This window comes from Ornithinimicrobium carbonis, from assembly GCF_050703245.1.
Classification (GTDB): domain Bacteria; phylum Actinomycetota; class Actinomycetes; order Actinomycetales; family Dermatophilaceae; genus Ornithinicoccus.
Genome location: NZ_CP192647.1, coordinates 1,696,487 through 1,920,350, shown reverse-complemented (window position 1 = coordinate 1,920,350; position 223,864 = coordinate 1,696,487). Strand labels below are relative to the sequence as shown.

Here is a 223,864-nt window from a genome sequence, read left to right as displayed (position 1 = left end):
CGCAGGTCGGGCGGCAGCGAGGGGCTGGCGGCGACGTCGAGGCACAGCTCCACCCTCGAGTCGGTCGTGTTCACGCCCTGCCCGCCCGGCCCCGAGGAGCGGCTGAAGCGTTCGACCAGCTCGGCGGCGGGCACGACGACCCGGTCGGAGACGACCAGGTCGGCGGTCACGTCCGGACGGGGGCTCACCGGTCCACTCTGCCACGCCCGCCCGGGCGTCCCGCCCGGTCCGGCCGACCGGGCCTCCCGTCCGGGCCTCCCGCCCGGTCCGGCCGACCGCCGGGTCGGTGCCGACCCGGCACGGTGGGTGCCGACGGGTGAGACTGTGCCCATGCGCCTCTACGCCGACGCCCCCGCCCGCCGCGCCCGGCAGGTGGGCGCCGACCTCTTCGTCCTGGGCTGGGTGCTCGCCTGGGTCCTGGTGGGCCGGTGGGTCTTCGACCTCGTGATGACCCTGGCCCGGCCGGCGGTCCCGCTGCGCAGCGCGGGCACCGGGCTGAGCGACCGGATGGAGGACGTCGCCGGACGGATCGGGGAGGTTCCGCTGCTCGGTGACCGCCTGGACGCCCCGTTCATCGGTGCCGCCGCCGTCGGGGACGACCTGGTGAGCGCCGGCGACCAGCTCGAGGCCTCGGTCCGCACGGTGGCCTGGGTGGTCTCCCTGCTCAGCGCCGGGACCCCGGTGCTGCTCGTCGTCCTGGCCTGGGGGCTGCTGCGGCTGGTCTGGGTGCGGCGGGCGGCCTCCCTGGGCCGCGAGGTCTCCGACCCGGAGTCCCAACAGCTGCTCGCGCTGCGTGCCCTGGTCCGTCAGCCCCCCCGCCGCCTCCAGCAGCTCCACCCCGACCCGGTGGCGGCCTTCCGCTCCGGTGACCCCGACGTGCTCCGCGGGCTGGCCGACCTCGAGCTGTCCGAGCTGGGGCTGCGCACGCGGCCCTGACGGCCCCCGCGGGCTCTCAGCCGTGGCGTCGGCGCAGGACGTCCTCCACGTCGGCGAGCGACAGGTCCCGGGAGCGCAGCAGCACCAGCAGGTGGTAGAGCAGGTCGGCGGACTCCCCCAGCAGCGCCTCGTCGTCCTGGGCCACCGCGGCGAGCGCCGTCTCCACGCCCTCCTCCCCCACCTTCTGGGCGATGCGGCGCACGCCCCCGGCGAACAGCCGGGTGGTGTAGGACCCCTCCGGCAGCTCCTGGTGGCGCTGGGCGACGACCTCGTCGAGCACGGGCAGGAAGGGCCGGGGTGCCTGCGCACGGGCGCCGTCGAAGCAGGTCCGGTCCCCCGTGTGGCAGGTCGGCCCGGCCGGCACGGCGGAGATCAGCAGGGTGTCCCGGTCGCAGTCGACGTCGACGGCCACGACCTGCAGCGTGTTGCCGCTGGTCTCCCCCTTCGTCCACGGTCCGCCCCGGCTGCGGCTGCGGAAGGTCGCCAGTCCCGTCCGCAGCGTGGTCTCCACGGCCTGGGCGTCGAGGAAGCCGACCATGAGCACCTCGCGGGTGTCCACGTCCTGGACCACCCCGGGCACCAGGCCCCCGGCCTTGGCGAAGTCGAGGTCCTCCACCCTGAGGCCGGCACCCAGACGCAGGGGCTGCCCGGGCTGCCCGGGCTGCCCCGCTGCCCCCTCCCCGGTGCTCACGCCGCCGCCTCCGGGGCGCGCACCTCGACACCGGCCGCGGCCAGGGTCGTCTTCAGCTGCGGGATCGGCAGCGAGCCGTCGTGGAAGACGGTGGCGGCCAGGGCGCCGTCGACGTCGGCCTCCCGGAACACCTCCACGAAGTGCTCGGCCGTCCCCGCACCGCCGCTGGCCACGAGGGGCACCCCGCAGACCGCCCGGACCGCGGAGAGCTGCTCCACGTCATACCCCGAGCGCACCCCGTCCGAGCCCATGCAGTGAGAGCACGACCTCCCCGGCCCCGAGCTCCTGCATCCGGCGCACCCAGTCCAGGGTGCCCACGGGTAGGGCGCGGGTCGCCTCGGGGTCGCCGGTGAACTGCCGGATCCGCCAGGTGCCGTCCTTGTCGCGCAGGCTGTCCACGCCGACGACGACGCACTGGACGCCGAACGCCCCGGCCAGCTCCGAGACCAGCTCGGGCCGCTGCGTGGCCGGCGTGTTGACCGAGATCTTGTCCGCCCCGGCGTGGAGCACCGCCCGGGCCGTGTCCACCGAGCGGATGCCGCCGGCGACGCAGAAGGGGATGTCGATGGCTCGGGCGACCCGGCGCACCCACTCCACGTCGACGCCGCGTCCCTGGGGGCTGGCGGTGATGTCGTAGAAGACGAGCTCGTCGGCGCCCTCCTCGGCGTAGCGGGTGGCCAGCTCGACGATGTCGCCCATGTCCCGGTGGTCGCGGAAGCGGGTGCCCTTGACGACGCGGCCGTCGCGCACGTCGAGGCAGGGGATGATGCGGCGGGCCAGCGTGGTGCTCACAGGCCCTCCTCGGCGATCGCGTCGCCCACGGTGAGGCGTCCCTCGAGGAGGGCCTTGCCCAGGATGATCCCGGCCGTGCCGGTGCGCCGGGCGGCCCGGACGTCGTCCACGTTGCGGGCGCCGCCGGAGGCCTGCACCTGCAGGTGGGGGGCCGAGCGGGTGAGCATCGTGTAGAGGTGGAAGTTGGGCCCCGAGAGCGTCCCGTCCCGGCCGATGTCGGTGCAGAGCACGTGCCGCAGGCCCGAGCCGTCGTAGCGGTGCAGGCAGGTGATGAGGTCCTGCTCCCCGACCGAGGTCCAGCCCGCCACGGGCAGGACCCAGCGGCCGTCGTCGGAGGTGCGGGTGTCGAGCGCGACGGTCAGCTGCTCGGGCCCGAAGCGGTCGAGCCAGCCCGAGACCGTCTCCGGCTCGCGCACGGCCAGCGACCCGACGACGACGCGGGTGGCCCCCGCGTCCAGCAGTCGCTGCACGTCCTCGGCGCTGCGCACCCCGCCACCGGTCTGCACCATCAGGCCGGTGGTGTCCACGATCCGGGTCAGCGTCTCCCCCAGCGTGTAGTCCCCCGCCCGGGCGGCGTCCAGGTCGACGAGGTGCAGCCAGCGCGCGCCGCCCCGGGCGTAGTTCTCGGCGACGGCCACCGGGTCGTCGGTGTAGCGGGTCTCCTGGTCGTAGTCGCCGCGCAGGAGCCGCACCACGGCACCGCCGCGGACGTCGATCGCCGGGTAGACGGTGAACGGGCGGGCGGTGGTCACAGCGGTCTCACTCCGGACGTCGTCGGTGGGGTCGGTCGTCATCGGTCGATCTCCAGCAGGAAGTTTCGCAGAAGGCGGGCCCCGACCCGACCCGAACGCTCCGGGTGGAACTGGGCGCCCCAGCGCAAGCCGGCGCGCACCACCGCCGAGAAGGTGGTCCCGTGGGTCGTGGAGGCCAGGGTCGAGGGGCCGACGGGGGCGGCGAAGGAGTGCACGAAGTAGGCCCGCTCCCCCGGGTCGATCCCGGCCAGGAGCGGGTCCTGCACGAGGTCGTCGAGGCGGTTCCAGCCCATGTGCGGCACCCGCACGCCCGGCGCGGCCGGGATGGGCACGACCTCGCCCGGGACCAGCCCGAGGGTGGTGGTGCCGCCGTCCTCGGCGGAGCGGTCGAAGAGCAGCTGCATCCCGAGGCAGACGCCCAGCAGGGGTGCCTGCACCTGGCGGAGCACATCCTCCAGGCCCGACCCGCGCAGCCGGGCCATCCCGGCCCCCGCCGCGCCCACCCCGGGCAGGACCACGCGGTCGGCCGCCAGGATCTCGGCGGGGTCGGCGGTCAGGCGGGGCGCGGCCCCCAGCCGCTCGAGCGCGTAGCTGACCGAGCCGATGTTCGTGCCGCCGCCGTCGACGAGGGCCACCCGCAGGGGCGGGCTCACAGGACGCCCTTGGTGGAGGGCAGCTCGGTGGCGTCGCCCTGGCGGGCGATGGCCATCCGCAGGGCGCGGGCCACGGCCTTGAAACCGACCTCGACCTGGTGGTGGGTGTTGGTGCCGAGCACGCTCAGGTGCAGCGTGCAGCGCGTGGCGTCGGCGAAGGAGCGCCAGAAGTGCTCGACCATCTCGGTGGGGAACTCCCCCACGTGGGACCGGTCGAAGGAGCCCTCGTAGAGGAAGAACGGCCGGCCCGACAGGTCGATCGAGGCGCTGGCCCGCGCCTCGTCCATGGGCAGGGTGAAGCCGTAGCGGCCGATCCCCCGCTTGTCGCCCAGGGCCGTGCGGACCGCCTCGCCGACGGCCAGCGCCACGTCCTCGATCGTGTGGTGGTCGTCGATGTGCAGGTCGCCGTCGCAGCGGACGGTCATCGAGAAGCCGCCGTGCTTGGCCAGCTGGTCGAGCATGTGGTCGAAGAAGCCGAGGCCGGTCCGCGCGTCGGCGCCCCCCGGCCGGTCGAGGTCGACGTCGACGCTGATCCGCGTCTCGGCGGTGTTCCGGTCCACGTGCGCCGTCCGCGGCCGGTCGGCCAGGGCGTGGGCGATGTCCGCCCACGTCGTGGTCGGGGTCCCCTCGGGGGTGGCCACCGAGGGCAGCAGGTAGGTGGGGATGCCCAGGTTCTCTCCGAACTGCCGGTCGGTGTCCCGGTCGCCCACCATGACGCTGCGGCCCCAGTCCACGCCCGTGTCCTTGAGCAGGTGGACCACCATGCCGATGCCCGGCTTGCGGGTCCAGGGCGCGTCCGGCCCGGCCGGGTGCGGGTCGACGAGGACCTCGCGGAAGCGCACGCCCTGGCTGGTGAGGATCTGCATGAGCAGCCCGTGGGCGGCCTCGAAGCTCTCCTGCGGGAAGGCCTCGGTGCCCAGGCCGTCCTGGTTGCTGACCATGACCAGGTCGTAGCCGGCGTCCTGGATGCGCAGCAGCGCCGGGATCACGCCCTCCACCAGACGCAGCTTGGCCAGGTCGTCGACCTGGAAGTCGTCCGGCTCGGCGATGATCGTCCCGTCGCGGTCGACGAGGCAGAGGGGGCGGGCGGTGCTCATGCGGTGGTCTCCCTGAGGGCGGTGTCGAGGGCGGTCATCTCGTCGGCGGTGCCGACGGTGATCCGCAGGGCGTCGTGCAGGCCGGGCTGGTGCCGCAGGTCGCGGACCACGATCCCGGCCGAGGCGAGAGTATGGAGCAGCGCACCGGGGTCGTCGGAGCGGACGAGGAGGAAGTTGGCGTCGGTGGCGTAGACCGCGCGGACGCCCGGGACCTCGCGCAGCCGCCGGACCACGACGTCGCGCAGCCGCAGGGTCTGCAGCACCCGCCGGCGGGTGGCCTCCAGGGCGGCCGGGGCCAGCGCCTCCAGGCCGAGCCGGGCCACGGGCACCGGCACCGGGTAGGGCGCCTGCACCCGGCGCAGGACGGTGGCCAGGTCGGGGTGGGCCAGCCCGATGCCGATCCGCGCCCCGGCCAGGCCGTGCGCCTTGGACAGGGTGCGCAGCACGACCAGGGTGGGGTGCTCCTCCAGCAGGGCGACGGCGGAGCGCTGCTCGGCGTACTCCCCGTAGGCCTCGTCGACCACGACGACGGCCCGGTCGGCGACCGCCTCGACGAGGGCGGCGAGGTCGCGAAGCGGGACGACGGTCCCGGTCGGGTTCCCCGGCGAGGCCACGAAGACGATCCGCGCCCCGGTCTCCCGGGCCCGGGTCGCCAGCGCCCCGGTGTCGACGGTGAAGCGCGCCCCGTCGTCGACCTGGGGCACCTCGTGGACCGGCACCCCGTGGAGGCGGGCCGAGACGGCATACATCCCGAAGGTGGGCGGGGCGACGACGACGCCGTCGCCGCCGGGGCGGCACAGCGTGCGCACCAGCAGCTCGATGATCTCGTCGCTTCCCCGGCCGACGACGACCCGTCCGGGCGTCGTGGCCCACAGGTCGGCGAACGCCTCGACCAGCGCCGGGGGCTGGGGGTCGGGGTAGCGGCGGTTGGCACCCTCGGGGTCGGCGCTGCTGGCCTCACCGGACTCGTTGGCGTTCAACCAGATCGAGGCGGGCACCCCTGGTGCGCTGGTCCGTGCGGAGGAGTAGCCGGCGAAGTCGCGCAGGTCCTCCCGGACGAGGTGGGCGGGGAACGGGGCGGTGCCCTCGGAGCCGTCGCTCACGGTGCCGCCCCCGCTCCGGTGAGGCGCGCGAGCCGCCGCGTGACGGCCCGCTGGTGGGCGTAGAGCTGCTCGGCCTCCGAGAGGGTCACCGCGCACGGGCCCACCGCGGCCAGGCCCTGCGGGGTGGCCCGCTGCACGGTCATGGCGATCTGGAAGGAGGCGACGTTCACCCCGCCGGTGAACCGGGCGGCGCCGGCGGTGGGGAGCACGTGGTTGGTCCCCGAGCAGTAGTCGCCCAGCGTCTCGGGGGTGTGGTCGCCCAGGAAGACCGACCCCGCCCGGTCGACCCGGTCCACCCAGGCGTCCGCGTCGCGCAGGGCCAGGATGAGGTGCTCGGGCGCGTAGTCGTTGGACACCTCCAGGGCGGTGTCCAGGTCGGGGGTCACGATCAGGCGGCTGGCCGCGAGCGCCTTGCGGGCCACGTCGGCCCGGGGCAGCGTCTCCACCTGGCGCTCGACCTCGGCCGCCACCCGGGCGGCCAGGTCGGCGTCGTCGGTGAGCAGCACGACCTGGCTGTCCGGCCCGTGCTCGGCCTGGCTCAGCAGGTCCGCGGCCACGAACTCCGCGTCGGCCCCCGCGTCGGCGATGACCAGGACCTCCGAGGGGCCGGCCGGCAGGTCGATGCCGGGCCCGCCCTCGGCGGTGCTGACCTGGCGCTTGGCCTCGGTCACCCAGGCGTTGCCGGGGCCGAAGATCTTGTCGACCCGCGGCACGGACTCCGTCCCGTAGGCCAGGGCGGCCACCGCCTGGGCACCTCCCACGAGGAAGACCCGGGTGATGCCGCACTCGGCGGCGGCCGCGAGCACGGCCGGGTCGGCGGTGCCGTCGGGACGGGGCGGGGTGCACAGCACGACCTCGGGCAGCCGGCCAGCTGCGCCGGCACGCCGAGCATGAGGGCGGTCGAGGGCAGGGGGGCGGACCCGGCGGGCACGTAGAGCCCGACCCGACGCACGGGGCGCACCACCCGGCGGCACTCCACCCCGGGTGCGGTCTCCACGGCATACCCCTGCTGCATGCCCGCCTCGTGGAAGACGCGGATGCGCCCGGCGGCCTCCGAGATCGCCTCCCGCAGAACGGGGTCGAGGCCGGCGACGGCGGCGTCCCGGTCGGCGACGGAGACCTCCGGCTCGGCGACGTCGGCCCCGTCGAGGCGGGCGGTCAGCGCGCGCACGGCGGCGTCGCCGCCGGTGCGCACCTGCGCCAGGATGTCGGCGACCCCGGCCGTGACCTCGGCCCCGGCGGCGGCCGTGCCGCGGCGCAGGGCCTCCTCGCGGGCGGCCGCGTCGAGCGCGGACCAGGTGAGCACGTTCATGCCAGCATCCCCTCCACGGGCAGGACCATGAGGTTGTGCGCGCCCGCGCGCTTGAGGTCCTCGAGCTTGGACCACGGCACGGGCCCGTGCACGAGCACCTGGACGGCGACCTCGTCACGGCCGTCCACCTGGGTGACCGTCGGCTCGTGCCCGGTCGGCAGGAGGGGGCGCAGCTCCTCGAGGGAGGCACGGGCCACCCGCAGCAGGAGGAGACGGGACTCCTTGAGCTGCACCGCCCCGTCGATGCGGCGCAGCAGCAGGTCGGCGATCTCCTGACGGCCGTCGTCGAGGGTGGCCGAGGGTCCGGCGATGACCGCCTCGGAGTGCAGGATCGTGGTCACCGGACGCAGCTGGTTGGCCCGCAGGGTGCCGCCGCTGGAGACCAGGTCGCACACGACGTCGGCCTGGCCGAGGCGCGGGGCGATCTCGACCGAGCCGTTGAGCACGACGGGTTCGGCGTCGACGCCCTGCTCCTCCAGCCAGTGGGCCAGGGTCCGCGGGTAGGAGGTGGCGATCCGCAGCCCCTCCAGCTGCGCGGGGCCGGTCCACTCCTGCTCCTCCTCGATGGCCACGTCCAGGCGGCAGGCCCCCCAGCCCAGCTGGCGCCACTCGGTGAGGTCGGCCGGACGCCCGTGCGCCGCGCGCTCCAGGCGGTGCTCGACGAGGACGTTGCGGCCCACGATCCCCAGGTCGCAGACGCCGTCGGCGATCAGCCCCGGGATGTCGTCGTCGCGGACCAGGAGCAGGTCGACCGGCAGGGACTCGCCGTAGCAGAACAGCTTGTCCCGGCTCTCGCGCCAGGTGAGCCCGCACGAGGCCAGCAGGTCGCGGGCCGGCTCGCCGAGGCGGCCGGACTTCTGGATGGCCACGCGCAGACGTTCGCGTGGCTGGGCGGGCGGGGTCATGAGGGCCTTCTCGAGGAGCAGGGGCACGGGCAGGGGTATGACGTGGGGCAGGCGGGTGGGCGCGGCCGGCTCAGGCGGTGGAGGCCGCCCGCGGATGCTCGTCCCCGGCGGGCCGGCCCGCGGCCGGACGGTGCTGCAGCGCGGCGCGGTAGCCGCCGGCGCCGGCCTCCAGGCAGCGCGCGATCCGGCCCACGGTGGTCACGCTCACCCCGGTGGCCTCGTGGGCCTGCCGGTAGGACAGGCCCTGGGCGAGCAGGGGGACGACCGACCAGCGGTCGGCCAGCGCCTCGATCTCAGCAGGGGTGCACAGGTCCTGCAGGAACGCGTCCACCAGCGCAGGGTCCTGCAGGGCGGCCAGCACGGAGGTCAGGTCGGCACGGGTGCGCGAGGCACGCGTGGTGTCCCCCGGGCGCTGCTTCATCCGTGCTCCTGCCGTGCGGGTCGTGAGGTGGTGGGTAGGTGGTGGGTGCTGGGCCGCGTCGTGGTCCGACTGCTGTACCAGCGTGCTAGTACGCTAACACACCTTTCCGTGCCGTCCGGACCCACTGCCTACACTCCTTCATCGTGACCCCTCGCGCCGGCCTTGCCGCCACCCTGCCGCTGCTGCTCCTGCTCGCGGGCGGCTGCGCCGCCGACCCGGACGACGGCTCGGACGCCGCGGACGGGGCCGCCCCCGCCAGCGGGGTGACCCTGGACTGCGCCGATCCTCCGCCCCCGCCGGAGGACGTCACCGCCTTTCCCCAGGACGACCTGCCCGACCCGTGGGCCGGGGCCGAGGAGGTCACCGCGACGATCAGGACGACCTGCGGCGACCTCGTCGTCGACCTGGCCGCCGGGGCGGCTCCGCAGACGGTCGCCTCGTTCGCCTTCCTGGCCGAGCAGGGCTGGTGGGAGGACAGCCCCTGCCACCGGGTGACGACCTCGGGCATCTTCGTGCTCCAGTGCGGCGACCCGACGGGCACGGGTCGGGGCAACCCGGGCTACGGCTACGGCGTCGAGAACGCTCCGGACGACGGGCGCTACCCGCCCGGCACGCTGGCGATGGCCCGCACCCAGGACCCGGACAGCAACGGCGGCCAGTTCTTCATCGTCTACCAGGAGACCCAGCTGCCCACCCAGGGCGGCGGTTACACCGTCTTCGGCCAGGTCACGGAGGGGTTGGAGATCGTCGAGGCGGTGGCCGCCGAGGGCGCCGAGGGCGGTGCCGCCGACGGCGCACCGGCCCGGCCGGTGAGCATCCTGGAGGTCGAGGTCCGCGAGGGCGGCTGAACGCCCGCCGTCCAGGTCCGCGCGGTCAGACCAGCGGCTGGGCCAGCTCGACCCGCAGGGCCGAGACCACCTCGTCCCGGGCGACGGTGAACTGGTCCTGGCGACGCAGGTCCTTGAGGGTCACCGTGCCGTCGGCCACCTCCTGGGGACCCAGGATGGCCACGAACCGGATGCCGGCGCGGTCGGCATACCGCAGCTGCTTGCCCAGCTTGCCCCCGTCGAGCACGGCCTCGGTGTTGATCCCGCCGTGGCGCAGCTGGGAGGCCAGCGCGAGCTGGTCGTCGAGGAGGGCGGCCTCCACCTGCGGGACGAGCACCTGGACGGTGGACTCCCCTGCGGACGCCTCGACCAGGCCCGCCTCGCGCAGCTGCAGAACAGGCGGGACAGGCCGATCGAGATGCCGACCCCGGGCAGCCGGGAGCGGGTGTACTGCCCGGCCAGGTTGTCGTAGCGCCCGCCGGAGCAGATCGACCCGATCTGCGGGTGCTCGTCCAGCGTCGTCTCGTAGACGGTGCCGGTGTAGTAGTCCAGCCCGCGGGCGATGGAGAAGTTGAGCCGGTAGTCGCTCTCGGGGACCCCCAGCGCCCGCACGAGCGTGAGCACCTCGCGCAGCTCGGCGACCCCCTCGGCGAGCGCGCTGCTGCCCCCGGAGGCCGACTCGACGGCGGCCAGGTGGGCGAGGGCGTCGTCGTGCCCCTCGGAGCGCACCTGGACGAAGGCCAGGACCTGCTCGACCACGTCGGCCGGGAGGTCGAACCCCTCTCCCGTCAGGGTGGTGCGCAGGTGTTCCTCCCCGCGCTTGTCGAGCTTGTCGACCTCCCGGAGCACCGCGGCCTGCTGCTCGGCGTCGGTGATGCCGAGGTCCTCGTAGAAGCCGCGCAGCAGCTTGCGGTTGTTGATCTGGATGGTGAAGGGCCCGATCGCCAGGTCGGTGAAGATCGCGTGGATGACGGCGGGGCACTCGGCGTCGTGGCGCACGGACAGCTCGTCCTTGCCGACGACGTCGACGTCGCACTGGTAGAACTCGCGGAACCGTCCGCGCTGGGGCCGCTCCCCCCGGTAGACCCGCTGCATCTGGTAGCGCCGGAAGGGGAAGGTCAGCTGGTGCTCGTGCTCGGCGACGTAGCGCGCCAGCGGCACCGTCAGGTCGAAGCGCAGGGCGAGCTCGGGGTATGCCGCGTCCTCGCCGCCGGCGGCGTCGCGCGCCTTCTCCAGGGCGCCGGTGGACTGGACGAAGTAGACCTGCCGTTCGGTCTCCCCGCCGGTCTTGGTCAGCAGCACGTCGGAGCGCTCGAACACCGGGGTCTCGATCGGCAGGAACCCGAACCGCTCGTAGCCGGCGCGGATGGCCTCCAGCATCCGCTGGAAAGGCGACCTGCTCGCCGGGGAGCAGCTCGAGGACTCCGGAGGGGGTGCGGGGCGTGATCACGCCGCGAGTCTAGATGTTCTGCAGGAAGGGGTTGGTCGTGCGTTCCCGGGCCATGGTCGTCGCCGGTCCGTGCCCGGGCAGGACCAGCGTGGAGTCCGGCAGGGGCAGGACGCGGTCCCGCAGGGAGCGCTGCATCGCGGCCGGGTCGCCGCCCGGCAGGTCGGTGCGACCGATCGACCCGGCGAAGAGCACGTCGCCGGACAGCACGGTGCGGTCCAGGTCGTCCGCCGGGACGGCGGCGGGCAGCTCGCCCAGGCCGAAGATCACCGATCCCTCGGTGTGCCCCGGCGCGTGGCTCACGCTCACCCGCAGCCCGGCCAGCTCCAGGACCTGCTCGTCGAGCAGGTCCACGACCTGCTCCGGCTCCTGCCAGCGGGCCCGGGTGCCGAACTGCTGTTCCAGCGCCGCGACCAGTCCCGGTCCCAGGCTCGAGAGCGGATCGGTGAGCCGGTAGCGGTCCTCGGTGTGGATGTGCGCGGCGACGGTGCCGCCGCAGACCGGCGTCACGGCATACACGTGGTCCAGGTGCCCGTGCGTCAGCAGCACGGCGGCCGGGCGCAGGCGGTGCTCGCGCAGGACCTCCTGGACGCGACCCTCCACCCCGATCCCGGGATCGACGACGACGCACTCCTCCCCCTCGGCGGGGGCGAGCACGTAGCAGTTGGTCCCGAAGGCGTCGGCGACGATGCTGCGGACGAACACGTCCCCGAGCCTAGCCGGGAGGACGTGCGCCGGCCCAGTGGCACGGAGACCGTGGGCGCGTCGGACGAGGCAGGTAGGGTCGGGGTCGAACTGTCAGTCGAGCCGGCCCCGATGGCCGCGCCCGCGGTCGAGAGAGGCCACCACCGTGTCCGAGCAGCCCGTCCAGCCCGACGCCGCCCAGCCAGAGATGGAAGCGCCCGCGGAGCAGCCGATCCAGCCCGGGGCAGACGCGCCCGCGGAGCAGGCCGCCCAGCCGGAGTCGGACACGCCCGCGGAGCAGCCCGCCCAGCCGGAGGAGGACACGCCCGCGGAGCAGCCCGCCCAGCCGGAGGAGGACACGCCCGCGGAGCAGCCGATCCAGTCCGGGGCGGAGACGCCCGCGGAGCAGCCGATCCAGTCCGGGGCGGAGACGCCCGGGGAGGAGGTGGCTTCCGTCGAGCCGGAGCCGGCCACCGCCGCCCACTCCGAGCCGGAGTCCGAGACCGCCACCTCGGAGAACGCGTCCGAGGAGGCACCCGCAGAGCCCGAGCCCGAGCCCGAGCCAGGGAGCGCCACTGCTGAACCCGTCTCCGAGCCGGAGGGCACCTCCACGGCGTCAGAGCCGGAGAGCGAGCCGGCGACCGACGCGACCGAGGCCGGGTCCGACGAGGCACCGCCGGCGGATCCCGCAGAGTCACCGCAGCCCGCCCGGCCCGCCTCCCCCACGCCTACGCCCACGCCGGCCATGTTCGCGGCCCGCAGGCCCGCGGTGCCGCGCCCCCCGGCAGGCGCCGAGTCCTCCTCCTCGCCGACCACCGCGTCCCCCGCGCCGCCGGCCGAGGAGCCGACGCCGCCGAGCGACTCGGTGCGCCACGGACGGGTCGACGAGGACGGGACGGTCCACGTCCGGCTGGCCGACGGGTCCGAGCGGGCCGTGGGGTCCTACCCCGGGGCCAGCCCCGAGGAGGCGCTGGCCTACTTCGCCCGCAAGTACGACGAGCTGGGGGCGGCCGCGGACCTCCTGGCCCAGCGGCTGGCCCACACCGACGTCTCCGCGCACGACGCCCGCCAGTCCCTGGCCCACCTCAAGGAGCAGATCGGTGAGGCCCACGTCGTGGGCGACCTGGCCGCCCTCGAGGCGACCGTGGCCGGACTGGAGGAGACCGTCGCCGAGCGGTCGGCCGTCGAGGCCAGGGCACGGGCGGAGGCCAAGGCACGGGCGACGACGGAGCGTGAGGCGCTCGTCCTCGAGGCGGAGACCCTCGCGGCGACCGAGCCGGCCAAGGTGCAGTGGAAGCAGGCCAGCAACCGCATCCGCGACCTGCTCGACGAGTGGAAGGCCCACCAGCGCTCCGGACCGAGGCTGGACAAGGACGTCGAGAACGCCCTGTGGAAGCGCTTCAGCCACGCCCGCACGGCGTTCGACAAGATGCGCAAGACCTGGTTCGCCCAGCTGGACGAGGAGCACGGCCAGGCCAAGTCGGCCAAGGTGAAGCTGGTCGCCGAGGCCGAGGCCCTGTCCACGAGCACCGACTGGGGAGCCACGGCCGGCGCCTTCAAACGCCTCATGCAGGAGTGGAAGCGGGCCGGACGCGCCTCCCGCTCCGACGACGACGCCCTGTGGGCCCGTTTCAAGGCGGCCCAGGACGCCTTCTTCGACGCCAAGGACCAGGTCGTGGCGGCCGAGGAGGCGGAGTTCTCCGAGAACCTCAAGGTCAAGGAGGAGCTCCTGCGGGAGGCCGAGGCGCTGCCGGTGGACACCGAGCACCTGGACGGCACCAAGGCGGCCCTGCGGCGCATCCAGGACCGCTGGGAGGCCGCGGGCAAGGTGCCGCGGGCGGACGTGCGCCGGGTCGAGGGACGGCTGCGGGCCGTGGAGCAGAAGGTGCGTGACGTCGAGGACACGCAGTGGCAGCGCACAGACCCGGAGCTGGCCGCCCGCGCGCAGTCCATGGTCGACCAGCTCGAGCGCGGGGTCCAGGGACTGGAGTCCGACCTCGCCGCCGCGCAGGCCGCCGGGGACGAGAAGCGGATCGCCCGGCTGACCTCGGAGCTGGAGACCAAGCGCACCTGGTTGGAGTCCGCCCGGGGCGGTCTGTCCTGATGGCGGCCGCGGACCTGGCCGCGCAGGTCACCCAGGTCGCCGAGGGGCTGTGCGCCTACCTGGACGCCTCACCCTCGCCGTTCCACGCGGTCGACACCGCGGCGGCCTTGCTGAGGGCGCAGGGTTTCACCGAGGTGGCCGAGACCGACGCCACCCCGCCCGGGCCGGGCAGCTACGTGGTCCGCCGGGGCGGCTCGCTCCTGGCCTGGTCCACGGCCCACCTGGACGGCGCCGCCCGGACCGCGTCGACCCCGTTCCGGATCGTCGGCGCCCACACCGACTCCCCCAAACCTGCGGGTCAAGCCCCGCCCCGACTGGGCCCGGGCCGGCTGGCAGCTGCTCGGGGTCGAGGTCTACGGCGGCGCGCTGACCAACTCCTGGCTGGACCGCGACCTGGGTCTCTCCGGACGGGTCGCCGTCCGGGACGCCGGGGCACCCGGTGGGGTCGGTCACCGGCTCTTCCGCACCGATGACCCGGTGCTGCGGGTCTCCCAGCTGGCCATCCACCTGGACCGCACGGTCCGCAGCGAGGGCCTGCAGCTCAACGACCAGCAGCACCTGGCCCCGCACTGGGGCCTGGGTGCCGGCCCCCGCTCGTTCCGCGCCTGGCTGGCCGACCTCGTCGGCACCGCGCCGGACGACCTGCTGGCCTACGACGCGATGACCCACGACCTGACCCCCGCCCGCCGGACCGGTACTGAGGGGGAACTCATCGCCTCGGGGCGGCTGGACAACCTGGCCACCAGCTACGCCGCGGTCCGCGCGATCCTGCAGGCCGTCGGCGAGCCGTCCGCCGACCCGACCGTGCCGATGATCGTCCTGTTCGACCACGAGGAGGTCGGCAGCACGTCCGAGCGCGGCGCCCAGTCGACCTTCCTGCCGGCCTGGCTGGAGCGGGTCGTCCTGGCCGCGGGGGGCACCCGGGAGGACCTGTGGCGCTCCCTCGCCGGCACGGTCGTCGCCTCGGGCGACATGGCTCACGCGACCCACCCCAACTACGCCGACCGGCACGAGCCGGAGCACCCGATCCTCATGAACGGCGGGCCGGTGCTGAAGGTCAACGCCAACCTGCGCTACGCCACCGACTCCCTGGGGGCGGCGGCCTTCGCGCTGGCCTGCGAGCAGGCCGGGGTGCCCATGCAGACCTTCGTCACCCGCTCCGACCTGCCCTGCGGCTCGACCGTGGGCCCGACGACCTCCGCCCTGACGGGTGCCACCACCGTGGACTTCGGCGCCCCGGTGCTCTCGATGCACTCGGCCCGGGAGATCTGCGGAACGCTGGACCAGGCGGGGTATGCCGCCGCGCTGGCGGCCTTCCTCGCACCAGCCTGAGCACCCGGCCAGCTCCCTGCACCTCGCGACCGCGCCGTCCGGCCGGTCTGCAGCCTTGCCGCGGGGGAGCCACCGACTCCCAACGAAGCCCAGAGATACCAGACACCCAGCGACGGCACGGCCGCCCAGACGCCCAGAGACCCGGAGGCCCAGAGACCCGGAGGCCCAGAAACCCGGAGGCCCAGAGGCCCAGAGACCCGGAGGCCCGGAGGCCCGGAGGCCCGGAGGCCCGGACGATCGTTGCGGCGTGTCGCGTGTTGCGAGAGCCGCGCCAGGGACCCCGACACGCCGCAGCGGCGGCGCACGGTGCACGACACGCCGTAGCCTCGTCGCCACCACCGGCCCGCGCCCACCGGCCCGCGCCCACCGGCCGGCGCCACCACCGGCCCGCGCCCACCGGCCGGCGCCCCCGCTCGGGCCGACGCCCCGGAGGCCGGCTTCTCTGCCGGTCAGCCAGGAGAGCCAGGAGAGTCAGGCCGAGCGGCCGCGCCGGTGCGGGTCGGTGCTCGTCGTGCCGGTGATCCGGTAGGCGTCCAGCACCCCGGGCACCCGGCGAACGGCCCGGATGACCGACTCCAGGTGGGAGGGGTCGGCCATCTCGAAGGAGAACTTGCTCAGCGCCACCCGGTCGCGGCCGGTCTGCACCGACGCCGAGAGGATGTTGACGTGCTGGTCGGAGAGCACCCGGGTGACGTCGGAGAGCAGCCGGGACCGGTCCAGCGCCTCCACCTGCAGGTTGACCAGGAACAGGCTGCTGGCCGACGGGGCCCACGCCACCGGGATGATCCGCTCGGGGTGCTGCTGCAGCTGCTGGGCGTTGGTGCAGTCGGTCCGGTGCACCGACACCCCCCGGCCGTGGGTCACGAACCCCATGATCGGGTCGCCGGGCACGGGGGTGCAGCACTTGGCCAGCTTGACCCACACGTCGTTGGTGCCCACGACCGTCACCCCGGGGTCGGTGTGCGCCACCCGGCCCCGCCGCGGTCGGGTGGCCTCGGCCAGGTCCTCCTCGGTGCCGTCCTCGCCGCCCAGCGTGGCGGTGAGCTGCTTGACGACGTGCTGGGCCGAGACGTGTTTCTCCCCCACGGCGGCGTAGAGGCCCTCGATGTCCTTGTAGCCCAGGTCGCCGGCCACGGCCGACAGCGTGTCGTGCGACATCAGCCGCTGGAGCGGGGCGTTCTGCTTGCGCAGCACCTTGGCGATCTGGTCGCGGCCGGACTCGACCATCTCCTCGCGCCGCTCGCGGGTGAACCACTGCCGGATCTTGTTGCGGGCCCGGGCGCTCTTGACGAAGCTGAGCCAGTCCCGGCTCGGCCCGGCCTCCTGGGCCTTGCTCGTGATGATCTCGACGACGTCGCCGTTGGACAGCTCGGAGTCCAGCGGGACCAGCTTGCCGTTGACCCGCCCGCCCACGCAGCGGTGGCCCACCTCGGTGTGCACGGCGTAGGCGAAGTCGACGGGCGTGGCCCCGGCCGGCAGCGCCATGACGTCGCCGCCAGGCGTGAAGACGTAGACCTCGGCCGCGCCGATCTCGAAGCGCAGGGAGTCGAGGAACTCCCCCGGGTCGGAGGTCTCCCGCTGCCACTCCAGCAGCTGGCGCAGCCACTGCATACCCTCCAGGGCCCCGGGGGCACCGTCCTGGCCGGCGACGGCGCGCGTCCCGTCCGGGGACTGCTCCTTGTACTTCCAGTGGGCGGCCACGCCGTACTCCGCGCGGCGGTGCATCTGGTGGGTGCGGATCTGGATCTCCACCGGCTTGCCCTCGGGGCCGATGACCGTGGTGTGCAGCGACTGGTACATGTTGAACTTGGGCATCGCGATGTAGTCCTTGAACCGCCCCGGCACCGGGTTCCACCGGTTGTGCAGCGCCCCGAGCACCGCGTAGCAGTCCTGGATGGAGTCCACGAGCACGCGCACGCCGAGCAGGTCGTAGATCTTGTCGAAGTCGTGCCCCCGCACGATCATCTTCTGGTAGACCGAGTAGTAGTGCTTGGGGCGCCCGGTGATCGTGGCCCGGATCTTGCTGGCCCGCAGCTCCTCGTTGATCTCCTGCCGGATCGTGGCGAGCAGCTCCTCGCGCGCCGGTGCCCGCTCGGCCACCATCCGCACGATCTCGTCGTAGACCTTGGGGTAGAGCTGGGCGAAGGCCAGGTCCTCCAGCTCCCACTTGATCGTGTTCATCCCCAGCCGGTGCGCCAGCGGGGCGTAGATCTCCAGGGTCTCGGCGGCCTTGCGGGCGGCCGACTCCGGCGACACGTAGCGCCACGTGCGCGCGTTGTGCACCCGGTCGGCCAGCTTGATGACCAGCACCCGGATGTCCTTGCCATGGCCACGACCATCTTGCGCACGGTCTCGGACTGCGCGGCCTCGCCGTAGGTGACCTTGTCCAGCTTGGTGACGCCGTCGACCATCATCGCGATCTCGTCGCCGAAGTCGGTGCGCAGCTGGTCCAGGGAGTATGCCGTGTCCTCCACCGTGTCGTGCAGGAGCGCCGCGGCGATCGTGGAGGGGGTCATCCCCAGCTCGGCCAGGATCGTGGCCACCGCGAGGGGGTGGGTGATGTAGGCGTCGCCGCTCTTGCGCCGCTGCCCGCGGTGGGCCTCCTCGGCCACCGCGTAGGCCCGCTGGATGAGCGAGAGGTCCGCCTTGGGGTGGGTCGCCCGGACCGAGCGCAGCAGCGGCTCGACGGCCGGGTTGGCGCTGGCGGTGCGCACCCCTCCCAGGCGGGCCCAGCGCGGGCGCAGGCCTCCCCCGGCCCTGGCGGGCGGGTGGGGCGGGGCGGCGCCGTCGGTCATGTCCAGATCATAGTTGCCGTGCCGGGGGACGGACCGCGGCCCGCCGGGTGGCCTGCAGCGCTCAGATGGTGACGGTCGAGCGGACGTCGTAGCGGGTCAGCTTCTCGCGGCCCTGCAGCGGGCCGATCTCCAGGACCAGCTCGATCGCCGCGACGCTGGCCCCGCAGCGCTCGACCAGCTCGCAGGTGGCGGCCAGGGTGCCCCCGGTGGCGAGCACGTCGTCGACGACCAGTACCCGCTCCCCGTGGGACACCGCGTCCTGGTGGATCTCCAGGGTCGCGGTGCCGTACTCGAGCGAGTAGGACTGCGCGTGCACGGCCGAGGGCAGCTTGCCCTCCTTGCGCACCGGGACGAAGCCGACCCCCAGCTCGTGCGCGATGACGGCCCCCAGGATGAATCCCCGCGCCTCGATCCCGGCGACCACGTCGACCTGGCCGCGTCGACGCTCGACGACGTCGGCGATGATCCGCGACCGCAGCGGGTGGTCGAGGAGGACGGGCGTGAAGTCCTTGAACACCACCCCGTTGACGGGGAAGTCGGGGATGTCCCGCAGCCCCGCCAGCACGTCCGACGCCAGTCCGGGGTCGCTGCTGCGTCCGTCGGCGCCGTCGTCGGCGCGCTCGAGGGTGCTCATGTCTGCTCCTGGGACGAGGGTGGTCAGCCGCGGCGCTTGCGCCGGGGCTGGTTGCGCGGTCCGCGCTGGGCGTAGGGGTGCAGCTGACGGCCCGCGGTCGTCGCCCGCGTGCCCTCCTCCGCGGGTGGGGCGGCCGCGCCGACCGCTGCCGGCTCGGGGTCGCTGGGCCCGTCGACGGTCGGCGTCGTCGCCATCGCCTCCGCGGTGGCCTCACCGCGGCCCGAACGGCTCTCGGCCCGCTGGCGCCGCTTGCGCACACCCGCGTCGTGCTTGCGGATGTCCAGCTCGCCCTGGCGCAGGTGGACCAGCAGCGGGGTGGCGACGAAGACCGAGGAGTAGGTCCCGACCGCGATGCCGATGAACAACGCCCAGGCCAGGTCGACGAGGGTGCCGGGGCCGATGATGGTCACCCCGACGAGCAGGATGACGGCCACGGGCAGGAGCGCCACCACCGAGGTGTTGATCGAGCGGACGAACGTCTGGTTCACCGCCGTGTTGGCGGCCTCCGCGTAGGTCGACCGACGCGTGTCCATCGCGTGGTCGGTGTTCTCCTTGACCTTGTCGAAGACCACGATCGTGTCGTAGATCGAGTAGCCCAGGATGGTCAGGAACCCGATGACCGAGGCCGGCGAGACCTCGATGCCCAGGAGGGCGTAGACGCCGACGGTGAAGACCACGTCGTGCAGCAGGGCCACCAGGGCGGCCGCGGCCATCTTCCAGGTGTGGAAGTAGAGCGTGAGGACCACGGTCACCAGCAGGAGGAAGACGCCCAGGGCGATGAGCGCCCGGGTGGTCACGCTCTCGCCCCAGGACGGTCCGACCAGCGAGCTGGTGACGGCGGACACCGGCACCTCGAACTCCTCGGCCAGCTCGGCGCGCAGGGCCTCGGCCTCCGGCGAGGTCATCTCGCCGGTCTGGACGCGGACCGTGTCGTCGCCGATGCGGGTGACGGCGGTGGTGCCCCCGTCGACCGGCGCCTGCACGACCTCCTGGGCCCGGCTCTCGTAGTCGGTCATCTCCTGCACCTGGCTCACGCGCAGCTCGGTGCCGCCGCGGAACTCGATGCCGAAGTTCAGGCCCTTGCCCAGCAGCCCGAACAGCGACAGGCCCAGCAGCACGAGCGAGACGACGTAGAACAGGGTGCGGCGGCCGACGATGTCGAAGGACCGCTTGCCCGAGTAGAGGTCGTTGCCGAACTGGCTGAAGCGCGACATCAGACCACCCCCCCTTCCAGCTCTTCACGGGTATGGCGCCGCCGTCCGGGTGCGAGCACCTCGGGCTCGGGCTCGCGGAACTGGCCGCGACCCAGGTAGGCGGAGCGCTTGGCGCCGAGACGCTCGGGCTCCATGCCCGACCAGCGGCGGCCCTCGCCGAAGAACTTGGTGTTGGCCAGGACGCTCACCACCGGGTGGGTGAACATCATCACGACGAGGAGGTCGATGAGGGTGGTCAGGCCGAGGGTGAACGCGAACGCCTTCACCCCGGACTCGGACAGGTAGTACAGGACGCCGGCGGCGATGAGGTTGACCAGGTCGGAGATGATGATCGTGCGGCGGGCACGCTCCCATCCGGTGTCGACGGCGTAGCGGAGGGGGCGCCCGGAGCGGACCTCGTCCCGGACGCGCTCGAAGTAGACGATGAAGCTGTCCGCCGTGACGCCGATGGCCACGATGAGACCGGTGACGCCGGCCATCGTCAGGCGGAAGTTGATCGCCCACCCCAGCAGCGTGACCGCGCCGTAGGCGATGATCGCCGCGAGGATCAGCGAGCCGATCGCCACCAGGCCCAGGGCGTGGTACTGCACGAGCATGAAGAGGAAGACCAGGCCCAGGCCGACGGCACCGGCGATCAGGCCCCAGCGCAGCTGCTCCCCACCGAGGGTGGGGCTGATCTGCTCGGAGGTCTGCACGTCGAAGGAGACCGGCAGGGCGCCGAAGCGCAGCTGGTTGGCCAGGGTCTCGGCCTCCTCGACGGTGAAGTCGCCCGTGATGGTCGCGATGCCGGCGCTGATGACGCTGTTGACGGTCGGGGCGGAGATGACCTCGCCGTCCAGCACCATGGCGAACCTGTTCTGCGCGGAGTCCTGGGGATAGCCCATGAGCCGCGTGGTGACGTCGGCGAAGGCGTCGCCACCCTCGTCGTCGAAGGTCAGCACGACCTCCCACCGGCCGGTCACCGCCCCGCCCTGGGCCTGCTCGGGGCCGGCCGTGGCGTCGGTGAGGTTGCCGCCGGAGAGCTCGACCGGGCCGAGGACGTACTTCTCGGTGCCCTCGGTGTTGCAGACGACGAGCGGCTGCGCGGCCGGGCTGACGGCCGCTCGGTCGGCCAGGTCGGGGTCCTCGCAGGTGGTCTCGGCGAAGGTCTGCTGGATCTCGGGCGTGACCTGTGCCAGGTCGGAGGGGTTGGTCACCGGGGGTGCCTCGGTGGCGGGCTCCTCGGTGAGCGGCTCCTCGGTGGCACCCGCGTCGTCGGTGGCCGGCGCCTCGGTGGCCGGAGCCTCCTCGGTGGACGAGGCAGGCAGCGCCGTACCGCCGCGGTTCTCGTCGGTGCTGGTCGCCTCGTCGCCGGCCGGTTCGTCGGCCTCCTCCGGCGCCGCGGGCGGCTGGAGCTGCTCGACCTGCTCGGAGAGCTGGTCGTCCGGCAGCGGGAGCTCACGGGGGATCTGCGGCTCCTCGCCCGGGGCGAAGACGGGCTCGGCGACGAGCACCGGGCGGAAGGCCATCTGCGAGGACCGGCTCAGGGCCTCCAGCTGGTCCGGCGAGGGGTCGCCGGGGATGGCGACCGAGATGTTCTGACCCAGCCGGGTGACCTCCGCCTCGGAGGTACCGGTGGCGTCCACCCGGCGGCGGATGATGTCGATGGCCTGCTCGAGCTGGTCGGCGTCGATCGATCGAGGCGCCGCCCTCGGTGAGGGGCGCGAGGACCACCTGGCGACCGCCGGCCAGGTCCAGCCCCAGCTGCGGGGCGAGGGGCGCCTTCGGGGTGCCCCACAGGTGGGCGGCGCCGATCCCGGCGAAGAGCATGACGGTGAGCACGAGCAGCGTGGTCAGGGTTCGCAGCGGCCCCCGCATGCGGGCCTTGCGGGCGCCCTGGGGCCCGCGTCGGCGCGAGGCGCCGCCCCGGCTCTGCGTGCGGGTGGTGGTGGAACCGGAGCCGGGCAGGTCCTCCTCGCGGCGCGAGCCGCGTGCCGACATCGACATCAGGCGGTCTCCCCCGGCCGCTCGTCGCGGCGGGTGCGGGCCACGCGGCCGCTGGCGTCGGTGCCCGGCGGGACGATCGCGCGCCGGGCCACGCGCAGCACCACACCCTCGGCCACCTGCAGCAGGACCACGTCGTCCTCGACCCCGGCGACCGTGCCGAAGATCCCGGCCGCGGCCATCACCTCGTCACCCACCTGCAGCGACGCCTGGGCCTCGGCGACGGTGCGGGCCCGGCGGCGCTGGGAGATCATCAGGTACAGCAGCACGAGGAACGGGATCCCGAGCAGCAGCAGCGTGGTGAGTCCCCCGCCCGCAGCAGGTGCTGCGGCGGCGGTGGCCAGTGGCGTCATGGTCGACCCTTCGGGTGGTGAGCGTGCGGTGCCGTCCGGGCAGCGGCCGTCGTCGGCCGGGGATCGGGCACCCGGGGCAGTCTAGGTGAGCGCGGCGGACCCGCCAAAGACACGGGCCCCGTGTCCGGCGGCGCGCCGGTCAGGCCGTGCGGCTGTCGCCGTCGTCCCCGCCCTCCGCGCGGTCCTCGACGCCGTCCAGGTCCCAGGGCAGCGGGACCTGTCCTCCGGGAGGGGGCCCGCCCCCGAGCCGGACACCTCCTGAGGCGTGCGCACCGGCCGCGGCCTGGGACGGGGCGGTGAGGCCGAGGTGCTCCCACGCGGCCGGGCTGGCGGCCCGCCCCCGCGGGGTGCGGACCATGAACCCCTCCCGGACCAGGTAGGGCTCGGCGACCGTCTCCACGGTGTCGGGCTCCTCCCCCACCGCGACGGCCAGCGTGGACAGGCCGACCGGCCCACCGCCGAACCGCGTGCACAGGGCCTCCAGGACCGCCCGGTCGAGCCGGTCCAGCCCGAGGACGTCGACGTCGAAGAGCTCCAGGGCCGCCTGGGCCGCCGGCTCGTCGACGACGTGACGGCCGTGCACCTGGGCCCAGTCGCGCACCCGGCGCAGCAGCCGGTTCGCGATGCGGGGCGTCCCCCGCGACCGGGAGGCGATCTGGGTGATCCCCTCCTCGTCGGCCTCGATCCCCAGCAGCTCGGCGTTGCGGGTCAGGATCGTCACCAGGTCGGCGGTGTCGTAGAAGTCCAGGTGGCCGGTGAAGCCGAAGCGGTCGCGCAGCGGGGCCGGCAGGAGCCCGGCCCTCGTGGTCGCCCCGACGACGGTGAAGGGCGGCAGCTCCAGCGGGATGGCGGTGGCCCCGGGGCCCTTGCCGACGATGACGTCGACCCGGAAGTCCTCCATGGCCAGGTAGAGCATCTCCTCCGCCGGGCGGGACATCCGGTGGATCTCGTCGAGGAAGAGGACCTCACCCTCCACGAGCGAGGACAGGACCGCGGCGAGGTCCCCCGCGTGCTGGATCGCCGGCCCGCTGGTGATCCGGATGGGCTGCTCCAGCTCGCCGGCGATGATCATCGCCAGGGTCGTCTTGCCCAGGCCGGGCGGACCGGAGAGCAGGACGTGGTCCGGAGGGCTCCCGCGTCGCCGGGCGGCCTCCAGCACCAGGCCCAGCTGGTCGCGCACCCGGCGCTGGCCGGGGAACTCCGCGAGTCGACGCGGCCGCAGCGCGGCCTCGATGCGCCGCTCCTCCTCGGTGCCCGCGGGGTCGACCACCCGCCCGTCGTCCCCGGACGGAGCGCTCATCGGCCCAGCTCGCGCAGGGCGGCGCGCAGCACCGCGGAGACCTCGGTCGGCGCCGACTCACCACCGGTGACGGACGCGACGGCGTCGGTCGCCTGGCGCGTCGACCACCCTAGCCCCTCCAGCGCCTCCCGGACCTGGGAGGCGACCGCCTCCTCCGGCGTCCCGGCGGGCCGGGAGACCGTGCCGCCGGCCCCGGTCCCTCCCCCGACCGCCGCGACCTTGTCCTTGAGCTCCAGCACGAGCCGCTCGGCCGACTTGCGGCCGATGCCGGGCACCTTGGTCAGCGTGGCCAGGTCCCCCTGGGCCAGCGCGCGGCGCACGTCGTCCGGCGCGAGGACGGAGAGCATCGCCAGCGCCAGCCGCGGACCCACCCCCGAGACGGTCTGCACCTGCTCGAAGAGGGACCGGGCGTCGGGGTCGGCGAAGCCGTAGAGGGTCAGCGACTCCTCGCGCACCACCAGCGTGGTCTCGAGGGTGACCTCCTGGCCGGCTCGGAGCTCGGCCACGGTGGCGGGCGTGGTGTGCACGAGCAGACCCACGCCCCCCACCTCGACGACGGCGCGGTCGAGGCCGACGTGGCGCACGGGGCCGCGGACGGACGCGATCACTTAGACGTTCCTCCTGCTGGGGGCGGGGCGCGCCGACGCGCGGGCCGTCGCGGCCCGGGCTGCGGCGCGGTGCTGGGTGTGGAGCTGCGCGAGCCGGTTGGGGGCCCCCGCCTGGGCCTGCCGCTCGGCCTCGTGGATGCGGTTGGTCGTGCTGGTGACCACGCCCAGCCTCCCGTCGGTCCCGGCGCGCCACACGTGGCAGATCGCCAGCGCGAGGGCGTCGGCCGCGTCGGCCGGCCGGGGCGGGTCGGCGAGCTGCAGGATCCTGGTCACCATGTGGGTCACCTGGGCCTTGTCGGCGCGGCCGTTGCCGGTGACCGCGGCCTTGACCTCGGAGGGGGTGTGCATGCCCAGCTGGAGACCGAGCCGGGCGGCCGCCAGCATCGGGATGGCCGAGGCCTGGGCGGTGCCCATGATGCCCCTGATGTTGGCCCGGGCGAAGACCCGCTCGACGGCGATCGCGTCGGGCCGCCAGTCCGCCAGCCACTGGTCGATCTCCGTCTGCACCGACAGCAGCCGGTCCTGCGGCTCGTCGGAGACGGGGGTGCGCACCACGCCGACGGCCACCATCTGCAGCCGCCGGCCCGGCAGGCCCTCGACCACGCCCAGGCCGCAGCGGGTCAGGCCGGGGTCGACGCCGAGCACGCGCACGGTCGACCTCCTCGGGCTGCGGACCGGCCCGCGGACGCGGGTGGCCACCGGTGTGGACAGGTGTTCGCACCCCACGCTACCCACCGCGGGCCCTCCGGCCCCGGTGCGACACGCTCCACCCGGTCCCGTCGCTCCGGGGCCCCGCCCTCCAGGGCGTCCGGCGGATCAGTCCTCGTCGAGCTCGGCCAGGACCTCGTCGGAGATGTCGGCGTTGGAGTACACGTTCTGGACGTCGTCGCAGTCCTCGAGCGCGTCGACGACGCGCATGACCTTGCGGGCGCCGTCGGCGTCCAGCGGCACCTCCATGCTGGGCACGAAGGTCACCTCGGCGGAGTCGTAGTCCAGGCCGGCCTCCTGCAGGGCGGTGCGCACCGCGACGACGTCGGTCGCCTCGCTGATGATCTCGAAGGCGTCGTCGAGGTCGTTGACCTCCTCGGCCCCCGCCTCCAGCACGGTCTCCAGGAGGGCGTCCTCGGTCACCTCGCCCGTCTCCTGGGTGCGGGGCACGACGACCTGGCCCTTGCGGTTGAACAGGTAGGCCACCGAGCCGCTGTCGGCCATCGACCCGCCGTTGCGCGACAGCGCGGTCCGCACCTCCATGACGGCGCGGTTCTTGTTGTCCGTGAGGCACTCGATGTAGAGCGCGACGCCGCCCGGGGCGTAGCCCTCGTAGGTCAGCGCCTCGTAGCTGGCGCCACCGGCCTCCGCGCCCGACCCGCGCTTGACCGCGCGGTCGATGTTGTCGTTGGGGACCGAGGTCTTCTTCGCCTTCTGGATGGCGTCGAAGAGGGTCGGGTTGCCCGCGGGGTCACCACCGCCGGTGCGGGCCGCCACCTCGATGTTCTTGATCAGCTTGGCGAAGAGCTTGCCGCGCTTGGCGTCGATCGCGGCCTTCTTGTGCTTCGTGGTCGCCCACTTGGAGTGTCCCGACATGCCTCGTCCTCTCGTGCCTGCAAACGGCCGTGGAAACCGGGGACCGATGCTACCGGCCGACCACCGCCGCGACCCAACCGCCGGACCACGCCCGGCGGGAACGGCATATCCGCGCCCGGCCGGTCAGGTCGCCGCCCGGGCCTGCTCGACCATGCGGACGAACAGCGCGTGGACCCGGTGGTCGTCGGTGACCTCGGGGTGGAAGGAGGTCGCCAGCAGGGCGCCCTGGCGGACCGCGACCGGGTGCCCGTCGGCCCGGGCCAGGACCTGCACGTCCGCGCCCAGGCGCTCGACCCACGGGGCGCGGATGAACACCGCACGGAAGGGTCGGTCGGCGTCCTCGAGCCCCTCGACGTGCAGGTCGGACTCGAAGGAGTCCACCTGCCGCCCGAAGGCGTTGCGGCGCACGGTCATGTCGATCCCGCCGAAGGACTGCTGCTCGGCGTGGCCGTCGAGGATCTCCTCGGCCAGCTGGATCATCCCGGCGCAGGACCCGTAGACCGGCAGCCCGTCGGCGACCAGCCGGCGCACCGGCTCGTGCAGGCCGAAGATCCGGCAGAGCCGGTCGATCGTCGTGGACTCGCCGCCGGGCACGACCAGACCGTCCAGGCCCTCGAGCTCGGCCGGGCGGCGGACCGTGCGGACCCGGGCACCGGCCAGCTCCAGGGCCCGGACGTGCTCGCGCACGTCGCCCTGGACCGCCAGGACGCCGACGAGCGGCGCGTCGGTGGCCGGCCCGCTCGGGTGGGCCTCCGTCACCACCCGCGCTCGGCGAGGCGGTGCGGTGCCGGGATGTCGTCGACGTTGATCCCGACCATCGCCTCGCCGAGCCCGCGGGAGACCTCGGCGATCGTGTCCGGGTCGTCGTGGAAGGTGGTCGCCTTGACGATGGCGGCGGCACGCTGGGCGGGGTTCCCGGACTTGAAGATGCCCGAGCCGACGAAGACGCCCTCGGCGCCCAGCTGCATCATCATCGCGGCGTCCGCCGGGGTGGCGATGCCGCCGGCGGTGAACAGCACGACCGGGAGCTTGCCGGTCTCGGCGACCTCCTTGACGAGGTCGTACGGAGCCTGCAGCTCCTTGGCGGCCACGTAGAGCTCGTCGGGCGCCATCGCCGTGAGGCGGTTGATCTCCCCACGGATGGCCCGCATGTGGGTGGTCGCGTTGGACACGTCTCCGGTGCCGGCCTCGCCCTTGGAGCGGATCATCGCCGCACCCTCGGTGATGCGGCGCAGCGCCTCGCCGAGGTTGGTGGCCCCGCAGACGAAGGGCACGGTGAAGGCCCACTTGTCGATGTGGTTGGCGTAGTCGGCCGGGGTGAGCACCTCGGACTCGTCGACGTAGTCCACCCCCAGGCTCTGCAGCACCCGGGCCTCGACGAAGTGCCCGATCCGGGCCTTGGCCATGACCGGTACGGAGACGGCCTCGATGATGCTGTCGATCATGTCGGGGTCGCTCATCCGGGACACCCCGCCCTGGGCGCGGATGTCGGCCGGGACGCGCTCGAGGGCCATGACGGCCACGGCGCCGGCGTCCTCGGCGATCTTGGCCTGCTCGGCGGTGACGACGTCCATGATGACGCCGCCCTTGAGCATGTCGGCCATCCCCCGCTTGACGCGGGTCGTGCCGGTGGTGTGGGTGGTGGGCTCGCTCATCGGTGCCTCTCGGGAGCGCGGGCGACCGTGCCGGGGTCGCGGGACAGGGGTGGGTGCACGCGGGTGCGGCGCTCCAGTCTACGAGTCCGGCCCGGGTGCCCGGTTCAGGCGGCCAGCGCCTGGCGGCGCACCATCCCCATCCGCTGGACCACGGTCGTCAGCGAGGCGAGGGCCAGCAGCGCCAGGACGACGGTGAGCACCCAGGCGGGCAGGAACAGGCCGGTGAACCCGGTGGCCACGAGCACGGCGACGAGCCGGTCGGCCCGCTCGGCGATCCCGCCCTCGCAGCGCCAGCCGAGGGACTCCGCCCTCGCCTTGGCGTAGGAGACGAGAAGCCCAGCACGAGGCAGGCCAGGGCGAGGTACCCGTCCAACGGGCGCTCCCCCGGGCCGAGGAACCACAGCACCAGTCCGCCGAAGACGGCGGCGTCGCCGAGGCGGTCGAGGGTGGAGTCCAGGTAGGCGCCCCAGGGGCTGGCCCGGCCGGAGATCCGCGCCATCGTGCCGTCGACCAGGTCGGCGAAGACGAAGGCGGTGATGAACAGCGTCCCCCACCACAGCTCACCACGGGGGTAGAACCACAGCGCGCCCACGACCACGCCCAGCGTGCCGACGACGGTGACGAGGTCCGGGTGGACGCCCAGGCGCAGCAGCAGCCGGGCCAGCGGACCGAACACCCTGGTGAACGTCCCGCGTGCGTAGCGGTTGAGCATCAGCGCTGCTCGCCCTCGCCCGTCGGCCAGGCGTCGACGAGCTGGCGGCGCACGTCCTCCAGAAGCTGCGGCAGGGCCTTGGTCCGCGCGACGATCGGCAGGAAGTTGGCGTCCCCCAGCCACCGCGGGACGAGGTGCTGGTGCAGGTGCGCCGCCACGCCCGCCCCGGCGACGTCGCCCTGGTTGATCCCCAGGTTGTAGCCGGCCGGCCCGCTGGCCGCCTCGACCGCGCGGATGGCCTGCTTGGTCAGCGCCGTGAACTCGGCCGTCTCCTCGTCGGTGAGGTCGACGTAGAGCGGCACGTGCCGGTAGGGGCACACGAGCAGGTGGCCGGGGTTGTAGGGGAAGAGGTTGAGCACCACGAAGCACGTGCGGCCCCGGTGGACGATCAGGCCGGTCTCGTCGTCCTTGCCGGGCGCCGCGCAGAAGGGGCACCCCTTCCCCGCGTCCGCGCTGGGTCGCTCGCCCTTGACGTAGGCCATCCGGTGGGGCGTCCAGAGTCGCTCGAAGCCGTCGGCGGTGCCGGGCAGTCCCTCGGCGTCGCTCACCGTCGCGGGTCCGTCGGTCATGGCCCGATCCTACGTCGCCGCCCGGCCGCGACCGGGGACGACCGGCCCGGACCGGGGAAGACGTCGGGGTCGGGCGGTGTTGTGCGGGTATGCCGTTCCCCCAGCAGTCCGGACCCGAGGCCGCCGCCTACCTCCCCGAGCGCAGCACGTGGGTCGCGCGCCAGCTCGCCGAGATCGACGAGTCGGGTGACACCCGGTCCGTCCAGGTGCAGGGGCGGCCGGTGGTCGTGGTGACCATGCGGGGGGCGCGCAGCGGGATGCTGCGCCGGGTGCCGCTGATGCGGGTCGAGCACGACGGCGACTACCTGGCGGTGGCGAGCAAGGGTGGTGCCCCCGAGCACCCCCAGTGGTTCCACAACCTGCGGGCGCACGCCGACGTGCTCGTGCACGACGGCACCGAGCAGCACGTGCGTTCGGCCCGGCTTCTGGAGGAGGGGCCCGAGCGCGATGCCTGGTGGGAGCGGGCCGTGGCGGCCTTCCCCTCCTACGCCGACTACCAGGTCAGGACCGACCGGACCATCCCGGTCTTCGTCCTCGAGCGCCGCTGAGGACCCCCCTGCGGCTCAGGGCCTGGTCGGCAGGCTGACCCGGCGACGGGGCAGGACGTCGGCGCGCGCGGCGTCCAGCACGGCGGCCGGCAGCCGGACGTCGTCGGCCACGTCGACCGAGAGGTGCCCCTGCCGGCCGAACCAGGTGACGACCGTGCGGACCAGAGCGAGCGCGACCGCCTCCTCGGAACCGCCCAGGCAGGTCAGCGCCACCACCTCGGGCACGCCCGGACCCAGCAGGGGCAGCGGCGGCACCCGGCACAGCACGAGCCCGACGTGCTGCCCGTCGCACTCGGCCACCCAGGCCGGCAGGTCCGCGGACCGGGAGCGCCAGGCCGCGGCGAAGGCCTGCACGTGGCTGGGCGGTCCCGGGTCCGGCTCGACGCCGTCGCGGCGCAGGGACTGCAGGTGGAGCGCGCCGAGGAGGAGCGCCTCGTCGTCGGGGACGGGGCGCACCCGCACGCGCGCGGCCTCCTGGCCGAGCGACGGCATACCCCGCTCCCCCGCGCCGCCCACGACCCTCAGACCTGGACGCGTCCGCGCACGGCGGACACGACCTCGGCCACGGCCTCCTCGAGGGGCACGCCGTTCTTCTGCGAGCCGTCGCGGTAGCGGAAGGACACCGCGCCGGCGTCCCGGTCCTCGCCGCCGGCGATGAGGATGAACGGCGCCTTGGACCGGCTGGCGTTGCGGATCTTCTTGGGGAACCGGTCGTCGGACAGGTCGAGCTCGACCCGGACGCCCTCGCCCCGGAGCCGGGTGGCGACGTCCTGCAGGTAGCCGTCGAAGTCCTCGGCCACCGGCACGCCGAGCACCTGGACCGGAGCCAGCCACGGCGGGAACTGGCCGGCGTAGTGCTCGGTGAGCACGCGATGAACCGCTCGATCGACCCGAACTTGGCCGAGTGGATCATCACCGGCTGCTGGCGGGTGCCGTCGGAGGCGGAGTACTCCAGGCCGAAGCGCTCGGGCTGGTTGAAGTCGTACTGGATGGTCGACATCTGCCAGGTGCGACCGATCGCGTCCCGGGCCTGGACGGAGATCTTCGGTCCGTAGTAGGCCGCGCCCCCGGGGTCGTCCACCAGCTCCAGCCCGGACCCGCGGGCGACCTGCTCCAGCACCGCGGTGCCCTCGGCCCACTGCTCGTCGGTGCCGATGAACTTGTCCTTCTTCTCCCCGGTCTCGTCGCGGGTGGACAGCTCGAGGTAGTAGTCGTCCAGGCCGAAGTCGCGCAGCAGCCCGAGCACGAAGTCCAGCAGGTGCTTGACCTCGCCGGGCGCCTGCTCCTTCGTGACGTAGGAGTGGCTGTCGTCCTGGGTGATCATCCGCACCCGGGTCAGGCCCTGCAGGACGCCGGACTTCTCGTTGCGGTAGACGGTGCCGAACTCGAAGTAGCGCAGGGGCAGGTCGCGGTAGGAGCGCTGCTGGGACCGGTAGATGAGGTTGTGCATCGGGCAGTTCATCGCCTTGATGCGGTAGGCCTGACCGTCGTCGTCCCAGCTCGGGCATCATCCCGTCGGCGTAGTAGGGCAGGTGCCCGGAGGTGTGGAACAGCCCCTCCTTGGACAGGTGGGGGGTGGTGACGTAGGAGAACCCGGCCTCCACGTGCCGCTGCCAGACGTAGTCCTCCATGGTGCGGCGCAGGATCGCGCCCTTGGGGTGGAAGACGGGCAGGCCCGGGCCGACCTCCTCGGGGAAGGAGAACAGGTCCATCTCCGCCCCGAGCCTGCGGTGGTCGCGGCGCTCGGCCTCGGCGAGCCGCTCGAGGTGGGCCTTGAGCTCCTCCTTGCTCGGCCAGGCGGTGCCGTAGATGCGCTGCAGCTGGGGGTTCTTCTCGCTGCCGCGCCAGTAGGCGGCGGCGCTGCGCATGAGCTTGAAGGCGTTGCCGATGATCTTGGTGGTCGGCAGGTGCGGACCGCGGCACAGGTCGCCCCAGACGACCTGACCGGTGCGGTCGACGTTGTCGTAGACGGTCAGCTGGCTGCCACCGACCTCGACGCCCGCGCCCTCGGCCGCCTCGTCGGCGGACCTGCCCTTGAGGCCGATGAGCTCGAGCTTGTAGGGCTCGCCCGACAGCTCGGCGCGGGCCGCGTCGTCCTCGACCTCGCGCCGGGCGAAGGTCTGACCGGTGTTGATGATCTTCTGCATCGACCTCTCGAGGCGCTTGAGGTCCTCGGGGGTGAACGGCTCCTCGACGTCGAAGTCGTAGTAGAAGCCGTCGCGGATCGGCGGGCCGATGCCCAGCTTCGCGTCCGGGAAGGTCTGCTGGACGGCCTGGGCCAGGACGTGGGCGCAGGAGTGGCGGAGCACGTCCAGACCGTCGGGCTCGCTCACCAGGACCGGGTCCACGCTCGCTCCGTCGGGAAGGACGTGGGCGAGGTCGACGAGCTCGCCGTCGAGGCGGGCTACGACCACCTGCGGGTCGTCGGCGAAGAGCTCGGCGGCCGTGGTGCCCTGCTCGACCGCGCGCTCGCTGCCTGCGACGTGGACGATGATCTGGGACACGGGTGGGCTCCTCGGGTATGCGTGTGCGGTGCGGTGGTGCGGCGCGTCCGGGTGGGCCGGTGCCCGTCAAACCCTACCGGCAGGAGCACGGCACACCTGCGCCCTTAGGGTCGGGGCCATGGGCCACGTGCAGGACCGGGAACCACCGGACGGCATCACCAAGCACTTCACCGTCGCGGTGTTCGTCGTCCACGCCGGGCACGTGCTGCTGCACCCGCACCGGAAGGTGGGCCTGTGGCTGCCCCCCGGCGGCCACGTCGAACCGCACGAGCTGCCCGACGACGCAGCGCTTCGGGAGACGCGCGAGGAGACGGGGCTGCAGGTGCGGCTCGTGGGGTCGCCGGGCATCGACCACGACGCCCCGGGGTCGCCCCGCCAGCTGGTGCGGCCGGAGGGGATCCAGGTGGAGGACATCTCCCCGGGGCACCAGCACATCGACCTCGTCTACGTCGCGGAGGTGGTGGGGGACGGTCCGCGGACCGCGGCCGGGCTGCCGGTCCTCGACGGGGACGAGCCGGAGATGCAGTGGGTGGACGCCGAGGGGTTGCTCGCCCGCCCCGTCACCGACGAGGTGCGGGCCTGGGCGCGGCTGGCGCTGCGGCTGGTGCCGCAGCGGCTGGCCCGGCGGGCCGAAGCACCCTGATCAGGTCCGCCCGCATCAGATCCGCCCACGGACCGGGGTGCGGTCCGCCCGGCCGGGTCCATCGGGCATGACCATCTCCGCGTGCACGCCGAGCAGCCGGACCTCCCGGCCGGCCTCCAGGCGCTCGGTCAGCGCCAGGGCCGCGGCCACCACGTCGTCGCGTTCCGTCGTCGGCGCAGGCAGCCTGCGGCCGTAGATTGTGGTGAAGTAGGGCGCGTAGCGCACCTTGAGCGTCACCCGGACCACGGCCCGTCCCTCCCGGGCGGTGTCGGCGAACGCCCGGGTGGCGAGGTCCCGGACGGCCTCGTCGACCTGCTCCGGCGAGGTCAGGTTCTCCTGGAAGGTCCTCTCCCTGCTGTGCCCGCGGGCGACCCACGGAGCGTCGTCCACGACGGAGGGGCCGAGGCCGCTGCCGAGCTCGTGGTACCAGCGGCCCATCCGGGGGCCGAACTCCTGCGTGAGCACCTCGACCGGGGCGCGGGCGAGCTCGCTGACGGTGCGTACGCCGTGACCGGCCAGCCTGCGCGAGACCCTGGGGCCGACGCCCCACAGGTCGACGACCGGCCGGTCCCCCATCACCGTGAACCAGTTCTGGTCGGTCAGCCGGAAGATGCCGCGCGGCTTGCCGAAGCCGGTGGCGATCTTCGCGCGGACCTTGTTGTCCCCGATGCCGACCGAGCAGTGCAGGTCGGTCGCCGCCAACACCTCCGACCGGGCGTGCTGCGCGACGCCCTCCGGGTCGTCGGTGACGACGCCCAGGAAGGCCTCGTCCCACCCCAGCACCTCCACGACCACCCCCTCCAGACCGCGCAGGGTCGCCATCACGGAGGCGGACGCCTCCTCGTAGGCCTGGTGGTCCGCGGGGAGGAACGTCGCCTCCGGAGCCTTGCGCAGGGCCGTGCGCAGCGGCATACCGGAGCGGACGCCGAGCTCGCGGGCGGCGTAGGAGGCGGTGGCGACCACTCCCCGCTCGGTGGGGTCACCGCGCCCGCCCACGACGACCGGGGTCCCGCCTAGCTCCGGACGGCGCAGCACCTCGACCGCGGCGAGGAACTCGTCGAGGTCGACGTGGAGCACCCACGGAACGGCGCCCTCGCTCATGGGTCCCAGTGTCGTGCGTGGGGCGGCCCGCCGCGCGTCCGGGCGGACTGTGACGCGGTAGACAGCCGACCTCCTTGCGGTCCCCCACGGACGGGTGTGTGCTGGAAGGACCACGCAGAGGTGAGGTCCATGACGTACCTGGTCGTCTACGAGTCCGCGTTCGGCAACACCCGGGAGGTCGCGGAGGCGGTGGCCGCGGGGCTCGGCGACGGGACGGATCTCGTCGACGTCGGGAGCGCCCCTCCGCTCGAGAGCCTCGACGTGGACTTGCTCGTCGTCGGCGCACCGACGCACGCCTTCGGGATGAGCCGGCCCCAGACCCGGGAGGACGCTGCCGGACGCGGCGGGCACCCGCCGACGACCGGGATCCGGGAGTGGCTGGACGCCGCCGGGAGCGCGACCCTGAAGGTGGCGACCTTCGACACGCACACCCGCAAGCCCAACCTTCCCGGCACGGCCAGCAGGGCGGCCGCCAAGAGGCTGCGGGCGCTGGGTTGCACGATGGTGGCGGCACCCGAGAAGTTCTGGGTGCACGGAGACAAGGGTCCGCTCCTGGACGGGGAGGCGGACCGGGCCCGGACGTGGGCGCAGGGTCTCCTCTGAGGAGGGGTTGCGCGGACGCCGCACGTCGAGACGGGCCTCGAGCGCTCACGAGGGCGCCTCAGGCGCCGCGTGCCTCACGTCTCCGGTCGAGCTCACGAAGGTGGGCGGGGGCGTAGCGGTCCGTGACCTTGAGTCCGAATCCGCGCAGGCGCTCGATGGCCATGGAGAAGTCCCACGTCAGGGCGACGAAGGCTGCCCACCGGGCGGGGCTCTATCACCGGGCGTCGCCCACGACACCCACCCGGGGCCTCGCGCAGCCGTCTCTGATGCCCCGGTCAGGACGGAGCCCGGGCGGATGCCTTCGCATCCACCCGGGCCCCTGTGCCCTGTCAGCGACCGCAGGTCACGGCAGCGCGAGGGTGTTGGACCAGCTCGACTGGGTGGTGTCACTGAAGGCGTGCACCCGGTAGAGGTAGGCCACTCCGGAGGTGACGGTCTGCGTGAACGTGCTGGTGCCTGCACCCACCGTGGCGTTCACGAGGTTGGTTCCGTCGCTGTTGGTGCGCTGGATGAGGAACCCGGTCTCGTTGTCCGAGTTGTCCGTCCAGCTGAGGTTCACCGTGGAGGTCTTCTTGTTCTTCACGGTGAGCGTCCCGGTGAGCCCGGTCGGTGCGTCGACCGGGTCGCCGGCGACCTGCCCGGTGCCACGGCTGTCGACCGTGATCGTCGGGAAGCCTCCTCCCGGCGGGATGTTGTTGAACGCCGGGTCCGAGTAGTCCCACGTGTCCCCGACCGTGTTGATCGCGTACACGTTGTACTCGTACAGGGTGTTCGTGTTGCCGATCGCATCCACGTACGTGGCCTCACCGGTTGCTGCACCGGTCTCGGTGGTCGCCGTGGACAGGCTCGTGAGGTTGACCCGGTCCTCGGTCTGGACCATGGCGATCTCCGACCACGGACCCGTGGAGCCCTCGACGCGCCGTTCGATGACGAAGGCGGTCTCGTTCTTCGAGTTGTCTGTCCACGTCACCGTGTTGATCCGGTTCCTGCCGTTGCCTGACGGCACGTAGTCGATGCCGGTGGGCGCTGTTGGGTTCACCGCCACGGCCTGGGAGCGCATCATGTCCATCTCCTCATGGCTGAGGATGTGGCAGTGGAGCACGTACTCCCAGCCGAAGTTGACGTAGTGGTTGAGCACGTCGATCGGCTCACCGTCGGGGTTGAAGGCCATGAGCGGCAGGCCCAGCGCCTCCTGCTGCGTCGTGTTCGCCAGGTAGGCGCCTGCCGGCATGGACGGGTCGAGCAGCCGGACACTGTTCGGCAGTCCGCCCCACTCCTCCGGGATCGGCGGGATGATCGGCCGCACCGCGACGATGGTGTCCTCCAGCGGGCTGATCCGGACGGTGTCCTTCCAGCCGAGCTCGGTCGCCTCCGGCTTGCGGACGATCCCGTCCCAGCCGACGCGGTTGAGCAGCTGCACGTCATACAGGTGGAAGTGGATGGGGTGCGTGTCGACCCCGTTGTGCGTGAACTTCCAGATCTGCGTGCCGTCCGCGGCAGAGGAGATCGGCGTGGCCTCCATGCCTGGCGGCAGCTCGATGCCGTCGAGCACCTCGGTGGGTGGCATCGAGAAGCCGTACAGGATCATGTTCTGCAGACCGGCCTGGGCGTTCGGTGTCTCCACCCCCAGGAACCCGCTCATGCGCCCGTACTCCTGTTCGAAGGCCTCGCCCATCTCGTCCTGGATCATCTTGGGCTTGAGATCGGTCGTCAGCCGCTCGGCCACCGTAGAGGTGGTGAAGGGGGCGCCGGGCGCGGTGTCCGCATCCGGGTCGACGAGCCGGTCGAAAGTGAGCGACGTGTCGTAGATCTGCACTGTGCCGTTGCGCGGGAGGGCTGTCCGGAACGATGTGCCGTACGCGCTGTTGTACTCGCCCTGGCCGACGATGATCGGCTTCTGCCCGGCCTCGAACACGCCCTTTCCGTCAGCCGTGTGGTTGAATGCGGTGCTGAGCTTGCCGACGTCGAACGCCGGAGCCGGGGCGGTGTCCGCGACCTTGATCTGCATGACGGTGCGGGGTGTTGGGCCCGTACCCCGGAAGGGTCGACGCCGTGCCACCGGACTCGCGGTAGTCGCCGTTGCCCGTGTAGTAGTCGTAGCGCGGGTCGCGTGCCGGGAACGCCGCGGGTGCGTCGTTGTAGACGATCAGCGTCTGGCCGGCGTACTGCGACAGGTCCACCACCACGTCGAAGCGCTCGGCGGGTGCGACGAGCAGCGAGTGCTGGTCGACGTTGCCGGCGTTGAACACGGTCGGGTCGTTGACCCAGGTGGTCGGGTGCGCCGGGACCTCGACCGGGGCCGGCAGGAAGCCGCCCTCGGTGCCCATGACGACCCAGTCCGGGCCCTCGGTGCCGGCGACCGGCGTCGGGAAGACCGTCGGGTCCTCCAGCGCGGCTGCGACCTCGTCCGGGTTGAGCGCCACCTCGGTGCACGCCACCCCGGTGCTCTCGGCCACCGGTGCGGTGGTGCCGTCGCACACCGTGCCGTTGGCGTCGACCGCCTGGTACATCGACAGGTTGAAGAACCGGTCGTTGGCCGCGTTGAGGATCCGGAACCGGTAGGGCTTGGGCTCCAGGGTCGTGGTCGGGTAGGCCGCCCCGTTGACCATGGGGGTGTCCATGAACGCCTCCATGCCCATCGAGTTGTACGGCACACCAGGCATCAGCGCCGGCTCGCACCAGCCCGCCTCAGGGTCGCAGGTGGGATCGAAGTACGCGTTGTCGATCGGGCCGTACTCCACGTTGTTCGTCGGCGGCCAGAACCACGGACCGTAGGCCCAGCGGCCGTAGGCGTTGACACCGGAGACGTCGCCCGGGTTCTGCGCCGGGGAGTAGACGTGCGGCAGCCAGAGGCTTCCCTCGCCACCCCAGGCCGTCGTGTCCCACGTCTCGTCCTGAAGGTCGAGCTGGGCCTGGTTGGGCACGAAGGTCTTGTCCTGGAACACGAGCGGGATCGTCGAGGCCGCGTCCGGAATGGTCCCGGCAGTGACCAAGGCCTGCTCGGTCTCGTCCTGGATGATGTATGTATGCGCGGCCGAGCCGGCGTACACGTTGAGTCGCGTGATGCCCCACGAGTGGTCGTGGTAGAACATCAGCCGCGCGCTCTGGGCGTTGGTGTAGTAGAACGTCTGGACGCCGTCGGTCGGGTCCTCAGCCGCCGGATCCATGTCCGGCACGTTCTTGACGCTCACGCCCTCAGGGAACGGGGTGTCCTCGTTCGCCGGCGTGATCCACTGGTGCGGGGTGCCGTCGGAGATCCACGGGGTGATGCCGCCGTGCAGGTGGATGATCGACCGGTTGTCGGAGTAGCAGTCCCCGCTCGCCACCAGACCGGGCTTCGTCGCAGGGTCGTTGCACATGGGGACCTGCGGGTCGACCATGTCGGGCATGGCTTCCATCATCTCGTGACCCTCGGGCGTCATACCCGCGCCCATCACCGTGGTGTCCACCGGCAGGAACAGGTTGCCCTCCGCACCCGTCGGCAGCAGGTTGCGGAACTTGATCCGGACCGGCTTGTCCTTCTGGGCCACGATGGCCGGGCCCAGATAGCTGGGCGCGGTGTAGCCGAAGTACCCGTTGCCGAGGTCGTAGTGGGCGCTGTTCGCGTCCGCGTTCGCGGGGGTTTCCAGCTGCACGTAGCCGCGCAGCGTGGTTGCCGGCAGGTCCTGGTGCAGCTGCTGGGTGTACTCGACGAGGGCGATCTCGTAGTAGTCGGCAGCCGGCGTCGTCCCGTCGACGGGGAAGGACGCCGTGTCGGCGACGGCGGCTGGGATCTCCGGCAGCGGGTCGACGAACTTGCGGATCCCACCGGTGATGGTCACCTCCTGCGGACCCACCATGCTCGCCGCGAAGGAGTACGTCCGCGCCTGGGCGGTGTACGGCGGGTAGGGAGCCGTCCCCAGGGTGATCGTCGAGCCCTGGGCGGGCAGTGCAGCAGAGGGGTAGTAGATGCTGTCCGTGCCCGATCCGGGGGTGTAGGGAATGCCCTGACCGTAGTGGGCGATGCGGTCACCCGCCATGACCTCGAAGTTGGTCACGCCGTATGCGGCCACGCCGGTCGTGGCGGGCGTCACGAGCTGCCCGCTGTCGAAGACGACCGTGTACTCGTTCGGGTTGTCCGGGTTTCCCGTCGGCCGAAGGACGTACGCATGGAAGGGGAGCCCCTCCGACCCGGCCTGGACGTAGGTCTGGAACCCGTTCAGGAAGCCGTCGGACAGCACCCCTGGGCTCATCACGAGGACGTTCGACGCGGTGTCTGTCGGGTTCGTCCGCTGGATCACGTCGTTGCCGACCAGAACGCTGTCGCCCGCTGCCGTCGTCAACTCGGGCAGCGGGCTGTTCGCGTAGTTCGGGTGGCTGAAGTAGCGGGGCGCATCACCGGGGGCCGCAGCCGCGGTGATCATCTCGGCGTCTACCACCATCATCGGGTTGAGCGCGCCGTCCTGCAGCGCTCGAGCGGCCGCAGCCTCACGGTCGGCCTGGTCGATCGTCTTCTCCTGCTTCTCCTTGACCTTCTCGGCCTTGTCCTTGTAGCGGTCCTGCTCATCGGGCTGCGCCGCCACGAGCGCAGGGATGTCGGCACCGGCTGGGGTGACGGCGGGAGGGTTGGCCAGCCCCATGGGTAGCAGGGCGATGGCCGCGAAAGCAGCGATGCCCATGTTTCTTTTCACTGTCGTGCTCCTTCCGAGTGGAGGCTGGGCCACGGCGCGAAGCCGTCCGACACCTTCGTCGGGTCCGTCGCAGCGACCGCTGTCCCCGTGCCTGGTGCGGTGGCGACGATGGCGCCGACCCCGGCGGGCACCGCGAGCAGCATCGCTGTCGTGATGGTGATTCTGGCTTCGCGTGTCGTGCCGTCCGACATGACGGACCTCGCCCCTGTGATCGTGTCCCTGGTGGCCACGGATGTGTGGACCGTAGGACCGCTGGGAATTCCCTCACAAGAGAAACCTCGCTCCGGAAACGCCGTTCGCGAATCCGAAAGGGCTCGGGCCCCATGGCCGCGCGCGTGGTCGGTCGACCCCTCCGGGCGTCGGACGTGCCGGGCGCCGGCCGGTGAGTCATTCGTCACCTTTCGGCGTCAGCAAAGGCCGATTCCCGTATCGTCGTTCATATGGGCCGGGACGGCTGGACGTTCCTCACCAACCACGGGCACGTGCTCGCGTGTCTGGCGGTGAACCCCGAGGTTCTCCTGCGGGACGTCGCGACAAGCATCGGGATCACCGAGCGCGCGGTGCAGCAGATCGTCGGAGATCTCGAGCGAGCCGGTGTGGTCATCCGAGTTCGGGTGGGGCGTCGCAACAACTACACCGTGCGCCGGGACGAGCTGTTCCGGCACCGCGTCGAGGGACGTGTGACGATCGGGGACTTCCTGGACCTCGTCGAGCGAGCCAACGCCTGTCCTCAGCGCAAACCTCTCCCGCATCGGTTTGTCCCCGCTGAGCCGGACCGCGTCGCCCGCCAGTGACGACCTGGCCCGGACGCCCTCGAGGCCGCACGCCACGGGAGGCCTCTTGGGCGGCGTGAAGATGAAGTGCTCCGCGGAGCGCTTCTAGCGTCGCCGAGACACAGGTCGATCCTGCAACGCAGACGCACTCCGGTGGTGGCGTTGACGCCGACTCCGACGACGGCGACGGCGACGGCGCACGCTGGCCGTTTCGGCGGCGCTGAACCGGAGGGCGCGCAGGTCGACCCGGTCGCTGAGCGGGCACGAGGTGAGGCCGATGCTGCCCGCCCAGGCGGCGCGCCTGGGGGTGCGGGGCGTCAGCGGCCGACGGCGACCTGCGCGGCGAGGGTCCAGCGCTGCTGCGTCGATCCGGACAGCATCCCCCGCGATCTCGTCCACGCGCCCGCTTCGCCCGTCAGACCGCGGGTCGAGCGCGGCCCTCGGGGGTCGACCGGGCCGATATTCGGGGGTCATCCGACACGCCAGGAAGACGAATCGCGGCCTGTCCAGGCGTTTCCGCTGGGTCAGGCCGCGATCGGTGCTGGTGGACGTGAAGGGACTCGAACCCCTGACCTCTCGCGTGTGAAGCGAGCGCTCTAACCAGCTGAGCTACACGTCCAGGCACCCGACGGGCGCGGGGACCTACTGTAGCGGCCTGCGGTCGCCCGACGAAATCCGTGACGCGGCTCCTGGGGAGGTGCCGAGACCGGCCTGCGGACGAGCACAGCCTGGTGGCTCGAAAGCCTCTCGTGACACCGCTGACCGAGCCGTCGTGACGGACGTCCATTCGTCGCGGTCGCCTTCCTCACCCACGAGACCTCACCCCGCTTCCCTCAGAAGGGTGGGGGGTCGTCGGGGGCGGGGCGGGTGGCCCAGCCGTCGGTGTGGCCCTGGGTGGCGGGTCTTGACGCCCGGGGGTCCTGGGTGCGGGGGGTGTCGGGTGTCTTTGCGGCGGTGGTGTCCATGCCGAGGAGCTGTTCGGGGGTGGGGCCTTTGAGGTCGGCGTGGCGGCCGTCGCGGGCCAGGGCCAGGCGGGGGTCGATGCTGGCCCAGCCGGCCAGGCGCAGGTCGTAGGCCTCGGCGTCGACGAGGTCGTCGGTGGCGCGGGCCGGGGCGCCGGCGTGGCGGTGCACGATCGCGGCGTACAGGAGGCGGTTGGCCAGGTCGGCCCGGTCGGCCATGGCCGAAGCGGTGTCCCGGTCCTCCACGTCGGCGGCCCGGTCGGCGACCGTCGTGTCGTCGTTCCCGGTGGCGTTCGGTCCCTGGGTGCTGGCGCGGGGGTCGGCGGCCAGGGTGTCCAGGCGGGTCAGGTACTGGCGGTAGTCGTGCCCGCGGGTGGTCACGACCTGTCGCAGCAGGGTGGTCCAGGTCAGGTCGCGGCGTTGGTTCATCGCCGAGGACCACAGCCGGGCGGTCTTGACCGCGTGGAAGAAGACGCCCTTGCCGTTGAGGTTGGTCTCGGCCGTCGGGCCGCCGTCCTGGTGCTCGTGCTCGTGGTCGAGCTGCCAGCGCTGCGGCGGGGTCCGCTCCCCCGGGCCGCGCCCGTACACGTCGGCCGCCGCGACCTGCCGGCGCATGTCCGCGTCTCGGCCGGTAGGCGCTGATCGTGCGCTCGATGCACCGCCCGTCGGCCGGATCGACCAGGATCCGGTGCATCGTGGTCCCCGGAGCCAGCACCAGCTCCCGCGCCTGACCCGGGGTCAGGAACGCCGGGTGCAGCCCCACCAGCTCGGCCACCGTGCCCGACCACGCCACTCCCGGCAACGGGACCTGCCCTACCACCGGCCAGCCCGGTGGCACGGCCATCGGTGCCGGCGCGCACGGCCAGGGCGACGCGTCCGGAGAGGGCGACGCGTCCGGAGAGGGCGACGCGTCCGGAGAGGGCGACGCGTCCGGCGAGGGCGGTGGCGCTCCTGGCGGGGTGGGCGGCCCTGCTGAGGACGGCAGGGCCGACTGGTCCCCGCATCGTCGGGCGAGCCAGTCCGGCAGCGGAGGCCAGCCAGGGCCGGCCAGGGTCAACGACCCGAGCCCGGTTCGACCATCACCGGCCTCGTCAGTGCCGACGACGCCACCTGGGCCGTGCGCACGCTCGGGGCCCGAGCCGGAGCGGGTGTGCGCGCACCGGGGGCAGGCCACCTCACCGGTCAGGCAGTCCCACGGGACGACGACCTGCAGGTCCACCGGTGGGGTCGCCGTCGTGACCGCGGCCAGGGCGTCCAGGTCCTGCGGTGTGAGCAGCTCATCGACGACCTGGGGAATCGCGACCGTGCCGTGCAGCAGGAGACTGGCGCACAGGTCCGAGCGCAGCTGGGCCAGCGAGCGTTCCTCCCCCGCACCCCTCAACGTCCTGGCCATCCGGTCGATGCGGGCGAACACGCCCACGCCCGAGATCAACGGGGTGCGCACACCCACCGTGGCGGTCCCGTCGTCATGCACCCGCAACCAAGCGTCCCGCCCCGCGACCGCCTCGTCGCGGGCGGCCCGCGCGGACCGCTCGTCCCTGCCCCTGGCCCGGACCACCTCACGCTCGAGCGCGGCGTAGAACTCCTTGACCGCCCACGCCCGACCGTGCAACTGCCCGTCCGGATCCAACCGCTCCGGCGCCGCACACGCCACGTCGCTGCCGAAGAGCGCCGAACCGATCATGCTCACGTCCTCGGTCGGCAGCGACCCCGCCTTGGTCCAGAACCGGCGCACCAGGTGCCAGGGCACCTCACCGCGGCGCAACGCACCCAGCACCGCTCCGACGATCCCCTCCGGCGCGCACGCCACCGCGACCATGTCCCGGGCCTCTCCGCGGCCCAGACCCAGAGCCACCTCCAGCTCGGCAGCCACCAACGACTTCACCCGCGCCCGCCACCTGCCCCAGGCCGTGGCCGACAACCCCGCCGAGTCCCCGATCCCCTTCTCCTGCAGCAACCGCCGCCCCGTGCGCACCGCCAGATCCGCCACCGCGACCAGCTGCACCGCCTCCATCCGGCACCGCAACAACGCCAGCACCCCCACCCCGTGGACGGCCTGCAGGTCCATGGCCGGGGCAGTGAGAACTCCCTCGTGCTCCGCCGCCACCACGGCCGCACCCGCCATCGCCTCCACCGTCGCCGCTCCCAGGCCCAGATCGGACAGCACCCGACCCAGAGCCCCGACCGGGTCGGCCAACGCCAACCCCGGATCGTGCTCGACCGGCGGCTCGACCCAGGCCCCGGGGCCGGTCACATCCTGCCAGTCCAACGACTCCCCCACCGCGCATCCCTCGGCGTCATAGGGCTCCACGTCCTCCCACGGCGGCTCCACCACCGCAACACCAGGACCCGACCCACCCGACACCCACGACGCCCCACCACCACGACCGGCACTGCGACTGCCACCCATCGAACCCCTCCTCCCCAGACATCCCCCTGCCTGAGACCCATATTAGGACACCTGTTCGAAGAGCGCAAGAGGTATCCCCAACCCTCTTGGGCCACCAGGTGGCGCAGTCCGACCGTGACAGCTGGTGGGCCGGCCCGGGGGGCGGGCGAGGATCGGGACTGCGCGGACCTGCTCGGGGCACGTCGGAGCGGGTCAGAGGACAGGCAGACCACGGACTCGGCGCCCGGACCGAGGCGCCGGGACGCTCAGGCAGCCCGGCTCCCACGGCATCCCGATCGACCCACGAGGTCGGATCGGCTTGTGCTTCGCAGGATGAACACCCGCCCGTACCCGCCCGACCGTCCACCAGAGACCCCGAGGTACCCGGCGGCGCGACGGGTAACGACGCGACTCCCCCTCGACGGACGCGCCTCCCTCGTCCCGCGCGACTCCCCCTCGACCGACGCGCCTCTCCCTCGACCCCTACACCTTCCCCCCGACCCGCGTGCCTCCCCCTCGACCCGCGCCGCGTCAGGGGTTGTGGTCGACGGCCGCCCGGCGGGCGAACATCTCCTGGGCGAACCGGGTCACGGGCCCGGCCCCGTCCCCCAACGACCTCGGCATGACGACCGGGGCCGGCAGCTCGAGCCCGGTCGCCGTCGTCGCAGGCCCCGTCACCTCGATCCGCGTCACCGCGCAGACGTCCCGGACCGACGACGTGATCCACACCTCGTCGGCCTCGTCGAGGACCGCGACCGGAAGGTGCGCCTCGACGACCTCCACCCCCTCCGCGCGCAGCCACTCGATCGTGAGGGCACGGGTCACGCCCGCCAGCGGACCGGCAGTCAGCGCCGGCGTCATCACCACCTCACCGAGGACGACAAACACGTTGGACCCGGTCCCTTCGCACAGCTCCCCCGCCATGTTCGGCAGGAGCGCCTCGGCGGCTCCGGCCCGTTTCGCGGCCGCGAGAGCGACCACGTTCTCGGCGTACGACGTCGTCTTCAGCCCCGTCAGCGCACCTCGTTCGTTGCGCGCCCACGGAACGACCGCGACCGCGGTCGTGCGCGGCGGCGGCTCCTGCTCCTGCCCGGTCACGAGGTATGTCGTGCCACCCGTCCCGCGCTCGCTCCCCAGAGGTCCGGGGCCGGCCGTGACGGTGTACCGCAACCGGCCGAAGCTCATCGGGCCGACCCCGAGAACGGCGTCGATCCCCTCCTGGACCCGGTCCCGGTCCAGCGGTGACAACCCCAGCCCCGCCAGGGACCGGTCCATCCGGGCGTGGTGCCGGTCGGCGGCGAAGACCACCCCGTCGACGACCTTGGCCGTCTCGAACACCCCGTCGCCCACGGTGAACCCGTGGTCCAACGGCAGCAGGGCCGGCTCGGCCGGCCCCACGAGGCGCCCGTCCACCCACACCCGCACCTGCGGCATACCTGCGTCCATGGGGGTCACTCTCGCACGGAGGCCTCCAGCGATAGGGTCAGGTCCGTGGTCAACGCGCTGTACCTGTCCTCGGCCGAGACGCAGTCCGGCAAGTCCGCACTGGCCGTCGGCCTCCTGGCCGAGCTGTGCGCACGGGGCGGTCGGGTGGGGGTGTTCCGCCCGATCGTGCTCGACACCGCGCACGACCCCCTCCTCGAGCTGCTCCACCCGATGTCCACCTCCCCCGCAGAGGCGTCCGCGGCCGTCGGGGTGACCTACGACGACGTCCACCAGGGGCATGACGCAGCCGTCGCGCCGCGGTGGAGCGGTTCCACGCCTACGCCGCCGAGCACGACACGGTCCTCGTCGTCGGGTCCGACTTCACCGGGGTGCCCGCGCCGACGGAGTTCTCGGTCAACGCCGCCATCGCCGCGCACCTGGGGGCACCGATGGTGCTGGTGGTCCCCTGCCTGGACCGGTCGCTCGAGGAGAGCGTCACCGCGGCCCAGGTCATCTACTCCGAGGCGAGGAGCAGGCACGCCGACGTCGCGGCGGTCGTCGCGAACCGGGTGCCGTCCGAGCAGGGGGAGGCCGTCCGCGCGGGCATCGTGGAACGGCTCCGCTCGGAGGTCACGCCCACCGGAAAGCGGCGGGCCAGCGTCGGCACCGCCGCCCCGGTCTTCACCGTGCCGGGGGACCCCCTCCTCAGCGCCCCGACGATGCGCGACCTCATGGCGGCCGTCGACGGGCGGCTGCTGCTGGGCGAGGAGTCGCTGCTGGACCGCGAGGTGACGGGCATGGTCGTGGCCGCCATGACCATGCCGCACGTCCTCGACCGGCTCCACGAGGGGTGCGCCCTGATCTGCCCGGGGGACCGCGAGGAGGTGCTGCTGGCCTCGCTGCTGGCCCACCGCGCCTCGACGTTCCCGTCCCTGTCCGGCATCGTCCTCAACGGGGGCTTCCTGCCCAGCGAGCAGGTCCACCGCCTCGTGGAGGGCGTCGGCGTCGAGCTCCCGGTCGTGACCTGCACGACGGGGACGATGACCACGGCCACCGCCATCTCTCGGGTCCACGCCCGGATCGGTCCGGGCTCGACCCGCAAGATCGAACGCGCGCGGGCCCTGGTCCACCAGCACGTCGACATCGACACCCTCCTGCCCGTGGGCGGCCACGCCGGGGCGACCGGGCCCCGGGTCGTCACCCCCCTGATGTTCGAGCACGAGCTCACCGCACGGGCCCGGGCCGCCGACGCCCACATCGTCCTCCCCGAGGGCGTCGAGGACCGGATCCTGCAGGCGGCGGACACGCTGCTGGCCCGCCGGGTCTCCCGCCTGACCCTGCTCGGCGACGAGGGCGAGGTCCGCGCCCGGGCCGCCGCCCTCGGCCTCCACCTCGACGAGGCGGCGGTCGTGGACCCGCAGAGCAGCGACCTGCGCCAGGGCTTCGCGGAGGAGTACGCCCGGCTGCGGGCCCACAAGGGGGTCACGCCCGAGACGGCGTGGGACGTCGTCGCCGACCCGGCCTACTTCGGCACGATGATGGTGCACGGCGGACAGGCCGACGGGATGGTCTCCGGCTCGATCACCACGACCGCGCACACCATCCGTCCGGCCCTCGAGATCATCCGGACCGCGCCGGGCGTCTCGGTGGTCTCCAGCGTCTTCTTCATGCTGCTGGCCGACCGCGTCCTGGTCTACGGAGACTGCGCCATCAACCCCGACCCGACCGCCGAGCAGCTGGCCGACATCGCGATCTCCTCGGCGCGCACGGCCGCGAAGTTCGGGGTGGACCCGCGGCTGGCGATGCTGTCCTACTCCACCGGCGGCTCCGGCTCGGGCGCGGACGTGGAGAAGGTCCGCGAGGCGACCGCGATCGTCCGCGACCAGGCCCCGGACATCCAGGTGGAGGGACCGCTGCAGTACGACGCCGCGGTCGACCCCGCCGTCGCGGCGACCAAGATGAAGGACTCCCCCGTCGCCGGTCGCGCCACCGTCCTGATCTTCCCGGACCTCAACACCGGCAACAACACCTACAAGGCGGTCCAGCGCAGCGCCGGCGCCATCGCGATCGGCCCGGTCCTCCAGGGCCTGAACGCCCCGGTCAACGACCTGTCCCGCGGAGCGACCGTGCGCGACATCATCAACACGGTGGCGATCACCGGCATCCAGGCGAAGGGCTGACATGACCTCCACCGGCACGACCGCACCGGACGCCCGTTCCACCCGACGGGTCCTCGTCGTCAACGCCGGCTCCTCCTCGCTGAAGTACCAGCTCGTCGACCCCGACACCGGTGCCTCCGACGCCACCGGCCTGATCGAGCGGATCGGGCTGCCCGCCGGTCGCGTGCGGCACACCTGCGCCTCCGGCACGCACGCGCACGAGACGACGGTCCCCGACCACGTCCACGCCATGGAGCTGCTGCGTGCCGCCTTCGCCGAGCACGGTCCCGACCTGGCCGGGGTGCAGCTCGTCGCGGTCGGTCACCGCGTTGTCCACGGCGGTGCCGACTTCAGCGAGCCCATCGTGGTCACCCCCGCGGTCGTGGACGCGATCCGACGGCTCGTCCCGCTCGCCCCGCTCCACAACCCGGGCAACCTCCAGGGGATCCAGGTCGCCCAGCAGGTCTTTCCGGACGTGCCCCAGGTCGCGGTCTTCGACACCGCGTTCCACCAGACCATGCCCGCGGCCGCGTCGACGTATGCCGTGCCGCAGGCCTGGCGCGAGCAGTACCGCGTGCGCCGCTACGGCTTCCACGGCACCTCCCACGCCTACGTCTCGCGCCGCGTCGCCGACCTCCTGGGCCGTCCCCTGGAGGACGTCGCCACGATCGTGCTGCACCTGGGCAACGGCGCCAGCGCGACCGCCGTCGACGGTGGCCGCAGCGTCGACACCTCGATGGGAATGACGCCGCTGGAGGGGCTCGTCATGGGCACCCGGCCCGGGGACGTGGACCCCGGGTTGCCACGGCACCTGGCCGAGGTGGCCGGTCTGGGCGTCGAGGACTACGACCGGGCCCTGTCGAAGGAGAGCGGTCTGCTGGGGCTCACCGGGTCCGCGGACATGCGGGACGTCGAGCGCCGCATGGACGAGGGCGACGCCGACGCCCGGCTGGCCTTCGACGTGGTCGTGCACCGCCTCCTGCACTACGTGGGGGCGTATGCCGCGGTGCTGGGTCGGCTGGACGCGATCGTCTTCACCGCGGGGATCGGCGAGCACAGCCCCCTCGTGCGCGCCGCCGTCGTCGAGCGCCTCGCCGGCTTCGGCGTGCGGCTGGACGGGGCCGCGAACGAGGCGGCCGACGGCGAGACGTGCATCAGCACACCGGACAGCTCGGTGGCGGTCTGGGTGGTGCCGACCAACGAGGAGTGGGAGATCGCCAGCCAGGCCGCCGAGCTCGTCGCCCGGGGCTGACGGAGCCAGACCGGACACCCGCCGGGACGGCACGGGATCAGGTCTGGCTCAGCAGCAGCTGGTCGCCCCAGAGGTAGCGCTCGAAGACCGGTCCGCGGAACCCGTCGGCGTGCAACCTCAGGCCTCCCTCCTCGACGCTGAAGCGCGCCTCGAGGTACAGGCCGAGATAGCACCAGGTGCCGCGCTCCGCGTCGAGCCGCAGCATGTCCCCCGTCACGGTGTAGGTGCCCTCGCAGTGGGCCTCAGCACCCTCGACCTGTCCGGACGTGGCCACGTCCCGCACGACGCGGAACGACCTGTCCTCCAGGTGCAGCCGCATCCCGGCTGCCTCGCCGAGGATCTCGGCGGACAGAGCGGCGAGCTCCTCCGTCGAACGCTGGTCGAGGGTCGCTCCCTGCTCTGCCTCGACACCGGCCCGCATGTCCGCGTGGAAGTCCTCGGCGCGTCGACGCAGCACGTAGCTGCCGTCCAGGTCGGTGGCTGTCGGCCCGTCCCGCAGCTGCCCCAGGGACGGGCAGGACCCCTCGAAGCCGAAGCTGCGGCACTCGGCCGTCGTCAGGGGCCGGTTCAGCCCCTCCCGTGCGACCGCGATGAGCTCGCCAGGGTCCGTGAGGACCGTGTCCAGGGTCCCGTCGTCGCGCAGCAGGACCAGTCGCCGGTCGTCGAGCCAGGCCACGGCGTGAACCGCCTGGCTGACGGGGATTTCGTGCACCAGGTCCAGGGTCCCGGTGTCCCACAGGCGAACCAGGCCCTGCGCGGCGGCCGTGGCCACGCGACTGCCGTCGGGGCTGAGCTCGGCGTCCATCACGGTGCCCTCATGCAGCGACTGTCGTGTGTGCTGCGGGACCAGCGACTCCCGGTCGAGGACGTGCAGCGTGGCGTCCGCGCCGCCGCCCGGCGCGCCGACGTTCGTGACGCCGACGAGGTCACCGCCGCCCAGGAAGCCCACGACGGGCATGTACGAGGCGTCGAGCACGGGCGCCGCCGAGCGTCGTGCCACCTTCCAGCTGTCCACGTCCAGGACGACGACGTGGCCGGTCTCGGTGCTGACGACCAGCTCCGTCCCGTCCGGGGTGAAGACGAGGTGCGTCGGGGCCCCACCGGTCTCCGGGTCGGCGACGGTCCCTGCGTGCAGGAGCTCTCCCGAGCCGGTGTCCCACACGGTCAGGCCCCCGGACGACCCGGGGCAGCTGATCGCGGCCACCAGCCCACCGTCCGGTGAGAACGCCACGGCGCACGGGTCCAGGAAGAACGGCTGCTCCGGGAACGGCGCGCAACCCTCCGTCACCGCACCCCTCTCGCCCCAGACGAGCGGGCACATACCCCCCAGCCGGACGGGGTCGGCCCGAGCGTCGTCGGCCAGGACCTCGAGGTAGAGCTGGTTGACCGCCCCGGCGGGCGCCGCCGGAGGACTCCCCACGGACTCGCGCCACTGCATACCGGAGTCGGACCACACGACCCGTCCGGCGTCCAGCTGCGTCGTCCGAGCCGTCGCGAGATCGGTGCGGTGGTGGCTCCACGAGGAGGCATCTTCGCAGCGGACGCTCGTGTGCACACCGCCGTCCCGGACCATCATCTCGGTGATGTCGCTCGTGACGGGGCACACCCGGCCCCGGGTGCCGCTCTCCCCGCGGTTCGGGTCCACGACCGACACCTCGATCCCCGCCGCGTCCGCCACGGTGACCAGCCCGTCAGCCGCCACCGACACGCTGCCGGCGCGGAGCCCCCGGTGCGAGCCGAGGCGTTCACCCGTCCGGACGTCCCACCAGCTGACGGTGCCGTCCTCGGTGACGGTGGTCAGGCTCTGCCCGTCGGGGTGGAAGTCAGCATAGAAGCCGATCCCCCTGGGGTCCTGAAACGTCACCTCGTTGCCGGTGGCCACCTCGCGCACGGTCCATGCGTTCAACCCCTGGAGCACCCAGGCACCGTCCGGGGAGACGTCGCGCAGCGTGTCCCCCGCCCACCGGGCGACCTCCTCCCCGGACGCCAGGACCCGCACGACCACCTCGCGAGTCCCGCCCGCACGGTCCTCGTGCACGACGAACCGGCCGTCGGCGCTCAGACGCGCGGACCCGACGAGGTTCGTGATGCCCTCAGCCAGCACCGTCCGCTCACCGGACCCACGGGCGACCAGGACCAGGTCGCGTCCCTCGCTCAAGGTCCAGTCGCAGCTCGGGCTCGCGGCGGCGTAGACCACGACATGCGTCTGCGTGGCGCTGAGGAGGCCTCCGCCGCACGCGCCGACGTCGACGACGTCCTCGAGCTCGTAGGTCTCGGTGTCGTAGATGTGCACCCCGAGCAACGTCGGCGGCGGTTCGTCGTTCGGCGGACCGATGCGTCCCGTGTGCGTGGGGTTCCACAGCACACCGGCCGCGAGCTCGGTGCCGTCGGGGGTGAAGTAGGCCCTGTCGAAGATGGCCGACGCAGCGTCCAGCGTCCTCGGAAGCTCGAGGGTGGCCACGGGCCGACCGTCGAGCTGCTGCACCTCGACGAACCGGGTGCCGGCGTCGGGCCACTCACTGGTCATGGCCACCCGGTCCCCGTCCGGGTGGAGGTCGGCGGTGAGTCGACCGAACGCGTGCGGGAAGGTCAGACGGGCCACGACCTGGTCGGTCGCGAGGGCCTGGTGCAGGGCGGCCGAGGTTTGGACGCTCGGTGTCTCCGGACCCGCCTCGGCAGCGGCCACGGCGAGCGTGCGCCCCAGACCGGGGTCCGAGTTCATGGCCTGCAGCGAGGACGCCGCCAGCTCGTGGGCCCGTGCTCGGAGCGCCTCGACGTCGGCACGGTTTGCCTGCCGCACCGCGGACGTGCCGAGGAGCGTGGCCACGAGAGCCACGACGGCCACGGCGGCGGCCAGGGCGCGGAGCCGTCGCACGCTGCGCCTCTGCCGTGCCGCCTCCTCCTCCAGACGGCGCACCTCACGCTGGTGGACCGTCCGGCCGGCGTCGAGGAACTCGCGCTCTACCTGGGTCAGCGACGGGCCGACGCGGCGCTCCCACTCGGAAGCTGCGGCCAGACGCGCGCCGCGGTACAGCTCGTCCTCAGGACGGCCGCTCGCGTCCCACGCGAGCGACGAGTCGGTGAGGTGGTGCCACAGCAGCTGGCCCTGCAGGTCCTCGGCGAGCCAGCGCCGCAGGCGCGGCCAGGCACGGACGAGCGAGGCGTGGGCGATCTCGACAGCACCCTGGTCGCGGGTGAGCAACCGGGCGCGGACCAGCCGCTCGACGATGCGCTGCCGCTGGTCGTCCGGGGCAACCACGTCCCGCGGCATCCGGGTGAGCACCGGCTCGCGGTCGGGGCTGGGGGTGACGAGCCGCAGGAGCAGGTCGCGCAGCGCGGACCGCTCCTCGGCCGTGAGGTCGCGGTAGACGTGCTCGGCCGACTGCGCCACGGCACCCTGGATACCGCCCGAGGCCTCATACCCTGACACGGTCAGGGTGCGTCCCTCGCGCCGCTCCCACGTCTGCCGGAGGGCGTGGGCCAGCATCGGCAGGGCCCCGGGCTCCTCGGCCACGTCGCGGACGAGGACGTCCACCAACCCCGGTTCGAGCAGCAGGCCGGCGACCCTCGCCGGGCCCTCGACGACCTCGCGCAGGGCCGTCGGCTCGAGGCGGGCCAGCAGGTAGAGGCCGGGCTCGAGAAGCCGGACGAGGTCGGGGTAGGCCGCGAGCTCGCCCAGACGGTCTGCCGAGACGGCGAGCACCGGACGGACTCGCGGGGCGAGGTCGACGAGAGTGGCCGCGAAGCTGCGGCGCTCGACCTCGCGGTCGCAGAGGGTGACCAGCTCCTCGGCCTGGTCCACGACGAGGACCACGTCGTCCCGGGGTCCGACGCCTGCCAGGCTCGTCTCCAGACTGGACAGGGGACGCGCGCCGGGGGTCATGACGACGACCCGGTGGCCGCCGTCGGCCAGGCGGGCCGACACCCCTGCTCGCACGAGGGAGGACTTGCCGGACCCGGACGGACCGACGACTGCGAGCACCCCGTGGGCCGTCCACATCGTCAGACATTCCAGGATCTCCCGTTCCCGACCGAAGAACGACGCAGCGTCGTCCACGTCGAAGGGGACGAGTCCGGGGTACGGCGGCTGACCGGAGGGTGAGGGTGCCGTGCTCCGGTCCAGCGCCGGGTCCTGACGCAGGATCGCCTTCTCGAGCCCAACGAGCTCCGGCCCGGGATCGAGGCCGAGCTCGTCGAGAAGGTGCTCGCGAGCCGTGCGCAGGGTGGCGAGCGCGTCGGCCTGCAGGCCGGACTGGTACTGCGCCCGAGCCAGGAGGTGCCAGCGTCGCTCCCGCAGCGGCTGCTCGCCGACGCGCGTCCGTGCCTCGGCCAGCACCTCGTGGTGCTGGCCGGAGGCGCTGCGCGCCTCGAGCGACAGCTCCTCGGCCTGCAGCCGCAGAGCAGTGAGCCGCTCGGCCTCGAGGCGTCCTGGCTCCCACTCCTCCAGCTCCGGCAGGGGGTGGCCGCGCCACAGGTCCAGGGCCCGCCGCGCGGTGTAGGCGGCGCGGTCCGGCTCACCCACCGCGAGCTGCTGCTCACGCCCTCCGCAAGCAGTCTCTCGAACCGGCGGGCGTCCACGTCGTGCGCCGGAACGACGAGCCGGTAGCCGCTGGGCCCGGTCCGGATCGCCTCCGCCCCCAGCACGCGGCGCAGGCGGACCACGCAACCCTGGACCACCTTGGCGGCGCTGGCAGGGGGAGCCTCGCCCCACAGAGCCCCGGCGAGGGCGTCCACCGACACCTCCTGACCGAGCCTGGTGACGAGGGCCGCCAGCACCACCCGTCGCGCGGTGCCAGGGACGGGGTCCCGTCATCCGTGACGAGCGGTCCCAGCACGTTGATGGCCATACCTCACGGTCCCGTCGGCCTTGACGTCGCGTCTAGACCATCCCACCTGCATGTTTACCGGGCTGATACCGGTGCTGCACCAGACCGGTACCGCCCGGACACATGGTGTTGGCACCGGGCCGCAGGGGCTCGGGAGAGCACGACCACCACCATGAGGAGTTGCCACCATGAGCTTCCAGAACCTCGACCTGGCCCGTTCGCTCGCCGTCGAGCGCGAGCGGGACCTGCAGGTCCGGCTCGCCCGCCGTCAGGCCGAGATCAGCCGGCCGGCCGTTCCCCGACACCTGTCCCCAGCGGCCGACCTGGCCCAGCGATGGCACGACGCGCTCGTGCACCTGCACCTGCACCTGGCGCACCGTCCCGTCCGGTGACGAGCGCCCACGCACCGAAGGAGACCCGTCATGAGCACCATCCGTACCCGCGTCACCACGACCCTGGCGGCGACCGGCCTCACCGCCGTGCTCGCCGCCTGCGGCTCCGTCACGGCCTCGGACCCGCCCGCCGTCGAGCCGGCGGCACCGGCCCCCGTGCAACAGGGGGTGCAGTACTCCGACTCCGACATCCTGCTCAAGCAGAAGGTCGCCGAGCTCCGGCGCAACCGCCCCGACCCCGGTTGCGAGCCCGCCCTGCTGGACCAGGTGATCAGCGACCACGTCCGCGAGCAGCTGCAGCAGCAGTGCCAGGAGGACGCCGCGTTCCACGACCGCTGGAACGACCCGCGCAAGGGCGGCGGCGTGCCGACGTTCGAGTGAGGTGGGCACGAGGGGCCGGGGGCGTCGCCCGCGGTCCCTCCCGCACCGTCGGCCGGTCAGCCCGGCGTGTCCGTCACCACCCGGCCGGCCGGGCGGCTGGGGACCGCCTCCAGGAAGTGCGGCTCGGTCAGGCCCGCGGCCGCGAAGGCCGCCGCCACCTCCCCCGCCGCGTGCTCGACCTGTTCCCGCCTCACCAGCGCGACTGCCGAGCCGCCGAACCCTCCCCCGTCATGCGCGCGCCCAGGGCGCCGGCCCCGAGGGCCGCGTCGACCGCGAGGTCCAGCTCGCGGCAGGAGACCTCGTAGTCGTCCCGCAACGAGGCGTGGGAGGCGGTCATCAGCGCACCCGCACGTGCGGCGTCCTGCTCGCGGAGCGCCCCCACGAGGTCCAGCACCCGGTCGTTCTCCGTCACGACGTGACGGACCCTGGCCATCCCGTCCGGGACGTCCGCCAGCACCCGGCGCACGTCCGCGTCCTGGAGCCGTGCCGGGTCCAGCTCCCGCAGGGAGCCCACCCCGAGGGCCGCGGCGGCCCGCTCGCAGGTGGTGCGGCGCGCGGCATACTGCCCGTCCGCGAGGGAGTGGTGCGCGCGGGTGTCGACGACGAGGAGCTCGTGCCCGGGAAGGGTCCAGGCGACCGGGACGACCGTGAAGTCCCGGGCGTCGAGCAGCAGCAGGTGCTCGTCGACGGCGCGGAGCGAGACCGTCTGGTCCATCCCCCCCGTCGCGGCACCGGCCACCTCGTTCTCGGCGCGGACGCATGCGGCGACGAGCTCCTCCACCGGCAGGTCGACCAGGCCGGGCACCAGGTCGCGCAGCGCCACCGCCACCGAGCACGACAGGGCGGCCGAGGAGGAGAGCCCGGCGCCCAGCGGGACGTGCCCGTCGACGAGGACGTCCAGACCGACCTGCCCGGGCCCGACGCGCTCCGCCAGCACGTGCGCGACCCCGGCTACGTAGGCCGCCCAGCCCTGCGGGCGCCCCGCAGCCACCGAGTCGACCGAGCCCTCCCACCCCTCGCGCGCCTGGAGCGAGGCCAGCCGCAGCCGGCCGTCGTCGCGCCGACGCACCGCCGCGTAGGTGCGGTGGGGCAGGGCGAGGGGCAGCGCGTAGCCACCGTTGTAGTCCGTGTGCTCTCCGATGAGGTTGACCCGGCCGGGAGCGGCCCACAGCCCGTCCGGGGACCGCCCGAACCGGTCGCGGAACGCGCCGCTCAGGCCGGCGGCGACCTCGGGGTCCACGGCCGGCCTCAGCCACCTCGGCGGCTCCGCACCCTCCGTGGACGTGCTCACCGGACCTCCACGGCCTGCAGCAGGTGGGCGTGCTCAGGATGGAGCGGCACCATCGGCAGACCCACCTCCTCGAGCACCCGGCCCGGCAGCACGAGGCCGGTGCGGGCCCACGGCACCACGGGTCGCTCCTCGAGCAGCCCCTCGTCCCCCGGGTCCGGCACCGTCACCCGGTAGCGGCGGTCGGGGTCCAGCCCCGGCAGCCGCACCCGACCGGGTCCGGAGACCGCGCGGCGGACGGCAACGACGCCGTACAGCGCCTCAGCACGGTCCGGCGCCACGACGCCGTGCACCCAGGTCGCGTCGTCGTGGTGGTCACCGTTGACGACCGTGCCACCGTGCAGCAGCGCACGGTGCCGACGGTGGAACGCCACCCACCGGGCGAGCACCTGCAGGTCCTCCTCGGTGGCCGTGGTGAGGTCCCACTCGATCCCCAGGTGCCCCCACAGCGCGGTCTGCGCACGGAAGGACAGGTCGTGCCGCCGCCCGGTCGTGTGCGACCGCGGCGAGCCGACGTGCGTCCCGACCCAGCCGGGCGGCAGCAGCGCGAAGGTCCACCGCTGGATCGGCTGGCGCTCCAGCGGGTCGATGCAGTCCGAGGCCCAGACCCGCACGCAGCGGTCCAGCACGCCCAGGTCGATCCGGCCACCACCGCCGGCGCACGACTCGATCTCCAGCCCCGGGCGCGCCGAGCGGAGCTCGTCCATGAGGCGGTAGGCGGCCAGGGTGTGCGCCCGGACCCCCGGCTCCCCTCCGGGCGTGTGGCCCGCGTCGTTGAGGTACCGGTTGTGGTCCCACTTGAGGTAGGCGATGTCGTAGGTGCGCAGGAGCGCCACCAGCTGGTCGCGCACGTGCGCGTAGGCGCCCGGGTGACCCAGGTCGAGCACGTGCTGCTGACGCGACTCCAGCCCCCGGCGTCCGCCGGCGCTGAAGAGCCACTCCGGGTGTGCTCGCGCGAGGTCGGAGTCGAGGCTGACCATCTCCGGCTCCACCCACAGCCCGAACTCCATGCCCAGCCGGTGGACGTGCTCCACCAGCGGCCCCAGGCCCTCGGGCCACAGGTCCTGGGAGACCACCCAGTCGCCCAGGCTGGTGGTGTCGTCGCGCCGACCCCCGAACCACCCGTCGTCCAGGACGAACCGCTCGGCCCCCACGCGGGCGCCGAGGTCGGCGAGCGCGGTCAGCCGCTCCAGCGACTGGTCGAAGTAGACCGCCTCCCACGTGTTGAGGGTGACGGGCCGGGGCCGGGCGGGAGCGTGCGGACGCGAGCGCAGCCAGGCGTGGAAGCGCCCGGCGACCACGTCGAGGCCGGTGCCGTGCGCGGCATACGTCCAGGGGGTGGTGACCTGCTCCCCCGGTGCCAGGCGCACCTCCCCGTGCTCCAGGGCCTCCCCCGCGCCCAGGACCCGGGCGCCGTTGGCGAGGCGCTCGGCGTAGGTCTGCTGGTTGCCGCTCCACCCCAGGTGCACCGCCCACACCTGTCCGTGCCGGAAACCGAACCCGGGCTCGCCCCGCGCACAGCAGGTGGACCGCATCGAGGCCGGTGCGCCCGGTCCGCACCTCGCGCGCGTGCACCCCGGCGGTGAAGGGCTGTCGCTGCGGGATGCGCTCGTAGGTGTGCCGCCCGGTGAAGTCGAGCAGCTCCTGCGCTCGTTCGGGGACGGGCAGGGTGGTGCGCACGGCACCCAGCTCGTACGGGTCCTGACCGGTGTTCGTCAGCGTCGCGCGCACCCGCAGGAGCCCGCCCGGGTGCAGCTCGAGCTCCAGGAGCAGACCCAGGTATGCCGCGGGGTCGGTCGCGCGCGCGAGCACCCGTCGGGTGCCGTCGGCCTCGGTGGACGACTCCACGTCCTGGGTCGTGCGGAAGGCGGGCGACCAGTCGCGGCCGGCGCGTGAGCCCTCCACGCCGGGACGACCGATCCAGGCACGACCGTGCTCGGGCAGGATGCCGACGGCGTCGGCGACGTCGAAGGGGCTGTCCCCCACCGCTTCCCGGGCCGCGAGACAAAGCGCCGCGAGGTCCCGCTCGCCCAGCTCTCCGAGGTCCGCCCCCCAGTGGCGGATGACCGGCAGCAGGTCGCCGACAAGCTCGAGGACCACGGAGGTGCCGGCGGCGCGCAGGTGCAGGTGCCGGGTCGTCCCGGAGGGATGCAGGGTCACCGGACCACCTCACCGGAGGGAGGCCCGCGTTGTCCAGTCCGTCCCGTGACCGGCCGACGGCCCTACAGTGGGAGGACACCCCACGGGGCCGTGCTGGCGCGGACGGCCCACGACGGACGGGAGAGGTCACGGCCACCACCACGGCGCAGCAGGCCGTCACGGTCGGACGCGGACGACCGCGGCTGCTGGGGCTCGACGCGGCCCGCGGGCTGGCGATCATCGGGATGATCGTGGTCAACGTGGGGCCGACGAACGCCGACACCGTCCTCGAGCGGCTCTACCTGCTCCCCTTCGGCCGCGCCTCGGTGCTGTTCGTCGTCCTGGCGGGGCTCGGGATGGGCCTGTTCATGCAGCGCCGTTCGGGCCGGGTGCTGTGGCGGTCGCTGGTCTGGCGGGTGCTGCTGCTCCTCGTGCTCGGACTGGTCCTGCAGACCCTCACCCAGCGGGTGAGCGTCATCCTGTCCACCTACGCCCTCCTCTTCCTGCTGGCCCCCCTCGTGCGGCACCTGGGCACCCGTGCCCTGGTGGCGGTGACGGGGGTGCTCCTCGTCGCGGGGCCGGTGTGGATCGTGGCCCACGACGTGGTCAGCCCGGGCATCCACGCCCAGGAGGGGGTGGACCTCAGGACCCCTCCGGTGGACGCGCTGCACTCGCTCCTCGTCACCGGTCCCTATCCCCTGGCCAGCTGGACCGTCCCCTTCCTCGTGGGTCTGCTCCTGGCCCGGGCGGACCTGTGGAGCACCGCGGTGCTGCGGCGGCTCGCGGTCTGGGGTGCGGTGGCCGCGGTCGCGGGCTTCCTCGTGGCCGACCTGGCCTACGCCGCGCTGGGGTCCCGTGCGGACCACGGGTGGCTGCGGCTCCTCACGGGCGTGGCGCACGGGCAGATGCCGCTGTGGCTGGTCAGCGCCACCGGTGGCGGTGTGTTCGTCGTCGCTGTGTGCCTGCGGATCTCCCGGCGGCCCGGCCGCCCGCTGCGCCGGCTGGGGGTGCTGGGGACCTACGCGCTGAGCATCTACGTCGCCCACGTCCTCGTCCTGGCGGTGCTGCCGCCGCCCGAGGGTCTGCTCTCCTTCCCCGTCGGGGCCGCCGTGAGCGCGACCATGGTCGTCACCTTCTACCTCCTGGCACTGGCGTGGAGCCGCACGGGGCTTCCCGGCCCGCTCGAGTGGGTCCTGCGCCACCCGTGGCTGCGGCCCGCCCCTTCCGGTGGTCCCGGGGCCGCACCTCCTCCCGACGGGAAGGACCGCTGAGATGACCCGCATCCCCGGTGCCCGAGGACTGCTCGTCGCGGCCCCGCTGGTGCTGCTCGGCCTCGCCGGGTGCACCGGGGACGGGACGTCCGGTCCTCCGGCGCCCGCGGACGGGACCACGGGCCCCACGGCCACCGACGCCGCGGCTCCGACCGCCGTGCCGGCACCCGCGCCGGTCGACGACGGGGCGACGACCTCCTCGGCACCGGAGGCGGCCGAGGACACGTCCGCGAGCACCGGGGACGCCACCCTCCTCGGTGCCCACGGCGTCTCCGCGGGGCACCCGCTGGCCGCGGACGCCGGGATGGAGATGCTCGAGCAGGGAGGGACCGCGGTCGACGCGGCGGTCGCCGCCGCCTTCGCCGACGCGGTCGCGCAGCCCGTCACCTCCGGGCTCGGCGGCGGCGGGGCCGCCCTCGTGGCCGACGGCGGAGAGGTCACCAGCTTCGACTACCGGGAGGTGGTCAACGACGCCGGCGTGATCCCCCCGGGCGGGGCCGGGATCCCCGGGTTCGTGGCCGGCATGGAGCGGCTGCACGCCGAGCACGGCGACCTGCCGTGGGCCGAGCTGCTGCGACCGGCCGTCGAGCTGGCCCGGTCCGGCGTCCCGGTGTCGGACTTCCTGGCCTCGACGATGGTGCTGCCCGGCGTGGACGCCTACCTCGCGGACCTCCCGCACTTCCGTGGGGCGGACGGTGCCCTCCTCGGCGAGGGCGACCTGCTCGTCCAGGAGGAGCTGGCCCGCACGATGACGGTGATCGCCGAGGAGGGGGCCGACGCCTTCTACGAGGGAAGCCTGGCCGACCGCCTCACCCAGGAGCCCGGGATGGACGCCGGCTCCCTGGCCGGCTACGAGCTGCAGGTGTCGGTTCCGCCCTCCGGCCCCGTCGGTGACCTCACCCTCGTCTCGGCCGCGCCCCCGCTGCCCGGGGCGGCGCTGGTGCAGCTGGTGCAGATCGCCGAGGCTGGCGGCATCGGTGAGGTCGACCCCTGGTCGCCCGACTTCGTGCAGCTGCAGTCGCAGGCCTGGGCGGTGGCCGAGGAGTCGGTGCAGACCCTGGTCGGCGATCCGGACTTCGTCGACGTGCCCGTCGACCGGCTCACCGACCCTGGCCAGAACGCGCAGATCGCGGCCGAGCTCGTGGGCACCGACGCCGCACCCGGCGCGGCCGCGCCCTTCGAGGGCGGCGGCAACACCACCCACGTCTCGGTGGTGGACGCGGACGGGACGGCCGTGTCGATGACCAACACGATCACCCACTACTGGGGCACCGGCCGCTACGTCGACGGGTACTTCCTCAACGACCAGCTCACCCGCTTCGAGGCGCTGGGGACCACGTCCGCCAACGAGCCCTCGCCGGGGCGCCGCTCGGTGAGCTGGAGCACCCCCTCCCTGCTCCTCGACGACCAGGGCCGGCCGGTGCTGGTGCTGGGCACCCCCGGTGGCCAGCAGATCCCCAACACGATCGCGGCGGCGGTGCTTCGCTGGACACTGCACGACGCGGAGCTGGAGGACCTGGTCGCGGCACCCCGGTTCATCGCCACCGGCGGAGAGATGGTGCTGGAGACGGACGAGCACGCGGCGGAGCTGCGGGAGCGGGGGTATGCCGTGCGCGTGGTCGATCCCGCCACCCGGGCCGACTTCGGGTCCCTCAACGTGCTGGAGGTGGACTGGGAGGCCGGCACGGTCACCTCCGTGGCGGACGGGCGGCGCGCGGCCGGCTTCCGGGTCGAGGAGACCGGGCCCGACGGCTGACCGGGGTGGATCGGCTCAGGCCGGGATCGGGGTCGGGGTCGGGGTCGGGCGCACGGTCCGGACCGCCGCGCCCGCGGCGGCGGCCGTGACCACCACGGTCACCGCCACGAGCAGCCGGTAGTCGACCACCGCGATGAGGACGGCGGCCACGCCGGTGGTCAGGGTCTGCGGCACGTTGATCGCCACGTTGGCGGCGGCGTTGGTCCGTCCCTGCAGGCGTGGCGGCGTGAGCCGCTGACGCACGACCATGAACGCGACGACCGACCAGGTCACCCCGAACCCGAGCACCACCAGGCCGGCGACCAGCAGCACCACGCTGCTGCCGAGGACCGGGGCGATGCCGGCCGCCATGAGCGCCGCCCCCACGCCGAAGGTCCTCGCCTCGCCCCACCGGCCGACCGCCCAGGCGGCCGTGAGCCCGGCGGCCACGGCGCCGATCCCCTGTGCGCTGACCAGTGCACCGAGAGCCGAGGGTGGCAGCCCCATGCCGTGCTCGAGGGCGGGGAAGACGGCCGCGTTGACCAGGCCGGCCGCCGCGCAGACGACGGCGAGCAGGAGCGTGAGCCGGCCCAGCAGGGGCGTGCGCACCAGGTGGCGGAAGCCGGCCGTGACCTCCTGCCGGTAGGAGCCACGCTGGTCGGCGCTCTCCGGCGCAGACTCGACGACGCGGACACCGGCCATCAGCACGGCCGTGAGCAGGAAGCAGGCCGCCGTCACGACGACGACCGCCTGAGGGCCGAGGAGAGCGTAGAGACCGGTCCCGAGGACGGGTGAGACCAGCCGCAGGGACTGGTCGACCGAGGTGAGCAGGCCGTTGCCGGAGGCCAGGTGCTCGTCGGGGAGAAGGTCGCGGACGAGCCCGGACTGGGCGGCTGCGCTGAGGTAGCCCATCGCCCCGTAGGCGAGGACCACGGCATACATGAGCCAGAGCCAGTCGGCCGACCGGACGAGCAGGAGGGTGGCCACGACCGCGGTCACCAGCAGGTTGGCGACCACCAGCAGACGCCGGCGCGAGACCCGGTCCGCCACCTGCCCGAGGACGGGGGCGGCGACGGCGGGAACGCCCAGCATGACGAAGACCATCGCCGCGGCGCTGTCGGAGCCGGTGAGCTCCTTCACCCAGACCGCCACCATGAGGTAGAGCGCGCTGTCGGCCAGGTTGGTGAACACCCACGCCAGGGTCAGCCGCCGGAACCCCGGGTGTTCCCAGGCGGCGGGCCGGCGGCGCCACCACCGGGTCGCGCCGGCGGTGGTCACCGGGGTGGGGGCCGCCACCTCACCCCTCCTGCCGGGGTGCCGGGTCGGGGTTCAGGGTGGCCAGCAGTCGGACGTGACGGGCGCGCCGACGGGTCGGGTGGTCGGGTCGGAGCGTCGCCCCTGGAACCGGTCCGTGAGCCGCTGGACCTGAGAGCCCAGCTCGGCCAGCTCCTCGGCGGTGGCCCAGAACGCCGAGGTCGTGATGGTCGTCGCCTCGATCCACTCCTGGGGCTCGTCGACGGCACGGGCGAGGAAGCGTGCGACCCGGTCGGCCTCGCGGGTGACGGTGAGGGCGGCCAGCTCCTGCACGGCGTGCATCGACCCAGGAACCCGGGGGTCGGGCCGCGCGTCGAGGTGGGCACCCTGCTCCACCACGCGCCACGGCTTCTCCTTGCCGCGCCGCTCCGCGCGCTCCAGGAACCCGTACTTGGCCAGCATCCGCAGGTGGAAGGAGCAGCTGGCCACCGACTCCCCCACGTGGGCGGCGCACTCGGTGGCCGTCGCCTCGCCGACGTCGCGCAGATGGTCGAGCAGCTCGAGGCGGAGCGGATGCGCCAGGGCCCGGATGCGCTCGGGGTCGGAGATGCGGGTCGGCCGTCCGGTCACCGGCGCACCATACCTCTTGCAAGAGTTCTTTCGCAAGAAGTCTTTCGTGACGTGGCAGGCCGGTGCCCCGTCGGTTCAGGAGAAGTCTCAGGGAGCAGGCATCAACCGTTCGGACAAAAGAAAGACGTTGATGTAGGAGTCGTTGGCCAGGACGACGACTCCGTCCTCGGCCGCCGAGGGAAGGATCAGGAGGGACCGGTAACCGGGCAGGTCCCCCTCGTGGAACAGCCGTCCTGCCTCGTCCTCCATGAGGCCCAGCCCCACCGCGATCCCGTCGTCGACCTCGGTGACGTCGGTCATCTCCGACCAGCTCTCCGGCGACACGAGCCGACCCTCGGTCAGCGCCTCCGCGAACGTCATCAGGTCCTCCGCGGTCGAGACCATCCCGCCCGCGGCGCCCGTCGAGGTCTCCAGCGCCCGGTAGGAGACCGTGTCGGTGCTGCCCGCCGGCATGATCGGTGAGAAGCCGGTGACCGGTTCCGGCCTCCGGTCCCAGCGCGGTGTGCGTCATCCCCAGGGGGGCGGTGATGCGGGTACGCAGGACCTCGGCGAACGGTCGGCCCGTGAGCTCCTCGACGATCAGGCCGGCCACCAGGTAGTTCGTGTTCGAGTAGCGGCGGTCCGTCCCTGGTGGTTCGAACTCACGCTCCTCCAGGGCCACCCGCTCGAGGATCTCTGCAGAGGTCCAGCTCCGGTCCCAGTCCTCGCGGACGGCCAGGTCGAAGGAGGCGTCCAGGAAGTCGTGCAGGCCGCTGGAGTGGTCGAGCAGCTGGCGCACGGTGATGTCGTCGGCGAGGTCCAGGCCGGGGAGCACGTCGGTCACCGGGTCGTCGAGCTCGAGCAGGCCCTCCTCGACCAGCTGGAGCACCAGCACGGCCGTGAACGTCTTCGTGATGCTGGCGATCCGGAACACGTGGTCGGGCACCAAAGGGCTGCCCTCCGGGTCCGCGCTGCCGGCCGCGCAGTAGCGCACGGCTCCTTCGGCGCCGATCGCCACGACCGCTCCGCCCGACATCGAGCGGGTGGCGCCCACGAGGACCTCCTGGACCGACTCCGGGGGGCCCGTGCCCCGGGGCTCGACACCCTCCACCGGCGCGTCGCACGGGAGCGGCTGGACCGTCCGGTCCATGGTGTCGGTGTCCAGCGGGAGCGCGGCGGTCGAGCACCCCGCCAGCACGAGGAGGGCGACCACAGGGCCGGCTCCTGCCCGAGTCATCCTGACCACCGCCTTCGACCCCGTCCCTTTCGATGATGCACCCGGCGGACCACGGTGCACAACAGTCCGGGCGTGGGGAGCGCGTCGGATCGGGCCCCGTCGCCGGCTGGTGGGTGGCGACGGGGGCCGATCCGGTGCCGGTGCCGGGGTCAGGAGGTCGCCGAGCAGGCCTCGGTGTAGTCGACCTCGTCGAAGGTCGGGCCCTCGAACCACCCGCCGGCGGACTCCACGCCCAGCGGGGCGTCCGGGTTCGGGGTGGAGACGACGACCCCGCTGGGGACGACCTCCTTGCCCTCGCCCCCATAGACGATCGTCTCGGCCATGCCGGCGAAGTCGACCTCCAGGCCGTCGACCGCCGCACGCACGCCCTCGCGGGTGAGCTCGCCGTTCTCGGCCGCCTGCTCCAGGACCGCGTGCATCGGGTAGCTCATCATCCAGCCGATGATGTAGCCGCCGTTCGCGGGCTCCTCACCGTTCAGCGACTCCTTCATCGCCGCGACGCCCTCGCTGGTGCCGTCCCACTGCTCACTGGGTGCGAGGTGGTTGTACAGCCCGACCAGCGCATCGGCCGCACCGCTCTGCAGCAGCGCCGGGTTCCAGGTCGGCAGGGACCCCACGAACCGGCCCTGGAAGCCACCGGCAGCCAGCTTGCCGACGATCTCGGCCGTCTCGGCCGGACCGACGGCCAGCACCACCACGTCCGGGGAGGCGGCCGCGACGGCGGACACCACCGCGTCCTGGGTACCGGTCACCTGGTTGGGGCCGGTGGGCACCACCGTGACGTCCTCCACGCCGTTGACCTCGGCCCACTGGCCCACCCCGGCCGCCGAGTCGCCACCGTAGTCGCCCGGGTAGCCGACAGCCGCCACCGACTGGACCTCGCCATGGTTCTCCACGAACCAGTCCAGGCCGGACATCGCCTCGACGCAGTAGGAGTAGCCGTTCTCCAGGATCAGACCACTGTCGTTCTCGCTGAAGTTGTAGCCCGACCACCACGAGGCCGGCACTGCGACGATGTCGTTGGCGTCCATGTCCCCCAGCACCGACTCGGTGTTGACCGTCCCCAGCGACTGGGCGATGGCCAGGATGTTCGGCTCGATCTGCTGATAGGCCGCCGCGTGCTCGGCGGGCTGGTACTTGGTGTCGCGGGTGTAGGTGTCGATGTCGACGTCGTAACCGGCGATGCCACCGTCCTCGTTCACCATCTGCCAGTAGGCCCGCTGCGCGTCGGTGATCGGCACGGCCAGAGCCGCGAAGGGGCCCTCGGTGAGGTCCGAGAGCACGCCGAGGTAGATGCACCCGTTGTCCGGGTTCACCCCGTCGGGACAGGCCTCCTCGGTGACACCGTCGCCGATGGTCACCTCGCCGACGGCCTGGTCGCCGCCGCTGCCCGTCTCGTCGGCGGCGTCACCGGTGTCCTGGGCGGTGTCGGCTGCGGTGTCGTCGGTGTCCTCGGCGGCGTCGTCCGCCGCGTCGTCCTGGGTGGGGGCGGCCGGCTCGTCAGGGGTCTCGTCGACGGCCGTGCAGCCGGACAGGGCCAGAGCCCCGGCGGCGCACAGCGCCAGCAGGGCGCGGGATGGGGTGGTGCGTGACATGTGTACTCCTTCGTACGGGCGGGTTTGATGTGGTCAGTAGCTGAAAGGCCAGGCCTTGAAGTAGGTGCGGACGCGGTGCCAGAGGCCGAAGATCCCACGGGGTTCCAGGATCATGAACGCGACGATGAGGATGCCGAAGAGCATCGACTGCAGCTGGAAGATGTTGATGAGCCCACCGCTGCTCGTGCTGACGAAGGGCAGCCAGTGGGCCGCCCACTCCAGCACCCGGGGCAGCAGGACCACGAACGCCGCACCGATCAGGGTGCCGGTCACCGTGGCGACCCCGCCGATGACGACGATGGCCAGCAGGTTGATCGACATGAGGATGTTCCACTGCTCCGGGGTGGTCCGGCCGATGAGGATGGCCAGCAGCGCCCCACCCACGCCTGCGTAGCCGGAGGAGAGCACGAAGGCCAGCGTCTTGGTGCGCAGCAGGTTGACCCCCATGATCTCGGCGGCGATGTCCCGGTCCCGCACGGCGGCGAACGCCCGGCCGGTCCGGCTGCGGGCCAGGTTGCGGGCGGCCACCCCGAGCACCACGAGCAGCGTCAGGCACAGCAGGTACATCGAGATCTCCGGGCTCAGCCGGAGCGGACCCACGGCATACGTCAGCCGCATGTCGGTGCCGAACAGGACCGGCACGGCACCGGCTCGCCCGACCCCGGACCCGCCGGTGACGGCAGCCCACTGCTTGAACAGCTGCTCACCGAGCATGAGCAGCCCCAGGGTCAGCACGGCCAGGTAGAGCCCCCGCACACGGGTCGCCAGGGGCGCGACCACCAGGCCCACCAGCGCGGGCACCACGGCGGCGGCCGCCAGCGCGAGCGACAGGTCCAGCTCCAGGCCCCAGGTGATCGACCCGGGTACGCCCCCGAGGACCGCTGCGGTGTAGGCGCCCAGCGCCATGAAGAAGGGGTGTCCCAGCGAGATCTGGCCCGCGTATCCGGTGAGCAGGTTCAGCCCGATCCCTGCGATGGCGTAGGCGATCGCGGTCGAGACCAGGTGGGTCAGGTCCCGGGTCACCACGAACGGCAGCACGAGCGCGGCGACCAGGGCCGCGGCCGTCCACCAACGCTTCGCCGGGGTGTTGAGCAGGGCCGAGTCGGACGCGTACCGGGTGTAGAGCCGCGGGCGGCCACGACGCACCGACCGCGGGACCTGGCCCGCCGTCCCGCTGGGGGCCAGCGAGCGGGACACGCCGGTCAGGCGCTGCAGCCCCGTGCCCGTGCCGGTGGTCATACCCGCTGCACCTCCCGGGTGCCGAACAGGCCGTAGGGCCTGATGAGGAGCACGAGGATCATCACCAGGTAGGGGACGACGTTCTCGAAGTTCGGACCCAGCCACGTGGCGTGGATGGGCTGGTAGGCAGCGGTCAGCGCGGTGATCACCCCGATCACCAGCCCTCCGACGACCGCCCCCCGGAACGAGTCGACCCCGCCGAGGATGAGGGCCGGCAGCGCGACCAGAGCGAACAACGCGTCGTTGGCCTGGACGACCGCTCCGGTCGAGGCAAGCATGACCCCCGCGAGCGCGGCCAGCGCCCCGCCGAGCGCCCAGGACAGCGAGAACATGCGTCCCACGTGGATCCCCTGGGCCATCGCGGCCTCCTGGTCCATGGAGGTGGCCCGCATCGCCAGACCGGTGCGCGACCTGGTCAGCCACCAGCCCAGTGCTGCGAGCACGACGGCCGCGACGAGGATGCGCCCGACGGTGAAGTGGTAGACCGGGATCACGCAGGCGAACTCACCCTGTCGAAGGCAGATCTGACTCAGCTGCCAGGGGTCGTTGACGGTGCGGGCCCGGGCGGCGAAGAGCCGGAAGGCCAGGATGAGCAGGACGATGAAGATGCCGACCGTCACCAGGGCGGTGGGGAACATGCCTCGCCCGATCATGGGCCGGATCGCCACCCGCTCCACGGCCATGGCCAGCAGCGCCACGAGAGCCATCGCCAGCACGACGGCGACCCAGAACGGCAGCCCTGCGTCGACCGCCAGCACGGAGGTGGCGAAGGTCCCGAGGATCAGCAGCCCCGGCTGGGCGAAGTTGAGCACCCCGGTGGCCCGGTAGATGATGACGAAGCTGACGGCGATGATCGCGTAGACGGCGCCGGAGCCCAACCCGGAGATGACGGCCGTGATGACGGTGTCCATGGTCCTCCTCAGCCCGACCGGCCCAGGTCGGCACCGGCGTGCTCCTCGGTGCCGGCGTACATGTCGTCGACCAGGTGCGGGACGGTGGCGGCGAAGGCGGACCGCTTGAGCTTCTGGGTCGCGGTCAGCTCACCGTCCTCGTGGTCCAGCTCCTTGTGCAGCATCCGGAACTTGCGGACCGACTCCACCCGGGCGAACCGGGAGTTGACCTCGCGCACCACCCCGGCGACCAGCTCGACCACCTCGGCCCGGCAGGCCAGGTCACGGTAGGTGGTGTACTCGATCCGTCGCCGGGCCGCCCAGTCGGAGACGGTGTCGTACTCGATGCCGACGAGAGCCGTCAGGTAGGGGCGCTGGTCCCCGATGACGACCGCCTCCCGGACGTAGGGCGAGGCCTTGATCGCGTTCTCGATCTCGCTCGGGGAGATGTTCTTGCCCCCCGCGGTGATGATGATGTCCTTGATCCGGTCGACGATGCGCAGGTGCGAGCCGCCCACCCACTCGCCGACGTCGCCGGTGTGCAGCCAACCCTCCTCGTCTACGGCCTCTGCGGTCGCGTCCGGACGGTTCCAGTAGCCCACGAAGGTGCCCGGGTGCCGGGTCAGCACCTCGCCGGTCTGCTCGTCCAGTCGCAGGCCGATGCCTGGCTGCGCCTCCCCGACGGTCCCCACGCGGACCCGCCCCGGGTAGTTCGTGGTGGCCACTGCGGTGTTCTCCGTCATCCCGTAGGCCTCGTGGATGGTCAGCCCCAGCCCCTGGAACCAGGTGAGCAGGTCGGGCGAGATGGGGGCGGCGCCGGACAGCGCGTGCCGCACGTGGGTCAGCCCCAGGTGCTGCTTGAGCTTGCGGTTGGCCAGGACCCAGGCCAGCCCGGACCGCACCCGTGAGCCGGCGGAGAGCCGCCCGCCGTCGGCCAGCTGCTGCTGAGCCACCTGGGTGCCGAGCCGCTGGGACAGCCCGTACGCCGCCCGCTTGGCCGGAGAGGCGTTGGCGACCTTGATGGCGACGGACGCCTGGATCTTCTCCCAGATGCGGGGCACCGCGAAGAGGACCGTGGGCTGCACCTCGGCCAGGTCGGTGGTGACCGTCTCGATGGACTCGGCGAAGTGCACCACGGTCCGGTTGCGCACCCCCGACCAGGTCGTCACCGCCCGCTCCACGACGTGGGACAGCGGCAGGTAGGAGACCAGCACGTCGTCGTGCCCCAGCCCGTCCGGCCCGAACATGCCCGGGGCGGCGGAGAAGGTCTGCGTGGCGTAGCTGACGTTGCGCGCGCTGAGCATGGCACCCTTGGGCGGCCCCGTGGTGCCGGAGGTGTAGATGAGGGTGACCACGTCGTCGGGGGTGCGGTCCGCGTCGAGGCGGTCCAACAGGCCCGGGTCCACCCTGCGCACCGCGGCCCCCCGCTCGACCAGCTCGTCGACGGGGATGAGCCGCTCGTGCTCGTAGTCGGCCAGGCCCCGGCTGTCCAGGTGCACGACCCACTCCAGGGTCGGGACCGCGTCGATGGCCTCCAGCGCCTTGTCGACCTGCTCCTGGTCCTCGGCGAACAGCACCCGGGCACCGGAGTCGCGCAGCAGGTACTCCACCTCCGTGACCGGGTTGGTCGGGTAGAAGCCCACGGTCATCGCCCGCAGCGCGTTGGTGGCCACGTCGGCGTACAACCACTCGGGCCGGTTCTCCGACTGGACGGCCACCCGGTCCCCCGGGCCCACCCCGAGGGCGGCCAGACCGAAGGCGACCTGCTCGACGTTGAGCAGGTAGTCCGACCAGGTGATGTCCTGCCAGAGACCGAATCGCTTCTCGCGCAGAGCGGTGCGCCCACCGTCCTCGGCCGCGGCCGCCCGCAGCAGCCGAGGCAGGTAGGTGACCTCGTGGCCCTCGTCGGCGCCCTGGGGAGGGGTGGAGGCGGGCTGCTCGCTCACCGCTGGCCCTCCGTCCCGCCGTCACCGGGTCCGACCTCGGCCGCCTCCACCAGGTCGGCACCGGCGACCCCGGCGAGCACGTCCTTGCTGGCTCCGCCGAGGTAGGCCGCGACGACGGCAGGGTCGCGCTGCACCTGTTCCGGGGTGCCCAGGGCGATCCGACGGCCGAAGTCGATGACCAGGACCCGGTCGGCCAGATCCATGACCAGGCGCATGTCGTGCTCGACCATGATCATCGCGATGCCCAGCTCGCTGCGGACGTCGAGGATGAACCGGGCCATGTCCTCGGTCTCCTCCGAGTTCATGCCGGCCACCGGCTCGTCGAGAAGCAGCAGCTGGGGGTCCATGGCCAGGGCCCGACCCAGCTCGATGCGCTTCTTGATGCCGTAGGGCAGGATGCCGACCGGGTGGTGGCGAACGGCGGTGAGGTCGAGGAACTCGATGAGGTGTTCGACGGTCTCCCGTGCCTGGTACTCCTCGCGGCGCGCGGGGGGCAGCCAGGCCATCGCCTGCCACCACGGCACCTGCATCCGCTGGTGCCGGCCCAGCAGCAGGTTCTGGAGGACCGAGAGGTTGTCGAAGAGCTCGATGTTCTGGAAGGTGCGGGCCACCCCCAGGGCGGCGACCCGGTCGGGCTTGGGGCCCAGGAGGGACTCTCCGCGGAAGGTCACCTGCCCCTCCTGCGGTCGGTAGACCCCGGAGATGCAGTTGAACGTGGAGGTCTTGCCGGCCCCGTTGGGTCCGATGATGGCGAACAGCTCCCCCTCGGGTACGTCGAAGCTGATCGCGTCGAGGACGGTGTTGCCGCCGAAGCGCAACGTCAGGTCCGCGACCTCCAGCAGCGGCACCCCGGTCACGACAGCCACCGCTTGCGCCGCCGGTAGTGCTTGACGTCCCGCAGCGAGGTGTTCTCTCCGCCCAGGCCCAGGTAGAACTCCTGGATGTCCGCGTCCGCCCGGAGCTTCTCGGCCGGCCCGTCCATGACCGTGATGCCGTTCTCCATGACGTAGCCGTGGTGGGCGATCGACAGCGCCATCGCGGCGTTCTGCTCGATGAGCAGCACCCCCGTGCCACTGCCGTTGATCTCGACGATGAGGTCGCGGATGCGTTCCACCATCTTGGGGGCGAGCCCCAGGCTGGGCTCGTCGAGCAGCAGGTAGCGGGGCTGGGCCATGAGCGCCCGACCGATCGCGAGCATCTGCTGCTCACCTCCGGAGAGGTAGCCCGCGTGGGAGCTCCGCCGGTCGGCCAGCACCGGGAACATGGTGTAGATGCGGTCGAGCTTCTCCGCCAGCCCACGGGTGCCGACCGTGTGCGCGCCGACCCGCAGGTTCTCCTCGACGCTGAACTCCACGAAGACACGCCGGCCCTCCATCACCTGCCCGACACCGGCCCGCACCACGGACGCGGCGCGGCGGGTGTCCAGGTCGGCGCCGTCGACGCTCACCGAGCCGCGGGTGATCCGACCACGGTGCACGTCGAGCAACCCGGTGATGGCCCGCAGCAGGGTGGTCTTGCCGGCTCCGTTCGCCCCGAGGAGCGCCACGATCCGGTCGGGCCCCACCTGAAGGCTGGCACCGCGCACAGCGAGCATCACGTCCTCGTAGACGACCTCGAGGTTGTGCACGGCGAGCATCGGCGCTCCTGGGGATCACCCGCGGAAGCGCGGATGTGGGGATCAAGGGTTGGCTGAGCCTGCCCCATGCCCGTGACCTGCGTCACGCACCACCGGCGATTGTTACCGAAAAGAAACATGCCCCGGGGGGAACCGTTCCCCACGTGGTCCCCACGTGCCGGCACGAAAGAGCCCCTGAGCAGCGTTCCGCTGGCCAGGGGCTTGTTCAGAGGGCGGGCGATACTGGGTTTCAACTCTTGGAAGAGGTTACGACCCCCCGCCGTCCACTTTGATGATAACTCGCAGGTCAGAGGGCATATCGGCGAGGGAAACAGATGGACGGATCTGGACGCACCCCCTGAGAGTTCTCGCCATCGAGGGTGTGGGTGGGGCTGATTCCGCCGGTCTCGAGCAGTGCTTCGTGGTCTCTCAGTGGTCACCGCTGCCTGGCGCCACCGACATACCCGTCGGCTTGCGCGCCGCGCGCAGGAGGGTTGTGGCGGTCTGGAAGTCGTCGAGGGAGTTGAACGCCTGGTAGCCGGAGGCGAACCGCAGATCGGCCACCTTGTCGAGGTCGCGCAGCGGGGCCAAGGATCGCCATCCCGATCTCGTGCGCGTCGAGCTCCGCCTGCCCCGAGGCCCGGATGGCCTCCTCGACGGTCTCGCCAAGGCGCTGCGAGTCATCCTCGGCGCCCGGTTTGCTCCTCTTTCGCAGGTCGCGGGATACGCGGGGCCACCCATGGACGGTGGAGAGTGAGTGTGAGCCTTGGGACACCTGTGGACCCTAGACGCAACAGCCTCCGTGGTCGTGGCGGCGTGTGGCAGGCCGGGCCTGTCACGGGCCAACGCACCGGCTCGACCGTGGCGCCGGGCTCGTGAATCGGTGAGACTGGCGACCCACCGGACCATCCTGACGTCGTCGACCTGAGGGAGACACCCGTGCGCCTCGCCGCCGGCTCGCGCTGACCCTGGCTCTGCTCACGAGCGCCGCGTGCAGCACCCTTGACGAACCCGGGGTCACGACGTCGGAGGCCGGCCCGGTGACATTGACGTCGCGGGCGCCCGATGACGGCGAGAAGACCGAGCCGCCAGCCGCTGATGGGGTCAGCCTGCCCGAGCTGCCCGCAGTTGCGCGTGAGCAGACCGAGGCCGGAGCGCAAGCCTTCGTCGAGCACTACTTCGAGGTGCTGAACCGCATGGCAGCCCAGCCTTAACTGGGCGTCCTCGACGCCCTGGCCGCGCCCACGTGCCGACCCGGTGATGCCATGGTCACCGCGGTCGACGCGATGTCCGAGGAGTCGCAGGTCGCCACCGGACCCTTCGCGGATGTCGAGGTTCTCGAGGCCATGCTCGTCGACCGCGGTGCGGGAGTCGAGATCGACGTGGACTGGCTCGTCCCGGACATCGTCGACGCGAGCGGCAGCGCAGTCGCGAGCGATCCCGAGGGTGCGGAAGGTCAGCTGTTGGTGGAGATGACGTACGTCGGCGAGCGATGGGTCATCACCCAGATGACGAGTGCGTCACTGCCGTGAGGCTGGTTCCATCGTGCGGATGGTTCCATACCGACCCTTTGCCTGGGGATGACGGCACCCCGTTGTTCCTTGTTTCTTCCTCGAAGACACGTCGAGGCCCTCGAAAAGGCCTCTGACCTGCGGTATCTGGTGGGCGATACTGGGTTTGAACCAGTGACCTCTTCCGTGTCAAGGAAGCGCGCTACCACTGCGCCAATCGCCCGTGCTCGTGGACATGTCCGTCAAGCGAGGTGGAGACGGGATTTGAACCCGTGTAGACGGCTTTGCAGGCCGTTGCCTCGCCTCTCGGCCACTCCACCGTGAGGCAACCGTGGTGGTTGTGCCTCCGAGCGGACGACCGGGCTCGAACCGGCGACCTCAACCTTGGCAAGGTTGCGCTCTACCAACTGAGCTACGTCCGCGTGCCCCAACCGTCTTCGGTGGCGCGAGAAAGAACATTAGCCGACTGGCGGCGGAGGTCCAAATCCGGCGACGGAGGCGTGTCGAGGGGCGACGGTTGTCGGGGGAACGGTCCTCGTTCGGTCACAATGGAGGGCGGCGACGACGAGGTCCCCGGTCCCTTGCCCCACCGATCCCCCACCGAAAGTCGACCCACCATGGATGTCTGGCCCGGCAGCGCCTATCCCCTCGGCGCAACCTTCGACGGCCGCGGCGTGAACTTCGCCCTGTTCTCCGAGCACGCGACCTCGGTCGAGCTGTGCCTCATCGGCGAGCGCGCCAAAGAGGTGCGCATCCCCCTGGAGGAGGTCGACGCCCACGTCTGGCACGGCTACATCCCCAACTGCCAGCCAGGCCAGCGGTACGGCTACCGGGTCACGGGGCCGTACGCCCCCGAGGAGGGCCACCGGTTCAACCCCAACAAGCTGCTGCTGGATCCCTACGCGAAGGCCATCAGCGGGCAGATCCGCAACCACCAGGGCATCTTCGGCTACGACTTCGGGGACCCCACCTCCTACAACGAGGACGACTCCCTCCTGCACACGATGCTCTCGGTCGTGGTCAACCCGTTCTTCGACTGGGGCCACGACCGGCCCCCGCGGCACGCCTACGCCGACACGGTGGTCTACGAGGCCCACGTCAAGGGTCTGACGATGAACCACCCCGACGTCCCGCCGGAGATCCGAGGCACCTACGCCGGCGTCGCCCACCCGGCCGTCATCGACCACCTGACCACGCTGGGGGTCACGGCCATCGAGCTGCTGCCCGTCCACCAGTTCGTCGACGACCCGCACCTGCAGGACAAGGACCTGTCCAACTACTGGGGCTACAACACCATCGGCTTCCTGGCCCCGCACAACGCCTACTCCGCCTACGGCCACCGCGGGCAGCAGGTGACCGAGTTCAAGTCGATGGTCAAGGCGCTGCACGAGGCCGACATCGAAGTCATCCTCGACGTCGTCTACAACCACACGGCCGAGGGCAACCACCTGGGTCCCACCCTGTCCTTCCGCGGGATCGACAACGCCAGCTACTACCGGCTCGTCGACTTCGACAAGGCGCACTACTACGACACCACCGGGACCGGCAACAGCCTGCTCATGCGCAGCCCGCACGTGCTGCAGCTGATCATGGACTCGTTGCGCTACTGGGTCACCGAGATGCACGTGGACGGGTTCCGCTTCGACCTGGCCGCCACCCTGGCGCGGCAGTTCCACGAGGTCGACAAGCTCTCGGCCTTCTTCGACATCATCCAGCAGGACCCGGTCATCTCCCAGGTCAAGCTCATCGCCGAGCCCTGGGACCTGGGCGACGGGGGTTACCAGGTGGGCAACTTCCCGCCCCTGTGGACGGAGTGGAACGGCAAGTACCGCGACACCGTCCGGGACTTCTGGAGGGGCGCCCCGGCCACCATGGGCGAGTTCGCCTCCCGGTTGACGGGCTCCTCGGACCTCTACGAGCACAGCGGACGCCGGCCCTTCGCCTCGGTCAACTTCATCACCGCCCACGACGGCTTCACGCTGCGGGACCTGGTCTCCTACAACGAGAAGCACAACGACGCCAACGGCGAGGGCGGCAACGACGGCGAGGCGCACAACCGGTCCTGGAACTGCGGGGTGGAGGGTCCCACCGACGACCCCCAGATCTCGGCGCTGCGCCTGCGGCAGCAGAAGAACTTCCTGGCCACGCTCCTGCTGAGCCAGGGGGTGCCGATGCTCGCCCACGGGGACGAGATGGGGCGCACCCAGATGGGCAACAACAACGTCTACTGCCAGGACAACGAGCTGGCCTGGATGGACTGGGACCTGGCGCCCGAGCAGAGCGACCTGCTGGACTTCACCGCCCACCTGATCCAGCTGCGCCGGGAGCACCCGGTCTTCCGTCGACGCCGGTTCTTCGCCGGTGACGCCGACCACGGCGGGCAGAGCGACTTCGGCGACATCGTCTGGTACTCCCCCGACGGCTCGGTCATGACCGAGGGCGGGTGGCACAGCAAGGAGCAGGCGTGGCCGTCTTCCTCAACGGGGAGGCGATCACCGAGACCGACGAGCGGGGCCGCCCCGTCCTCGACGACCACTTCCTGCTGCTCATCAACGGTCACCACGAGACGGTCGAGTTCACCGTTCCCGACGGGATCGACACCACCACCTGGCAGGTCGCCGTGGACACCTCCGGGGACGACATCGACGACGACGTCCCGTGGGAGACGGGCTCGACGCACCCGATGCCGCCGCGCGCGGTGGTCCTCCTGCAGGCGACCCCCCAGCCCCAGCTGGCCGGGACGAACGGGAGCTGAACCGCAGCCGGCCCGGCACCGCGATGGTGCCGGGCCGGCTGGGGTCCAGGGTCGGGTCCGCGTCAGCCCGCCGCGAGCCGCTCCTGCTCCGCCTCGACGTCGAAGTCGGCCGGGGGCCAGCGCAGGTCCAGCGCCCGCAGGTGCTCCAGCAGCAGCCGTTGCACCGCGAGCCGGGCGTACCACTTGCGGTCCGCCGGCACGACGAACCACGGGGCCACCTGCGTGCTGCACCGCTCCAGGGCGACCTGGTAGGCCTCCTGGTAGGCGTCCCAGTGCGCCCGCTCGTCGAGGTCTCCGGGGTTGTACTTCCAGTACTTGTCGGGCCGCTCCAGCCGCTCTCCGAGCCTCTCCTTCTGCTCCTCCGCAGAGATGTGCAGCATCACCTTGATCAGCGTCACCCCGTCGTCGACCAGGCTCTTCTCGAAGTCGTTGATGGTCGAGTAGCGGCGCCCCCACTGGGCCGGCGGGACCAGGTCGTGGACCCGCACCACCAGCACGTCCTCGTAGTGGGACCGGTCGAAGACGCCGATCATCCCCGGGTCGGGCACGGCCTGCCGGATGCGCCAGAGGAAGGGATGGCTGAGCTCCTCCTCGGTCGGCTTCTTGAACGCCTTGATCTGCACCCCCTGGGGGTCGACGGCGCCGACCACGTGCCGCATGATTCCGCCCTTGCCGGCCGTGTCCATGCCCTGGACGACCAGCAGCACCCGACGCCGGTCCCCGGCCGTGCTGCTGGCGAAGAGCATCTCCTGGAGCGCGTCCAGCTCGTCGTCGACCTCCCCCAGGGCCGCCTTCCCCTCCGCCTTCCCACCGTCGAACGCGGGGGTGGACCGCGGGGCGACGTCGGCGAGGACGAAGCCCTCCCCGACCCGCAGGGCGTCGCTGAACGGGGTGCCCGCGTCCGTCGAGACGGCGGGGTCCGGCGTGCCCGCCGCCGCGTCCGCCGCCTTCGTCGAGGACGTCTTTGCGGCGTCCTTCGGGGATGCGTCCTTCTTCTTCGTGGACTTCTTCTTCTCGCTCCTGGCCATCGAGCCATCCTGGCAGAGGGGTCGGTCCGCGCCCACCCGGGGCGCGTCCTGATGCCGTCCCCGTGCCGACGCGGCGGACCGGCAGGATGGGTCCATGACCTCCCCACCACCACAGGTCGGGGCCGGCCCGCTCGGGCCCGCAGACCTGGACCGCTGGTATGCCGTGCCGCGGGGCGTCGACACCGCCCCTGGGTGCGGGCCAGCTTCGTGACGACCCTGGACGGCCGGGCCAGCGGGCCCGACGGCCGCAGCTCCAGCCTGAACGCCGGCTCCCCGGGCGACCATGCCGTCTTCGACCACCTGCGCTCCTGGGCCCAGGTGGTCGTGGTCGGGGCGGGGACGGCCCGGACCGAGGAGTACGAGCCCGTTCCCGGCGCCCTGCTCGTGCTGCTCACCCGCGACGGTGTCCTTCCCGACTCTCTCGGGGCGGCCGGGGAGCGCAGAGAGGCTGGGGGCGACGGCGACGCCGGGGGGAACGGCCAGGCTGGGCGGGACGAGGAGCTGGGACAGGGCGGGGGTGGTGGCGTCCTGGTGCTGGGCGGCCGGGGCCGGAGCCTGGCGCCCGGGGAGGTGCTGGCGGAGCTTGCGCGCCGTGGGCTGCGCCGGATCCTCCTGGAAGGAGGGCCCCAGGTGTTCGGGAACTGGCTCGCCGCCCGGGCGGTGGACGAGCTGTGCCTCACGGTCCGGCCGGTCCTCGCCGGCGGCGACGGACCGCTCCTCGTGCCCCCGACGACCTCCTTCGGCGGCCTCCTCGGTCGGGCCACGCACCTGCTCACCTGGGGAGGGGACGTGCTGGTCCGGACCCGGCTGCGCTGATCCTCACGACCGGCACCATCATCACGGTCCTCACCGCACGAAGCTGGCGACCAGGTCCTCCCACAGCGAGGGGTTGGTGTTCCACTCCTGGCAGTGCCGCGCCCGCGGCCAGACGAAGGTGTGGACCAGCCCGGGGCGACGCCGCGCGAGGTCCTGCGAGGGGCCGAAGGGCACGGTCTCGTCCGTGGCCGAGTGGATGATGAAGATGCGGTGGCTGACCTCGTCGGCCCGGTCCACCCAGTTGGTCGCGGCCACGTCCACCGGCTCGGCGATCCGCAGCAGGTGGCGGGAGGCGCGCGACCGCAGGAGCGAGCGGGCCAGGTGGTCGATCGGCCGCGGGATGAAGTGCAGGTCGGCCTGGTGGGCCAGCACCGACCCCCAGTCGATGACCGGACCGTCGAGCACCACCCGGTGGACCCGGGAGGCCACCTCGGACCGGTTGAGCGCCTGCAGGACGATCGCCCCACCCATCGACCACCCCACCAGCACCAGGCGACGGGCGCCCTGGTCGAGGGCGAAACGCATCGCCGCGTCGATGTCGCGCCACTCGGACAGCCCCAGGCTGTAGCGCCCGTCGGCCGACGGCGGTGCGCCGATGTCGTTGCGGTACATCGGGACCAGGCTGGTGAAGCCCATCCGGTGCAGGACCGGCAGGGCCCGCAGGCACTCCTCACGCTGCGCGCTGCGCCCGTGCACCAGGACCGCCCAGTCGCCGGTGTCCCTGGCGGGGTCGGGCGCCACCTTCCACGCCGGGAGGTCCCCGACGTCGGAGGTGACCACGACGTCCTCGTACGCCAGGTCGACGGCCGAACCCGGTGTGCCGCAGTAGAAGTAGTTGTTCCACCGCGCGCTCCCGGGAGCCAGCTCCCCCCGGTCGACCCCGAGCACCTGGCGCGTCACCGTGGCGGGGGCACGTCGGCCGCGCGAACGCCCCTCCGGCGGCTCGGCGCCACCCCCGGTGCCGTCGTGGCCGGCCTCGACGACGTCCCCCAGCCGGGCGTGACCGGCTCCTCCGTCGAGCCACAGGCCGTAGCGGCCCGGGGCGGTGGTCCAGGGCGTGGACCGCAGGGTCACGGTGCCGACGCCGCCGTCGACGTCCACCGCGACGATCGTCGTGTCGTCCTTCTTCTCGTGCTCCGGGGTGATGATCCGGTGGGCGAAGTAGGTGGCCGTCCCCATGGACACCGCACCCCCGAGGGCCGCCCCGCCGACGACGCCGGCCCCCACCGACGCGGCCCGCCGGGCCCCCGTGCTCACCGTCCCACGCCCAGGACGTCGGCCAGGTCGTAGTCCTGGGGCCGGTCGAGCTGGTCGTAGGTGCAGCTGCGGGGGTCCCGGTCCGGCCGCCAGCGCACGAACTGCGTCGTGTGACGGAAGCGCTGCCCCTCCAGGTAGTCGTACCGCACCTCCACGACCCGCTCGGGTCGCAGGGCGGTGAACGAGAGGTCCTTGCCCGCGGCCCAGCGGGACTGCTCGCTCTTGCGCGGCGTGCGTTCCCCCGCCAGGTGCCGGGCCCAGTCCCACGGGTGGCCGTCCAGGTCGGTCACCAGCTCCTGCAGCTCGACGAAGAGTTCGCGGCGCCGCGCCATCGGGAAGGACGAGCTCACCCCCACGCTGGCCAGCGTGCCGTCCTCGTCGTAGAGCCCCAGGAGGAGGGACCCGACGGCCTCGTCGTCGGTCTTGTGCGTCCGGTACCCGGCGACGACGCAGTCGGCCGTCCGTTCGTGCTTGAGCTTGGTGAGCACCCGCTTGCCGGGCTGGTAGGGGGCGTCGGGGTCCTTGGCGATCAGACCGTCCAGGCCCGCCCCCTCGAAGTCGCGGAACCAGCGCATCGCGACCTCCTCGTCGTCGGTGACGGGCGAGAGGTGCACCCCGACCGGCCGACCGCCGGCCACCCGGTCCGACCGGTCCGCCTCCAGCCCGCCCAGCGCCTCCTCGAGGCGCGCCCGGCGCTCGCGGAACGGCATACCCCGCAGGTCCTCCTCGCCCAGGGCGAGCAGGTCGAAGGCCACGAACGTGGCCGGGGTCGCCTCCGCCAGCATCCGCACCCGCGAGTCCGCCGGGTGGATGCGCTGCTGGAGGGCCTCGAAGTCCAGCCGGGTGCCGTCGGCGGTGGTCACCACGATCTCCCCGTCGACGACGCACCGGGACGGCAGGTGCTCCAGGGCGGCCTCGACGACCTCGGGGAAGTAGCGGGTCAACGGCTTCTCGTTGCGGCTGCCCAGGACCACCTCGTCGCCGTCGCGGAAGGCGATCGAGCGGAACCCGTCCCACTTGGGGTCGTACCACCACCCCTCGGGCAGCGTCTTCAGCGGCTTGGCCAGCATGGGCGCGAGGGGCGGAACGACGGGCAGGTCCACGGCGTCAGTCTGCCCGATCCGACCGACGCTGCGGAGGCTCCACGCGGTTGCCCTCCTCGTCCCAGTGCTCGGCGACCTTCTTGCTCGGCTGCACCCTCGGCGGCTCCCCCGGCATCTTGGGGTGGTCCGGAGGAAAGCTCAGCTCGCCCAGGCCGCGCTCCAGGTCGGCCTCCCACAGGGCGTGCGCGGCGGCGAGGTCGGCCGGGTCCTCGTGCAGACCGGCCCAGGCGTCGCCGTGCTCGGCCAGCCACCCGGGCACGGTGTGGACCGCGAGCGTGGTCGGGTCGACCTCGTCCAGCTGCTCCCAGGAGACCGGGACCGACACCGGCGCCCCGGGCAGGATACGCGGGCTCCACGCCGCCGCCAGGGTCCGGTCGCGGGTCGCCTGGTTGTAGTCGACGAAGATCCGCTCCCCCCGCTCCTCCTTCCACCACGCGGTCGTCACCAGGTCGGGGTGGCGACGCTCCAGCTCCCGGGCGATCGCGATGACGGCGTGGCGCACGTCGAGGAACTCCAGCGTCGGCCGGACCGAGGCGAAGACGTGCACGCCCCGGCTGCCGGTCGTCTTGACGAACGGTCGCAGCCCCACCTCGGTCATGACCTCGCGCAGGCCGTGGGCGGCCTCCACGACGTCGCGGTAGCTGCGGCCCGGCTGGGGGTCCAGGTCGACCCGGACCTCGTCGGGGTGGTCGTTGTCCCCCGTGCGCACCGGCCACGGGTGCCAGGTGACCGTGCCCATCTGCGCGGTCCACAGCAGGGTGGCCAGGTCGTCGACGACCAGCTGGGGGTGGCTGCGCCCGCTGGGGTAGGTGACCATCGTCGTGCGCGACCACTCCGGGACCCCCTTCGGCGGGTTCTTGGAGTAGAACTCCTCCCCCTCGATGCCTCCGCGCACGCGCTGCAGGGTCACGGGGCGGTCGGCCAGCCCGCGCAGCATCGGCTCCGCGACGGCCTGCAGGTATGCCGCCAGGTCGGCCTTGGTGATCGCGGCACCACGGTCGGTGGCCGGCCAGACGACCTTGTCGGGGCTGGAGAGACGCACCTGACGGTCGTCGCCGCCGGGTCCGGGAGCGGTCAGGGTCATGGCCTCGGGCATGTCCGTAACCTACCGACTGCCCCACGGCACACGGTGTGACCAAGATCACCGTGCGTGCGGTGCAACACAGCGGGTGGTTTCGACGGAATGCTCAGCAGCAGGTGCCGCTCGGCACCTGACTTGACGGGCCGTCCCAGGTGACGGCCCTAGGTTCAAAGGGGAACCAGATGCGAACCACCGCCCGCACCCTCACCACCGCCCTCCTCGCCGCCCCGCTCGTCGCGGGCGCGGTCCTGCCTGCCAGCGCCGGAGAGGCCGGACACGTCCGGTCCTCGGGCACCTTCGCCTCGATCGACCTGACCGGTCCCGAGGCGTCCGACGCCATTCCCGGCAACTACCTCGCCTTTGGCTCCCTGGAGATCTTCGGTGACTGGGCCATGGGCGGTGCCAGCGCTTTCCAGTGCGAGGACGGGGCCGCCCCCGGCGACGACGCCGAGGGCTGCACCTACGTCGCCGACGTGTGGTTCGACGGCGGGGACCTCGACGTATCGACCGGCAAGGGCAAGAACGCCACCACCGCCGTGGTCGGCGACCTGCGGATGAATGCCTTCTCCTGGGACGAGGAGACCGGGGAGGGGAATGAGACGGCGACCATCGTGCCGCTCGACGTGAGCCTGACCCCCTACGGCAAGTCCTCCCGGGAGACGCAGACCTATACGTTCAGGGACGGGGAGACCGGTGAGTCCTTCTCCTTCAGGGCCACCCGGACGGCGAGCAGGGCCACAGTCAGCGGCGATCTCGGAGACCTGAGCCTCGACGGAAAGGCCGGTTACACCGGCAGCTACCGGTCCCAGGACCGGTGGCGGATGCCGTGAGCCGGGGCCGAGCCTGATCATCGGCCCTCCGGTGCTCCGTTCCCGGGCGACGCGCCCGCCGCGCCGCCCGGGAACAACTGCGCCCCCACGTCGTTGACCACGACATGGCCCACCACCACAGCACCCCCGCCACCGACGCCGCCAAGGGCGCGACCGCCTACCCCACCGTCCGTCCCGAGGAGGAGTGGAAGGCGCAGCTGACGCCGGAGGAGTACCACGTCCTGCGCGAGGCCGGCACCGAGCGACCGTTCGTCGGTGAGTACACGAACACCACGACCGAGGGCGTCTACAGCTGCCGCGCGTGCGGGGCCGAGCTCTTCCGCTCCGAGACCAAGTTCGAGTCGCACTGCGGCTGGCCGAGCTTCTACGCCCCGCTCGCCGAGGACCGGGTCCAGTACATCAAGGACGACTCGCTGGGCCGCACCCGCACCGAGGTGCGCTGCGGCTCCTGCGGCTCGCACCTGGGGCACGTCTTCGAGGGCGAGGGCTACGAGACCCCCACCGACCTGCGCTACTGCATGAACTCGATCGCCATGACCCTGCAGCCGGCCGGCGACGAGCAGGCCTGAGCGCGGTTCAGCCGGTCTTGGGGCCGTGGTCGGCCAGCCGGTCGGCCACGGCTCTCCTCAGCTCGGCATGCCGGACCAGGAACGCCCGCTCGTCCATCTTCTTGCGCCGCAGCCACACGGTGACCTCGGTGGAGCACTTGCTCGCGTTGCACGACCGGCAGGCGGGCACGACGTTCTCCAGCGTGTACCGCCCGCCCCGTGAGATCGGCAGCAGGCAGTCCTTCTGCAGCCCCACCGGCGGCGCGCCGCAGTAGGCGCACCCGCCCCAGACCTCCAGCAGCGCCGCCCACTGGGCCGGTGCGAGGTCGTGCTCCACCCGCGCCATGCGCCGCGCCCGTCGGCGCGAGGAGCGCGCCGAGCGGGTGCGGGAGACCATGGGCCCGAGGGTATGCCGTGCCGCGCCCCGTTCAGGGGAGCGAGTCGACCAGGTCGGCGAGCTCCACCCGCGGGCCGGTGAAGAAGGGCACCTCCTCGCGCACGTGCAGGCGCGCGTCGGTGGCCCGCAGGTCGCGCATCAGGTCCACGATGCGGTGCAGCTCCTCGGCCTCGAACGCCAGCAACCACTCGTAGTCCCCCAGCCCGAAGGCCGAGATGGTGTTGGCCAGCACGTCCTTGTAGTCCGCCGCGGCCTGGCCGTGCTCGCGCAGCATCCGGCCCCGCTCGGCGGGGTCGAGGATGTACCACTCGTAGGAGCGCACGAAGGGGTAGACGCACAGGTACCTCCCCGGCTCGTGGCCGGAGAGGAAGGCGGGCACGTGGCCGCGGTTGAACTCCGCCGGCCGGTGCATCCCCACGACCGACCACACCGGGTCCAGGTGGCGACCGAGCTCGGTGCGCCGCAGCCGCTGGTAGGCCCGCTGCACGGTCTCGACCTCCTCGGCGTGCCACCAGACCATGACGTCCGCGTCGGCCCGGAGGGCGGAGACGTCGTAGACGCCGCGCACCACGAGACCGTCGTCGCCCAGCTCGGCGAAGAGGCGGTCGACCTCGGCCACGATCCCCTCCCGCTCGTGCGGCAGCGGGGCGCCGGCGCGGAAGACGGAGTAGGCCGCGTAGCGCACCGTGGAGTTGATCTCGTCGACCTGCTCAGGGGTGGGGGGCGTGTAGGACGTCATGGTCGCCCATTGTGTCCCGCCACGCTGCCCTCCGCCGCCCGGGGGGTCATCCCAGCTCGTCGACGGCCCGCCCCGCGGAGGCGATGCAGGCGGGGATGCCCACGCCGTCGAAGGCGGCCCCGCAGGCCGCCAGTCCCGGCACCTCCGAGAGCGCGGCCCGGACGTGCTCGATCCGTCGGCCGTGCCCGACGGCGTGCTGCGGCAGCCCTCCGCCCCACCGTCGCACGTCGACGTCGACCGGTGCCGGCAGGTCCCGGCCGAGCGCCTGCGCCAGCTCCCTGCGGCAGACCTCGACCAGGTCGGCGTCGGGCACCTGCAGGGTCGCCTCCTCCCGGTGCCGGCCCACCGAGACGCGCAGGATGCTCAGGTCCTCTCCCGACGGACCGGCCCCCCGGCCCGCCTCCCGCACCCAGGCCCACTTGTCCGCGCTGAAGGTCGACGCCTTGACCGTGCGCCCGTCCACCGGTGGCACGAGGAAGCCGGACCCGTCCAGCTCGCCCAGCTCCTGGCTGCGGTAGGCGAGGGTCACCACCGCCATCGACGCCGTCTCGACCTGGCCCAGCAGCTCCGCCGCGTCCGGCGCGACCGGGTGCAGCAACCGGGCCGCGGGCGCGGCGGGGACGGCGAGCACGACCCGGTCCGCCAGGTATGTCGTGGGAGCGGGCCGCGGTCCCGTCACCACCTGCCAGCCCCCGTCGGGGTGGCGGTGCAGCTCGCGGGCCACGGTGCCCAGCAGGACGCGCGCCCCGCGCCGCGCCAGGGACTGCGCCAGGGCGGAGGGCAGCCGGTGCAGGCCCCCGTCGAGCGTGGCGAAGACCGGACGGGGGGCGGCCGACTGCGTGCCTCCTCCGGCCGGGACGGCGCGAGCGACCGCCTCGAGCAGCGGCTGGCCCGACCGGGCGGCGGCCAGGAGTGCCGGGAGCGTCGACGCCGCGGACAGCAGGTCGGCCGACCCGGCGTACACCCCGCCGAGGAGCGGTTCGACCAGCCGGTCCACGACGGCGGGCCCCAGGGTGGAGCCGACGAGCTCGCCGACCGAGGTGTCCTCGGCGTCGGGCCGCACCGTGCCGCCCACCACCTCGTGCCGGGCGCGGTCCACCTCCTCCTCGGTGAGCAGTCCGTGCAGGGTCCCGGGGTCGGCGGGCACCCCCATGAGCGTGCGCGGCGGGATGCGGTGCAGACGGCCGCGGGACCAGATCCGGGCCGGGGCGCCGGTGGGGTGGACGACGTGCTGGGCCAGTCCGACAAGCTCCATCAGCGCCACCGCCTCCGGCCGTCGGACCAGCACCGCCTCGGCCCCCACGTCCACGGTCACCCCGGCGACGGACCCGGCCCGGATCTTCCCGCCGACCCGGTCCGACCCCTCCAGCACGGTGAGCTCGGCCGAGGGGTCGCGACTCAGGATCTCCTCGGCGGCCGCCAGACCGCTGATCCCGCCGCCGAGCACGAGGTAGGACGTCATCGGCCCAGCGTCTCACCCCCGTCCCTGACTAGGGTTGACGGCATGACCGACCGACAGACCCAGGACGAGATCCGGAAGGCCCTCGAGGTCGTCGACCCGGACACCTTCGACGCCGCCGCCGAGACCGAGCGGCGCATCTCCTTCCTCGCGGAGTACCTGCGCCGGACGGGCACCAAGGGCTACGTGCTCGGCATCAGCGGCGGGGTGGACTCCACGGTGGGCGGCAGGCTGGCCCAGCTCGCCTGTGAGCGGGTGCGCCAGGAGGGGCTGGAGGCGGCCTTCGTGGCCGTCCGGCTGCCCTACCGGGTACAGGCCGACGAGGACGACGCCCGGGCCGCGCTGGAGTTCATCGGCCCCGACGAGGTGATGACCATCGACATCGGGCCCGGCGTGGACGCGCACTGGCAGGCCCTGCTCGACGCAGGCCTGGACGTCCACGACGACGTCGACGAGTACCACAAGGGCAACGTCAAGGCCCGCCACCGCATGGTCACCCAGTACGCCCTCGCCGGGGTCCGCGGGATGCTGGTCCTGGGCACCGACCAGGCTGCCGAGGCGCTCGTCGGCTTCTACACCAAGTTCGGCGACGGCGCGGCCGACGTCACCCCGCTCTTCGGCCTGCCCAAGCGCAGGGTGCGCGACCTGGGACGCGAGCTGGGCGCCCCGGACGCCCTCGTCGACAAGGTGCCGACGGCCGACCTGGAGAGCGACCGGCCGCTGCTGTCCGACGAGGAGGCCCTGGGCGTGAGCTACGTCGCGATCGACGACTACCTCGAGGGCCAGGACGTCTCCGCCGAGGACGAGGCGACGATCCTGGGGTGGTACCGCCGTACGGCCCACAAGCGGGCCCTGCCGGTCACGCCGGACGGTTTCCTCGGCGACCGCTGAGCCGGCCGCCGGCCGGCACCCGGGAGCTCAGCGCCGGGAGACCTCGTGCACCAGCTCCACGACGCGGGTGAGCACGTCCGGGTCGGTGGCGGGCAGCACACCGTGGCCGAGGTTGAAGATGTGCCCCGGGGCCTGCCGGCCCTCCTCGACGATCTCCCGGACCCGCCGCTCCAGCGCCTCCCACGGGGCGAAGAGCAGCGCCGGGTCCAGGTTGCCCTGCACGGCATACCGTCCCCCGGTCCGCTCGACCGCGTCGGCCAGGCTGACGCGGTAGTCCACGCCGACGACGTCGGCGCCCGCCTCGGCCATCTGCGGCAGCAGCTCGCCCGTGCCCACCCCGAAGTGGATGCGCGGCAGCCCGGGATGCGAGGCGGCCATCCCCTCCAGGACGGTGCGGCTGTGCGGCTCCACGAGGCGCGCGTAGTCCGCCCGGGACAGGTGGCCCGCCCAGGAGTCGAAGAGCTGCACCGCCGAGGCCCCGGCGTCCGCCTGCACCCGCAGGAAGGCCAGCGAGATCTGCGCGAGCCGGGTGCACAGGTCGTGCCACAGCTGGGGGTCGCCGTGCATGAGGGCCTTGGTGCGCTCGTGGTTCTTCGACGGTCCCCCCTCGACGAGGTAGGAGGCCAGGGTGAACGGAGCGCCGGCGAAGCCGATGAGCGGGGTGCTCCCGAGCTCGGCGACGAGCAGGCCCACCGACTCGGCGATGTCCGGCACGTGCTCGGGGGTGAGCTCGGGCAGCCGGTCCAGGTCCGCCCGGGTGCGCACCGGCTCGGCCACGACGGGACCCGTCCCGGGGACGATGTCCAGGTCCAGGCCCACGGCCTGGAGCGGGACGACGATGTCGCTGAAGAAGATCGCGGCGTCGACGCCGTGGCGGCGGACCGGCTGCAGCGTGATCTCGGTGACCAGCTCCGGCGTGCGGCAGGACTGCAGCATGGGGACGTCGGCGCGGACCGCGCGGTACTCCGGCAGGGAGCGTCCCGCCTGCCGCATGAACCACACCGGGGTGTGGGGCACCGGCCGCCGGCGGGCGGCGCGGACGAGGACGCTGTCGGCCGTCTGCGGGCTGGGGCTGGTCACCCGGGGAAGTCTGCCACGGGGCTGCGGCGGCACCGGCGGCCCGGTCCCGGACACGCGAGCGGCCTCGCCTCCCGCCGGCGCACCCCGGGGCGTCCTACTGTGGAGAGGTGGTGAGCCGCGGAACCGGACCTCGCCCGCGGTCGGGGACCGCGGGCCGCTCGTCCGCGCCGGCCGGGACCTCCGGGGCCTCTGCCGTCTCCCCGTTCGCGCTGGCCCTGGAGGGCATCCGCCTGGCCACGACGCGTCCCGAGCTGCAGCTCGAGGAGGTGCCGGCCCCGACCCGGCTGGCGCCGCAGGCGGTGGCCCTCTCCGGGGAGGTCGTCCCCAGCTACCTGACCGAGGACGACGACGCCGTCGCGACCGGCCGCTTCGTCCTCCTGCACGACCCCTCCTGCCCCGAGCCCTGGGAGGGCCCGTGGCGGATCGTCAGCTACGCCAAGGCCGAGATGGAGCCGGAGGTCGGCCACGACCCGCTCGCGGGGCAGGCCGGCTGGTCCTGGCTCACCGACTCCCTCGAGGCCGCCGACCTGACGTGGGCCGCCCCGGCCGGCACCGTCACCTGCGTGACCTCGGAGAGCTTCGGGGCCCTCGTCGACCGGCCGCCCACCGTGGAGCTGGAGCTGCGCGCCTCCTGGACGCCGGTGCTGACCCCCGGGCGCGAGGCCGAGGAGACCGCCGCCCACCTGGGCGCCTGGGGCGACCTGCTGTGCACCCTGGCCGGCCTGCCCCCGCTGCCGGAGGGCGTCGTCGCACTGAGCGGGATCCGCCGGTGAGCGCAGGCCGCCCGACGGACCGGGGCGAGGAGCTCGACCGCGAGGCCGGGACCGAGGACTTCGAGCCCCTCGACGCGCCCGTCGAGGGGGTGCCCCACGTCGTCGAGACGCCCGCGCAGCTGACCGAGCTGGCCGACGCGCTGGCCGGTGCCGGCGGTCCGGTCGCGATCGACGCCGAGCGGGCCTCCGGCCACCGCTACGGGCAGCGGGCCTACCTGGTGCAGCTGCGCCGCGAGGGAGCGGGCACCTGGCTGGTCGACCCGGTCGCCCTCGAGGACCTCTCCCCCGTCGCCGACGCCCTCGACGGGGTCGAGTGGGTGCTGCACGCGGCCACCCAGGACATCCCGTGCCTGGCGGAGGTGGGGCTGCGCCCCGGCAGCCTCTTCGACACCGAGCTCGGCGCGCGGATCGCCGGCCTGCCCCGGGTGGGGCTGTCCGCCTCTCTCGAGTACTACCTCGGTGTCACCCTCGCCAAGGAGCACTCGGCCGTGGACTGGTCCACCCGCCCCCTCCCCGAACCCTGGTTGCGCTACGCCGCCCTCGACGTGGAGCTGCTCGTCGACCTGCGGGACCGGATGGAGCGCGACCTGACCGAGCAGGGCAAGCTGGAGTGGGCGCGGCAGGAGTTCGAGGCTCTCGTCGACTTCGTCGGGCCCCAGCGCGACGACGAGGACGCCTGGCGCCGCACCAGCGGCGCGCAGCGCGCGCCCGCCGTCCCCGACAGGCCGCCGCGCTGCGCGAGCTCTGGCTCGAGCGGGACCGGATCGCCCGCGAGCGGGACGTCCCGCCGGGCCGCATCCTGCCGGACGCCACCCTCGTGGACCTGGCCGCGCGGCTGCCCCGCCACGCCGCGGACCTGGTCGGGGGCAAGGCCGAGCGCGGCCACGCCCGGCAGCGCCGCGCCGACCAGGGCCTGGCCCGGCACCAGCGCGTCTGGCTGGACGCCCTGCGCCGTGCCGCCGAGCTGCCCGAGGACGAGCTCCCCCCGCCGTCGCCCCGCCCCGACGGACCCCCGCCGGCGCGGGCCTGGGCGGACCGCGACCCCGAGGCCGCGGCCCGGCTCGACCGGGCCCGCAGCGGTCTGGCGGAGCTGTCCGGGCGGGTGGACGTCCCGGTGGAGAACCTCATGACGCCCGACCTGGTGCGCCGGGTCCTGTGGGAGCCGCCGCACCCGGCCACCCCGGACGCGCTCGACGCCGCCTTCGCCGAGCTGGGCGCGCGCCCGTGGCAGCGCGAGCTGGTCGTCCCGGTGGTCGAGCAGGCGCTGCGGACGGTCTGAACCCGGTCCCGGCCGGCCCGTGAGCCCTCATGCCTATCTCATATATGTGATCTACAGTGGCCGTCATGACTGAGAGCTACCTCTCCCGCATCGGCGGTCTGATCCGCGACGCCCGACGGCACAAGGACCTCACCCAGGCCGAGCTCGCGCAGCTCCTGGGCACGAGCCAGAGTGCCGTAGCCCGGATCGAGCAGGGCAAGCAGAACCTGTCCCTGGAGATGATCGCCCGCATCGGGGAGAAGCTGGACTCCGAGATCGTCCAGGTCTCCTCCGGCGTCCCCCAGAACCTGCGCATCACCGGGGGCGTCAAGCTCACCGGCGAGATCGACGTGCGCACCTCCAAGAACGCCGCCGTCGCGCTCCTGTGCGCCTCCCTGCTCAACAAGGGGCGCACCACCCTGCGCAACCTCGCCCGGATCGAGGAGGTCAACCGGATCACCGAGGTGCTCACCTCGATCGGCTTCAAGATCCGCTGGCTGCCCGACTCCTCCGACCTGGAGATCTGCCCGCCGGAGAAGATCGACCTCGACTCCATCGACGAGACGGCCGCCCGGCGCACCCGCACGATCATCATGTTCCTGGGTCCGCTCATGCACGAGTTCGAGACCTTCGAGCTGCCCTACGCCGGCGGCTGCGACCTCGGCACGCGGACGGTCGAACCGCACATGATCGCGCTGCGGCACTTCGGGATCGACGTCACGGCGACGACCGGGTCCTACCACGTGTCGGTGGACCGCACCGCCAGCCCGCAGCGTCCCATCGTCCTGACCGAGCGCGGCGACACGGTCACTGAGAACGTCCTGCTCGCGGCCGCCCGGCACCCGGGGACCACGGTCATCCGCAACGCCTCGTCCAACTACATGGTCCAGGACCTGTGCGTCTTCCTGCAGCAGCTCGGCGTGACGATCGAGGGTCTGGGCACCACCACGCTGACCGTCACCGGCATCGAGCACATCGACCAGGACATCGAGTACTCCCCCTCCGAGGACCCGATCGAGGCGATGAGCCTGCTGGCCGCCGCGGTCGTCACCGGCAGCGAGATCACCATCAGGCGGGTGCCGATCGAGTTCATGGAGATCGAGCTGGCCGTCCTGGACACGATGGGCTTCGAGTGCGAGCTCACCGAGGAGTACACCTCGGCCAACGGGGTGACGCGGCTCGTCGACCTGCGCACGGTGCCCGGCCCGCTGAAGGCGCCGCTGGACAAGATCCACCCGCTGCCCTTCCCCGGCCTGAACATCGACAACCTGCCGTTCTTCGCGATCATCGCGGCGTGCGCGCAGGGGTCGACGCTCATCCACGACTGGGTCTACGAGAACCGCGCCATCTACCTCACCGAGCTCACCACCCTCGGAGCCAAGGTCCACCTGATGGATCCGCACCGGGTGATGATCGAGGGTCCGACGAAGTGGCGCGCCGGCGAGATCATGTGCCCGCCGGCCCTGCGCCCCGGCGTCGTCATCCTCCTGGCGATGCTGGCCGCGCCCGGCGTCTCGGTGCTGCGCAACGTCTACGTCATCAACCGCGGCTACGAGGACCTGGCCACCCGGCTCAACGCCCTCGGCGCCCAGATCCAGACCTTCCGCGACATCTGAGCCGCGCACCGGCGCGGGGGCGGGCGACGGCATACCCGATGAGCATCGTCTGGGACGAGCGGGGCGGGGCGACCGTCGTGCGCGACGGGCACCCGCAGTCCTACGTCGACCCCGACGACCCGCTCCTGCTCGTCTTCGAGTACGTCCAGCAGTTCGCGCTCGTGCTGGAGGCGCTGCGCCCCGACCCGGCACCGCTGGCGGTCACGCACGTGGGAGGCGCGGGTATGACGCTCGCGCGCTGGGTGCACCGGGTGCACCCGGGGTCCCCCCAGATCGTGCTGGAACCGGACGTGCCCCTGACCGAGCTGGTGCGCCGCGAGCTCCCGTTGCCCCGGGCCACCGGATCCGGGTCCGGCCGGTCACCGGGGAGGACGGGGTCGCCGCCCTGCGGGACGGGTCGGCCGACGTCGTCGTGGTGGACGCCTACGACGGGGGACGGCTGCCCGCCGGTCTGACCGGCCGCCGGTGGGCACGGGAGGTCTCCCGGGTGCTCGCCCCCGACGGGCTGCTGCTCGTCAACGCGGCCGACTCCCCCGGGCTGAGGTGGGTCACCCGGCTGGGGGCCACCCTGCGCACCGAGCTGCCGCAGGTGGGCCAGCTGATCCTGCGGGAGGTGGCCAAGGGAAAGCGGTTCGGCAACGTGGTGCTGGTGGCCTCGCGGGCGCCGCTGGACGACGTCACCCTGACCCGGGCCGCGGCCCGGGCCGACTTCCCGACGACGTGGCGGCCCAGCGCCCAGCTGGCCGTCGCGGAGCGGGGGGTGGAGCCGTTCGGCGAGGTCGGCGAGCCGTCTCCCCCGCCGCCGGAGGACGGTCCGCTGCGCCTGCGGTAGTCGACGGGTGACCGTTCCGTCATCCCTGCGGCGGACCTGGATCGTCCGACCGGTGGAGCACGATCGTCCCCGTGGGGGTCGTGCTCCGGGTCGCGGGGGCGGTGGACTGGGTGCAGCGGGCGACGCCGGGGTCGCCCCGCTCCGGAAGGAACACCCATGAACCGCATGCTCCGTCGAGGCCTCCTCGCCACCGCAGCCGGCACCGCAGCCGTCGCGATGGCCGCCGGGTCCGCCTCGGCCCACCACTGCTTCATCCCGATGTACAACCTCAACGGCCCGAGCTCGCCCAACTGGTTCGTCGTCTCGGCGGAGATGGGAGCCTCGTTCCCGGACGAGGAGGGCAACCCGGGCTACGTCGCCGCGTGCCCCGGTGCGGCCGACGCAGGGTACGCCGCGCTCGAGGAGGCCGGGCTGCCTGTGGGTATCAAGATCTTCGACAAGATGACGATCGGCGACCCCAAGGGGAAGGGCCGGATGAACCCCAACGGGGCCAACGGCAAGGGCCTGGAGTACTTCGGAGCTCCGTCGCCCCTGCCGGACCAGATGGTGGCGACCTACGTCGCCGGAGCCGAGTCGTACGACTGCTGAGGTCGACCGAGCCGGACCACCGCACGTCCGGCCCAGGCTTGCCCGGTCTCGGGGGGCTGGGCAATCCTGGGCCGGAGTCCCGTCGAAGTGAGGTGAGATGGCTCGAGCGAGGTTCGTCCCCCGCCTCACGGCGGTGCGGGCCGGGACGGCGCTGCTGCTGGGCCTGGGCCTGGCCACTCTCACCCTCGTCACCGAGCCGGAGCAGCCGCTGCTGCTCTGGCTCGCGGCCGTCTACGTCTGGTCCCTGGCGGCGCTGGTCCTCATGGACCTGGTCGCCGCCCGCCGGGCCGTGCGCGAGGAGGAGGACCGGCTCCGGCAGAGGGCCGGCGTCCCGGCCCGGGCGCTGGCGGACCGGGCCGTCCGCGAGGAGCGCCAGCGGCTGGCCGTGGACATCCGGGGCGTGCTGGTCGACACCCTGACCCAGGTCCGGGACGGGGCGATGGCGGCCCTGTCCGACGGGGGCGGGCGGACCGAGGCCTGGGACCGGCAGGTCGGGGCGCTGCGGACCAGGACGCAGGTCGCCACCAGCGAGCTGCGTCGGCTGCTGGGCATCCTGCGCGTGGCCGAGGAGACGGACCCCGTCGTCGGCGACGGCGACGGCGATGCCGACGGCACCACCGTGGGGCGACACGGAGCCACCCGCCGGGGACCGGGTGCGGACGCCGCGCACAGGTCCTGGAGGCCGCCCCGGCGCGACGTGGTGGAGACCGTGGCCATCGTCCTGCTCGGCGCGTTCGAGGCCTGGCTCAACACGAGCACCCGGCAGGGGGCCGTCGACCCGGCGGTGGTCCTGGTCACCGTGCTGGCCGCCGCGGCGTTCCTGGGAGTCACGACCGCTCCCGTCCTCACGGCTGTGGTGCAGTCCCTGGTCTTCGCGGTGGGGTTCTGGCTCGGGGCACCGGTGATGTCGGGGTGTGGATGGTGCGGGGCGTCGGGGTCGTCCTGTGGCGCACCGCAGCCCGGACGCCGGGGAGGGCGGAGCTGGGGGCCGCCCTCCTCCTGGCCACCACCGTCCTGGCCACGCGCGGGCAGGAGCCTGCGCTGGGGGTCGTGGCCACCGTCGCCGTGGTGGTCGTGGCGCTGGCCGGCGGTCTCCTCCGCGCCGTGACCCTGCGCCGGTCGGCCGCCACCGCCGCGGCCGCGCGGGAGGTGCAGTCTCGTACGGACCGCGAGGTGGCCAGGGCGGTGACGGCCGAGCGGGTGCGGGTGGCCCGCGAGCTGCACGACGTGGTCTCCCACAGCGTCGGCCTCATCTCCATGCAGCTCAACGTGCTGGAGGTGGCCCCGACACCGGCGGCCCGGGACCGGGCGCTGCGGGACGTCGTGGCCACGAGCGAGGAGGCGCTGCGCGAGCTCACCCCGCTCGACCGGTTCCCCGAGATGCCCGCCCCGGGACCGCGCACCGTCGCCGACGTGGAGGCGCTCGTGGCACGGGTGCGCGCCACCGGCGGCACGGTCGAGCTGACGGTCCTGGGCGAACCTCCACCCGCCCGGATGGACGTCGTCTACCGCGTCCTGCAGGAGGCGCTCACCAACGCCATGCAGCACGCCCCCGGGGCCGACGTGCGCGTCCGGGTGCGCTCCACCGCCGAGGGCACCTGGCTCCTCGTGCACGACGACGGGCCCGGTCCCGGCGGGCGCTCGGACCGGCGGTACGGCATGGTGGGACTGCGTGAACGGGTCGCGCTGGCCGGCGGGACCCTCGAGGCGGGTGGCGACACCGACCGGGGAGGGTTCCGGGTCGAAGCCTTCCTGCCCGCCCTGCCCGGGGCGGCGCGGACCGAGGAGGTGGGCGGATGACGGTGCGGGTCATGATCGTGGACGACCACGCCTCGATGCGGGCCGGGCTGTCGATGGTCCTCTCCAGCGACCCGGGGATCGAGGTGGTCGGCGAGGCCGGCGACGGGGCCGACGCGGTGCGCGGTGCGGGTGGCGCTCGCGCGCCGGCCCGACCTGGTCTTCATGGACGTGGAGATGCCCGGCTGGAACGGGGTGCGCACCACCACCGAGCTGCTGCGCGTGCTGCCGGAGGTGCGCATCCTCGTGCTGACGATGTTCGACCTCGACGAGTACGTCGCGGGGGCGATGCAGGCCGGCGCCCACGGCTTCCTCCTCAAGACGGCCGACGCGCGCGAGCTCATCGCCGCCGTGCACGCCTGCGCCGCCGGCGAGGCCGTGCTCACCCCGGGCGTGCTCACCAGGGTCGCCGCGCACTTCGTCAGCAGCCACGCGGGGGCGCCCCGCCCGGGGCTGGACCGCCTCACCGAGCGCGAGCGCGAGGTGCTCGCGCTCATGTGCCAGGGCCTGTCCAACAGCGAGATCGCCGGGCGGCTGGTCGTCGAGCTGGCCACCGTCAAGAGCCACGTGGCCCACATCCTGCAGAAGCTGCCCGCCCGGGACCGCCTGCAGGCCGTGGTCCACGCCTACCGCTCGGGGCTGGTATGACGTCTCTTCCCCCGTCCGACCGGCGCACCTGCCGGGGAACCGGACCCCTCGCGCGTTAGTCTCCAAGGGTGCGCACGGCATACCTGGACCACACCGGTCCGATCGCCATGGCCCACCGGGGGTTCGACGACACCGGGACGGGGTTGGAGAACTCCCTGCCCGCCTTCGAGGCGGCGGTCGCCCTGGGCTACCGCTACGTCGAGACCGACGTGCACGCGACCCGAGACGGCGTCGTCGTCGCCTTCCACGACGAGACGCTGGACCGGGTGACCGACCGTCGCGGCGCGATCCCCGAGCTGTCCTGGCGGGAGGTCTCGCGGGCGCGCATCGCCGGGACCGAGCGCGTGCCGCAGCTGGAGGACCTGCTCGGCTCCTGGCCCGAGCTGCGCGTCAACATCGACATCAAGAGCCCGGGGGCCATCCTGCCGCTGGTGCGTGTCATCGAGCGCACGCGCGCGCACGACCGGGTGTGCGTGACGAGCTTCTCCGACCAGCGTCGCGACGCCGCCGTCATGCGGCTCACCCGACCGGTGGCCACCTCCGCGGGCCAGCGCAGCACGGCCTCGTTCCGGGCCGCGGCCGAGCTGCCGCCGCTCATCCGCGCCACGGTGGTTGCCCGCAGCCTCCGCCGGGTGGACGGCCTGCAGGTGCCGCCGGAGCACCGCGGGATCCCGGTGGTCACGCCCACCACCGTGGACGCGGCGCACGAGGTCGGCCGGTTCGTCCACGTGTGGACGATCGACGACCCCGCCGAGATGCACCGGCTGCTGGACCTGCGCGTCGACGGCATCATGACCGACCGGGCCGACGTGCTCAAGGACGTGCTGCAGCAGCGGGGGCAGTGGACCGGCGCCTGAGCCGGCCACCGACCACCAGGTCGACAGGCTTCCCCGCCGCCCGTCCCGCCCCGCCCCGCCCCGTCACCGGTCGCAGCCGGTGAACTCCCACAGCGAGGCGTGCCCGCCCTCGTCGACCTGGCGCCACCCCTGCCCCCCCGGCTCGATGTTCCGCAGCCCCGGGGTGGTCTCCTCCCACTTCGCGTTGAGCTCGTCCTCGAAGGTGAGCGAGTCCGCGTAGACGTGGGTCACGCCCAGCGCGCGGACCGCCTCGCAGACGGAGGGGTCGGTGCGCCACTCGTCGAAGCGCTGTTCCAGCACGTCGCGCTCCGGCGAGCCGGGGACCGGGCTGAGCTGGGGGAAGACCACCTGCACGTCGGACCGGTGCAGCAGGTAGGGCGAGCCGGCCACCGCCTCGCCGAGGACCACCGCGTCCTCCGGCAGGGTCTGCGCGGCCCGGTCGACCATCGCGATCTCCTCCGGCTCCAGGATGGTGCCCCAGGCGATGGGGTATGCGGTGTACGTGGACGCCATCACCTGCACGTGCGTGGTCCACCGCAGTCCCGAGGTGAGCAGCACCACGGCGACGACGAGGAGCGCGGCGGGAGCGGCGACCGGCACCCGCAGCTGCTCGGCGGCCCGGCGGGCCAGCCACGACCCACCCCCCGCGGCCAGGACCACCGCGGGGACGAGGAGCAGCTGGTTGACCCGGGAGGCCTGGGTGTACCAGAACCCGGCGAGGACCCGCAGCGGCTGCTCGGGAGGACCGGCGGCCAGCAGGGTGACCACGGCCGCGGCCAGGAGCGCGGCGACCAGCCAGCGCGCGTGCGTCCGGCGGACCGTCAGCGCGGCCCCGGTGGCCACCAGGAGCGTCCCGACGACGTTCACCGAGGTGATCTTGTAGACGTAGATGAGCGGGTGGTCGATGAGCAGGGACCCGGTGCCGGGCAGGTAGGAGTCCTGCCCGCCGCGCTGGTAGTCCATGATCGAGCGCACCGGGGGGAAGGTGACCAGGAAGGTCAGCACGCCGGCGACGAGGACCACCCAGGCGGCCATCAGCGTCCAGGCGAGCGTGGGGCGCCCGCGACGGGCGGTCCGGCGCAGCTGGCGGGCCAGCAGGACGGAGAGCAGCGCGCAGCAGCCCCAGCAGCAGCAGGGAGAAGATGCCCGAGGGGTGCGCCAGGACGACGCCGACCACCGCCCAGCCCAGCCCGACCGCCAGCGCGAGGTGCATCTGCCAGGACAGGACGCCGCGGAGCGTGGCGATGAGCAGGGCCAGCGTCCCGGGCAGGCAGGCCACCGACAGGGCGAACGGCCAGACGGCGAGCATGGAGACCGCGATGTCGGGGAAGGCGACCCAGGAGGCGGCGAGCACCGGCACGAGCACCGCCGGCAGGGCGCGGGCGGGGAAGACGACCCGGGCCAGGGCCACGAGGCCTGCCACCCAGATCACCGACCCGAGGACGAGGGAGGAGCTGTTGGCGGCCTCGGTGACCCGGTCGAAGCCGGGCGCGACGGCCACCAGGCCGTGCCAGGTGGCCGGGTAGAACGGGGCGGCGTTGCCGGCGTACATGGGGGACAGCCCGCCCAGCGAGCTGGCGTTGCCGGTGTCCCGGACGAACCACAGCGCGTTGAGGTGGAAGACGGCGTCCCAGGCCTGCGGCGGCTGGTCGGCCCGGCCCATCCCCCGCATCATCGCCGCCGCCAGGACGCCCCCGCCCAGCGCCCAGGTCAGCCCGAGCCAGGCCCGGTCGACGGTGCGCAGGCGCCGCTCCCCCGCCACCGTCACCCCGACGGGGTCGGTCGTGGTGCCCAGCGCGCGGCCGAGCACGCCCGCGAGCAGCACGGCGGCCGCCAGGCCCAGGAGCATCGTGGTCAGCGACCACGGCACGCCGACGAGGGCGTAGGCGACGGCCAGCGTGCCGGAGACCCCGGTCGTGACCGCCGCCCCGGCCCCCAGCGCGATCAGCCCGCGGGCCCCGAGGAGGCGGAGCACGGCATACCCCGGCAGCACCCACAGCAGGGCGAGCCCGAGGATGCCGGGCGCGGCCTCCGACCAGCTCATGGGGTGGCCGGTTCACCCCCGCCGATGGTGAGGCGGGGGATGCCGGGAAAGCGGGCGGGGTCGGTGACGCGGCGGCGTCCAGGAGCAGGCGCAGGCCGGGCAGGTCCTCTGGCGAGAGGGTGGCGTACTCGGGGTGGTCGGCCTGGACGATCGCGACGTCGACGTCCTCGCTGAGGTGGTAGGGGTCCCATCCGTAGCCGGTGAGCTCGTCGTCGGTGTACATCGGGTCGTGCACGAGCACCTTGGCCCCGCGGGCGCGCAGCGCGTCCACGGTGGCGAAGACGCCGGAGAAGGCGGTCTCCTTGACCCTGCCGCGGTAGGCGGCGCCGAGCACGACGACCCGCAGGCCCTCCAGGGACCCGAGGAGCTGCTCGGCGCGGGCGACGGCGTACTCGGGCATGGCGGCGTTGGCGGCGCGGGCGGTGGAGACGACGGTGGCGTCGGGGTCGGTGGACAGGTAGAGCCGGGGGTAGACCGGGATGCAGTGTCCGCCGACGGCGATGCCGGGCTGGTGGATGTGGGAGTAGGGCTGGGAGTTGCAGGCCTCGATGACCTTGTGCACGTCGATGCCGGCGGTGTCGGCGAAGCGGGCGAACTGGTTGGCCAGGCCGATGTTGACGTCGCGGTAGGTGGTCTCGGCCAGCTTGGCCATCTCGGCGGCCTCGGCGCTGCCCATGTCCCAGACCCCGTTGGGGCGGGGCAGGTCGTCCCGCTCGTCGAAGGAGAGCACGGACTCGTAGAAGTCGGCCGCGGCGGCGGTGCCGGCCTCGGTGAGTCCGCCGACGAGCTTGGGGTAGCGGCGCAGGTCGGCGAAGACCCGCCCGGTCAGCACCCGCTCGGGGGAGAACACGAGGTGGAATCCGCTCCCGTCCTCGGCACCCTCCCTCAGGCCCGAGATCTGCTCGATCATCGGCTTCCACCGGGTGCGGGTGGTGCCCACCGGCAGGGTGGTCTCGTAGGACACCAGCGTCCCGGGGGTCAGGTGCTGGGCCAGGGAGGCGGTGGCACCGTCCATCCAGCCGAAGTCCGGCGCGCCGGTGGCCTCGTCCACGAACAGCGGCACGACCAGGACGACGGCGTCGGCGCCGGGGATCGCGTCGGCGTAGTCGGTCGTGGCGCGCAACCGCCCCGCCGCGACCAGCTGCGCCAGCTTCTCGGCCAGGTGGTCCTCCCCCGGGAACGGCTCGGTGCCCTGGTTGACCATGTCCACCACCCGCTGGTCCACGTCCACGCCCACCACCTCGTGCGAGGGGTCGGCGTCGGCGAACTGCACCGCCAGCGGCAGGCCGATCTTGCCGAGGGCGACAACAGCGATCTTCATGGGTGGCGTCCGTCCTGGAGGGGTCTGCGTGCCCGCCCAGGATACGGGGGCGGGCTCGGCATACCCTGACGACGTGACCGAGCAGAGCGTCCCGACCACCTTTCCCCTCACCACCGGCGACGGCACCGCGCTCCAGGTGCGGTGCTGGTTGCCGCAGGGGCGGCCGCGGGCGGTGGTGCAGCTGGCCCACGGGATGGTCGAGCACGTGGGACGCTACGACCACCTCGGGCGGCGCCTGGCGGCGGAGGGGTATGCCGTGTACGGCGCCGACCACCGCGGGCACGGCCTGTCCGGCGACGGCCCGGGGTCCCTGACCCACCTGGGCGACGAGGGCGGGTTCGCGGCCGTCGTCGACGACCTGCTCGCCCTCACCGACCACGTGCGGGCCGAGCACCCGGGCACGCCGGTCGTGCTGCTCGGCCACTCGATGGGCTCCTTCCTGGCGCGCGCCTACGCGGCCCGGTACGGCGACCGGCTCGCCGGGCTGGTCCTCTCCGGCACCGCGGGCCACCCGGGCCCGCTGGGCCGGGTCGGCCTGGCCCTGGCGGGGCTGGAGGTGCGGCTGCGCGGCCCGCGGGCGCGCAGCCGGATGATGGAGTCGCTCGTCCTCGGCCCGAACAACCGGCCGTTCCGGCCGACCCGCACCGACTTCGACTGGCTGTCGCGCGACGAGGCGCAGGTGGACGCCTACGTCGCCGACGCTCTCTCCGGCGGACACGGCACCGCCGGGTTCTACCGGGACCTGCTCACCGGCTGCTCTGGGTCAACGAGCCGTCGGTGGCGGCACGGGTCCCGGCCGACCTGCCGGTCCACGTCGTCTCCGGCGAGGTCGACCCGGTCGGCGGGGCGGCGGCGGTGGCCGAGGTCGCCGACCTGCTGCGACGGGGCGGGGTGCGCGACGTCACGACGCGGGTGTGGCCCGGCGCCCGGCACGAGGTGCTCAACGAGACCAACCGGGACGAGGTCGTGGAGGACCTGGTGCGGTGGCTGGCCGAGCACGTCCCGGCCTGACGCGGATCCCTCAGCGGCGGCGGGCCACGAGCGAGGCGGCCATGAACCGCAGCGGCGCCTCCCGGTGGAGCGCGTGGCGCCACGACGACGGCAGCAGGGTGCGCGGCCGGCCGTGCCGCCGCCGGGCCTCGGCCAGGGCGAGCAGCCGCTCCGCGGGCACGGCGGGGTCCAGCACGGCCCCGAGCAGGTCGTGGTCGGCCAGGCTCAGCGGGTCGGCGCACCCGGGCGCCTCCTGCAGCACGCGTCGGGCGGCGCGGGCCAGCTCGACCCGCTCGTCCGGTGACCACCAGGCCGGGTCGGGCCGCGTGGGCAGGGCACCGAAGACGTGGATCCGCAGCACCTTCGTGCCGACGGCGCGCCGGGCCCGGGGCGGCAGGTCCCGCACCCACGGCAGGTCCCACAGGACGTCCACGCTGCGCAGCTGCTCGCGCACGGGCCGCGGGTCGTAGGTGACCCGGTCCGCCGCGTCCTCGTGGACGCGGTAGGGCGGGGCCCCCGCCGCGAGGACGACCCGCGCCTGCGACCACAGCGCGGTGACCATCGGCACGTCGCCCCCGACCTGCGCCCCCTCGAGCAGGCGTGCGCCGGGCAGCCGCAGGGCTCCGCGGGAGATCAGCCCCAGCGGGGCGGAGCGGTAGCTCAGCCGGTCCCGGACCAGGTCCAGCCGGTCCCGCCGGCCCGGTCGGACCGGCGGGGTGGGCACGACCCGGCCGGACAGCTCCAGCGGTGCCACGACGACGACCGGGTCCTCGGGGTCCAGCCCCGCGGCCGCCGAGAGCCATCCGCGCACCGCCCCCGGCGCCAGCGTGTCGTCCGAACCCAGGATCGCGACCCACGGGGCGGTGGCGGCGTCCAGCCCGGCGTTGAACGGGCCGCTGGGGCTGGGTATGCCGTCGCGCAGCTCGAGCAGGCGCACCCGGGGGTCGTCGCGGACCCCGGCGGGCAGGGTGGCGCGGACGTCGGCGACGTCGACCTCGTGGCACACCACGCTCACGCGCACCCCGCCGCCACCGTCGCCGACGTCGCCGACGTCGTCGGCGAGGGCGTCGTCGACCTCGTCGGCGAGGGCGGAGGCGACCGCCCGACCCGTCTGCCGGGCCGGTGAGTGGGTCGCCACGACGAGGTCGACCAGAGGTCCGTCGTCCTGCGGGGCCGGGCCGTGGTCACCGTGCCCCCGTCGGGCGTCGGCCGCCGTGGCGTAGACCTCGTCGACGCCGTCGACGTGGCGGTCGGCACCGTAGCTCCGGACCACGAGGTCGGCGATCTCCTCGGCCGGCGTGGTGGCGCAGGCACCCCATACCCGCTCGACGGCGTCGGCCCAGACGGTCGGGGGCGCACCTGGCTCGACCAGCGCCCCCGCCGGCGGTCGCACGAAGGCCCTCGGCCCGCCGCTGTCGCCGACGACGACCGGCCGCCCCGCGGCCAGCGCCTCGGCGGCCGCGACGCAGAACGTCTCGGCCCTCGTGGGCAGCAGGAAGAGGTCGGCGGCGGCGACGGTCGCCTGCACCTGCCCGGGCGGGACCGCGCCGGGAAGCACCAGCGGCACCGCTGCCGCGCGGGCAGCCTCCTCGACCGCCGCCCGCAACGGGCCCTCGCCGACCCAGGTGAGCCGGGCGTCCACGCCCCGGCGCCGCAGCTCGCCCACGGTGGCGACGGCGGTGAGCGGGTCCTTGCGGTCGATGAGGCCGCCGACGGCCACCAGCTCGAACCGGTCGCGGTCGACCAGGTCCTGGGCGGGCAGCCGGCGCGGCACGAGGGTCGGGGGCCCTGTCACGATGTTGGGCACGACCGCGACCGGGCCGGTCCGCAGCCGGCGGACCTGCGCGGCCAGCTCCTCCCCCACGACCGCCACGACGTCGGGGCGGGCGAGCAGGCGGCCCACGACCCGACGGGCTCCCCGCAGGGCGGGGCCCAGCGTCTCCGGAGCGGCCAGGCCCGACCAGTGCTCGGTGTGCACCCACGGCACCGCGGGGCGCCAGCCGGTCATCGGCAGGAGCGCGGACACCGCCATCGTGTGCACCAGGTCGGCGGAGGCGGCGGCCCGTCGCACCCGCCGGGCTGCGCGCAGCACGTGGTCCGGGCGGCGCGGGTCCATGACCAGGCGTTCGACCGGCACGTCCGGCAGGACGTCGGACGGCGGGGTGAGGGACGGCGGGGTGAGGGACGGTGGGGCGAGGGACGGCGGGGCGAGGGACGGCGGGGCGAGACGGGGCGCCACGAGGTGGAGCACGCGGACGCGGACGTCGTGGCGGGCGGCCAGCGCAGCGACGTCCCGGGCGACGAAAACGCCGGTGCCGGGCGACGAGGGGGTGGGGAACCAGGTCGTCACCACGAGCACGCGCACGGCCCCAACCTACCCGGGCACCTAGGCTGACCCCGTGAAGATCCTCTCCGTGGTGGGTGCCCGTCCGCAGTTCGTCAAGCTCGCCCCGGTGGCGGCGGAGTGCGGGACCCGCGGGGTCGAGCACGTCATCGTGCACACCGGGCAGCACTACGACCCCATGCTCTCCGACGTCTTCTTCACCGACCTGGGGATCCCCGACCCGGACGTGCACCTGGGGGTGGGGTCGGGCACGCACGGGGTCCAGACCGGGGCGATCCTGGCGGCGATGGACGGCGTGCTGGCCGAGCACCGCCCCGACCGGGTGCTGGTCTACGGCGACACCAACTCCACCCTGGCCGGAGCCCTGTCGGCGGTGAAGCTGCACGTGCCGGTGGCCCACCTGGAGGCCGGGCTGCGCAGCTTCAACCGGCGTATGCCCGAGGAGCACAACAGGGTGCTGACCGACCATGCCGCCGACCTGTGCCTGGCTCCGACGCAGGTGGCCATGGACCACCTGGCGACCGAGGGCCTGGCCGGGCGGTCGGTGCTGGTCGGCGACGTGATGGTCGACGTGCTCCACCGCGTGCGCGCCGAGCTGACCGACACCGACGCGGTCCTGGAGCGCCTCGGCGTGGAGCCCGGGGGCTTCTCGGTGGCCACGGTCCACCGGGCCGAGAACACCGACGACCCGGCGCGTCTGGCCGCGGTCGTGCAGGCGCTGCAGCAGGTCGACCACCCGGTCGTGCTGCTGGCCCACCCGCGGCTGCGGGCTCGCGCCGCCGAACAGGGCCTGGATCTGTCCGGGGGGTCGCTCACCGTGCACGACCCGCTGCCCTACCCCGCGCTCGTGGGCGCCGTCGACCAGGCCCGCGGGGTGGTCACCGACTCCGGCGGCCTGCAGAAGGAGGCCTTCGTGCTGCGCACTCACTCCCTGCACGACCGTGCGCACCGAGACCGAGTGGGTCGAGACCGTCCAGCTGAGCTGGAACGTCCTGGTCGAGCCCGGCCCCGCCGTGGCCGCGGCCGCCTCCCGGCCGGCGCCGGCCCCCACCGACGCCACCCCCTACGGCGACGGTCGGGCCGCCGCGGCCGTCCTGGACGCGCTCACGGGGACCGGGAGCCGCTGAGCCGGCCGACGGCATACCCCCGGGGTCTCTGCCGTCGGGGACTCCGCGGTCGGGAACTCTGCCGTCGCGGTCCCTGCCGTGCGGGCCTCAGCCGTTGACCCGCGCCGCGAGCGTGTCGACCGCGCGGATCCATCCGCGCACCTGCTCCTCGGCGGAGAGCTCCCGTGCGGCGGCGTGCGCCGCGGCCTTGAACGCACCGACCTGCTCGTCGGTGAGGGCGTCCAGCGCCCGCGCCAGCGACGACCCCTCGAAGTCCTCCAGCACCACCCCCAGGTGGTGGGAACGGACCAGGTCGGCCATCTCCGGGCTGGGTCCCACGACGATCCCGAGCCGGGCCTGGACGAAGTCGAAGAACTTGTTCGGCAGGGTGAACCGGTAGTTGAAGTTGACCGGCGGCAGGACGAAGACCCCCAGGTCGGCGCCGGCGAGGGCCTCCCCCAGCGCGTCCGGCGGCACCGGGTCGTGGAAGCGGACCTGCGGCAGGTCGCGGGCCGCCTCGCGCAGCTCGGCCAGGTAGGCCGGGTCGTTGGGCATCAGGTAGAGGTCAAGGCTGACCTCCCGGCGGGTGGCGCGCACGGCGTCGAGCATGACGTGCAGGCTCCGCCCGCGCCGGGCCAGGCCCGAGTGGACCAGCCGCAGGGGCGAGCCGACGGGCGTGGGTGCCCGGTCGGCCCACGGGGCGGCGTTGGGGACGACACCGGCGACGAGCCCGAACTCGCGGCGGTACTCCCGGGCCAGCCACCGGCCTACCGTGCTGACCGAGTCGGCCTCGTGGCCGTAGGTGCGCAGGAGCCACCGGTAGTAGGGCGCCACGAACAACCGCCAGCGCCAGGACTCCTCGCTCTGCCGGGAGGCGTACTCGTGCAGGTCCAGGTGCACCCCGCCCGCCGGGGCCAGGTCGAGCGCCAGCGGCAGCGTGTCGGCGTCGTTGGCGAGGACGACCTCGAACCGCCCGCGCCGGCCGGCGAGGAGCTCCTCGGCCGCCCGCACGACGGGAGCGGTGCGGTAGGCGGTCTCGTACCGCCGCGCCGCCAGCAGCCGGCGGTCCTTGTGCCAGGCGACCACGTCGTCGGGCAGGCGCAGGTGCTCCACCACCCCGTCCGGAGCCTCGCCGTGACCGAGGGTGGTGACGGCGTAGCGCTCCGAGAAGAGCCGCACCTGGCGCAGCACCCGGGCGTCGGAGCGCAGCGGGCTGAACGCCAGCACGAGCAGGCGCGGCCGCGGGTCGGGTCTCATCCGCCGGACCGGGCGCTCAGCACGCGGGCGTAGAGGGCGATCATCCGCTCGGCCTCGTGCTCCCAGGTGAGCTCGCGGGCTGCCGTGACCGCCGCGCGGCGGTAGTGGCCGGGGTCGGCCAGCACCGCGCGGATCGCGGCGGCGAGGTCGGCCGGGGTGCGGGCGTCGAAGACCTCGCCGACGCCGTGGCGCCGCACGACCTCGGCGGTGTCCGGCAGGTCGGCGGCGACGATGGGCAGCCCCGCGTGGATCGACTCGAACAGCTTGTTGGGCAGGGAGTAGAGGTAGCTCAGGCAGATCGGACGGACGTAGACGACCGCGACGTCGGCGTCGGCGAGCGTCTGCGGCACCTGCGCCGAGGGCACCGAGCCGACCAGGTGCATCCGGTGGGCGACACCAGCGGCGCGAGCCTGCCGCAGCAGGCGGGTGACGTACTGCGGCGCCCCGTAGCCCAGCAGCACGAGGTGGACGTCCTCCTCGAGCAGGGCGAGGGCCTCGACGGTCTCCTCCAGGCCGCGGCCGGTCGTGATGCTGCCGGTGTAGGAGACCACGCGGTCCGCCGGCCCCAGCCCGGCCAGCTCGCGCAGCCGCCCCTCCTCCGGCGAGGGGGTGGGCCGGGCGGTGGGGACGTTGCGCACCAGGGTGGGGGTGTCGGCCAGCCGGTAGTGCCGCTGCAGCCACGCGGCGATCGAGGGCGAGACGGTGATGACACCGGCGGCGAGGCGGGCACCCACGGTCTCGACCACGGCGTCGACCGCAGGGGCCAGCCAGCGGTCCTGCCGGGTGTTGCGGCGGCGCCACAGCTCGTGGGAGTCGTAGACGACCAGCCCCGGGGTGCCCACCGTCGTGAGCAGGGCCGGGACGAGCGTGTTCGCGTCGTTGGCGTGGACGACGTCGGGACGCAGCTCCCGGCTGGCCCGCACGACGCCGTACCACCAGTGCCCGAGCCGGACGGTCTGGTAGAAGCGCATCCACAGGTCGCCGGCGACGGCCCGCACGGGCGAGGACGACGTTGCGGTGGCGGGGTCGAGGGGTGGGGAGACTGCGGGTGGGGGGTCGGGGACCGGGGGTGGCGGCGGTGCCTCGCCGGGGGTGGAGGGTCCCACGGCCGCGGCAGGCTGCACGGCGGCGACGGAGGGTGGCGGCGCGGCTGCGGACCGGGGGCTTCCGTCGGGGTTGCGGCCCCGCAGCCGGCGCCACGCCCGCGTGGTGCGCGGCAGCAGCCGGGTCAGGTCCAGGTCGTGGACGCGGTGGACCGGCACGCCGTCCCCGACGGTGCCCCGTCCCGGCAGGTGGCCCACGACCTCCCGCGAGATGGCCACGACGACGGCCTCGGCACCGGCGGCCCGCAGGGTGGCCGCGGTCTTCTGCACGCGGGAGTCGGTGCTGGCGTCGTTGTAGACCAGGCTGACCACCCTGGCCGGACGCCCGTCGACCAGCGGCAGCCGGGACGTCGAGGGGCCCGGCCGTTCAGCCATCCGCCCGCCCCTCGAGCAGCGCCTGCCGGGCGGCCGGGTCGCCCAGGCCGGCGAGGGCGGCCTGCACGGCGAAGTCGGGCTCGGCCGCCACCACCTCGTCGAAGGTCCCCCTCGCCACGAGCTCGCCGTCGCGCAGGAAGCACACCTGGTCGCTGTGCTGGATCGTGGCCAGGCGGTGGGCCACGACCACGACGCTGACCTCGCCGGCCAGGTCGCGGATGGCCGTGGTCACCGCGGCCTCGGTGCTGGTGTCCAGCGCCGAGGTGGCCTCGTCCATGACGAGCACGAGCGGGTCGGTGTACAGCGCCCGGGCCACGCCCAGGCGCTGACGCTGACCGCCGGACAGCGCCAGCCCGCGCTCCCCCACAGGACCGTGGATGCCGCCGGGACGCGACTCGATGACGTCCAGCAGCTGGGCCCGGGCCAGGGCCCGGCGCACCCGCTCGTCGTCGATCTCCTCGTCCCGCCAGCTCAGCGCCACGTTGCGGGCCACGGAGGCGTCGAAGAGCGCCACGTCCTGGGGCACGTAGCCCACCCGCCGGCGCCAGTCGTGCAGCACCTCCCCCAGCGGGAGCGTCCCGACCCGGATCTCGCCCTCATCCGGCGGCATCAGGCCCAGCAGGATGTCGACCAGGGTCGACTTGCCCGACCCGGAGGCGCCCACCAGGGCCAGGGTGCGGCCGAACGGCAGCTCCAGGGAGATGTTCCTGACCGCCGGGACGTCCGCGCCGGGGTAGGAGAAGGTCACCCCCTCCAGGACCAGGCTGCGGGCGTCCTCGGGGACCGGCCGGGTCCCCACCGTGCGCCGCTCCTGGACGTGCCGGGACCCCCGCTCGATCTCGGTGAGCACCTGTCGGGCGAACGGGATGTTGGCCCCGGTCTGGGCCATGATCGTCTGGAAGCGGGTGAGGCTGGGCACGATCCGGAAGCCGGCGACGCCGAAGAGGGCGATCGCGGCGAGCGCCCCGGAGGCCCCGCCCTGCAGGTAGCCGATCGCCGCCCCGATGCCCAGTCCCCCGATGAGGGCAGCCTCCAGGACGTAGCGGGGGATCGCCCCGAGGAAGACCTGGTCCGCGCGGGCCGAGGAGGCCTTGGTCCGCACCTCGAGCACCACCTGGGCGACCTCGTCCTGCTTGTCCCGCAGGGTGATCTCCTTGAGCGAGTGGACCATCTCGCTGACCAGGCGCACGGCCCGGGTCGAGGCGTTGCGGTTGTCCTGCCCGGCCTGCACGGCCCTGCGCAGCACCACCGTGTAGAGCAGGTAGCCGACCACGAAGAAGTAGACGATCGTGGCCCCGGCCAGCAGCGGCTCGAACGCCACGAGGACGACGAGCACGGCCAGGAAGGTGAACAGCTCGCCCGAGAGCTGGCAGAACGGGATGAGCACCCCCGATATCGTCGAGGCGACGCCGACGTCGGTGGAACGCACCAGGTCGGTGGAGTTGCGCTGCAGCCGCTCGGTCCACGGTGCGGCGAAGGTCGACTCCAGCAGCCGGGCCCCGAGGTCCTGCTCGAACCGGGCGAACCGCCGGGTGGCCCACCACTGCAGGGCGACCGCGAGGACCGACTTGGCGATGATGAGTGAGCCGACCATGATGAGGATGGTCCGGAACTGCTCGGGGGTGGAGATCTCCAGCCCGATCACCGGGACGGTCAGCGTCGCACCGGTGAGCATGGGGGCCAGCACCAGGGCCAGCAGGCCGATCGCGGCCACGTCCAGGGTCGCCAGCAGCGACTGCAGGGCGGCGAAGGTGATGATGAACCGACGGGTCCCGGCCGGCAGGACGAGGAGCAGGTCGCGCACGGTGCGCCACAGGGCAAGCACGGTGGCTCCTTCCCGGTCCGGTGGCAGGTCGCCCCAGCGTAGTTGACCTAGGTTGGGAGCCATGCCTCCGCTCACGGGTGTCCGCAAGGTGGTCTACCAGGCCTACCGGGGCCTGCCCGACCCGGTGCGCTCGCTGCCCGAGACGCTGCTCCGCGCCCGGGCGCAGGCCCAGGTGCGTCGGCAGCCCTGGTTCTCCTCCGCGGGGCCACATCACCGGTGGCTCCTTGGACCCCTCAACACGGCGGGGCAGGCCGAGGCCTGGGCCCGCGCCGCCCGGCAGCACGCCGGCGCCCAGGCCCTCAGCCTCTCCGTCGAGCGGATCGCCGCCGGGGCGGGCGCCTTCGGGTACGCGACCGACGTGCACCTCTCCCGCCAGGTCCAGCTGCGCGGTCTGGAGGCCCACCGGGCGCGCGTGCTGGGCCGGGGCGTCCCCGGGGCGACGGGCGTCCTCGCCGAGAGCGGACGCCCGGTGCTGGGGAACGTCTTCGACGGCACCGTCCTGGACGACCTGCCCGACCTGCAGGCCGCCGGGATCTGGACCGCGCTGCTCCTCCACGGCTCGGAGCTGCGCGACCTGCACGCGCACGCGGCGGCCTACCCCTCCTCCCCGTTCCGCGGGCCGTGGGACGAACGGTGGGAGCGCCTCCAGCGCGGTGTCGAGCGCACCCGCGACCTGGTCGCCCGCAGCGGGCTGCCGGTCCTGGTGTCCACGCCCGACCTGCTCGACGCGGCACCGGGGGCCCGGCTGCTGCCCGTCGTCGTCGACGTCGACCGCCTCGTGGCGGCGGCCGCGGAGGCGGGGGTGCGGCCGCTGGAGCGCGACCGCCCGGTCGTGCTGCACGCCCCGTCCAACCCCCTGCTGAAGGGCACCGCCGTGATCGAGGAGGTGCTCGGCCACCTGCAGGACGAGGGCCTGGTGGACTACCGCCGGCTCAGCGGCGTGCCGCACGCGCGGATGGCGGCCCTGCTCGCGGACGCCGACGTGGTCGTCGACCAGGTCGTGCTGGGCAACCCGGGCGTGCTGGCGGCCGAGGCGCTCGCCGCGGGACGGGTGGTCGTGGCCCACCTCGCCGCCGCGGTGCGCGAGCGGCTGCGGGACGAGGACGGGACAGGAGCCGAGGTGCCCGTGCTCGAGGCCGACGCGGGGACCCTGGCCCAGGTCCTGCGCGAGCTGCTCCGGGACCGTGCGCACGCGCAGGACCTGGCCGGTCGGGGCCCGGCCTGGGCGCGGCGGCACCACGACGGGCGCCGGGCGGCGCAGGGTGCTCAGCGACGTGCTCGGCGCCACCAGCGACGACGGGCCCGGCTGAGATCGTCCGGCGGCTCCGGCACCGGGTACGAGGAGGTCGTCGAAGCACTCGGGACCGTGGGAGCCGTGGGAGCCGTGGACGCCTGCTGCGCGACCAGCTCGCGCCAGCGCCCGACCACCGCCTCGACGTCGACCCGACCCACGACGGGCGGCGGGTGCGGCCCCACGTGCGGGCGGCGACGGTCGGCCAGGACCCGCTCGTTGAAGTCCTCGAGCCGGGCCCGGACCGCCGTCTCGTCGGGCAGCCCCAGCAACGACTCCGGAAAGGTGGCCTTCTCGCGACGCAGCTGCAGAACACCCGGCAGGGCCGCGGACAGGTCGAGCTTCTCCCGCTCGACGAGGCTGCGCACCCACCAGTCGGGGTCGGTGCGCACGTCCACGTCCGGCAGCCGGCGGCCCGCCCCCGGAAGGTCGTCGAAGGCCCCCTGCCGCTGCGCCTGCTGGATCTGCTGGTCCACCCAGCCGGACACCGCGCGGGCGGTGTCCCCCGGGGGTGGCCGCCGCCGGACGCCCTGGTCGGCCAGCTGGTCCTCGGCCCTTGGGGCGCCCGGCCGCTCTCCGGCCCTCCCCCACGGTGCTCCGTCTCCGTCTCCCGCGCCACGCTGCGCCATACCGACCTCCTTCCCCGTCACGGTACCGACCGCCGCGCCTCGGGTCAGCCCCCGGCGGGCAGCACGACCTCGGCGGCCGCCCGCCCCGTCGCGGCGAGGCTGCGGTGCTCGCGCACCCACGCCACCCGCCGGCGCGCCCCCTCCTCCGCGGTCCGCCCGGCGCCGGACCGCTCGTCCCCGTCGTGCAGCACACGGACCATCGCCGCCGCCACCTGCCCGACGTCGTGGTCCACCGACTCCCCCAGGTCGTGTCGGCGCAGGTCCTCCCCCGCCGGGCCCGGGCCGGCGTGCACGACCGTGGTGCCGCAGGCCAGGGCGGCCAGGACCTTGGTCGGGTAGGCGAAGTCGTAGCCGATTCCCGGGCGCACGCTCACCAGGGCCGCGGCGGCGCCGCGCTGCCAGGCGGCGGCCTCCTCCGGCGGCACCAGCGGGCGCAGCTCGACCGCCCCCGGGGGGAGCGCGTCCCGCAGCCGCTCCAGGCGCGGCCAGCTGGAGCCCTGGCCGAGAAACACGAGGCGGGCGGTGGGCACCTCGGCGAGCACGCGCGGCATCGCCTCGGCGAAGACCTCCGCGCCCTGCCACTCCGAGGCGGTCCCGGCATACACCAGGTATGGCGTCCCCGGCGCCTCGGGGTGCACCGGACCCTCGGGGGTGAACACCGCGGTGTCGATCCCGTTGGGCACCACGGTCACCGGGACCTCCAGTCCCGCCAGCGGACGGACCCGCTCGGCGACGCCCTCGGAGACGGCGACGACGTCCCGGGCGCCGCGCAGCGCGAACCTCTCCACCGCCCGCATGAGCGTCACCACCGGGGCCGGCGCGCCCATGGACGCCGTCGCGTCCGACCAGACGTCGGCGGCGTAGTAGACGTAGGGGGTCCGGCCGCCGCGCAGGCCCCGGAGCGCGAGCACGACGCGCACGACCGCGCCCGTCGTCGGGGGCGGTTCGACCACGACGACGTCGGGACGGCCGGCGGCGAGGAGCCGCAGGGCCAGCGGCAGGTCGAAGGAGAGGTAGGGCAGGTAGCCGCGCACGTACCCGGACGCGTCGCGCAGGGCGGGCCAGCGCCGCACCCGCACCCCGGGCGGAAGGCCGTCGCCGGTGGCGTCGCGGTCGTCGCCGTCGTCGGGCTCCCCGTCCCTGCCCCCGGACCGCAGTGCGGGCGGCGGCTCGGTCGTCAGCACCTGCACGTCCGCCCGCTGCGCCACGGCCGAGACGAGCGCCCGCAGCCGGAAGGTGGCGGCGGCCGCCTCGGGGACGAAGATCCGGGAGGCCAGCAGCACCCGCGGACGACGGGTCACAGGTGGACGGTCTCCCCGGTGGCGGCGGAGGCGAGGATGGCCTCGACGACCTGCAGGGTGTGCACGCCCTGGGCCATCGAGACGGCCTCGGAGGGGCGGCCCCAGAGGGCGTCGCGGAAGTTCTCCTGCTCCACCCGCAGCGGCTCGCGCCGGGCGATGGCGTAGCGCACCGAGTCGCCCTCGGACACGCCCCGGAACGCGGTCGAGCGGGCCCACTCGCTGCGCACGTCCCCGTTGGCCACGAACGTGAGGTCCCCGGAGAGGGTGTTGGCGATGAACGCCCCCTTGGTCCCGGTGGCCACCGTCTGGCGGATCTTCATCGGCGAGAGCCAGTTCACCGTGTGCGAGACGATCACCCCGTTGGCCAGCCGGCCGGTGGCCACGACCATGTCCTCGTGCTCACGCCCCGAGCGGTGGGTCACCTGCCCCGAGACCACCGCGTAGGGCGAGCGGGCGATCCAGGCGGTCAGGTCGATGTCGTGCGTGGCCAGGTCCTTGACCACCCCCACGTCGGCGATCCGCGCCGGGAAGGGCCCCTGCCGCGAGGTCGTGATCTGGAACACCTCCCCCAGCTCACCGGCCTCGATCCGCCGCCGCATCTGCAGCAGCGCCGGGTTGCACCGCTCCACGTAGCCCACCGCACCCACCAGCCCGGCCGCCTCGAACGCCTCCGCGACCCGCCGCCCCGACTCCGCCGACGCCGCGATCGGCTTCTCCACCATCGTGTGCACCCCGGCCTCGCACAGCGCCAGCGCGACCTCCTCGTGCAGGTAGGTCGGCACCGCCACCATCGCCGCGTCGATCCCCGCAGCGATCAGCGCCTCCACGTCGGCCAGCACCTCCAGCGGCCCGGCCACCCCGTGCCTGTCCCCCTGCGGGTCGGCCACCGCGACCAGGTCCATCCCCTCCACCTCACGGATCACCCGCGCGTGGTGCCGGCCCATCGACCCCAGCCCGATCAGCCCCATCCGGACCGTGCGACCCTCCTGCACGGCGGCCATCACGAACCCGCCCCCACGACAGCGTGCACCGCCGCGGCGATCCGCTCCAGGTCACCGGTCGACAACGACGGGTGCACCGGCAAGGAGATGACCTCCGCCGCCGCCCGCGCCGTGACCGGCAGCTCCCACGGCGGCGCGAACCGCGACAAGGAGACCAGCTCGTGGTTCGGCGTGGGGTAGTACACCCCGCACCCCACCCGGTGCTCCTCCCGCAGCGCCTGCACCACCCGGTCCCGCTCCGGCCCCGTGGCACCGGCGATGCGCACCGTGTACTGGTGGTACACGTGCGTGCACCCCTCGCGCACCGGCGGCACCACCACCACCCCCGACAATGCCTGGTCCAGCCAGGCCGCGTTCGCCTGCCGCTGCGCCGTCCACCCCGCCACCTTCGTCAGCTGCACCCGCCCGATCGCCGCGTGGATGTCGGTCATCCGGTTGTTCAGCCCCACCACCTCGTTGGCGTACTGCTTCTCCATCCCCTGGTTGCGCAGCAGCCGCACCCCCCGGGCGATCTCCTCGTCCGCGCAGGAGACCATCCCGCCCTCCCCGGAGGTCATGTTCTTCGTCGGGTACAACGAGAACATCCCGAACACCCCGAAGGACCCCACCGGCGAACCGTGGTAGGTCGCCCCGTGCGCCTGCGCGGCGTCCTCGAACAGCTGCAGCCCGTGCTCGGCCGCCACCTGTGCCAGGCCGTCCATCTCCGCCGGGTGCCCGTACAGGTGCACCGGCATCACCGCCGCCGTCGCCTCGCTGACCGCGTCCGCGACGCTGGCCGGGTCCAGGTTGAACGTGTCCGCACTGATGTCGGCGAACACCGGCCTGGCCCCCGTCAGCGCGACCGCGTTGGCCGTCGCGGCGAACGTGAACGAGGGCACGATCACCTCGTCCCCGGCCCCGATCCCCGCCGCCAGCAGCCCCAGGTGCAACCCTGAGGTCCCCGAGTTCACCGCCACGCAGGTGCGCCCACCCACCAGCACGTCCGCGAACTCGGCCTCGAACGCGGCCACCTCCGGCCCCTGTGCCACCATCCCCGAGCGCATCACCCGGTCCACCGCAGCCCGCTCCTCCTCACCGATCAACGGCTTCGCCGCAGGGATCATGGGCAGGTCAGACATCGTCGTTCTCCTCGGTGGGGGACGGGGTGCTCGGGGTGGACGGGGGCGCGGCCGGGGCCGCCCGGGGACCGGAGTCGGGCTCGGCAGCCGCCTCGCGGACGAGCCGTCCGTCCTGCTCGCGGTAGGTGTCGTCGGTGGCGGGGCAGCGCCACAGGCCGGGCGTGCCGCTCTCCTGCAGGGGGTGGCCGGCGGTGCCCACCCAGCCGACCTGCCGGGCCGGGACGCCCACGACGAGCGCGTGCGCGGGGACGTCGCGGGTCACCACCGCACCGGCCGCCACGGTGGCCCACTCCCCGACGGTCACCGGGGCCACGCACACGGCGCGGGCCCCGATCGAGGCACCGCGCCCGATCGTCACGCCCACCGCCTCCCAGTCGTCCGCGCTCTTGAGCGAACCGTCCGGGTTGATGGCCCGGGGGAAGGTGTCGTTGGTCAGCACCGCCGCCGGCCCCACGAAGACGCCCTCGGCCAGCTCGGCCGGCTCGTAGACGAGGGCGTAGTTCTGCACCTTGCAGTGGTCCCCCAGGCGCACCCCCGTCCCGACGTAGGCGCCCCGACCGATCACGCAGCCCCGGCCCAGGACCGCGCCCTCGCGCACCTGCGCGAGGTGCCAGACCGAGCTGCCGTCGCCGATCGTCGCCTCGGGCGAGACGTCGGCGCTGTCCACGATGCGCGTCCCCACTGCTCTCCTTGCCACTGGACGTCCTCGGGCGTCCCGCACCGGCGTGCGGGACAATGACGGGTATGACCCTATCGCCCCGGCACGAGGACGCCTGGCTGGTGATCCCCCTGTTCAACGAGGCGAGCGTCGTCGGGCAGGTCGTCAGCGAGGCCCGAGAGGTCTTTCCGCACGTCGTCTGCGTGGACGACGCCTCCGGCGACGCCTCGGCGGAGCGGGCCCGCGAGGCGGGGGCGGTCGTGGTCCGCCACCCGGTCAACCTGGGGCAGGGCGCGGCCCTGCAGACGGGGATGCGGTACGTGCTCGAGGCGACGGACGCGGCATACCTCGTCACCTTCGACGCCGACGGCCAGCACCGGGTGGAGGACGCCGCCGACATGGTCGGGCGCGCCAAGGAGGAGGACCTGGGGATCGTCTTCGGCTCCCGCTTCCTCGACGGCCGCACCCGGCCCGGGCTGCTGAAGAAGCTCGTCCTCAAGGGGGCGGTGTGGCTGACCAACCAGCAGACCGGGATGCGGCTGACGGACGCGCACAACGGGCTGCGGGTGCTGCGCCGGGACGCCGCGACCGCCCTGGACCTGCGGCAGAACCGGATGGCCCACGCGACCGAGATCGTCCTGCAGCTGGGCCGGACCGGGCTGCCGTGGGCCGAGCACCCGGTGCACGTGCTCTACACCGACTACAGCCGCCGCAAGGGCCAGTCGCTGATCAACTCGGTGAACATCCTCGTCGACACCCTGCTGAAGTGAGGTCGCCCCGTGCTTGACCAACCGTTGGACCAGCCGCTCATCAAGGCGGTCCTGCTCGTGGCCGTCGTCGTGATCACCCTCATGCTCAACGCCTCGACCGCCGACTCACGCCACCAGGCGGTGCGCCGGCTCCTGCTCGTCGTCGCTTCGTCCTGCTGGCCGCGGCCGCGGTGCTCTTCCCGCGGCTGCTCACCCAGGTCGCCCAGTTCCTCGGCGTGGGCCGGGGCGCCGACCTGCTGCTCTACGGGCTGACCGTGGTCTTCCTGGGCTACGTGGCCTCCTCCTACCGGCGGATGCGGCAGATGGAGCAGCAGGTCACCACGCTCGCCCGCGAGCTGGCGCTGCGGGCCGCGGTGCACGACACCACCCGGCACGTGCCGGGGGCCCGTCGCGGGACGGACCCGGCCCCGGGCTCAGAGGGAGGCGACCAGTCCGGCAGCCACCTGCGGGGTGGCGGCGGCGACGAGCCCGCGGGGCCGCCCGGCCGGTGAGTAGCGCTCCCCGTCGGTGGTGAGCACCGCGCCGCCGACCTCCTCGAGCATCAGCGAGCCCGGCACGTGGTCCCAGGGCATCGTGCCCCGGTAGACCAGCGCGTCGCAGTCGCCCTCGGCCAGGTGCGGGTAGTCGATCCCGCAGCTGATCCAGGTCAGCTCCAGCGGGCCGGACGGCCCCACGTGCGTGCCCACGAGCCGGGGCGAGGAGGCGCGCACCCGCCAGGCCGCCGGCTCCGTCGCGGGGGCGGCACGCTGCACGCGGCGGCCGTCGCACCACAGTCCCTGGCCGCGCTCGGCGACGTAGGCCCGGCGGTGCTGGGGCTGCCAGATCCAGGCGCGCACCGCGGTGCCGGAGCGGACCTCGGCGACCATGACCGCGTGGTCGGGCGAGCCGTGGACGAAGTTGCGGGTGCCGTCCACCGGGTCGACGGTGAAGGCGTGCCCGGCGGCGCGGAACTGCTCCAGCAGGGTGGCGTCCTCGGCGTAGGCCTCCTCCCCCAGCACCATCGCGTCCGGGTATGCCGCCCGCAGCTCGCGGGCGAGGATCACCTCGGCCTCCCGGTCGGCGACCGTCACCAGGTCACCGGGGTGGGTCTTGCTCGTGACGTCGCCGTCGGCCAGGGCCCGGAAGCGGGGGTCGATCACCTCCGCGGCGACGTCCTGGAGGAGGGTCAGCACGGTCTGGGTGTCCATCGGCACGGGACCACCCTGCCACGGTCCCGCGCGGACCCTGTCCAGGAAGGTCCCGGGCCGCTACTGTGACCCGCACGCCCCGACGACCTGGAAGGCGCCGGCCATGACCGAGAACCTGCCCGTCCTGACGATCCTGCCGCCCCTGCTGGCGATCGTCCTCGTCATCACCACCAAGAAGGTGCTCCTCAGCCTCGGGGCGGGCGTGCTGGCCAGCGCCCTGCTGGTCGCCGACCTCTCCCCCCTGCCGACCCTGCGCCTGGTGTGGGAGGCCTTCGCCGGGATCTTCTGGGCGGAGGGGGCGGTGAACACCTACTACGTCTACATCCTCGTGTTCACCCTGCTCCTGGGGATGATCGCGGCCCTCATCATGATGGCCGGCGGCAGCACCGCCTTCGCCGACTGGGCGCTGGAGCGGATCGGCACCCGCCGGGGCGCGACCGTCCTGCCGGCGGTCCTGGGCATCGTCATCTTCATCGACGACTACTTCAACGCGCTGGCGGTGGGGCAGGTCGCCCGTCCGGTGACCGACCGGATGCACGTGGCCCGCGCCAAGCTGGCCTACATCATCGACTCCACGTCGGCGCCGGTGGCGGTGCTGGCGCCGTTCTCGAGCTGGGGGGCCAGCATCATCGGGATCATGGCCCCGATCGTGGCCGGCTCGGCGCTGGCGGTCAGCGACGTCGAGGCCTTCCTCGGTGCCGCGGCGATGAACTACTACGCCATCGCCGCCGTCCTGCTCGTGTGGGTCGTCGTGGTCCTGCAGCTGGACCTGGGGCCGATGCGGCGCGAGGAGCGGCGGGCCATCGCCGAGGGGCGCACCTTCGACGCCTCCGAGGAGGTGCCCGGGGAGCTGGCCGAGGACCTGCCGGTGCACGAGCCGGGTGCCAAGAGGGCGCTGGTCATCCCCTTCCTCGTCCTGGTCGCCGGCGTCCTCGGCGGCATCGTGTGGACGGGCTACCGGGCCGGTGGCAGCTGGGCCGTGCTGGACGTGCTGGCCAACACCGCGGTGACCGACGCGCTGCTCTACGGCGGGATCCTGGGGCTGGCCACGGCGCTGTACTACTACCTGCGCTACACCACCTCCAACCCGCGCTTCTCCACGGCGACGCTGGGCAAGGGGCTGTGGGAGGGCGTGAAGTCGATGCTGCCGGCCGTCTACATCCTGCTGCTGGCGTGGATGCTCGGCTCGCTGATCTCCGAGCTGGGCACCGGGGAGTACCTGGGCAACCTCGTCGAGCAGACCGCGCTGCCGCCGTCCTGGCTGATCCCGGTGATGTTCGTCCTGGCCGGGGCCATGGCCTTCTCGACCGGCACCTCCTGGGGCTCGTTCGGGATCCTGCTGCCCATCGCCGGCCAGATCATGAACACGGTCGAGGGCGGGCCCGAGCTGCTGCTGCCGGCCTTCGGCGCCGTGCTCGCCGGCGCGGTGTGGGGCGACCACTGCTCCCCCATCAGCGACACCACGATCCTGTCGAGCACGGGGGCCGGGTGCAACGTCATCACCCACGTCACCACGCAGCTGCCCTACGCGATCGTCGGTGCGCTCGTGGCCCTGCTGGGCTACGTGGTCTTCGCCATCACCCTCAGCACCTGGCTGGGGCTGCTCGCGGTGGCCCTCGGCCTGGTCGTCGTCGCGGTGCTGGCCAAGGTCGTCTCCACGCGCCTGGAGGACGAGATCCCCGAGGCGGACCAGGCCGAGATCGTCAGGGCCTGATCCACCTCCGGGGGCCGCGTCAGGACAGCTGGGCGGTGAGCGTGATGTCGGTGCCGGTCAGGGCCTTGGACACCGGGCACCCGGTCTTGGCGGCCTCGGCGATCTCCTGGAAGTCGGCGTCCTCCAGGCCCTCGACCTGGGCCGTGACCCGCAGGTGGACCCTGGAGATGGCCGGGCCCGTCGGGTCGAAGGTGACCTCGGCGGTGGTCTCGATCCGGGTGGGGGGCGTGCCGTTCTTGTCCAGGGCGTTGGAGAAGGCCATCGAGTAGCAGGACGCGTGGGCGGCGGCGATGAGCTCCTCGGGGTTGGTGGTGCCCCCGTGCTCCTCCGCCCGGGCGCGCCAGCTGACGTCGAAGGTGCCCTGGCCGGAGCTGTCCAGGCTGGTGCTCCCCGACCCCTCCGTGAGGGTGCCGGTCCAGGTGGTCGATGCCGTGCTGGTGAGTGCCATGCGGTGTCCTCCTTCGGCCCCCGGACGGTCCGGGGATGCCGTGCCCCACTGTGCCCCGCACCGAGGCCGGAGTCCACCCGGCCAGGCGGTCTACGCCGTGGTCAGGTCCGCGAGCTCGGCCACGTCGGCGGCGAGGTCGCTCTCCAGGCGCGCCCGCTGCTGCTCCGTCAGGTCGACCGCGGACAGCCCCGTGCGGACGGCCTCGACGACGTCCTGCGCCTGGTCCGCCCGGATGAGCCCCAGCCGCACCGCGTGCGCCGCGGCACCGGCGTAGGTGTCGAAGACGTGCACGCCCCGGTCGGCCCACGACCGGCGGTCGGCCTCGTCAAGGTCGGTGACGTTGTGCAGCAGCGTGCCCACGATGTGTCCCGGGTCGCGCTCGTGCATCTGCGCCCCGACGTCGCCGTCGGCCTGGCCGCTGTCGCCGATGAACACCATGCGGCACTCGGGGAAGAGGAGCCGGTCGCGCTCCATGTTCTGGATCTTGCGCTCGGCGATCGCGGCCTTGGTGTGCAGGTTGAGGAAGGAGCCTCCCAGCACGGTGTGCGGCGGCAGGCCCAGGTGCGAGAGGTGGTCGCGCGTGTACTGCTCGACCAGGCCGCGCGGCCCTCCGGGCCGGGCGGTGACGAAGGTGAGGTCACCCGCCCGGGGTCTCCTCGGCGGCCCCGTCGTCCAGCGCGTGCAGCAGGGCCACCACCCCGGGGTAGATCGTCCCGCGCGGGTAGCGGTCGTCGTGGATCGCGCACGTCACCGTGTCGTCGATGTCGCACAGGACCCGCAGGTCCGACGTCGCGTCCACGCCCGCCTGCGCGGCGACGTGCGCCAGCAGCCGCTTGCGCAGGTCCTCCTCGACGTCGTCGAAGACGAGGTGCTCCAGGTCGTGGTGGTCGCCCTGGGCGTTGAGCCGGTACTTCAGGTCGTGGAAGTCGGCGCCCGCGTAGGAGGTGAGGACCTCCACGATCGTCTCCTGGTGCAGCCGGGGCGTGGGGCCGCGGTGCAGCGCAGCGACCAGCTCGGCGACCGTCTGCAGGGACAGCTCGGAACGACGGCGGCCCAGGACGAGCTCGAGCAGCTCGGTGCGGTGGTCCGGCCCCCAGACGTGGTCGTCGATGTCGCCGACCACCTGGTCCAGGTCCAGCGGGGACAGCACCGCGTCCAGCTCCCCCTCCGGCACGTCCCGCAGGATCTGCAGCACCTGGGCCTCGGCGTCGGAACCGGTCCGCCAGCCACCGGTGAGGCTGACGATCTGCAGCGCGCGGGGGTCCATGGGTCCTCGTTCCGTCGTCGGGCGGGTGCGCTCAGCGGGCGACCCGGAGGGCGGCCGGCCGCACGGTGAGCTCGGCGCCCACGATATCGGGCACGACGTCCCCGTCGACCTGGGCCAGCACCGGCTCGGGCGAGACGACCCGCAGCGTGCAGCCGCTGCGGTAGCGCAGCGCCGGGTGGTCGTCCGCGCCGACCCGGCCCAGGCCGGTCGCCGCGATCCGGACCCAGTCCCCGAGATGCCGGGGCGAGACGAGGACCACGTGCAGCCGCCCGTCGTCCAGGTGCGCCCCGGGCACCACGCGTGCGCCGGCCGGGAGCCGGGCCGCGTTGACCGCGAGCAGGCTCCACAGCTCCTCGGCCGCCACCGGCGCGTCGTCCAGGGTGAGCCCCAGCGCGTGGCCGGGCCGGCCCAGCCGCCCCAGACCGGGGGCGAAGTAGGCCAGCCAGCGCAGCCGCTGCTTGTGCGCCGGTCGCACCGCAGCCAGCGTCGCGGCGTCGTGCCCCACCCCCGCCACCACGAGGAAGGGCTCGGTCCGCGCCCGACCGTCGGCGGCGGTGAGCACCGCCCGGCCCAGGTCCGTCGGGCGGGCCGCCGCCTCGACCGCGCGGCGCGCCGCGCGGCGTCCACGTCGCGCAGGGGCAGCAGGGCGCTGCGGGCGAACAGGTTGGCGGTGCCCACCGGCACGACGCCCAGCTCCACCGGAGCGGTCCCGGGCGCGTCGTCCGCCGGGCCGGTGAGTTCCGCGAGGGCACCGGCCACGTGGCGGACGGTCCCGTCGCCGCCCACGACCACGATCCTGCCCGCCCCCCGTCGCCGGGCCTCCAGCGCCTGCGCCCCCCCTGGGTCGGCCACCGTCGTGGACAGCACCTGCGGCGTGCCGGCCCCCGCTCCGGCGCAGGCCCGGTGCAGCGCGGCCACGGCCCGCCCCGCACCGCGCGAGACCGGGTTGACCACGACCGCCACCCGGCCGTGGCCCGGCGCGGGCACGCTCAGGCCAGCCGTGCCGTCAACGACGTGGCCACCGCGTCGGGCGTCAGACCCACCCGCTCGAGCACCTGTCCCCGGGACCCGTGGTCGAGGAACTCCTGGGGTATGCCGTAGGAGTGCACCGGCACGTCCACCCCGGCGGCGGCCAGCGCCTGGGTGATCCGTCCCGCGACGCCACCGACCAGCGAGTCCTCGATGACACCCACCGAGCGGGCGTGCCTGGCCAGGTCGAGCACGTCCTCGCTCACCGGGATCACCCACCGCGGATCGACCACGCGCACCGACCGGCCCTCGGCGAACAGCTTGTCGGCCACCTCCAGCGCGGTCGTGGCCATCGCCCCCACGCCCACGAGCAGCAGGTCGACCTCCTGGACCTCCTCGGCACCCTCGTCCACCTCGACGTCGCGCAGCACGTCCACCTGGCCGTGGCGGCGCACCGCCTCCACCGGCGCCCCCACCGTCCCCTTGGGGAAGCGCACCACCGTGGGGGCGTCCTCGACGTCCACCGCCTCGCGCAGCATCCGGCCCACCTGCTGGCCGTCCCGGGGCGCGGCCACCCGGACGCCGGGCACCATGCCCAGCAGCGTCAGGTCCCACATGCCGTTGTGGCTCGCCCCGTCGGTCCCGGTGATGCCCGCCCGGTCCAGCACGAAGGTGACCCCCTGCCGGTGCAGGGCGCAGTCCATGAGGAGCTGGTCGAAGGCCCGGTTGAGGAAGGTCGCGTAGACGCTGACGACCGGGTGCAGCCCGGCGAAGGAGAGACCGGCCGCCATCGTCACGGCGTGCTGCTCGGCGATGCCGACGTCGAAGACCCGGTCGGGGTAGCGCTCGGCGAACGGCTGCAGACCCACCGGGATGAGCATCGAGGCGGTGAGGGCGACGATGTCGTCGCGCTCCCTGCCCAGGCGCACCATCTCGTCGCTGAACTCGTCGGTCCAGCTGCGCCCGGACAGCTCCAGCGGCAGGCCGGTCTCGGGATTGATCACCCCGACGGCGTGGAACCGGTCGGCCTCGTCGGCGGTGGCCGGGTCGTAGCCGTGGCCCTTCTCGGTGATCGCGTGGACCAGGACCACCCCGCCGAAGTCGTGGGCGCGCCGCAGCGCGGTCTCCATCGCCTCCACGTCGTGGCCGTCGACCGGGCCGAGGTACTTCAGCCCCAGGTCCTCGAACATGCCCTGGGGGCTGACGATGTCCTTGAGGCCCTTCTTCATCCCGTGCAGGGTCTCGTAGACCTGCTTGCCCACCAGCGGCGTCCGGTTGAGCTGGCGCTTGCCCCAGGACAGCACGTGCTCGTACTCCTGGGTGGCGCGCAGCGAGGCCAGGTAGTCGGCCATGCCGCCGCGGGTCTGGGCGTAGGAGCGCTCGTTGTCGTTGATGACGATGATCAGCGGCAGGTCGCGGTGCTCGGCGATGTTGTTCAGCGCCTCCCACACCATGCCCCCGGTCAGCGCGCCGTCGCCGATCACCGCGACCGTGTGGCGGTCGGTCTCCCCCCGCAGCTTGCGCCCGGCGGCGATGCCGATGGCCCACGAGAGCGAGGTGGAGGCGTGGGAGTTCTCCACGACGTCGTGGTCGGACTCGGCCCGGCTGGGGTAGCCCGAGAGCCCGCCCTGCTTGCGCAGCGTGGAGAAGTCGTGCCGGCCGGTGAGCAGCTTGTGCACGTAGGAGATGTGCCCCGTGTCGAACAGGATGGTGTCGCGGGGCGAGTCGAAGACCCGGTGCAGCGCGATCGTCAGCTCCACGACCCCGAGGTTGGGGCCCAGGTGGCCGCCGGTGCGCGAGACCGAGCTGATCAGGTAGTGCCGGATCTCCGCGGCCAGGGCCTCCACCTGCCGGGGGGTCAGTCGCTTCAGGGCGGTGGGGCCGGTGATGGTCCGCATGAGTGCCACGGGGCGTGCTCCTCCGGTGGGTCGGCGTCGGCGGCGATGGGCCGCCCCAGTGTACGGTCCCGCGCCTGCGAGCGCGCTGGACGCCCGGCGTCCCGTCCGCCGAGACCCTCAGTCCATGTCCTCCCGGGAGCGCCGCACGAGCTTCTGACCCTGGGCGTGGGCGACCTCGGCCGCGTGGTCGGGGACCTGCTGCTGCAGCGACCGCTCGGTGCGCTGGTAGCCGGTGGAGGCCGGCCGGTCGGGCATCGTCAGCGTGGGCAGGTCGACGGGGTGCCACGGGAGCGAGGAGAGCAGGTGGGCGATCATGTTGATCCGGGCGGAGCGCTTGTCGTCGCTCTCGACGACGTTCCAGCGGGCCTCGGGGATGTCGGTGTGCACGAACATCTCGTCCTTGGCCCGGCTGTAGTCCTCCCACCGGGTCAGGCTCTCCAGGTCGGTGCCCGACAGCTTCCACCGGCGCATCGGGTCCGCGAGGCGGGACTGGAAGCGCCGCTCCTGCTCGGCGTCGCTGACCGAGAACCAGTACTTGCGCAGCAGGACGCCGTCGTCGACGAGCATCCGTTCGAAGATCGGGCACTGCTGCAGGAAGCGGCGGTGCTCCTCCGGGGTGCAGTAGCCCATCACCCGCTCCACGCCCGCCCGGTTGTACCAGGACCGGTCGAAGAGGCGGATCTCCCCCGCGGCCGGAAGGTGCTCGACGTAGCGCTGGAAGTACCACTGCGTCGTCTGCCGCTCGGTGGGGGTCGGCAGTGCCACGATCTGCGCCTGGCGCGGTGAGAGGTACTCGGTGACCCGCTTGATCGCCCCGCCCTTGCCGGCCGCGTCCCGCCCCTCGAAGACGACGACCACCCGCTGCCCGGTCTCGCGGACCCACTCCTGCATCTGGACAAGCTCGCCCTGCAGGCGAAGCAGCTCGGCCTCGTAGATCTTGCGGTCCAGTCGGGGGGTGCGGTCCTTGGCCATGGTCCATCGTGGCACGGCGGCGGCGCCCGCGGCTCAGCGCATCGGGGCGCGCAGCCGCAGCGCCTCCAGCAGCAGTCCCGCCGCCCGGTGTGCCGCCCGCAGCCGCAGGCCCTCCCGGGCCAGCGACTCCAGCACGTCACCGAGCGTCCCCGGTGGCAGGACGGGTCCCAGCTCGGGGCGCACGTCCCGCCAGGCGCCGCGCATCGCCGCCAGCTGGGCGTCCAGGTGCCGGGTGGCCACCCAGGCCAGCGCCGTCGGATGGCGCCGCCAGGCCTGGTAGGCGCGGTAGTCGGCCGGGCACTGGTCGAGCAGCCAGGACACCGCCGCCTCCTCCCAGCCGGGCACCCCGGCCGGGGGCACCCGGTCGGGCCAGCCAGGAGGTCCGCTCGTCATACGAACAAGTGTACGACTCTCCCCGACGTCCGTGGCGTCCGCGCGCAGGGCTGCGCCCCGGCGGGCGGACCGTCCCAGGTGTCCCGCCCCTCAGCCGAAGCCGTGCCGGGCCAACGGCCCGACCAGCTCGCGCTCCTCGTAGGACAGGTGCGACAGCAGGGTGTCGGTGAGCAGGTCGACGCTGCGACCCAGCTCGTCCAGCGCGCTCCGCGCGGCCTGCCCGTACCCCTCCTCCTCCACCAGCGCCACCAGGGCGCGGTCGAGCCGGTCCAGCACGTCGGCGATCACCTCGTGCTCCTCCTCCAACCGGTCCAGCACCGGTGCCAGGGTCGGTTCGCGGCGACGCAGGTGCGGGAAGACCGACCGGTCCTCCAGGGTGTGGTGACCCGTGACGATCCGGCAGTAGGACTCGCAGAACGCCCCCAGGGTCCAGTTGTTCTGCCGCATCGCCATCGTGTTGATGACCGACCGGGCCTGCCCCACCTGCAGGTGGCCGCGCCGGACCTGGTCGACGACGTCCCGCACCGAGGACAGCTCGGTCCGCAGGTGGTCGTGGATGTCGATGAGGTGCTGGGGCAGGGCCAGCCTCCCGGAGGGGTATGACGTCGGCGCCCCCTCGGGTGCGGGCGCGCTGGGGCGGGCGTCCTCGTCCCAGGCAAGCTCGCCGGTGAGCCGGGTCCCGTCGTCCGGGGTGGGGACGATGCCCGCCGGTGCTGTCGTCACCCCGGAGGCCGGGGTGCCCGCGCCGCCGCCGACCACCTCGCCCGAGGAGCCGCCGGGGCCGGCACGACCCGCAGGGACGTGGCTGGACCGTCCGGCCAGGACCAGCTCGCGCAGGGCGGGACCCACCTCCTGGCCGAAGGTCTGGACGGCGACGGGGTCGTCGGTGGCCAGCACGAAGGTGGACATGCCGTGCTCCAGCGCCAGCCCGGCCAGCTGCTCGGCCCAGTCCCCGGGACCTCCCTGCAGCATCCCCGACCCGCGGCCGAAGCGGCCGTGGACGTTGTAGAGGCGGACGACGTCCTGCGGCGCCCGGCCGGCGTCCGTGGCCGCCCGGTCGATCCTGGCGCCGGCCTCCCCCAGCTTCTCCGGCGGCAGGTAGCCCATGCTCGGCAGCCATCCGTCGGCGAGCCGGCCGGTCACCCTCAGCATCCGCGGCCCGTAGGCGCCGATCCACAGGGCCGGGTCGCCGCCCGGGACGGGGCCGGCGTGCAGGCCCTCGACCCGGTAGTGCTGGCCGTCCACGCGCACCGGACCCTGCCCGCTCCAGACCTGCCGGACCACGTCGACCGCCTCCACGAGCGCGTCCACGGACTCCCCCGCACTCCGGCGGGGACCGCCGGCGGCCACGATCGCGTCCCAGAACGCGCCGGCACCCAGGCCGAGGTCGGCACGACCTCCCGAGAGCAGGTCCAGCGTGGCCACCGATCGGGCCAGCACGACGGGCGGCCGCAGCGGCAGGTTGGCGACGTTCAGCCCCAGGCGGACCCGGGTGGTCCGCGCGGCGATCCAGGACAGCAGCGTCCAGCTGTCCAGGTGCGCCGCCTGGTAGGGGTGGTCCTGGACGGTGACCAGGTCGATGCCCGCCGTGTCGGCCAGGACGCCCAGCTCGACGGCACGGTAGGGCTCGGCGGCGGCCGGGGTCGGAAAGATCCCCAGCCGGATCTCGTGGCCGTGGTCAGGCATGGCCGGGCGCGCTCAGGCTCCGGCGACCCGCACGTGCAGGCGGTTGGCCCACGGGTCCTCGAAGCTCACCGTGCGCCCGTCGTCGGCGGTCTGGACGCCGTGGTGGCGCATCCGCTCGGTGAGCGCGCCGACGTCGTCGGCGGTGGGCAGCTCGATGTCCACCTGGCCCAGCCCCAGGGTGGGGAAGCGACGTCCGGCGCCCCGGCTGTTCCACACGTTCATCGCCATGTGGTGGTGGTACCCCCCGGCGCTGACGAACAGGGCGGCTCCGCCCCACTCCAGGGTGGTGTCGAAACCGAGCGTGTCGACGTAGAAGTCCCGGGCGGTGCGCACGTCGCCGACGGACAGGTGCACGTGGCCCACGACGGCCTCGCCCGCGTCCGGGCGCTCCAGCCCCTCGGGGGTCAGGTGCTCGCGGAGGAAGCTGTCGGCGTCCAGGAAGCGGTTGTCCATCTCGACGCGACCGTGCACCCAGCTCCACTGCGTGCGGTCGCGGTCCCAGTACAGCTCGATGCCGTTGCCCTCAGGGTCGTCGAAGTAGAAGGCCTTGCTGACGAGATGGTCGGCGCTGCCGGTGTAGGGCGCGCGCGCCGCGGCCATCGAGGCGACCGCCGCGGCCAGGCCGGCCTGGGTCGGGAACAGGATGGCGGTGTGGAACAGTCCGGCCGACCCGGGGGCGGCGTGCTTGAGCCCGGGCCGGTGCCGGAGCACGACGACCGGGGTGGTGCCGCGGCCCATCGTGACCACGGGGCCGTCCTCGGCGACCACCTGCAGGGTGACGGCGTCGCGGTAGAACGCGGTCATCCCTTCCAGGTCGGCCACGTCCAGGGTCACCGGACCCATGGCGGTGTCGGCGGCGAGACGGTCGGGGCGGGCGTGCGTGCTGGTGGCGTCGGTCATGACTGCTCCTCAATGCGTGACGTGTCACCTAGTCTAGGCCATGGCCGTGCCTCTGTCCACCGCGCACGCCCGACGCCCCCGCCGACCGGATGGTCGACGGGGGCGTCGGGCGTTCGTGCGGACGACCCCTCCGGGACCGTCGGCCGCGAACCTCAGGCGCTGCTGCCCACCAGGGAGCGCAGCACGTACTGCAGGATCCCGTCGTTGCGGTAGTAGTCCGCCTCGCCGGGGGTGTCGATGCGCAGGACGGCCTCGAACTCCACCGTCTCGCCGCTCTCCTTCTCGGCGGAGACGTTGACCGTCCGCGGCACGGTGCCCTCGTTGAGCGCGGTGACCCCGCTGATCGCGAACGTCTCCGTCCCGTCCAGGCCGAGCGAGTCGGCGTTCTGACCGGCCGGGAACTGCAGCGGGAGGACGCCCATGCCGATGAGGTTGGACCGGTGGATCCGCTCGTAGGACTCGGCGACGACGGCCTTGACGCCCAGCAGGCGGGTGCCCTTGGCGGCCCAGTCGCGGCTGGAGCCGGAGCCGTACTCCTTGCCCGCGAGGATGACCAGCGGCGTCCCGTCGGCGGCGTAGTTCTGGGCCGCGTCGTAGATGGTCGTCTGCTCACCACCGGCGGTGAAGTCCCGGGTGAAGCCACCCTCCACGCCGTCCAGCAGCTCGTTGCGCAGCCGGATGTTGGCGAAGGTGCCGCGGATCATCACCTCGTGGTTGCCGCGGCGCGAGCCGTAGGAGTTGAAGTCCTTGCGCTCGATGCCGTGCTCGGCGAGGTACTTGCCCGCGGGGCTGTCGGCCTTGATCGCGCCGGCCGGGCTGATGTGGTCGGTGGTGACCGAGTCGCCCAGCTTGGCCAGGACCCGGGCCCCGGAGATGTCCTCCACCGGTGCCGGCTCCGCCTGCATCCCCTCGAAGTACGGGGGCTTGCGCACGTAGGTGGACCCGTCGTCCCAGGCGAACGTGTCGCCCTCGGGCGTGGACAGGGACCGCCACCGCTCGTCGCCGGCGAAGACGTCGGCGTAGTCCTCGGTGAACATGTCCCGGCTGATCGAGGAGGCGATCGTCCGCTCGACGTCCTCCGGGGCCGGCCAGATGTCGCGCAGGAAGACGTCCTCGCCCTCCTCGTCCTGGCCGAGGGGCTCGTTCTCGAAGTCGAAGTCCATCGTCCCGGCCAGGGCGTAGGCGACGACCAGCGGCGGGGAGGCCAGGTAGTTCATCTTCACGTCCGGGTTGATCCGGCCCTCGAAGTTGCGGTTGCCGGAAAGCACCGAGACGACCGCCAGGTCGTTCTCGTTGACCGCCTCGGACACCTCGTCGATGATCGGGCCGGAGTTGCCGATGCAGGTCGTGCAGCCGTAACCGACCAGGTGGAAGCCCAGCGCCTCCAGGTAGGGCCACATGCCGGCCTTGTCGAAGTAGCCGGTGACCACCTTGGACCCCGGCGCCATCGAGGTCTTGACCCACGGCGGCACCGTGAGCCCCTTCTCGACGGCGTTCTTGGCGAGCATGGCCGAGGCCATCATCACCGAGGGGTTGGAGGTGTTGGTGCAGGAGGTGATCGAGGCGATGGCCACGTGACCGTGGTCGACCGTCACCTGCTCGCCGTCGATACTCACCGACATCGGGCTGCTCGCCCGGTCGCCGTTGAGCAGGGCGGAGTGCTCCGGACGGCCGGCCGCCTCGGACTGCTCGTGCGCGTCGTGCGAGGGGGCGTCGGAGGCAGGGAAGCTGTCGGCGAGCTCCTCGTCGACCGAGCTCTTGTCGATCCCGTTGCCGTTGACCACGTAGTTCTTCAGGTCCGCGCGGAACTGCTTCTTGGACTCCGACAGCGCGATCCGGTCCTGGGGACGCTTGGGGCCGGCGATGGAGGGGACCACCGTCGACAGGTCCAGCTCGAGGTACTCGCTGTAGCGCGCCTCGACGTTGCCGCTGGGGTCGTGCCACATCCCCTGCTCCTTGGCGTAGGCCTCCACGAGGGCGACCTGCTCGTCCGGTCGACCGGTCAGGCGCAGGTACTCCAGGGTGACCTCGTCGATCGGGAAGATCGCGCAGGTGGAGCCGAACTCGGGGCTCATGTTGCCGATGGTGGCGCGGTTGGCCAGCGGCACGGCCGCGACACCGTCGCCGTAGAACTCGACGAACTTGCCCACGACGCCGTGCTCGCGCAGCATCTCGGTGATCGTCAGCACGACGTCGGTCGCGGTCGCGCCGGCGGGGATCGAGCCGGACAGCTTGAAGCCCACCACGCGCGGGATGAGCATGGAAACCGGCTGACCGAGCATGGCGGCCTCGGCCTCGATGCCGCCGACGCCCCAGCCCAGCACGCCCAGGCCGTTGACCATCGTGGTGTGGGAGTCCGTGCCCACGCAGGTGTCGGGGTAGGCCTGCAGGACGCCGTCGACCTCACGGGTCATGGTGACGCTGGCCAGGTGCTCGATGTTGACCTGGTGCACGATGCCGGTGCCCGGGGGCACGACCTTGAAGTCCTCGAACGCCGTCTGGCCCCACCGCAGGAACTGGTAGCGCTCGCCGTTGCGCTCGTACTCGATCTCGACGTTGCGCTCGAAGGCGTCCGAGCGTCCGAAGACGTCGATGATGACGGAGTGGTCGATGACCAGCTCGGCCGGCGCCAGCGGGTTGATCTTGGTCGGGTCGCCACCCAGGTCGCCCATCGCCTCGCGCATGGTCGCCAGGTCGACGATGCAGGGCACGCCGGTGAAGTCCTGCATGATGACGCGGGCCGGGGTGTACTGGATCTCGGTGTCGGGCTCGGCGTCCTGGTCCCAGCCGGCGAGGGCGTCGACGTGGTCGGCGGTGATGTTCTTGCCGTCCTCGGTACGCAGGAGGTTCTCCAGCAGCACCTTCAGGGAGTAGGGCAGCGACTCGGCGCCCTCGAGCCCGCCGATGCGGAAGATCTCGTAGCTCTGGTCACCGACCTCGAGGGTGCCCTTGGCACCGAAGCTGTTCGGGTTCGTGCTCAACGTCTCGCTCCTTCGCTCGGCGGCTATTTATCTTGACGTCAAGATATCTCACGGGCCGTGGCGCGGGCAACCCTCGACACGCCCACCGTCCGCCCCCCATCCTGCCGCATGCCGTCGACGCCCGTCAGGCGGGCCGCACCCCTCAGAGGGGGCGGACCCCCTCGGCGGGCCGTGGCCGCAGCAGCGCCAGGGTCTCGACGTGGTGGGTCATCGGGAAGGCGTCGTAGGCCACCAGGTCGACGAGCTCCAGACCCTCCTCGGCCGCGGTGCGCAGGTCGCGGGCCAGGGCCGCCGGGTCGCAGGCCACGTAGACCACGGCGCGCGGGCGCAGCGCGGCGATGCCGCGGACCACCGGCGCGCCCGCCCCGGTCCGGGGCGGGTCCAGCACGACGAGGTCGGCCCGCTCCTCCGCGGCGACCAGGTCGGTGACCGCCCGCTCGGCCGGGGAGGCCAGCACGCTCGCCCAGGGACGGTCGCCCAGGTTGCCGGTCGCCGACTCCGCCGCCCCGCGGTCGGCCTCGACCGCGAGCACCCACCCGCGCGGACCGACCCGGGCGGCCAGCGGCCGGGCGAACAGCCCGACGCCGGCGTACAGGTCCAGCGCGCTCTCCCCCTCCTGCGGGTTCAGCCAGGTCAGCACCTGCGCCACGAACGTGGGAGCGGCGCCGGGATGCACCTGCCAGAAGCCGCGGGCCGACAGGGAGTACCGGTCCGGTCCCACCTGCTCCTGCACCGTGGGCACCGGTCCCGCGGGTCGTGCGGGGGTATGGGGTGCGCGTCGCCCCCGTCCGCCCCTCCCCCGGCCCGGGCGTCCCCCCGACCGTCCCGCGGCCTGCCCGTCGACGCCGACGGTCCCGCCGGTCAGGGGCACCACGACCGGGTCGCCGAGGGACGGGGCGACCACGTCCAGCGCGCTGACGCCGCGGGGCGCGTCCCCGGCGAGCACCCCGGTCCCGACGACGTCGGCGGAGGCGATCAGGCAGTCCTGCAGCGGGAGCACCTCGTGGGAGCGGTGCCGCCGCAGGCCGACCCCGTCCGTGCCGACGGCGAACTCGACCCGGGTGCGCCAGCGCAGACCGTCCTCGTCACCGGGGAGCGGGTGGCACACGACGTCGACGTCCTCGATGCCGCCGAGCCGGGCCAGCTGCTCGCGCACGACCGTGGCCTTGAGGCGGCGCTGCTCGGCGAGGTCGACGTGCTGCAGGTCGCAGCCGCCGCAGCGGCCCGGCCCGGCGTACGGGCACGGGGGTTGCACGCGGTGCGGGGAGGCCTGCAGGACCTCCACGGCCTCGGCGTGGGCGAACCGGCCCTTCGGGCCCAGGCCGGTCACCCGCGCCCGGACCCGCTCCCCCGGCAGCGTGTGCCGCACGAAGAGGACCTGTCCCTCGTGGCGGGCCACGCAGTGGCCCCCGTGCGCGACGGCGCCCACGTCGACGACGACGACGTCCCCCACCGCCACGCCCGGGGGGTGGTCCCCCGTCACGGGAGCGCGCCCGGGGTCGCGGGAGCTCCGGCGCCGTCGTCGGCCTGCGGGGTGCGGCCGGTGGCCAGCAGCCACCCCATGAGCACGATCGCCAGCAGGTAGGCGGGCCATCCCAGGGCGATCTTGGCCACGCCGAGGAGGGCGACCTCCCCTGCCAGGTACAGGGGCAGCATGACGGCCACCCGGACCGCGAAGAGCGCCACCAGGACCCAGGTCAGCCGCGAGGCCACCCGTACCAGCCCGCGGTCGCGCCGCCAGGCCGTCGGGTCCTGGGCGTAGTCGGGGTCGCCGATGCCCACGATGAAACCGACCAGGGGCCAGCGCAGCAGGATCGAGGCCACCGCGGCCACGAGGTAGACGCCGCTGAGCACGATCCCCGGCAGGAAGGCGTCCTCGGCCTGGCCGGAGCGCAGCGCGAAGAACGCGGCCAGTGCCGTGGCCAGGACCGCCGAGGCCAGGAACCGCCACGAGCCGCCGACCATGAGCCGGATGCCGCCCAGGAGCAGCAGCACCGCCGCCGCGGCCCACACCGCGGTCCGCACCTGGTCCACGACCAGCCAGGTGACGACGAAGGCCACCGTGGGCAGCGCCGTCTCTCCAGCGACCCGTACCAGCCGCCGAGGGCGTCGCCGATCCGCTGCCGGATCACCTGCTCGACGGTGGCCTCGACGTCCGGCGAGGTCATCGGAAGTCGGGGTTGCTCGGGGCCTTGGGCGCCTCGGTCTGCTCCTGGTCGCCGGACGGGGAGGGCGACCGGTGCCGACCGCCCTGGCCGGTGGGGGGCGTGGTCGGGGGCGTGGTCGAGGGTGCGGTGGCCGGGGCCGCCGCGGGGGCCGCCCGACCGGGCGCGACGCCCGGCGACGGCGTGGCCGGGGCACTGCCGGCACCGGGGGCACCGGGCCCGGCGCTGATGCCGGTGACCCGGGTGGCGTCGGCGGTGCGCAGCACCTGGGTCTGGGAGGCGGCCCGGGCGGCGGCGACCTTCTGGGCGGCCTCCTTGCGGGCCTGCGCCTGCTTGGCCGCGGCCTCCAGCAGCCCCGCCGGGGCGGTCAGCTCCAGCACCTCGCGCGGAGGGCGCGGCTCCTCGCCGCGGCGCACGACGACCTTGCGCACGAACGCCAGGATCGGCTGCAGCTGGGCGTCGTCGGCGGCAGCCGGCCCGTTGACCACCACGCGCAGGAACCACCGCGGTCCGTCCACGCCGAGAAAGCGCGCGGGCTGGAAGGCCACCCGGCCGTCGGGGGCACGACCGGGCATCCGGGCCCGCAGCTCCTTGCCCAGCACCCCGTCGGCGGTCTCGGCGGCCCCGCCGGCCTCGACGATCCCCCGCGCGATGTCGGGCCGCAGCTCGTCCCACAGGCCGCTCGTGCGCGGGGCGGCGAAGACCTGCAGCTGCACCTGGGAGGCGCCGAACGTCAGCGTGGCGCCCACCACCCGACCGGAGCCCTGCTCCAGGTCCAGGCGCATCTGCATCCCCGCCTGGGCGGGCAGGCGCAGGGCACCCAGGTCGAGGCGACCGTCCAGGGCGGTCCACTCGGTGATGTCGTAGGGACCGTCGGAGGGCCGGTCCCAGTCGCGGTCCACGCCCGGCTCACCGTCGGCCGGCTCTGGGCGCACCGAGCTCTCCACGACCTCGTCCTCGGCGAGGAGGTCCTCGTCGGAGAGGCGTTCGCGCTTCTTGCCAAACAGTGCCACGGGCGGGTCAGTCCTTCGGGTCGGTGGGAGGGACGGGGTATGAGGTGGGCGCGCTCCGGGGCGCGTCCCGCGTCCCGGTGTGCCCGTGCCCACCCTCGCCCCGCTGGGACGCGGGCAGCTCGTCGACGAGCTCGAAGTCCGGGCGGACGACGGGCTGGACGACCAGCTGGGCGATCCGGTCGCCCCGCTCGACCGTGAAGGCCGTCGTCACGTCCGTGTTGAGCAGGTTGACGAGGATCTCGCCCCGGTAGCCGGCGTCCACGGTGCCGGGGGCGTTGACCACGGTGATCCCGTGCCTGGCCGCCAGGCCGGACCGGGGGTGGACGAAGCCCGCGTAGCCGGCCGGGATGGCCAGTGCCACCCCGGTGGGGACCAGCGCCCGCTCCCCCGGGGCCAGCGTCAGCTCCTGCCGGGCGTGCAGGTCGACCCCGGCGTCGTCGGCACGGGCCGCGGCGGGCACGGGCAGCCCCTCGTCGAGTCGACGCAGGAGCACCCGGACGGCGGGGGTGTCTGACGAGGTGATCATCGTCCTCGAGGGTACGCCCCGGCCACCGGGGTGGCCGAGGCGTCGAGGTGCTCGGGACGCGGGCGGGCGCCCGACCGGGAGCCGGCGGGGCCGGCCGGGATCAGGCCGCGCACTCGGTGCAGACCGGAAGTCCGCCGACCTCCTTGGCCAGCTGGCTGCGGTGGTGCACCAGGAAGCACTTGGAGCACGTGAACTCGTCCTGCTGCCGGGGCAGCACGTGCACCGACAGCTCCTCGTTGGACAGGTCGGCGCCCGGGAGCTCGAAGCCCTCGGCCTGCTCGGTCTCGTCGACGTCGACGCTGCCCGAGGACTTGTCGTTGCGGCGAGCCTTGAGCTCCTCGAGCGAGTCCTCGTTCAGCTCGTCGTCGTTCTTGCGGGGGGCGTCGTAGTCGGTCGCCATCCTCGTCCTCCTCGGGTCCTGCGGAAATGCGTCGTCAGCGGTGCAGAACGCACTGGCCGCCGGATTTGTGCCCGACGACGGCGCTGGACCGTCACGTGCGTGTGTCGGGCGGATTGTGCCTCATCGGAGGCGTCCTCGCCAACACGTCCCCGCGCCACCGGTCAGCGGCCGGCGAGGAGCCGTTCCACCTCGGCCCGCACGGTGGCGTGCGCGGCCGGGCCGCCGGCCACCACCATGGCCTCCGACGGGGGGTCCTGCGCACCCAGGCCGGAGACCACGCCGCCGGCCTCGGTGACGAGCAGCATCCCGGCCGCGACGTCCCAGGCGTGCGTGCCGACCTCGTAGTAGGCATCCACCCGCCCGCCGCGACGTGGCACAGGTCCAGCGCGGCGGCACCCATCCGGCGCACGTCCCGCACGCGCGGCAGCAGGTCCGCCACGACCCGTGCCTGTCCCACCCGCACCTCGCGGTCGTAGGCGAAGCCGGTGGCCAGCAGGACCCCGGCGAGGTCCTGCGCGTCGCCGACCCGCAGCCGCACCGGCTCCCCCTCGCCGTCGGCCCCGCGCACCCGGGCCCCTCCGCCCGCCCGGGCGGAGAAGACCTCGCCGGTGCGCGGCGCCACGACCGCCCCGGCGACCGGGCTCCACGCCCCCGGCCGGGTCGGGTCGCCGAGCACCACGGCGAGCGAGACGGCATACGCGGGCAGGTCGTAGAGGTAGTTGACGGTGCCGTCGATGGGGTCGACCACCCAGGTCAGCCCCGAGCTGCCCCCGGTGACGCCCTCCTCCTCGCCGAGCACGCCGTCGTCCGGGCGGGCGGCGTCCAGCCTCTCGCGCACGAGCGTCTCGCTGCGGGTGTCCATGAGGGTGACCACGTCCAGGTCGGTCGACTTGGTCCGGTGCACGTCCACGGCAGCGGGGCGCCCGTCCCGGACCAGCCGCCCGGCCTCGACCGCGACCTGCACCGCGAGGTCCTCCAGGGAGGCCCGGAGCTCCTCGTCGACCGACAGCGGGTCCAGCGGGTCGAGCGGCCACGGCCTCGACCCGGCGTCGCGGCGTCCCGGCACGTCAGTCCGACCCACAGGCGGCGCGCCGGTCGACCCGCAGGTTCGGGCAGCACCCCGGCAGGCAGGTCGAGGGCCGGGGCCGCTCCCCCGGCCAGGTCGGCCGGACCGGTTGTGCGCCCCGCGCCTCGGCCGCGCGCTCCAGGGCAAGGTCGACCAGCCCCGAGACGAACTCGGCGTCGGTGCCCACCGTCGGCACGCGCAGCAGGTCCAGACCCAGCTCCTCGGCGGTCTCGACCGCCTCGGTGTCCAGGTCGAAGACGACCTCCATGTGGTCGGAGACGAACCCGATCGGGGCGAGCACGACGTGCCGCACACCGCGTCCTGCCAGCTCGCGCAGGTGGTCGTTGACGTCCGGCTCCAGCCACGGCTGCGTGGGCGGGCCCGACCGGGAGCAGTAGGTGAGGTCGTGCTCCAGCTCGGTGCCCAGCGTGGCCGAGGCCTCCAGGGCGATGCCGGCGGCGAGCTCGAGGTGCTGGCGCGAGTAGAGGTGCCCCTCCTCGTCGCCCGGGCCGGAGGTCTCGTCCATCGCGATGGGCAGCGAGTGGGTGACGAACACCAGGTGCGGTGCGGTGCCCGTGCGCTCTAGGACCTGGCGGGCACCCTCGGTGACGATGCGGGCGTTGGCGCCCGAGAAGCCCGGGTGGTTCCAGTACTGGCGGATCTTGTCGACGTCGACCGTGCGTCCCTCGGCGGCCAGCTCGTCGACCGCGGCGGCGATGTCCTCGCGGTACTGCCGGCAGGAGGAGTAGCAGGAGTAGGCGCTCGTGGTGATCGAGAGCAGCCGCGTCATCCCCTCCTCGTGCGCCTCGCGCACCGTGTCGGTGAGGAAGGGCTCGGAGTTGCGGTTGCCGAGGAGCACCGGCAGCGTCAGGCCGCGTCGCTGCAGCTCCTCGGAGAGCGCCGTGACCAGGGCGCGGTTCTGGTCGTTGATGGGGCTGCGCCCCCCGAAGTGCAGGTAGTGCTCGGCGACCTCGGCCAGCCGCTCGTCGGGGATCCCCCGCCCACCGGTGACCCGGCGCAGGAAGGGCATCACCTCCTCGGGGGCCTCCGGCCCGCCGAAGGAGGTCAGCACGACCGCCTGGTAGGGGAACAGGTCGTGCCCCTCGGCCTCGGCCAGGCTCTCCTCGAGCTCGGCCACGACCTCGTCCTCGGCCTGCGTGGTCCCGCCCGAGGGCGCGTCGGCCGCAGGGTCCCCGGCGGTGGGGCCGACCGGCCCGCCACCGGGGGTGACCGGTTGCGGGCCGTCGGGGGTGGTCCGGCCGGGGTCGGACGGGTCGGCGGTGGGCTGGCTCATCGGTGGCTCTCCTCGGTGGGTGGGGCGGGGTCTTCGGGGGCGGACCGGGCGGAGTCGTCCGCGGGCGCGGCCCGGGCCCGGCGTTCGGAGCGGTCGGAGCGGTCGGGGCGGGTGTCGGGGCGCGGGAGCCGTCCCCGGGTCCGTGCGGACGCGGGGGCCGCTCGTCCCGGCCCCGGCGCACCGTCGGCAGGGCCAGTCTGGTCGGCACCTGCAGGTCGTAGATGATCGCCGCGATGCGGATGCCCAGGACGAGCGCGACCGCGGCCCAGACGACGGGCACGGTCAGCACCTCCAGCTGGTTGGCGGCGACCACCGTGGTCGCGCCGAGCAGGGCGGGCACGGCATACACCTCGCGGCGCAGGACCTCGGGGACCTGCCCGACGAGCACGTCGCGGATCGCCCCGCCGCCGACGGCGGTCAGCACGCCGACGACGATGCAGGCCAGCGGCGGAGCACCCAGGATGAGCGCCTTGAGCGCGCCGGCGACGGAGAAGACCGCCAGGCCGACGGCGTCGAGGTACTTGACCGCCTCGCCGATGACGCCGAGGCGCAGCCGGGGGCGGCGGCGCCCCAGGTCCACCACGACCGGGTAGGCGGCGACGACGGCGAGCCCGGCCAGCAGGACGGTGATGATGTAGCGCGGCTCGCTGATCCCGGCCGGAGGGACGTCCCCCAGCAGCAGGTCGCGCAGGATGCCGCCACCCAGCCCGGTGGCCCAGGCCAGCACGGCCACGCCGAACAGGTCCAGCCGTGCCCGCACGCCCACGAGCCCGCCGGAGATCGCGAACGCGAAGATCCCGACGAGGTCGAGGGCGAGCCGGAGGTCGGCGGGAGCGGTCAGCATGACGCCCACAGCGTATCCGCCGGGGCCCCTCCCGCCGCGGCCCGGCGGCGTGCCCTGCCGGTCGGGGTGGCCGCGGGATGGCACAGTGGTGAACCATGCAGCAGCTGCAGTTCAAGGACCTCGACGAGGGGGGACGTCTGGTCCTCGTGGGCGAGGACCAGACCCACTACGTCGTGACCGTCGACGACCGGCTCCGGGCCGCCCTCCGCGCCCGCCCGCACGCCCCCTCGCCCGACCACGGTCGGTCGGCGTCGGCCACGCCTCGCGAGGTGCAGGCGATGATCCGGGCGGGCCAGACGGCCGAGGAGGTCGCCTCCGGGACCGGGTGGGAGCTGGAGCGCGTGCGCCGCTTCGAGGGACCGGTGCTGGCCGAGCGCGAGCACGTCGTCGGCCTCGCCAAGGCCGCCCACGTGCGAGCCGCGGGCCGGACCGACGGGTCGCACACCCTCGAGCGCCGGGTGCGTGAGCGGCTCCAGGCACGCGGCGTGCAGCCGCAGGACGTGGGCTGGGACGCCGCGCGCACCGGGACGCAGGGGCCGTGGACGGTCCGGGTGACCTTCCTGGCGGGCGGGCGCGAGCGACGGGCCGTGTGGCACTACGCGGTGCCCGACCGCTCGATCGAGGCCCTGGACGACGAGGCGCGCTGGCTCAGCGAGGACGAGCAGGCCCTGCCCGGCGGTCTGGCCGGCAACCCGCTGCTGGGGTCCAGCCACGCCGAGGACGAGACGGCCGACCTCATGGCCACGATGCGCGAGCGTCGGCAGCGGCGCGGCCGGCGCACCCGCCGGCCGGAGACGGCCGAGGGCGACGCCGCGCACGTCCCGGGCCAGCAGACCATGCCGGAGGAGGTGCTGCCGCTGGAGGACCTGCGCTTCGACCCCGAGACCATGGGGGACCCTCCGGCGGCCCACCCGCGCGGCTCGGCCCCGGAGGCGCCGTCGCCGGTGCACCCGCCCGAGGAGGCGGCGGCCGGGGAGCCGGCCGCCGCACCGGAGGGCGAGAGGCCGACGGACGAGGGGGCCGGCGCGGTGCCGGACGAGGGAGCGCAGGACCGGGCGCCCGCTGGCCGGCCTCCCGCGGGCCGGTCCGGCCCGCGCAAGGAGCGCCGTCGGCTGCGCATCCCCAAGCTGCCCACCCCGGTCGGCGAGCCGGAGGAGGACGTGGTCGAGGACCAGCCCGACCTCGCCTACGCCCGCCGCGGGGACCCCCAGGAGGTCAGCTTCGAGGAGTTCTTCGGCACCGACGACGAGGGTGACCCCGTCGACGACGACGTCGTGGACCTCGTGGAGGACGACGGGACGGACGTCGGGGACGACATGGTGGACGTCGAGGACGACAGGGTGGACGTCGGGGACGACAGGGTGGACGTCGGGGACGACAGGGTGGACGTCGAGGACGTCGAGGACGTCGAGGTGGAGCAGCAACCCGACGGCCCGGCGCAGGACGTGGCCGACGGGAGCGACGAGCACGGCGAGGGCCTGCGGGAGGCGGACGCCGGGAACGGACCCGTCGCCGACGACGGACCCGCGGCCGACGTCCCGGACGTTCCCGACGACGTCGCCGACGGCCCCGTCGTGGTGCCGCGCGGAACGGCCGAGGAGGCGCCCGCCGGGGAGGGGAAGGACGCCGGGTCCGCGGGCGAGGCGACCCGGCGCCGGGCCAAGGGACGCCCCAGCGTCCCCAGCTGGGACGACATCATGTTCGGCGCGGCCGACCGCAAGCGCTGACCGGCCCACGCCCACACCCTCCAAGTCGGACGGTGGGGCTGCCCCTCAACCTCGATCCGCGTCCGGCCGCTCGTCGGGCACCCCCGGCAGCGCGCACAGGTCGAGGTCGAAGGGCAGCACGTCCGGCGACAGCGCCTGGGCGCGCGCGGCCGAGGAGTTCATCCGCCGCATGTAGTGCCGTCGGCACAGCATCTCGTACTCCACCGTCGGCACCTGGGCCTCGCCGCCGGTGACGTCGCCGACGACGACCTGCTCACCCTCCACCACCATGACGCCGTCGACGACCCGGGCGTTCACCGTGGCCGCCTTGCCGCACCAGCACAGCGCCCGCACCTGCAGCTGCTCGGTGCGGTCGGCCAGCTCGATGAGGCGTCGGGACCCCGGAACAGCTCGGTGCGAAAGTCGGAGGTGATCCCGAAGGCGAAGACGTCGATGCCCATCTCGTCCACGAGCCGGGCCAGCTGCTCGACCTGGGCCGGCGTGTAGAACTGGGCCTCGTCGCAGACGAGGTAGTCCACCCGGCGCCCGGCCGTGACCTGGTCGACGACCAGCTCCCACAGGTCCAGGTCGTCCTCGACCTCCAGGGCCGGCTTGGTCAGGCCCAGGCGTGAGGACAGCACCGCCTCCCCCGACCGGTCGTGCTGGGTGAAGAGCAGCCCGGCCCGCCCCCGCGAGGCGTGCGTGTGGTCCATCTGCAGCGCGAGGGTCGACTTCCCGCAGTCCATGGTCCCGGTGAAGAAGACGAGTTCGGCCACCGGGGCAGTCTACGAGGGGCAGGGCGCGCGGCCGGCCGGGTGCGTGAGACCGGTCCCCCGCCGGTGCCGTCCGCCGCGCTGCGCGACGTCATACCTCGTGCACGAGCAGCGGGACGGCCGTCTCGGCGTCCGTCACCGACCCGTGGTGCCCGCGCAGCGCCAGCACCTGGGGGCGCAGCAGGCGGGAGTCGAGGACCGTGGTGGCGTCCAGCATCGCCGCCACCACCTCGCCGACCCGCTCCTCGTAGCCCGGCCGCACGGGACCGAACCAGCCCGCCTCCACGGCCTCCTCCTGCCGGGTCAGGACCAGGGCCGAGTCGCCCAGCTCCCGCGTCCACGTGGCCACCACCTGTCCCACCGCGCCCGGTTCGCACCAGGCCTGGGGCGCGCGGGGCTCCCCGGCCAGCACCCGGACCCCGGCGGCCAGGACCGCGTCGTCGGCCAGGTCGCGACGGTGCTCGTGCGGGGCGTCCACCATGCCGTGGTCGGATGTGAGGACCACCACGGTGCCCCGTGGTGCCCCCGCGGCGAGCTCGCGGACGAAGGCGTCCACGCCCTCGAGCGCCTCGCCCCACTCCATCGACCCGGGTCCGTGCACGTGCCCGGCCTTGTCGACCTCGTCCCAGTAGGCGTAGACCAGGCTCCGTCCGGAGCGGCCTGCGCCGGCGAGGGCGCCCAGGACGCCGGCGGCCCGCTCGCCCGGGTCCTCGGTCCCGACGTACCCGCCGCCGCGCAGCGCCACCCGGGTGAAGCCGGAGTTCTCGAAGAGCGGGCGCGAGACCGTCGTCACCGACACCCCGGCGTCCTCGGCGTGCTGCAGGAGGGTCGGGGCGGGCTGGTGCTCCAGCGGGTCCGGGCCGTCGCGCCAGCCCAGGTGGTTGAACAGCCGGCCGTCCGGCAGCACGGTCTGCCAGCCCACGATGCCGTGGCCCCCGGGCGGCAGCCCCGTCCCCAGGCTGGTGAGGCTGGTGGCGGTCGTCGACGGGAAGCCGCACCGGGCGTCCCGGTCGGCAGGCGTCATCGACCGCAGGAATGGCGCGTGGCCGCTGCGCCGCGCCAGCTGCCGGCTCCCGAGACCGTCCACGAGGACGACGACGACGTGGCGGGCGGCCGGCAACGACCACGTCGGGACGGGTGTGCCGGAGGGAAGGTCCACCCCCAGCGCCACCAGGGCGGCGGGCAGGACCGAGGCCAGGCCCTCGCCGGGCGCGGGCGGCCGGTAGAGCGCCCGGGCCGCGTCGACGGCGGCCGGGCGCGGTGCCGGCGCGGTGCCGGGCGTGCTCACCGGCCGAGGCGGGCCGACAGCTCCTGGGCGAAGGCCAGGGCGTGCTCGAGCTGCTCGACGCCGTCGGCGTCGGCCGCGACCCGCAGGGAGATGTCGTCGGAGGAGACGGTGCCCTCGTACCCGTGGTCGCCCTCGCACTGGGGGTCCTCGCACAGGGCCGGCAGCAGGTCCAGCCGGGAGACGGCCCCCCAGCCGAGCGTCAGGGTGAGCGCCCGGCCGTCGAGGGACCCGTCGTAGGCCTCCGGGTCGGCGACCACGTGGGTGAGCATCACCCCGCGCACGGCGCGCAGCGGCACCGTCTCGCTGGTGGCGGTCGCCATCCGCTGCCGCTCGGGCCCCTCGTGGTCGTCGGCGTGGGCGATGACCAGCCGCCGGTCCGTGAGGACGAGGACCGTGAGGTGGTTGCGCACGGCCTGCTCGTCGAAGGTCGTCTCGGCGTGGACCAGGTGGCTGACGACCTGGTCCCGGCCGACCGCCGTGAGCACGACGTCGTGGACCACCGCGGGCAGGTAGCCGGCGCGGTCGATGTCGGCGACGAGCTGGTCGGGCAGCGGGGACCTCAGTCGACGAACCATGGGGCCCATCGTGCCACCTGCCGGCAGAGGGCACCGACCGGCGCCGGTCCACGACCCCCGACACCTGGGTGTGTGAGGGATCTCCAGGGTCGTTCCTGCGCACCGGACCCGGCCAGGAGGATACTGGTCCCATGCCCCAGGAAGGGTCCCGCGCCGTCGTGTGCGGGGTCCGCGTGTGGACGGCGATCGGGGTCGGCGTCGTCCTCGTCGCCCTGGTCTACGTCGCCAGCCAGGTGAGCCTGGTCCTCACGCCGGTCGTGCTCGCGCTCTTCCCCGCCGCCCTGCTCGACCCGCTGGCCGGGCGGCTGCGCAGGACGCGCGTGCCGAACGCGGTGGTCGCGCTGCTCATCCTCCTGCTGCTCCTCGCGGGGGCGGCCGGCGCTGCGGCCTTCATCACGCTGGCCCTGGTCGCCCAGCTGCCCGCGATCGTGGACTCGGTGGTCGAGGGTGTGGACCAGCTGGAGCGCGACGTCGACTGGGCGGCCCTGCCCGGCGACGTCGACAGCGTCGCCGACCTGGTGGCCCGGGCCGGCACCGCCCTGGCCAGCGGCGAGGCGCTGACCACGGGACTGGGTGCCGCCGAGGCCGTCGGGGGCTTCGCGACCGGACTGGTCCTCATGCTCGTGGTGCTGTTCTTCTTCTTCAAGGACGGCCGCGGCCTGTGGGCTGCCGTCCTGGACCTGGTTCCGCAGCGTCACCAGGCGCGGGTCGACGGGATGGCCGCAGAGTCCTTCTGGACGATCGGCGCGTTCTTCCGGGCGCAGCTGCTCGTGGCCCTCGTGGACGCCGTCTTCATCGGTCTGGGGCTGTGGGCGCTGGGGGTTCCTCTCGTCCTGCCCCTGAGCGTGCTGGTCTTCGTCGGCGGGCTGGTCCCGATCGTCGGAGGTGTCGTCTCCGGCTCGGTCGCCGTGGTCGTGGCGCTGGCCGACCGGGGGCCGCCGCTCGTGGCCCTCCTCGTGCTGGGCGTCGTCCTGCTGGTCCAGCAGCTCGAGGGCAACGTCCTCGAGCCCTTCATCCAGGGTCAGATCATCTCGTTGCACCCGCTCGTGATCATCCTGGCCGTGGCTGCCGGCACGATCCTCATGGGCATCCTCGGCGCCTTCCTCGCGGTCCCTGTCGTGGCGGTGCTGGCGCGTCTGCTCGACAACCTGCGCGGACGACCTCCGGCCGCCGGCCCACGCTCCACCCGGCGGCTCGACGGGCGCCGTCGGCGACGGGCGGCCAGGACGGCCCGGACGGCGCAGGCCGCCCGGACGGCCCGGGCCGCGCAGGCCCCGGCGGGCGCCGGTCGGCTCTCCCAGGACCTGGACCACCCGCCGGCCGCGGACGGCAGCCGGGAGGAGCTGGCGCCGTGAGACGCCGCCCGCTCCTGCGCGGCGCACCGTCTCCCCGCCGGTCGTCCTCCCCGCCCAGCTGCCTGCTCAGCCGGTTCCGTCCAGATCGAGCATCAGGCGCATGCCTGCCCCAGCACCGTCGGCGAGCTGCTCGACCTCGATGAAGCCCACGGCGCGGTAGAAGCCGAGAGCATGGGGGTTGCCGTCGACCCCGAGCCGCCGGTGGCCGGCCTTCCGGGCGGTGGCGACGGCGTCCAGCACCAGCGCCCGGGCGATGCCCCGGCGGTGCCAGGCGGGGTCCACGAAGAGGTCCTCCAGCTCCAGCCCGTCGAGCGGGTCGGCAACCACCGTGGCGAAGCCGACGATCCGCCCGTCGCCGGCGGCGGGCATGGCCACGCGGGTCCGACCTCCGGCCACGCCCGCCCCGGCGAACGCGAGGAGCTCCGGGTGCGCCCGCAGGAGGGGCAGGTCGCCCGCGTTGGACAGCGCGGCCGCCCTGAAGACCCGCTGCAGGGCCGGCAGGTCGCAGGGCACCGCCGTGCGGATCGACGGTGGGGTGAGGCCGGCTCCCGGACCACGGCCGGGGCTAGGGGTCGACGTGCGCCCCGCCCCCCAGGAGGTCGTTCATCCTGGCGCGCTCGGCGGCGGCCGAGGAGACGTAGCCGCACCGGCGGCAGCGGACGAGGGGCGGCGCGCCGGGCTCCGCGTGCTCGGCGTACCGCTGCCAGTGGTGGCCGATCACGCGGCACCACAGCCGGCGCAGGTTCACCCTCACAGCGTCCACCCGCGGGGGCGGCCCCCGCAAGGGCAGCCAGGTCGCCCCGAGCCCCTGCCGGCGTCTACCGGGGCCGCGTCGCGAGGTACACCGTGTTGGTGGCGGTGCGCTCCTGCAGCGGGTTGGGGAACTCCACCCCCTCGGCGGACACGTCGGTGAGGACCGCCCGCAGGACGGAGAGGTAGTCCTCCTCCGGCGGGTCGTTGGACCACAGGGCGTAGACGCCGCCGGGCCGCAGGTGCGCCGCCAGCTTCCTCGTGCCGGCAGCTCCGTAGAAGCCGGTGCTCCCCTCGGCCAGCAGGTGGCGGGGCGAGTGGTCGATGTCGACGAGGACCGCGTCCCAGCCGTCCGCCCCGCCGTCGGGGTCGAACCCGTCCCCGGCGGCCATCGCGAAGAAGTCGCCGTGGACGAGCCGGCAGCGGGGGTCGGCGGTGAGCCCCGGACCGAGCGGGACCAGGCCCTTCCGGTGCCAGGCGATGACCGGCTCCAGGGCGTCGACCACCACGAGCTCGCTCACGCGCGCGTCCTCCAGGACGGCGCGGGCGGTGTAGCCCAGGCCCAGACCGCCCACCACCACCCGCAGCCCGTTCCCGGCGAGCCGGGCCAGCGCGAGCCGGGCGAGCTCCTCCTCGGCGACCGTGAACAGGCTCGACATGAGGAACTCCTCGCCGAGCTTGACCTCGTGGACGTCCGTCCCGGTGACCGGCTCGCGGCGTCGCCGCAGGCTCACCTCGCCGATCGGGGTCGCCGCCCAGGCCAGCTCCTCGAACCGTGCTGCCACGTCAGTCTCCTCCGTCGGTGCTGCCGGTGCCGCGGGTGCTGCCGCGGCTCAGGAGAGCATGGCCCGGCGCTCGGCGTCCGTGCGGGTGGGGGCCGGAGCCACGTGCACCGACGCGCCCAGGACGTCGATGCCCTCCTGGTGGGCCATCACCGGGTTGAGCCGCACGTGCGCCAGCTCCGGGTGGTCGTCGGAGAGGACGGACACGCGGGCGATGAGGTCGTGCAGCGCGCCGTGGTCGACCGGCATCGCCCCGCGGTACCCGTCCAGCATCGGGGCGGCCTTGATCGAGCCCACCATCTCGGCCACGTCGACGTCGGTCAGCGGCGGGAAGCGGTGGGCCACGTCGCCGAGCAGGTCCACGGGCAGCCCGGCCACGCCGAAGCCGACGACCGGCCCGAAGAGCGCGTCCTCGGTGGTGCTGATCTCCACCGCGACGCCGGAGGGGGCCATATGCTGCAGGGCGATCCCCTCCGCACCCAGGGGGCGCAGCAGCGCGTCGAGGTCCCGGTATGCCGCTCCCACCGCCTTGGGGTGGCGCAGCCCGGTCCGGATCCAGCCCTGGCCCGGCTGGTGCTGGAGCAGCGGCGAGGTGGCCTTCATGACGATGGTGCCGCGCATCTGCTTGTAGGCCTCGACCGCCTCCTCGTCGGACCCCACCTCCACGACCGGCCACACGTCGATGCCGTAGGCGGCGAGCAGCTGGCGGGTCTCCTCGGCGGTCAGGTCGCGCCCCGCAGGGTCCGCGGCCAGGGCGGTCTCGAGCACGTCGTGGGCCGCCCGGCGGTTGATCCCCTCGGGACGCACCTTCTCCCCGCGCTCGGCGCGCACCCACTCGGCATACCTCGTCGCCGAGGCGAGCGCACGGACCCCGTCCTCGGGGGTGGGGTAGACCGGGAGCCGGCGCGTGCCACCCACCCCCCGCATGCCCAGGAAGGTCGCCACGCACGGCTTGTCGGAGCGCTCCACCGCCTCCTCGACGGCCCCGACCACCTCGGGGTCGATCTGGGCCACGGGCGGGATGAAGCAGGCGATGAGCGAGTCGACCGCCGGGTCCGCCAGGGCCCGCTCGACCACCTCGTGGAAGGACTCGGTGCCGGCCTCGACCGGCACGGCCACCGGCCCGTGGGTCACCTCCAGCCCCCAGGAGACCGCCGCGTCCGCAGCCAGCGACCCGAGCGCGTCGCTGTTGGTCACCACGGCGACCCGCACCCCGCCGGGCAGGGGCTGGTTGATGAGCAGCTGGGCGACGTCGAAGAGCTGGTGCAGGTTCTCGACCCGGACGACGCCGGCCTGCTTGAGCATCTGCGCGAAGGCCTCCGGACGCTCCTGGGTGGCCCGCACCCGGTGTCCGCGCGGCGTGCCGTACTTGCCGCCACCCACCCCGGACTTGACCACGATGACCGGCTTGATGGAGGACAGCTTGCGGGCGATCCGGGAGAACTTGCGCGGGTTGCCCATCGACTCCAGGTAGAGGCCCACCGCGGCGGTGGCGTCGTCGTCGAGCCAGTACTGCATGAGGTCGTTGCCGGAGATGTCCACCCGGTTGCCCGCCGAGGCGAAGGTGGAGATGCCCAGTCCGCGGCGCTGGGCCGAGGACAGGACCGCCACCCCCAGGGCGCCGGACTGCGCGAACAGGCCCAGCCGACCGTGCGGCGGGACGTGCTCGACGGAGGCGAGGGTGGCGTTGAGGCGCACCTCGGGGTCGTTGTTGATCAGGCCGAAGCTGTTGGGGCCCAGGACCCGCATCCCGTAGCGGCGCGCCCGTTCGAGCAGCTCCCGCTGGCGCTCCTCCCCCTCGGGACCGGCCTCGGCGAAGCCCTCGGAGGCCACGACCAGCGCCCTGACCGAGGCGTCCGCGCACTCCTCGACGGCCTCCAGCACGTCGACGGCCGGCACCGCGATCACGGCCAGGTCGACGCCCCCCTCCACGTCGCGCACGGAGGCGACCGTGGGCTGTCCCGCGATGAGGGTTCCTGGCTCCGCCCGGTTGTTGACCGCGACGAGGCGTCCCTGGTAGCCGCCGGCGACGATGTCCTCCAGGAAGACCCGCCCCACGGTGTCCGGCCGGCGGCTGGCCCCGATGACCGCGACCGAGGCGGGGTGGAGGACCTGGCGCATGGACCGGGCCTCGGACCGGTGCTCGCGGCTCATCCGCACCGCGCGGGAGGCGTCGGTCGGCTCGATGTCGAAGGCCACGGCGATGACCCCGTCGTCGAACTCGTGGGAGACCTCGTACCCGGCGTCCCGGAAGACGCCGATCATCTTGCGGTTCTGGGGCAGCACGTCGGCGACGAACCGGCGCACGTCGTCCTCGCGGCCGATGTCGGCCAGGTGCTCCAGGAGCACCGAGCCGATGCCCCTGCCCTGGTGGTGGTCGGAGACGTTGAAGGCGACCTCGGCCACGGGGCCGTCGGGCTGGAGCCGGTCGTACCGGCCGATCCCCACGAGCCGGTCCCGCACGGTCATGACCAGGGCGACCCGGTCGTGGTAGTCGACGTGCGTGAACCGGTGCACGTCCTTGTCGGACAGGCGCTTGATCGGGGCGAAGAAGCGCAGGTAGATCGACTCGTCCGACTGTCCCGCGTGGAACTCGTGGATGGCCTCGGTGTCGTCCGGGCGGATGGGGCGCACGTGCGCGACCATGCCGTCGGCGAGGACGACGTCGGCCTCCCACTCCTGCGGATAGCCCGGGGGCAGCTCTGCCGGCTCGGTCATGCCCCCATCATGGCAGGCCGTCGGGCAGCGGGAACGGGGGCTGCTCGGTCCAGGTCAGGCCGTCGTCCTCGCTCGTCCACCGGCCCGCCCCGTCCTCGCCGTCCGGCGTCTGCACGAAGACCGGGACGGTCCCCACCCGCAGCGACGTCCCGCCGTCCGCACGCAGCAGGGTGTCGACCCGGGTCGGCAGCCCCAGCGTCCGGTCCCAGCCGTCCTCCCCCGCCGAGGTCCAGACCGAGGTCCCGGTCGCCACGACCAGGCGCCGGCCGTCGTTGCTGGCCACGGCCAGGACCTCGCCGTCCGACGGTGCGGGGATCTCCTCCCAGGTGTCCCCACCGTCCGGGGACCGCCCGACGGTCCCGGACCCCAGGCACCAGGAGACCAGGCCGTCCTGGCTCTCCGGGGCGGTGGCCAGGCCGCAGCCGGGACGCTCCACCCGCGTGGCCACCTCCTCGCCGTCCTCGATCCGGTAGGCCACCCCCTCGTGGGTCAGCACCAGGTAGACCGCGTCGTAGGTGGCCTGCAGCGACAGCTGGGGCAACGGCCCGGGAGCTCCCCACCAGGTCGCCGGCAGGTCGTCGAGGACGATGTGCCGCCGGCCCTCGGTGGCGTCGTCGTCCTCGACGTCGGTGACCACGACCTCCAGGCAGCTCTCGGTGTCCTCCTCGCACCCCTGCGTCACGACCACGAGCGTGCTGCGGAAGACCTCCACCCTCATGACCCCCTCGCCGCGGGTCGGCACCGGGGTCCAGGTCAGCCCCGCGTCGTCGGAGCGCAGCAGCGCGGCGGAGGTCTCCCCCGCGGCGTCGGTCCCCGGACCGGCCGGGCTCCACACCCACACGCTGCCCGCACCCGAGACCGCGTCCTCGAAACCGGCGGCGGCCAGGTCCGCGCGGGCCGTCCAGGACCGGCCCTCTTCCTCGCTGACGGCCAGTCCGGGGCACGACGAGCCTTCGGCGTCCGCCGCGCAGGTCTGGTAGACGGCGCTCGTCACGCCGCCCTCGTCGCTGCTCGGCTCCTCGACCCGCCAGATCCCCCCGGACAGGTCGGCGGGCGGCAGCGTGACCGGGCCCGCCTCCCCGGTGCCGCCGTCCTCGCCGGCCCCCGCGTCCGTGCCGTCGCCGGGGTCGTCGGCCGTCGGACCGTCCCCCACCTCGCCGTCCTGGCCGGCACCACCGTCGGCACCTCCTTCACCCTCGCCCCCGTCCGTCGCGTCCGCGGTGTCCGTGCCCCGGGCGACGTCCCCCGGGGGGCCGGTGGAGACCACCGCGCCGTCGTCGCCGGGTCCCGCCGGCAGGGCGGGCTGGACGTCCCCGCCGCCCGTCCCCTGACCCACGAGCACGGCCATCGCCACCGCGGAGGCCGCCACGGCCCCGGCGAGGAACCACGCGCCGCGGGATCCGGGACGGCTCCGTGCCGCCCGCACGGTGATCTGCTCCCAGCTCTCCTCGTCGGCGGGGTGGTCGAGGACCCGGCGCCGGTGGGCGGCGAAGAAGTCCTCGACCTGGCGGTCGTCGCGCTCGGTCATCGGGCACTCTCCAGGGTCTGCGCGAGCCGGGCCCGCGCGTCGTGCAGGTCTCGCTTGACCGTCCCCTCGGCCTTGCCGAGCTGACGCGCGACCTCGCTCACGGTGAGGTCGCCGAAGTAGTGCAGCAGGACCGCCAGCCGCAGCCGGTCGGGCAGGGACCCGACCGCGGCCCGTACGGACAGCGTGAGCGCGGGGTCGGGACCGTGGGCGACCGCGGTCTCCGGGTCGGTGCCCCCGTGCAGCCGCAGGTAGGCGACCCGCTCGCGGCCCCGCTTGCGCCAGTGGTCCTTCACGAGGTTGCCCACCGTGGTGTAGAGCCACGGGCGCGGCTGGTCGACGTCGTCCCAGCTGCGCAGGAGGCGGACGAAGGCGTCGGTGGCCATGTCGTGGCCCAGGTCGGGGTCGCCGACGAGGTAGGAGGCCCAGCCCGCCAGCCGGCCGAAGTGCGCCAGGTAGACCGCCCGGACGTCCGCCTCGGCACTCCCGTCGCCGCCGTCCTCGACGCGGCTGACCGGCGGCGGCCGCAGCTCGCGCGTGATGATGCTCACGTCCTTCGGGACGCCGCGGGGGCCGCGACGGTTGGGTGTGACCTGCATCACCACCCCTCCCGTCCCCGGGCCGGACCTCGGAGCCGGGTCCGTCCGGCCCGCCGGGCCCGCCCCGACCGCACCTGATGGGCACGCACTCTGCCACGGCCCGGGCGGGGGCGCACGGGACGCGCCGTGCCACGATGCCGGGTATGGAGCTGCGCGAGGTGGTGCGACGGCGCCGCATGGTGCGGCGGTTCGACCCGGACCGACCGGTACCGCCCGAGGTGCTGGGACGGGTGCTCGACCACGCCCGACGGGGCCCGAGCGCCGGCTTCAGCCAGGGCACCGACCTGCTCGTCCTCTCCCGGCCCCAGGACGTGGACCGCTGGTGGCGCACGACCGTCCCGGGGTGGCCGGACCCGGGACCGGGACCGGCCCCCGACCGGTGGCTGCGGGGCGTCTCGACGGCCCCGTGCCTGGTGGTCCTGCTCTCCGACCCCGGGGCCTACCTGGACCGCTACGCCGAGCCGGACAAGGGCCGGGCCGACCGCGACCCCGCCGCCTGGCCGGTGCCGTGGTGGGACGTGGACACCGGGATGGCCGCCCTGCTCGCGCTGCTCACCGCCGTCGACGAGGGCCTGGGCGCGCTCCTCTTCGGCGTGCCCCCTGACCGCACGGACGAGGTGCGCGAGGCGTTCGGGATCCCGGCGGACCGGCGCCTGGTCGGCGTGGTGGCCCTGGGGTATGCCGTGCCGCGTCCCCCCTCGGGGTCGGCCCGGCGCGGCAGACGGCAGGTCGGGGAGGTCGTCCACGACGGACGGTTCGGCGTGCCGTGGTCCGGCCCGCCGACGTGCTAGCCCGGGCTGCCCGCCCGGTCCGCCACCCCGGTCCCGCTCCGGCGAGGGTCGGGCTGCGGGCCGGCGTGCGTCCCTGGCTGGGTGCCTGGGTGGGTGCCGGGGTGCGTGCTGCCGTCGTGCGCGCCCAGGAAGGCGTCCACCTCGGCGCGGGTCGGGGCGGTGGCCGGTCCCCGGCGCGTCACCTTGATGGCCCCGGCGGCGTTGGCCCGGCGGGCGGCCGTCACCCAGTCGGTGCCGAGGGCCCGCTCCGCGCAGAGCACGCCGGTGTGGGCGTCCCCGGCGCCGTTGGTGTCCACCGGGACCTGCGGGAACCCCGGCACGGTCGTCGTCTCCCCGTCGACGTGCACCACGCAGCCCTCGGCGCCGTCCCGGACCACCACCACGGCCCCGTCGGGCAGGTGCCCGGCGACGGCAGCCGCGGCGCGGGCGACGTCGCCGACCCCGGTGAGCTCCTCGGCCTCCAGGGCGTTGGAGGTCCACACGTGCGTCCTGGCGAGCACCCGGCTGCGGTGCTCGCCCGGCATCTCCGCCAGCGCCGCCCCCGGGTCGAGCACCACCTGCACGCCGTGCGGCAGCTGCTCGAGCCACGCCAGCAGCGGGTCGCGCGTCGGCGGGTAGAGGCTGTAGCCGGTGACGCAGACGAGGTCGCCGGCGACCGGCGCGCTGCGGGACAGCGATCGCCCGCTGACCCTCCGCTCCGCGCCGTAGGTGGTGATGAAGGTCCGTTCCGCCGTCGGCTCGACCAGCACCACGCAGATCCCGGTGTCCTCCTCCGCCACGGGCGCGTCCGTCAGGTGCACCCCCTCGGAGGTGAGGGCCTCCCGGACGAGGTCCCCGTTGGGTCCGGTGCCGTGGGCCCCGGCGTGGACGGCCCGGGCACCCGTCCGGGCGGCGGCGAGCAGGATGCTCACCGCTCCCCCGGCGTAGCGCTCCGCGGAGTGCGCGTTGACGTTGCCTCCGCGGACCGGCAGCCCGCCGACCTCCAGGACGACGTCGACGAGCGCCTGCCCGGTGTGGATCACCCGTGATGTCACCCGGACAGCCTGCCACGGGCTAGCGTCGGGACCACACCCGCACCACGGCGTCCCCGACCACCCGCCGTCCCCGACCACCCCCCGTTCCCCAGGAGGATCCTGTGAGCACCGCACCCCCGACGTCCGCCGTCGCCGAGGTCCTGTCCGGGCTGCCGGGGATCCGGCCCTGGCTGGAGGAGACCTACCGCTGGCTGCACGCGCACCCCGAGCTGTCGACGCAGGAGCACGGGACCGCCGCACGGGTGCTCGAGGAGGTGCGCGCGATGCCCGGCGCGCAGGACCTGGAGATCCTTGCCGGGGTCGGCGGGACCGGGGTGGCCGTCGTGGCCCACCACGGGGAGGGACCGACCGTGCTGGTGCGCGCCGACATGGACGGGTTGCCGGTCCGCGAGGACACCGGCCTGAGCTACGCCTCCACCGCGACGGCCACCACCGGGGAGGGGGGCACCGTGCCCGTCATGCACGCCTGCGGGCACGACACCCACGTGGCCACCCTGCTGGCGGCGCTGCGCCTGCTCCTGGCCGCCCCGGACTCCTGGGCCGGGACGCTGGTCGCCATCTTCCAGCCGGCGGAGGAGCAGTTCAACGGGGCCGAGGCGATGGTCGCCGACGGGCTCGTCGAGCGGCTCCCCAGGCCGGACGTCGCCTTGGGGCAGCACGTGCTGCCGGGCCCGGCGGGGTCGGTGCAGGTGGCGCCCGGGCCGATCATGGCCAGCTGCGACGACTTCCGGATCACCCTGCGCGGCAGGGGAGGCCACGGCTCGGCGCCGCACACGGCCATCGACCCCGTCGTCATGGCGGCCTCCCTCGTCGTGCGGCTGCAGACGATCGTCTCCCGTCAGGTGGCCCCGCGGGCGACGGCCGTGGTCACGGTGGGTCGGGTCGTGGCCGCACGAAGACCAACATCATCCCCGAGACCGCCGTCGTCGAGGGCACGGTGCGCACCTACGACGACGAGGTGGCCCGGCGGTGCCTGGAGATCCTGGCCCGCACGGCGCGGGCCGAGGCCCACGCCTGGGGGGCGCCGGAGCCGCTCGTGGAGACCTTCGACCACCTCCCGGTCACCGACAACGACCCGGCGACGACGGACCGGGTCCGGGCGGCCCTGGCCGACGAGCTCGGCACGGACCAGGTCCGCGACTTCGAACCGGAGATGGGGTCGGAGGACTTCTCCGAGCTGCCGAACGCCTGGGGCGCGCCCTACTGCTACTGGGGCTTCGGCGCATTCGACGCCGCGCGGTGGGCGTCCTCGGAGGCCGCCGGGACGCAGGCCGAGGACTTCCCGGACAACCACGCTCCCCAGTTCGCCCCGGTGCTGCAGCCCACCCTCGACACCGGTGTGCGCGCGATGGTGGCCGCGACCATGGCCTGGCTGGGGCGCTGAGGGAGGCGCCCGCACCCCGGAGGTCACTGGGCCGTCCATCCCCCGTCCATCGTGTAGGAGGTGCCGGTGACCATCCCCGCGTCGTCGCTCATGAGGAAGGAGGCCAGCGCGGCCACCTCGGTCGGCTCTACGAGCCGCTTGACCGGGGAACGGGTGAGCATGACCTTCTCCACGACCTCGGCCTCCGGGATCCCGTGGGTCGCGGCCTGGTCGGCGATCTGCTTCTCCACCAGCGGGGTGCGCACGTAGCCGGGGTTGAGGCAGTTGGACGTGACGCCGTGGGGCGCCCCCTCCAGGGCGGTCACCTTGGAGAGCCCCTCGAGCCCGTGCTTGGCCGAGACGTAGGCGGACTTGAAGGCCGAGGCCCTCAGCCCGTGCGCCGAGGAGATGTTGATGATGCGTCCCCAGCCGCGGGCGTACATGTGCGGGAGGGCGGCCCTGACCAGCAGGAACGGCGACTCCAGCATCAGCCGGTGGATGAGCCGGAAGTCCGCCGGGTCGTACTCGTGGATCGGCGCCACCCGCTGGATCCCGGCGTTGTTGACCAGGACGTCGCACTCCAGCCGCAGCTCCTCCAGGGCGCCGGTGTCGGAGAGGTCGACGACCCAGGACTCACCGCCGAGCGCGTCGGCGACCCGATCGGCCGCCGCGCCGTCGCGGTCGGCCACGATCACGCGCATCCCGTCCTCCGCGCTGCGACGGGCGATGGCCTCCCCGATGCCGCTGCCTCCACCGGTGACCAGCACGGTCCGTGTCGTCATCCCTGCTCGCTCCTCCTCCGACCCTGCCGGGTCCCCTGCGCCGCCGGCCGCCCCACGGGCGGTGGTCCTGGCCGGACGCCCGTCGTCGTAGGGCGTCGTCTCGAAGCATCGTGACCTGAACCAGTGTTCATGTCGATGCCCGAACCGCACATGCTGGACGAGGAAGTATGTGCCGCCACGACATAGGTTCGCCGTCGGTCGCTCCCTACGGTGGGGCGACATGAGCGCAGACCACGACGACGCCGACGGGCGGTCCACCCGGGCGGTGGCCCTGTCCGCCCGCGGACTCACCAAGGACTTCCGCGGCTTCCGGGCCGTCAAGGAGGTCGACCTCGACGTCGTCGAGGGAGAGGTGCACGCCCTGGTGGGCCCCAACGGCGCCGGCAAGACGACGTTGTTCAACCTCCTCACCGGCTTCCTCAAGCCGACCGCCGGCACGATCACGGTGCACGGCCGGGACATCACCGGCAAGGAGCCCGAGCAGATCGCCCACGAGGGGGTGGCCCGTTCCTTCCAGATCACCTCCCTCTTCGACAACCTCACCCCCCTCGAGCACGTCGAGCTGGCGCTCCAGGGCATGGCCGGCGGCGGGATGCAGTTCTGGCGCTCGGACCGGACCATGGCCCGGTTCCGGGACCGGGCCGACGAGCTCGTCGAGCAGGTGGGCCTGGCTCCGCTGGCCCACCGGCCCGCCGGCGAGCTCGCCTACGGGCAGAAGCGCGCGCTGGAGATGGCGCTCGTGCTCGCGCTGGACCCCTCGGTCCTGCTGCTGGACGAGCCCACGGCCGGGATGGGCCGCGAGGACGTGGAGCGCACCATCGAGCTGGTCCGGCGCATCGCCTCCGGACGCTCGGTCGTCTTCGTGGACCACAACATGCACGTGGTGGGCAGCCTGGCCGACCACGTGACGGTGCTCATGGCCGGCGAGGTCCTGGCCCGAGGCACCTACGACGAGGTGCGCACCGACGACCGGGTCGTCACCGCCTACCTCGGGGAGGACAGCCATGCTTGAGGTCAGGGGCCTGTCGGCCTTCTACGGGGACGCCCAGGCGCTGCACGGCGTCGACGTGCGCGTGGCGCCGGGCGAGGTGGTCACCCTCGTGGGTCGCAACGGCGCGGGCAAGTCCACCCTCCTGCGCTGCATCATGGGTCTGCACCGCGACGTCCGGGGCAGCATCCACCTCGACGGACAGGACGTCACGGCGGTACCGGCCCACCAGCGGGCCAGGCGCGGCCTGGGCTGGGTGCAGGACGACCGGGGCGTCTACGCCTCGCTCAACGTCGAGGAGAACCTCACCCTGCCACCGGTCACGAACCGTGAGACCGCCTGGTCGCTGGAGCAGGTCTATGAGGCCTTCCCGGTCCTGGCGGACCGCAGGCGGGCCCCCGGCACCACCCTCTCCGGCGGCGAGCAGCAGATGCTGGCCATCGCCCGCGTGCTGCGCACCGGAGCCACCATGCTCCTGCTCGACGAGCCGAGCGAGGGCCTGGCCCCGGTCATCGTCCAGCAGATCCGCGACATCCTCCTGCGGGTCAAGCAGGAGGGCACGACCGTGCTCCTCGTGGAGCAGAACGTGAAGTTCGCCTCCACCGTCGCCGACCGGCACTACGTGCTGGCCGAGGGGCAGGTGGCCGCCGACCTGGACAACGCGGAGTTCACCGCCCGCCAGGGCGAGCTGCTCGAGTACCTCGGCATGTGAGCCACCCGGCCGCACGCGCACCCCATACCCCCTCCACGTCCCCGTCCCACCCACGTCCCCGTCCGTCCCACGTCCCCGTCCCACCCATCCCCCGAACACCCGGGAACTCGAAGGAGAGAACACCCATGAACATCTCACGACTCGTGGCGACCGCCACCGTCACCGCCGGAGCCCTCGTGCTGTCGGCCTGCGGCAGCGGCGGCCCTGGCGGCGCCGACGGTGAGTTCACCGACGACAAGATCGTCCTCGCCGTGCTCAACGACGCCAGCGGCGTCTACAAGGACCTCTCCGGCCCCAACAGCGTGGTGGCCGTGGAGATGGCCGTGGCCGACTTCAAGGAGGAGTACGGCGAGGACGCGGTCGTCGAGGAGATCGAGGTCACCTCGGCCGACCACCAGAACAAGCCCGACGTGGCCAACACCAAGGCCCAGGAGCTCTACGACCGGGAGGGCGCCGACGTCATCCTCGACGTGCCCACCTCCTCGGCCGCCCTGGCCGTGGCCACCCAGGCCGCGGAGAAGAAGAAGCTCTTCATCGACATCGGTGCCGGCACCACCGCGCTGACCAACGACCAGTGCAACAAGTACACCTTCCACTGGGCCTACGACACCTACCAGCTCGCGAACACCACCGGCAAGACGGTCACCGAGAACGGTGGGACCGACTGGCAGATCATCTACCCCGACTACGCCTTCGGCCAGGACATGGACAAGTCCTTCACCGCAGCCGTCGAGGAGGCCGGCGGCACCGTCGGCGACCACGTCGCCACGCCGTTCCCGAACGACAACTTCACCACCTTCCTCACCCGGGCCGCCTCCGCCGAGCCGGACGTCATCGGCACCATGCAGGCGGGTGGCGACCTGATCAACCTGGTCAAGCAGTACAACGAGGGCGGCTACGCCGCCCAGGGGATCGACCTGGCCGTGGGCCTGATGTTCATCACGGACATCCACTCCCTGGGGGTCGAGGCCTTCGAGGGCGTCAACTTCGCCGAGGCCTGGTACTGGAACTTCGACGAGGAGAACCGCGCCTGGGCCGACCGGTTCATGGAGGAGACCGGCACCCGTCCGAGCTTCGCGCACGCGGCCAACTACTCGGCGGCGCTGCAGTACCTCAAGGCCGTGCAGGAGGAGGGCACCGACGACGCGGACGCGGTCGTGGCCAACTTCGAGGGCAAGGAGATCGAGGACGTCTTCCTGCGCAACGGCCAGATCCGGGCCGAGGACCACCGCGTGATCCACGACGTCTACCTCGCCCAGGTCAAGTCCCCCGACGCCGTCGAGGAGGAGTGGGACTACGAGGAGATCGTCAGCACGATCCCCGCCGAGGAGGCCTTCATGCCCCTGGAGCAGTCCACCTGCTCGATGGGCGACTGAGGCAGACCACCGCGGCCGGGCGCCCCGCACCACGCGGGTGCGGGGCGCCCGGCCCGTCCTTGCTCCAAGGAGAGCCATGAACGAGTTCCTGCAGTACACGATCCAGGGGCTGGCCGCCGGCAGCTTCTACGCCCTCGCCGCCCTCGGCCTGGCCATCATCTTCGGCGTGCTCGGCGTGGTGAACTTCGCCCACGGGGCCAGCTACATGCTCGGGGCGGTCGTCGCGGCGGTCCTGCTCGACCTGATCGGACTCAACTTCTGGATGGCCCTGCTGGTCGTGCCGGTCCTGATGTTCCTCTTCGGGATCGTCCTGGAGCGCCTGCTCATCAGTCGGCTGATCGCGCTGGACCCCCTCTACAACTTCCTGCTCACCTTCGGCCTGTCCCTGGTCCTGGTGGACCTGGTCAAGCGGCAGTACGGCGTCTCGGGCCTGCCCTACACGCGGCCGGAGATCCTCACCGGGCAGCTGACCCTCGGCGACGTACGGCTGCCGACCTACCAGGTGTTCGTGCTCGCCTTCTCCATCCTCGTCTGCCTGGCGGTGTGGCTGCTGATGACCCGCACCCGGATCGGGATGATCGTGCGCGCCTCCACCGAGAAGGCCGAGCTCACCCGCGCCCTGGGCGTCGACGTCAACCGGTGGGTCACCCCGGTGTTCGGGTTCGGGTTCGGGATCGCGCTCGCCGGCCTGGCGGGGGTGCTGGCCGCCCCCTTCAGGGCGATCACGGCCGACATGGGCTCCAGCTTCATCATCATCCTCTTCGCCGTCGTCGTCATCGGCGGCCTGGGCTCCATCGTGGGAGCCGTCGTGGCCGGCTTCCTCGTCGGCCTGGTCGAGGCCTATGGGCAGGCCTACGCCGCCTCCCTGTCCCAGATCGTCATCTTCGTCCTCATGGCCCTGGTCATCCTGCTGCGACCGGCCGGCCTGTTCGGACGGGAGGAGAACGCATGAGCACCACCGACACCACCGGGGCAGGCCGCCCCGCGACCGCGGAGGGGCCCGAGACGCCGCAGACCACCGGCGCCTCCGGACGCCTCCTGGGGCGCTCCACGACCCGCTGGGCGCTGCTGGCGGCCGGCCTGGTCGTCGCCGTGGCTCTGCCCTGGTTCATCTACCCGCCGATCGCGATGGACATCGCCGCCTGGGCACTGTTCGCGGTGGCCCTGGACCTGCTGCTGGGCTACGCCGGGCTGCTGTCCTTCGGGCACGCGGCGTTCTGGGGAGGCTCGGCCTATGTCGCGGGCCTCGTCGCCGTGGAGACGGGGGCGCCCTTCCCCGTCGCGGTCCTGGCCGGAGCGCTGTTCGCGATGCTGCTCGCGCTGCCCATCGGGCTGCTCTCGGTGCGCCGCAGCGGGATCTACTTCGCGATGGTCACCCTGGCCTTCGCGCAGATGCTCTTCTTCATCGTCAACCAGTGGCGCGGGGTCACGGGGGGCGAGAACGGCCTGCAGGGCGTCCCGGCCTCCTTCTTCGGCATCGAGGCGGTCGAGAGCGACGCGTTCTGGTTCTACTACGCCGCCCTGCCGATGGTCCTGGCCGGCATGTGGTTCGCCTGGCGCGTGGTGCACTCCCCCTTCGGCCGGGTCCTCGTGGCCACGCGGGACAACCCCGCCCGTGCCCGCGCCCTGGGGTATGACGTGGAGCGCTACCGGGTGATGGTGTTCGTCATCTCCGCCGGCCTGGCCGGCCTGGCCGGCGGGCTCTTCGCCATCAGCCACGGCTTCGTCTCGCTGCAGGAGGTGTCCTGGCAGACGTCGGGCAAGGTGGTGCTCATCACGGTCCTGGGCGGCATCGGCACCCTCTGGGGCGCCGTGATCGGCGCCTTCATCATCGTCATCCTGGAGGACCGGCTCGCCAGCTCCGGCTTCGACGGGATCGGCATCATCACCGGGTCGGTGTTCATCGTCGTGGTGCTCCTCTTCCGCCGCGGCGTCTGGGGCACCGTCACCGACGCCCTGGCCCGGCGACGCTCGCGCCCGTACGGCGAGGAGCCGCCGACCGCGGCGGACGGAACGGCCGACGGGACGGCCGACCACCGGGCCGTCGCCCCCGGCGACCACGGACGGGACGGCTGAGCCCTCGGGTCCTCGACGGCCAGGCTCAGCGCCCGGTCGGCAGCACCGGGAGCACGTGCAGCAGGCGCAGCGCCAGCCCCATCTCCAGCAGCCGGTCGGGAGCCTGCCACCCGGCCCCGAGCAGGCGGCCGACCCGGTCCAGCCGCTGGGACACGGTGTTGGGGTGGATGTGCAGCCGCTCGGCGGTCCGTCCCAGGTGCCGGTCCTCGGCCAGCCAGGCCTCGAGCGTCCCGGCCAGGTCGGTGCCCCGCAGCTCGTCGTAGTCCAGGACGGGGCCGAGGCGGGCACGGACGTGCTGCGCCGGGTCCCCGCGACCCAGGAGCAACCCCACGAAGCCCAGGGCCTCCGGGTCTGCCACCTCGCCCCTGCGGCCCAGCGCGAGCAGGGCCTCCAGGCACCGGGTGGCCTCGTGGTAGGCGGTCCGCAGGCCCGCCGGGCCCCCGGCCGGACCGGCCGCCCCGACGGTGGGCAGGCTGCGGCCCAGGGTGCGGGGCACGCCCGGTCGAGCACCGCGGCGTCCCCGCCCGGCGGGTGACCCCGGGGCGCCGTCGGACCCACGTCCGACCGGACCACGCGCCGAGGCCCGGTCCAGGAGCTCGCGGCCGGCCTCGACCGGGGTGAGCTCGGGCAGCGCGACGACCAGCCGGTCGCCGACCTCGACGGCCAGGCCGGAGCGGGCGCCCGCGAGGTCGCCGGCCAGCTGCACGAGCTGGGGGTCGGCGCCGTCGACGACCAGGACGGCGTGCTCGCGGTTGAGGTCGGTCCCCAGCTGGGTGGCGCGGGCGGTGAGCGCACCGTCGCCGGCCCGGCCGACGAGGAGGTCGAGCAGCAGGTCTCCCCGCAGCCTGCTCTGGCTCTCGGCCACGCTGCGGTGGACCACCATGATCAGCGCTGCGGTGGTGGCGGCCCGCTCCAGGATGCGGCGGGCGACGTCGTCGAGCTCCTCGGCCACCACGACCGCGGCGAGCGGGGCCCCGCCCGCCCACACGGGAGCCACGCTGGCACCCTCCCCGACCACCGTGCGGTTGTCCTGCAGCGACCGTCGGGCGAGGTCCAGGAGGGCCTCGTCCGGGGTGGTCCCCGGATCGCTGGCGGCCAGGCCACACCGCGCCGCGGGCGTCGACCACCGCGACGGTCTGGCCGAGCACCGCCTGCAGCTCGCCGGCGACGTCCTGGAGCGAACCTCCCTGCAGGACCACCCCGGTGAGCCGGTCGTGGGCCGCGGTCGCGAGCTGGACCCCCTCGACGTTGGCGCGCAGCAGGTCGGAGGTGCGCCGCAGGTCGGCCAGCGCCTGGTGGGTCTCCTCGTTGCGCCGGGCGTTGTCGATCGCGACCGCCGCGTGGCCGGCGAAGCTGGAGAGCAGGTCCACGTCCTCGCGGCCGAAGGGACGGGCGTCGTGGTTGGCGGCGTAGAGGACGCCGATGACCGTCCTGCCCAGGATCAGCGGGACCCCGAGGATCGCCGTGATCTCCTCGGCGGCGACGGCGCCGTCGATCGTGCGCGTGTGCGCGAACCGCTCGTCGGCGAAGTAGTCGTCGGTGGAGTACGGGCGGGCCGTCTGGGCGACCAGGCCCCCCAGGCCCTCCCCGAAGGGCAGCCGCACGTTGCGGAACTGCTCGGTGTGGATCCCCTGGGTGATCCGCATGTAGGTCTCCCCCGCCTCGTCGTCGTTGAGGGAGAGGTAGGACACGTCGCAGGCCAGGAGGGTGCGGGCCCGTCGCACGATCGCGTCGAGCACGTCGTCCAGGTCCTTGAGCGCCGCGAGGTCCGCCACCGTCTCGAACAGCGCCGACAGCTCGGACTCCCGGCGTCGGCCCAGGTCGCGCAGCCCCCGGGCGCGCGACGCCAGCTCGTGCACCCGCCGGGCGTGCGCGGGGTCCACCCCGTCCTCCGCGGCCCGGGCCAGCACGGACTCGAAGTCCGCCCTCGGACGGTCCTCGGCGAGCAGCGCCAGGTAGCGCTCGGCGGAGCGGTCGGTGGACATGGGACGACTGTAGGGGCGAGGGAGCCTCGTCCCGGCGTCAGCCCGCCGGGGCGCGACCCTCCCCCGGCGCGGCCTGCTCCCAGACCAGCGTGGCGGCGGCCAGGTCCTCCAGGGCCGTGCCGACCGACTTGAAGACCGTCGTCACCTCCTCGCTCCGACGACCGGGACGTCGGCCGCGGACCAGGTCGGCCAGCGTCGCCACGGCGTCGTCCGGCGCGAGCCGTCCGCGGCGGGCGGGCCCGACGAGGTCCCCCGCCTCCTCGAAGGCCTCCATGACGTCGACGTAGAGCTCCGCGGAGGTGATCAGCTCCTCGTCGGCCTCGACCATCTCGGGCGTGAACGCCCCGATGAGGTCGACGTGGGCGCCGGGGCGCACGTCCCGGCCGTGGACGAGCGGGCTCGTCGCCGACGTCGCCACCGTGACCACGTCCGCCGTCCGCACCGCGCCGTCGAGGTCGTCCACGACCTCGGTCCGCACCCCCTCGGCGCGCAACCGGGCGACGAGGTCCTCCGCCCGGTCGCGGCGGCGCGCCCAGACCCGGGTCAGCCCGACCTGCCTCACCCGGGCGTAGCAGGCGGGGACCGCGGCCATCACGTTGCCGGCCCCCACGAGCAGGTGCTCGTCCACCTGTCGGGGGGCGAGGTGGTCGGCCGCGAGGGCGCTGGCCGCGGCGGTGCGCCACCGGGTCAGCTCGGTGCCGTCGAGGACGGCCAGGGGTCGCCCGGTGCCGGCGTCGGCCAGCAGGTAGGACCCGTAGATGCCCGGCAGCCCCGCCCGCCCGTTCTGCGGGTAGTGACCCACGACCTTGACCCCGAGGTAGCCGCCCCGTCGCCACGCCGGCATGAGCAGGAGCGTGGCAGCGAGGTCGGGATCGACGGTGTGGTGGGTGCGGGCGGGAGCCTCGACCCCGTCCACGTCCCGGAAGGCGTTCCGCAGCGCTTCGAGCAGAAGGTCCGGAGGGAGGTGGTCACGGACCCGGGCGGCGTCGAAGACCTGCATGGTGGCCAGCCAACCACAGCACAGAGAGTGACCTGGATCACACCGGCGCCGGCTGCACCTTCCGTCCGGGCGGCGCGACACTGGTGTACGGGGCACGCGTCCGGCGCGCCCCGCCGGGAGCACAGGAGCTCGCCATGGCACGCCACCGCCGCCTCGCCGTCGCCGTCACCGCCGCGATCGCCCTGGTGGTGGGGCCGGGGGTCGCCGCGGAGACGGGGGTCATGACCCCGTCCGCCCCGTCCTCCCCCGTCATCGCGTCCTCGTCCGCCGAGGCCACGGTCCAGGCCCCCACGATCCAGGACGGCGACCTGGCCTTCCGCGTGGAGCGGCACAGCGGGACCGACCGCTACGCCACGGCCGCCGCCGCGAGCCGCCGGTTCGTGGCGGCCGGGACCCCGGTCGCCTACGTCGCGAGCGGCGTCAACTTCCCCGACGCCCTGTCCGCAGGCCCCGCCGCCGCCCTCACCGGCGGACCGGTGCTCTTCGTGCGCCCCGACGGCGTCCCCTCGGCCACCCGCAGCGAGATCACCCGGCTGCGCCCGGGCCGCATCGTCGTCGTGGGCGGGACCGCCGCGGTCTCCGACGCCGTCCTGACCGAGCTGCGGTCCCTGACCACGGCGCCGGTCAGCCGCATCGGCGGGACCGACCGCTGGGCGGTCTCGGCCGCGATCAGCCGCGCCAGCCGGCCGACCGGTGCCGACACCGTGTGGGTCGCCTCGGGCAGGTCGTTCCCGGACGCGCTCACCGCGGGGCCGGCGGCGATCGTCATGGACGGTCCGGTCCTGCTCACGGACACCGACGGCCTGCCCTCGGCCGTCCGCACCGAGATCCAGCGCCTCGCCCCGACCCGCATCCTGCTCGCCGGGGGTCCGGTCGCGGTGCCCGAGACCGTGGCGGCCCAGCTGCGCGAGCTGGCCCCGGTCGAGCGGGTCTACGGCACCGACCGCTTTGCCACCGCGCTGGCCGTCTCCCGACGGGCCTTCGGCGTCGCCCGCCCGGGGGTCGTCCTCGCCAGCGGGCTGGACTTCCCCGACGCCCTCTCGGCCGGGCCGCTCACGGCATACACCCGTGGTCCGATCATGCTGGCCCGGACGACGAGCCTGCCCTACGCCGGCGACCTGGACCGGACCACTCCTCGGACCGCGCACCTGGTCGGCGGACCGGTGGCGATGAGCATGGAGGTCGCCAAGGCGGCGCAGCGCGAGCGCGGCGTCTGCTGGGCCGGTCCGGACTACACGGGCGGCACCGCCGAGGTGCTGCGCACCGTGGGCGGGACCACCACCCGCAAGATCGCCTTCACCCTCGACATGGGCGGCCGGCTGGACGGCGCCCAGGAGATCGTCGACATCCTGCTGGCCAACCAGGTGTGCACCACCTTCTTCCCGACGAGCATCATGGCCCAGACCACGGAGGGCAGGGCGATCATGGCCAGGATCGCCGCCAACCCCCACCTGTTCGAGCTCGGCAACCACACCGTGCACCACTGCGACCTCGTCAACGGCGGGGGCGGCTCGCCCAGCAGCACCCCCTGCCAGGTGCCGATGACGTCCACCTTCATCAGGTCCGAGCTGACCACGGCGGAGTCGGTGCTGCTGAGGCAGACCGGCATGTCGACCAAGCCCTACTGGCGCCCGCCCTACGGCTCGACCAACCAGTTCGTGCAGGACCAGGCCACGGCGGTCGGCTACCCCAAGACCGTCATGTGGGCCCGCGACACCATCGACTGGGACCCGGCGACGACCACGGCCCAGATCGTGGCCCGCACCACCAGCCCGCTGCCGACCTCCGGGTCGATCGTGCTGGCCCACCTCGGCGGCTTCCGCACCCCGGACGCCCTGCCGGAGATTATCCGGGTCCTGCGGGCCAACGGGTACACGATGACCACCGTGTCGGACATGCGCGACGGGTGATCGACCACGGCCGGGTCCCCGGGACGGAGGCCGTCCCGGGGACCCGTCGGTCCTGGTGACCGGGGTCTGTCGGTGGCGGTCCCTATCCTTGGCCGGTGGCCATCATCGAGGCGCGCGACCTGCGCAAGACCTACCGCTCCCGCAGCGGCGACGTGCACGCCCTGGACGGGCTGACGCTCAGCGTCCCCGAGGGGACGGTCAAAGGTCTGCTCGGACCCAACGGCGCGGGCAAGACGACGACCGTCAAGGTGCTCAACACGCTGATCCGGCCCGACTCCGGCCAGGCCGAGGTCGACGGGATCGACGTGCTGGCACACCCCGGCCGGGTGCGCGAGGTCATCGGTGCCAGCGGGCAGTACGCCGCGGTCGACGAGAACCTCACCGGCCTGGAGAACCTGGAGATGGTCGGGCGGCTCTACCACCTGGGCACCCGGCGGGCGCGGGCGCGGGCCCGCGAGCTGGTCGACGCGTTCGACCTCACCGACGCCGGCGACCGTCCGGTCAAGGGGTTCTCCGGAGGGATGCGGCGCCGCATCGACCTGGCGTGCGCGCTGGTGAACACCCCCCGGGTCCTCTTCCTCGACGAGCCCACCACGGGCCTGGACCCCCGCAGCCGGCTGGGTCTGTGGCAGGTGATCAAGGACCTCGTCGGTGGCGGCACCACCGTGCTGCTGACCACCCAGTACCTCGAGGAGGCCGCCACCTGGCCGACCACATCAGCGTCGTCGACCACGGCCGCGTCATCGCCGAGGGCACCGCCGACGAGCTCAAGGCGGAGCTGGGCGGGCACCGTCTGGTCGTCACCCTGGTGGACGCCTCCGACGCGCACGCCGCCGAGAGCATTTTGGCCCGGCACGGCTCCGGCGAGGTGCGGCGGGACGCGGCCGGGCGCACCCTGGACGTCCCGGTGGACACCGGTCCGGCCGCGCTGCAGCGGGTCCTGGCCGACCTGTCCGAGGCGGACGTGCGGCTGCACGACGCGGGCATGCGCCGCCCCACCCTGGACGACGTCTTCCTCACCCTCACCGGCCGGGAGCACGCCGACGAGACCGAGAGCGAGCAGAGCGCATGAGCACGACCGTCACCACCACCGGAGCCGACGGGGCCGCCGGCCCCGACCGGGCCACGCACCCCGCCTCCCCGACCTCCACCGGTCCCGGTGACGCACCGCAGGGCCTCATCGCCACCTGGGCGTCCGACGGGTGGACGTCACCTGGCGCAACCTGCTCAAGCTGCGCCGCAACCCCGAGATGCTCGTCTTCGCGGTGCTCCAGCCGATCATGTTCGTCCTGCTCTTCAGCCAGGTCTACGGCGGGTCCATCCAGATCGACGGCGGCAACTACACCGAGTACCTCATGGCGGGCATCTTCGGCCAGACCGTGCTCTTCGGCTCCACCTTCAGCGGCTACCAGATGGCGCAGGACCTCAAGGAGGGGCTGATCGACCGGTTCCGGACGTTGCCGATGCACCCGTCGGCGGTGCTCTTCGGCCGGACCAACGCCGACCTGGTCCTCAACGCCATCTCGATGGTCATCATGATCGCCACCGGCGCCCTGGTGGGGTGGCGCTTCCACGACGGGTGGCCCTCCTTCCTGGCCGGCGTGGGCATCCTGCTGCTGTTCAGCTACGCCTTCAGCTGGGTCATGACCCTCATCGGGATCGTCGTCCGCACCCCGGAGGTCATCAACAACGCCTCCTTCATGATCCTCTTCCCCCTGACGTTCATCTCCAACGCGTTCGTCCAGGCGTCCAACCTGCCGCGCCCCCTCGAGGTGTTCGCCAACTGGAACCCGGTCTCGGCCCTCGTCCAGGCCGCCCGGCAGCTCTTCGGCAACACCGGCACCGCGCCGGTCGCCGACACCTTCCCGATGCAGCACCCGGTGCTGACCGTCCTCGTGGGGTCGGCCGTGATGCTGGCCGTCTTCGTCCCGCTCGCGGTCTCCCGCTTCCGGCAGGCCTCGTCCCGCTAGCGGGAGCACACTGGTGCTGTGGGAGGACACCGGGGACCGGCCCCCTGGCGGGTCCGCGTCCGCGGGCCCGCCACCCTCGAGCGCCTGAGCGCCGCGGACGCCTCCAACGTCGTCCTCGACGCCCCGGACCAGGTCAACGCATTCCTGCTGGCGGGTCTGCTGGCACCCGGTGGCTGGGTGCCGCCGGGAGGTGTGCCGGATCTCGACCAGCTCCGGGCCGTGGTCGCCGAGCGCATCGGTGACCACCCGTCCGGACCGACCGGCCCACCGAGCCAGGACGGCGCGACCGACCCACCCAGCACGTCCACGCAGCCCGGGTCGACCGGGTCGACCGGGCCGTTGCGCAGATTCTCCCAGCGGGTGGTCCGGAGGCGTCGCCAGCTCGTGTGGGAGCCGTGCGAGCCCGACCTGCGGTGGCACGTCCGGGCGGTCGCTCCGGTGGACGGGTCGGTCGGGATGGCGCAGCTCTGCGCCGCGCTGATGACGCAGCAGGTCGACCCGGACCGGCCGTTGTGGGAGCTGCTGGTCGTGCCGGGTGCCGCCACCGACGCCCCGGGCCTGGTCCTGCGGGTCCACCACGCGGTCGCCGACGGGGCCGTCGGCGTGCAGATGCTCGGGGCGCTCCTCGACCCGGGGCGGCCGGTGCACGCGGCGCAGGCACCGCCAGTGCACGCGGCGCAGGCACCGCCGGTGCACGCGTCGCAGGCACCGCCGGTCCCCGCCGTGCCCACCCGCCGCCGGATCCGGCTCCGGCCGGACGTCTGGCTCACCGGTCTGAGACGGGTCACCGCCGTCCTGCGCGCGACCGTTCCTGCGACGGTCCTGCTCGGGCCGATCGGCCCGCACCGCGGGGTCGCGTTCGCGGAGGTGGACCTCGCCCCTCTGGCCCGCGCCGCCCGCGGGGCCGGGGCCACGGTCAACGACGCGCTGCTCGCGGCGGTCTGCGTCGCCACCGAGCACGCCCTCGCCGTCGCTGGTCAGCCGGTGCCTCCGGTGCTGCCCGCGAGCGTGCCGGTCGTGCTGCCGGACCACCGCGGATCGGGCAACGCGGTCGGCGTCATGCTCGTCGACCTGCCGACGGGCGAGCAGGACCCCGGCCGTCGCCTGGCCGCCGTCGCCGCCAGGACGTCCGCGGCCAAGGCCGACGCCCGCGCGCAGGGGACCTTCGAGCTCACGCGGACGCGGTGGGGCGCCCGGCTGTTCGCCCGGCTGGCCCGCCGCCAGCACTTCGTCGCGCTTTCGTGACCAACGTCCGCGGTCCCCAGGAGGAACTGTCCCTCGGCGGCGCCCCCCTGGTGCGGGCCTGGCCGGTCACCCCCCTCCAGGGGAACGTGCGGCTGGGCGTCAGCGCGCTGTCCTACGCCGGGCGTCTGGGCTGCACGGTCCACGTCGACGGCGACGTCCTGGGGGCGGACGTGCTCGCCCGCACCCTGCAGGAGCAGCTGCAGGAGCATCCTGCTGGTTGAGGGCCGTGACCCGCTGTGTCCCCCGGCGACGGGAAGCACGTCGCGGACCGCTGGCGCGGACCTCGCACGCGGACGGCGCGGAGCCGGGCCCTTCCCCCGTCGGCGGCACGGGGCTACGGTCGACGGATGGACGTCGCGCCCGCCGCCGACCGACCGGCACTGCCCGAGGGGTACGGCCTCCCCGCCTCCACCGAGGGGCTGCTGGACTGGGCCACGGTCGAGGAGCGGCTGCGGGCGGCGAGGCACTACTGGCTCAGCAGCGTCCGGCCGGACGGTCGCCCGCACTCCGTGCCGCGCTGGGGGGTGTGGCTGGAGGGCCGGTTCTGGTACGACGGTGCACCCACCACCCGGCACACGCGCAACGTGGAGCGCAACCCAGCCGTCACCCTGACCCTGGAGAGCGGCACCGAGGTCGTCATCGTCGAAGGGGAGTCGCAGGCGACCCGGGCCGACCCGGACGGGCTCGGGCCGCGGCTGGCGGAGGCGTTCGGGAAGTATGCCGGTGCCGGCTACTCCCCCGACGCGGACTCCTGGTCCGGAGACGACGGCGGAGGTCTGCGGGTGATCACCCCGCACCTCGTGCTGGCCTGGTTCGACTTCCCCACGGACTGCACCCGCTTCAGGTTCGCCGGGCCGGCGGCATCCCCGGAGCCGACCTCCTCTCCCGGGTCCCCCGCCTCTGCCGCGTCCCCCGCCTCTCCGGAGGCCTGAGCGGAGCCGACCTCCTCGCCCGCGTCCCCCGCCTCTCCGCAGGCCTGAGCGGAGCCGACCGTGGCGCTCAGGGCTGCGGCCAGCTGGCCACCGTGCCGAGGTGGGCGAGCAGCACCCACGTCCCCTCGACGGTCACGTCATAACCCGCACCGGCCAGGTGGAGCCGCCACCGCGCGTGGGGGTCCTTGGGCCACCTCCCCGCGCGCCCCAGCGGACGGGCCTCGACGAGCCTCCACCGGCGCAGCGGCAGGTCCAGGTCGACCGGGTCCGTGTCGCTCGGATGGGCGTCGAGGGTGAGGCCACCGGTCCGTACGCTGGCCCGCCACGGTCCGCGACCGTCCGGAAGGCCCGGCCCGGTCCCCCGCAGCAGGACCCGACCCAGGGGATCGGTGCCGACCCTGGGATCCAGCCGGTCCAGGTCGCCCACCGCGGTGATGCCCGTGCCCCCGGACCCCGTCTGCCCGGCCGCGCCCAGGGTCTGCAGCAGCACGGCGGCCAGGTGACCGGCCCACCGTCCGACCCGTGTCCCGGGCCCGGCAGGCACGACCGTCCAGGCGACCCTGCCGGACAGCCGCTGCCCCTCCCCGTCCACGGTCATGCGGGGAGTCTGGCACGGTGCCCACCCGGCAGCACCCCCTCTCCCCACGCCGGCAGCCCCCTCCGCGCATCCGGCAGCACCCCGCCTGCCCTCCCGGCAGCGCCCGCGTGCCCTGATCGATTGATTCGTCTCAGGCATGATTCAGGGCTTACTTGTTCTTGCCATCGACCCCGGAGGGCCGTAGCGTCGGGAGCGCAATCCCCCCGGGGCCGCGAGAGGGAAGGTGGTGCGACGTGGAGGTCGAGACCCGGCACCTGCGCTGCTTCCTCGCGGTCGCCGACACCCTCCACTTCGGCCGGGCCGCCGAGCAGCTGCACCTGGCCCAGCCGGCGGTGTCCAGGTCCGTCCGGCAGCTGGAGCGCGAGCTCGGCGTCGACCTGCTGCGGCGCACGACCCGCTCCGTCTCGCTCACCCCGGCGGGCGAGGTCTACGCGCAGCGCGCCCGGGCCGTGACCGACCGGCTCGTGGAGGCCGCCGTGGCCGCGCGGGCCACCGCCGACGGACGATCGGGCACCCTGCGGCTGGGGGTCACCGGCTCGGCCACCTACGGGTTCCTGCCGGCACTGGCCCGCGCCGCCGCGACGGCGATGCCCGACGTGAGCCTGCAGGTGCGCACCGAGATGCTCACCCCCGAGCAGGAGCAGGCCCTGCTGGACGACCGGCTCGACGTGGGCGTCCTGCGTCTGCCGACGGCCTCGCCCGAGCTGGACCACGTCGTCGTGGCTCGGGAACGACTGGTCGCCGCCCTGCCCGCCGACCACGCGCTGGCCGGACCGGGTGAGAGCCCCGTGCGGCTGGCGGACCTGTCCGACGACGCCTTCATCACCTACGCCGACGGCACCGGTTCGGTGGTCCTGCGCACCGTGCTGGACGCCTGCCAGGACGCCGGGTTCGTCCCCCGCCGGGCCCACCAGGTCACCGAGACCTCCACCACCGTGGCCCTGGTCGCCGCCGGGCTGGGGGTCGCCCTGGTCCCGGAGTCCGCCGCCGCGCTCAGCCTGGACGGGGTCGTCTTCCGCACGGTGGACTCGGCGCGACGCCTCGACCTCGCGCTGGCCTGGCCCGCCGACCGACCCCGTCCCGTGGTCACCCGTCTTCTGGAGGCGCTCCACGCCCAGGGTCTCGTCCACCCCGACCCGTCCCCCCGTCCCGACGCCGTCGAGGAGATCGCGTGACCGCCCCGGCCACCAGCACCACCCCCGAACGGCACCTCGCACACGCCGACGACCTCGTCGTCACCCGCGTCGAGGCCGTCCCCTTCGCCATCCCCTACACCAAGCCCCTGCGCTTCGCCTCCGGCGAGGTCCGCACCGCCGAGCACGTCCTCGTGCGGGTGCACACCGCCGCCGGCGTGGTCGGGCAGGCCGAGGCACCACCCCGGCCGTTCACCTACGGCGAGACCCAGTCCTCCATCGTGGCCGTGGTCGACCAGCTCTTCGGGCCCGCCCTGGTGGGCACCTCGGTCCTGGACCGCGAGGTGCACCGCACCCGGCTGCACCGCACGATCGGCAACCCCACCGCCAAGGCCGCCCTGGACATGGCGGCCTGGGACGCGGTCGGCCAGTTCCTCGGCCAGCCGGTGCACCGCCTCCTCGGAGGGTATGCCGAGTCCGTGCCGGTCAGTCACATGCTCGGCTTCGACGAACCCCAGGTCATGGTCGAGGAGGCCGCCCGGATGCGCGACCTGCACGGGATCAGCACGTTCAAGGTCAAGGTCGGCAGGCATCCCTACCGGCTCGACGTCGCCGTCGTCCGCGCCCTGCGCGAGGCCTTCGGCGAGGAGATCGAGCTCTACGTCGACGGGAACCGCGGCTGGACCGCCTCCGAGTCGGCCCGGGCGATGGCCGAGATGGCCGACCTGGGCCTGACCCTGGCCGAGGAGCTGAACCCCGCCGACGACGTCCTCGGCCGACGCTGGCTGGTCGAGCGCTGCCCGGTGCCCTTCGTCGCCGACGAGAGCGCACACCCGGCCGGCGGAGGTCACCCGGGAGATCCTCGGCGGCTCGGCGACCGCGGTCTCGATCAAGACCGCGCGCACCGGGTTCTCCGAGTCGCAGCGGGTGCTGCACCTGGCCGAGGGGCTGGGCGTCGAGGTGGTCGTCGGCAACCAGATCGACGGCCAGATCGGCACGCTGGCCTCCGTCACCTTCGCCGCCGCGCACGCCTCCACCTCGGCCCGCGCGGCCGAGCTGTCCAACTTCCTCGACATGAGCGACGACCTGCTGGTCGAGCCGCTCACCATCACCAACGGCCGGATGGCCGCCCCCACCGCCCCCGGGCTGGGCCTGCACGTCGACGCCGACAAGCTGGCCCGCTACCGGCAGGACGCGTGAGCGTCCGACCCCGACCGTCATCACCGATCAGCGAAGGAGCACGACGATGACCGAGAACAGCGTCCACACCGACGGACAGGACACCGCGGCCACCGCCCGGGCCTCGGGCCAGAGCGCCACCGAGTCGTTCCGCAGGAAGCAGCACGCCGGTGCCCAGGTCTCCCAGGAGCGGGTCAGCGCCCTCGCCGGCGACGCCCTGGCCGCCATCCACGACGTCATCCGCAAGCACGAGGTGACCTACGAGGAGTACGACGCCCTCAAGGCGTGGCTGATCCAGGTCGGCGAGGACGGCGAGTGGCCGCTCTTCCTCGACGTGTGGGTCGAGCACGTGGTCGAGGACGTCAACACCGCCCACCGCGAGGGCTCGAAGGGCTCCATCGAGGGTCCCTACTACGTCCCGGACGCGCCCGAGCAGGGAGCCCACGGCACCATCCCGATGCGCGACGACGAGCCGGGCACCCCGCTGCGGTGGACCGGCCAGGTCACCTCGACCGACGGCAGCCCGCTGGGCGGGGCCAAGGTCGAGCTGTGGCACGCCGACGCCGACGGCTTCTACTCCCAGTTCGCCCCCGACATCCCCGAGTGGAACCTGCGCGGCACCTTCACCAGCGACGAGGAGGGCCGCTTCCAGATCGACACGGTCGAGCCGGCGCCCTACCAGATCCCCACCGACGGCGCCTGCGGCAAGCTCATCGCCGCCGCCGGCTGGCACGCCTGGCGTCCGGCGCACCTGCACGTCAAGGTGTCCGCGCCCGGTCACGAGATGCTCACCGCCCAGCTCTACTTCCCGGGCGACCCGCACAACGAGGACGACATCGCCTCGGCGGTCAAGCCCGAGCTCATGCTCGACCCCCAGGACGCCGGTGACGGCCGGGCGATGGAGTACTCCTTCGTCCTGGACCCCGCCTCCGAGCAGACACCGGCCTCCGCGACGATCGGCTGACCGTGCTCTACATGGTCCGCATGCAGGTGAACCTGCCGCCCGACCTCGACCCCGACCTGCGCGAGCGGCTCGTCGCCGAGGAGAGGGAGTACAGCCAGGGCTTGCAGCGCGAGGGCAGGATCGCCGCGATCTGGCGGGTCTCCGGACAGTTCGCCAACTACTGCCTCTTCGACGTCGCCGACCACGAGAGAGCTGCACGCCTGCGTCTCCGGGCTGCCGATGTTCGCCTACATCTCGACGCAGGTTGAGGCGCTCAACCGTCACCCGAACGCGATCGCCTAGAGCCGGTCCGGGCCGGAGGGGTGGTCTCGCGCCCGACGACCGCGACCGGGCCAGCCCTCCGGCCCGGACGCGTCAGGTCGCGCGGGACGGCGCAGGCTCGACCACGACGTCGCGCCCGGCGACCAGGCTGCTGGCACCCAGCGCCACCGCCAGCCCGACGAGCAGCAGGCCCGGGGCGGTCCATCCGCCGGTGGTCTGCGCGAGCCACCCCACCGCGAACGGCCCGGCCGCCCCGATCGTGTAGCCGACGAACTGCCCCATCGCGTTGAGGGCGCGCACGACGTGCTCGTCACGCCCCCGCAGGACGATGAGCGTCAGGGCGTAGGTGAACCCCGCGCCCTGCGCCAGCCCGCCGACGACGGCCCACAGCGGCCAGGCTCCGGGCGCGAGGAGCAGACCGGCGACCATGACGGTCCACGCGACCCCGATGAGCACCCCGATCCAGCCCTGGCGCGGGCGCAGGCGCGCGACGTTGGCGATCGTCAGCGCCGTGGGGATCGCGGTGATCTGGTACAGCGCCATGGCCGTCCCCCCGACCGCGTGCGTCACCCCCGCCCGGTCGACGAGGATCGTCGGCAGCCAGGTGGTGAGGGAGTAGTAGAGCGCCGACTGGCAGCCCAGCACGACCGCCAGGGCCCAGGCGATCGGCAGCCGCCACACGAAGCGGTCGTCGCGCGCGGAGGGGGGAGGTGTGTGCGACGGGCCGGGGGCCCGCGACGCGTACCGGGCGTGCTCCGCTCCCGGGGCTGGTCCTCCCACGGGTCCGCGCTCCCGCCGGACGACGTGGCGCCACCAGCCCACCGCGGCCACCGGCACGAGCACGACCCACAGCGCCAGGGCGGCGCGCCACCCCAGCAGCTGGGCGACCGGCACCGTCAGCGCCGACGTCAGGGCCGCGCCGACGGCGAGGGTGGCGGTGAAGAAGCCGGTGACCCGGCTGGCGTGGCCGGGCAGGTCCCGCTTGATGACGACCGGCACGAGCACGTTGCCCACGGTGATCCCCAGCCCGACCACCGCGGTCCCCAGGAGCAGCACGAGCGGCCCGCCGACCACCCGGACGAGGGTGCCGGCCCCGATGAGCGCCAGACCGACGAGCACCGCACGCCCCGGGCCGAGCCGCCGCCCCAGCCGCGCGGCCAGCGGCGCGGCGAGGGCGAAGAGCAGCACGGGCAGGCTCGTCATCAGCGCGGCCTGCGCGGTGGTCAGGCCCACCGCGGCCTGCAGGTCCTCCAGCACCGGGGGCACCGCGGCGATCGCCCCGCGCAGGTTCAGCGCGACGAGGACGACCGCGAGGATCGTCAGCAGGCTCGCGCGTCGGGACACCGCGACAGCCTAGGTGTACTGACCACCGCCGGGTGGCTGACGTCGCCGAGCCGGGTGGCCGACGTCACGGGCCCGGCTGCGCGGGTGGACCATCGACCTGCGGAGTTCCGTGAGGCCGGCGTCCGAGGACGCCGGATCCGGCGTTCAGAGACCCCAGTGCTCCAGGATCGCCTCGCAGAAGTCGTCGTTGGTGCCGGTCGACCCGAAGATGATTTCTGAGCTGATCACCTCACCGGCCACGGTGTCGAAGACGATCTGCTCCCGCACCTGCTCGTCGTTCTTGGCGAGCAGCTTGCCGTCGTTGCCGACGAGCCGGCTGCCCCCGGTCAGCAGGATGGTGACGGTCACCGTGCCGTCGCCGTTGTCGACGACCTCCAGGTCCTTCACCAGGGTGTTCGGCTGGATGTCGGTGACGGTCATGCCGTTCCAGGTGAAGGTCTGCACCGCCCTGATCCGGTCGTGGAAGTACCAGAGCTTGTCGCGGCCCTGCTCGCGGAGGAAACCGGTGCTCTCCTGCGTGACGGTGTAGGTGGGCGCGAGTTCGTCCACGCCGCAGAAGTCGGTCATGGTGCCTTCGTCGTAGAAGTCGAACGAGTAGCGGTCGACCACCTGGGCTCCCGCCGGTGCGGCCAGGACGGCGGTGAGCGCGCCGGTGACCAGGGCGGTGCTGAGGATTCGGTGGCGTCGTGGCATCGGAGCGTCCTTTCGGACTGGCCCGGGACCGGCGCCGCGCGTCGTCCACGGGCGAGGTGTGGTGCGTCGGTGCCGGTTCGCGCCGGGCGGGACCGGCGGAGGGCCACCCGGGAGCTGACCCGGACGGCCGGACGAGGCGCGGTCAGCGGCAGCGCGACCACCTGGTCTGAGCGGGCGGCACCCGGCGCAGCATCCCGCTGCGCGCCCCCCGCATCGTCACCACGACCACCGGCACCCGGCGTGCCCCGACCGCCGCTGCCTGCTCCGTCGCACGGTACTCCGCCCGCGAGGGCCGGACAAGGGTCCGTCGAGAACTCCTCGCGGGTGCACAGCGGTGGCCCCTCGTGCCGACCGGGCGGTCGCCGGGCTGGGCCGCACCCACCCCGCCGGGCCGCGCCTGCGTGGCCCGCCCGCGCGCACCGCATACCCTGGGGCGGTCCCGGACCACCCCGCCGCCGGACGCGGCAGAGCAAGGAGCGCCCGCACCCCCATGGCCCGTCGCAAGCGCCCGCAGGAGAGCGACCTGTTCGACGTCGAGGAGAAGATCGTCGAGATCGACGTCCAGGCGGAGATGGAGGGCGCCTTCCTGGAGTACGCCTACTCGGTGATCTACTCCCGGGCCCTGCCCGACGCGCGGGACGGCCTCAAGCCGGTGCAGCGGCGGATCCTCTTCGCGATGGACGAGCTGGGGCTGCGCCCGGACAAGCCGCACGTGAAGTGCTCGCGGGTGGTCGGCGAGGTCATGGGCAAGTACCACCCGCACGGCGACACCGCGATCTACGACGCGATGGTGCGCATGGCCCAGCCGTTCACGATGCGGCTGCCGCTGGTCGACGGGCACGGCAACTTCGGCTCGCTGGACGACGGGCCGGCCGCGAGCCGCTACACCGAGGCACGGATGGCGCCGGCGGCGCTGCTGATGACGGCCAGCCTGGACGAGAGCACCGTCGACTACGTCCCCAACTACGACGACCAGCTCTACCAGCCCGAGGTGCTGCCGGCGGCGTTTCCCAACCTGCTCGTCAACGGCGCCTCCGGCATCGCCGTCGGCATGGCCACGAACATGCCCCCGCACAACCTCGTCGAGGTCGTCGGTGCCGCCCGGCACCTCATCGCCGACCCGGAGGCCGACCTGGAGGCGCTCATGCGCTTCGTGCCCGGGCCGGACCTGCCGCTGGGCGGACGGATCGTGGGGCTGGAGGGGATCCGGGACGCCTACGAGAGCGGCCGCGGCTCCTTCCGCACCCGGGCCACCGCGCGGATCGAGAACGTCACCCCGCGCAAGAAGGGCATCGTCGTCACCGACCTGCCCTACCTCGTGGGCCCGGAGAAGGTCATCGAGAAGGTCAAGCAGCTGGTCCAGTCCAAGAAGCTGCAGGGCATCTCCGACATCGTCGACCTCACCGACCGGACCAAGGGCCTGCACCTGGTCATCGAGATCAAGACCGGGTTCAACCCCGAGGCGGTGCTCGAGCAGCTCTACCGGATGACGCCGATGGAGGAGTCCTTCGGCATCAACAACGTCGCGCTGGTCGACGGCCAGCCGCGCACGCTGGGCCTGAAGGAGCTCCTCCAGGTCTACGTCGACTTCCGCACCGACGTCGTGCGCCGCCGCACCGCCCACCGCCTGGGGAAGAAGCAGGACCGGCTGCACCTGGTCGAGGGTCTGCTGGTCGCGATCCTGGACATCGACGAGGTCATCCAGCTCATCCGCGCGGCCGAGGACGTGGCCACCGCCCGCACCCGGCTCATGCAGGTCTTCGACCTGTCCGAGATCCAGGCCAACCACATCCTGGACCTGCAGCTGCGCCGGCTGACGAAGTTCTCCCGGATCGAGCTGGAGTCCGAGCGCGACGACCTGCTGCGCGAGATCGAGCTGCTGCAGGCGCTGCTGGCCGACGAGGCGCTGCTGCGGCGCGAGGTCTCCGACGAGCTGGCCGAGGTCGCCAAGGTGCACGGCACCCCTCGCCGCACCGTCCTGCTCGAGTCGGACGGGCAGGTCGGTATGCCGTCGGCCGGCGCGGGCGCGCAGGCCGCCCGGGGAGGGGCCGGGCTGGAGGTGGCCGACGACCCGTGCCGGGTGCTGCTGTCCTCCACCGGGCTGCTGGCGCGCACCACGACCGACGAACCGCTGGGCACCGGCGGACGCCGGTCCAAGCACGACGTGATCGTGGCCGAGGTGCTGGCCACGGCCCGTGGCGAGGTGGGGCTGGTCACCTCCGCCGGGCGGGTCGTGAGGCTGTCCGTCGTCGAGCTGCCGACCGTGCCGCCCACGGCGGACGCACCGTCGCTGTCCGGCGGGGTCCCGCTGAGCGCGTTCGTCGACCTGCCGCCGGACGAGAGGGCGCTGACGCTGTGCACCCTCACCGGTGAGGGCCCGGGGCTGGCCCTCGGCACCGCCCAGGGCGTGGTCAAGCGGGTCAACCCCGACTACCCGGGCAACAAGGACGCGTTCGAGGTGATCGCGCTGAGGGACGGCGACCGGGTCGTCGGCGCCGTGGAGCTGGCCACCGGCCAGGAGTCCCTGGTGTTCGTCACCTCCGACGCCCACCTGCTGCACTACCCCGCCTCCGGGGTGCGGCCGCAGGGCCGCACCGGCGGCGGCGTGGCCGGGGTCAAGGTCTCCCCCGGCGCCTCGGTCGTCTCCTTCAGCGTCGTCGAGCCGGGACAGGAGAACGTCCTCGTCACCGTCGCCGGCAGCGCCGGAACACCGCCCGGGACCCAGACCGGTTCGGTCAAGGTGACCGACATGTGGGCCTACCCCTCCAAGGGCCGGGCCACCGGCGGCGTGCGCTGCCACCGGTTCCTGCGCGGCGAGGACGCCCTGGTGCTCGCCTGGGCCGGGACCGCCCCGCCGCGGGCGGCCTCGGGCAACGGCGTCCCGGTCGACCTGCCCGAGACCAACGACAAGCGGGACGGCTCGGGCACGTCCGCGGGCGCGCCGATCGCAGCCGTGGGCTGAGTCGGGCCGGCACCACGACCGGGGCCGCGCGCGGCTCGTCCCCGCCCCTCGACCCGGTGCGGGCAGGCGCCTCCCGCACCGTGTCCCAGGTCACACCCGCAACGCTGTACCGCAGGTCAGCGCGGTGGGACGCTGGGGGTATGAACGGTCGGGCCGGGAAGGTCCTCGCGATCGCTGTGGCGGTGCTGGTGCTCCTGGCGGTGGTCGCCGGGGTGCTCTCGGCGAACCGGCCGCGGGCCGAGCTGCCGGAAGGATCTCCGGAGGCGGTGGTCCAGCAGTACGTCACCGACGTCTTTGCCCGTGACCTGGACGCCGCGGCCGCCCACCTGGACCCGGACGGCGAGTGCACCGTGGAGGACCTGGAGATGGCCTTCCTGGAGCGGGACGCCCGGGTGGTGCTGCGCTCCACCGACGTCGACGGAGACAGCGCGACGGTCCGGATCGAGCTGGTGCACACCGACAGCGCCCCGTTCGGCGGGAGCGAGTGGACGCAGGAGGAGGTGTTCCGGCTGGCCGACCCAGGGGGCGGGTGGGTCATCACGGGCGCCCCGTGGCCGATGTTCAACTGCAACCTCCCCGAAGGGGTGCGGCCATGATCCTCGGCATCCTCGGCTCGTTCCTCCCGCTGGCCGTCCTCGCCGGGATCGTCGTCGCCGTCGTCATGGCCGTGCGACGGCGTTCCGGGCAGCCCGACCCGCAGGCCCCCGAGGGGGGCGGCCAGTCGGTGCGCCGCTTCTTCCAGTTCCTGCTGCTCGCCGGGCTGCTGTTCGCCGCCGCCGCGGGTGTCGCCGGCCTCCTGGGCCGGCTGTTCGACCCGGACCCGGTGCTCGTCGGCGACGACACCGGACTGGCGCTCCAGCTGGCCTTCACCCTCATCGCGCTGCCCCTGTGGGCCCTGCTGGCGTGGTGGACGGTCCGCCGGGCCGGCGCCGACCCCCGCGAGCTGCGCTCGCTCGGCTGGGCGGCATACCTGACCCTGGTCGGCCTGGTCTCGCTCGTCGTCGCGATGGTCGGCTGGCACCAGACCCTGACGATGCTGCTGGGCGTGGATGCCTACCGCAGCGGCAGCCTGGCGACCGCCGTCGTCTGGACGCTGGTGTGGGCCGGGCACCACTGGTGGGGCAGGCGGGGCACCCCGCGCAGCCACCTGCACCCGCTCGCCCTGCTGGGCTCCCTGGTGGGGCTGGCGACCGCGGCCGCCGGGCTCGGCGCGCTCGTCGCGGCGAGCCTGGACCTGCTGACCGGGCTCGCGGGCGAGTCGATCGTCGGCAGCAGCGTCGACGGCCTCCTGCGTCCCGCCGTCACCTTCGTGGTCGGCGCGCTCGTCTGGGGCGTCTACTGGGTGCTGGACGTGGCCCGGGGGCCGCGCACCACCGGGTGGCTGGTGCTCGTCCTGCTCGCCGGGGTGGGCGGCGGGCTGCTCACCGCGATCGTCGCGCTGAGCGTGCTGGGCTACGACGTGCTGGTCTGGCTCCTGGGGGACCCCAGCGCCACGACCGCCCGCGACCACTTCGCCGCCGCGCCCGACCTGGCCGGTGCGGTCGTGGTCGGCCTGCTCGTGTGGTGGTACCACCAGGAGGTCCTCGGCGCCGGTCGTGCTGCGGCCCGCACCGAGGTGCGCCGGGTCTACGAGTACGTCATGGCCGCGATCGGCCTGCTGGCCGCGTCCGCGGGACTGGTGATGGTCATCGTCACGCTCGTCGAGGCGATCGCCGCCGGCAGCGACCTCGTCGTCGGGGGCAGCGCCCTCAACGCCCTGCTGGCCGCCCTCGTCCTGCTCGCCGTCGGCCTGCCGGTGTGGTGGTGGCACTGGCGGCTCGCGCAGCGCGCCCGGGTCGCCGACCCGGCGGGCGAGCTGGCCTCCCCCACCCGACGGACCTACCTGCTGGTCCTCTTCGGCGTCTCCGGCGTCGCCGCGGTGATCGCCCTCATCACGCTCGTCTACCTGATCCTCGAGGACGCGCTCGCCGGCGGGATCGACACCGAGACCATGCGCAGCATCCGGTTCGCCCTCGGCATCCTGGCGACCACGTCCCTGCTGTCGGCCTACCACTGGACGGTCTTCCGGGCCGACCGGGCCGAGCTCGAGCGGCGCGCACCGGCCGCGGAGGCCGCCCGGGCCGCGGAGCTCGCCGCCCGGACCGACGGGGCGCCCGCCTGGGCCGCCCCGGCCGGATCACGGCATACCCCGGCCGCGGCCGACGCCCACGGACGCCGCACGATCCTGCTCGTCGGGAGCCTGTCCCCTGCCGAGCTGTCGGACCTGGCCGACCGCACGGGCGCCGACGTCCAGCTCTGGCTGCCCCGGGCCGCCCCGCCGGAGCGTCCCTCGCTCGAGGAGCTGGCCGAGGCGGTGGCGGCCGTCCCGGAGAGCGACCTGCTGCTGCTCGTGGACGCCACCGGCCTACGGGCGGTCCCGGTCGATCACTACACTTCAGGCTAGGACGACCGGTCTTCAGCGACTGGTCACACGAGCCCTCGCGCCGGCCGTTCTGAACCAGCAGGAGGCCGTCGTGCGCGCAGTCGTCTTCGAGGGGTACAAGACCTTTCCCGTCCTGAAGGACGTGGAGCGTCCCAGCCCCGGACCCGGGGAGGTCCTCCTCAAGGTCGCGGGCGCCGGCGCCTGCCACTCCGACGTGGGGCTCTTCCACGAGTTCGAGGAGGACCCCACCGGCCTGCTGACGCCGCCGTTCGTGCTCGGTCACGAGAACTCCGGCTGGGTCGAGAAGGTCGGCCCCGGCGTCACCGGCTTCGAGAAGGGTGCGGCCTACCTGGTCTACGGGCCCGTGGGCTGCGGCCGCTGCCGGGCCTGCTCGCGCGGTCAGGACACCTACTGCGCCCAGCCGCAGGAGGTCGGGTATGCCGCGATGGGCCTCGGGCGCGACGGCGGGATGGCGGAGTACCTGGTCGCGCCCGCCCGCAACCTCGTGCCGCTGGGGGACGCCGACCCGATCGACGCCGCTCCGCTCGCCGACGCCGGGCTGACGCCGTACCACGCGATCAAGCGGGCCCTGCCGCACCTGGCCGGTGGCGACCGCAGCGCCCTCGTCGTCGGGCTGGGCGGCCTGGGTCTGGTCGGCGTGCAGATCCTCAAGGCCCTCACCGGGGCCCAGGTCATCGCCACCGACCTCAAGCCCGAGGCGATGGCCCAGGCGGAGGAGTACGGCGCGGTCACCGTGCCCGGTGGGGACGACCAGGCCGAACGGATCAAGGAGCTCACCGGCGGGCGCGGCGTGGACGCGGTCTTCGACATGGTCGGGGTCGACTCCACCCTCAAGCTCGCCGGTGCCACCGTGGCCCAGCAGGGCTCCCTGACCGTCGTCGGCATCGGCGGCGGGACGTTCCCGTGGAACTTCTTCACCGTCCCCTACGAGGTCAACCTCTCCTCGACCTACTGGGGCACGATCGAGGACCTGCACGACGTGGCCGCGATGTACCGCCTCGGCCAGATCACCCCGATCGTGGAGCGCTACACGCTCGACGACGCCCTGGACGCCTACCGCAAGCTGCAGGAGGGTGAGCTCACGGCGCGCGCCGTGGTCGTCCCGCACGGCTGGTGACGCGCGCGGCAGCGGCGCTCCGGCCGGGGCGCCGCTGCTGTGTCACAGGTGCGTGACGGTGCCCGTCTCCGGGTCCCACCACCTCACCTCGACGAGACGGACGTCCGGCCCTGGAGGACGGAGCGCCGTCAGCGCCGCGAAGAGGTGGCGCTTGTGCGTGCGCCGGGTCAGGCTCACGTGCGGCACCCAGGGCCGCCGGTCGGCACCGGGCCAGCGTGCGACGAGCAGCTCCCTGGCGACTCGCAACGCCTCGGGCACCTGCAGGCGGTGGGCGAGGCTCGAGCGGCGGCCGCCGAGGAGCACGGGACCTGCGACGGAGGCCGTCAGCGGCAGCGGGGGAAGAAGCACCGCCCTCGCCAGGTCGAGCACGGCGGCGGCGTCGGGCTGCCCGCCGCTCACGAGGGTCAGGTGCGGCCGGTGGGTCGTCCCCCGGTGCCGGGCCAGGGAAGGCACCCCGGCCTCCTCCAGGGCCCGCCACTGCCGGCGCACCAGCTCCTCGTCGTCGGGGTGGAGCAGAACCCAGTGCGTGACCCGGGCTCATGGAAGCCGCCCGGCGGGTCCGTGCGGGGCGACCCGCTCGGGGCTCACGCCGCGGGCTGCCTCGAGTCGTCCACGCCCGCCATCGCCCAGCGGACCCCGGCCGTGCTGACCCGCCCCACCGGTCGCAGGAGCGAACGGGACAGCAGCGGGGAGGAGGGCAGGTCCAGCATCTCCCGGGCCCACGGCTCGAGCAGGGCGACCCCGCCGGCGGCGATCGCCCAGTAGCCGGGCCGAGAGGCCCGGGGCAGCGGCGGCTCGGCCAGCAGGAACCGGGCGGCCTCCTGCGCGGCCGAGGTCGTCTCCAGCTCGGGCCGGAAGCCCTCGAGCACGGCGTGCAGCTCGGCGACGGAGCCTGGCGGGTCGACCACGCCGAGGAGGCCGGCGGAGACGCCCGCCTGGGCCACGTAGGCGTCCGCCTCCTCCGCCGTGAGGGGGGCGGCGGCATACGCCTGGAAGGCCCGCAGGAAGGAGACGGCCTCGGCGACGTGGACCCACATCAGCAGGTGCGGGTCGCTGGCGCGGTAGGGACGACCGAAGGCGTCCTTGCCCCGGACCCGCTCGTGCACCGCACGCACCTGCCCGATCGTGGCGCGGGCGTGCTCGACGGTGCCGAAGGTCGTGGCCGCCAGGTAGGTGCTGGTCCGCTGCAGGCGCCCCCAGGGGTCGGAGCGGTAGCCGGAGTGCCCGGCGACGCCGGCCATGGCCATCGGGTGCAGCATCTGCAGGAGGAGGGCGCTGACGCCGCCGGGGAACATCGCCGCGTCGGCGTGCACCCGCCAGACCGGGTCCTGCGGGGTGAACCACCGCTCCCCCGGCGTCTGCCAGATGAGACGGGCACGCTCCTGGGCGTCGTCACCGGCGACGCGCGAGCGCAGGGCCGAACCCAGGGCGGTCTGGACCCGGACGAGGGGTGACACGTGCATGAGACACACCTTTGACGTAGATTGGACAGACACTATTCTCGCACGTCGCCGGAGGCACCATGTCGCACAGGTCGTTGTCGGGCTCCCAGGTCGCGGTGCTGGGCGCCTCGGGAGTGCTGGGCAGCCAGATCTGCCAGGTCCTCGCCTCCCGCGGGGCCACCGTTGTCGGCGTGGGCCGCGACGAGGAACGGCTCGCCGCGGCGACGCGCGACCTGCCCTCGAGCTCGGTCCTCGTGGGGGACCTGACCGACGCCGGCCTGGGCGACCGTCTCGTCGAGCACGTGCGGTCGGGACCCGGCCGGCTGGACGGCCTGGTCAACGCGGCCGGCGTGGTGGCCTTCGGGCCGCTGGTGGACACCCCGGACGAGGTGGTGGAGGAGCTCTTCCTGACCAACGTGGTGGGGCCGCTGTGGCTCCTGCGCCGGGTGCTCCCGCTGCTCGTGGAGACCGACGGCTTCGTCGCCCAGATCTCCGGGGTCGTCGCCGACCGGCCGACCGCCGGGATGGCCGCCTACGGCGCGAGCAAGGCGGCCCTGGCGGCGGCCGACCGGGCGCTGGGGACGGAGCTGCGCCGCAGCGGCGTCTCCGTGGTGGACCTGCGCGTGCCGCACACCGAGACCGGCCTGGTGGGTCGGGCGCTCTCGGGCACCGCGCCCCGGCTCCCCCAGGGCCTGGAGCCGGCCGTCGTGGCCGAGCGGGTCGTCGAGGCGGTCGAGCGGGGTGAGGCCGTGGTGGAGGCGTCAGCCTTCGGCTGACCGTCGGTGCCTGCTGCCACAATGACCAGATGGGTGACGAGGGGCTGGGCCGTGCGGGATCCGGGGGGCCGGGCGAGGGTGCGGACGGGCCCCCGGGATCGCGGATGGACGGCGAGCTCGCCCCGGTGCCCAGCCTGGCGCAGCTGCGGGCGGCGGTGCGCCGCGGCCGGGTCCACATCGGCACCGGGTGGCCGCTGCTCGACCTCCTCGGCGGCGGGCTGGTGGTGGGGACCACCACCGTGGTGGCCGCCCCGGCGCAGCTCCGGGCCCAGGTCCTGGGTCGGATCGCCGCCTGGGCGGCGGGCGAGTCGTGGCGCACCGTCCTGGCCTCGACCCTTCGCTCCCGCGAGGAGCTGCTCCTGGACGTGGCCGCCGGAGGCCTGGGCCTGTCCGCGGCCGCCCTCATGGAGAGCGACCTGCACGACGCCTGGCTCGACGCCCGGATGCGCGTCTTGGACCTGAGCGTGCACGGAGGAGCCACGGCCGCGGCCGACTTCGCTGAGACGATGGAGAGCCGCCGGCCCACGGTGGCCGTCGTGGACGGGTACGACCTCGACGACGACCCGTGGGACGAGGTGCTGCACACCCGGGCCTCGAGGGTCGTGATGTGGCCGCCACCGTCGATCGAGCCCGCGGTCTATCCGCTGCGGCACCGCTGCGCGCTGGTCGTGGGCCTGGAGTCGACCTCGATGCGCCCGACCCACGTCGCCGACGCCGCCTCCTTCATCACGTTCGTCCCCCGGGACGAGTTCTCCCGGGTGGACGTCGCCGTGACCACCGACGGCCGCCGTCAGACCCGCACGGTCCTGCTGCGGGACCGGCTCCTGCCACCCCCGAGGTCCGTCCCGGCGCAGCTGCGCCGCAGGGGGGTCGTCAACATCTGGGAGGAGCGGCTGCCGCAGGAGATCGACCGGTTCGCGGGGATCCTGGGGGCCGACGCCTTCGACGTCGAGCACGTCCCGGACGAGGACCCGACCGGAGGGTGACCGGCCGGTAACATCGTCTCGTGACCACGACGCCGTCCACCCCCGGCCCCGGCAGGGGACCTGCCCCGCACGCCTCAGGGCCGGCCGCGACGGCATACCCCCACCTGCTCTCCCCGCTCGAGGTGCCGGGGGGCCGGCTGCGCAACCGGGTGGTCATGGGGTCGATGCACACCGGCCTGGAGGACCGCCCCTGGCTGCGGGACGAGCTCGTCGCGTACTACGCCGAGCGGGCCGCCGGCGGCGTGGGCCTCATCGTCACCGGGGGCTACGCGCCGACGCTGCGCGGACGGCTGACCCCGTTCGGCGCCCAGTTCAGCGACCCGGTCACCGCCCGCCGGCACCAGGTCGTCACCGACGCGGTCCACGAGCACGGCGCCCAGATCGCCCTGCAGCTCCTGCACGCCGGTCGGTACGCCTACTCCCCCCTCGCCGTCTCTGCGTCCGCCTCGAAGTCCCCCATCACCCCGTTCTCGGCGCGTGCGATGTCTTCGATGTCGGTGCGCCGCACCGTCTCCGCGTTCGCCCGTTCCGCGCGGCTGGCGCACCGGGCGGGGTACGACGGCGTGGAGATCATGGGGTCGGAGGGCTACCTCCTCAACCAGTTCCTCGCGGCGCGCACCAACCGGCGCACCGACCAGTGGGGCGGGGACGCCAGGGGCAGGATGCGCTTCGCGGTCGAGGTGGCGCGGGCCGTGCGCGACGCGGTCGGTGAGGACTTCCTCGTCCTCTACCGGATCTCGCTGATCGACCTCGTCGAGGGCGGTCAGACGTGGGACGAGGTGGTCGAGCTGGCCCACCTGCTGCAGGAGGCCGGCGTCTCCGTGCTCAACACCGGGATCGGGTGGCACGAGGCGCGGATCCCCACGATCATCACGCAGGTGCCCCGGGGGGCGTGGACCGGCCTGACGGCTCGGTTGCGGGCCGAGGTGTCGGTGCCGGTGATGGCCTCCAACCGGATCAACGCCCCGCAGATGGCCGAGACGCTGCTGGCCGACGGGAGCGCCGACCTGGTGTCGATGGCCCGCCCGCTGCTGGCCGACCCCGACTTCGTGGTGAAGGCGGCCGAGGGCAGGGCGGAGGAGATCAACACCTGCATCGCGTGCAACCAGGCCTGCCTGGACCGCATCTTCGTGGGGAAGCGCGCCTCCTGCCTGGTCAACCCCCGTGCGGGGCGGGAGACCGAGCTGGTGCTCACCGCCGCCCCCCGCCCGCGCAGAGTCGCCGTGGTCGGCGCGGGGCCAGCGGGGCTCGCGGCCGCGACGGCCACGGCCGAGCGCGGGCACCGGGTGACCCTGTTCGAGGCCGACGAGGAGCTCGGCGGCCAGTTCCGTCTGGCGATGCGGGTGCCGGGCAAGGACGACTTCGCCGAGACGCTGCGCTACTACCGGCGCCGGCTGGAGGTGCTCGGCGTGGACGTGCGGCTCGCCACGCGGGCGTCGGCGGAGGACCTCGCCGGGTTCGACGACGTGGTCCTCGCCACCGGCGTCCGCCCCCGTGTCCCGCAGCTCCGCGGCGTCGACCACCCCTCGGTGGTCACCTACGCCGACGTCCTCGCCGGCCGCGTCGTCCCGGGGCCCCGCGTCGCGGTGGTCGGGGCCGGCGGGATCGGGGTGGACGTGTCCCACTTCCTCACCCACGTCGAGACCGACCTGGCCGGGTGGATGGCGCGCTGGGGCGTCGCGGACCCGGCGCAGCACCGCGGCGGCCTGGTGCCCAAGGACCTGCCCGAGCCGGCGCGGGAGGTCTGGCTCCTGCAGCGCAAGGAGACCAGGATCGGGGCGGCGCTCGGCAAGACGTCGGGGTGGGCCCACCGGCTCAACCTCCGCGACGCCGGCGTCCACCAGGTGACCGGGGTGACCTACGACCGGGTCGACGACGAGGGGCTGCACGTCACCGTCGAGGGCCGGCCCCACGTCCTGGCCGTCGACCACGTCGTCCTGTGCGCGGGTCAGGACTCCGTGCGCGAGCTGGTCGACGCCCTGCCACGGGCGCACGTCATCGGCGGCGCGGACGTCGCGGCGGAGCTGGACGCCGAGCGCGCGATCCGGCAGGGCACCGAGCTGGCCGCCCGCCTCTGAGACGGTCAGGTCGAATCCGGCGCGTCCACCTCGTCCGGCGCGTCCGGCGCGTCCAGCTCGTCCAGACGCTCGAGGGCTACCCGCCAACGCTCGCTCCGCTCGTGCTCGTCCTGCTCCCACCAGGGGGTGCCTCGTTCTCCCAGCCCGTGCTTGGCCAGGTTCACCCGGCGTCGCCACGGGGCGGGGTCCTTACCCGTCCGCCGCGCGTTCCGTACCCCGGACCGGCCACGCCCCAGGTGCGACAGCAGTCGCTCGGCCACCTCGACGGGCAGGCCGGGATCCTGTCGTCGCCATCGCCGGCCGTTCACGACGAGCCACCTGTGACCGTCCACGTCGTCGTGCGGTTGATCTCCTGCCCCGCCGCCACCATCGGCCCGTCCGTCGCTCATCCGGCCATCCTTGGGCAGCAAGGTTCGCTCGACAAGCAGGAGGACTCCACCGATCCATCCGATCCGGCGCGTCCACCGTCCGGGCGTTCGTGCCGTCCGCCGGGCGTGTTGGTGTTCCCGGCCGGGTGGGGCCGGGAGCGGGGCGGGGTCGCTAGACGTGCCAGGTGGTGGTGCCACCGGTGACGGTGGCCATGAGGTCCTTCTGGTGGACCCTCTTGTGGTGCCGCCCGCACAGCAGGACCAGCAGCTCGATGTCGGTGCCCCCGCCGCGGCACCACCACACCAGGTGGTGGGCCTCGCACCACGACCCGGGCACCGAGCACCCCGGGAACGTGCACCCCCCGTCCCGGACCAGCAACGCCTTGAACTGTCCCGGCGTGGCCAATCGCACCGTGCGACCCAGCCGCAACGGCTCCCCCGTGGGGGCCAGCACCACCGGGGTCACGTCGCCCAGGCACGCGTACCGGCCTGCCTGCCCCGCGTCCAGCCCCGCATCACCGGCCTGCGCGAACGCCGCCCCCCGCGGACGACCCGTGTCCGGGTCCGCCGCCACCGTCAGGATCACGCTGGCGCGGCCCGTCGACGGTGGCGCCCCCGGGTTGCCCAACCCCCGCGTGAGCACCATCAGCACCGCGTCGTAACGCCGCTGCCCCACCGACCGCGGGTCCCGGTCAGCACCGCCAGCACCGCCACCCTCCCCCTCGACCCGCCCCGGGACACCGCAGTCACCGTGTCCCGACCCGCCACCGTCGCCACCGCCACCGTCGTTGTCGTGGTTGTCGCCGTGGTCGTCGGCGTGCCGGGCGGGATCGGGCGCGGCCAGCGGCCCGTCCAGCACCCCGTCGATCAGAACCGCGTCGGCGTCCGGGGCGTCCAGGACGTAGCGCACCAACCCCGGACCCACCCGCCGCCGGGACACGCACCGCAACCCCTCCGCCGTCTGCTGCTCGGCCTCCCGGGGCGCCTCCTCCAGCAGGTCCACCAGCAGCTTCTGGCACACCCGCCCCAGGTCCCGCTCGCTGATCCCCCCATCACACGCGGCGCCGGTCGCGATCTGCGCGTACGCCTGCCCCTGGTCCACGTCCAACCCCGGCACCACCCGGGACAGGGTGGCCGCCACCCGGCCCGCCCGAGCCAACCCCGCCCGCCCCTCGATCACGGCCTGCAGCACCGGAGCACCCCAGTACTGACCGGCCGCGCCACCACACCGCCCGCAGATGCGCCGCCTCCGCGCCCGAGAGCCACGGGCAACGCACCCGTACCCAGTCCACCAGACCCATCCCCACCGCGCCCGGCAACCCCCGCCGCTGCGCCTCCACCGCCAACGTCACCACCAGTGCATCCACCCGGGCACGCACCCGACCGGCCGCCTCCAGACCCTCGACCAAGGACGGGTCGAACACCCCCACCACACCCTGCGGACCCACCGCGGCCCGGTCCAGCCCCACCAGCGCCAGGTCCAACCCCGCGGCCAGCTCCTGCGAGGCCAACCCGCCCGGGACGCCCCAGCCGCCGTCCCCGCCCGCCTCCGCCGCCAGCGTCTCCTCGATGTCGGCCAGCAGCTCCCAGTACCCCGCCCCCGCCTGATCCTCACACTCCCGCGCCTGCACGTCCTGCTGCGCCATCACCCCCGCGACGAACAGCCGCTCCCGCTCCGACACCGGCTCCGGCACGACGTCGCCCGCGTCGTGGACCTCCTCCACCACCCCCGCTGCCCCACCCCACAAGAACGACATACCCCCACCCAAGCACCCCCCACTGACACACCCGTTCGAACCAGCCTGGGGGTCGCAGGGTCGACCGCCAGGCGGTCCTGCCCTACCCCCGCAGCCGCACCGACAGGCAGGTCACGCAGCCCTCGAGCTTGGTGAACTCGCTGATGTCGACCTCGGTCACCGCGTACCCCCGGTCGCGGAACAACTGCGCCGACCGCGGAGCGTCGGCCGCCATGAGCACCCGGTCACCGCCCAGCAGCACGACGTGCGCCCCCGACTCCTCCGGCACCGGGAGGAAGCCCCCACCGTCGCCACCACCCCCCCCGCCGTCACCGTGCCCGCCGCCGTCCTCGTCCGTCTTGTCGCCACCCCGCGTCGGGTCCGCGCCACCGGACCACACCGACGGGTCGTCGACGAGCGGCTCGAACCCCACCACGGTGCCGTCCGGCAGCGCCGTCACCCCGCTCTTGAGGTGCAGCACACGGGAGACGGGCACCCCGACGACCTGCACCCCGGCGGGCTCGAGGTGGGCGGCGAGCTGCCGCATACCCTCCTCGTTGCTGCGCCCGCCCAGGCCGACCCACACGGTGCTGCCGAACTTCAGCACGTCACCGCCCTCGAGCGTGCCGGGCTCCTCGATCCGGGCCACCCGGTAGCCCGCCTCGACGACGGCCTGCTCGACCGCGTCCACCTCGGCCCGCCGGGACGGGGCACCGGGCCGGGTCAGCACGGCGAGGTCGCCGTGCACGACGACCGTGTCCTCGACGAACACCGCGTCCGCGCACTCGTCGGCCGGCGCGACCTCCACCGTCCGCCACCCGTTTGCGTGGAGCGCGTCGACGTAGGCCTCCCACTGCCGCACCGCCAGCTCAGCGTCCGCCGGCTGCCGGTCGATGTGCGTGATCAGCCCGTCGGCGAGCCGGGGTCCGGGACGACGGACCAGGGCGAGGTGCCGCTCCCCCGTGCTCGCGGGGTCGGCGGGGGCAGGGGCGGTGTCGGTCACGGGTCCAGCCTCGCAGACCGCAGCGGCCGCGGGGTATGTCGTGTGCGCGGCGATCTCGTGCGCCGGCCCCGTGCCGCGCACCCGGCTACCGCCGACGACCTCCGGGGCCTCCGGGTGGTGCCGTGGGGGCCGGGACCGCAGGATGGGGACATGACGCCGGAGGTGCACCCATGAAGACCACCCACCTGCAGGTCCGCACGGGCGGCGAGGACGTCGTGCTCGATCTCACCAGCGAGTGCGCGGACTTCGTCCGGGACGGGGGCGACGGGCTCCTGCACGTGTTCGTCCCGCACGCCACGGCCGGCCTGGCGATCATCGAGACGGGGGCGGGGTCCGACGACGACCTGCTGGCCGCGCTCGAGGACCTGCTGCCGGCGGACGACAGGTGGCGCCACCGGCACGGTTCGCACGGCCACGGGCGGTCGCACGTGATGCCGGCGATCGTGCCGCCCTACGCGACGGTGCCGGTGCAGGACGGCCAGCTCGCACTGGGCACCTGGCAGAGCATCTGCCTGGTCGACCTCAACGTGGACAACCACGACCGGACGGTCCGGCTGGACTTCCTGACCGGGTGACCAGCACCGCCGACCGGGGGGTCCCCGGTCGGCGGCGGTGGTGTCGTGGTCGCGGTGCCGGCCCGCGGTGGCCGCTGCGCGGGTCGCGGCGAGTCGCGTGGCGCGGCGCCGGCCCGCGCCCGTCAGCCGCGGGAGGTCCCCACCGGCTCGGGGGCCGACGGCTGGTCCTCGACGTCGGCGGCCGTACGTCCGTGCTGCGGCACGGGGTCCTGCTCCCGCAGGGCCCGGGCGCTGGCCTCCGGCGTGAGCACCAGGCGGCGCAGCAGCTGGGCGTTGAGCGCCACCACGACCGTCGAGGCCGACATCAGCAGCGCACCGATGGCCATCGGCATCACGAACCCGACCGGGGCCAGGACCCCCGCGGCGAGCGGGACGGCCACGATGTTGTAGCCGGCGGCCCACCACAGGTTCTGCTTCATCTTCCGGTAGCCGGCCCGGGAGAGCTGGATGACCGAGAGGACCGACCGCGGGTCGTCGCTGGCCAGGACCACGCCCGCCGAGGCGATCGCGACGTCCGTCCCCGCCCCGATGGCGATGCCGACGTCGGCCTGCGCCAGCGCGGGGGCGTCGTTGACGCCGTCGCCGACCATCGCGACGGTCCGCCCCTGCTCCTGCAGGGCCTTGACCTTGTCCGCCTTGTGCTCGGGACGCACGCCGGCGAGGACCTCGTCGATCCCCAGCTCCTCGGCGACGGCCCGCGCGACCGGCTCGGCGTCACCGGTGATCATGACGACCTGGATCCCCAGGTGGTGCAGCGTGTCGACGGCCTCGCGGGACTCCTCGCGGACCTCGTCGGCGACGGCGAGGGCGCCGACCACCTGTCCGTCCCGGACGACGTGGAGCACGGTCGAGCCCTGCTCGCCCCACTCCCGGGAGGCGTCGAGCGGCGCCAGCCCCTCCTCCTCCAGCAGGTAGGGTCCGCCGACCCGCACCCTGCTCCCGTCGACGGTGCCGGTGACCCCGACGGCCGGGGCCGAGGAGAAGTCGCTCGCCCGCGGCACCGTCAGGCCGCGGTCCTCGGCGGCCCGGACGATCGCCCGGGCCAGCGGGTGCTCGCTGTCGGCCTCGACGGCGGCCGCCAGCGCGACCACCTCGTCCTCGGACAGCGCGCCCCCGGACGTCCCGGACCCGGACTGGCCCCCGGCGGCGACGACGTGCCCGACGGCCGGCTCGCCCCGGGTCAGCGTCCCGGTCTTGTCGAACAGCACGGTGTCCACGACACGGGTGCGCTCCAGCGCCATCCGGTCCTTGATGAGGACCCCGCCCTTGGCGGCGCGCTCGGTGGTGATGGAGACCACCAGCGGGATGGCCAGTCCCAGGGCGTGGGGGCAGGCGATGACCAGCACCGTGATGACCCGGATCAGGGCGGTGTTGGGCGTGGACACGCTCAGCCAGACCACGGCGGCCAGGACGGCGGCGGCCAGGGCGAACCAGAACAGCCACCCGGCGGCCCGGTCGGCGAGCCGCTGGGCCCGCGTCGTGGAGCTCTGCGCGTCGGCGACCATGCGCTGGATCCCGGCCAGGGCCGTGTCGTCGCCGACGGCGGTGATCCGCACCCGCAGGGCGGAGTCGGTCGCGACGGTGCCGGCCACGACGGTGTCACCCACGCCGCGCCGCACGGTCGTGGACTCACCGGTGATCATCGACTCGTCCAGGGCCGCCTCGCCGTCGACCACCTCTCCGTCCGCCGGCACCCGGGCACCGGGTCGGACCACGACGACGTCGTCCACCTCGAGGTCGGCCGGGGACACGGTGACGGTCGAGTCGCCCTCGACCTTCTCCGTCTCGTCGGGCAGGAGGGCCGCCAGCGACTCCAGCGCCGAGGACGTCTGCGCCAGGGAGCGCATCTCGATCCAGTGGCCCAGGAGCATGATGACGATCAGCAGCGCCAGCTCCCACCAGAACTCCAGGTCGTGCGGGAGGAGGCCGAGGCTGGCCGCCATCGAGGAGACGAAGGCGACGGTGATCGCCATCCCGACGAGCAGCATCATGCCGGGCCGGCGCTGCCTGAGCTCCTCGATCGCGCCGGTGTAGAAGGGCCGGCCGCCCCAGACGTACATGATCGTGCCCAGCACCGGCGCGACCCAGCGCACCCCGGGCACGTCGGGCAGCTGGTACCCCAGCAGGTCCGCGAACATCATGCTGGTCAGCACCGTCGGGACGGCCAGCGCCAGCATGATCCAGAAGAGCCGCCGGAACATCGCGACGTGGTCCTCGTGGCCGCCGTGCCCCTCATGGCCACCGTGGCCACCGTGGCCCTCGTGACCGGCAGCCCCCTCATGGCCCTCGTGGCCGCCGCGCTCCTGGCGGGCCCCCTGTCCGTCCCGACCCTCGTGCGGGCCGTGGCCCTCGTGCCTGCCGTGCGCTGCGCGCCCGTCGTGCTTCGCGGGCCCGTCCGTCAGCTGGTGCTCGTCCATGCCGTCCACGTCTCCTCGGTCGAGGTCGATCCTGATGTATACCCCATGGGGGTATGTCGTGGCCAACGCGCGACCGACCCCGCCCATTCCCCCGGAGGGGGTCGGTCGCCGTCGCGGGGGCGACCGGACGGGTCGGGTCAGCCGTCCCGGCCGGGCTCCTCAGCACTGACCTCGTCGCTCACCGCGGTGTTGATGTCAGGGGTGTCCGGCACGCTGTCGGCCCCTCCGAGCGAGGTGTCCGGGTTGAGCGCCCCGGACCCACCCTCCGAGACCGTGCCGCTCCCGGCACCAGCCTCGTCGTGACGCTCCGTCGTCTCCTCGCCCTCGCGGTCGTCCACCGGTGCCTGGTCGTCGTCGTGTGTCATACCCCCCACCGTACGGCTGCCCACCTGGCCGGGCACCCCGACGGGCACCGTGCCGTCCCCTCGACGGGCGCTCACCGCCAACCTCGACGGCCGACGGCCACGGGACCCCTCAGACCGCCGGCGAGGGCTGCTGCTCCACGTCCCCCTCGTGACCGTGACGCCGTGCGTAGGCCCTGCGACCCGGCGCCCCGGTGAGCCCGAAGACCACCACGCTCACCGCCACCGCGAGCGTCACCGCGCCCCACAGCGCCGGGTCGTGGACCCCTTCGTGCCGCGCGTGCGCCAGGTAGAACAGCGCGCTCACCCCCATCGGCCCGAAGAACCCCATGAAGCCGGCCTGGTGCGCCGCGACCCCCAGCGGCCGGCGCAGGGCCAGCAGGACCGGCAGCCGCCGCAGGAGCAGCACCAGACCGGCGAAGACGGCGGCCCGCCATCCCCAGTCGGCCCACGTCCCCCACGGCAGGACGGCGCCGAGCACCGCGACCAGAGGCAGCACCGCATACTTGTTGATGCCCTCGTCGACCGCGTCCTGCTTCTCCCGTGGGCTGCTCCCGGCGAAGCGGTTGTAGACCAGGCCCGCGACGAAGACGGCCAGCACCCCGGCCGCCTCGACCGTGCGGGCGACCCCCGAGGACGCCGACCGCGAGCAGCAGGGTGTACACCAGCTCCGGCCCCTCGCCCACGTCGTCGTGCCGGTCCGCGTGGCTCAGCCCCAGGCCGGCCAGCCATCCCACCAGCCCGCCGACCGCCAGCCCTGCACCCACCTCCCAGGCCACGAGGCCGAGGGCGTGGACCACCCCCTGCGCGGGCAGGACCACGGCGACGAGCACGACCACGAGCACGACGCCCAGCCCGTCGTTGGCGCCGCTCTCGAGGGTGAGCAGGGCACGGACGCGGTGCGGCAGGGTCCGCTCCGCGGGCTCGCCGCTGACCACGGCGGCGGCCAGGACGGGGTCGGTCGGAGCGAGGCAGGCCCCGACGAGGAGGGCGAGGGACACCGGTACGGCCAGCACCAGCGCCGAGGCCGCCGTCGCCAGGGCGGCGAGCGGCATGACCACGGCGAGCAGCACGACCGTGGGTCGCAGCAGGCCGCGCAGGCTCTCCCACGGGTAGCGCAGCGCGGCCGCCATGACCGAGGCGGCGAGCAGGACCCGGCTGCCCTCCAGCAGGAGGACGTCGACCAGCTCCTGCTCGAGGCGGACGAGCCCGAGGGCGGCCGGCCCCACCAGCACGCCCGCCGCGAGGGCGACGAGGGGCTCGCTGACGGGGACCCAGCGTTCCAGCGGCCCGCTGACGAGCGCCAGGACGACGCCGCCGACGCCCAGGACGGCCAGCGAGGGGGCCAGCCAGTCCATGCTCACCTCCTCGGCGGCAGCCGGTGCAGCACGACCTTACCGAGCACGCCGTCGCCGACCTCGCACGTCATGTACGTGCAGAACGGCTGGCGGCGCCGGTCCGTCGGCGACCCCGGGTTGAGCAGGCGCAGACCCTCGGCGGTGGTGTCCCACGGGATGTGGCTGTGCCCGAAGACCAGCACGTCCAGGTCGGGGTATGCCGCACGCGCCCGCCTCTCGCGTCCCGCCCGGGCACCGGTCTCGTGGACCACGCCCCACCGCACGCCCCCCAGGTCCGCCCGCGCCACCTCGGGGAGACGACGGCGCAGCTCGGCCCCGTCGTTGTTGCCGTGGACGGCCACCAGCCGTCGGGCCCGCGACCCGAGCTCGTCGAGCAGCGCCGGCTCGACCCAGTCGCCGGCGTGGACCACGACGTCGGCACGGTCCACCTCGTCCCAGACCCGGGCCGGCAGCTCGCGGGCCCGCCCGGGCACGTGCGTGTCGGCCAGGAGCAGGACGCGCAGGCGTCCGCTCACCCCACGTCGGGGGTCTCTGCGCTGCCGTCGTCGTGGATCTCCTGGGCCATCCGGTCCAGCTCACCCTCCTCCACGTCCACCTCGGCCTGGGCCATGCCCTCCTCGAGGTCCTCGCGGACCGTCTCTGGACGGGCGCCCTCGTCCCAGCTCTCGGTGCGCTCGACGACGTAGTCGGCGGCCTGCTGACGGGCCTCGGCCTCCTCGGCCCCTCCGGTGCTCTGCTGATCGCTCATCCCGTCACGGTAGCCACGGGTCGGCCCCGGCGCACCCGGTGACAGACTGGGCTCCATGGCCAGGACCGTCGCGACCACCACCACCGTCGACCGCGAGGGGCTGCTGGAGTTCGTCCGGCCGCGGCACGACCTCGTGCTCATCACCATCCGTCAGGACGGCCGGCCGCAGGCCTCCCCCGTCACCGGCGGCGTGGACGAGCGGGGCCGCATCGTGATCTCGACCTACCCCGAGCGCGCCAAGACGCACAACGCGCGCCGCGACCCGCGGGTGAGCGTCGTCGTGCTCTCCGACGACTTCGGCGGTGCCTGGGTGCAGGTCGACGGCGACTGCGAGGTGCTGGACTGCCCGGAGTCGGTGGAGCCGCTCGTCGACTACTTCCGGGCGGTGGCCGGGGAGCACCCGAACTGGGAGGAGTACCGGCGGGCGATGATCGCCCAGGGCAAGTCGCTGCTGCGCATCACCCCGACCCGGTGGTCGCCGGTCGCCACGGGCGGGTTCCCGGCGCGGCTCGTGGAGGACTGAGCGCCCTCCCCCCGGGAGCCGCCCACGAGGCTCAGGCCGTCCTGATCTCCGTTCGCCGGAGCCGCACCCAGCCCAGGACGAGCGGCAGGACGATCCACAGCGCGGTCACGGTGCCCAGCTGGGCCCACTGCTCCCCCGTCAGCGCCTCCTGGGTGAACAGGGGGGCCTGCCCGGTGGCCAGGTCGAACCAGCCGGCGTTCTCCCGCAGGGCCTCCACGAAGGTGATGAGCAGGTTCATCGCCACGGGGAGTGCGAAGTAGAGGACGATCGCGGCCGTGCTGTTCATGAGCAGCAGCCCGAAGGCCACGCCCTGCATGATGGCCAGGATCTGCAGGAGGGCGAAGTACCCCAGCTCACGGGCCCCGACGTCCCACACCTCACCGCTGCCGGCGACGGCCGCGAAGAGGGCGGCCACCGCGAGCAGGAGCGCCAGGCCCAGGAGGCCGACCACGACGGCGGCGATCGACTTGGCCAGCACGACGAGCCCACGTCGTGGTTCCAGGGTGAAGGTCACCAGGCCGGCCCGCTGGCTCCACTCGCTGGTGACCAGGAGGATGCCCAGCACGGGCAGCAGGAAGGCCTGGGGAGTGAGCGCCATTCCGGCGAAGCCGTAGAAGGTGTGCCCTTCCTCGGGGCCGAAGAGGCGGAACAGCACCACGGCACCGACGCTGAGGACGGCGATGGCGGCAAGCAGCCACAGCCCGGACCGGGTGTCGACCATCTTGCGCAGCTCGACCTGCACCAGCCGGGGCAGGGGTATGGCTCGCGTGTCGGCCCCGGCGCGCGGTGGCCGGGCGGCCCCCGAGGTGTCGGCGGCTCCCGGCGTGCCCGTCGTGCCCGTCGTGGTGCTCATCGCTGGACTCCTTCTCGTGCGTCGGCTGCGGTCAGCTGCAGGAAGCGCTCCTCGAGGCCGCCCCCGCCGGAGGGGCGCAGCTCGGTCAGGGCGATGCCGTGATCGGCGGCGACCCGTCCCACCACGACCGGCTCGGCCTGGACCGCCAGACCCCCACCGGGGGACTCCAGGGTGTCCAGCCCGGCCTGCTGCAGGGCCACGAACAGGGTGGCGTCGTCGGCGGACCGCACGACCGTGCCGCCCGTGGAGAGCAGCTCGGCCTTGCTGCCCTGGGCCACGATCCGTCCCCGTCCGATGACGACGAGGTCGTCGGCGATGACCTCCACCTCGCGCAGCAGGTGCGAGGAGAGCAGCGCCGTGCCGCCGGACCGGGTGAAGTCGGCCAGCAGGGTGCGCATCCAGTGGATGCCGGCCGGGTCGAGCCCATTGGCCGGCTCGTCGAGGACGAGAACCTGGGGGTCGCCCAGCAGCGCGTTGGCGATGCCGAGGCGCTGGCGCATCCCGAGGGAGTAGCCGCCCACCCGTCGCCTCGCCTCGGCCGGGGTCAGGCCCACCAGCTCCAGCATCTGGTCCACCCGCCGACGGTCCAGGCCCATGGTCAGCGCGCTGACCGTCAGGGCCTCCCGGCCGGTGCGGCCGGCGTGCTGGGCCTGCGCGTCGAGGAGGACCCCGACGGAGCGGCCCGGGTTCGGGATGCTCTCGTAGGTGCGGCCGAGGACGAGCGAGCGGCCCGACGTCGGGCGGGTGAGTGCGCAGATCATCCGCATGGTGGTCGACTTGCCCGCCCCGTTGGGGCCGAGGAAGCCGGTCACCCGCCCCGGCTGCACGGTGAAGCTGACGTCGTCGACCGCGGTGGCGGCGCCGTAGGTCTTGGTCAGACCCTGGATCTCGATCACAGGTCGAGCCTCTCGATCGGTGCGGGCAGGGTGGTCGGTGCAGAGAGTGTGGTCGGTGCGGGCAGGGTGGTCGGTGCGTGCACGCCGCGGCTCATCGCACCGGGACCCGTCGCAGGATCCACCAGAAGAGGGCGGCCACCACCACGGCCACGCTCAGGTCCCAGCCCCACCAGCCGGAGGCGCGGTCGACCGCCGCACCCACGGCCGGCAGCAGGAAGGTCGTGACGGGCGGCAGGACGACGAAGAGCAGGAGCAGGAGGCCCACGCCCACCCACCACGGCCAGCGCAGGAAGAGCGCCGTGATCATGGTCGCCCCGGCCATGCCCAGGAGCACCGCGCCCAGAGCGCTCACGCTCAGGGTGGCCACGTCGCCGGCACCGTCGGCCTGCAGGAGGGCGAGCGCCCCGTCCGGGCCGCGCCCGACGACGAGGAGCACCACCGCGGTCACGAGCAGCACGTAGGCCGCCGACCCCAGCACCGTCAGGAGCTGGGCGGTGGCCACGGCCCGGCGGGTGGCCCCGGTCGCGACGTAGACCCGGGTCCGGGCCGCGAGCACGACCGCCATGACGACGGAGGCGATGCCCACGGCGACGGGGAGGATGAAGAGCGAGGCGATGAGGGTGACGCCGTCCCCGTCGGCGATCACCTCGAGCCCGACCATGTCGGTCTCCGTCATCCCCACCAACTGCCAGCCCCGCCACCGGGCGACGAGCACCCCGACCGCGAGACAGGCGAGGACGACGCCGGTGGTGATGAGCAGGCTGTTCATCGCCGCACCGAGGAGCATGCGGGTCAGCACCGCCCACTGGGCCGGCCGGGGTGCACGCGGGCCGGTCGACGTCGCCGGAGCGGCGGTGGAGGTGGTGGTCATGACGCGGTCCTTCCGGTGCTGACGTGCACCAGCACGTCGGTGAGCGAGGCGAGGGAGTCGCCGGTGGAGTGCTGCTGGCGCACGGTGTCGGCGTCGCCGGCGGCGACGACCCGGCCGCGGTCGAGCACGACCACGTCCTCCATGAGGTCCTCGACCTCGTCGAGCAGGTGGGAGGAGAGCACGATCGTGCGCGGATGGCTGACGTAGTCGGCCATCAGCTCGTCGTAGAACAACCGGCGGGCGACGGCGTCCATCCCGAGGTAGACCTCGTCCAGCAGGGTCAGCTCGGCCCTGGAGGCCAGGGCGATGACGGCGCCCAGGATCGAGCGCTGACCGCGGGAGAGCTGCTCGGGGTTCTTCTTCAGGGGGACCCCGAAGCGCCCGAGCAGCTCCACGGCATACTCCTCGTCCCAGTGCGGGCGCAGCGCGCGCTGCAGGCGCAGGGTATGGCGGATGCGCTGGTCCTCGAAGATGCCGCCGCGGTCGCGGACGAGGCAGACGCGGGAGGTGACCGAGGGGTCCTCCCACACCTCGCGGCCGCCGACGCGCACGGTGCCGGTCTGGACCGGACGGAGCGCGGCGATCAACGACAGCAGGGTCGTCTGCCGGCGCCGTTGCGCCCGACGAGCCCGGTGATGGTGCCCGGCCGGACGGTCAGACTGACGTCCGAGAGCGCCTCGGCGCCCCGGAACCGGTGGGTGACGGCGTCGACCTCGACGCCCAGCGGCGTGTTCACGGCTGCTCCTTGAGATGGTCGATGAGCTGGTCGGTGGTGATCCCCAGCGCCCGGGCCTCCTCGAGGACCGGCCCGAAGGTGTCGTCCCAGAAGGTCGCCCGCCGCTGCCGGCGCAGCAGCTCGCGCGCGCCGTCGGAGACGAACATGCCCAGCCCGCGCCTCTTGTGCAGCAGACCTTCGTCGACGAGGGAGCCCATCGCCTTGGCCGCGGTCGCGGGGTTGATGCGGTGGGTGGTCGCGTACTGCGTAGTCGACATGACCTGGGCCCCCTCCGGGAGGTCGCCGACCAGGACCGCGTGTCGGATCCGGTCGGCGATCTGCTGGTAGATCGGCGTGCGGTCGTCGAACGGCTCGAACTCCGCCGGTACGGCCTCGGTGGCCATGGCCACCTCCGATCTGTTCAGTGGTTCATTACATGACTAATGAACCATAGAACGAGGGTCGGCGCAACCCCCGCGGGCGCACGTCGACGCCCCGGGGGCGCAAGCCCTCCGGGGCGCCGTTCCCTGCCGCGGGGCGTAGAGGAGGATCTCGGGCGCGGTGGGCCGGCGTCTCAGCCGCAGGTCAGAGGCTTGAGGTGTACGGAGTCGTACGGATATCCACAGAAGGCTGGTGCCCGTACGCCTCGGACGGCTACACAGGAGGTCGTGGGTGCCTGGCTGCAGGGGGCCAGGCACCCCGACCCTCGACCAGATCCGCAGGGAAGGGGTCCCCCGACCGTCCACGCCCGAACCCGCGGGCCCTTCCGCCCACTAGGGTCGGGGCATGGACGAGTTCGACCTGGACCGCGCCACCGAGGTCGGGTGGGCGGGGTTCCTCACGCGGCTCGCCGCGCACCTCGCGACGACCGCCGAGCCGTTGCGCATCACCCCCTACGGCGCCGGGTCCGAGAGCGCGCCCGTCCTGGAGGTGAGGCCCGACGGTGACGTCCTGCGCGCCGAGCTGCGGACCCCTGGCGACCGTCCGCCGCTGGACGAGGAGCACCACCGCCACCTGCTCGCGCTGGGGTGGCACGAGGAGCCCGCCGTCCCGTCCTCCCCGTCGGCGGCGGAGCACGAGGGTGAGGACCACGGCGTCCGGGGCACGGCATACCTCGTCGAGCTCCCCCGCACCCACGCCCACCTCCTCGCGGCGGTCGTGTCCGACACACCCTCCGGCAGGTGGTGGGCGCGCCGCACCCGGCCTTTCTCGACGCCGGGACCCTCACCATCACCCCGCCGGATCCCGACCAGGCGCAGGAACGCCCGCAGATCGACCTGGACGAACCGGTGCGGGTCACCACCCCGGCCGAGCTGCGGCAGGCGGTCGAGACGACCCTGCACGCGACCATGGGGCACCCGCCCCGGCGCGACGCGGACGGTGACGTCCCGATCGTCTTCGGGACCACGCTGGTCTACGTCCGCACCGCCGACGCGCAGCCGGTCGTGAGCATCTTCGCCATCCTCGTGCAGGACGTCGCCGACCTGGACGCCGCCCGCCGCGAGGTCGGCATCCTCAACCGGGAGTCGGTCTTCGCCAAGTTCCACCTCGTGGGTCGTCAGGTAGTGGCGAGCGTGGCCATCCCCAGCCTGCCGTTCGTCCCGCGGCATCTCGTCGGGATGATCGAGCTCATGGGCCGGGAGCTGGACCGCCTCGACGACGCCCTGGCGCTGCGCGTGCAGGGACGGCGCTGGATCGACGTGATGACCGGCAAGGGGCCCGGAGGGGCCGAGCCCGTCCCTGCCGGGGACGAGTCGTCCGGCGACGGAGCGGGGGACGTGCCGTCCGGGGAGGGCGGGGAGGACGGGGGTCGCGAGGACGGCGATGACGGCGAGCTCCCCGTGGAGCTGCTGACCCTGCTCAACCTGGACCCCGAGGGTCAGGAGCGCCTCGAGCCGGCGCTGGTCGCCGACGTGTGCCACCACGACCGGTCGCTCATCCTGCGGTTCATCCGGATCGCCGAGGAGCAGACGATCTCGTGGCGGGAGTCGGTCGACGAGGCGCGCGCCGCCGGCGACGTCGAGGAGGCCCGGGTGGCCACCGGCGAGCTGCACGGATGGCAGTCGACCGTGCGCGACCTGCGGGCGGCGCTGCGGCACGTGGTGACGTTCGGGCAGAGCGAGGGGTAGGCGGCTCAGACCGTCGACGCCGCGGTCTCCTCGACGTAGGCCGTGACCGACCTCGGATCGATCCCCGCCTCGCGCAGCGGGCGGTCGTCGCAGGTACTGGGGTGGGTGTCCGAGTGCAGCGACATCCCCATGACCGAGGCGAGCGCCGGCCTGGGCCGGGCCAGCAGCCTGCTGGCCACGGCGAGCACGGGCCGGGGCACGTGCCGAACGGTGAACGAGCGGCCCGTGGCCCGTTCGAACGCCGCCACCGCCTCGTTGGGGGTGATCGCCTCGGGCCCGCCGAACTCCACCTCAGGGGGCACGGTGTCGGCCACGGCCAGGTGGGCGACGAGGGCCGCCACGTCGTCGACGGCGACGTACCGGTGGGCCGCGTTTCCCTTTCCGTAGATCGTGGCCCTGCCCTTCTGCGGGTCGATCCCGCCGGTGGGCGAGAGCCACACCTCCTGGAACATGTCGGGCCGGACGAGGACGGTCTCCATCGACGTCTGCCGCAGCGCCCGCTCGGTGGCCCGCTTGGCCGCCACGAACGGGGCGCGCGCGCCCGCGCCCTGGTCGAAACCGGCGGCGGAGAGGTAGACGAACCGCCGCACGCCGGCCTCCTCGGCCGCCCGCACGAGGTGCTGGTTGCCCTCCACGTCGACGTCGCGCACGGACAGCCCCTTGTCCCCCGCGAGGATCCGGGCGAGGGTGTTGGCGGTCGAGACCACGGTGTGGACACCGGCCATCGCCGGGACCAGGCTGGCCGGGTCGCGCAGGTCACCGGGGACGACCTCGACGCCCAGCGCCTCCAGCGCACCGGCGTCGCTCGTGGGGCGAACCAGCACCCGGACCTGCCGACCGTCCGCCACCAGACGCCGCACGACGCGTCCCCCCAGATCACCGGTGGCACCGCAGACCAGGAACATGGCTCCTCCTCACGGCCGCCTCCGCGACCCCCGAGGGCGACCGTCGGCCGGGTCGGTCGACACCCGTGTCGTCCCGGGACCGACGCTACTCCTGACGGGCCGCGGACGTGCCCCGTCGGCGTAGGCTGGCTGCATGTCGCTGCTCCGCACGGTCGCCCGCATCGGCCTCGGCCTGGCCATGGTGGGGGCCGGCGTGGGCCACCTGACCACCCAGCGGCAGGAGTTCCAGGCTCAGGTGCCGGACTGGTTCCCCCTGGACGAGGACCTCACGGTGCTGGGGTCCGGCGTCGCCGAGATCGCCCTGGGTGCGTCCTTTCTCGTCCTGCCGCGCAGGAAGCGGCTCGTGGGGGCCCTGCTCGCCGCCTTCTTCGTCGTCATCTTCCCCGGCAACGTCGCCCAGTACGTCGAGGGGACCGACGCGTTCGGCCTCGACACCGACCGCAAGCGTCTGGTGCGCCTGTTCTTCCAGCCCGTCCTGGTGCTGTGGGCGCTCTTCGGCGGAGGGTGGTTCGCACGCGACCGGCGGTCCCGCCCGTGACCGACAGGCTGCTGCTGGCGACGTCGGGGATCTTCGCCCTCAGCACCGCTGCGGCGAGCGTGGTCGCCGCCCGCCACCCGGCCGTCCCCGGAGAGCCGCTGGGTCTGCGCGCTCCGGGCAGCGTCGTGGCACAGCTGGCCGCGGGCTGGGGCGCCGGCGTCGCGGCACCGTGGCCGATGCCGGCCGTCGCGACCTGGTCCGCGTGGCGGGCGACGGGCGACGGACCCGGGCCCGCGCGGACGGTCGCCACCGTCGGAGCCATGGTCCTCGTCGGCACCGCCATCGAGCCGGTGACCTGGGGACGACGTCCCGCCACGGGCGCGGCCCGGGCCGCCATCGCGGCCAACCTCGCCAGCGGCATCTCGATGGTTCTCGCCGGAGCCCACCGCCTCAGGTCGCGCTGACGCAGGAGAGGGTTCCGGCGGGGCGACCTGGGTCAGCCCCGCCGCAGGCGGTTCAGCCGGAGACCTTGGCGATCCTCAGCGGACCGACGACCGAGAAGGTCCCCTCGGGGGTGGTGAACCGGGAGACGAAGTCGCAGGAGACGGCGCGTGCCTCGAGCCCCTTCTTCGTGCCGATGGTCCGAGCCTCCAGCAGCTCGTCCTCGACGTACAGGTCCTCCGACGGCTCCTCGACGTACCCCGGAGCGAAGTAGTGCGCACTGGTGAGGATGACGTAGTGGCCGGCGTAGGGCCCGTCCTCGATCCACAGGCTGTCGGCGGGCGGGATCGCCACCCAACGGCTGCCCTCCGTCGCACCCTCGCACCAGATCTCCGCGTCCGGCAACCACGTGCTCGGGGCTCCCGACGCCGCCCCCGCGACACCGACCGTGAGCAGCATCGCCGCCGCCCCGACCGCAGCTGCACTCGCCCTGACTCTTGTGCTCCTCATGGCTGACTCCTTCGTCGCGAGGTCGTCGTCGGCCTCGCCTCCCACGCTAGTCCTGGACCGTCCCCTGAGCGCCGAAGTGTCGGCGAGATCACAACGGGCACAGCGGGATCAGGCAGCACGTCGCGGCCCGTAAGACCGGGGCCGGGCGAGACGGGGGCAGCACGGCTCCATGGCGGACCAGACACCTGCGCCCGTGCATGTCCGGGTCGAGGAGCGACGTCCCGCCCGAGGTCCTGCTGCCGAGGCGCACGGATGCGTCCCTGCACCGCGCCATCGTCTACATTCTGCTCGTGAGTGCACAGGCCCCCTCGTCCGTCATCCTGGTCCGCGCGACGAAGTTCGTCCCCAACCCGGCGACCGCGGCCGACAACGCCTTCCAGCACGTCATTCCCGCGGGGCAGCCCACCGAGGAGACCTCCGCGCAGGCCCTCGCGGAGATGGACGCCCTCGCCCAGGCGCTGCGCGACGTCGGCGTGCGCGTGCACGTCTTCGACGACGACGACCACACCCGGCCAGACAGCGTCTTCCCCAACAACTGGCTCTCCACGCACCAGGGTGGCTACGTCGCGGTCTACCCGATGTACGCCTCCAACCGCCGCCACGAACGGCGCGGCGACGTGCTGGAGATGCTCAAGTCCACCTACCGGGTGCAGACGATCATCGACTACTCCGGCCTGGAGCCGGACGGCATCTTCCTCGAGGGCACCGGCGCGATGGTGCTCGACCACATCTCGCGGGTGGCCTACACCGCCGTCAGCCACCGCGCCGACACCAACGTCCTGGAACGGTTCTGCACCGACTTCCGCTACGAGCCGATGGCCTTCGAGGCCGTCGACGCGGGCGGGGTGCCGGTCTACCACACCAACGTCATCGCCTGCATCGGCACCGACGTCGCGCTCGTCGCGCTGGGCATGATCCCCGACGAGCAGCGCCGCGAGGAGGTGCGCGAGCGGCTCTCGGTCAACGGCCGACGGGTCGTGGAGATCACCGAGGAGCAGGTGCGCCACTTCGCCGGCAACGCCGTCGAGCTGTGCGGCCGCCGGCCCGACGGCAGCAAGCGCTACGTCATGACGATGTCGGGCAGCGCCCGCCGCAGCCTGCGCCCCGACCAGGTCGCGGAGATCGAGCGCTGCTGCGAGATCGTCGCCGTGGACGTGCCCACGATCGAGCTGGCCGGCGGCTCCGTGCGCTGCATGATCGCCGGCGTCCACCTCGACCCCCGCCCCGCCGAGGGCGGCGTGCCGACAGCGACCGCGGAAGCCATCGACGAGCACCCGCACACCGCGGACGGCCAGGACGTCGCGGAGGGTATGGCGTAGGCGCGGGTCGCGCTCTCCCCCCCACGGTCGAGTGCCCCGGCCGTGCGCCGCCGCGCACGGTCCAATCCGACCGGGCAGCCGGCTCCGAACCCCTGGCACCTCGACGACACCGGGTCGTCGGAACGCCACGAAGGAGCCATCATGAGGACACGCACCATCAGCGCCGCCGCAGTCGCCGCCGCGATCGCCTCGGTCGGGATCGCCGGGACCGCCACCGCCGCGCACGACAAGAACCCCTCCGCGCAGGTCGCCACCTACGCCTACGAGCTCGCCCCGGTGCAGGCCGACACGGTCGCGAACAGCCAGGGCTCCGGCTCCACCCGCATCACCGCCCTGCCCAACGGCAAGGTCCAGGTGAAGGTGCAGGCCTCCGGCCTCGCACCCGGCCTGCCGCACGCGATGCACCTGCACGGCGTGACCGACGGCGTCGACATGGGCTGCCCCGGCCCGGGCGCCGACAACGGCGACGGCATCGTCAGCGTGGTCGACGGCATTCCGTTCTACGGCGGCATCCTCGCCTCGCTCACCACCTCCGGCGACACGACAAGCGCCAGCGCCCTCGCGCTCGACCGCTTCCCGGTCGCCGACGCCGCGGGGCGGATCAGCTACACCCGCACCTTCGACGACGCGACCGCGTGGGCGAACGCCGACACCGCCCAGGTCGTCGTGCACGGCATCGACATCAACGGCGACGGCACCTACGACTTCGGGGCCGGCCCCTCCTCGCTCACCCCCGCGGCCCCGCTCGAGGCCACCATCCCCGCCCTCTGCGGCGGCATCGCCAACTGAACACCCCCTCACCCGGGCGACAGCCCTCCCGGGTCACCACAGGGTGGCCCGGGAGGACCGCCCCACGCGTCCGACCCGTGCGCCTACGCGGGTCCTCGCGCAGGAGCACCCTCCACCGGGCGCACCCGCCCCGGCCCGAGGGTGGCCCGCACCAGCTCAGTGCGGGCGCCCCACGGCATACCTCCGAACATCCCCCACATCGCCCGGGCCAGGCCTGCGGTGCGGGAGTCGCGGGACATGAAGTCGCGCTGCTGCTCCCGGGGAAGACGACCGAAGGCCTCGAAGAGGTCCAGCGTGCCCGCCGTGTCCAGGCGCAGGAGCGCGCGCAGGCCGGCCTCGCGCAGCACGTCCGCCGGACCGGGCGGGTCCGCCTCGGTCAGCATCCCGTCCGCCACCGCTCGTGCCAGCCCGTCCGCGCGGGCGAGCGAGTGCGCCACCGAGTAGCCGGTCACCAGGTTCCCACCGCGCCCCGCGACCCCGACGGCGACCGTCCCCTCGGGCGCCGGGCGGTCGCGTCCGCGCATCGGGATCCGGACGATCTCGCGGCCCTGGGGCTCCTCGACCACCCGGGGATCCACGCCGCGCGAGAGCAGGCGGTGCGCGCAGCCGCCCGCGCAGCTCGGCGACCGGCATCCCGGGCGCCGCCGCCAGGCACGTCTCCTCCAGCAGCACCTCTCCCTGCCCCAGCGGGATCGCGTAGAGGAAGGTCGGCGTGGCGGAGGGCCGCGGGTCGTCGGTCCAGTCGGTGCGCCAGTCCATGAGCAGCGCCTCGGCGCCCTGCAGGGCGGGCTCGGCCTCGGCGGCGGGCACGACGATGCCGTAGGCCGTCTGCGCCGGCGAGGGGTCGTCCGGCACGGCGCCGTCGGGCCGGGCTCCACGGGCGTCGACGACCACCCGGGCCTCGGAGCGCAGCGCAGCCACCTGCGCGTCGGTGAGCCGCGCCCGGCGCACCTCGGCCCCCTCGAGGGGCCGGGCGGCCTGGACGGCGGCGTTGTCCAGGACGACGTACTCCCGGTCCATCGGGTGCTCGCCGTGCACCCTGATCTCCGGCACGGCGGCGCGGGCCCGGACCGCCGAGGGCGGCAGGTCGCCCAGCTCGTCGGCCCAGATGCCGTAGGTGGGGGTCCAGACCGCGTCCGGGCGCGGGTCCACGACGAGCACGGACAGGCCGTCGGCGCAGCAGCGCGAGGCCAGCGACCGGCCGGCGGGGCCCAGGCCGACCACGGCGACGTCGTGCCCGGCCACCTCAGGCCACCGGGACGTCTCGACGACGGAAGCCCAGGAACCCGGCCGCCACGAGCAGGGCGCTGAGCACCAGCAGGACCAGGACACCGGTGCTGGACGCACCGTCGCCCACGACGTCCTGCCCCACCGCCAGGAACGGCGAGGCGTCCAGCAGCACGTCCGGCAGGTCGAAGCCCGGTCCGAGGTAGGCCAGCAGGGCCGCCATCGCCAGGGCCGCCCAGCCGAGGGCGTGGGCGCGCGGGCGCCACCCGAAGAGCGCGACGGCCACACCGGCGAAGATCAGGACCGCCGGCGCCTGGGCGGCGGCACCGGCCAGGACGTCGCCCACCCAGGCGTCCTCCCCCAGCGAGGCCGCGGTCGTGCTGCCCAGCGCCAGCGCCCCCACGAGCCCGACGACGAGCGCCCCGGCCAGGACGACGAGCAGGTGGACCCCCAGCCAGGATCCCCGGGACCGCTGCGAGGAGAGGCCGACCTCGAGGCGACCGCTCTCCTCCTCCTTGCGCAGCGTCCCGACCCCGGCGACGACGAAGGCGGCCACCAGCATCGCCAGCATCATGACGAAGGTCGACATGACCGTGCGCAGGACCACCTCGGCCGCGGCCTCGACGTCCGCGCCCAGGAAGCCGCCGAGGGCCCGGTTCTCGGTGATGACGTCGATGACGGCCTGCGCGAGCGAGCCGTAGACCGCCATCAGCGCGGCCCCGACGACCGCCCAGCCGATCACCGCGCCCCGGTGCTGGCGGACGGCCAGCCCCAGGGGGGTGCGCAGCGCGGCCGAGGCCCGGGGTGCGGACCTCCGCGGCCGCACGAGCGCGCTGCCCACGTCGCGCCGGTCCAGGAGCCAGAACGCCAGGGCGACGAGCGCCACCCCCACGCCGAGGGCGAGCAGCAGCGGCCAGGCCCGGGCGTCGCCGAAGGCGCGCACCTGGTCGACCCAGCCGTGCGGCGAGAGCCAGACCAGGCCGTTGCGCTCCAGCGCACCGATCCCCCGCACCAGGTAGAGCAGGACGGTCAGCGCCAGCCCGATCCCCCAGACCGCCCGGCCGTGCTCCACGACCTGGGCGGCCACGGCGGTGATGCCGACGAAGACGAAGCCCAGCGCGGCGATCCCCAGCCCGTAGAGCAGCGACCCCCGCGCGTCGGCGCCGAAGGCGGCCATGGCGGCACCGCAGCCGAGCCCGGTGAGCAGCACCGCCCCGGAGGCCACGAGCACCGCGGCCAGCAGCGGCGCCCTCCGGCCGATGCGTGCGGCCAGCAGCAGCTCCAGCCGCCCCGCCTCCTCGTCGCGCCGGGTGGCCCGCGACGTCAGCGCGATCGCCATGAGGGGCAGCCCGAAGGACAGCACGAAGCCGAACTCGTTGGCGAACACCCCGCCGAGCGTGTCCAGCCCCGCCACCCGCCCGTTGAGCACGGCCATCGCGTCGCCGCCGAGGGACTCGGCATACCCGCGGATCTTCTCCGGGGTGTCGTACAGGGCGCCGATCGAGGATCCGGTGAGCACCATCACCCCCACCAGCGCCAGCACCCACACGGCCAGCGCCTTCCAGCCGGTGCGCAGCGCGACGAGCACCATCGTGCCCACCCCCTGGGTGCCGGGGCCGAGCACCCCCGTCCGGGACTCGCGGTGGGTGCCCGTCATGCCCGCTCCGCCTCGGGCGTCGCGTAGGCCTGCAGGAAGAGGTCGTCGAGGCTGGGCGGGGTCACCGTGAGGGTGTGGATGCCCGCCTCGTGCAGCGCCCCCACCAGGGCACCGACCGCGTCGGGCTCGGCGCTGGCGTGCAGCTCGGTCCGGCCCTCCTCGTCGGTACCGGTCTGCACGTCCGCCACCCCCTCGAGACGGTCCAGGGCGGGAGCGCGCACCGTCACCGCCCGCACCGCGCTGTGGGTATGCCGTCGCAGCTCGGTCAGCGTGCCCGTGGTCACGGTGCGGCCGGCCCGGATGATAGAGACCCGGTCGGCCAGCGCCTCGACCTCCCCGAGGAGGTGGCTGGAGAGCAGCACGGTGGTGCCCTCGGCGCGCCGCTCGTGGACGACCTGCTGGAAGACCTCCTCCATGAGCGGGTCCAGGCCGGCCGTCGGCTCGTCGAGGACCAGCAGCTCCACGTCCGCCGCCAGGGCGGCCACGAGGGAGACCTTCTGCCGGTTGCCCTTGGAGTAGTCGCGGGAGCGTCGCGTCGGGTCCAGGTCGAAGCGCTCGACCAGCTCGGCCCGCCGCCGCTCGTCGACGTGCCCGTGCGCGCGGGCCAGGATGTCGATGCACTGGCCACCGGTCAGCCCCGGCCACAGCGTCACGTCGCCGGGCACGTACGCCAGGTGCCGGTGCAGGCGCACCGCGTCGGTCCACGGGTCGCCGCCGAACAGCTCGACCCGGCCCCCGTCGGCCCGCATCAGCCCCAGCAGGACGCGGATGGTCGTCGACTTGCCCGAGCCGTTGGGACCGAGGAAGCCGTGCACCTCCCCGCGTCCGACCTCCAGGTCCAGCCCGTCCAGGGCCTGCACCGCGCCGAACCGCTTGCGCAGGCCGTGGACCGTGACCAGCTGCTCGCTCATCGTGCTCCTCCCCCTCGTGCGTCGTCGCCCCCGTCGTCCCCGCCCTCGCCGTCCTCCGGTCCCGGCGGCGCCGACGGCAGGTCTCCCCGCAGCGGTCCGGCCCCCTCCAGGTCCTCCAGCGTCATCCGGGCGCGGTCGAGCTCCTCGGTGTCGTCCCGCACGGCCTCCAGGTCGCGGCGGGCCGCCTCCACCCGCTCCTCAGCGCGGCCACCGTCGGCGTCCCGCTCGGCCTGGATCTCGGTCAGGGTGAGCCGCTCCTGGGCCCGCGCCACCGCCCGGGCGTAGGCGGCCTCCGCCTGCCGGACCAGCTCGCGGGCAGCACGCACCGCGTCGGTATGGCGTGCCGCCGGGTCGGCCGCGGGCGCAGGGTCCACCGACGCACCCCGGCCCGGGGCGTCGACCCCGGGTGCCGCCGGTGTGCCGGCGGCACCGCGGGGCGCCCCTCCCGGTCCGCCCGACCGCACCTGCCGCAGCAGCAGGTAGACGGAGACGACGACGAGGACGAGCAGCAGCAGCGGGATCAGCCGGACCAGCATGGATCCACCTCCGCCCCGAGCCTATCCGCCGCCGCCGACGTGCCTCAGGCCTCGATGACCACCGGGATGACGAGCGGGTTGCGCCGGTGCTTGCGCTCGGCCCAGCGGGAGACCGCTCTGCCGATCCGCTTCTCCAGCTCCCCGGGGTCGCCGATCCCCTCGGCCGCCGCGGCGGCCAGCGCCTTCTCGATCTCCGGGACCGCCGCGTCGAAGATGGTCTCGTCGGTGCCCAGACCCCGGCCCACGAAGTCCGGCGGCTCGGTCAGCTGGCCGGTCTCGGCGTCCACGAGGGCCACGACGGTCACGGTGCCCTGCCGGCTGAGGGTGACGCGGTCGCGCAGCTCCTCGTCGGTGACGTCGCCGACCGTGCCGGCGGAGACGTAGACGTAGCCCGCCCGCACCTTGCCGGTGACCTTCACCCGCCCGTCGACCAGGTCGACCACCATGCCGTCGTCGATCACGGGCACCCGGTCGGGCGCGATCCCGGTGGCGACGGCCAGGTCGGCGTTGGCCCGCAGGTGACGCCACTCGCCGTGGACCGGCAGGACGTTGCGCGGCTTGATGAGGTTGTAGCAGTAGACGAGCTCGCCGGCGCTCGCGTGGCCCGAGACGTGCACCTTGGCGTTGCCCTGGTGCACGACCTTGGCACCCCAGCGGGTCAGCCCGTTGATGACGCGGGAGACGGCGTTCTCGTTGCCGGGGATCAGCGAGCTGGCCAGCAGCACGGTGTCGCCCTCGCCGATGCGGATCTGGTGGTCGCGGTTGGCCATCCGCGACAGGGCCGCCATCGGCTCGCCCTGGGAGCCGGTGCTGACCAGCGTCACCTTGTCGGCCGGCATGTCGTCGAGCTTCTTGACGTCCACGACCAGCCCGCGGGGCACCTTCAGGTAGCCCAGGTCCTGGGCGATCTTCATGTTGCGCACCATCGAACGGCCGACGAAGGCGACCTTGCGCCCGTGCTGGTGCGCGGCGTCCATGACCTGCTGGATGCGGTGGACGTGGCTGGCGAAGCTGGAGACGACGATGCGGCCCGGGGCCGTGCGGAAGACGGTCTCGATGGCCGGCGTCAGGTCCCGCTCGGCGGTGGTGAACCCGGGCACCTCGGCGTTGGTGGAGTCGACGAGGAACAGGTCCACGCCCTCGTCCCCCAGCCGTGCGAACGCGCGCAGGTCGGTCAGCCGCTCGTCGAGGGGGAACTGGTCCATCTTGAAGTCACCAGTGTGCAGCAGCAGCCCGGCCGCCGTGCGCACCGCGACCGCCAGCCCGTCGGGGATGGAGTGGTTGACGGCGATGAACTCGCAGTCGAAGGGCCCCCACGACTGCCGGTCGCCCTCGGCCACCTGGATCGTCTTGGGACGGATCCGGTGCTCCTTGAGCTTGGCCTCGATGAAGGCCAGGGTCAGCCGCGAGCCGATCACCGGGATGTCGTTGCGCTCCTTGAGCAGGTAGGGCACCGCCCCGATGTGGTCCTCGTGACCGTGGGTCAGCACGATGCCGACGATGTCCTGCAGGCGGTCCCGCAGCATCGAGAAGTCAGGCAGGATGACGTCCACGCCCGGCTGGTGCTCCTCGGGGAAGAGGACGCCGCAGTCGATGACGAGCAGCTTGCCGCGGTGCTCCAGGACGGTCATGTTGCGGCCGACCTCGCCCAGGCCTCCCAGCGGCACCACGCGCAGTCCGTTGCGGGGCAGGGAGGGCGGGGCGCCCAGTTCGGGGTGCGGGTGGCTCATGGATCTCCTCGTCGATCAGGGGTATGGGGTCTCCGGCGGCACGCGCCGGTGCTGGGGTCGACCCTACTCGCCCACGGAGGTGACCCACGCGTCACACGGCGGGCACGGCATACCCCCGCCGGAACCGGCACGTCCGCGCCGTCAGCCCGGGCGCCCCTCGGCGAGGACCGCCATCGCCTCGGCCACGGCGGTGGCCCTGGCCGGCCCGAGCACGTCGACGAAGGTCTCCTGGACGACCTCGCGCACCCGCTCCTGCAGGGTCGCCGCGAGCTGCGCACCCTCGGGGGTCAGGGTCAGGTAGATCACCCGACGGTCCTCAGCGCTGGGGACGCGCAGTGCCAGCGAGCGGCGCACCAGCCGGTCGGCGACCTTGCTCACCCCTCCGGTGCTGAAGGCGACCTGCCCGGCGAGCTCGGCCATCGGCAGCCGCTGGTCGGGGCTGCGGCCCAGGCGCAGCAGCGCCTCCGACTCCGCGGGGGTGAGCGAGAGCTCCTGCTCCACCGTGCGGTGCAGGTGACGGTTGGTGCGCTGGAAGCCCTCGATGACGTGGCCCCACAGCGACACCGGGTCCGTGCTGATGCCACCGCCTGCCGGAACGACGCCCCCACCCGCCGGGCCGTTGCCGGGCGTCCCGAATGCCGTCACGGCGCTCTCCTCCTTCGGGCAGACGTTCCGCGGGACCTCGTTGACACGGAAACAGTTTCCGTGGAAATAATATCAGCAGCGGTCCCGTTGAGCATGGTGACACCGACGGGACCCGTCGGACCCGATCCCCGAGGAGGGACACCATGACGGCACGGACCAGCGGCCTGCACCACGTGACGGCGATCGCCGGCGACCCCCAGCGCAACATCGACTTCTACATCGAGGGCCTGGGGCTGCGCCTGGTGAAGCGGACCGTCAACTTCGACGACCCGTCGACCTACCACCTCTACTACGGCGACGAGTCGGGCAACCCGGGCTCGCTGATGACCTTCTTCCCCTGGCGCGGGGTGCCCAAGGGCCGCGTCGGCGCCGGGCAGTCCACCTCCACGGCCTTCTCGGTCCCGCAGGACAGCCTGGGCTGGTGGAAGGACCACTTCGCCGGGCTGGGCGTCGAGCCCACGCTGACCTCCAGCAACGGCGAGGACCGCCTGCTCGTCCGCGACCCCGACGGCCTGGTGATCGAGCTCGTCGCCTCCTCCACCACCGACCCGCGCGACGCGTGGGACTCCGCCTCCGTCCCGGCCGAGCACGCCGTGCGCGGCCAGCACTCCTCGGTGCTCACGGTCGGCGACCCCGCCGGGACGCTGCGCGTGCTCACCGAGGACCTCGGGATGAGCGTCGTCCAGGAGGAGGGACCGCGCACCCGGGTCGCCGCGGGTGACGGCGGCCCCGGCCACGTCGTCGACGTGGTCGCCGACCCCCGTGCCCAGGAGGGCCTGACCGCCGGCGGGACGGTGCACCACATCGCCTTCCGCGTCCCCGACCAGGCGACGCAGGAGCAGTGGCGCCAGGATCTCGTCGAGCGGGGCCACCAGGTGACCGCGATCCTGGACCGGCAGTACTTCACCTCCATCTACTTCCGCGAGCCCGGCGGCGTCCTCTTCGAGATCGCCACCGACACGCCGGGCTTCGACATCGACGAGCCCCTGCTCGAGCTCGGCCGCTCGCTCAAGCTGCCGCCGTGGCTGGAGCCCAGCCGCGAGGCCATCGAGCACTCGGTCGTCCCGATCGAGCTGCCGCAGGAGAACAACCCCACGCTGGACGGCTCGACGGGGACCGACCGGTGAGCGCCCCCGAGACCCTCCAGAACTGGCCGCACCTGTTCGTCTCCGGCGAGGACGACGCCCCGGTGCTGCTGACCCTGCACGGGACGGGCAGCAACGAGCAGGAGATCTCCGCCCTGGCCCCCGAGCTGGACCCGCGGGCGGGCGTGCTCGCCCCGCGCGGGCTCGTGCGCGAGCACGGTATGCCGCGATGGTTCCGTCGGATGGGCGAGGGGGTCTTCGACGTCGACGACGTCGTGCTCCGCGCCGGCGAGCTGGCCGGGTTCGTCACCGCCGCCCGCGAGCACTACGGGCTGGGCGACCGCCCGCTGGTCGCCGTCGGCTTCTCCAACGGCGCCAACATCGCCCTGGCCACGGCCATGCTGCACCCGGACGTGGTCGACCGGGTGGTCGCCTTCTCGGGGATGTACCCCTTCGCGGACCGCGACGAGGCGGCGGACAAGGACCTGCACGGCGTCCGGGTCACGACCCTCAACGGGCGCGCGGACCCGATGGCTCCGCTCGACAGCGTGACCCGGCTCGTCGAGGTGCTCCGGGACAGGGGCGCCGACGTCGAGCAGCACCTGCGCGAGGGTGGCCACGGCATCTCGCCGCAGGACCTCGCTGCGGGTCGGGAGGCCGTGTCGCGGCTCGCCTGAATCCTCGGCGAGCCTCGGCTGGACCCGTGGGGCGGTGCGGTCGAGCCCGACCGCCCGCCCCTGGCCGTCAGACCGGCCGCCCGCCGGTGCCCGGCAGGTCCCCCTCCCACGCCGCCCGCAGCACCTGCGCCAGGCTGTCGCGGTCGACCGGCCGGGGGTTGGACGGCGGGACCTGCCCGAGGACCAGCTCGGTGGCCTCGGGCAGGTCCGACTCCTGCAGCCCCAGCTCCCGCAGGGACCGTGGCGCGTCGAGCTCGTCGTAGAGCGCGGCCAGCCCGGCCACCGCGTCCTCGGCGCCCAGCGCCTCGGCCAGCCGCCGCGCGGCTCCGGGCGCAGCCGGGGCGTTGAACGCCAGGACGTGGGGCAGGACGACGGCGTGCATCTGCGCGTGCGGCAGGTCGAACCGGCCGCCCAGCACGTGGCAGATCTTGTGGTGCAGCCCCGACCCGGCCGCCGCGAAGGCCACGGCCGCCAGGTAGGCGCCCGCCAGCGCCCGTTCCCTCCCCCGCAGGTCCTGCGGGTCGGCCACGACCAGCGGCAGCTCCTCGGCGAGGAGCCGGACCCCCTCGGTGGCCAGCCCCGTCGCGACCGGGTCGGCCCGTGGACCCCACAGGGAGTCGACGCAGTGCGCCATCGCGTTCAGCCCGCTGGCCACGCTCAGCCCCACCGGCATGGACACGGTGAGCTCGGCGTCGTAGACGACCGTCCGCGGCAGGACCCGCCCGTCCGACCCGGTCCTCTTGCGGCCGTCCTGCGTCATCCCCCACACGTCGGTCGCCTCCGACCCGGCGTAGGTCGTCGGCACGGCGACCACCGGCAGGGCGGTCGTCAGGGCCACGGCCTTGGCCAGCCCGGTGGCCGACCCTCCCCCGATGCTGACCACCACGTCGACGTCGTGCTGCTGCGCCGCCGCGCGGGCCTGCTCGGCGCTGGCGACCGGCACGTGCTGCACGACGTCCTCGAACCACACCGCCACCCCGGTCCCCTCCAGCAGCCGGCGCGCGACCGCCGCGGCGCTGCCGGTCACCACCACCATCGGGCGGCGGGACCCTAGCTGCTCGAGCTCCTCCCGCAGGTTCGCGGCGGCGGACCCGCTGCCGAAGAGCACCCGCTGCGGAAGGGTCCGGTGCTCGAAGGTCAGCCGGTCCGGGGTAGGCCCTGGTGCGCTCATGGCCCCATCCTGCCCGGGGCGGACGGGGCGGGCCCGGCGACCCACGGCATACCCCCGTGGACCTAGGATCGGTCCTGCCGCGCAGGAGAGGGAGGACCCCGTGACGCCCGTGCTCACGGCCATCGGCTTCGCCTTCAACACCGCCCTGCTCTTCGTGCTCACGCGACGTCTGCTGGGGGTACCGGTCGGGTGGTTCCGGACGCTGCTCGTCGCGATCGTCGTCACCGGGGCGATGAGCGGGTTCCTGGAGCTGGCCAGCGAACGGCTCGGGATCACCAGCGACGGCGGTCTGGCCGAGCCCTCGGACGACCTCACCGTGGTCGCGCTGGTGCTCCTGCTCCTCGTCGCGTGGGGTGTCGCGCTGGGCGTCGGTGGGCTGGTGCTCCTCGAGGCCCTCGTCCCCACCGGGACCCTGCCCTCACCGGTCGCGGTGCTGCGGGACCTGCCCGCCCGGCGTCGACGGAGCCGCCGGTACGGCCAGATCGTCGCCGTCGCGGTCAAGCACGGCCTCGGCGGCTTCCTGCGCGCCGGGTCCCGCCTGCCTGAGGACCACGACCACGCCCGGCTCGGACGGCGGCTGCGGATGGCCTTCAGCGACGGCGGGGTGACCTTCGTCAAGCTGGGTCAGATGCTCGCCACCCGGCCGGACGTGGTCGGCCCCGACCTGGCGGCCGAGCTGGGGCAGCTGCAGGCGGACACCCCGCCGCAGGCCTGGCCGGACATCGAGAGGACCCTCCGCGCCGAGCTGGGTGAGGGGTGGCGGGACGAGTTCGCCGCGTTCGACGAGGAGCCGCTCGCCGCCGCGTCCGTGGGACAGGTCTACCGCGCGGACCTGGCCGACGGTTCGCCCGTCGTCGTCAAGGTGCAGCGGGCAGGGGCGCAGGAGCAGGTGCGTGCGGACCTGGACATCGTGCTGCGGATGTCGCGCTGGCTGGAGCGGACCACGCCCTGGGGCCGGGCGCTGGGCGTGCGGAACCTGGCGGAGGGTTTCGCCGCCAGTCTCACCGAGGAGCTGGACTACCGGGTCGAGGCGGCCAACGCGGCGGCGGTCGCGGCCGGGACCGGTCCCTCCGCGGGTGCGCCGGTCGGCACCGGCCCGCAGGCCCGGTCTCGCGAGGACGCCGGTGCGGACGCGCTCGTGCGCGTGCCCACGACATACCCCTCCCTGACGACGTCGCGGGTGCTCGTCATGGAGCGGGTCGCCGGCGTGCCCCTGTCCCGGGCCGACGCGACGCGGGGGCTGGACGCGACGACGCGCGAACGGCTCGCGCACGCGCTGCTGGGCAGCGTCCTGACGCAGGTGCTGCAGACCGGCGTCTTCCACGCGGACCTGCACGCCGGCAACGTCCTGGTCGAGCGGGTGGGCCGGCCCGCCGGCGACGACGGTGCCGACGGTGCCGACGGTGCCGACAGGCCCGGTGGCGAGGGTGGGAACGACGACGCCACCGGTCCGGCTCGGCTGGCACTGCTGGACTACGGATCGGTGGGCCGTCTGGACCGCACGGCGCGGGACGCGGTGGGCCGGCTGCTGTTCGCGGTGGACCGCGGCGACTCCCTCGGTGCCGTCGACTCCCTCTGCGACGTCATCGACGCACCCGCCGGCCTGGACGACCGTGCCCTGGAGCGCGAGGTCGGGGCGGTCATCTCCCGGGTGCAGAACGGCAGCGCCGGACCCACCACCAGCGTCTTCGGGGACCTCTTCGTGCTCGTGGTCCGGCACGGGTTCACCGTCCCGCCGCAGATCGCCGCCGCCTTCCGGGCGCTCGGCGCGCTCGAGGGGACCCTGCAGGCGCTGCATCCCGAGCTGGACCTGGTGACCGCGTCGCGGTCGGCCGGTCAGGACTACCTCGGTCAGAAGCTCAGCCCCCAGGAGGTGCGCGCCACGCTGGAGGAGCACCTCGTCCACGTCCTGCCCATCCTGCAGCGCCTCCCCCGGCGGGTGGACGCGATCGCGGCCGCCGTGCAGAGCGGTGAGGCGCAGCTGCGGGTGCGCTGGCTGGCCGACCCGTCGGACCGGTCCTTCGTCACGGGCGTGGTGAACCATCTCGTCATCACCGTCCTCGCCTCCGTGCTGGCGCTGAGCGGCGTGCTGCTGCTCGTCGCGCCGGGCGGACCGGCCCTGCCCCCCACGATCGACCTCAACCCGCTGCTGGGCGGGACGCTGTTCCTCTTCGCCTTCGTGCTCGGCGCGCGCTCGCTCGCGCGGGTCTTCCGCGACCCGGGGCCGTCGCCACGCCGGGGCCGCTGAGCCCCACCGAGGAAGCCGTCCCTGGGCGGAGGGCGCGGGTGGTGCGACCGTGGCTACCGGGGCTCGACCGTGTAGCGGATGGTCTGGGCGACGATCTTGCCCTGCTCGATGAGAAAAGAGTCGACACCGTCCCGGACCCTGACCTCGGCGTCCTCGTAGGTCCACTCCAGCAGGCCCATCCGGCCCTCGACGGCGACGTGGGTGTACTCGAAGGCCCGGTGCTCGGGCAGCTCCTCGGCGAGCATCCGGGCCAGCTCCCTGACACCGTCGTGCCCGCGGAACACGCCCCGGTTGATGAGGACCACGACGTCGTCGGCCACGTTGCGCCGGAGGTCCTCGGAGATCATCCGTTCCACGGGCTCATCGACCCAGCTGTTGGCGATGGCGAGGTGATCGTCGAGCACCTGCCGGGCGGTCCGACGGTCGAGGTCGTCCACGGGAAGCTCCTCCTGACCCATTCCTCCATGGTGGAGGCTCGGCGCCGGTGGGGCAAGAGGCCCCCTCGGTGTCAGGCGGCGGCCTCCGACCGCTCCTCGGCGTCGAACTTCCCGCCGCGGACGGCCTCCATCGCCCTGGTCCAGCGCAGGAGCTGGTCGAGCATCGGCCCGACGGACCGCACGACCGGCTCGGTCGGGGCGAGCGTGGAGAAGTTCTCGAAGTCGTGGAACAGCGACAGCGACACGGTGGCCCGCACGTGGGCCATCTGCATCTGGGACAGGATGACGCGCAGGTGCTCGACCGCACGTGCCCCGCCGACCCCGCCGTAGGACACGAACGCGGCGCCCTTGTCCTGCAGCTCCGGGGAGAGGTAGTCGATCGCGTTCTTCAGCGCACCGGTGATCGAGTGGTTGTACTCCGGCACCACGAAGACGTAGCCGTCGTAGCCGTCGACGGCCGTCGACCACCGCTGCCCGGCCTCGCTCTGCGGCGAAGCCATCGACGGCGAGGCCGGCTCGGCGAACACCGGCAGCTCGAAGTCGGCCAGGTCCAGGACCTCGAAGTCGGCGTCGCCGCGGGCGTCGGCGAGCGACTTCACCCAGGCGGCGACCTCGAGGCTCTTGCGTCCCGGGCGGACGCTGCCGGTCACGATGGCGATCTTCGTCACGGTGTCGTTCTCCTCTTCACAGATCGCTGCGGGTAGGTCCCACGGCGCATGTGTGTGAAGCGTCAACTACCGCCGGATGTTCCCCCGCCCGCCGTGGCCCTCGTCACAGCTCAGCGTTCGACCGCCGCCCGGTCCCACCTCGCCGTCGTGGCGGCCGCCTCGTAGGTGCTCTGGAGGAAGTCCAGCAGCACCGCGTCCGGGTCGTCGGCGGCGCGCACGGCCGCGTACGGCAGGACGAACTCGCCCAGCTCCTCGTCGAAGCGCGCAGCGGAGGGCCCCGGCGAGCAGGTCCGGAAACCGTCGGGTTCGGGGTAGGCGTAGGAGTAGAAGAGACCCTCCTCCTCGCCACCGGGCCAGTACCCTGCGCTGCTGACCTCGTGCGAGTAGGCCTCGTGCATGACGTGCGGCCCGCAGTTCGGCACGCCCCCGGGTGCGGAGGTGCACCCCGGCCCGAGAACCGCGTGGTCGCCAGGTCCAGCGCGCCCCAGAACAGGTGCACCGGGCTCGACTTGCCCACGAACCGGGCGCGGAAGACGTCCAGAACCCGCCCGGTCTCGACCATCCCTCGCCAGAACCTCGTCACCGCCTCGGCGTCGTAGGCATGGTGCACCTCGTCGTCGACGAAGGGGATGGCTCCCGGGATCTCCACGGGCACCGGCCAGATCTCGGTGGCGAGGTCGAGCTCGTCCAGCCGCCCCATCAGCGCGGCGTGGAAGTCGCGCACCGACCTCGGCTCGAGGGCCATCGACCCGGCCTCCCCCGTCGTGGTCACGATGTCGAGCCGGTGCGCCACGAGGTCGAGGTCGATGGTGAAGCTGCGCCCGGGCCGGTCGGGCATCAGGGAGGTCGTCAGGCCCCGGCCGGTCAGGTAGAGCGGGGCGTTCCACCAGTGGTTGAGCAGCGGGGTCCGGGCGATCCGGATCTTGCCGACGACCTGCAGCCAGAGGGTGAAGGTGTCCCGCGTGTCGACCCACCCCTCCACCGGCAGCTGCGGCCAGGCGGAGCCGGTCACGTCGGAGACGGGTCGTAGGAGGGCGCCGGTCCGGCCCCGGGGACCTCGAACGCCACCTCGTCGACGTAGCACCACCACCAGTGCTCACCCGGCTCGAACGACCGGATCAACGGATGGTCCTCGTGCTGGCGCCGGTGCGCGGTCGCGTGCTGGTTGGGCGAGCTGTCGCAGCACCCGACGTGACCACACGTCATACAGATGCGCAGGTGGACCCAGCGGTCCCCGGTCCGCAGGCAGTCCTCGCACCCCTGCGCGGAGGGTATGACGTCGCGCACCGTGTCCAGGTGCGTGCAGGGAGGCGTGGCCATGGGTTCTCCTCGGGTACCGGAGGTCTCATGCTAGGGGCGCCCGCCGTCCGGGCGCAGGATCAGGTCAGGGCTTGCCGGTGCAGCTGCGCCAGGCCCGGGTAGTGCCCGATGCCGTCCCGCAGACCGGCGCGCTCCTCGTCCGTCAGCGGGCGCCGCACCCTGGCCGGCACGCCGGCGACCAGCGACCCCGGCGGCACCTGCGTCCCCTCGAGCACGACGGCGCCGGCCGCCACCAGGCACGACTCCCCGACCACCGCTCCGTTCATCACCACCGCCCCCATGCCCACGATCGTGCCGCCACCGACCGAGCACCCGTGCAGCACGGCACCGTGCCCGACGGACACGTCGTCGGCGACCGTCGCCGGGAACCCTGCGTCGGCGTGCACGACCACGTTGTCCTGCAGGTTCACCCGCTCCCCCAGGGTGATCTGCTCGCTGTCGCCGCGGACGGACGCGCCGTACCAGACGCTGCTGCCCGCCCCGATCCGCACGCTGCCGCTGACCACGCTGTGGGGCGCCAGCCAGGCGTCGGGGTCCACCTCCGGCCGCCGCTCGCCCAGGGGCAGGACCAGACCTGATGCCGTCATCGTCGTCTCCTCGCTCCAGATGGATGTCCACCATCCTTCCGCAGCCGGCGCAGGCACGTCCGCCCGTACCGGCCACGACTCCGGGGGGGCCGCGCCGGTCTGTCCTACGTGCCCCGCTCGCTCGAAGGCCCCCCTCCACCGCGCCGGGACAGCAACCCCTTGACGTACTCCGCCTGCCCGAGGTGCTTGGCCGCGTCCTCGAGCACGGAGTAGATCCGCACCGCGACCGTCACCGGCGGGTCCCAGCTCTCGTCGAGGACCCGGCCGTAGTCCTCCTCCCCCAGGTCCTGCAGGAGGCGCCGGGTCAGGTCGTGCACCGCGGCGGCATACCCCTCGAGCAGGGCCGGGTCCCGGACCTCGAAGCGGCTGACGTCCCCGGCGTCCTGGCCGTAGCCGTGCGCGTCCGGGGCGTAGGGCAGGTCGAACCGCTCCTGCCAGCCGTCCGCACGCCATACCTCCTCCTCGCCCGCGACCTGGGCGAGCTGGGCGTCCTGCTGGCGGCTCAGGTGCCACAGCAGCCAGCCGACCGGGTTGGCGTCGATGCCGGCACGCCACCGCAGGTCCTCCGCGTCGAGCCCGTCGAGGACCTCCCTCACCCCCTCCTCGATGCGCTGGAAGCCGTCGAGCAGGACGGCGCGGACGAGGTCGGTCGCAGCAGCGGTCATGCCGTCAGTGTCCCCACGACGAGCGGCACCCCACAACCGGTCGGTCCCGCCAGGGGTGAGCGTCCGGAGCCGGCCCGGTCGTCCCGCGAGAGGCCACGGCCCCGGACGGTCTCGTCCGGGGCCGTGGACCCGTGGGTTGTGCCGACCTGCGCCCGCCGGGGCGGGCGCCGCCGGTGCCGGCTCACTCGAGCGCGTTGAGTTCGGCCCCGAACCAGGTCGTCCTGGAGGTCGCCCGGTCGCCGTCCACGTTCTCGGCGTCGATCGCGGTGCCGCATCCGTCGTCGTCGACGACCACCATGGGGCGCGGTCCCCCGTCGGCGGCGAAGGCGGCCATCCCGGTCGCACCGAGCACCCCCGCGATCGCACCGGCGGACAGGCTCGTGAGCATGCGACGGCCCAGCTGTGCGTTCATCCTCGGTCATCTCCCTGTGTCCGACCCCTGCCCGGGCTCCGCTGCCCGGACCGTCGGGGTGCAGCTGCGTGCTGCACCTCCACCGTGCCTCGCCCGGCTTGTCGTCCGCTCAACGCCGGCCAAACGCCGGTACCGGACGTCCCGGGGGCTACGCCTGCGAGGCCCGCCACTCCTCGATCTCGGCGACCAGCTCCGCCCGGCGCCGCGACGTCACGAAGGCCGCCTCGGCGCTGTTGTGCGCCAGCGTCGCCAGCTCGTCGGTGCTCAGGCCCAGCGTCGAGGTCAGCTCGCGGTAGTTGTCGTCCACGTAGCCGCCGAAGTAGGCGGGGTCGTCGCTGTTCACGGTCACCACCACCCCGCGGTCCATCAGCTCCCGCAGCGGGTACCCGTCCAGCGAGTCGACCACCTGCAGGCGGACGTTCGAGAGCGGGCACAGGGTCAGCGGCACCCGTTCGGCGGCCAGCCTGTCCACCAGCGCGTCGTCCTCCAGCGCCCGCAGCCCGTGGTCGACCCGCTCCACGCCCAGCACGTCGAGGACCTCGGTGACGTTCGCCGCCGGCCCCTCCTCACCGGCGTGCGCCACGCGGCGCAGCCCGTGGGCGGCGGCCAGCTCGAACGCGTCGCGGAACGGTGCGGCCGACCCGGTCTCGGAGGAGCACAGCCCCACCCCGAGGAGGGGCACGTCGACGTCCAGCGCCTCGCGCAGCGCGGCGGTCGCCTCCTCGCCGGGCAGGTGCCGCAGGAAGGTGAGGATGAGACCGGTGCTCACCCCGTGCTCGGTCTCGGCGGCGCCCAGGGCGGCGGACACCCCGCGCAGCGCCACCTCGGCGGGGATCCCCCGGGCCGTGTGCGCCTGCAGGTCCAGGAACACCTCGGTATGCCGCACGCCGCCGGCCGCCGCGCGTGCCAGGTAGGCGCGGGTCAGGTCGGCGAAGTCGTCCTCCGTGCGCAGCACCGCCATGTTGGCGTAGTAGAGGTCCAGGAAGTGCTGCAGCCCGGTGAAGTCGTAGCGCGAGCGCAGGTCGTCGACGTCGGCCCACGGCAGCTCGACGCCGTTCCGCTCGGCGAGGGTGTAGATGAGCTCGGGCTCCAGCGTGCCCTCGAGGTGCAGGTGCAGCTCGGCGGTGGGGATCGTCATGGGGGCATGATGGCAGGACGAGGGCCGTGGGACGGATCCAGGCTCCGGTGTGCTGATCATCTGCGGCACCTACCCTCCGAGGTGCTCGCGCGGGCCGCACCCGACCCCCTACCCTGAGGCGTGACCCCAGGCAGCGGCCTGCTGCGCGAGGAGCCACCTCATGACGGACGTGTCGGCACGGACCGCGGAGCTGCGTGTGCTCGGACCGATGGAGTGCACCACGGCCCGGCCGATCAGCCTGGGCGGGCCCAAGCAGCGGCTCGTGCTGGCGCTCCTGCTCGCGCACGCCGACGAGGTGGTCACCGCGCGCACGCTGCTCGACACCCTCTGGGGGGAGCAGGCGCCTGAGGACGCCCGCCACACCCTCCAGGTGTTCGTGTCCCGGCTGCGCGGTGCGCTGCACGCGGTGGGCGGCACGCTGGCGTGGCAGGAGTCCGGCTACGTGCTGACCGCGCCGCCGGAACGCGTGGACGCCCACCGGTTCGAGCGTCTTGTCCGGGAGGCGGCCCGGCCCGACGGACCGGTGGTCGACCCGGCCCGGCAGCGGGTCCTCCTGGGGGAGGCCCTCTCGCTCTGGCGTGGTCGACCCTTCGGCGAGCTCGGGGACCACCCTGCGCTGATGGCCGAGTGCGACCGGCTGACCGAGCTCAGGCTGCGGGCCACCGAGGCCAGGATCGACCTCGACCTGGCCGACGGACGGCACGAGGCGCTCCTTCCCGAGCTGCGCGCGCTGACCGGCGAGCACCCCCTCGCCGAGTCGCTCTGTCTGCGGCTCCTGCTCGCGCTCCACCGCTGCGGCCGCCGCCCGGAGGCCCTGGCCACCTACGACCGGATGCGGCGGACCCTGTCTCAGGAGCTGGGCGTCGACCCCTCCCGCGCCCTGCAGCAGACCCACCTGCTGCTCCTCGACGACGACCCGCGCCTGGACACGCTCGCCCCGGGCCACCTCGAGGGCGTCGGCACCGGGCCGGAGGCCTCGACGAGGGACCGGAGGACCCCCTCGGTGGCCGTGCTGCCCTTCGAGGTGCTCGGCGGGGACCAGGCCGAGCTCCTCGCGGCCGGGCTGCACGCGGAGCTGCTGGTCGAGCTGGCGAAGGTGGAGCGGTTGACGGTCGTCGGGCGGTTCTCGGTCCTCGGGTATGCCGGGACCGTCAGCCCGTTGCCCCGGATCGCGGCCGAGCTCGGTGTCGGGACGGTCGTCACCGGTTCGGTCCGGGTGTCGGGCGACCGCCTCGCGCTGGCGGTGGAGCTGGTGGACGCCGCCGACGGGCGGCACCGGTGGGCGGAGAGCTACGACGTGGCGCTGGCCGCCCCGGACCTGCTCGGGGTCCAGTGCGAGCTGGCGCGGGACCTCTCCGCCGCCCTGTCGCGCCGGTTGGTCGCCGACCTGCCGTCGACCACGTCCAGTCTCGAGGTCTACCGGCTCGTGGCCGAGGGCCGGCTGCACTTCGACCGCAAGACCGAGGACGACTTCGCCCGGGCGACGGAGCTGTTCCGGCGGGCGATCGACCTCGACCCCGACTACCTGCCGGCGTGGCTCGGCCTGGCCGAGGCGCTCGCCCTGACGGCCGACTACGCCTACGGCGACCGGGAGCGGCTCCTGACCGAGGCGGAGTCGGCGGTGGAGCGCTGCCTGACCCTGCGCCCGACGGCCCCCGAGGCCGACGTCGCGCGCGGCCTGATCGCCGAGGCCCGGTTCCACGCGCCCGCCGCACGGGCCGCATACGCCCGGGTCCTGCGCCACGTCCCCGGACACGCCGACGCGCACAGCTGGACGGCCTGGATGGCGCTCACGGTCGGGCGGCCCCGCGAAGCCCTCCCGGCGGCCCGCCGTGCCGTGCAGCTCAACCCCCTCTCGGCCGAGGCGGTCAGCAACCTGGCCCTGGCCCTGCTCGCCGGCGGAGACCCGGCGGCGGCCCACGCCGAGGCACAGCGGGCCGTCGCGCTCTCCCCCGGTTTCACGACCGCGCGCTACTACGCCGGTCTGGCGCTGTACGACCTGGGCAGGTTCGAGGACGCGGTCGAGACCCTCTCCCCGCTGGCCACGACCACCTCGGGGGCCCTGAGCACGGCCTGGGCCGGTCACGGGCCCGACACCGCCCTGGCGCTGAGCCACGTCGCCACCGGGGACGCGCCCGCCGCCCGCACGGTGCTCGCGGCGATCGACCCGCACGAGCACCCCGTGGAGGCGGGGCTGGTCCACCTCGCCCTGGGCGAGGCCCGGGAGGCGGCCGAGGTCCTCGACCGGCCGGTCTCTCCCGGTTACGGCCCGGCCATGCTGTTCCACCTCCACTTCAGCGACGTCTGGCAGCAGCTCGACGGAGACCGCCGGGGACGGCTCGAGGACCGCATCCGGCGGTCGTGGAACGACATGGTGAGCGCGCGTTGAGCGGCTGGTGAGCGCCCGACGGGATGGTGGTGCCTCCACGAGGAGAGGACAGATCCATGAACGCCACCCCGTCCCGCCCCCGGAACGACGCGACGACCCCCCGACGCCTGGCCGCCCTGTCGCTCGGTGCGACCCTGGCGGCGGCGACCGTCGCGGCGCAACCGGTCGCGGCCCACGAGGCCGACCCGTCCTTCAGCGTGCCCGCCCCCGCCTACGACCTGGCTGCCGTACCCAACGGCGACCTGCTCGTGACCACCGGCAGCGACCTCGTGCGGATCGACCCGGACACGGGCACGACCAGCGAGTTCGGCGGCGTCCCGCACCTGGAGGGGACCGCGGTCCAGGGGGTGGCACCGGTGGGTACGGGCACCTCGTTCGTGGCCCGCGGCGCCCTGGACCTCGCCGAAGGCGCAGGGGTGTGGAGAGTCGGACCAGGGGGTGCGCGGCTCGTCGGCGACATCGAGACGTTCGAGCGGACCCACGACCCCGACGGGGCGGTCTGGAAGGACCCGCGGTGCGAGGACTACGGCGGCTTCTCCGAGGGTCCGCAGTCCAACCCCTACAAGCTGGCCAGGCTGTCGGGCGGCGAGGTCGCCCTGGCCGACGCCGCGGGCAACACCGTGCTGAGCGTCCGGGCGAACGGCCGGGTGGAGACCATGGCCGTGCTCACCCCGCCCCTGGACGAGCACGGGGAGCCTCGCGTGCTCTTCTCGCTGGCGGACGGCACGCCGTGCTACGTCCAGCCGGTGGCGACGGCCGTCACCCTCGGACCGGACGGCGCCCTCTACGTGGGTGAGCTGACCGGAGAGGTCAGCCAGGACCCCGCGCTCATGCTGCAGTCCGGGCTCTCCCGCGTCTGGCGGCTCGAGGCGGACGCCCGCGACGTGCAGTGCCCCTCGGCCGAGTGCACCCTCGTGCTGGAGGGGATGACGTCCGTCGTGGACCTCGACTTCTCCCCGGAGGGTGACCTCATGGTCACCGAGCTCGACGAGGCCGGCTGGCTGGCGATGCTCGTGGGCGCGGCGGAGGGCGGGGCCGTCCACCGCTGCGACGTCGCCGCGGGCACGTGCACCGTGGCGGCGGACGGGCTCACGATGCCGAACGCCCTCGCCTATGACCGCGACGGCCAGGCGTGGCTCCTCGATAAGATCCTCTTCGACCCCCGGGTGCGGGCGATCGACCTCGGGTGAGGACCTCGGGTGGGGACCGTGACCCTCACCCGGACCAGGTGACGTGGCCCCGTTTTGCTCGGGGGATCGGGGCCACGTCACCGCCGGGGCTGGACAGGTCGGCCGGCTGGGCACGTCGGCCAGCTGGGCACGTCGGCCGGCTGGGCACGTCGGCCGGCTTTGACGGTGCGCACCAGGGTCTCGTCGTCGTCGCGGTGGGACGCAGGCCGCCCAAGAGCCTCTGGCCCCACCCCGGCGTGTCGCGCACTGTGCACCAGCCGCTGCGGCGTGTCGCGCGCCTGGACCCCGGTGCTGCAGCACGCGACACGCCGCAGCGGGAGCGCCGGCATGTCACCAGCCGCATCCCACCGCGTGCGAGCCGTCGCTGGTCCTGGCCCCGTGGCCCCGTGGCCCCGTGGGGACCGCAGCCCCGCCGCCCGCCGCCCGACCCGGCAGACTGGCCGGATGACGTCCTGGTCCAGCAACCCCTCGGCCCGCCGGTGGTCGCTGCCCGACGCCACGGGCGGCGCCCGCGACTTCCACCGCACCCTGCCCGGCTACGCCCCGAGCCCCCTCGTCAACCTGCCGGCCCTGGCCGAGGAGCTGGGCGTGGGCCGGGTGCTGGTCAAGGACGAGTCCTCCCGCCTGGGCCTGCCGGCGTTCAAGATCCTGGGCGCGTCCTGGGCCTGCCGTCAGGTGCTCGACCGGTCCCCCGGCGCCGAGCTGGTCACCGCCACCGACGGCAACCACGGGCGGGCGGTCGCCCGGACGGCCCGGGAGCTGGGCACGACCGCCACGGTCTTCGTCCCCGCCGTCATGCCCGCCAGCACGGCCGCGCTCATCGAGGGCGAGGGGGCGCGGGTGGTACGGGTCGACGGCGACTACGACGACGCGGTCCGGGCGGCGGCGGACCACACGGCGGCACCGGGCCGGGAGCTCGTGCAGGACACCGCCTGGGAGGGATACGAGGACGTGCCGGGCTGGATCGTGGAGGGCTACCGGACGCTGGTCGAGGAGGTCGACGAGCAGCTGGGACGCCGACCCGACCTGGTCGCCGTCCCCGTGGGCGTCGGCTCCCTGGCCCAGGCGGTGGTGTCGCACTACCGGCAGCCCGAACCCGTGGACGACCCGGACGGACCCGCGGACGACCCGGACGGACCCACGGACGACCAGGACGGACCCGTGGACGACCAGGACCGTCCCGCCGCCCCGCACCCGACCCGGGTCCTGGCCGTCGAGCCTGCGACCGCAGCCTGCCTGCTCACCAGCCTGCGCGCGGGCTCACCCACCTCGGTCCCCACGGCCGGCACCGTCATGGCCGGGATGAACTGCGGCACCGTCTCCGCCCTCGCCTGG

Annotated in this window: 198 protein-coding genes, 4 tRNA genes and 26 pseudogenes (2 of these 228 cut by a window edge); 82 read left to right on the top strand and 146 right to left on the bottom strand. The window is 73.7% G+C overall.

Going from position 1 to position 223,864, the window contains the following annotated elements:
* On the bottom strand, nt 1-188 hold the 5' portion of the coding sequence (arfB, locus tag ACQ95T_RS09600; RefSeq protein ID WP_425942639.1) for an alternative ribosome rescue aminoacyl-tRNA hydrolase ArfB. The gene continues 268 nt to the left of window position 1, outside the view; 188 of the gene's 456 nt are visible here — the first part of the coding sequence; its start codon is at nt 186-188; the stop codon falls past the left edge of the window.
* 142 nt (nt 189-330) lie between these two features.
* Between arfB and ACQ95T_RS09595 the strand changes: the two genes are divergently transcribed.
* A complete protein-coding gene (locus ACQ95T_RS09595; protein WP_425942640.1) occupies nt 331-936 on the top strand; it encodes a hypothetical protein in 606 nt (201 codons plus the stop codon).
* Between the two features lie 16 nt (nt 937-952).
* Here ACQ95T_RS09595 and hisIE read toward each other — a convergent pair whose 3' ends face one another.
* The 10 genes and pseudogenes from hisIE to ACQ95T_RS09545 all read right to left on the bottom strand — a co-directional run bounded on the left by hisIE (nt 953) and on the right by ACQ95T_RS09545 (nt 8,662).
* Complete coding sequence (hisIE, locus tag ACQ95T_RS09590; protein ID WP_425942641.1) at nt 953-1,627, bottom strand: bifunctional phosphoribosyl-AMP cyclohydrolase/phosphoribosyl-ATP diphosphatase HisIE; 675 nt, start codon at nt 1,625-1,627, stop codon at nt 953-955.
* Entirely contained in the window at nt 1,624-1,878 is a 255-nt protein-coding gene (locus ACQ95T_RS09585) for a HisA/HisF-related TIM barrel protein (protein WP_431472868.1), read from the bottom strand. Before ACQ95T_RS09585 ends, hisIE begins: the two co-directional genes overlap by 4 nt.
* Nucleotides 1,847-2,419 carry an imidazole glycerol phosphate synthase subunit HisF gene (gene hisF / locus ACQ95T_RS09580; RefSeq protein WP_431472867.1) on the bottom strand — a complete coding sequence of 191 codons (573 nt, stop codon included), beginning with the start codon at nt 2,417-2,419 and terminating at the stop codon, nt 1,847-1,849. Before hisF ends, ACQ95T_RS09585 begins: the two co-directional genes overlap by 32 nt.
* Nucleotides 2,416-3,213 carry a 1-(5-phosphoribosyl)-5-[(5-phosphoribosylamino)methylideneamino]imidazole-4-carboxamide isomerase gene (gene hisA / locus ACQ95T_RS09575; protein ID WP_425942643.1) on the bottom strand — a complete coding sequence of 266 codons (798 nt, stop codon included), beginning with the start codon at nt 3,211-3,213 and terminating at the stop codon, nt 2,416-2,418. The genes hisF and hisA overlap by 4 nt, the downstream gene beginning before the upstream one ends.
* Nucleotides 3,210-3,824, bottom strand: a complete 615-nt coding sequence (hisH, locus tag ACQ95T_RS09570) for an imidazole glycerol phosphate synthase subunit HisH (RefSeq protein WP_425942644.1) — start codon at nt 3,822-3,824, stop codon at nt 3,210-3,212. The genes hisA and hisH overlap by 4 nt, the downstream gene beginning before the upstream one ends.
* Entirely contained in the window at nt 3,821-4,921 is a 1,101-nt protein-coding gene (gene hisB, locus ACQ95T_RS09565; RefSeq protein ID WP_425942645.1) for a bifunctional histidinol-phosphatase/imidazoleglycerol-phosphate dehydratase HisB, read from the bottom strand. Before hisB ends, hisH begins: the two co-directional genes overlap by 4 nt.
* Nucleotides 4,918-6,024 carry a histidinol-phosphate transaminase gene (gene hisC / locus ACQ95T_RS09560; RefSeq protein WP_425942646.1) on the bottom strand — a complete coding sequence of 369 codons (1,107 nt, stop codon included), beginning with the start codon at nt 6,022-6,024 and terminating at the stop codon, nt 4,918-4,920. Before hisC ends, hisB begins: the two co-directional genes overlap by 4 nt.
* Nucleotides 6,021-7,336 (bottom strand): annotated as a pseudogene (gene hisD, locus ACQ95T_RS09555) (histidinol dehydrogenase). The gene hisC and the pseudogene hisD overlap by 4 nt, the downstream one beginning before the upstream one ends.
* Nucleotides 7,333-8,268, bottom strand: a complete 936-nt coding sequence (gene hisG / locus ACQ95T_RS09550) for an ATP phosphoribosyltransferase (protein WP_431473794.1) — start codon at nt 8,266-8,268, stop codon at nt 7,333-7,335. Before hisG ends, hisD begins: the two are co-directional and overlap by 4 nt.
* Before the next feature lie 43 nt (nt 8,269-8,311).
* Entirely contained in the window at nt 8,312-8,662 is a 351-nt protein-coding gene (locus ACQ95T_RS09545) for a YerC/YecD family TrpR-related protein (protein WP_425942649.1), read from the bottom strand.
* Nucleotides 8,663-8,805: 143 nt separating this feature from the next.
* On the opposite strand from ACQ95T_RS09545, the gene ACQ95T_RS09540 reads away from it, so the two are divergent.
* On the top strand, nt 8,806-9,510 hold the full coding sequence (locus ACQ95T_RS09540) for a peptidylprolyl isomerase (protein ID WP_425942650.1): 705 nt from the start codon (nt 8,806-8,808) through the stop codon (nt 9,508-9,510).
* A 25-nt stretch (nt 9,511-9,535) separates the two neighbouring features.
* On the opposite strand, the gene ACQ95T_RS09535 is transcribed toward ACQ95T_RS09540, so the two are convergent.
* The 3 genes and pseudogenes from ACQ95T_RS09535 to ACQ95T_RS09525 form a co-directional block, all read right to left on the bottom strand.
* Complete coding sequence (locus ACQ95T_RS09535; RefSeq protein ID WP_431473793.1) at nt 9,536-9,811, bottom strand: His/Gly/Thr/Pro-type tRNA ligase C-terminal domain-containing protein; 276 nt, start codon at nt 9,809-9,811, stop codon at nt 9,536-9,538.
* A 116-nt stretch (nt 9,812-9,927) separates the two neighbouring features.
* Nucleotides 9,928-10,869, bottom strand: a pseudogene (locus ACQ95T_RS09530) (histidine--tRNA ligase); the annotation flags it as partial.
* Between the two features lie 79 nt (nt 10,870-10,948).
* Nucleotides 10,949-11,641 carry an MBL fold metallo-hydrolase gene (locus tag ACQ95T_RS09525; protein ID WP_425942652.1) on the bottom strand — a complete coding sequence of 231 codons (693 nt, stop codon included), beginning with the start codon at nt 11,639-11,641 and terminating at the stop codon, nt 10,949-10,951.
* 145 nt (nt 11,642-11,786) lie between these two features.
* Here ACQ95T_RS09525 and ACQ95T_RS09520 point away from each other — a divergent pair, with 145 nt between their 5' ends.
* The 3 genes and pseudogenes from ACQ95T_RS09520 (at nt 11,787) to ACQ95T_RS09510 (ending at nt 15,056) form a co-directional block, all read left to right on the top strand.
* A complete protein-coding gene (locus ACQ95T_RS09520) occupies nt 11,787-13,724 on the top strand; it encodes a DUF349 domain-containing protein (RefSeq protein WP_425942653.1) in 1,938 nt (645 codons plus the stop codon).
* Nucleotides 13,724-13,954, top strand: a pseudogene (locus ACQ95T_RS09515) (M18 family aminopeptidase); the annotation flags it as partial. The gene ACQ95T_RS09520 and the pseudogene ACQ95T_RS09515, both read left to right, overlap by 1 nt.
* Nucleotides 13,955-14,015: 61 nt before the next feature.
* Nucleotides 14,016-15,056 (top strand): M18 family aminopeptidase, encoded by a 1,041-nt coding sequence (locus ACQ95T_RS09510; protein ID WP_431473814.1) that lies wholly within the window; start codon nt 14,016-14,018, stop codon nt 15,054-15,056.
* A 471-nt stretch (nt 15,057-15,527) separates the two neighbouring features.
* Here ACQ95T_RS09510 and ACQ95T_RS09505 read toward each other — a convergent pair.
* The 13 genes and pseudogenes from ACQ95T_RS09505 to ACQ95T_RS09445 all read right to left on the bottom strand — a co-directional run bounded on the left by ACQ95T_RS09505 (nt 15,528) and on the right by ACQ95T_RS09445 (nt 28,463).
* Nucleotides 15,528-17,851: pseudogene (locus ACQ95T_RS09505) on the bottom strand (RelA/SpoT family protein).
* 61 nt (nt 17,852-17,912) lie between these two features.
* Complete coding sequence (locus tag ACQ95T_RS09500; protein ID WP_425942656.1) at nt 17,913-18,485, bottom strand: adenine phosphoribosyltransferase; 573 nt, start codon at nt 18,483-18,485, stop codon at nt 17,913-17,915.
* A gap of 23 nt (nt 18,486-18,508) precedes the next feature.
* Entirely contained in the window at nt 18,509-19,699 is a 1,191-nt protein-coding gene (gene secF, locus ACQ95T_RS09495; RefSeq protein WP_425942657.1) for a protein translocase subunit SecF, read from the bottom strand.
* The gene (secD, locus tag ACQ95T_RS09490; RefSeq protein ID WP_431473792.1) at nt 19,699-21,324 is read right to left on the bottom strand and encodes a protein translocase subunit SecD; all 1,626 of its coding nucleotides are present in this window, start codon (nt 21,322-21,324) and stop codon (nt 19,699-19,701) included. The genes secF and secD overlap by 1 nt, the downstream gene beginning before the upstream one ends.
* Before the next feature lie 360 nt (nt 21,325-21,684).
* Nucleotides 21,685-22,035 carry a preprotein translocase subunit YajC gene (gene yajC / locus ACQ95T_RS09485; protein WP_425942659.1) on the bottom strand — a complete coding sequence of 117 codons (351 nt, stop codon included), beginning with the start codon at nt 22,033-22,035 and terminating at the stop codon, nt 21,685-21,687.
* A gap of 139 nt (nt 22,036-22,174) precedes the next feature.
* Complete coding sequence (gene ruvB / locus ACQ95T_RS09480) at nt 22,175-23,335, bottom strand: Holliday junction branch migration DNA helicase RuvB (protein ID WP_425942660.1); 1,161 nt, start codon at nt 23,333-23,335, stop codon at nt 22,175-22,177.
* A complete protein-coding gene (ruvA, locus tag ACQ95T_RS09475; protein WP_425942661.1) occupies nt 23,332-23,943 on the bottom strand; it encodes a Holliday junction branch migration protein RuvA in 612 nt (203 codons plus the stop codon). The genes ruvB and ruvA overlap by 4 nt, the downstream gene beginning before the upstream one ends.
* The gene (ruvC, locus tag ACQ95T_RS09470) at nt 23,944-24,594 is read right to left on the bottom strand and encodes a crossover junction endodeoxyribonuclease RuvC (RefSeq protein ID WP_425942662.1); all 651 of its coding nucleotides are present in this window, start codon (nt 24,592-24,594) and stop codon (nt 23,944-23,946) included. It lies immediately after the preceding gene.
* 165 nt (nt 24,595-24,759) lie between these two features.
* Nucleotides 24,760-25,527, bottom strand: coding sequence for a YebC/PmpR family DNA-binding transcriptional regulator (locus ACQ95T_RS09465; RefSeq protein ID WP_425942663.1), 768 nt, complete (start codon nt 25,525-25,527; stop codon nt 24,760-24,762).
* Between the two features lie 123 nt (nt 25,528-25,650).
* Nucleotides 25,651-26,286, bottom strand: coding sequence for a pyridoxal 5'-phosphate synthase glutaminase subunit PdxT (gene pdxT / locus ACQ95T_RS09460; RefSeq protein WP_425942664.1), 636 nt, complete (start codon nt 26,284-26,286; stop codon nt 25,651-25,653).
* The gene (gene pdxS, locus ACQ95T_RS09455; protein ID WP_425942665.1) at nt 26,283-27,182 is read right to left on the bottom strand and encodes a pyridoxal 5'-phosphate synthase lyase subunit PdxS; all 900 of its coding nucleotides are present in this window, start codon (nt 27,180-27,182) and stop codon (nt 26,283-26,285) included. The genes pdxT and pdxS overlap by 4 nt, the downstream gene beginning before the upstream one ends.
* Before the next feature lie 104 nt (nt 27,183-27,286).
* Nucleotides 27,287-27,894, bottom strand: a pseudogene (gene pgsA / locus ACQ95T_RS09450) (phosphatidylinositol phosphate synthase).
* Nucleotides 27,894-28,463, bottom strand: a complete 570-nt coding sequence (locus ACQ95T_RS09445) for an HIT family protein (protein WP_425942667.1) — start codon at nt 28,461-28,463, stop codon at nt 27,894-27,896. Before ACQ95T_RS09445 ends, pgsA begins: the two are co-directional and overlap by 1 nt.
* 89 nt (nt 28,464-28,552) lie before the next feature.
* On the opposite strand from ACQ95T_RS09445, the gene ACQ95T_RS09440 reads away from it, so the two are divergent.
* Complete coding sequence (locus ACQ95T_RS09440) at nt 28,553-29,011, top strand: nitroreductase family deazaflavin-dependent oxidoreductase (RefSeq protein ID WP_425942668.1); 459 nt, start codon at nt 28,553-28,555, stop codon at nt 29,009-29,011.
* 15 nt (nt 29,012-29,026) lie between these two features.
* Here the strand turns inward: ACQ95T_RS09440 and ACQ95T_RS09435 are convergent, their stop codons facing one another.
* Nucleotides 29,027-29,503, bottom strand: a complete 477-nt coding sequence (locus ACQ95T_RS09435) for a hypothetical protein (protein ID WP_425942669.1) — start codon at nt 29,501-29,503, stop codon at nt 29,027-29,029.
* Nucleotides 29,504-29,532: 29 nt separating this feature from the next.
* A pseudogene (thrS, locus tag ACQ95T_RS09430) lies at nt 29,533-31,515 on the bottom strand (threonine--tRNA ligase).
* Nucleotides 31,516-31,633: 118 nt separating this feature from the next.
* Here thrS and ACQ95T_RS09425 point away from each other — a divergent pair.
* Nucleotides 31,634-32,158: an NUDIX hydrolase gene (locus ACQ95T_RS09425; protein WP_425942671.1), complete on the top strand. Its 525-nt coding sequence runs from the start codon at nt 31,634-31,636 to the stop codon at nt 32,156-32,158.
* A gap of 15 nt (nt 32,159-32,173) precedes the next feature.
* Here the strand turns inward: ACQ95T_RS09425 and ACQ95T_RS09420 are convergent, their stop codons facing one another.
* Nucleotides 32,174-33,259, bottom strand: coding sequence for a DNA polymerase IV (locus ACQ95T_RS09420; RefSeq protein ID WP_425942672.1), 1,086 nt, complete (start codon nt 33,257-33,259; stop codon nt 32,174-32,176).
* 129 nt (nt 33,260-33,388) lie between these two features.
* Between ACQ95T_RS09420 and ACQ95T_RS09415 the strand changes: the two genes are divergently transcribed.
* Nucleotides 33,389-33,862: a flavodoxin family protein gene (locus tag ACQ95T_RS09415; protein ID WP_425942673.1), complete on the top strand. Its 474-nt coding sequence runs from the start codon at nt 33,389-33,391 to the stop codon at nt 33,860-33,862.
* A 343-nt stretch (nt 33,863-34,205) separates the two neighbouring features.
* On the opposite strand, the gene ACQ95T_RS09410 is transcribed toward ACQ95T_RS09415, so the two are convergent.
* Both ACQ95T_RS09410 and ACQ95T_RS09405 read right to left on the bottom strand, forming a co-directional pair.
* On the bottom strand, nt 34,206-35,870 hold the full coding sequence (locus ACQ95T_RS09410; protein WP_431473791.1) for a multicopper oxidase domain-containing protein: 1,665 nt from the start codon (nt 35,868-35,870) through the stop codon (nt 34,206-34,208).
* Nucleotides 35,788-38,520, bottom strand: a complete 2,733-nt coding sequence (locus tag ACQ95T_RS09405) for a hypothetical protein (protein WP_431473790.1) — start codon at nt 38,518-38,520, stop codon at nt 35,788-35,790. Before ACQ95T_RS09405 ends, ACQ95T_RS09410 begins: the two co-directional genes overlap by 83 nt.
* A gap of 452 nt (nt 38,521-38,972) precedes the next feature.
* Here ACQ95T_RS09405 and ACQ95T_RS09400 point away from each other — a divergent pair, with 452 nt between their 5' ends.
* Entirely contained in the window at nt 38,973-39,326 is a 354-nt protein-coding gene (locus tag ACQ95T_RS09400; RefSeq protein ID WP_425942675.1) for a winged helix-turn-helix transcriptional regulator, read from the top strand.
* A 521-nt stretch (nt 39,327-39,847) separates the two neighbouring features.
* Here ACQ95T_RS09400 and ACQ95T_RS09395 read toward each other — a convergent pair.
* Together ACQ95T_RS09395 and ACQ95T_RS09390 are read right to left on the bottom strand one after the other, a co-directional pair.
* A tRNA-Val gene (locus tag ACQ95T_RS09395) sits at nt 39,848-39,924 on the bottom strand.
* Nucleotides 39,925-40,138: 214 nt separating this feature from the next.
* A complete protein-coding gene (locus ACQ95T_RS09390) occupies nt 40,139-40,882 on the bottom strand; it encodes an HNH endonuclease signature motif containing protein (protein ID WP_431473789.1) in 744 nt (247 codons plus the stop codon).
* A 653-nt stretch (nt 40,883-41,535) separates the two neighbouring features.
* Here ACQ95T_RS09390 and ACQ95T_RS09385 point away from each other — a divergent pair.
* On the top strand, nt 41,536-41,847 hold the full coding sequence (locus ACQ95T_RS09385) for a hypothetical protein (RefSeq protein ID WP_431473788.1): 312 nt from the start codon (nt 41,536-41,538) through the stop codon (nt 41,845-41,847).
* A 1,340-nt stretch (nt 41,848-43,187) separates the two neighbouring features.
* Here ACQ95T_RS09385 and ACQ95T_RS09380 read toward each other — a convergent pair.
* Nucleotides 43,188-44,102 (bottom strand): aminotransferase class IV, encoded by a 915-nt coding sequence (locus ACQ95T_RS09380; protein ID WP_425942677.1) that lies wholly within the window; start codon nt 44,100-44,102, stop codon nt 43,188-43,190.
* 299 nt (nt 44,103-44,401) lie between these two features.
* Here ACQ95T_RS09380 and pta point away from each other — a divergent pair, with 299 nt between their 5' ends.
* Both pta and ACQ95T_RS09370 read left to right on the top strand, forming a co-directional pair.
* Nucleotides 44,402-46,261, top strand: coding sequence for a phosphate acetyltransferase (pta, locus tag ACQ95T_RS09375; protein WP_431473787.1), 1,860 nt, complete (start codon nt 44,402-44,404; stop codon nt 46,259-46,261).
* Between the two features lies 1 nt (nt 46,262).
* Nucleotides 46,263-47,492, top strand: a complete 1,230-nt coding sequence (locus ACQ95T_RS09370; RefSeq protein ID WP_425942679.1) for an acetate/propionate family kinase — start codon at nt 46,263-46,265, stop codon at nt 47,490-47,492.
* Nucleotides 47,493-47,529: 37 nt separating this feature from the next.
* Here the strand turns inward: ACQ95T_RS09370 and ACQ95T_RS09365 are convergent, their stop codons facing one another.
* Complete coding sequence (locus ACQ95T_RS09365; protein ID WP_431473786.1) at nt 47,530-52,014, bottom strand: BTAD domain-containing putative transcriptional regulator; 4,485 nt, start codon at nt 52,012-52,014, stop codon at nt 47,530-47,532.
* Nucleotides 52,015-52,506: 492 nt separating this feature from the next.
* Here ACQ95T_RS09365 and ACQ95T_RS09360 point away from each other — a divergent pair, with 492 nt between their 5' ends.
* Together ACQ95T_RS09360 and ACQ95T_RS09355 are read left to right on the top strand one after the other, a co-directional pair.
* The gene (locus tag ACQ95T_RS09360) at nt 52,507-52,710 is read left to right on the top strand and encodes a hypothetical protein (protein ID WP_425942681.1); all 204 of its coding nucleotides are present in this window, start codon (nt 52,507-52,509) and stop codon (nt 52,708-52,710) included.
* A gap of 30 nt (nt 52,711-52,740) precedes the next feature.
* A complete protein-coding gene (locus tag ACQ95T_RS09355) occupies nt 52,741-53,091 on the top strand; it encodes a hypothetical protein (RefSeq protein WP_425942682.1) in 351 nt (116 codons plus the stop codon).
* A 56-nt stretch (nt 53,092-53,147) separates the two neighbouring features.
* Here the strand turns inward: ACQ95T_RS09355 and ACQ95T_RS09350 are convergent, their stop codons facing one another.
* From ACQ95T_RS09350 to ACQ95T_RS09335, 4 genes and pseudogenes are all read right to left on the bottom strand, one after another.
* Complete coding sequence (locus tag ACQ95T_RS09350) at nt 53,148-53,285, bottom strand: hypothetical protein (protein WP_431473785.1); 138 nt, start codon at nt 53,283-53,285, stop codon at nt 53,148-53,150.
* Nucleotides 53,282-54,382 carry a galactokinase gene (galK, locus tag ACQ95T_RS09345; protein ID WP_431473784.1) on the bottom strand — a complete coding sequence of 367 codons (1,101 nt, stop codon included), beginning with the start codon at nt 54,380-54,382 and terminating at the stop codon, nt 53,282-53,284. Before galK ends, ACQ95T_RS09350 begins: the two co-directional genes overlap by 4 nt.
* Nucleotides 54,379-55,914, bottom strand: coding sequence for an alpha-galactosidase (locus ACQ95T_RS09340; protein WP_431473783.1), 1,536 nt, complete (start codon nt 55,912-55,914; stop codon nt 54,379-54,381). The genes galK and ACQ95T_RS09340 overlap by 4 nt, the downstream gene beginning before the upstream one ends.
* Before the next feature lie 115 nt (nt 55,915-56,029).
* Nucleotides 56,030-56,479: pseudogene (locus ACQ95T_RS09335) on the bottom strand (glycoside hydrolase family 36 N-terminal domain-containing protein); the annotation flags it as partial.
* Nucleotides 56,480-56,568: 89 nt separating this feature from the next.
* On the opposite strand from ACQ95T_RS09335, the gene ACQ95T_RS09330 reads away from it, so the two are divergent.
* Both ACQ95T_RS09330 and ACQ95T_RS09325 read left to right on the top strand, forming a co-directional pair.
* The gene (locus ACQ95T_RS09330; protein ID WP_425942685.1) at nt 56,569-57,789 is read left to right on the top strand and encodes an acyltransferase family protein; all 1,221 of its coding nucleotides are present in this window, start codon (nt 56,569-56,571) and stop codon (nt 57,787-57,789) included.
* A gap of 1 nt (nt 57,790) precedes the next feature.
* Nucleotides 57,791-59,545: a gamma-glutamyltransferase gene (locus ACQ95T_RS09325; RefSeq protein ID WP_425942686.1), complete on the top strand. Its 1,755-nt coding sequence runs from the start codon at nt 57,791-57,793 to the stop codon at nt 59,543-59,545.
* Nucleotides 59,546-59,560: 15 nt separating this feature from the next.
* On the opposite strand, the gene ACQ95T_RS09320 is transcribed toward ACQ95T_RS09325, so the two are convergent.
* The 10 genes and pseudogenes from ACQ95T_RS09320 to ACQ95T_RS09275 all read right to left on the bottom strand — a co-directional run bounded on the left by ACQ95T_RS09320 (nt 59,561) and on the right by ACQ95T_RS09275 (nt 70,500).
* A complete protein-coding gene (locus ACQ95T_RS09320; protein ID WP_425942687.1) occupies nt 59,561-60,820 on the bottom strand; it encodes an MFS transporter in 1,260 nt (419 codons plus the stop codon).
* A gap of 33 nt (nt 60,821-60,853) precedes the next feature.
* Nucleotides 60,854-61,408, bottom strand: a complete 555-nt coding sequence (locus ACQ95T_RS09315) for an ArsR/SmtB family transcription factor (RefSeq protein WP_431473782.1) — start codon at nt 61,406-61,408, stop codon at nt 60,854-60,856.
* Between the two features lie 87 nt (nt 61,409-61,495).
* Nucleotides 61,496-62,423 (bottom strand): annotated as a pseudogene (locus tag ACQ95T_RS09310) (serine hydrolase domain-containing protein).
* Nucleotides 62,424-62,773: 350 nt separating this feature from the next.
* Nucleotides 62,774-64,219, bottom strand: coding sequence for an ABC transporter substrate-binding protein (locus ACQ95T_RS09305; RefSeq protein WP_425942690.1), 1,446 nt, complete (start codon nt 64,217-64,219; stop codon nt 62,774-62,776).
* A 33-nt stretch (nt 64,220-64,252) separates the two neighbouring features.
* Entirely contained in the window at nt 64,253-65,458 is a 1,206-nt protein-coding gene (locus ACQ95T_RS09300) for a branched-chain amino acid ABC transporter permease (RefSeq protein WP_425942691.1), read from the bottom strand.
* Nucleotides 65,455-66,369: a branched-chain amino acid ABC transporter permease gene (locus ACQ95T_RS09295; RefSeq protein WP_425942692.1), complete on the bottom strand. Its 915-nt coding sequence runs from the start codon at nt 66,367-66,369 to the stop codon at nt 65,455-65,457. The genes ACQ95T_RS09300 and ACQ95T_RS09295 overlap by 4 nt, the downstream gene beginning before the upstream one ends.
* 8 nt (nt 66,370-66,377) lie before the next feature.
* Nucleotides 66,378-68,294 carry an AMP-dependent synthetase/ligase gene (locus ACQ95T_RS09290; protein WP_425942693.1) on the bottom strand — a complete coding sequence of 639 codons (1,917 nt, stop codon included), beginning with the start codon at nt 68,292-68,294 and terminating at the stop codon, nt 66,378-66,380.
* Nucleotides 68,291-69,151 (bottom strand): ABC transporter ATP-binding protein, encoded by an 861-nt coding sequence (locus tag ACQ95T_RS09285; RefSeq protein WP_431473781.1) that lies wholly within the window; start codon nt 69,149-69,151, stop codon nt 68,291-68,293. The genes ACQ95T_RS09290 and ACQ95T_RS09285 overlap by 4 nt, the downstream gene beginning before the upstream one ends.
* Nucleotides 69,148-69,930 (bottom strand): ABC transporter ATP-binding protein, encoded by a 783-nt coding sequence (locus ACQ95T_RS09280; RefSeq protein WP_425942695.1) that lies wholly within the window; start codon nt 69,928-69,930, stop codon nt 69,148-69,150. The genes ACQ95T_RS09285 and ACQ95T_RS09280 overlap by 4 nt, the downstream gene beginning before the upstream one ends.
* Before the next feature lie 408 nt (nt 69,931-70,338).
* Nucleotides 70,339-70,500: a hypothetical protein gene (locus ACQ95T_RS09275; RefSeq protein ID WP_425942696.1), complete on the bottom strand. Its 162-nt coding sequence runs from the start codon at nt 70,498-70,500 to the stop codon at nt 70,339-70,341.
* A 674-nt stretch (nt 70,501-71,174) separates the two neighbouring features.
* On the opposite strand from ACQ95T_RS09275, the gene ACQ95T_RS09270 reads away from it, so the two are divergent.
* Nucleotides 71,175-71,441, top strand: coding sequence for a hypothetical protein (locus ACQ95T_RS09270; protein ID WP_425942698.1), 267 nt, complete (start codon nt 71,175-71,177; stop codon nt 71,439-71,441).
* Nucleotides 71,442-71,568: 127 nt separating this feature from the next.
* Here the strand turns inward: ACQ95T_RS09270 and ACQ95T_RS09265 are convergent.
* The 3 genes from ACQ95T_RS09265 to ACQ95T_RS09255 form a co-directional block, all read right to left on the bottom strand.
* Nucleotides 71,569-71,643, bottom strand: a tRNA-Val gene (locus ACQ95T_RS09265).
* A 26-nt stretch (nt 71,644-71,669) separates the two neighbouring features.
* Nucleotides 71,670-71,740, bottom strand: a tRNA-Cys gene (locus ACQ95T_RS09260).
* 29 nt (nt 71,741-71,769) lie between these two features.
* A tRNA-Gly gene (locus ACQ95T_RS09255) sits at nt 71,770-71,842 on the bottom strand.
* Between the two features lie 195 nt (nt 71,843-72,037).
* Between ACQ95T_RS09255 and glgX the strand changes: the two are divergent.
* Nucleotides 72,038-74,175 (top strand): annotated as a pseudogene (gene glgX / locus ACQ95T_RS09250) (glycogen debranching protein GlgX).
* Nucleotides 74,176-74,237: 62 nt separating this feature from the next.
* Here glgX and ACQ95T_RS09245 read toward each other — a convergent pair.
* Complete coding sequence (locus tag ACQ95T_RS09245) at nt 74,238-75,203, bottom strand: polyphosphate kinase 2 family protein (protein WP_425942700.1); 966 nt, start codon at nt 75,201-75,203, stop codon at nt 74,238-74,240.
* A gap of 192 nt (nt 75,204-75,395) precedes the next feature.
* On the opposite strand from ACQ95T_RS09245, the gene ACQ95T_RS09240 reads away from it, so the two are divergent.
* On the top strand, nt 75,396-76,019 hold the full coding sequence (locus ACQ95T_RS09240; protein WP_431473780.1) for a dihydrofolate reductase family protein: 624 nt from the start codon (nt 75,396-75,398) through the stop codon (nt 76,017-76,019).
* A gap of 30 nt (nt 76,020-76,049) precedes the next feature.
* On the opposite strand, the gene ACQ95T_RS09235 is transcribed toward ACQ95T_RS09240, so the two are convergent.
* Genes ACQ95T_RS09235 through ligD form a run of 3 tightly spaced genes read right to left on the bottom strand, consistent with a single transcriptional unit; the run spans nt 76,050 to nt 79,475 of the window.
* Nucleotides 76,050-77,276 (bottom strand): alpha/beta hydrolase, encoded by a 1,227-nt coding sequence (locus ACQ95T_RS09235; RefSeq protein WP_425942702.1) that lies wholly within the window; start codon nt 77,274-77,276, stop codon nt 76,050-76,052.
* Complete coding sequence (locus tag ACQ95T_RS09230) at nt 77,273-78,379, bottom strand: ATP-dependent DNA ligase (protein WP_425942703.1); 1,107 nt, start codon at nt 78,377-78,379, stop codon at nt 77,273-77,275. Before ACQ95T_RS09230 ends, ACQ95T_RS09235 begins: the two co-directional genes overlap by 4 nt.
* A 4-nt stretch (nt 78,380-78,383) precedes the next feature.
* Nucleotides 78,384-79,475 carry a non-homologous end-joining DNA ligase gene (gene ligD, locus ACQ95T_RS09225; protein ID WP_425942704.1) on the bottom strand — a complete coding sequence of 364 codons (1,092 nt, stop codon included), beginning with the start codon at nt 79,473-79,475 and terminating at the stop codon, nt 78,384-78,386.
* Nucleotides 79,476-79,642: 167 nt separating this feature from the next.
* On the opposite strand from ligD, the gene ACQ95T_RS09220 reads away from it, so the two are divergent.
* On the top strand, nt 79,643-80,290 hold the full coding sequence (locus ACQ95T_RS09220) for a hypothetical protein (RefSeq protein WP_425942705.1): 648 nt from the start codon (nt 79,643-79,645) through the stop codon (nt 80,288-80,290).
* A gap of 104 nt (nt 80,291-80,394) precedes the next feature.
* Nucleotides 80,395-80,859, top strand: a complete 465-nt coding sequence (msrB, locus tag ACQ95T_RS09215) for a peptide-methionine (R)-S-oxide reductase MsrB (RefSeq protein ID WP_425942706.1) — start codon at nt 80,395-80,397, stop codon at nt 80,857-80,859.
* Between the two features lie 7 nt (nt 80,860-80,866).
* Here msrB and ACQ95T_RS09210 read toward each other — a convergent pair whose 3' ends face one another.
* From ACQ95T_RS09210 to hemG, 3 genes are read right to left on the bottom strand one after another with little or no spacing between them, the layout of a single operon-like run.
* Entirely contained in the window at nt 80,867-81,235 is a 369-nt protein-coding gene (locus ACQ95T_RS09210; protein WP_425942707.1) for an HNH endonuclease, read from the bottom strand.
* Between the two features lie 31 nt (nt 81,236-81,266).
* Complete coding sequence (gene hemQ / locus ACQ95T_RS09205; RefSeq protein ID WP_425942708.1) at nt 81,267-81,974, bottom strand: hydrogen peroxide-dependent heme synthase; 708 nt, start codon at nt 81,972-81,974, stop codon at nt 81,267-81,269.
* A gap of 46 nt (nt 81,975-82,020) precedes the next feature.
* The gene (hemG, locus tag ACQ95T_RS09200) at nt 82,021-83,436 is read right to left on the bottom strand and encodes a protoporphyrinogen oxidase (RefSeq protein ID WP_425942709.1); all 1,416 of its coding nucleotides are present in this window, start codon (nt 83,434-83,436) and stop codon (nt 82,021-82,023) included.
* Nucleotides 83,437-83,478: 42 nt separating this feature from the next.
* On the opposite strand from hemG, the gene nadE reads away from it, so the two are divergent.
* Complete coding sequence (gene nadE / locus ACQ95T_RS09195; protein ID WP_425942710.1) at nt 83,479-84,324, top strand: ammonia-dependent NAD(+) synthetase; 846 nt, start codon at nt 83,479-83,481, stop codon at nt 84,322-84,324.
* 27 nt (nt 84,325-84,351) lie between these two features.
* Here nadE and hemE read toward each other — a convergent pair whose 3' ends face one another.
* Entirely contained in the window at nt 84,352-85,404 is a 1,053-nt protein-coding gene (hemE, locus tag ACQ95T_RS09190) for a uroporphyrinogen decarboxylase (RefSeq protein ID WP_425942711.1), read from the bottom strand.
* Between the two features lie 110 nt (nt 85,405-85,514).
* On the opposite strand from hemE, the gene ACQ95T_RS09185 reads away from it, so the two are divergent.
* From ACQ95T_RS09185 to ACQ95T_RS09135, 11 genes and pseudogenes are all read left to right on the top strand, one after another.
* The gene (locus ACQ95T_RS09185; protein WP_426948813.1) at nt 85,515-86,177 is read left to right on the top strand and encodes a DUF3000 domain-containing protein; all 663 of its coding nucleotides are present in this window, start codon (nt 85,515-85,517) and stop codon (nt 86,175-86,177) included.
* Nucleotides 86,111-86,707 (top strand): annotated as a pseudogene (locus tag ACQ95T_RS09180) (ribonuclease D); the annotation flags it as partial. The gene ACQ95T_RS09185 and the pseudogene ACQ95T_RS09180, both read left to right, overlap by 67 nt.
* Before the next feature lie 80 nt (nt 86,708-86,787).
* A complete protein-coding gene (locus tag ACQ95T_RS09175) occupies nt 86,788-87,456 on the top strand; it encodes an HRDC domain-containing protein (RefSeq protein ID WP_431473813.1) in 669 nt (222 codons plus the stop codon).
* A 65-nt stretch (nt 87,457-87,521) separates the two neighbouring features.
* Entirely contained in the window at nt 87,522-89,051 is a 1,530-nt protein-coding gene (locus tag ACQ95T_RS09170; RefSeq protein ID WP_425942714.1) for a helix-turn-helix domain-containing protein, read from the top strand.
* Nucleotides 89,052-89,089: 38 nt separating this feature from the next.
* Nucleotides 89,090-89,506, top strand: coding sequence for a spermidine synthase (locus ACQ95T_RS09165; protein ID WP_431473779.1), 417 nt, complete (start codon nt 89,090-89,092; stop codon nt 89,504-89,506).
* Nucleotides 89,467-89,883 (top strand): hypothetical protein, encoded by a 417-nt coding sequence (locus tag ACQ95T_RS09160; RefSeq protein ID WP_431473778.1) that lies wholly within the window; start codon nt 89,467-89,469, stop codon nt 89,881-89,883. Before ACQ95T_RS09165 ends, ACQ95T_RS09160 begins: the two co-directional genes overlap by 40 nt.
* 156 nt (nt 89,884-90,039) lie before the next feature.
* Nucleotides 90,040-90,471, top strand: coding sequence for a hypothetical protein (locus ACQ95T_RS09155; RefSeq protein WP_425942716.1), 432 nt, complete (start codon nt 90,040-90,042; stop codon nt 90,469-90,471).
* 97 nt (nt 90,472-90,568) lie between these two features.
* A complete protein-coding gene (locus tag ACQ95T_RS09150) occupies nt 90,569-91,579 on the top strand; it encodes a hypothetical protein (protein WP_431473777.1) in 1,011 nt (336 codons plus the stop codon).
* A complete protein-coding gene (locus ACQ95T_RS09145; RefSeq protein WP_431473776.1) occupies nt 91,522-92,271 on the top strand; it encodes a sensor histidine kinase in 750 nt (249 codons plus the stop codon). The genes ACQ95T_RS09150 and ACQ95T_RS09145 overlap by 58 nt, the downstream gene beginning before the upstream one ends.
* Before the next feature lie 129 nt (nt 92,272-92,400).
* The gene (locus ACQ95T_RS09140; protein ID WP_431473775.1) at nt 92,401-92,916 is read left to right on the top strand and encodes a LuxR C-terminal-related transcriptional regulator; all 516 of its coding nucleotides are present in this window, start codon (nt 92,401-92,403) and stop codon (nt 92,914-92,916) included.
* A gap of 68 nt (nt 92,917-92,984) precedes the next feature.
* A complete protein-coding gene (locus ACQ95T_RS09135) occupies nt 92,985-93,773 on the top strand; it encodes a glycerophosphodiester phosphodiesterase (protein ID WP_425942719.1) in 789 nt (262 codons plus the stop codon).
* 63 nt (nt 93,774-93,836) lie between these two features.
* Here the strand turns inward: ACQ95T_RS09135 and ACQ95T_RS09130 are convergent, their stop codons facing one another.
* The 3 genes and pseudogenes from ACQ95T_RS09130 to ACQ95T_RS09120 all read right to left on the bottom strand — a co-directional run bounded on the left by ACQ95T_RS09130 (nt 93,837) and on the right by ACQ95T_RS09120 (nt 97,138).
* On the bottom strand, nt 93,837-94,856 hold the full coding sequence (locus ACQ95T_RS09130; RefSeq protein ID WP_431473812.1) for a DUF6541 family protein: 1,020 nt from the start codon (nt 94,854-94,856) through the stop codon (nt 93,837-93,839).
* Nucleotides 94,857-94,944: 88 nt separating this feature from the next.
* A pseudogene (locus ACQ95T_RS09125) lies at nt 94,945-95,817 on the bottom strand (DUF6541 family protein); the annotation flags it as partial.
* Nucleotides 95,814-97,138, bottom strand: a pseudogene (locus ACQ95T_RS09120) (nucleotide sugar dehydrogenase). The pseudogenes ACQ95T_RS09125 and ACQ95T_RS09120, both read right to left, overlap by 4 nt.
* Here ACQ95T_RS09120 and ACQ95T_RS09115 point away from each other — a divergent pair.
* Nucleotides 97,020-97,880, top strand: a pseudogene (locus tag ACQ95T_RS09115) (alpha/beta fold hydrolase); the annotation flags it as partial. The pseudogenes ACQ95T_RS09120 and ACQ95T_RS09115 sit on opposite strands and share 119 nt — an antisense overlap.
* Before the next feature lie 35 nt (nt 97,881-97,915).
* Nucleotides 97,916-98,149 (top strand): hypothetical protein, encoded by a 234-nt coding sequence (locus ACQ95T_RS09110; protein WP_431473940.1) that lies wholly within the window; start codon nt 97,916-97,918, stop codon nt 98,147-98,149.
* Nucleotides 98,150-98,159: 10 nt separating this feature from the next.
* Here the strand turns inward: ACQ95T_RS09110 and ACQ95T_RS09105 are convergent, their stop codons facing one another.
* Nucleotides 98,160-100,493, bottom strand: a complete 2,334-nt coding sequence (locus tag ACQ95T_RS09105) for a glycosyltransferase (protein ID WP_431473774.1) — start codon at nt 100,491-100,493, stop codon at nt 98,160-98,162.
* Nucleotides 100,494-100,527: 34 nt separating this feature from the next.
* Here ACQ95T_RS09105 and wecB point away from each other — a divergent pair.
* Nucleotides 100,528-101,599, top strand: a pseudogene (wecB, locus tag ACQ95T_RS09100) (non-hydrolyzing UDP-N-acetylglucosamine 2-epimerase).
* A gap of 87 nt (nt 101,600-101,686) precedes the next feature.
* On the opposite strand, the gene ACQ95T_RS09095 reads toward wecB, so the two are convergent.
* The 8 genes from ACQ95T_RS09095 to ACQ95T_RS09060 all read right to left on the bottom strand — a co-directional run bounded on the left by ACQ95T_RS09095 (nt 101,687) and on the right by ACQ95T_RS09060 (nt 112,160).
* Nucleotides 101,687-102,835: a glycosyltransferase gene (locus ACQ95T_RS09095; RefSeq protein ID WP_425942725.1), complete on the bottom strand. Its 1,149-nt coding sequence runs from the start codon at nt 102,833-102,835 to the stop codon at nt 101,687-101,689.
* Entirely contained in the window at nt 102,832-104,313 is a 1,482-nt protein-coding gene (locus ACQ95T_RS09090; protein ID WP_425942726.1) for a glycosyltransferase, read from the bottom strand. Before ACQ95T_RS09090 ends, ACQ95T_RS09095 begins: the two co-directional genes overlap by 4 nt.
* A complete protein-coding gene (locus ACQ95T_RS09085; RefSeq protein WP_431473773.1) occupies nt 104,306-106,138 on the bottom strand; it encodes an ABC transporter ATP-binding protein in 1,833 nt (610 codons plus the stop codon). Before ACQ95T_RS09085 ends, ACQ95T_RS09090 begins: the two co-directional genes overlap by 8 nt.
* A gap of 1,266 nt (nt 106,139-107,404) precedes the next feature.
* Nucleotides 107,405-108,058 carry a DnaJ family domain-containing protein gene (locus ACQ95T_RS09080; protein WP_431473772.1) on the bottom strand — a complete coding sequence of 218 codons (654 nt, stop codon included), beginning with the start codon at nt 108,056-108,058 and terminating at the stop codon, nt 107,405-107,407.
* Nucleotides 108,059-108,102: 44 nt separating this feature from the next.
* Entirely contained in the window at nt 108,103-109,359 is a 1,257-nt protein-coding gene (locus tag ACQ95T_RS09075) for a glycosyltransferase (protein WP_425942730.1), read from the bottom strand.
* Nucleotides 109,356-110,360 (bottom strand): Gfo/Idh/MocA family protein, encoded by a 1,005-nt coding sequence (locus ACQ95T_RS09070; RefSeq protein WP_425942731.1) that lies wholly within the window; start codon nt 110,358-110,360, stop codon nt 109,356-109,358. Before ACQ95T_RS09070 ends, ACQ95T_RS09075 begins: the two co-directional genes overlap by 4 nt.
* Nucleotides 110,360-111,478 carry a DegT/DnrJ/EryC1/StrS family aminotransferase gene (locus ACQ95T_RS09065; RefSeq protein ID WP_425942732.1) on the bottom strand — a complete coding sequence of 373 codons (1,119 nt, stop codon included), beginning with the start codon at nt 111,476-111,478 and terminating at the stop codon, nt 110,360-110,362. Before ACQ95T_RS09065 ends, ACQ95T_RS09070 begins: the two co-directional genes overlap by 1 nt.
* A complete protein-coding gene (locus tag ACQ95T_RS09060; protein ID WP_425942733.1) occupies nt 111,471-112,160 on the bottom strand; it encodes an acyltransferase in 690 nt (229 codons plus the stop codon). The genes ACQ95T_RS09065 and ACQ95T_RS09060 overlap by 8 nt, the downstream gene beginning before the upstream one ends.
* A gap of 62 nt (nt 112,161-112,222) precedes the next feature.
* Between ACQ95T_RS09060 and ACQ95T_RS09055 the strand changes: the two genes are divergently transcribed.
* The 3 genes from ACQ95T_RS09055 to ACQ95T_RS09045 are packed head-to-tail and all read left to right on the top strand — an operon-like array spanning nt 112,223 to nt 113,397.
* Nucleotides 112,223-112,906 (top strand): glycosyltransferase family 2 protein, encoded by a 684-nt coding sequence (locus tag ACQ95T_RS09055; RefSeq protein WP_425942734.1) that lies wholly within the window; start codon nt 112,223-112,225, stop codon nt 112,904-112,906.
* Nucleotides 112,907-112,915: 9 nt separating this feature from the next.
* A complete protein-coding gene (locus ACQ95T_RS09050) occupies nt 112,916-113,158 on the top strand; it encodes a hypothetical protein (RefSeq protein WP_431473771.1) in 243 nt (80 codons plus the stop codon).
* The gene (locus ACQ95T_RS09045) at nt 113,077-113,397 is read left to right on the top strand and encodes a DUF2304 domain-containing protein (RefSeq protein ID WP_431473770.1); all 321 of its coding nucleotides are present in this window, start codon (nt 113,077-113,079) and stop codon (nt 113,395-113,397) included. The genes ACQ95T_RS09050 and ACQ95T_RS09045 overlap by 82 nt, the downstream gene beginning before the upstream one ends.
* Here the strand turns inward: ACQ95T_RS09045 and ACQ95T_RS09040 are convergent.
* Complete coding sequence (locus ACQ95T_RS09040; RefSeq protein WP_425942853.1) at nt 113,320-114,093, bottom strand: inositol monophosphatase family protein; 774 nt, start codon at nt 114,091-114,093, stop codon at nt 113,320-113,322. The genes ACQ95T_RS09045 and ACQ95T_RS09040 overlap by 78 nt on opposite strands.
* Before the next feature lie 103 nt (nt 114,094-114,196).
* On the opposite strand from ACQ95T_RS09040, the gene ACQ95T_RS09035 reads away from it, so the two are divergent.
* Nucleotides 114,197-115,807, top strand: coding sequence for a Na+/H+ antiporter NhaC family protein (locus ACQ95T_RS09035; RefSeq protein ID WP_425942736.1), 1,611 nt, complete (start codon nt 114,197-114,199; stop codon nt 115,805-115,807).
* Nucleotides 115,808-115,826: 19 nt separating this feature from the next.
* Here the strand turns inward: ACQ95T_RS09035 and ACQ95T_RS09030 are convergent, their stop codons facing one another.
* From ACQ95T_RS09030 to ACQ95T_RS08940, 19 genes and pseudogenes are all read right to left on the bottom strand, one after another.
* Nucleotides 115,827-116,255, bottom strand: coding sequence for an OsmC family protein (locus ACQ95T_RS09030; protein ID WP_425942737.1), 429 nt, complete (start codon nt 116,253-116,255; stop codon nt 115,827-115,829).
* A gap of 90 nt (nt 116,256-116,345) precedes the next feature.
* Nucleotides 116,346-116,795: a hypothetical protein gene (locus ACQ95T_RS09025; protein WP_431473769.1), complete on the bottom strand. Its 450-nt coding sequence runs from the start codon at nt 116,793-116,795 to the stop codon at nt 116,346-116,348.
* A gap of 97 nt (nt 116,796-116,892) precedes the next feature.
* Nucleotides 116,893-117,522: a hypothetical protein gene (locus tag ACQ95T_RS09020; RefSeq protein WP_431473939.1), complete on the bottom strand. Its 630-nt coding sequence runs from the start codon at nt 117,520-117,522 to the stop codon at nt 116,893-116,895.
* A 31-nt stretch (nt 117,523-117,553) separates the two neighbouring features.
* Nucleotides 117,554-118,084, bottom strand: a complete 531-nt coding sequence (locus ACQ95T_RS09015; RefSeq protein ID WP_431473811.1) for a diacylglycerol/lipid kinase family protein — start codon at nt 118,082-118,084, stop codon at nt 117,554-117,556.
* 83 nt (nt 118,085-118,167) lie between these two features.
* Nucleotides 118,168-118,440: pseudogene (locus ACQ95T_RS09010) on the bottom strand (diacylglycerol kinase family protein); the annotation flags it as partial.
* Nucleotides 118,441-118,511: 71 nt separating this feature from the next.
* Complete coding sequence (gene dxs / locus ACQ95T_RS09005; RefSeq protein ID WP_425942740.1) at nt 118,512-120,398, bottom strand: 1-deoxy-D-xylulose-5-phosphate synthase; 1,887 nt, start codon at nt 120,396-120,398, stop codon at nt 118,512-118,514.
* A gap of 108 nt (nt 120,399-120,506) precedes the next feature.
* A complete protein-coding gene (gene ppk2, locus ACQ95T_RS09000; protein WP_425942741.1) occupies nt 120,507-121,361 on the bottom strand; it encodes a polyphosphate kinase 2 in 855 nt (284 codons plus the stop codon).
* A 33-nt stretch (nt 121,362-121,394) separates the two neighbouring features.
* Entirely contained in the window at nt 121,395-121,754 is a 360-nt protein-coding gene (locus ACQ95T_RS08995; RefSeq protein ID WP_425942742.1) for a hypothetical protein, read from the bottom strand.
* Between the two features lie 90 nt (nt 121,755-121,844).
* Nucleotides 121,845-123,440 carry an LLM class flavin-dependent oxidoreductase gene (locus ACQ95T_RS08990; RefSeq protein ID WP_425942743.1) on the bottom strand — a complete coding sequence of 532 codons (1,596 nt, stop codon included), beginning with the start codon at nt 123,438-123,440 and terminating at the stop codon, nt 121,845-121,847.
* Nucleotides 123,441-123,452: 12 nt separating this feature from the next.
* A complete protein-coding gene (locus tag ACQ95T_RS08985) occupies nt 123,453-124,340 on the bottom strand; it encodes a VOC family protein (protein ID WP_425942744.1) in 888 nt (295 codons plus the stop codon).
* Between the two features lie 152 nt (nt 124,341-124,492).
* Nucleotides 124,493-127,321 (bottom strand): aconitate hydratase, encoded by a 2,829-nt coding sequence (locus tag ACQ95T_RS08980; protein WP_425942745.1) that lies wholly within the window; start codon nt 127,319-127,321, stop codon nt 124,493-124,495.
* A gap of 142 nt (nt 127,322-127,463) precedes the next feature.
* Nucleotides 127,464-128,780: a class I SAM-dependent RNA methyltransferase gene (locus ACQ95T_RS08975; protein ID WP_431473768.1), complete on the bottom strand. Its 1,317-nt coding sequence runs from the start codon at nt 128,778-128,780 to the stop codon at nt 127,464-127,466.
* 20 nt (nt 128,781-128,800) lie between these two features.
* On the bottom strand, nt 128,801-129,382 hold the full coding sequence (locus tag ACQ95T_RS08970) for a DUF3159 domain-containing protein (RefSeq protein ID WP_431473767.1): 582 nt from the start codon (nt 129,380-129,382) through the stop codon (nt 128,801-128,803).
* A 103-nt stretch (nt 129,383-129,485) separates the two neighbouring features.
* Entirely contained in the window at nt 129,486-130,499 is a 1,014-nt protein-coding gene (locus ACQ95T_RS08965) for a DUF3710 domain-containing protein (RefSeq protein WP_425942748.1), read from the bottom strand.
* Between the two features lie 7 nt (nt 130,500-130,506).
* Entirely contained in the window at nt 130,507-131,025 is a 519-nt protein-coding gene (dut, locus tag ACQ95T_RS08960) for a dUTP diphosphatase (protein WP_425942749.1), read from the bottom strand.
* A gap of 100 nt (nt 131,026-131,125) precedes the next feature.
* On the bottom strand, nt 131,126-131,425 hold the full coding sequence (locus ACQ95T_RS08955) for a DUF4193 domain-containing protein (RefSeq protein WP_425942750.1): 300 nt from the start codon (nt 131,423-131,425) through the stop codon (nt 131,126-131,128).
* A gap of 161 nt (nt 131,426-131,586) precedes the next feature.
* Nucleotides 131,587-132,389, bottom strand: a pseudogene (locus ACQ95T_RS08950) (inositol monophosphatase family protein).
* Nucleotides 132,390-132,492: 103 nt separating this feature from the next.
* On the bottom strand, nt 132,493-133,785 hold the full coding sequence (locus ACQ95T_RS08945) for a ferrochelatase (RefSeq protein WP_425942752.1): 1,293 nt from the start codon (nt 133,783-133,785) through the stop codon (nt 132,493-132,495).
* A gap of 361 nt (nt 133,786-134,146) precedes the next feature.
* Nucleotides 134,147-134,629: pseudogene (locus ACQ95T_RS08940) on the bottom strand (trimeric intracellular cation channel family protein); the annotation flags it as partial.
* Between the two features lie 95 nt (nt 134,630-134,724).
* Here ACQ95T_RS08940 and sepH point away from each other — a divergent pair.
* Nucleotides 134,725-136,356, top strand: coding sequence for a septation protein SepH (gene sepH, locus ACQ95T_RS08935; protein ID WP_425942754.1), 1,632 nt, complete (start codon nt 134,725-134,727; stop codon nt 136,354-136,356).
* Nucleotides 136,357-136,401: 45 nt separating this feature from the next.
* Here sepH and ACQ95T_RS08930 read toward each other — a convergent pair.
* The 3 genes and pseudogenes from ACQ95T_RS08930 to ACQ95T_RS08920 form a co-directional block, all read right to left on the bottom strand.
* Nucleotides 136,402-137,111: pseudogene (locus ACQ95T_RS08930) on the bottom strand (thymidine kinase).
* 88 nt (nt 137,112-137,199) lie between these two features.
* Entirely contained in the window at nt 137,200-138,396 is a 1,197-nt protein-coding gene (locus ACQ95T_RS08925; RefSeq protein ID WP_431473766.1) for an alkaline phosphatase family protein, read from the bottom strand.
* A complete protein-coding gene (locus tag ACQ95T_RS08920; protein ID WP_425942757.1) occupies nt 138,393-138,971 on the bottom strand; it encodes a DUF5998 family protein in 579 nt (192 codons plus the stop codon). Before ACQ95T_RS08920 ends, ACQ95T_RS08925 begins: the two co-directional genes overlap by 4 nt.
* A 131-nt stretch (nt 138,972-139,102) precedes the next feature.
* On the opposite strand from ACQ95T_RS08920, the gene ACQ95T_RS08915 reads away from it, so the two are divergent.
* Nucleotides 139,103-140,326: an AI-2E family transporter gene (locus tag ACQ95T_RS08915; protein ID WP_431473765.1), complete on the top strand. Its 1,224-nt coding sequence runs from the start codon at nt 139,103-139,105 to the stop codon at nt 140,324-140,326.
* Between the two features lie 66 nt (nt 140,327-140,392).
* Here the strand turns inward: ACQ95T_RS08915 and ACQ95T_RS08910 are convergent, their stop codons facing one another.
* From ACQ95T_RS08910 to ACQ95T_RS08885, 6 genes are all read right to left on the bottom strand, one after another.
* Nucleotides 140,393-140,839, bottom strand: coding sequence for a GNAT family N-acetyltransferase (locus ACQ95T_RS08910; protein ID WP_425942759.1), 447 nt, complete (start codon nt 140,837-140,839; stop codon nt 140,393-140,395).
* 52 nt (nt 140,840-140,891) lie between these two features.
* Nucleotides 140,892-141,074 carry a hypothetical protein gene (locus tag ACQ95T_RS08905; RefSeq protein WP_425942760.1) on the bottom strand — a complete coding sequence of 61 codons (183 nt, stop codon included), beginning with the start codon at nt 141,072-141,074 and terminating at the stop codon, nt 140,892-140,894.
* 70 nt (nt 141,075-141,144) lie between these two features.
* Entirely contained in the window at nt 141,145-141,861 is a 717-nt protein-coding gene (locus ACQ95T_RS08900; RefSeq protein ID WP_425942761.1) for a spermidine synthase, read from the bottom strand.
* Between the two features lie 48 nt (nt 141,862-141,909).
* Nucleotides 141,910-144,576 carry a GNAT family N-acetyltransferase gene (locus tag ACQ95T_RS08895; RefSeq protein WP_425942762.1) on the bottom strand — a complete coding sequence of 889 codons (2,667 nt, stop codon included), beginning with the start codon at nt 144,574-144,576 and terminating at the stop codon, nt 141,910-141,912.
* A gap of 7 nt (nt 144,577-144,583) precedes the next feature.
* Nucleotides 144,584-146,104, bottom strand: a complete 1,521-nt coding sequence (locus ACQ95T_RS08890; protein WP_425942763.1) for a WD40/YVTN/BNR-like repeat-containing protein — start codon at nt 146,102-146,104, stop codon at nt 144,584-144,586.
* Nucleotides 146,101-146,652 carry an RNA polymerase sigma factor gene (locus ACQ95T_RS08885; RefSeq protein WP_426948832.1) on the bottom strand — a complete coding sequence of 184 codons (552 nt, stop codon included), beginning with the start codon at nt 146,650-146,652 and terminating at the stop codon, nt 146,101-146,103. Before ACQ95T_RS08885 ends, ACQ95T_RS08890 begins: the two co-directional genes overlap by 4 nt.
* A 191-nt stretch (nt 146,653-146,843) precedes the next feature.
* Here ACQ95T_RS08885 and ACQ95T_RS08880 point away from each other — a divergent pair, with 191 nt between their 5' ends.
* Nucleotides 146,844-147,491, top strand: a complete 648-nt coding sequence (locus ACQ95T_RS08880) for a nitroreductase family protein (protein WP_425942765.1) — start codon at nt 146,844-146,846, stop codon at nt 147,489-147,491.
* On the opposite strand, the gene ACQ95T_RS08875 is transcribed toward ACQ95T_RS08880, so the two are convergent.
* A complete protein-coding gene (locus ACQ95T_RS08875) occupies nt 147,488-148,525 on the bottom strand; it encodes a PfkB family carbohydrate kinase (protein ID WP_425942766.1) in 1,038 nt (345 codons plus the stop codon). The genes ACQ95T_RS08880 and ACQ95T_RS08875 overlap by 4 nt on opposite strands.
* A 101-nt stretch (nt 148,526-148,626) precedes the next feature.
* On the opposite strand from ACQ95T_RS08875, the pseudogene ACQ95T_RS08870 reads away from it, so the two are divergent.
* Both ACQ95T_RS08870 and ACQ95T_RS08865 read left to right on the top strand, forming a co-directional pair.
* Nucleotides 148,627-149,355 (top strand): annotated as a pseudogene (locus ACQ95T_RS08870) (amidohydrolase); the annotation flags it as partial.
* 107 nt (nt 149,356-149,462) lie between these two features.
* Nucleotides 149,463-149,909: a hypothetical protein gene (locus ACQ95T_RS08865; RefSeq protein ID WP_431473764.1), complete on the top strand. Its 447-nt coding sequence runs from the start codon at nt 149,463-149,465 to the stop codon at nt 149,907-149,909.
* Nucleotides 149,910-149,932: 23 nt separating this feature from the next.
* Here the strand turns inward: ACQ95T_RS08865 and ACQ95T_RS08860 are convergent, their stop codons facing one another.
* Nucleotides 149,933-150,670, bottom strand: a complete 738-nt coding sequence (locus ACQ95T_RS08860) for a 3-hydroxybutyrate dehydrogenase (RefSeq protein WP_425942768.1) — start codon at nt 150,668-150,670, stop codon at nt 149,933-149,935.
* A 220-nt stretch (nt 150,671-150,890) separates the two neighbouring features.
* On the opposite strand from ACQ95T_RS08860, the gene ACQ95T_RS08855 reads away from it, so the two are divergent.
* The 5 genes from ACQ95T_RS08855 (at nt 150,891) to ACQ95T_RS08835 (ending at nt 155,822) form a co-directional block, all read left to right on the top strand.
* Nucleotides 150,891-151,682, top strand: a complete 792-nt coding sequence (locus ACQ95T_RS08855; protein WP_425942769.1) for an ABC transporter ATP-binding protein — start codon at nt 150,891-150,893, stop codon at nt 151,680-151,682.
* The gene (locus ACQ95T_RS08850; RefSeq protein ID WP_425942770.1) at nt 151,675-152,370 is read left to right on the top strand and encodes an ABC transporter ATP-binding protein; all 696 of its coding nucleotides are present in this window, start codon (nt 151,675-151,677) and stop codon (nt 152,368-152,370) included. The genes ACQ95T_RS08855 and ACQ95T_RS08850 overlap by 8 nt, the downstream gene beginning before the upstream one ends.
* A gap of 125 nt (nt 152,371-152,495) precedes the next feature.
* On the top strand, nt 152,496-153,746 hold the full coding sequence (locus ACQ95T_RS08845) for an ABC transporter substrate-binding protein (protein ID WP_425942771.1): 1,251 nt from the start codon (nt 152,496-152,498) through the stop codon (nt 153,744-153,746).
* A 76-nt stretch (nt 153,747-153,822) separates the two neighbouring features.
* Nucleotides 153,823-154,698, top strand: a complete 876-nt coding sequence (locus tag ACQ95T_RS08840; protein ID WP_431473763.1) for a branched-chain amino acid ABC transporter permease — start codon at nt 153,823-153,825, stop codon at nt 154,696-154,698.
* Nucleotides 154,695-155,822, top strand: coding sequence for a branched-chain amino acid ABC transporter permease (locus tag ACQ95T_RS08835; protein ID WP_425942773.1), 1,128 nt, complete (start codon nt 154,695-154,697; stop codon nt 155,820-155,822). Before ACQ95T_RS08840 ends, ACQ95T_RS08835 begins: the two co-directional genes overlap by 4 nt.
* A 25-nt stretch (nt 155,823-155,847) precedes the next feature.
* Here ACQ95T_RS08835 and ACQ95T_RS08830 read toward each other — a convergent pair whose 3' ends face one another.
* From ACQ95T_RS08830 to ACQ95T_RS08820, 3 genes and pseudogenes are all read right to left on the bottom strand, one after another.
* Nucleotides 155,848-156,819, bottom strand: a complete 972-nt coding sequence (locus ACQ95T_RS08830) for a PucR family transcriptional regulator (RefSeq protein WP_431473762.1) — start codon at nt 156,817-156,819, stop codon at nt 155,848-155,850.
* 382 nt (nt 156,820-157,201) lie between these two features.
* Nucleotides 157,202-157,807: pseudogene (locus ACQ95T_RS08825) on the bottom strand (GAF domain-containing protein); the annotation flags it as partial.
* A gap of 37 nt (nt 157,808-157,844) precedes the next feature.
* Nucleotides 157,845-158,807, bottom strand: a complete 963-nt coding sequence (locus tag ACQ95T_RS08820) for an ornithine cyclodeaminase family protein (protein WP_425942775.1) — start codon at nt 158,805-158,807, stop codon at nt 157,845-157,847.
* Between the two features lie 134 nt (nt 158,808-158,941).
* Here ACQ95T_RS08820 and ACQ95T_RS08815 point away from each other — a divergent pair, with 134 nt between their 5' ends.
* From ACQ95T_RS08815 to ACQ95T_RS08785, 7 genes and pseudogenes are all read left to right on the top strand, one after another.
* Nucleotides 158,942-160,717 carry a cell wall-binding repeat-containing protein gene (locus ACQ95T_RS08815; protein ID WP_425942776.1) on the top strand — a complete coding sequence of 592 codons (1,776 nt, stop codon included), beginning with the start codon at nt 158,942-158,944 and terminating at the stop codon, nt 160,715-160,717.
* Between the two features lie 95 nt (nt 160,718-160,812).
* Nucleotides 160,813-161,340 (top strand): annotated as a pseudogene (locus ACQ95T_RS08810) (ABC transporter ATP-binding protein); the annotation flags it as partial.
* Between the two features lie 2 nt (nt 161,341-161,342).
* On the top strand, nt 161,343-161,789 hold the full coding sequence (locus ACQ95T_RS08805) for a DUF4162 domain-containing protein (protein WP_425942777.1): 447 nt from the start codon (nt 161,343-161,345) through the stop codon (nt 161,787-161,789).
* Between the two features lie 130 nt (nt 161,790-161,919).
* Nucleotides 161,920-162,687, top strand: coding sequence for an ABC transporter permease (locus ACQ95T_RS08800; protein ID WP_431473761.1), 768 nt, complete (start codon nt 161,920-161,922; stop codon nt 162,685-162,687).
* Between the two features lie 18 nt (nt 162,688-162,705).
* Nucleotides 162,706-163,932, top strand: a complete 1,227-nt coding sequence (locus tag ACQ95T_RS08795) for a wax ester/triacylglycerol synthase domain-containing protein (protein WP_431473760.1) — start codon at nt 162,706-162,708, stop codon at nt 163,930-163,932.
* Nucleotides 163,929-164,153 carry a WS/DGAT domain-containing protein gene (locus ACQ95T_RS08790; protein WP_431473759.1) on the top strand — a complete coding sequence of 75 codons (225 nt, stop codon included), beginning with the start codon at nt 163,929-163,931 and terminating at the stop codon, nt 164,151-164,153. The genes ACQ95T_RS08795 and ACQ95T_RS08790 overlap by 4 nt, the downstream gene beginning before the upstream one ends.
* A gap of 126 nt (nt 164,154-164,279) precedes the next feature.
* On the top strand, nt 164,280-164,864 hold the full coding sequence (locus ACQ95T_RS08785) for a pyridoxamine 5'-phosphate oxidase family protein (protein ID WP_425942780.1): 585 nt from the start codon (nt 164,280-164,282) through the stop codon (nt 164,862-164,864).
* A gap of 67 nt (nt 164,865-164,931) precedes the next feature.
* Here ACQ95T_RS08785 and ACQ95T_RS08780 read toward each other — a convergent pair whose 3' ends face one another.
* Entirely contained in the window at nt 164,932-165,462 is a 531-nt protein-coding gene (locus tag ACQ95T_RS08780; RefSeq protein ID WP_425942781.1) for a hypothetical protein, read from the bottom strand.
* Between the two features lie 233 nt (nt 165,463-165,695).
* Here ACQ95T_RS08780 and ACQ95T_RS08775 point away from each other — a divergent pair, with 233 nt between their 5' ends.
* Genes ACQ95T_RS08775 through ACQ95T_RS08760 form a run of 4 tightly spaced genes read left to right on the top strand, consistent with a single transcriptional unit; the run spans nt 165,696 to nt 168,986 of the window.
* Nucleotides 165,696-166,637, top strand: a complete 942-nt coding sequence (locus ACQ95T_RS08775; RefSeq protein ID WP_425942782.1) for a LysR family transcriptional regulator — start codon at nt 165,696-165,698, stop codon at nt 166,635-166,637.
* On the top strand, nt 166,634-167,845 hold the full coding sequence (locus ACQ95T_RS08770) for a mandelate racemase/muconate lactonizing enzyme family protein (RefSeq protein ID WP_431473758.1): 1,212 nt from the start codon (nt 166,634-166,636) through the stop codon (nt 167,843-167,845). Before ACQ95T_RS08775 ends, ACQ95T_RS08770 begins: the two co-directional genes overlap by 4 nt.
* Entirely contained in the window at nt 167,842-168,738 is an 897-nt protein-coding gene (gene catA / locus ACQ95T_RS08765) for a catechol 1,2-dioxygenase (protein ID WP_425942784.1), read from the top strand. The genes ACQ95T_RS08770 and catA overlap by 4 nt, the downstream gene beginning before the upstream one ends.
* Nucleotides 168,739-168,749: 11 nt before the next feature.
* Nucleotides 168,750-168,986, top strand: coding sequence for a muconolactone Delta-isomerase family protein (locus tag ACQ95T_RS08760; protein ID WP_431473757.1), 237 nt, complete (start codon nt 168,750-168,752; stop codon nt 168,984-168,986).
* A gap of 106 nt (nt 168,987-169,092) precedes the next feature.
* On the opposite strand, the gene ACQ95T_RS08755 is transcribed toward ACQ95T_RS08760, so the two are convergent.
* Entirely contained in the window at nt 169,093-170,343 is a 1,251-nt protein-coding gene (locus ACQ95T_RS08755) for an MFS transporter (protein WP_425942786.1), read from the bottom strand.
* Nucleotides 170,344-170,487: 144 nt separating this feature from the next.
* On the bottom strand, nt 170,488-171,036 hold the full coding sequence (locus tag ACQ95T_RS08750) for a hypothetical protein (protein WP_425942787.1): 549 nt from the start codon (nt 171,034-171,036) through the stop codon (nt 170,488-170,490).
* Between the two features lie 490 nt (nt 171,037-171,526).
* On the opposite strand from ACQ95T_RS08750, the gene ACQ95T_RS08745 reads away from it, so the two are divergent.
* The 4 genes from ACQ95T_RS08745 to ACQ95T_RS08730 all read left to right on the top strand — a co-directional run bounded on the left by ACQ95T_RS08745 (nt 171,527) and on the right by ACQ95T_RS08730 (nt 177,558).
* Nucleotides 171,527-173,998: a DNA gyrase/topoisomerase IV subunit A gene (locus tag ACQ95T_RS08745; protein WP_425942788.1), complete on the top strand. Its 2,472-nt coding sequence runs from the start codon at nt 171,527-171,529 to the stop codon at nt 173,996-173,998.
* 140 nt (nt 173,999-174,138) lie between these two features.
* Nucleotides 174,139-174,594 carry a nuclear transport factor 2 family protein gene (locus ACQ95T_RS08740; protein WP_425942789.1) on the top strand — a complete coding sequence of 152 codons (456 nt, stop codon included), beginning with the start codon at nt 174,139-174,141 and terminating at the stop codon, nt 174,592-174,594.
* Nucleotides 174,591-176,441, top strand: coding sequence for a DUF5671 domain-containing protein (locus ACQ95T_RS08735; RefSeq protein ID WP_425942790.1), 1,851 nt, complete (start codon nt 174,591-174,593; stop codon nt 176,439-176,441). The genes ACQ95T_RS08740 and ACQ95T_RS08735 overlap by 4 nt, the downstream gene beginning before the upstream one ends.
* Nucleotides 176,442-176,511: 70 nt before the next feature.
* Nucleotides 176,512-177,558 carry an NAD(P)-dependent alcohol dehydrogenase gene (locus ACQ95T_RS08730; protein WP_425942791.1) on the top strand — a complete coding sequence of 349 codons (1,047 nt, stop codon included), beginning with the start codon at nt 176,512-176,514 and terminating at the stop codon, nt 177,556-177,558.
* A 42-nt stretch (nt 177,559-177,600) separates the two neighbouring features.
* Here the strand turns inward: ACQ95T_RS08730 and ACQ95T_RS08725 are convergent, their stop codons facing one another.
* Both ACQ95T_RS08725 and ACQ95T_RS08720 read right to left on the bottom strand, forming a co-directional pair.
* A complete protein-coding gene (locus ACQ95T_RS08725; protein WP_431473756.1) occupies nt 177,601-178,047 on the bottom strand; it encodes a 2'-5' RNA ligase family protein in 447 nt (148 codons plus the stop codon).
* Nucleotides 178,048-178,142: 95 nt separating this feature from the next.
* Nucleotides 178,143-179,021 (bottom strand): oxygenase MpaB family protein, encoded by an 879-nt coding sequence (locus ACQ95T_RS08720; RefSeq protein ID WP_425942793.1) that lies wholly within the window; start codon nt 179,019-179,021, stop codon nt 178,143-178,145.
* A 59-nt stretch (nt 179,022-179,080) separates the two neighbouring features.
* On the opposite strand from ACQ95T_RS08720, the gene ACQ95T_RS08715 reads away from it, so the two are divergent.
* The 3 genes from ACQ95T_RS08715 (at nt 179,081) to ACQ95T_RS08705 (ending at nt 182,840) form a co-directional block, all read left to right on the top strand.
* The gene (locus ACQ95T_RS08715) at nt 179,081-179,776 is read left to right on the top strand and encodes an SDR family NAD(P)-dependent oxidoreductase (RefSeq protein WP_425942794.1); all 696 of its coding nucleotides are present in this window, start codon (nt 179,081-179,083) and stop codon (nt 179,774-179,776) included.
* Nucleotides 179,777-179,805: 29 nt separating this feature from the next.
* Complete coding sequence (locus ACQ95T_RS08710; protein WP_425942795.1) at nt 179,806-180,762, top strand: hypothetical protein; 957 nt, start codon at nt 179,806-179,808, stop codon at nt 180,760-180,762.
* 122 nt (nt 180,763-180,884) lie between these two features.
* Entirely contained in the window at nt 180,885-182,840 is a 1,956-nt protein-coding gene (locus tag ACQ95T_RS08705) for an FAD-dependent oxidoreductase (protein WP_431473810.1), read from the top strand.
* Nucleotides 182,841-182,845: 5 nt separating this feature from the next.
* Here the strand turns inward: ACQ95T_RS08705 and ACQ95T_RS08700 are convergent, their stop codons facing one another.
* The 4 genes from ACQ95T_RS08700 to ACQ95T_RS08685 all read right to left on the bottom strand — a co-directional run bounded on the left by ACQ95T_RS08700 (nt 182,846) and on the right by ACQ95T_RS08685 (nt 185,947).
* Complete coding sequence (locus ACQ95T_RS08700; protein ID WP_425942796.1) at nt 182,846-183,229, bottom strand: 2-polyprenylphenol hydroxylase; 384 nt, start codon at nt 183,227-183,229, stop codon at nt 182,846-182,848.
* 151 nt (nt 183,230-183,380) lie between these two features.
* Nucleotides 183,381-184,349 carry a DUF222 domain-containing protein gene (locus tag ACQ95T_RS08695; RefSeq protein WP_431473809.1) on the bottom strand — a complete coding sequence of 323 codons (969 nt, stop codon included), beginning with the start codon at nt 184,347-184,349 and terminating at the stop codon, nt 183,381-183,383.
* On the bottom strand, nt 184,261-184,965 hold the full coding sequence (locus tag ACQ95T_RS08690; protein ID WP_431473755.1) for a hypothetical protein: 705 nt from the start codon (nt 184,963-184,965) through the stop codon (nt 184,261-184,263). Before ACQ95T_RS08690 ends, ACQ95T_RS08695 begins: the two co-directional genes overlap by 89 nt.
* A gap of 82 nt (nt 184,966-185,047) precedes the next feature.
* Nucleotides 185,048-185,947 (bottom strand): dimethylarginine dimethylaminohydrolase family protein, encoded by a 900-nt coding sequence (locus tag ACQ95T_RS08685; RefSeq protein WP_431473754.1) that lies wholly within the window; start codon nt 185,945-185,947, stop codon nt 185,048-185,050.
* 170 nt (nt 185,948-186,117) lie between these two features.
* Between ACQ95T_RS08685 and ACQ95T_RS08680 the strand changes: the two genes are divergently transcribed.
* Nucleotides 186,118-186,522, top strand: coding sequence for a secondary thiamine-phosphate synthase enzyme YjbQ (locus ACQ95T_RS08680; protein ID WP_425942799.1), 405 nt, complete (start codon nt 186,118-186,120; stop codon nt 186,520-186,522).
* Between the two features lie 122 nt (nt 186,523-186,644).
* Here the strand turns inward: ACQ95T_RS08680 and ACQ95T_RS08675 are convergent, their stop codons facing one another.
* The 6 genes and pseudogenes from ACQ95T_RS08675 to ACQ95T_RS08650 form a co-directional block, all read right to left on the bottom strand.
* Nucleotides 186,645-188,939 (bottom strand): heavy metal translocating P-type ATPase, encoded by a 2,295-nt coding sequence (locus ACQ95T_RS08675; RefSeq protein WP_425942800.1) that lies wholly within the window; start codon nt 188,937-188,939, stop codon nt 186,645-186,647.
* 137 nt (nt 188,940-189,076) lie between these two features.
* The gene (locus tag ACQ95T_RS08670) at nt 189,077-189,304 is read right to left on the bottom strand and encodes a hypothetical protein (protein ID WP_425942801.1); all 228 of its coding nucleotides are present in this window, start codon (nt 189,302-189,304) and stop codon (nt 189,077-189,079) included.
* Nucleotides 189,305-189,413: 109 nt separating this feature from the next.
* Nucleotides 189,414-189,902, bottom strand: a complete 489-nt coding sequence (locus tag ACQ95T_RS08665; RefSeq protein ID WP_431473753.1) for a cation:proton antiporter — start codon at nt 189,900-189,902, stop codon at nt 189,414-189,416.
* A gap of 148 nt (nt 189,903-190,050) precedes the next feature.
* A pseudogene (locus ACQ95T_RS08660) lies at nt 190,051-190,659 on the bottom strand (cation:proton antiporter); the annotation flags it as partial.
* A gap of 2 nt (nt 190,660-190,661) precedes the next feature.
* Nucleotides 190,662-191,174 carry a metallophosphoesterase family protein gene (locus ACQ95T_RS08655; RefSeq protein ID WP_425942803.1) on the bottom strand — a complete coding sequence of 171 codons (513 nt, stop codon included), beginning with the start codon at nt 191,172-191,174 and terminating at the stop codon, nt 190,662-190,664.
* Nucleotides 191,171-191,407: a hypothetical protein gene (locus tag ACQ95T_RS08650; RefSeq protein WP_425942804.1), complete on the bottom strand. Its 237-nt coding sequence runs from the start codon at nt 191,405-191,407 to the stop codon at nt 191,171-191,173. Before ACQ95T_RS08650 ends, ACQ95T_RS08655 begins: the two co-directional genes overlap by 4 nt.
* A gap of 55 nt (nt 191,408-191,462) precedes the next feature.
* Here ACQ95T_RS08650 and ACQ95T_RS08645 point away from each other — a divergent pair, with 55 nt between their 5' ends.
* Nucleotides 191,463-191,930 (top strand): PPOX class F420-dependent oxidoreductase, encoded by a 468-nt coding sequence (locus tag ACQ95T_RS08645; RefSeq protein ID WP_425942805.1) that lies wholly within the window; start codon nt 191,463-191,465, stop codon nt 191,928-191,930.
* A gap of 31 nt (nt 191,931-191,961) precedes the next feature.
* On the opposite strand, the gene ACQ95T_RS08640 is transcribed toward ACQ95T_RS08645, so the two are convergent.
* The 6 genes from ACQ95T_RS08640 to ACQ95T_RS08615 all read right to left on the bottom strand — a co-directional run bounded on the left by ACQ95T_RS08640 (nt 191,962) and on the right by ACQ95T_RS08615 (nt 195,669).
* A complete protein-coding gene (locus ACQ95T_RS08640) occupies nt 191,962-192,783 on the bottom strand; it encodes an ABC transporter permease (protein WP_425942806.1) in 822 nt (273 codons plus the stop codon).
* Nucleotides 192,780-193,679 (bottom strand): ABC transporter ATP-binding protein, encoded by a 900-nt coding sequence (locus tag ACQ95T_RS08635; RefSeq protein WP_425942807.1) that lies wholly within the window; start codon nt 193,677-193,679, stop codon nt 192,780-192,782. Before ACQ95T_RS08635 ends, ACQ95T_RS08640 begins: the two co-directional genes overlap by 4 nt.
* Nucleotides 193,680-193,770: 91 nt before the next feature.
* Complete coding sequence (locus ACQ95T_RS08630) at nt 193,771-194,550, bottom strand: hypothetical protein (RefSeq protein WP_425942808.1); 780 nt, start codon at nt 194,548-194,550, stop codon at nt 193,771-193,773.
* On the bottom strand, nt 194,547-195,137 hold the full coding sequence (locus tag ACQ95T_RS08625; RefSeq protein WP_425942809.1) for an AAA family ATPase: 591 nt from the start codon (nt 195,135-195,137) through the stop codon (nt 194,547-194,549). The genes ACQ95T_RS08630 and ACQ95T_RS08625 overlap by 4 nt, the downstream gene beginning before the upstream one ends.
* A complete protein-coding gene (locus tag ACQ95T_RS08620; protein WP_425942810.1) occupies nt 195,134-195,286 on the bottom strand; it encodes a hypothetical protein in 153 nt (50 codons plus the stop codon). The genes ACQ95T_RS08625 and ACQ95T_RS08620 overlap by 4 nt, the downstream gene beginning before the upstream one ends.
* Complete coding sequence (locus tag ACQ95T_RS08615) at nt 195,283-195,669, bottom strand: GntR family transcriptional regulator (RefSeq protein ID WP_425942811.1); 387 nt, start codon at nt 195,667-195,669, stop codon at nt 195,283-195,285. The genes ACQ95T_RS08620 and ACQ95T_RS08615 overlap by 4 nt, the downstream gene beginning before the upstream one ends.
* A gap of 382 nt (nt 195,670-196,051) precedes the next feature.
* Between ACQ95T_RS08615 and ACQ95T_RS08610 the strand changes: the two are divergent.
* Nucleotides 196,052-196,372: pseudogene (locus ACQ95T_RS08610) on the top strand (TY-Chap domain-containing protein); the annotation flags it as partial.
* 74 nt (nt 196,373-196,446) lie between these two features.
* Nucleotides 196,447-197,394 (top strand): T3SS (YopN, CesT) and YbjN peptide-binding chaperone 1, encoded by a 948-nt coding sequence (locus ACQ95T_RS08605; protein WP_431473752.1) that lies wholly within the window; start codon nt 196,447-196,449, stop codon nt 197,392-197,394.
* Between the two features lie 5 nt (nt 197,395-197,399).
* Here ACQ95T_RS08605 and ACQ95T_RS08600 read toward each other — a convergent pair whose 3' ends face one another.
* Nucleotides 197,400-198,299: an SDR family oxidoreductase gene (locus tag ACQ95T_RS08600; RefSeq protein WP_425942813.1), complete on the bottom strand. Its 900-nt coding sequence runs from the start codon at nt 198,297-198,299 to the stop codon at nt 197,400-197,402.
* Nucleotides 198,300-198,432: 133 nt separating this feature from the next.
* On the opposite strand from ACQ95T_RS08600, the gene ACQ95T_RS08595 reads away from it, so the two are divergent.
* Nucleotides 198,433-198,837, top strand: coding sequence for a DoxX family protein (locus ACQ95T_RS08595; protein WP_425942814.1), 405 nt, complete (start codon nt 198,433-198,435; stop codon nt 198,835-198,837).
* A complete protein-coding gene (locus ACQ95T_RS08590) occupies nt 198,834-199,241 on the top strand; it encodes a hypothetical protein (protein ID WP_425942815.1) in 408 nt (135 codons plus the stop codon). The genes ACQ95T_RS08595 and ACQ95T_RS08590 overlap by 4 nt, the downstream gene beginning before the upstream one ends.
* A 52-nt stretch (nt 199,242-199,293) precedes the next feature.
* Here the strand turns inward: ACQ95T_RS08590 and ACQ95T_RS08585 are convergent, their stop codons facing one another.
* Nucleotides 199,294-199,728, bottom strand: a complete 435-nt coding sequence (locus ACQ95T_RS08585) for a hypothetical protein (RefSeq protein WP_425942816.1) — start codon at nt 199,726-199,728, stop codon at nt 199,294-199,296.
* 290 nt (nt 199,729-200,018) lie between these two features.
* Here ACQ95T_RS08585 and ctlX point away from each other — a divergent pair, with 290 nt between their 5' ends.
* Complete coding sequence (gene ctlX / locus ACQ95T_RS08580; protein WP_425942817.1) at nt 200,019-201,047, top strand: citrulline utilization hydrolase CtlX; 1,029 nt, start codon at nt 200,019-200,021, stop codon at nt 201,045-201,047.
* Between the two features lie 141 nt (nt 201,048-201,188).
* On the top strand, nt 201,189-201,836 hold the full coding sequence (locus ACQ95T_RS08575; protein ID WP_425942818.1) for a hypothetical protein: 648 nt from the start codon (nt 201,189-201,191) through the stop codon (nt 201,834-201,836).
* 83 nt (nt 201,837-201,919) lie between these two features.
* Here ACQ95T_RS08575 and ACQ95T_RS08570 read toward each other — a convergent pair whose 3' ends face one another.
* The 7 genes and pseudogenes from ACQ95T_RS08570 to ACQ95T_RS08540 form a co-directional block, all read right to left on the bottom strand.
* Nucleotides 201,920-202,414: a lycopene cyclase family protein gene (locus tag ACQ95T_RS08570; RefSeq protein ID WP_431473751.1), complete on the bottom strand. Its 495-nt coding sequence runs from the start codon at nt 202,412-202,414 to the stop codon at nt 201,920-201,922.
* 82 nt (nt 202,415-202,496) lie between these two features.
* Nucleotides 202,497-203,060: pseudogene (locus ACQ95T_RS08565) on the bottom strand (lycopene cyclase family protein); the annotation flags it as partial.
* 22 nt (nt 203,061-203,082) lie between these two features.
* Nucleotides 203,083-204,720: an ABC transporter permease gene (locus ACQ95T_RS08560; protein WP_425942820.1), complete on the bottom strand. Its 1,638-nt coding sequence runs from the start codon at nt 204,718-204,720 to the stop codon at nt 203,083-203,085.
* On the bottom strand, nt 204,717-205,631 hold the full coding sequence (locus ACQ95T_RS08555) for an ATP-binding cassette domain-containing protein (protein WP_425942821.1): 915 nt from the start codon (nt 205,629-205,631) through the stop codon (nt 204,717-204,719). Before ACQ95T_RS08555 ends, ACQ95T_RS08560 begins: the two co-directional genes overlap by 4 nt.
* Complete coding sequence (locus tag ACQ95T_RS08550) at nt 205,628-206,167, bottom strand: hypothetical protein (RefSeq protein WP_425942822.1); 540 nt, start codon at nt 206,165-206,167, stop codon at nt 205,628-205,630. The genes ACQ95T_RS08555 and ACQ95T_RS08550 overlap by 4 nt, the downstream gene beginning before the upstream one ends.
* A 44-nt stretch (nt 206,168-206,211) precedes the next feature.
* The gene (locus ACQ95T_RS08545) at nt 206,212-207,897 is read right to left on the bottom strand and encodes a ribonuclease J (protein ID WP_425942823.1); all 1,686 of its coding nucleotides are present in this window, start codon (nt 207,895-207,897) and stop codon (nt 206,212-206,214) included.
* A 141-nt stretch (nt 207,898-208,038) separates the two neighbouring features.
* On the bottom strand, nt 208,039-208,542 hold the full coding sequence (locus tag ACQ95T_RS08540) for a MarR family winged helix-turn-helix transcriptional regulator (protein WP_425942824.1): 504 nt from the start codon (nt 208,540-208,542) through the stop codon (nt 208,039-208,041).
* A 143-nt stretch (nt 208,543-208,685) separates the two neighbouring features.
* Here ACQ95T_RS08540 and ACQ95T_RS08535 point away from each other — a divergent pair, with 143 nt between their 5' ends.
* The gene (locus ACQ95T_RS08535; protein WP_425942825.1) at nt 208,686-209,669 is read left to right on the top strand and encodes a ring-cleaving dioxygenase; all 984 of its coding nucleotides are present in this window, start codon (nt 208,686-208,688) and stop codon (nt 209,667-209,669) included.
* Entirely contained in the window at nt 209,666-210,304 is a 639-nt protein-coding gene (locus ACQ95T_RS08530) for an alpha/beta hydrolase (protein ID WP_425942826.1), read from the top strand. Before ACQ95T_RS08535 ends, ACQ95T_RS08530 begins: the two co-directional genes overlap by 4 nt.
* 67 nt (nt 210,305-210,371) lie before the next feature.
* Here the strand turns inward: ACQ95T_RS08530 and ACQ95T_RS08525 are convergent, their stop codons facing one another.
* Nucleotides 210,372-211,475: a maleylacetate reductase gene (locus tag ACQ95T_RS08525; protein WP_425942827.1), complete on the bottom strand. Its 1,104-nt coding sequence runs from the start codon at nt 211,473-211,475 to the stop codon at nt 210,372-210,374.
* 100 nt (nt 211,476-211,575) lie between these two features.
* Between ACQ95T_RS08525 and ACQ95T_RS08520 the strand changes: the two genes are divergently transcribed.
* The gene (locus ACQ95T_RS08520; RefSeq protein WP_425942828.1) at nt 211,576-213,723 is read left to right on the top strand and encodes an ABC1 kinase family protein; all 2,148 of its coding nucleotides are present in this window, start codon (nt 211,576-211,578) and stop codon (nt 213,721-213,723) included.
* A 53-nt stretch (nt 213,724-213,776) separates the two neighbouring features.
* On the opposite strand, the gene ACQ95T_RS08515 is transcribed toward ACQ95T_RS08520, so the two are convergent.
* From ACQ95T_RS08515 to ACQ95T_RS08480, 8 genes and pseudogenes are all read right to left on the bottom strand, one after another.
* Nucleotides 213,777-214,160 (bottom strand): nuclear transport factor 2 family protein, encoded by a 384-nt coding sequence (locus tag ACQ95T_RS08515; RefSeq protein ID WP_425942829.1) that lies wholly within the window; start codon nt 214,158-214,160, stop codon nt 213,777-213,779.
* Between the two features lie 71 nt (nt 214,161-214,231).
* Nucleotides 214,232-214,828 carry an NADPH-dependent FMN reductase gene (locus tag ACQ95T_RS08510; protein WP_425942830.1) on the bottom strand — a complete coding sequence of 199 codons (597 nt, stop codon included), beginning with the start codon at nt 214,826-214,828 and terminating at the stop codon, nt 214,232-214,234.
* Between the two features lie 110 nt (nt 214,829-214,938).
* Nucleotides 214,939-215,810: pseudogene (locus tag ACQ95T_RS08505) on the bottom strand (DUF5996 family protein).
* A 146-nt stretch (nt 215,811-215,956) separates the two neighbouring features.
* A pseudogene (locus ACQ95T_RS08500) lies at nt 215,957-216,034 on the bottom strand (hypothetical protein); the annotation flags it as partial.
* A 173-nt stretch (nt 216,035-216,207) separates the two neighbouring features.
* Complete coding sequence (locus ACQ95T_RS08495; RefSeq protein WP_425942833.1) at nt 216,208-216,735, bottom strand: gamma carbonic anhydrase family protein; 528 nt, start codon at nt 216,733-216,735, stop codon at nt 216,208-216,210.
* A gap of 104 nt (nt 216,736-216,839) precedes the next feature.
* Entirely contained in the window at nt 216,840-217,400 is a 561-nt protein-coding gene (locus ACQ95T_RS08490) for a mycothiol transferase (RefSeq protein ID WP_425942834.1), read from the bottom strand.
* Nucleotides 217,401-217,581: 181 nt separating this feature from the next.
* Nucleotides 217,582-217,812 (bottom strand): hypothetical protein, encoded by a 231-nt coding sequence (locus ACQ95T_RS08485; protein ID WP_425942835.1) that lies wholly within the window; start codon nt 217,810-217,812, stop codon nt 217,582-217,584.
* A 148-nt stretch (nt 217,813-217,960) separates the two neighbouring features.
* The gene (locus ACQ95T_RS08480) at nt 217,961-218,950 is read right to left on the bottom strand and encodes an adenosine deaminase (RefSeq protein WP_425942836.1); all 990 of its coding nucleotides are present in this window, start codon (nt 218,948-218,950) and stop codon (nt 217,961-217,963) included.
* 160 nt (nt 218,951-219,110) lie between these two features.
* Between ACQ95T_RS08480 and ACQ95T_RS08475 the strand changes: the two genes are divergently transcribed.
* From ACQ95T_RS08475 to ACQ95T_RS08465, 3 genes are all read left to right on the top strand, one after another.
* A complete protein-coding gene (locus ACQ95T_RS08475; protein ID WP_425942837.1) occupies nt 219,111-221,339 on the top strand; it encodes a BTAD domain-containing putative transcriptional regulator in 2,229 nt (742 codons plus the stop codon).
* Nucleotides 221,340-221,395: 56 nt separating this feature from the next.
* Nucleotides 221,396-222,529 (top strand): ScyD/ScyE family protein, encoded by a 1,134-nt coding sequence (locus ACQ95T_RS08470; RefSeq protein ID WP_425942838.1) that lies wholly within the window; start codon nt 221,396-221,398, stop codon nt 222,527-222,529.
* Nucleotides 222,530-222,973: 444 nt separating this feature from the next.
* Nucleotides 222,974-223,864: the 5' portion of a pyridoxal-phosphate dependent enzyme gene (locus ACQ95T_RS08465; protein ID WP_425942839.1), read on the top strand. 228 nt of this gene lie beyond the right edge of the window; 891 of the gene's 1,119 nt are visible here — the first part of the coding sequence; the start codon lies at nt 222,974-222,976; the stop codon falls past the right edge of the window.

Excerpts from the sequence above, each read along its gene's own strand:
- ppk2 (WP_425942741.1), bottom strand. The coding sequence starts at position 121,361 with ATGGCCAAGGACCGCACCCCCCGACTGGACCGCAAGATCTACGAGGCC.
- ACQ95T_RS08480 (WP_425942836.1), bottom strand. The coding sequence starts at position 218,950 with ATGACGATCCCCACCGCCGAGCTGCACCTGCACCTCGAGGGCACGCTG.
- ACQ95T_RS09020 (WP_431473939.1), bottom strand. The coding sequence starts at position 117,522 with ATGGACCCCCGCGCGCTGCAGATCGTCAGCCTCACCGGTGGCTGGCGG.
- ACQ95T_RS08550 (WP_425942822.1), bottom strand. The coding sequence starts at position 206,167 with ATGCTGGTCCGGCTGATCCCGCTGCTGCTGCTCGTCCTCGTCGTCGTC.
- ACQ95T_RS09155 (WP_425942716.1), top strand. The coding sequence starts at position 90,040 with ATGAACCGCATGCTCCGTCGAGGCCTCCTCGCCACCGCAGCCGGCACC.
- ACQ95T_RS09340 (WP_431473783.1), bottom strand. The coding sequence starts at position 55,914 with ATGCGGTCCACCTGCTGTGCGCGGGGCGAGCCCGGGTTCGGTTTCCGG.
- ACQ95T_RS09415 (WP_425942673.1), top strand. The coding sequence starts at position 33,389 with ATGACGTACCTGGTCGTCTACGAGTCCGCGTTCGGCAACACCCGGGAG.
- ACQ95T_RS08760 (WP_431473757.1), top strand. The coding sequence starts at position 168,750 with ATGGTCCGCATGCAGGTGAACCTGCCGCCCGACCTCGACCCCGACCTG.
- ACQ95T_RS08525 (WP_425942827.1), bottom strand. The coding sequence starts at position 211,475 with ATGAGCGCACCAGGGCCTACCCCGGACCGGCTGACCTTCGAGCACCGG.
- ACQ95T_RS08555 (WP_425942821.1), bottom strand. The coding sequence starts at position 205,631 with ATGAGCGAGCAGCTGGTCACGGTCCACGGCCTGCGCAAGCGGTTCGGC.
- ACQ95T_RS08690 (WP_431473755.1), bottom strand. The coding sequence starts at position 184,965 with ATGTCGTTCTTGTGGGGTGGGGCAGCGGGGGTGGTGGAGGAGGTCCAC.
- ACQ95T_RS08715 (WP_425942794.1), top strand. The coding sequence starts at position 179,081 with ATGTCGCACAGGTCGTTGTCGGGCTCCCAGGTCGCGGTGCTGGGCGCC.
- ACQ95T_RS09595 (WP_425942640.1), top strand. The coding sequence starts at position 331 with ATGCGCCTCTACGCCGACGCCCCCGCCCGCCGCGCCCGGCAGGTGGGC.
- ACQ95T_RS08700 (WP_425942796.1), bottom strand. The coding sequence starts at position 183,229 with ATGAGCGACGGACGGGCCGATGGTGGCGGCGGGGCAGGAGATCAACCG.
- msrB (WP_425942706.1), top strand. The coding sequence starts at position 80,395 with ATGGCCCACCACCACAGCACCCCCGCCACCGACGCCGCCAAGGGCGCG.
- ACQ95T_RS08675 (WP_425942800.1), bottom strand. The coding sequence starts at position 188,939 with ATGGACGAGCACCAGCTGACGGACGGGCCCGCGAAGCACGACGGGCGC.
- ACQ95T_RS08855 (WP_425942769.1), top strand. The coding sequence starts at position 150,891 with ATGAGCGCAGACCACGACGACGCCGACGGGCGGTCCACCCGGGCGGTG.
- ACQ95T_RS09585 (WP_431472868.1), bottom strand. The coding sequence starts at position 1,878 with ATGGGCTCGGACGGGGTGCGCTCGGGGTATGACGTGGAGCAGCTCTCC.
- ACQ95T_RS09390 (WP_431473789.1), bottom strand. The coding sequence starts at position 40,882 with ATGCGCCGGCAGGTCGCGGCGGCCGACGTGTACGGGCGCGGCCCGGGG.
- ACQ95T_RS08575 (WP_425942818.1), top strand. The coding sequence starts at position 201,189 with ATGAGGACACGCACCATCAGCGCCGCCGCAGTCGCCGCCGCGATCGCC.
- ACQ95T_RS09435 (WP_425942669.1), bottom strand. The coding sequence starts at position 29,503 with ATGCCGTCGCTCGGCCAGGAGGCCGCGCGCGTGCGGGTGCGCCCCGTC.
- hisB (WP_425942645.1), bottom strand. The coding sequence starts at position 4,921 with ATGAGCACCGCCCGCCCCCTCTGCCTCGTCGACCGCGACGGGACGATC.
- ACQ95T_RS08880 (WP_425942765.1), top strand. The coding sequence starts at position 146,844 with ATGGAGCTGCGCGAGGTGGTGCGACGGCGCCGCATGGTGCGGCGGTTC.
- ACQ95T_RS08745 (WP_425942788.1), top strand. The coding sequence starts at position 171,527 with ATGGCCCGTCGCAAGCGCCCGCAGGAGAGCGACCTGTTCGACGTCGAG.
- ACQ95T_RS08710 (WP_425942795.1), top strand. The coding sequence starts at position 179,806 with ATGGGTGACGAGGGGCTGGGCCGTGCGGGATCCGGGGGGCCGGGCGAG.
- ACQ95T_RS09405 (WP_431473790.1), bottom strand. The coding sequence starts at position 38,520 with ATGGGCATCGCTGCTTTCGCGGCCATCGCCCTGCTACCCATGGGGCTG.
- ACQ95T_RS08860 (WP_425942768.1), bottom strand. The coding sequence starts at position 150,670 with ATGACGACACGGACCGTGCTGGTCACCGGTGGAGGCAGCGGCATCGGG.
- ACQ95T_RS08845 (WP_425942771.1), top strand. The coding sequence starts at position 152,496 with ATGAACATCTCACGACTCGTGGCGACCGCCACCGTCACCGCCGGAGCC.
- ACQ95T_RS09070 (WP_425942731.1), bottom strand. The coding sequence starts at position 110,360 with ATGGCCGCCGTGCAGGAGGGTCGCACGGTCCGGATGGGGCTGATCGGG.
- ligD (WP_425942704.1), bottom strand. The coding sequence starts at position 79,475 with ATGCCCGAGGCCATGACCCTGACCGCTCCCGGACCCGGCGGCGACGAC.
- ACQ95T_RS09030 (WP_425942737.1), bottom strand. The coding sequence starts at position 116,255 with ATGGCACTCACCAGCACGGCATCGACCACCTGGACCGGCACCCTCACG.
- ACQ95T_RS08545 (WP_425942823.1), bottom strand. The coding sequence starts at position 207,897 with ATGAGCCACCCGCACCCCGAACTGGGCGCCCCGCCCTCCCTGCCCCGC.
- ACQ95T_RS08645 (WP_425942805.1), top strand. The coding sequence starts at position 191,463 with ATGGCCAGGACCGTCGCGACCACCACCACCGTCGACCGCGAGGGGCTG.
- ACQ95T_RS09500 (WP_425942656.1), bottom strand. The coding sequence starts at position 18,485 with ATGAGCACCCTCGAGCGCGCCGACGACGGCGCCGACGGACGCAGCAGC.
- ACQ95T_RS08785 (WP_425942780.1), top strand. The coding sequence starts at position 164,280 with ATGGACGTCGCGCCCGCCGCCGACCGACCGGCACTGCCCGAGGGGTAC.
- ACQ95T_RS08955 (WP_425942750.1), bottom strand. The coding sequence starts at position 131,425 with ATGGCGACCGACTACGACGCCCCCCGCAAGAACGACGACGAGCTGAAC.
- sepH (WP_425942754.1), top strand. The coding sequence starts at position 134,725 with ATGCAGCAGCTGCAGTTCAAGGACCTCGACGAGGGGGGACGTCTGGTC.
- ACQ95T_RS09300 (WP_425942691.1), bottom strand. The coding sequence starts at position 65,458 with ATGACCACCGGCACGGGCACGGGGCTGCAGCGCCTGACCGGCGTGTCC.
- ACQ95T_RS08650 (WP_425942804.1), bottom strand. The coding sequence starts at position 191,407 with ATGAGCGATCAGCAGAGCACCGGAGGGGCCGAGGAGGCCGAGGCCCGT.
- ACQ95T_RS09400 (WP_425942675.1), top strand. The coding sequence starts at position 38,973 with ATGGGCCGGGACGGCTGGACGTTCCTCACCAACCACGGGCACGTGCTC.
- ACQ95T_RS09040 (WP_425942853.1), bottom strand. The coding sequence starts at position 114,093 with ATGGACACCCAGACCGTGCTGACCCTCCTCCAGGACGTCGCCGCGGAG.
- ACQ95T_RS08990 (WP_425942743.1), bottom strand. The coding sequence starts at position 123,440 with ATGCCTGACCACGGCCACGAGATCCGGCTGGGGATCTTTCCGACCCCG.
- ACQ95T_RS09410 (WP_431473791.1), bottom strand. The coding sequence starts at position 35,870 with ATGCAGATCAAGGTCGCGGACACCGCCCCGGCTCCGGCGTTCGACGTC.
- ACQ95T_RS09065 (WP_425942732.1), bottom strand. The coding sequence starts at position 111,478 with ATGTCTGACCTGCCCATGATCCCTGCGGCGAAGCCGTTGATCGGTGAG.
- ACQ95T_RS09420 (WP_425942672.1), bottom strand. The coding sequence starts at position 33,259 with ATGAGCGAGGGCGCCGTTCCGTGGGTGCTCCACGTCGACCTCGACGAG.
- ACQ95T_RS08600 (WP_425942813.1), bottom strand. The coding sequence starts at position 198,299 with ATGTTCCTGGTCTGCGGTGCCACCGGTGATCTGGGGGGACGCGTCGTG.
- ACQ95T_RS09325 (WP_425942686.1), top strand. The coding sequence starts at position 57,791 with ATGACCCGCATCCCCGGTGCCCGAGGACTGCTCGTCGCGGCCCCGCTG.
- ACQ95T_RS08985 (WP_425942744.1), bottom strand. The coding sequence starts at position 124,340 with ATGACCGACGCCACCAGCACGCACGCCCGCCCCGACCGTCTCGCCGCC.
- ACQ95T_RS08470 (WP_425942838.1), top strand. The coding sequence starts at position 221,396 with ATGAACGCCACCCCGTCCCGCCCCCGGAACGACGCGACGACCCCCCGA.
- hemG (WP_425942709.1), bottom strand. The coding sequence starts at position 83,436 with ATGACGTCCTACCTCGTGCTCGGCGGCGGGATCAGCGGTCTGGCGGCC.
- ACQ95T_RS08820 (WP_425942775.1), bottom strand. The coding sequence starts at position 158,807 with ATGCAGGTCTTCGACGCCGCCCGGGTCCGTGACCACCTCCCTCCGGAC.
- ACQ95T_RS08915 (WP_431473765.1), top strand. The coding sequence starts at position 139,103 with ATGCCCCAGGAAGGGTCCCGCGCCGTCGTGTGCGGGGTCCGCGTGTGG.
- ACQ95T_RS09295 (WP_425942692.1), bottom strand. The coding sequence starts at position 66,369 with ATGGACACCGTCATCACGGCCGTCATCTCCGGGTTGGGCTCCGGCGCC.
- ACQ95T_RS08735 (WP_425942790.1), top strand. The coding sequence starts at position 174,591 with ATGATCCTCGGCATCCTCGGCTCGTTCCTCCCGCTGGCCGTCCTCGCC.
- ACQ95T_RS09210 (WP_425942707.1), bottom strand. The coding sequence starts at position 81,235 with ATGGTCTCCCGCACCCGCTCGGCGCGCTCCTCGCGCCGACGGGCGCGG.
- ACQ95T_RS09090 (WP_425942726.1), bottom strand. The coding sequence starts at position 104,313 with ATGGCTGAACGGCCGGGCCCCTCGACGTCCCGGCTGCCGCTGGTCGAC.
- ACQ95T_RS09360 (WP_425942681.1), top strand. The coding sequence starts at position 52,507 with ATGAGCTTCCAGAACCTCGACCTGGCCCGTTCGCTCGCCGTCGAGCGC.
- ACQ95T_RS08595 (WP_425942814.1), top strand. The coding sequence starts at position 198,433 with ATGTCGCTGCTCCGCACGGTCGCCCGCATCGGCCTCGGCCTGGCCATG.
- ACQ95T_RS09165 (WP_431473779.1), top strand. The coding sequence starts at position 89,090 with ATGAGCATCGTCTGGGACGAGCGGGGCGGGGCGACCGTCGTGCGCGAC.
- ACQ95T_RS09055 (WP_425942734.1), top strand. The coding sequence starts at position 112,223 with ATGACCCTATCGCCCCGGCACGAGGACGCCTGGCTGGTGATCCCCCTG.
- ruvB (WP_425942660.1), bottom strand. The coding sequence starts at position 23,335 with ATGAGCGCTCCGTCCGGGGACGACGGGCGGGTGGTCGACCCCGCGGGC.
- ACQ95T_RS08615 (WP_425942811.1), bottom strand. The coding sequence starts at position 195,669 with ATGGCCACCGAGGCCGTACCGGCGGAGTTCGAGCCGTTCGACGACCGC.
- ACQ95T_RS08750 (WP_425942787.1), bottom strand. The coding sequence starts at position 171,036 with ATGCCACGACGCCACCGAATCCTCAGCACCGCCCTGGTCACCGGCGCG.
- ACQ95T_RS08680 (WP_425942799.1), top strand. The coding sequence starts at position 186,118 with ATGAAGACCACCCACCTGCAGGTCCGCACGGGCGGCGAGGACGTCGTG.
- secF (WP_425942657.1), bottom strand. The coding sequence starts at position 19,699 with ATGTCGCGCTTCAGCCAGTTCGGCAACGACCTCTACTCGGGCAAGCGG.
- ACQ95T_RS09280 (WP_425942695.1), bottom strand. The coding sequence starts at position 69,930 with ATGCTCGCCGTGCACAACCTCGAGGTCGTCTACGAGGACGTGATGCTC.
- ACQ95T_RS09425 (WP_425942671.1), top strand. The coding sequence starts at position 31,634 with ATGGGCCACGTGCAGGACCGGGAACCACCGGACGGCATCACCAAGCAC.
- ACQ95T_RS08475 (WP_425942837.1), top strand. The coding sequence starts at position 219,111 with ATGACGGACGTGTCGGCACGGACCGCGGAGCTGCGTGTGCTCGGACCG.
- ACQ95T_RS09305 (WP_425942690.1), bottom strand. The coding sequence starts at position 64,219 with ATGTCACGCACCACCCCATCCCGCGCCCTGCTGGCGCTGTGCGCCGCC.
- ACQ95T_RS08920 (WP_425942757.1), bottom strand. The coding sequence starts at position 138,971 with ATGGTTCGTCGACTGAGGTCCCCGCTGCCCGACCAGCTCGTCGCCGAC.
- ACQ95T_RS09035 (WP_425942736.1), top strand. The coding sequence starts at position 114,197 with ATGACCGAGAACCTGCCCGTCCTGACGATCCTGCCGCCCCTGCTGGCG.
- ACQ95T_RS09380 (WP_425942677.1), bottom strand. The coding sequence starts at position 44,102 with ATGGACGCAGGTATGCCGCAGGTGCGGGTGTGGGTGGACGGGCGCCTC.
- ACQ95T_RS08495 (WP_425942833.1), bottom strand. The coding sequence starts at position 216,735 with ATGACGGCATCAGGTCTGGTCCTGCCCCTGGGCGAGCGGCGGCCGGAG.
- ACQ95T_RS09220 (WP_425942705.1), top strand. The coding sequence starts at position 79,643 with ATGCGAACCACCGCCCGCACCCTCACCACCGCCCTCCTCGCCGCCCCG.
- ACQ95T_RS08560 (WP_425942820.1), bottom strand. The coding sequence starts at position 204,720 with ATGACGGGCACCCACCGCGAGTCCCGGACGGGGGTGCTCGGCCCCGGC.
- ACQ95T_RS08740 (WP_425942789.1), top strand. The coding sequence starts at position 174,139 with ATGAACGGTCGGGCCGGGAAGGTCCTCGCGATCGCTGTGGCGGTGCTG.
- ACQ95T_RS08895 (WP_425942762.1), bottom strand. The coding sequence starts at position 144,576 with ATGACCGAGCCGGCAGAGCTGCCCCCGGGCTATCCGCAGGAGTGGGAG.
- ACQ95T_RS09445 (WP_425942667.1), bottom strand. The coding sequence starts at position 28,463 with ATGACCGACGGACCCGCGACGGTGAGCGACGCCGAGGGACTGCCCGGC.
- ACQ95T_RS08815 (WP_425942776.1), top strand. The coding sequence starts at position 158,942 with ATGGCACGCCACCGCCGCCTCGCCGTCGCCGTCACCGCCGCGATCGCC.
- ACQ95T_RS08840 (WP_431473763.1), top strand. The coding sequence starts at position 153,823 with ATGAACGAGTTCCTGCAGTACACGATCCAGGGGCTGGCCGCCGGCAGC.
- ACQ95T_RS08630 (WP_425942808.1), bottom strand. The coding sequence starts at position 194,550 with ATGACCACCACCTCCACCGCCGCTCCGGCGACGTCGACCGGCCCGCGT.
- ACQ95T_RS09370 (WP_425942679.1), top strand. The coding sequence starts at position 46,263 with ATGACCTCCACCGGCACGACCGCACCGGACGCCCGTTCCACCCGACGG.
- ACQ95T_RS09080 (WP_431473772.1), bottom strand. The coding sequence starts at position 108,058 with ATGGCGCAGCGTGGCGCGGGAGACGGAGACGGAGCACCGTGGGGGAGG.
- ACQ95T_RS08585 (WP_425942816.1), bottom strand. The coding sequence starts at position 199,728 with ATGAGGAGCACAAGAGTCAGGGCGAGTGCAGCTGCGGTCGGGGCGGCG.
- nadE (WP_425942710.1), top strand. The coding sequence starts at position 83,479 with ATGACCGACCGACAGACCCAGGACGAGATCCGGAAGGCCCTCGAGGTC.
- ACQ95T_RS08780 (WP_425942781.1), bottom strand. The coding sequence starts at position 165,462 with ATGACCGTGGACGGGGAGGGGCAGCGGCTGTCCGGCAGGGTCGCCTGG.
- ACQ95T_RS09170 (WP_425942714.1), top strand. The coding sequence starts at position 87,522 with ATGACTGAGAGCTACCTCTCCCGCATCGGCGGTCTGATCCGCGACGCC.
- ACQ95T_RS09270 (WP_425942698.1), top strand. The coding sequence starts at position 71,175 with ATGGTCACCGCGGTCGACGCGATGTCCGAGGAGTCGCAGGTCGCCACC.
- ACQ95T_RS09465 (WP_425942663.1), bottom strand. The coding sequence starts at position 25,527 with ATGTCGGGACACTCCAAGTGGGCGACCACGAAGCACAAGAAGGCCGCG.
- ACQ95T_RS09095 (WP_425942725.1), bottom strand. The coding sequence starts at position 102,835 with ATGAGACCCGACCCGCGGCCGCGCCTGCTCGTGCTGGCGTTCAGCCCG.
- ACQ95T_RS08850 (WP_425942770.1), top strand. The coding sequence starts at position 151,675 with ATGCTTGAGGTCAGGGGCCTGTCGGCCTTCTACGGGGACGCCCAGGCG.
- ACQ95T_RS09245 (WP_425942700.1), bottom strand. The coding sequence starts at position 75,203 with ATGGCCAGGAGCGAGAAGAAGAAGTCCACGAAGAAGAAGGACGCATCC.
- ACQ95T_RS08995 (WP_425942742.1), bottom strand. The coding sequence starts at position 121,754 with ATGACGAGCGGACCTCCTGGCTGGCCCGACCGGGTGCCCCCGGCCGGG.
- ACQ95T_RS09545 (WP_425942649.1), bottom strand. The coding sequence starts at position 8,662 with ATGAAGCAGCGCCCGGGGGACACCACGCGTGCCTCGCGCACCCGTGCC.
- ACQ95T_RS08720 (WP_425942793.1), bottom strand. The coding sequence starts at position 179,021 with ATGCACGTGTCACCCCTCGTCCGGGTCCAGACCGCCCTGGGTTCGGCC.
- hisA (WP_425942643.1), bottom strand. The coding sequence starts at position 3,213 with ATGACGACCGACCCCACCGACGACGTCCGGAGTGAGACCGCTGTGACC.
- ACQ95T_RS08640 (WP_425942806.1), bottom strand. The coding sequence starts at position 192,783 with ATGAGCACCACGACGGGCACGACGGGCACGCCGGGAGCCGCCGACACC.
- ACQ95T_RS08890 (WP_425942763.1), bottom strand. The coding sequence starts at position 146,104 with ATGACCGAGCGCGACGACCGCCAGGTCGAGGACTTCTTCGCCGCCCAC.
- ACQ95T_RS08835 (WP_425942773.1), top strand. The coding sequence starts at position 154,695 with ATGAGCACCACCGACACCACCGGGGCAGGCCGCCCCGCGACCGCGGAG.
- ACQ95T_RS09440 (WP_425942668.1), top strand. The coding sequence starts at position 28,553 with ATGCCGTTCCCCCAGCAGTCCGGACCCGAGGCCGCCGCCTACCTCCCC.
- ACQ95T_RS08670 (WP_425942801.1), bottom strand. The coding sequence starts at position 189,304 with ATGACACACGACGACGACCAGGCACCGGTGGACGACCGCGAGGGCGAG.
- ACQ95T_RS09355 (WP_425942682.1), top strand. The coding sequence starts at position 52,741 with ATGAGCACCATCCGTACCCGCGTCACCACGACCCTGGCGGCGACCGGC.
- hemQ (WP_425942708.1), bottom strand. The coding sequence starts at position 81,974 with ATGACGTCCTACACGCCCCCCACCCCTGAGCAGGTCGACGAGATCAAC.
- catA (WP_425942784.1), top strand. The coding sequence starts at position 167,842 with ATGACCGAGAACAGCGTCCACACCGACGGACAGGACACCGCGGCCACC.
- pdxS (WP_425942665.1), bottom strand. The coding sequence starts at position 27,182 with ATGAGCGAGCCCACCACCCACACCACCGGCACGACCCGCGTCAAGCGG.
- ACQ95T_RS08945 (WP_425942752.1), bottom strand. The coding sequence starts at position 133,785 with ATGAGCCAGCCCACCGCCGACCCGTCCGACCCCGGCCGGACCACCCCC.
- ACQ95T_RS08485 (WP_425942835.1), bottom strand. The coding sequence starts at position 217,812 with ATGAACGCACAGCTGGGCCGTCGCATGCTCACGAGCCTGTCCGCCGGT.
- yajC (WP_425942659.1), bottom strand. The coding sequence starts at position 22,035 with ATGACGCCACTGGCCACCGCCGCCGCAGCACCTGCTGCGGGCGGGGGA.
- ACQ95T_RS08490 (WP_425942834.1), bottom strand. The coding sequence starts at position 217,400 with ATGACCGCTGCTGCGACCGACCTCGTCCGCGCCGTCCTGCTCGACGGC.
- dut (WP_425942749.1), bottom strand. The coding sequence starts at position 131,025 with ATGATCACCTCGTCAGACACCCCCGCCGTCCGGGTGCTCCTGCGTCGA.
- ACQ95T_RS08535 (WP_425942825.1), top strand. The coding sequence starts at position 208,686 with ATGACGGCACGGACCAGCGGCCTGCACCACGTGACGGCGATCGCCGGC.
- ACQ95T_RS09150 (WP_431473777.1), top strand. The coding sequence starts at position 90,569 with ATGGCTCGAGCGAGGTTCGTCCCCCGCCTCACGGCGGTGCGGGCCGGG.